This is a genomic window from Microbacterium sufflavum (genome assembly GCF_023091155.1).
GTDB classification, from domain to species: Bacteria; Actinomycetota; Actinomycetes; order Actinomycetales; family Microbacteriaceae; genus Microbacterium; species Microbacterium sufflavum.
This window is the reverse complement of sequence record NZ_JAHWXK010000001.1, coordinates 2,639,490-2,864,395: the sequence shown is the minus strand read 5'-3', so window position 1 is coordinate 2,864,395 and position 224,906 is coordinate 2,639,490. Positions and strand designations below refer to the sequence as shown.

221 protein-coding genes and 8 tRNA genes (2 of these 229 cut by a window edge) are annotated in these 224,906 nt (G+C 70.2%); 90 read left to right on the top strand and 139 right to left on the bottom strand.

Annotated features, from left to right (window positions below; translation table 11 throughout):
- The 5 genes from gltB to KZC56_RS13825 all read left to right on the top strand — a co-directional run.
- Positions 1-302, top strand: partial view of a glutamate synthase large subunit gene (gltB, locus tag KZC56_RS13845; RefSeq protein WP_136044697.1) — the 3' portion only. It extends 4,222 nt beyond the left edge of the window; 302 of the gene's 4,524 nt are visible here — the last part of the coding sequence; the start codon falls outside the window, past its left edge; the stop codon is at positions 300-302.
- Complete coding sequence (locus KZC56_RS13840) at positions 295-1,761, top strand: glutamate synthase subunit beta (protein WP_247638788.1); 1,467 nt, start codon at positions 295-297, stop codon at positions 1,759-1,761. The genes gltB and KZC56_RS13840 overlap by 8 nt, the downstream gene beginning before the upstream one ends.
- Positions 1,762-1,819: 58 nt before the next feature.
- Positions 1,820-3,268: a pyruvate kinase gene (gene pyk / locus KZC56_RS13835; protein WP_136032411.1), complete on the top strand. Its 1,449-nt coding sequence runs from the start codon at positions 1,820-1,822 to the stop codon at positions 3,266-3,268.
- Between the two features lie 108 nt (positions 3,269-3,376).
- On the top strand, positions 3,377-4,189 hold the full coding sequence (locus tag KZC56_RS13830; RefSeq protein WP_247638787.1) for an alpha/beta fold hydrolase: 813 nt from the start codon (positions 3,377-3,379) through the stop codon (positions 4,187-4,189).
- Positions 4,186-4,842 carry an esterase/lipase family protein gene (locus tag KZC56_RS13825; protein WP_240744594.1) on the top strand — a complete coding sequence of 219 codons (657 nt, stop codon included), beginning with the start codon at positions 4,186-4,188 and terminating at the stop codon, positions 4,840-4,842. The genes KZC56_RS13830 and KZC56_RS13825 overlap by 4 nt, the downstream gene beginning before the upstream one ends.
- Positions 4,843-4,846: 4 nt before the next feature.
- Here the strand turns inward: KZC56_RS13825 and KZC56_RS13820 are convergent, their stop codons facing one another.
- On the bottom strand, positions 4,847-6,103 hold the full coding sequence (locus KZC56_RS13820) for an alpha/beta fold hydrolase (RefSeq protein WP_247638786.1): 1,257 nt from the start codon (positions 6,101-6,103) through the stop codon (positions 4,847-4,849).
- Between the two features lie 22 nt (positions 6,104-6,125).
- Positions 6,126-6,208 (bottom strand) — tRNA-Leu (locus KZC56_RS13815).
- A 92-nt stretch (positions 6,209-6,300) separates the two neighbouring features.
- Here KZC56_RS13815 and KZC56_RS13810 point away from each other — a divergent pair.
- Entirely contained in the window at positions 6,301-6,927 is a 627-nt protein-coding gene (locus tag KZC56_RS13810; protein WP_206253382.1) for an ANTAR domain-containing response regulator, read from the top strand.
- A gap of 8 nt (positions 6,928-6,935) precedes the next feature.
- Positions 6,936-7,499, top strand: coding sequence for a GNAT family N-acetyltransferase (locus tag KZC56_RS13805; protein ID WP_136032404.1), 564 nt, complete (start codon positions 6,936-6,938; stop codon positions 7,497-7,499).
- Here the strand turns inward: KZC56_RS13805 and KZC56_RS13800 are convergent.
- A complete protein-coding gene (locus KZC56_RS13800; RefSeq protein ID WP_136037340.1) occupies positions 7,474-7,902 on the bottom strand; it encodes a hotdog fold thioesterase in 429 nt (142 codons plus the stop codon). The genes KZC56_RS13805 and KZC56_RS13800 overlap by 26 nt on opposite strands.
- Before the next feature lie 45 nt (positions 7,903-7,947).
- Here KZC56_RS13800 and polA point away from each other — a divergent pair, with 45 nt between their 5' ends.
- From polA to KZC56_RS13765, 7 genes are read left to right on the top strand one after another with little or no spacing between them, the layout of a single operon-like run.
- Positions 7,948-10,581: a DNA polymerase I gene (gene polA, locus KZC56_RS13795; RefSeq protein WP_205828278.1), complete on the top strand. Its 2,634-nt coding sequence runs from the start codon at positions 7,948-7,950 to the stop codon at positions 10,579-10,581.
- Positions 10,582-10,618: 37 nt separating this feature from the next.
- Positions 10,619-12,295 carry a DUF885 domain-containing protein gene (locus KZC56_RS13790; RefSeq protein ID WP_247638785.1) on the top strand — a complete coding sequence of 559 codons (1,677 nt, stop codon included), beginning with the start codon at positions 10,619-10,621 and terminating at the stop codon, positions 12,293-12,295.
- Positions 12,296-12,354: 59 nt separating this feature from the next.
- Complete coding sequence (locus KZC56_RS13785) at positions 12,355-13,389, top strand: LLM class flavin-dependent oxidoreductase (RefSeq protein ID WP_241115011.1); 1,035 nt, start codon at positions 12,355-12,357, stop codon at positions 13,387-13,389.
- A gap of 50 nt (positions 13,390-13,439) precedes the next feature.
- Positions 13,440-14,792: an MFS transporter gene (locus KZC56_RS13780; RefSeq protein ID WP_136037342.1), complete on the top strand. Its 1,353-nt coding sequence runs from the start codon at positions 13,440-13,442 to the stop codon at positions 14,790-14,792.
- A gap of 43 nt (positions 14,793-14,835) precedes the next feature.
- On the top strand, positions 14,836-15,582 hold the full coding sequence (locus KZC56_RS13775; protein ID WP_136037408.1) for an SGNH/GDSL hydrolase family protein: 747 nt from the start codon (positions 14,836-14,838) through the stop codon (positions 15,580-15,582).
- Positions 15,579-16,325: a formylglycine-generating enzyme family protein gene (locus tag KZC56_RS13770; RefSeq protein WP_247638784.1), complete on the top strand. Its 747-nt coding sequence runs from the start codon at positions 15,579-15,581 to the stop codon at positions 16,323-16,325. The genes KZC56_RS13775 and KZC56_RS13770 overlap by 4 nt, the downstream gene beginning before the upstream one ends.
- 41 nt (positions 16,326-16,366) lie before the next feature.
- Positions 16,367-17,179: an arginase family protein gene (locus KZC56_RS13765; protein WP_136045223.1), complete on the top strand. Its 813-nt coding sequence runs from the start codon at positions 16,367-16,369 to the stop codon at positions 17,177-17,179.
- Positions 17,180-17,197: 18 nt separating this feature from the next.
- Here the strand turns inward: KZC56_RS13765 and KZC56_RS13760 are convergent, their stop codons facing one another.
- Both KZC56_RS13760 and KZC56_RS13755 read right to left on the bottom strand, forming a co-directional pair.
- On the bottom strand, positions 17,198-18,376 hold the full coding sequence (locus KZC56_RS13760) for a DUF4232 domain-containing protein (RefSeq protein ID WP_247638783.1): 1,179 nt from the start codon (positions 18,374-18,376) through the stop codon (positions 17,198-17,200).
- A 4-nt stretch (positions 18,377-18,380) separates the two neighbouring features.
- Positions 18,381-19,718, bottom strand: coding sequence for an MFS transporter (locus KZC56_RS13755; RefSeq protein WP_247638782.1), 1,338 nt, complete (start codon positions 19,716-19,718; stop codon positions 18,381-18,383).
- 73 nt (positions 19,719-19,791) lie between these two features.
- On the opposite strand from KZC56_RS13755, the gene KZC56_RS13750 reads away from it, so the two are divergent.
- Together KZC56_RS13750 and KZC56_RS13745 are read left to right on the top strand one after the other, a co-directional pair.
- Positions 19,792-20,160 carry a VOC family protein gene (locus tag KZC56_RS13750; protein ID WP_136037347.1) on the top strand — a complete coding sequence of 123 codons (369 nt, stop codon included), beginning with the start codon at positions 19,792-19,794 and terminating at the stop codon, positions 20,158-20,160.
- 30 nt (positions 20,161-20,190) lie between these two features.
- The gene (locus KZC56_RS13745; protein WP_247638781.1) at positions 20,191-20,619 is read left to right on the top strand and encodes a pyridoxamine 5'-phosphate oxidase family protein; all 429 of its coding nucleotides are present in this window, start codon (positions 20,191-20,193) and stop codon (positions 20,617-20,619) included.
- Between the two features lie 538 nt (positions 20,620-21,157).
- On the opposite strand, the gene KZC56_RS13740 is transcribed toward KZC56_RS13745, so the two are convergent.
- From KZC56_RS13740 to KZC56_RS13730, 3 genes are read right to left on the bottom strand one after another with little or no spacing between them, the layout of a single operon-like run.
- A complete protein-coding gene (locus KZC56_RS13740) occupies positions 21,158-23,518 on the bottom strand; it encodes an ATP-binding cassette domain-containing protein (protein WP_247638780.1) in 2,361 nt (786 codons plus the stop codon).
- A gap of 37 nt (positions 23,519-23,555) precedes the next feature.
- Entirely contained in the window at positions 23,556-23,966 is a 411-nt protein-coding gene (locus KZC56_RS13735; protein ID WP_247638779.1) for a VOC family protein, read from the bottom strand.
- Between the two features lie 5 nt (positions 23,967-23,971).
- Entirely contained in the window at positions 23,972-24,370 is a 399-nt protein-coding gene (locus KZC56_RS13730) for a helix-turn-helix transcriptional regulator (RefSeq protein WP_206253386.1), read from the bottom strand.
- 180 nt (positions 24,371-24,550) lie between these two features.
- On the opposite strand from KZC56_RS13730, the gene KZC56_RS13725 reads away from it, so the two are divergent.
- Complete coding sequence (locus KZC56_RS13725; RefSeq protein ID WP_136032374.1) at positions 24,551-25,147, top strand: HdeD family acid-resistance protein; 597 nt, start codon at positions 24,551-24,553, stop codon at positions 25,145-25,147.
- A 63-nt stretch (positions 25,148-25,210) separates the two neighbouring features.
- On the opposite strand, the gene KZC56_RS13720 is transcribed toward KZC56_RS13725, so the two are convergent.
- Positions 25,211-25,975, bottom strand: coding sequence for an SDR family oxidoreductase (locus KZC56_RS13720; protein ID WP_136032372.1), 765 nt, complete (start codon positions 25,973-25,975; stop codon positions 25,211-25,213).
- Between the two features lie 121 nt (positions 25,976-26,096).
- On the opposite strand from KZC56_RS13720, the gene KZC56_RS13715 reads away from it, so the two are divergent.
- The 4 genes from KZC56_RS13715 (at position 26,097) to KZC56_RS13700 (ending at position 28,784) form a co-directional block, all read left to right on the top strand.
- On the top strand, positions 26,097-26,570 hold the full coding sequence (locus KZC56_RS13715) for an NfeD family protein (protein ID WP_136032370.1): 474 nt from the start codon (positions 26,097-26,099) through the stop codon (positions 26,568-26,570).
- Positions 26,571-26,578: 8 nt separating this feature from the next.
- Positions 26,579-27,508: an SPFH domain-containing protein gene (locus KZC56_RS13710; protein WP_247638778.1), complete on the top strand. Its 930-nt coding sequence runs from the start codon at positions 26,579-26,581 to the stop codon at positions 27,506-27,508.
- Entirely contained in the window at positions 27,505-28,281 is a 777-nt protein-coding gene (locus tag KZC56_RS13705) for a glycerophosphodiester phosphodiesterase family protein (RefSeq protein WP_206251249.1), read from the top strand. Before KZC56_RS13710 ends, KZC56_RS13705 begins: the two co-directional genes overlap by 4 nt.
- 119 nt (positions 28,282-28,400) lie before the next feature.
- Positions 28,401-28,784: an RNA polymerase-binding protein RbpA gene (locus tag KZC56_RS13700; protein WP_136032364.1), complete on the top strand. Its 384-nt coding sequence runs from the start codon at positions 28,401-28,403 to the stop codon at positions 28,782-28,784.
- On the opposite strand, the gene lnt is transcribed toward KZC56_RS13700, so the two are convergent.
- From lnt to KZC56_RS13655, 9 genes are all read right to left on the bottom strand, one after another.
- The gene (gene lnt, locus KZC56_RS13695) at positions 28,781-30,223 is read right to left on the bottom strand and encodes an apolipoprotein N-acyltransferase (RefSeq protein ID WP_372490607.1); all 1,443 of its coding nucleotides are present in this window, start codon (positions 30,221-30,223) and stop codon (positions 28,781-28,783) included. The two genes, KZC56_RS13700 and lnt, sit on opposite strands and share 4 nt — an antisense overlap.
- Positions 30,224-30,321: 98 nt before the next feature.
- The gene (locus tag KZC56_RS13690; protein WP_247638776.1) at positions 30,322-32,796 is read right to left on the bottom strand and encodes a DEAD/DEAH box helicase; all 2,475 of its coding nucleotides are present in this window, start codon (positions 32,794-32,796) and stop codon (positions 30,322-30,324) included.
- Positions 32,793-33,551 (bottom strand): twin-arginine translocase subunit TatC, encoded by a 759-nt coding sequence (tatC, locus tag KZC56_RS13685; RefSeq protein ID WP_136032443.1) that lies wholly within the window; start codon positions 33,549-33,551, stop codon positions 32,793-32,795. Before tatC ends, KZC56_RS13690 begins: the two co-directional genes overlap by 4 nt.
- Before the next feature lie 57 nt (positions 33,552-33,608).
- Positions 33,609-33,845, bottom strand: a complete 237-nt coding sequence (gene tatA, locus KZC56_RS13680) for a Sec-independent protein translocase subunit TatA (protein ID WP_136032358.1) — start codon at positions 33,843-33,845, stop codon at positions 33,609-33,611.
- 45 nt (positions 33,846-33,890) lie between these two features.
- Positions 33,891-34,874 (bottom strand): helix-turn-helix transcriptional regulator, encoded by a 984-nt coding sequence (locus tag KZC56_RS13675; protein WP_136032356.1) that lies wholly within the window; start codon positions 34,872-34,874, stop codon positions 33,891-33,893.
- The gene (locus tag KZC56_RS13670; protein WP_136037354.1) at positions 34,871-35,863 is read right to left on the bottom strand and encodes a helix-turn-helix transcriptional regulator; all 993 of its coding nucleotides are present in this window, start codon (positions 35,861-35,863) and stop codon (positions 34,871-34,873) included. The genes KZC56_RS13675 and KZC56_RS13670 overlap by 4 nt, the downstream gene beginning before the upstream one ends.
- Positions 35,863-36,795: an FKBP-type peptidyl-prolyl cis-trans isomerase gene (locus KZC56_RS13665; protein ID WP_247638775.1), complete on the bottom strand. Its 933-nt coding sequence runs from the start codon at positions 36,793-36,795 to the stop codon at positions 35,863-35,865. Before KZC56_RS13665 ends, KZC56_RS13670 begins: the two co-directional genes overlap by 1 nt.
- A 10-nt stretch (positions 36,796-36,805) precedes the next feature.
- Positions 36,806-37,819 (bottom strand): tRNA (adenine-N1)-methyltransferase, encoded by a 1,014-nt coding sequence (locus tag KZC56_RS13660; protein WP_136032350.1) that lies wholly within the window; start codon positions 37,817-37,819, stop codon positions 36,806-36,808.
- Positions 37,816-38,496 carry an HAD family hydrolase gene (locus KZC56_RS13655; protein WP_206251255.1) on the bottom strand — a complete coding sequence of 227 codons (681 nt, stop codon included), beginning with the start codon at positions 38,494-38,496 and terminating at the stop codon, positions 37,816-37,818. Before KZC56_RS13655 ends, KZC56_RS13660 begins: the two co-directional genes overlap by 4 nt.
- Positions 38,497-38,585: 89 nt before the next feature.
- Here KZC56_RS13655 and KZC56_RS13650 point away from each other — a divergent pair, with 89 nt between their 5' ends.
- The gene (locus tag KZC56_RS13650) at positions 38,586-39,434 is read left to right on the top strand and encodes a PAC2 family protein (protein WP_136032441.1); all 849 of its coding nucleotides are present in this window, start codon (positions 38,586-38,588) and stop codon (positions 39,432-39,434) included.
- Between the two features lie 16 nt (positions 39,435-39,450).
- Here KZC56_RS13650 and KZC56_RS13645 read toward each other — a convergent pair whose 3' ends face one another.
- A complete protein-coding gene (locus KZC56_RS13645) occupies positions 39,451-40,275 on the bottom strand; it encodes an undecaprenyl-diphosphate phosphatase (RefSeq protein WP_247638774.1) in 825 nt (274 codons plus the stop codon).
- Positions 40,276-40,322: 47 nt separating this feature from the next.
- Positions 40,323-41,618 carry a M20/M25/M40 family metallo-hydrolase gene (locus KZC56_RS13640; protein WP_247638773.1) on the bottom strand — a complete coding sequence of 432 codons (1,296 nt, stop codon included), beginning with the start codon at positions 41,616-41,618 and terminating at the stop codon, positions 40,323-40,325.
- Between the two features lie 113 nt (positions 41,619-41,731).
- Here KZC56_RS13640 and KZC56_RS13635 point away from each other — a divergent pair.
- Positions 41,732-41,814: transfer RNA gene (locus tag KZC56_RS13635), tRNA-Leu, on the top strand.
- A gap of 58 nt (positions 41,815-41,872) precedes the next feature.
- On the opposite strand, the gene KZC56_RS13630 is transcribed toward KZC56_RS13635, so the two are convergent.
- Both KZC56_RS13630 and KZC56_RS13625 read right to left on the bottom strand, forming a co-directional pair.
- Positions 41,873-42,970 (bottom strand): VIT1/CCC1 transporter family protein, encoded by a 1,098-nt coding sequence (locus KZC56_RS13630; protein WP_136032342.1) that lies wholly within the window; start codon positions 42,968-42,970, stop codon positions 41,873-41,875.
- A gap of 134 nt (positions 42,971-43,104) precedes the next feature.
- Complete coding sequence (locus KZC56_RS13625) at positions 43,105-44,847, bottom strand: DEAD/DEAH box helicase (protein WP_136032340.1); 1,743 nt, start codon at positions 44,845-44,847, stop codon at positions 43,105-43,107.
- Positions 44,848-44,992: 145 nt separating this feature from the next.
- Between KZC56_RS13625 and KZC56_RS13620 the strand changes: the two genes are divergently transcribed.
- Positions 44,993-45,820 (top strand): SGNH/GDSL hydrolase family protein, encoded by an 828-nt coding sequence (locus tag KZC56_RS13620; protein ID WP_136032337.1) that lies wholly within the window; start codon positions 44,993-44,995, stop codon positions 45,818-45,820.
- Between the two features lie 4 nt (positions 45,821-45,824).
- Here KZC56_RS13620 and KZC56_RS13615 read toward each other — a convergent pair whose 3' ends face one another.
- Positions 45,825-46,625: a TrmH family RNA methyltransferase gene (locus KZC56_RS13615; protein ID WP_247638772.1), complete on the bottom strand. Its 801-nt coding sequence runs from the start codon at positions 46,623-46,625 to the stop codon at positions 45,825-45,827.
- Positions 46,626-46,690: 65 nt separating this feature from the next.
- Between KZC56_RS13615 and KZC56_RS13610 the strand changes: the two genes are divergently transcribed.
- Positions 46,691-47,530, top strand: a complete 840-nt coding sequence (locus KZC56_RS13610; protein ID WP_136032333.1) for a Sir2 family NAD-dependent protein deacetylase — start codon at positions 46,691-46,693, stop codon at positions 47,528-47,530.
- A complete protein-coding gene (locus tag KZC56_RS13605) occupies positions 47,527-48,114 on the top strand; it encodes a histidine phosphatase family protein (RefSeq protein WP_136032331.1) in 588 nt (195 codons plus the stop codon). The genes KZC56_RS13610 and KZC56_RS13605 overlap by 4 nt, the downstream gene beginning before the upstream one ends.
- A gap of 50 nt (positions 48,115-48,164) precedes the next feature.
- Here KZC56_RS13605 and KZC56_RS13600 read toward each other — a convergent pair whose 3' ends face one another.
- From KZC56_RS13600 to KZC56_RS13580, 5 genes are read right to left on the bottom strand one after another with little or no spacing between them, the layout of a single operon-like run.
- Positions 48,165-48,971 carry an HpcH/HpaI aldolase/citrate lyase family protein gene (locus KZC56_RS13600; RefSeq protein ID WP_247638771.1) on the bottom strand — a complete coding sequence of 269 codons (807 nt, stop codon included), beginning with the start codon at positions 48,969-48,971 and terminating at the stop codon, positions 48,165-48,167.
- Positions 48,968-49,453: a MaoC family dehydratase gene (locus KZC56_RS13595; RefSeq protein WP_247638770.1), complete on the bottom strand. Its 486-nt coding sequence runs from the start codon at positions 49,451-49,453 to the stop codon at positions 48,968-48,970. The genes KZC56_RS13600 and KZC56_RS13595 overlap by 4 nt, the downstream gene beginning before the upstream one ends.
- A 9-nt stretch (positions 49,454-49,462) precedes the next feature.
- Positions 49,463-50,614, bottom strand: a complete 1,152-nt coding sequence (locus KZC56_RS13590; RefSeq protein ID WP_206251272.1) for an acyl-CoA dehydrogenase family protein — start codon at positions 50,612-50,614, stop codon at positions 49,463-49,465.
- The gene (locus KZC56_RS13585; RefSeq protein WP_247638769.1) at positions 50,611-52,536 is read right to left on the bottom strand and encodes an acetyl/propionyl/methylcrotonyl-CoA carboxylase subunit alpha; all 1,926 of its coding nucleotides are present in this window, start codon (positions 52,534-52,536) and stop codon (positions 50,611-50,613) included. The genes KZC56_RS13590 and KZC56_RS13585 overlap by 4 nt, the downstream gene beginning before the upstream one ends.
- 5 nt (positions 52,537-52,541) lie before the next feature.
- Positions 52,542-54,095, bottom strand: coding sequence for a carboxyl transferase domain-containing protein (locus KZC56_RS13580; RefSeq protein WP_247638768.1), 1,554 nt, complete (start codon positions 54,093-54,095; stop codon positions 52,542-52,544).
- A 112-nt stretch (positions 54,096-54,207) separates the two neighbouring features.
- Here KZC56_RS13580 and KZC56_RS13575 point away from each other — a divergent pair, with 112 nt between their 5' ends.
- Positions 54,208-54,810 carry a TetR/AcrR family transcriptional regulator gene (locus tag KZC56_RS13575; protein ID WP_136032319.1) on the top strand — a complete coding sequence of 201 codons (603 nt, stop codon included), beginning with the start codon at positions 54,208-54,210 and terminating at the stop codon, positions 54,808-54,810.
- On the opposite strand, the gene KZC56_RS13570 is transcribed toward KZC56_RS13575, so the two are convergent.
- From KZC56_RS13570 to pdhA, 3 genes are read right to left on the bottom strand one after another with little or no spacing between them, the layout of a single operon-like run.
- Entirely contained in the window at positions 54,803-56,173 is a 1,371-nt protein-coding gene (locus KZC56_RS13570; protein ID WP_136045245.1) for a dihydrolipoamide acetyltransferase family protein, read from the bottom strand. The two genes, KZC56_RS13575 and KZC56_RS13570, sit on opposite strands and share 8 nt — an antisense overlap.
- Positions 56,170-57,180, bottom strand: a complete 1,011-nt coding sequence (locus tag KZC56_RS13565) for an alpha-ketoacid dehydrogenase subunit beta (RefSeq protein WP_136037361.1) — start codon at positions 57,178-57,180, stop codon at positions 56,170-56,172. Before KZC56_RS13565 ends, KZC56_RS13570 begins: the two co-directional genes overlap by 4 nt.
- A 1-nt stretch (position 57,181) precedes the next feature.
- On the bottom strand, positions 57,182-58,297 hold the full coding sequence (gene pdhA, locus KZC56_RS13560; RefSeq protein WP_247638767.1) for a pyruvate dehydrogenase (acetyl-transferring) E1 component subunit alpha: 1,116 nt from the start codon (positions 58,295-58,297) through the stop codon (positions 57,182-57,184).
- 169 nt (positions 58,298-58,466) lie between these two features.
- Between pdhA and KZC56_RS13555 the strand changes: the two genes are divergently transcribed.
- Positions 58,467-58,952 (top strand): Lrp/AsnC family transcriptional regulator, encoded by a 486-nt coding sequence (locus KZC56_RS13555; protein WP_136032312.1) that lies wholly within the window; start codon positions 58,467-58,469, stop codon positions 58,950-58,952.
- On the opposite strand, the gene KZC56_RS13550 is transcribed toward KZC56_RS13555, so the two are convergent.
- A complete protein-coding gene (locus KZC56_RS13550; protein WP_136037364.1) occupies positions 58,912-59,811 on the bottom strand; it encodes an alpha/beta fold hydrolase in 900 nt (299 codons plus the stop codon). The genes KZC56_RS13555 and KZC56_RS13550 overlap by 41 nt on opposite strands.
- A 111-nt stretch (positions 59,812-59,922) precedes the next feature.
- Here KZC56_RS13550 and KZC56_RS17820 point away from each other — a divergent pair, with 111 nt between their 5' ends.
- The gene (locus KZC56_RS17820; protein WP_136037365.1) at positions 59,923-60,840 is read left to right on the top strand and encodes a helix-turn-helix transcriptional regulator; all 918 of its coding nucleotides are present in this window, start codon (positions 59,923-59,925) and stop codon (positions 60,838-60,840) included.
- 171 nt (positions 60,841-61,011) lie between these two features.
- Positions 61,012-61,329, top strand: a complete 318-nt coding sequence (locus KZC56_RS13540) for a DUF7882 family protein (RefSeq protein WP_136031908.1) — start codon at positions 61,012-61,014, stop codon at positions 61,327-61,329.
- A 50-nt stretch (positions 61,330-61,379) separates the two neighbouring features.
- Here the strand turns inward: KZC56_RS13540 and KZC56_RS13535 are convergent, their stop codons facing one another.
- The 4 genes from KZC56_RS13535 to KZC56_RS13520 form a co-directional block, all read right to left on the bottom strand.
- A complete protein-coding gene (locus tag KZC56_RS13535; RefSeq protein ID WP_136031905.1) occupies positions 61,380-61,640 on the bottom strand; it encodes a DUF6458 family protein in 261 nt (86 codons plus the stop codon).
- 142 nt (positions 61,641-61,782) lie between these two features.
- Positions 61,783-63,045 carry a globin domain-containing protein gene (locus tag KZC56_RS13530; RefSeq protein ID WP_372490594.1) on the bottom strand — a complete coding sequence of 421 codons (1,263 nt, stop codon included), beginning with the start codon at positions 63,043-63,045 and terminating at the stop codon, positions 61,783-61,785.
- Between the two features lie 45 nt (positions 63,046-63,090).
- Positions 63,091-63,164, bottom strand: a tRNA-Ile gene (locus KZC56_RS13525).
- Positions 63,165-63,177: 13 nt separating this feature from the next.
- The gene (locus KZC56_RS13520) at positions 63,178-63,744 is read right to left on the bottom strand and encodes a gamma carbonic anhydrase family protein (RefSeq protein ID WP_247638765.1); all 567 of its coding nucleotides are present in this window, start codon (positions 63,742-63,744) and stop codon (positions 63,178-63,180) included.
- A 132-nt stretch (positions 63,745-63,876) separates the two neighbouring features.
- On the opposite strand from KZC56_RS13520, the gene KZC56_RS13515 reads away from it, so the two are divergent.
- Positions 63,877-64,362 (top strand): Dps family protein, encoded by a 486-nt coding sequence (locus tag KZC56_RS13515; protein WP_247638764.1) that lies wholly within the window; start codon positions 63,877-63,879, stop codon positions 64,360-64,362.
- 66 nt (positions 64,363-64,428) lie between these two features.
- On the opposite strand, the gene KZC56_RS13510 is transcribed toward KZC56_RS13515, so the two are convergent.
- The 5 genes from KZC56_RS13510 to KZC56_RS13490 are packed head-to-tail and all read right to left on the bottom strand — an operon-like array spanning position 64,429 to position 69,312.
- Positions 64,429-65,925 carry an amidohydrolase gene (locus tag KZC56_RS13510; protein ID WP_247638763.1) on the bottom strand — a complete coding sequence of 499 codons (1,497 nt, stop codon included), beginning with the start codon at positions 65,923-65,925 and terminating at the stop codon, positions 64,429-64,431.
- A complete protein-coding gene (locus KZC56_RS13505; protein ID WP_136031895.1) occupies positions 65,922-66,563 on the bottom strand; it encodes an FMN-binding negative transcriptional regulator in 642 nt (213 codons plus the stop codon). Before KZC56_RS13505 ends, KZC56_RS13510 begins: the two co-directional genes overlap by 4 nt.
- Before the next feature lie 39 nt (positions 66,564-66,602).
- Positions 66,603-67,601 carry an Fpg/Nei family DNA glycosylase gene (locus KZC56_RS13500; protein WP_136031893.1) on the bottom strand — a complete coding sequence of 333 codons (999 nt, stop codon included), beginning with the start codon at positions 67,599-67,601 and terminating at the stop codon, positions 66,603-66,605.
- Between the two features lies 1 nt (position 67,602).
- Complete coding sequence (locus tag KZC56_RS13495) at positions 67,603-68,088, bottom strand: ribose-5-phosphate isomerase (RefSeq protein WP_136037371.1); 486 nt, start codon at positions 68,086-68,088, stop codon at positions 67,603-67,605.
- Between the two features lie 39 nt (positions 68,089-68,127).
- Complete coding sequence (locus tag KZC56_RS13490) at positions 68,128-69,312, bottom strand: ferrochelatase (RefSeq protein ID WP_136037372.1); 1,185 nt, start codon at positions 69,310-69,312, stop codon at positions 68,128-68,130.
- Positions 69,313-69,476: 164 nt separating this feature from the next.
- Here KZC56_RS13490 and pepN (KZC56_RS13485) point away from each other — a divergent pair, with 164 nt between their 5' ends.
- From pepN (KZC56_RS13485) to KZC56_RS13470, 4 genes are all read left to right on the top strand, one after another.
- Entirely contained in the window at positions 69,477-72,029 is a 2,553-nt protein-coding gene (pepN, locus tag KZC56_RS13485) for an aminopeptidase N (protein WP_247638762.1), read from the top strand.
- 78 nt (positions 72,030-72,107) lie between these two features.
- Positions 72,108-73,181: a mechanosensitive ion channel family protein gene (locus tag KZC56_RS13480; RefSeq protein ID WP_136031884.1), complete on the top strand. Its 1,074-nt coding sequence runs from the start codon at positions 72,108-72,110 to the stop codon at positions 73,179-73,181.
- Positions 73,178-73,627 (top strand): globin, encoded by a 450-nt coding sequence (locus KZC56_RS13475; RefSeq protein ID WP_136037375.1) that lies wholly within the window; start codon positions 73,178-73,180, stop codon positions 73,625-73,627. The genes KZC56_RS13480 and KZC56_RS13475 overlap by 4 nt, the downstream gene beginning before the upstream one ends.
- Positions 73,624-75,291: an FAD-binding dehydrogenase gene (locus KZC56_RS13470; RefSeq protein WP_247638761.1), complete on the top strand. Its 1,668-nt coding sequence runs from the start codon at positions 73,624-73,626 to the stop codon at positions 75,289-75,291. The genes KZC56_RS13475 and KZC56_RS13470 overlap by 4 nt, the downstream gene beginning before the upstream one ends.
- A 150-nt stretch (positions 75,292-75,441) precedes the next feature.
- On the opposite strand, the gene KZC56_RS13465 is transcribed toward KZC56_RS13470, so the two are convergent.
- Positions 75,442-76,107 carry a DUF8185 domain-containing protein gene (locus KZC56_RS13465; RefSeq protein WP_136031878.1) on the bottom strand — a complete coding sequence of 222 codons (666 nt, stop codon included), beginning with the start codon at positions 76,105-76,107 and terminating at the stop codon, positions 75,442-75,444.
- 51 nt (positions 76,108-76,158) lie between these two features.
- Here KZC56_RS13465 and KZC56_RS13460 point away from each other — a divergent pair, with 51 nt between their 5' ends.
- Complete coding sequence (locus tag KZC56_RS13460; RefSeq protein WP_247638760.1) at positions 76,159-77,049, top strand: acyl-CoA thioesterase; 891 nt, start codon at positions 76,159-76,161, stop codon at positions 77,047-77,049.
- 36 nt (positions 77,050-77,085) lie between these two features.
- Here KZC56_RS13460 and KZC56_RS13455 read toward each other — a convergent pair whose 3' ends face one another.
- The 4 genes from KZC56_RS13455 to KZC56_RS13440 all read right to left on the bottom strand — a co-directional run bounded on the left by KZC56_RS13455 (position 77,086) and on the right by KZC56_RS13440 (position 80,486).
- On the bottom strand, positions 77,086-77,574 hold the full coding sequence (locus KZC56_RS13455; protein ID WP_136037378.1) for an acyl-CoA thioesterase: 489 nt from the start codon (positions 77,572-77,574) through the stop codon (positions 77,086-77,088).
- A gap of 4 nt (positions 77,575-77,578) precedes the next feature.
- Positions 77,579-79,258 carry an energy-dependent translational throttle protein EttA gene (gene ettA / locus KZC56_RS13450; RefSeq protein WP_136031871.1) on the bottom strand — a complete coding sequence of 560 codons (1,680 nt, stop codon included), beginning with the start codon at positions 79,256-79,258 and terminating at the stop codon, positions 77,579-77,581.
- Between the two features lie 81 nt (positions 79,259-79,339).
- A complete protein-coding gene (locus KZC56_RS13445) occupies positions 79,340-79,834 on the bottom strand; it encodes a DUF6993 domain-containing protein (protein WP_240744576.1) in 495 nt (164 codons plus the stop codon).
- Between the two features lie 73 nt (positions 79,835-79,907).
- Entirely contained in the window at positions 79,908-80,486 is a 579-nt protein-coding gene (locus tag KZC56_RS13440; protein ID WP_247638759.1) for a single-stranded DNA-binding protein, read from the bottom strand.
- 205 nt (positions 80,487-80,691) lie between these two features.
- On the opposite strand from KZC56_RS13440, the gene KZC56_RS13435 reads away from it, so the two are divergent.
- Entirely contained in the window at positions 80,692-80,961 is a 270-nt protein-coding gene (locus KZC56_RS13435; protein ID WP_247638758.1) for a hypothetical protein, read from the top strand.
- A gap of 24 nt (positions 80,962-80,985) precedes the next feature.
- Here the strand turns inward: KZC56_RS13435 and KZC56_RS13430 are convergent.
- Positions 80,986-81,058 (bottom strand) — tRNA-Arg (locus tag KZC56_RS13430).
- A 61-nt stretch (positions 81,059-81,119) separates the two neighbouring features.
- Between KZC56_RS13430 and orn the strand changes: the two genes are divergently transcribed.
- The 6 genes from orn (at position 81,120) to KZC56_RS13400 (ending at position 83,726) form a co-directional block, all read left to right on the top strand.
- Positions 81,120-81,746 carry an oligoribonuclease gene (gene orn, locus KZC56_RS13425; protein ID WP_247638757.1) on the top strand — a complete coding sequence of 209 codons (627 nt, stop codon included), beginning with the start codon at positions 81,120-81,122 and terminating at the stop codon, positions 81,744-81,746.
- Between the two features lie 36 nt (positions 81,747-81,782).
- Positions 81,783-81,855: transfer RNA gene (locus KZC56_RS13420), tRNA-His, on the top strand.
- Between the two features lie 88 nt (positions 81,856-81,943).
- On the top strand, positions 81,944-82,573 hold the full coding sequence (locus KZC56_RS13415; RefSeq protein WP_136031863.1) for a LysE family transporter: 630 nt from the start codon (positions 81,944-81,946) through the stop codon (positions 82,571-82,573).
- Positions 82,574-82,606: 33 nt separating this feature from the next.
- Positions 82,607-82,954: a metallopeptidase family protein gene (locus KZC56_RS13410; RefSeq protein WP_247638756.1), complete on the top strand. Its 348-nt coding sequence runs from the start codon at positions 82,607-82,609 to the stop codon at positions 82,952-82,954.
- Between the two features lie 2 nt (positions 82,955-82,956).
- On the top strand, positions 82,957-83,247 hold the full coding sequence (gene clpS / locus KZC56_RS13405) for an ATP-dependent Clp protease adapter ClpS (RefSeq protein WP_136031860.1): 291 nt from the start codon (positions 82,957-82,959) through the stop codon (positions 83,245-83,247).
- Positions 83,244-83,726 carry a DUF2017 family protein gene (locus KZC56_RS13400; protein ID WP_247638755.1) on the top strand — a complete coding sequence of 161 codons (483 nt, stop codon included), beginning with the start codon at positions 83,244-83,246 and terminating at the stop codon, positions 83,724-83,726. Before clpS ends, KZC56_RS13400 begins: the two co-directional genes overlap by 4 nt.
- 16 nt (positions 83,727-83,742) lie before the next feature.
- Here the strand turns inward: KZC56_RS13400 and KZC56_RS13395 are convergent, their stop codons facing one another.
- From KZC56_RS13395 to gatC, 6 genes are read right to left on the bottom strand one after another with little or no spacing between them, the layout of a single operon-like run.
- A complete protein-coding gene (locus KZC56_RS13395; RefSeq protein WP_136045261.1) occupies positions 83,743-84,324 on the bottom strand; it encodes a nucleoside/nucleotide kinase family protein in 582 nt (193 codons plus the stop codon).
- A complete protein-coding gene (locus KZC56_RS13390) occupies positions 84,308-84,625 on the bottom strand; it encodes a hypothetical protein (RefSeq protein WP_136031854.1) in 318 nt (105 codons plus the stop codon). Before KZC56_RS13390 ends, KZC56_RS13395 begins: the two co-directional genes overlap by 17 nt.
- A 38-nt stretch (positions 84,626-84,663) precedes the next feature.
- Positions 84,664-85,923, bottom strand: coding sequence for a DNA polymerase IV (locus tag KZC56_RS13385; protein ID WP_247638754.1), 1,260 nt, complete (start codon positions 85,921-85,923; stop codon positions 84,664-84,666).
- A gap of 47 nt (positions 85,924-85,970) precedes the next feature.
- Positions 85,971-87,488 carry an Asp-tRNA(Asn)/Glu-tRNA(Gln) amidotransferase subunit GatB gene (gene gatB, locus KZC56_RS13380; RefSeq protein WP_136031850.1) on the bottom strand — a complete coding sequence of 506 codons (1,518 nt, stop codon included), beginning with the start codon at positions 87,486-87,488 and terminating at the stop codon, positions 85,971-85,973.
- Positions 87,488-89,005 carry an Asp-tRNA(Asn)/Glu-tRNA(Gln) amidotransferase subunit GatA gene (gene gatA / locus KZC56_RS13375; RefSeq protein ID WP_136031847.1) on the bottom strand — a complete coding sequence of 506 codons (1,518 nt, stop codon included), beginning with the start codon at positions 89,003-89,005 and terminating at the stop codon, positions 87,488-87,490. Before gatA ends, gatB begins: the two co-directional genes overlap by 1 nt.
- Positions 89,002-89,301: an Asp-tRNA(Asn)/Glu-tRNA(Gln) amidotransferase subunit GatC gene (gene gatC, locus KZC56_RS13370; RefSeq protein ID WP_136031845.1), complete on the bottom strand. Its 300-nt coding sequence runs from the start codon at positions 89,299-89,301 to the stop codon at positions 89,002-89,004. The genes gatA and gatC overlap by 4 nt, the downstream gene beginning before the upstream one ends.
- Before the next feature lie 64 nt (positions 89,302-89,365).
- Between gatC and KZC56_RS13365 the strand changes: the two genes are divergently transcribed.
- From KZC56_RS13365 to KZC56_RS13355, 3 genes are read left to right on the top strand one after another with little or no spacing between them, the layout of a single operon-like run.
- Complete coding sequence (locus KZC56_RS13365; protein WP_136037386.1) at positions 89,366-91,066, top strand: long-chain-fatty-acid--CoA ligase; 1,701 nt, start codon at positions 89,366-89,368, stop codon at positions 91,064-91,066.
- Between the two features lie 46 nt (positions 91,067-91,112).
- Entirely contained in the window at positions 91,113-92,966 is a 1,854-nt protein-coding gene (locus KZC56_RS13360; protein WP_372490593.1) for a DEAD/DEAH box helicase, read from the top strand.
- Between the two features lie 2 nt (positions 92,967-92,968).
- On the top strand, positions 92,969-93,430 hold the full coding sequence (locus tag KZC56_RS13355) for a GNAT family N-acetyltransferase (protein ID WP_247638753.1): 462 nt from the start codon (positions 92,969-92,971) through the stop codon (positions 93,428-93,430).
- A gap of 15 nt (positions 93,431-93,445) precedes the next feature.
- Here KZC56_RS13355 and ligA read toward each other — a convergent pair whose 3' ends face one another.
- Genes ligA through KZC56_RS13340 form a run of 3 tightly spaced genes read right to left on the bottom strand, consistent with a single transcriptional unit; the run spans position 93,446 to position 98,082 of the window.
- Positions 93,446-95,761, bottom strand: a complete 2,316-nt coding sequence (gene ligA / locus KZC56_RS13350) for an NAD-dependent DNA ligase LigA (RefSeq protein WP_247638752.1) — start codon at positions 95,759-95,761, stop codon at positions 93,446-93,448.
- 38 nt (positions 95,762-95,799) lie between these two features.
- Positions 95,800-96,897, bottom strand: coding sequence for a tRNA 2-thiouridine(34) synthase MnmA (mnmA, locus tag KZC56_RS13345; RefSeq protein WP_136031836.1), 1,098 nt, complete (start codon positions 96,895-96,897; stop codon positions 95,800-95,802).
- A 9-nt stretch (positions 96,898-96,906) separates the two neighbouring features.
- On the bottom strand, positions 96,907-98,082 hold the full coding sequence (locus KZC56_RS13340; RefSeq protein WP_247638751.1) for a cysteine desulfurase family protein: 1,176 nt from the start codon (positions 98,080-98,082) through the stop codon (positions 96,907-96,909).
- A gap of 104 nt (positions 98,083-98,186) precedes the next feature.
- Here KZC56_RS13340 and glgX point away from each other — a divergent pair, with 104 nt between their 5' ends.
- From glgX to glgB, 3 genes are all read left to right on the top strand, one after another.
- On the top strand, positions 98,187-100,259 hold the full coding sequence (glgX, locus tag KZC56_RS13335) for a glycogen debranching protein GlgX (protein WP_247638750.1): 2,073 nt from the start codon (positions 98,187-98,189) through the stop codon (positions 100,257-100,259).
- A 64-nt stretch (positions 100,260-100,323) separates the two neighbouring features.
- Positions 100,324-102,396: an alpha-1,4-glucan--maltose-1-phosphate maltosyltransferase gene (locus KZC56_RS13330; protein ID WP_372490592.1), complete on the top strand. Its 2,073-nt coding sequence runs from the start codon at positions 100,324-100,326 to the stop codon at positions 102,394-102,396.
- The gene (gene glgB / locus KZC56_RS13325; RefSeq protein WP_247638749.1) at positions 102,393-104,600 is read left to right on the top strand and encodes a 1,4-alpha-glucan branching protein GlgB; all 2,208 of its coding nucleotides are present in this window, start codon (positions 102,393-102,395) and stop codon (positions 104,598-104,600) included. Before KZC56_RS13330 ends, glgB begins: the two co-directional genes overlap by 4 nt.
- 51 nt (positions 104,601-104,651) lie before the next feature.
- On the opposite strand, the gene KZC56_RS13320 is transcribed toward glgB, so the two are convergent.
- Together KZC56_RS13320 and KZC56_RS13315 are read right to left on the bottom strand one after the other, a co-directional pair.
- On the bottom strand, positions 104,652-105,587 hold the full coding sequence (locus tag KZC56_RS13320; protein WP_247638748.1) for a tetratricopeptide repeat protein: 936 nt from the start codon (positions 105,585-105,587) through the stop codon (positions 104,652-104,654).
- A complete protein-coding gene (locus KZC56_RS13315) occupies positions 105,584-107,545 on the bottom strand; it encodes a DUF8094 domain-containing protein (protein ID WP_247638747.1) in 1,962 nt (653 codons plus the stop codon). Before KZC56_RS13315 ends, KZC56_RS13320 begins: the two co-directional genes overlap by 4 nt.
- Positions 107,546-107,722: 177 nt before the next feature.
- On the opposite strand from KZC56_RS13315, the gene KZC56_RS13310 reads away from it, so the two are divergent.
- Positions 107,723-108,784, top strand: a complete 1,062-nt coding sequence (locus tag KZC56_RS13310; RefSeq protein WP_247638746.1) for an AI-2E family transporter — start codon at positions 107,723-107,725, stop codon at positions 108,782-108,784.
- Positions 108,785-108,811: 27 nt separating this feature from the next.
- Here the strand turns inward: KZC56_RS13310 and KZC56_RS13305 are convergent, their stop codons facing one another.
- From KZC56_RS13305 to rpsB, 9 genes are all read right to left on the bottom strand, one after another.
- Positions 108,812-109,534: an alpha/beta hydrolase gene (locus KZC56_RS13305; protein ID WP_247638745.1), complete on the bottom strand. Its 723-nt coding sequence runs from the start codon at positions 109,532-109,534 to the stop codon at positions 108,812-108,814.
- The gene (locus KZC56_RS13300) at positions 109,531-109,818 is read right to left on the bottom strand and encodes an Rv1322 family protein (protein WP_136031821.1); all 288 of its coding nucleotides are present in this window, start codon (positions 109,816-109,818) and stop codon (positions 109,531-109,533) included. Before KZC56_RS13300 ends, KZC56_RS13305 begins: the two co-directional genes overlap by 4 nt.
- Positions 109,819-109,827: 9 nt before the next feature.
- Positions 109,828-110,502: an aggregation-promoting factor C-terminal-like domain-containing protein gene (locus KZC56_RS13295; RefSeq protein ID WP_136031819.1), complete on the bottom strand. Its 675-nt coding sequence runs from the start codon at positions 110,500-110,502 to the stop codon at positions 109,828-109,830.
- A gap of 65 nt (positions 110,503-110,567) precedes the next feature.
- Positions 110,568-111,149 (bottom strand): DivIVA domain-containing protein, encoded by a 582-nt coding sequence (locus KZC56_RS13290; protein ID WP_136031817.1) that lies wholly within the window; start codon positions 111,147-111,149, stop codon positions 110,568-110,570.
- Positions 111,149-112,291 (bottom strand): phosphatidate cytidylyltransferase, encoded by a 1,143-nt coding sequence (locus tag KZC56_RS13285; protein ID WP_205814445.1) that lies wholly within the window; start codon positions 112,289-112,291, stop codon positions 111,149-111,151. Before KZC56_RS13285 ends, KZC56_RS13290 begins: the two co-directional genes overlap by 1 nt.
- 6 nt (positions 112,292-112,297) lie before the next feature.
- Positions 112,298-112,852: a ribosome recycling factor gene (frr, locus tag KZC56_RS13280; RefSeq protein WP_136031814.1), complete on the bottom strand. Its 555-nt coding sequence runs from the start codon at positions 112,850-112,852 to the stop codon at positions 112,298-112,300.
- A 66-nt stretch (positions 112,853-112,918) separates the two neighbouring features.
- A complete protein-coding gene (gene pyrH / locus KZC56_RS13275; protein WP_136031812.1) occupies positions 112,919-113,635 on the bottom strand; it encodes a UMP kinase in 717 nt (238 codons plus the stop codon).
- A 90-nt stretch (positions 113,636-113,725) separates the two neighbouring features.
- Positions 113,726-114,553, bottom strand: a complete 828-nt coding sequence (gene tsf, locus KZC56_RS13270; RefSeq protein WP_136031810.1) for a translation elongation factor Ts — start codon at positions 114,551-114,553, stop codon at positions 113,726-113,728.
- A 43-nt stretch (positions 114,554-114,596) separates the two neighbouring features.
- The gene (gene rpsB / locus KZC56_RS13265) at positions 114,597-115,538 is read right to left on the bottom strand and encodes a 30S ribosomal protein S2 (protein WP_136031920.1); all 942 of its coding nucleotides are present in this window, start codon (positions 115,536-115,538) and stop codon (positions 114,597-114,599) included.
- Positions 115,539-115,842: 304 nt separating this feature from the next.
- Here rpsB and KZC56_RS13260 point away from each other — a divergent pair, with 304 nt between their 5' ends.
- Positions 115,843-116,490, top strand: coding sequence for a murein hydrolase activator EnvC family protein (locus tag KZC56_RS13260; protein ID WP_247638744.1), 648 nt, complete (start codon positions 115,843-115,845; stop codon positions 116,488-116,490).
- Between the two features lie 95 nt (positions 116,491-116,585).
- Here the strand turns inward: KZC56_RS13260 and KZC56_RS13255 are convergent, their stop codons facing one another.
- From KZC56_RS13255 to KZC56_RS13215, 9 genes are all read right to left on the bottom strand, one after another.
- A complete protein-coding gene (locus KZC56_RS13255) occupies positions 116,586-117,488 on the bottom strand; it encodes a tyrosine recombinase XerC (protein ID WP_247638743.1) in 903 nt (300 codons plus the stop codon).
- Positions 117,489-117,564: 76 nt separating this feature from the next.
- Complete coding sequence (gene dprA, locus KZC56_RS13250; RefSeq protein ID WP_247638742.1) at positions 117,565-118,743, bottom strand: DNA-processing protein DprA; 1,179 nt, start codon at positions 118,741-118,743, stop codon at positions 117,565-117,567.
- The gene (locus KZC56_RS13245) at positions 118,740-120,269 is read right to left on the bottom strand and encodes a YifB family Mg chelatase-like AAA ATPase (protein ID WP_247638741.1); all 1,530 of its coding nucleotides are present in this window, start codon (positions 120,267-120,269) and stop codon (positions 118,740-118,742) included. Before KZC56_RS13245 ends, dprA begins: the two co-directional genes overlap by 4 nt.
- A complete protein-coding gene (locus KZC56_RS13240) occupies positions 120,266-120,628 on the bottom strand; it encodes a YraN family protein (RefSeq protein WP_247638740.1) in 363 nt (120 codons plus the stop codon). Before KZC56_RS13240 ends, KZC56_RS13245 begins: the two co-directional genes overlap by 4 nt.
- Positions 120,629-120,775: 147 nt before the next feature.
- Positions 120,776-121,102 carry a DUF2469 family protein gene (locus KZC56_RS13235; protein ID WP_017204525.1) on the bottom strand — a complete coding sequence of 109 codons (327 nt, stop codon included), beginning with the start codon at positions 121,100-121,102 and terminating at the stop codon, positions 120,776-120,778.
- A 53-nt stretch (positions 121,103-121,155) separates the two neighbouring features.
- Positions 121,156-121,815, bottom strand: a complete 660-nt coding sequence (rnhB, locus tag KZC56_RS13230) for a ribonuclease HII (RefSeq protein ID WP_136037023.1) — start codon at positions 121,813-121,815, stop codon at positions 121,156-121,158.
- Positions 121,812-122,537 carry a signal peptidase I gene (gene lepB, locus KZC56_RS13225; protein ID WP_247638739.1) on the bottom strand — a complete coding sequence of 242 codons (726 nt, stop codon included), beginning with the start codon at positions 122,535-122,537 and terminating at the stop codon, positions 121,812-121,814. Before lepB ends, rnhB begins: the two co-directional genes overlap by 4 nt.
- Positions 122,538-122,655: 118 nt before the next feature.
- Positions 122,656-123,003: a 50S ribosomal protein L19 gene (gene rplS, locus KZC56_RS13220; RefSeq protein ID WP_136034604.1), complete on the bottom strand. Its 348-nt coding sequence runs from the start codon at positions 123,001-123,003 to the stop codon at positions 122,656-122,658.
- Positions 123,004-123,172: 169 nt separating this feature from the next.
- Positions 123,173-123,661, bottom strand: coding sequence for an MFS transporter permease (locus KZC56_RS13215; RefSeq protein WP_136034602.1), 489 nt, complete (start codon positions 123,659-123,661; stop codon positions 123,173-123,175).
- A gap of 109 nt (positions 123,662-123,770) precedes the next feature.
- Between KZC56_RS13215 and map the strand changes: the two genes are divergently transcribed.
- A complete protein-coding gene (gene map, locus KZC56_RS13210; protein WP_247638738.1) occupies positions 123,771-124,553 on the top strand; it encodes a type I methionyl aminopeptidase in 783 nt (260 codons plus the stop codon).
- Positions 124,554-124,562: 9 nt separating this feature from the next.
- On the opposite strand, the gene KZC56_RS13205 is transcribed toward map, so the two are convergent.
- The 6 genes from KZC56_RS13205 to rpsP are packed head-to-tail and all read right to left on the bottom strand — an operon-like array spanning position 124,563 to position 127,770.
- Positions 124,563-124,994, bottom strand: a complete 432-nt coding sequence (locus KZC56_RS13205; RefSeq protein WP_136034598.1) for a pyrimidine dimer DNA glycosylase/endonuclease V — start codon at positions 124,992-124,994, stop codon at positions 124,563-124,565.
- Positions 124,991-125,725 carry a class I SAM-dependent methyltransferase gene (locus KZC56_RS13200; RefSeq protein ID WP_247638737.1) on the bottom strand — a complete coding sequence of 245 codons (735 nt, stop codon included), beginning with the start codon at positions 125,723-125,725 and terminating at the stop codon, positions 124,991-124,993. Before KZC56_RS13200 ends, KZC56_RS13205 begins: the two co-directional genes overlap by 4 nt.
- A 43-nt stretch (positions 125,726-125,768) precedes the next feature.
- Positions 125,769-126,476 carry a tRNA (guanosine(37)-N1)-methyltransferase TrmD gene (trmD, locus tag KZC56_RS13195; protein ID WP_247638736.1) on the bottom strand — a complete coding sequence of 236 codons (708 nt, stop codon included), beginning with the start codon at positions 126,474-126,476 and terminating at the stop codon, positions 125,769-125,771.
- 12 nt (positions 126,477-126,488) lie between these two features.
- The gene (gene rimM, locus KZC56_RS13190; protein WP_136034591.1) at positions 126,489-127,097 is read right to left on the bottom strand and encodes a ribosome maturation factor RimM; all 609 of its coding nucleotides are present in this window, start codon (positions 127,095-127,097) and stop codon (positions 126,489-126,491) included.
- 1 nt (position 127,098) lies between these two features.
- Positions 127,099-127,329, bottom strand: coding sequence for an RNA-binding protein (locus KZC56_RS13185; RefSeq protein WP_136034588.1), 231 nt, complete (start codon positions 127,327-127,329; stop codon positions 127,099-127,101).
- Positions 127,330-127,335: 6 nt separating this feature from the next.
- Positions 127,336-127,770, bottom strand: a complete 435-nt coding sequence (rpsP, locus tag KZC56_RS13180) for a 30S ribosomal protein S16 (RefSeq protein ID WP_136037018.1) — start codon at positions 127,768-127,770, stop codon at positions 127,336-127,338.
- Between the two features lie 207 nt (positions 127,771-127,977).
- Between rpsP and KZC56_RS13175 the strand changes: the two genes are divergently transcribed.
- Positions 127,978-129,129 carry a glutamate--cysteine ligase gene (locus KZC56_RS13175; RefSeq protein ID WP_136034584.1) on the top strand — a complete coding sequence of 384 codons (1,152 nt, stop codon included), beginning with the start codon at positions 127,978-127,980 and terminating at the stop codon, positions 129,127-129,129.
- A 15-nt stretch (positions 129,130-129,144) separates the two neighbouring features.
- Here the strand turns inward: KZC56_RS13175 and KZC56_RS13170 are convergent, their stop codons facing one another.
- Complete coding sequence (locus tag KZC56_RS13170) at positions 129,145-130,116, bottom strand: sugar-binding transcriptional regulator (RefSeq protein WP_136034582.1); 972 nt, start codon at positions 130,114-130,116, stop codon at positions 129,145-129,147.
- A 103-nt stretch (positions 130,117-130,219) separates the two neighbouring features.
- On the opposite strand from KZC56_RS13170, the gene KZC56_RS13165 reads away from it, so the two are divergent.
- The 3 genes from KZC56_RS13165 (at position 130,220) to glpK (ending at position 134,324) form a co-directional block, all read left to right on the top strand.
- Positions 130,220-131,929, top strand: a complete 1,710-nt coding sequence (locus KZC56_RS13165) for a glycerol-3-phosphate dehydrogenase/oxidase (protein ID WP_247638735.1) — start codon at positions 130,220-130,222, stop codon at positions 131,927-131,929.
- 91 nt (positions 131,930-132,020) lie between these two features.
- Positions 132,021-132,776: an MIP/aquaporin family protein gene (locus KZC56_RS13160; protein ID WP_136034578.1), complete on the top strand. Its 756-nt coding sequence runs from the start codon at positions 132,021-132,023 to the stop codon at positions 132,774-132,776.
- A gap of 33 nt (positions 132,777-132,809) precedes the next feature.
- Positions 132,810-134,324: a glycerol kinase GlpK gene (glpK, locus tag KZC56_RS13155; RefSeq protein ID WP_136034574.1), complete on the top strand. Its 1,515-nt coding sequence runs from the start codon at positions 132,810-132,812 to the stop codon at positions 134,322-134,324.
- 52 nt (positions 134,325-134,376) lie between these two features.
- On the opposite strand, the gene KZC56_RS13150 is transcribed toward glpK, so the two are convergent.
- A complete protein-coding gene (locus KZC56_RS13150; RefSeq protein ID WP_247638734.1) occupies positions 134,377-135,270 on the bottom strand; it encodes a LysR family transcriptional regulator in 894 nt (297 codons plus the stop codon).
- A 78-nt stretch (positions 135,271-135,348) separates the two neighbouring features.
- Between KZC56_RS13150 and KZC56_RS13145 the strand changes: the two genes are divergently transcribed.
- Positions 135,349-136,263, top strand: coding sequence for an EamA family transporter (locus tag KZC56_RS13145; protein WP_136034570.1), 915 nt, complete (start codon positions 135,349-135,351; stop codon positions 136,261-136,263).
- A gap of 3 nt (positions 136,264-136,266) precedes the next feature.
- Here the strand turns inward: KZC56_RS13145 and ffh are convergent, their stop codons facing one another.
- Together ffh and KZC56_RS13135 are read right to left on the bottom strand one after the other, a co-directional pair.
- Positions 136,267-137,823 (bottom strand): signal recognition particle protein, encoded by a 1,557-nt coding sequence (ffh, locus tag KZC56_RS13140; protein ID WP_136034568.1) that lies wholly within the window; start codon positions 137,821-137,823, stop codon positions 136,267-136,269.
- Between the two features lie 36 nt (positions 137,824-137,859).
- Positions 137,860-138,447 (bottom strand): TetR/AcrR family transcriptional regulator, encoded by a 588-nt coding sequence (locus KZC56_RS13135; protein WP_136037014.1) that lies wholly within the window; start codon positions 138,445-138,447, stop codon positions 137,860-137,862.
- A gap of 93 nt (positions 138,448-138,540) precedes the next feature.
- Here KZC56_RS13135 and lipB point away from each other — a divergent pair, with 93 nt between their 5' ends.
- Entirely contained in the window at positions 138,541-139,194 is a 654-nt protein-coding gene (gene lipB, locus KZC56_RS13130) for a lipoyl(octanoyl) transferase LipB (RefSeq protein WP_136034564.1), read from the top strand.
- Positions 139,191-140,180 carry a lipoyl synthase gene (gene lipA / locus KZC56_RS13125; RefSeq protein ID WP_247638733.1) on the top strand — a complete coding sequence of 330 codons (990 nt, stop codon included), beginning with the start codon at positions 139,191-139,193 and terminating at the stop codon, positions 140,178-140,180. The genes lipB and lipA overlap by 4 nt, the downstream gene beginning before the upstream one ends.
- A 20-nt stretch (positions 140,181-140,200) precedes the next feature.
- Here lipA and KZC56_RS13120 read toward each other — a convergent pair whose 3' ends face one another.
- Genes KZC56_RS13120 through smc form a run of 3 tightly spaced genes read right to left on the bottom strand, consistent with a single transcriptional unit; the run spans position 140,201 to position 145,201 of the window.
- The gene (locus tag KZC56_RS13120) at positions 140,201-140,701 is read right to left on the bottom strand and encodes a DUF2004 domain-containing protein (protein WP_136034560.1); all 501 of its coding nucleotides are present in this window, start codon (positions 140,699-140,701) and stop codon (positions 140,201-140,203) included.
- Positions 140,702-140,744: 43 nt separating this feature from the next.
- Complete coding sequence (ftsY, locus tag KZC56_RS13115; protein WP_136034558.1) at positions 140,745-141,617, bottom strand: signal recognition particle-docking protein FtsY; 873 nt, start codon at positions 141,615-141,617, stop codon at positions 140,745-140,747.
- A 35-nt stretch (positions 141,618-141,652) separates the two neighbouring features.
- Positions 141,653-145,201: a chromosome segregation protein SMC gene (gene smc, locus KZC56_RS13110; protein ID WP_247638732.1), complete on the bottom strand. Its 3,549-nt coding sequence runs from the start codon at positions 145,199-145,201 to the stop codon at positions 141,653-141,655.
- 550 nt (positions 145,202-145,751) lie between these two features.
- On the opposite strand from smc, the gene KZC56_RS13105 reads away from it, so the two are divergent.
- From KZC56_RS13105 to KZC56_RS13090, 4 genes are all read left to right on the top strand, one after another.
- Entirely contained in the window at positions 145,752-146,036 is a 285-nt protein-coding gene (locus tag KZC56_RS13105) for a hypothetical protein (RefSeq protein WP_136034554.1), read from the top strand.
- A 131-nt stretch (positions 146,037-146,167) separates the two neighbouring features.
- Complete coding sequence (locus tag KZC56_RS13100; RefSeq protein WP_247638731.1) at positions 146,168-147,247, top strand: GNAT family N-acetyltransferase; 1,080 nt, start codon at positions 146,168-146,170, stop codon at positions 147,245-147,247.
- Positions 147,248-147,345: 98 nt separating this feature from the next.
- Positions 147,346-148,041, top strand: coding sequence for an ABC transporter ATP-binding protein (locus KZC56_RS13095; RefSeq protein WP_247638730.1), 696 nt, complete (start codon positions 147,346-147,348; stop codon positions 148,039-148,041).
- Positions 148,038-149,360: an FtsX-like permease family protein gene (locus KZC56_RS13090; RefSeq protein ID WP_247638729.1), complete on the top strand. Its 1,323-nt coding sequence runs from the start codon at positions 148,038-148,040 to the stop codon at positions 149,358-149,360. The genes KZC56_RS13095 and KZC56_RS13090 overlap by 4 nt, the downstream gene beginning before the upstream one ends.
- 2 nt (positions 149,361-149,362) lie before the next feature.
- Here the strand turns inward: KZC56_RS13090 and mutM are convergent, their stop codons facing one another.
- From mutM to KZC56_RS13060, 6 genes are all read right to left on the bottom strand, one after another.
- On the bottom strand, positions 149,363-150,229 hold the full coding sequence (mutM, locus tag KZC56_RS13085; protein ID WP_247638728.1) for a bifunctional DNA-formamidopyrimidine glycosylase/DNA-(apurinic or apyrimidinic site) lyase: 867 nt from the start codon (positions 150,227-150,229) through the stop codon (positions 149,363-149,365).
- Entirely contained in the window at positions 150,222-150,914 is a 693-nt protein-coding gene (gene rnc, locus KZC56_RS13080) for a ribonuclease III (protein WP_136034544.1), read from the bottom strand. Before rnc ends, mutM begins: the two co-directional genes overlap by 8 nt.
- 10 nt (positions 150,915-150,924) lie before the next feature.
- Positions 150,925-151,134: a 50S ribosomal protein L32 gene (rpmF, locus tag KZC56_RS13075; RefSeq protein ID WP_050721097.1), complete on the bottom strand. Its 210-nt coding sequence runs from the start codon at positions 151,132-151,134 to the stop codon at positions 150,925-150,927.
- Between the two features lie 2 nt (positions 151,135-151,136).
- Entirely contained in the window at positions 151,137-151,631 is a 495-nt protein-coding gene (locus KZC56_RS13070; protein ID WP_136034620.1) for a YceD family protein, read from the bottom strand.
- A 114-nt stretch (positions 151,632-151,745) separates the two neighbouring features.
- Positions 151,746-152,243, bottom strand: a complete 498-nt coding sequence (gene coaD / locus KZC56_RS13065; protein WP_136034542.1) for a pantetheine-phosphate adenylyltransferase — start codon at positions 152,241-152,243, stop codon at positions 151,746-151,748.
- 30 nt (positions 152,244-152,273) lie between these two features.
- Positions 152,274-154,448: an ATP-dependent DNA helicase RecG gene (locus tag KZC56_RS13060; protein WP_247638727.1), complete on the bottom strand. Its 2,175-nt coding sequence runs from the start codon at positions 154,446-154,448 to the stop codon at positions 152,274-152,276.
- Between the two features lie 61 nt (positions 154,449-154,509).
- On the opposite strand from KZC56_RS13060, the gene rsmD reads away from it, so the two are divergent.
- Positions 154,510-155,124 (top strand): 16S rRNA (guanine(966)-N(2))-methyltransferase RsmD, encoded by a 615-nt coding sequence (gene rsmD, locus KZC56_RS13055; RefSeq protein WP_247638726.1) that lies wholly within the window; start codon positions 154,510-154,512, stop codon positions 155,122-155,124.
- Here the strand turns inward: rsmD and thiL are convergent.
- Positions 155,094-156,089, bottom strand: a complete 996-nt coding sequence (thiL, locus tag KZC56_RS13050) for a thiamine-phosphate kinase (protein ID WP_136034536.1) — start codon at positions 156,087-156,089, stop codon at positions 155,094-155,096. The two genes, rsmD and thiL, sit on opposite strands and share 31 nt — an antisense overlap.
- Before the next feature lie 23 nt (positions 156,090-156,112).
- Between thiL and KZC56_RS13045 the strand changes: the two genes are divergently transcribed.
- Positions 156,113-156,595, top strand: coding sequence for a DUF3515 domain-containing protein (locus KZC56_RS13045; protein ID WP_206251329.1), 483 nt, complete (start codon positions 156,113-156,115; stop codon positions 156,593-156,595).
- 19 nt (positions 156,596-156,614) lie between these two features.
- Here KZC56_RS13045 and KZC56_RS13040 read toward each other — a convergent pair whose 3' ends face one another.
- Genes KZC56_RS13040 through leuC form a run of 6 tightly spaced genes read right to left on the bottom strand, consistent with a single transcriptional unit; the run spans position 156,615 to position 162,959 of the window.
- Positions 156,615-157,697 (bottom strand): D-alanine--D-alanine ligase family protein, encoded by a 1,083-nt coding sequence (locus KZC56_RS13040; protein ID WP_247638725.1) that lies wholly within the window; start codon positions 157,695-157,697, stop codon positions 156,615-156,617.
- Positions 157,603-158,736: an NAD(P)H-dependent glycerol-3-phosphate dehydrogenase gene (locus KZC56_RS13035; RefSeq protein WP_136034529.1), complete on the bottom strand. Its 1,134-nt coding sequence runs from the start codon at positions 158,734-158,736 to the stop codon at positions 157,603-157,605. Before KZC56_RS13035 ends, KZC56_RS13040 begins: the two co-directional genes overlap by 95 nt.
- Positions 158,726-159,481 carry a lysophospholipid acyltransferase family protein gene (locus KZC56_RS13030; RefSeq protein WP_136034526.1) on the bottom strand — a complete coding sequence of 252 codons (756 nt, stop codon included), beginning with the start codon at positions 159,479-159,481 and terminating at the stop codon, positions 158,726-158,728. The genes KZC56_RS13035 and KZC56_RS13030 overlap by 11 nt, the downstream gene beginning before the upstream one ends.
- A gap of 5 nt (positions 159,482-159,486) precedes the next feature.
- Positions 159,487-160,854, bottom strand: coding sequence for a UDP-N-acetylglucosamine 1-carboxyvinyltransferase (gene murA, locus KZC56_RS13025; protein WP_136034524.1), 1,368 nt, complete (start codon positions 160,852-160,854; stop codon positions 159,487-159,489).
- Between the two features lie 60 nt (positions 160,855-160,914).
- Positions 160,915-161,511 carry a 3-isopropylmalate dehydratase small subunit gene (gene leuD, locus KZC56_RS13020; protein ID WP_136037000.1) on the bottom strand — a complete coding sequence of 199 codons (597 nt, stop codon included), beginning with the start codon at positions 161,509-161,511 and terminating at the stop codon, positions 160,915-160,917.
- A 2-nt stretch (positions 161,512-161,513) separates the two neighbouring features.
- Entirely contained in the window at positions 161,514-162,959 is a 1,446-nt protein-coding gene (leuC, locus tag KZC56_RS13015) for a 3-isopropylmalate dehydratase large subunit (RefSeq protein WP_247638724.1), read from the bottom strand.
- A 187-nt stretch (positions 162,960-163,146) separates the two neighbouring features.
- Here leuC and KZC56_RS13010 point away from each other — a divergent pair, with 187 nt between their 5' ends.
- The gene (locus KZC56_RS13010; RefSeq protein WP_136034517.1) at positions 163,147-164,442 is read left to right on the top strand and encodes an O-acetylhomoserine aminocarboxypropyltransferase/cysteine synthase family protein; all 1,296 of its coding nucleotides are present in this window, start codon (positions 163,147-163,149) and stop codon (positions 164,440-164,442) included.
- On the top strand, positions 164,439-165,752 hold the full coding sequence (locus KZC56_RS13005; protein ID WP_247638723.1) for an LLM class flavin-dependent oxidoreductase: 1,314 nt from the start codon (positions 164,439-164,441) through the stop codon (positions 165,750-165,752). The genes KZC56_RS13010 and KZC56_RS13005 overlap by 4 nt, the downstream gene beginning before the upstream one ends.
- A 16-nt stretch (positions 165,753-165,768) precedes the next feature.
- Here the strand turns inward: KZC56_RS13005 and KZC56_RS13000 are convergent, their stop codons facing one another.
- A complete protein-coding gene (locus tag KZC56_RS13000; protein WP_247638722.1) occupies positions 165,769-166,776 on the bottom strand; it encodes a TerC/Alx family metal homeostasis membrane protein in 1,008 nt (335 codons plus the stop codon).
- 256 nt (positions 166,777-167,032) lie between these two features.
- Here KZC56_RS13000 and KZC56_RS12995 point away from each other — a divergent pair, with 256 nt between their 5' ends.
- From KZC56_RS12995 to KZC56_RS12980, 4 genes are all read left to right on the top strand, one after another.
- Positions 167,033-167,590 (top strand): RNA polymerase sigma factor, encoded by a 558-nt coding sequence (locus KZC56_RS12995; protein WP_247638721.1) that lies wholly within the window; start codon positions 167,033-167,035, stop codon positions 167,588-167,590.
- The gene (locus tag KZC56_RS12990) at positions 167,587-168,735 is read left to right on the top strand and encodes a DUF4349 domain-containing protein (protein WP_247638720.1); all 1,149 of its coding nucleotides are present in this window, start codon (positions 167,587-167,589) and stop codon (positions 168,733-168,735) included. Before KZC56_RS12995 ends, KZC56_RS12990 begins: the two co-directional genes overlap by 4 nt.
- 89 nt (positions 168,736-168,824) lie before the next feature.
- Positions 168,825-169,373: an ArsR/SmtB family transcription factor gene (locus KZC56_RS12985; protein ID WP_206251335.1), complete on the top strand. Its 549-nt coding sequence runs from the start codon at positions 168,825-168,827 to the stop codon at positions 169,371-169,373.
- Positions 169,373-170,614: an MFS transporter gene (locus KZC56_RS12980; protein ID WP_247638719.1), complete on the top strand. Its 1,242-nt coding sequence runs from the start codon at positions 169,373-169,375 to the stop codon at positions 170,612-170,614. The genes KZC56_RS12985 and KZC56_RS12980 overlap by 1 nt, the downstream gene beginning before the upstream one ends.
- A gap of 60 nt (positions 170,615-170,674) precedes the next feature.
- Here KZC56_RS12980 and KZC56_RS12975 read toward each other — a convergent pair.
- Positions 170,675-170,747 (bottom strand) — tRNA-Glu (locus KZC56_RS12975).
- 152 nt (positions 170,748-170,899) lie between these two features.
- Here KZC56_RS12975 and KZC56_RS12970 point away from each other — a divergent pair.
- Both KZC56_RS12970 and KZC56_RS12965 read left to right on the top strand, forming a co-directional pair.
- Positions 170,900-171,538: an MBL fold metallo-hydrolase gene (locus KZC56_RS12970; protein ID WP_136036993.1), complete on the top strand. Its 639-nt coding sequence runs from the start codon at positions 170,900-170,902 to the stop codon at positions 171,536-171,538.
- 68 nt (positions 171,539-171,606) lie between these two features.
- Positions 171,607-172,077, top strand: a complete 471-nt coding sequence (locus KZC56_RS12965; protein ID WP_247638887.1) for a GNAT family N-acetyltransferase — start codon at positions 171,607-171,609, stop codon at positions 172,075-172,077.
- Here the strand turns inward: KZC56_RS12965 and pepN (KZC56_RS12960) are convergent.
- The 4 genes from pepN (KZC56_RS12960) to KZC56_RS12945 all read right to left on the bottom strand — a co-directional run bounded on the left by pepN (KZC56_RS12960) (position 172,074) and on the right by KZC56_RS12945 (position 177,665).
- The gene (pepN, locus tag KZC56_RS12960) at positions 172,074-174,557 is read right to left on the bottom strand and encodes an aminopeptidase N (RefSeq protein ID WP_247638718.1); all 2,484 of its coding nucleotides are present in this window, start codon (positions 174,555-174,557) and stop codon (positions 172,074-172,076) included. The genes KZC56_RS12965 and pepN (KZC56_RS12960) overlap by 4 nt on opposite strands.
- A 206-nt stretch (positions 174,558-174,763) precedes the next feature.
- Positions 174,764-175,798, bottom strand: coding sequence for a DNA topoisomerase IB (locus KZC56_RS12955; protein WP_136034897.1), 1,035 nt, complete (start codon positions 175,796-175,798; stop codon positions 174,764-174,766).
- Positions 175,799-175,876: 78 nt separating this feature from the next.
- Entirely contained in the window at positions 175,877-176,383 is a 507-nt protein-coding gene (locus tag KZC56_RS12950; RefSeq protein WP_136034899.1) for a hypothetical protein, read from the bottom strand.
- Between the two features lie 10 nt (positions 176,384-176,393).
- Positions 176,394-177,665: an MFS transporter gene (locus KZC56_RS12945; RefSeq protein WP_240744679.1), complete on the bottom strand. Its 1,272-nt coding sequence runs from the start codon at positions 177,663-177,665 to the stop codon at positions 176,394-176,396.
- A gap of 85 nt (positions 177,666-177,750) precedes the next feature.
- Between KZC56_RS12945 and KZC56_RS12940 the strand changes: the two genes are divergently transcribed.
- Both KZC56_RS12940 and KZC56_RS12935 read left to right on the top strand, forming a co-directional pair.
- The gene (locus tag KZC56_RS12940) at positions 177,751-178,590 is read left to right on the top strand and encodes a hypothetical protein (RefSeq protein ID WP_136034903.1); all 840 of its coding nucleotides are present in this window, start codon (positions 177,751-177,753) and stop codon (positions 178,588-178,590) included.
- Positions 178,591-178,704: 114 nt separating this feature from the next.
- A complete protein-coding gene (locus KZC56_RS12935; protein ID WP_247638717.1) occupies positions 178,705-179,064 on the top strand; it encodes a hypothetical protein in 360 nt (119 codons plus the stop codon).
- A gap of 74 nt (positions 179,065-179,138) precedes the next feature.
- Here the strand turns inward: KZC56_RS12935 and KZC56_RS12930 are convergent.
- The 8 genes from KZC56_RS12930 to KZC56_RS12895 all read right to left on the bottom strand — a co-directional run bounded on the left by KZC56_RS12930 (position 179,139) and on the right by KZC56_RS12895 (position 187,443).
- Positions 179,139-179,210, bottom strand: a tRNA-Gln gene (locus KZC56_RS12930).
- A gap of 99 nt (positions 179,211-179,309) precedes the next feature.
- Positions 179,310-180,815, bottom strand: coding sequence for a glutamate--tRNA ligase (gene gltX / locus KZC56_RS12925; RefSeq protein ID WP_247638716.1), 1,506 nt, complete (start codon positions 180,813-180,815; stop codon positions 179,310-179,312).
- 47 nt (positions 180,816-180,862) lie between these two features.
- Positions 180,863-181,423: a hypothetical protein gene (locus KZC56_RS12920; RefSeq protein ID WP_247638715.1), complete on the bottom strand. Its 561-nt coding sequence runs from the start codon at positions 181,421-181,423 to the stop codon at positions 180,863-180,865.
- Between the two features lie 92 nt (positions 181,424-181,515).
- Entirely contained in the window at positions 181,516-182,775 is a 1,260-nt protein-coding gene (locus KZC56_RS12915; protein ID WP_247638714.1) for an MFS transporter, read from the bottom strand.
- The gene (locus tag KZC56_RS12910; protein WP_247638713.1) at positions 182,772-183,551 is read right to left on the bottom strand and encodes a fumarylacetoacetate hydrolase family protein; all 780 of its coding nucleotides are present in this window, start codon (positions 183,549-183,551) and stop codon (positions 182,772-182,774) included. Before KZC56_RS12910 ends, KZC56_RS12915 begins: the two co-directional genes overlap by 4 nt.
- A gap of 68 nt (positions 183,552-183,619) precedes the next feature.
- The gene (locus KZC56_RS12905; RefSeq protein WP_247638712.1) at positions 183,620-184,720 is read right to left on the bottom strand and encodes a branched-chain amino acid aminotransferase; all 1,101 of its coding nucleotides are present in this window, start codon (positions 184,718-184,720) and stop codon (positions 183,620-183,622) included.
- A gap of 61 nt (positions 184,721-184,781) precedes the next feature.
- A complete protein-coding gene (locus KZC56_RS12900) occupies positions 184,782-185,825 on the bottom strand; it encodes a 3-isopropylmalate dehydrogenase (RefSeq protein ID WP_247638711.1) in 1,044 nt (347 codons plus the stop codon).
- Between the two features lie 82 nt (positions 185,826-185,907).
- A complete protein-coding gene (locus tag KZC56_RS12895) occupies positions 185,908-187,443 on the bottom strand; it encodes an MFS transporter (protein ID WP_247638710.1) in 1,536 nt (511 codons plus the stop codon).
- A gap of 96 nt (positions 187,444-187,539) precedes the next feature.
- On the opposite strand from KZC56_RS12895, the gene KZC56_RS12890 reads away from it, so the two are divergent.
- On the top strand, positions 187,540-188,082 hold the full coding sequence (locus tag KZC56_RS12890) for a TetR/AcrR family transcriptional regulator (protein ID WP_247638709.1): 543 nt from the start codon (positions 187,540-187,542) through the stop codon (positions 188,080-188,082).
- 61 nt (positions 188,083-188,143) lie between these two features.
- On the opposite strand, the gene serA is transcribed toward KZC56_RS12890, so the two are convergent.
- From serA to KZC56_RS12875, 3 genes are all read right to left on the bottom strand, one after another.
- A complete protein-coding gene (gene serA, locus KZC56_RS12885) occupies positions 188,144-189,748 on the bottom strand; it encodes a phosphoglycerate dehydrogenase (RefSeq protein ID WP_247638708.1) in 1,605 nt (534 codons plus the stop codon).
- 148 nt (positions 189,749-189,896) lie between these two features.
- A complete protein-coding gene (locus KZC56_RS12880; protein ID WP_136034927.1) occupies positions 189,897-190,232 on the bottom strand; it encodes a hypothetical protein in 336 nt (111 codons plus the stop codon).
- Positions 190,229-190,777, bottom strand: coding sequence for a hypothetical protein (locus KZC56_RS12875; protein WP_247638707.1), 549 nt, complete (start codon positions 190,775-190,777; stop codon positions 190,229-190,231). The genes KZC56_RS12880 and KZC56_RS12875 overlap by 4 nt, the downstream gene beginning before the upstream one ends.
- Positions 190,778-190,859: 82 nt before the next feature.
- On the opposite strand from KZC56_RS12875, the gene KZC56_RS12870 reads away from it, so the two are divergent.
- Entirely contained in the window at positions 190,860-191,801 is a 942-nt protein-coding gene (locus KZC56_RS12870; protein ID WP_247638706.1) for a hypothetical protein, read from the top strand.
- A 3-nt stretch (positions 191,802-191,804) separates the two neighbouring features.
- Here KZC56_RS12870 and KZC56_RS12865 read toward each other — a convergent pair whose 3' ends face one another.
- Positions 191,805-192,467, bottom strand: a complete 663-nt coding sequence (locus KZC56_RS12865) for a GntR family transcriptional regulator (protein WP_247638705.1) — start codon at positions 192,465-192,467, stop codon at positions 191,805-191,807.
- Between the two features lie 74 nt (positions 192,468-192,541).
- Here KZC56_RS12865 and KZC56_RS12860 point away from each other — a divergent pair, with 74 nt between their 5' ends.
- Positions 192,542-195,376 (top strand): FAD-binding and (Fe-S)-binding domain-containing protein, encoded by a 2,835-nt coding sequence (locus KZC56_RS12860; protein WP_247638704.1) that lies wholly within the window; start codon positions 192,542-192,544, stop codon positions 195,374-195,376.
- An 83-nt stretch (positions 195,377-195,459) separates the two neighbouring features.
- Here KZC56_RS12860 and KZC56_RS12855 read toward each other — a convergent pair whose 3' ends face one another.
- From KZC56_RS12855 to KZC56_RS12830, 6 genes are all read right to left on the bottom strand, one after another.
- On the bottom strand, positions 195,460-196,809 hold the full coding sequence (locus KZC56_RS12855; RefSeq protein WP_247638703.1) for an alpha-L-fucosidase: 1,350 nt from the start codon (positions 196,807-196,809) through the stop codon (positions 195,460-195,462).
- Positions 196,806-198,377 (bottom strand): M81 family metallopeptidase, encoded by a 1,572-nt coding sequence (locus KZC56_RS12850; protein WP_281733514.1) that lies wholly within the window; start codon positions 198,375-198,377, stop codon positions 196,806-196,808. Before KZC56_RS12850 ends, KZC56_RS12855 begins: the two co-directional genes overlap by 4 nt.
- 63 nt (positions 198,378-198,440) lie before the next feature.
- Positions 198,441-199,415 carry an ROK family protein gene (locus tag KZC56_RS12845; RefSeq protein ID WP_247638701.1) on the bottom strand — a complete coding sequence of 325 codons (975 nt, stop codon included), beginning with the start codon at positions 199,413-199,415 and terminating at the stop codon, positions 198,441-198,443.
- A gap of 2 nt (positions 199,416-199,417) precedes the next feature.
- Complete coding sequence (locus tag KZC56_RS12840; RefSeq protein ID WP_136034943.1) at positions 199,418-200,338, bottom strand: carbohydrate ABC transporter permease; 921 nt, start codon at positions 200,336-200,338, stop codon at positions 199,418-199,420.
- Positions 200,328-201,233 (bottom strand): carbohydrate ABC transporter permease, encoded by a 906-nt coding sequence (locus KZC56_RS12835; RefSeq protein ID WP_136034945.1) that lies wholly within the window; start codon positions 201,231-201,233, stop codon positions 200,328-200,330. Before KZC56_RS12835 ends, KZC56_RS12840 begins: the two co-directional genes overlap by 11 nt.
- A 42-nt stretch (positions 201,234-201,275) precedes the next feature.
- Positions 201,276-202,535 (bottom strand): ABC transporter substrate-binding protein, encoded by a 1,260-nt coding sequence (locus tag KZC56_RS12830; RefSeq protein ID WP_136036744.1) that lies wholly within the window; start codon positions 202,533-202,535, stop codon positions 201,276-201,278.
- A gap of 199 nt (positions 202,536-202,734) precedes the next feature.
- On the opposite strand from KZC56_RS12830, the gene KZC56_RS12825 reads away from it, so the two are divergent.
- Positions 202,735-203,886 (top strand): ROK family transcriptional regulator, encoded by a 1,152-nt coding sequence (locus KZC56_RS12825; protein WP_247638700.1) that lies wholly within the window; start codon positions 202,735-202,737, stop codon positions 203,884-203,886.
- A gap of 18 nt (positions 203,887-203,904) precedes the next feature.
- Here KZC56_RS12825 and KZC56_RS12820 read toward each other — a convergent pair whose 3' ends face one another.
- From KZC56_RS12820 to KZC56_RS12785, 8 genes are all read right to left on the bottom strand, one after another.
- Positions 203,905-205,179, bottom strand: coding sequence for an alpha-L-fucosidase (locus KZC56_RS12820; RefSeq protein WP_372490591.1), 1,275 nt, complete (start codon positions 205,177-205,179; stop codon positions 203,905-203,907).
- Between the two features lie 94 nt (positions 205,180-205,273).
- Positions 205,274-206,302 carry a ketol-acid reductoisomerase gene (gene ilvC, locus KZC56_RS12815; RefSeq protein WP_136046205.1) on the bottom strand — a complete coding sequence of 343 codons (1,029 nt, stop codon included), beginning with the start codon at positions 206,300-206,302 and terminating at the stop codon, positions 205,274-205,276.
- A gap of 43 nt (positions 206,303-206,345) precedes the next feature.
- Positions 206,346-206,855 (bottom strand): acetolactate synthase small subunit, encoded by a 510-nt coding sequence (gene ilvN, locus KZC56_RS12810; RefSeq protein WP_136036742.1) that lies wholly within the window; start codon positions 206,853-206,855, stop codon positions 206,346-206,348.
- Positions 206,856-206,858: 3 nt separating this feature from the next.
- Positions 206,859-208,658 (bottom strand): acetolactate synthase large subunit, encoded by a 1,800-nt coding sequence (locus KZC56_RS12805; RefSeq protein WP_136034957.1) that lies wholly within the window; start codon positions 208,656-208,658, stop codon positions 206,859-206,861.
- Between the two features lie 51 nt (positions 208,659-208,709).
- Positions 208,710-210,428 carry a dihydroxy-acid dehydratase gene (gene ilvD / locus KZC56_RS12800; protein WP_136036741.1) on the bottom strand — a complete coding sequence of 573 codons (1,719 nt, stop codon included), beginning with the start codon at positions 210,426-210,428 and terminating at the stop codon, positions 208,710-208,712.
- Positions 210,429-210,534: 106 nt separating this feature from the next.
- A complete protein-coding gene (gene otsB / locus KZC56_RS12795; protein ID WP_136034961.1) occupies positions 210,535-211,335 on the bottom strand; it encodes a trehalose-phosphatase in 801 nt (266 codons plus the stop codon).
- A 35-nt stretch (positions 211,336-211,370) separates the two neighbouring features.
- Positions 211,371-212,777 carry an alpha,alpha-trehalose-phosphate synthase (UDP-forming) gene (locus tag KZC56_RS12790; RefSeq protein WP_136034962.1) on the bottom strand — a complete coding sequence of 469 codons (1,407 nt, stop codon included), beginning with the start codon at positions 212,775-212,777 and terminating at the stop codon, positions 211,371-211,373.
- A 62-nt stretch (positions 212,778-212,839) separates the two neighbouring features.
- The gene (locus KZC56_RS12785; protein ID WP_247638698.1) at positions 212,840-214,102 is read right to left on the bottom strand and encodes an MFS transporter; all 1,263 of its coding nucleotides are present in this window, start codon (positions 214,100-214,102) and stop codon (positions 212,840-212,842) included.
- A gap of 206 nt (positions 214,103-214,308) precedes the next feature.
- Here KZC56_RS12785 and KZC56_RS12780 point away from each other — a divergent pair, with 206 nt between their 5' ends.
- Positions 214,309-214,608 carry a hypothetical protein gene (locus KZC56_RS12780; RefSeq protein WP_025103262.1) on the top strand — a complete coding sequence of 100 codons (300 nt, stop codon included), beginning with the start codon at positions 214,309-214,311 and terminating at the stop codon, positions 214,606-214,608.
- A 24-nt stretch (positions 214,609-214,632) separates the two neighbouring features.
- Here the strand turns inward: KZC56_RS12780 and KZC56_RS12775 are convergent, their stop codons facing one another.
- The 3 genes from KZC56_RS12775 to KZC56_RS12765 are packed head-to-tail and all read right to left on the bottom strand — an operon-like array spanning position 214,633 to position 217,271.
- Positions 214,633-215,817 carry an acetyl-CoA C-acetyltransferase gene (locus tag KZC56_RS12775; protein WP_247638886.1) on the bottom strand — a complete coding sequence of 395 codons (1,185 nt, stop codon included), beginning with the start codon at positions 215,815-215,817 and terminating at the stop codon, positions 214,633-214,635.
- A gap of 10 nt (positions 215,818-215,827) precedes the next feature.
- Entirely contained in the window at positions 215,828-216,496 is a 669-nt protein-coding gene (locus KZC56_RS12770; RefSeq protein WP_247638697.1) for a CoA transferase subunit B, read from the bottom strand.
- Between the two features lies 1 nt (position 216,497).
- Positions 216,498-217,271, bottom strand: coding sequence for a CoA transferase subunit A (locus KZC56_RS12765; RefSeq protein WP_247638696.1), 774 nt, complete (start codon positions 217,269-217,271; stop codon positions 216,498-216,500).
- A gap of 126 nt (positions 217,272-217,397) precedes the next feature.
- Between KZC56_RS12765 and KZC56_RS12760 the strand changes: the two genes are divergently transcribed.
- The 8 genes from KZC56_RS12760 (at position 217,398) to KZC56_RS12725 (ending at position 222,300) form a co-directional block, all read left to right on the top strand.
- A complete protein-coding gene (locus KZC56_RS12760; RefSeq protein WP_372490590.1) occupies positions 217,398-218,165 on the top strand; it encodes an IclR family transcriptional regulator in 768 nt (255 codons plus the stop codon).
- A 35-nt stretch (positions 218,166-218,200) separates the two neighbouring features.
- The gene (locus KZC56_RS12755) at positions 218,201-218,638 is read left to right on the top strand and encodes a MarR family winged helix-turn-helix transcriptional regulator (protein WP_247638695.1); all 438 of its coding nucleotides are present in this window, start codon (positions 218,201-218,203) and stop codon (positions 218,636-218,638) included.
- The gene (locus KZC56_RS12750; protein WP_136036736.1) at positions 218,635-219,873 is read left to right on the top strand and encodes an MFS transporter; all 1,239 of its coding nucleotides are present in this window, start codon (positions 218,635-218,637) and stop codon (positions 219,871-219,873) included. Before KZC56_RS12755 ends, KZC56_RS12750 begins: the two co-directional genes overlap by 4 nt.
- 22 nt (positions 219,874-219,895) lie before the next feature.
- A complete protein-coding gene (locus KZC56_RS12745; RefSeq protein WP_247638694.1) occupies positions 219,896-220,384 on the top strand; it encodes a YbaK/EbsC family protein in 489 nt (162 codons plus the stop codon).
- Between the two features lie 111 nt (positions 220,385-220,495).
- Positions 220,496-221,188: an SOS response-associated peptidase gene (locus KZC56_RS12740; protein WP_136034978.1), complete on the top strand. Its 693-nt coding sequence runs from the start codon at positions 220,496-220,498 to the stop codon at positions 221,186-221,188.
- A gap of 128 nt (positions 221,189-221,316) precedes the next feature.
- Positions 221,317-221,655 carry a DUF7882 family protein gene (locus tag KZC56_RS12735; protein ID WP_136036733.1) on the top strand — a complete coding sequence of 113 codons (339 nt, stop codon included), beginning with the start codon at positions 221,317-221,319 and terminating at the stop codon, positions 221,653-221,655.
- Between the two features lie 74 nt (positions 221,656-221,729).
- On the top strand, positions 221,730-221,996 hold the full coding sequence (locus KZC56_RS12730; RefSeq protein WP_136034982.1) for a hypothetical protein: 267 nt from the start codon (positions 221,730-221,732) through the stop codon (positions 221,994-221,996).
- A 28-nt stretch (positions 221,997-222,024) separates the two neighbouring features.
- Positions 222,025-222,300: a hypothetical protein gene (locus KZC56_RS12725; protein ID WP_136034984.1), complete on the top strand. Its 276-nt coding sequence runs from the start codon at positions 222,025-222,027 to the stop codon at positions 222,298-222,300.
- A 75-nt stretch (positions 222,301-222,375) separates the two neighbouring features.
- On the opposite strand, the gene KZC56_RS12720 is transcribed toward KZC56_RS12725, so the two are convergent.
- A tRNA-Lys gene (locus tag KZC56_RS12720) sits at positions 222,376-222,451 on the bottom strand.
- 166 nt (positions 222,452-222,617) lie between these two features.
- On the opposite strand from KZC56_RS12720, the gene KZC56_RS12715 reads away from it, so the two are divergent.
- The gene (locus KZC56_RS12715; RefSeq protein ID WP_240744682.1) at positions 222,618-223,418 is read left to right on the top strand and encodes an inositol monophosphatase family protein; all 801 of its coding nucleotides are present in this window, start codon (positions 222,618-222,620) and stop codon (positions 223,416-223,418) included.
- A gap of 26 nt (positions 223,419-223,444) precedes the next feature.
- The gene (locus tag KZC56_RS12710) at positions 223,445-224,011 is read left to right on the top strand and encodes a hypothetical protein (RefSeq protein WP_136034988.1); all 567 of its coding nucleotides are present in this window, start codon (positions 223,445-223,447) and stop codon (positions 224,009-224,011) included.
- A gap of 15 nt (positions 224,012-224,026) precedes the next feature.
- Here the strand turns inward: KZC56_RS12710 and KZC56_RS12705 are convergent, their stop codons facing one another.
- A protein-coding gene (locus tag KZC56_RS12705) for an HAD-IC family P-type ATPase (protein WP_308194371.1) crosses the window boundary here: on the bottom strand, positions 224,027-224,906 show its 3' end. 1,985 nt of this gene lie beyond the right edge of the window; 880 of the gene's 2,865 nt are visible here — the last part of the coding sequence; the start codon falls outside the window, past its right edge; its stop codon occupies positions 224,027-224,029.

Here is a 224,906-nt window from a genome sequence, read left to right as displayed (position 1 = left end):
CCCTCGACACCGCGAAGGTGAACGCGCAGTCGCTCGGCAGCGGAGAGCTGCGGCTGGAGCCGCTGGACCGCGCCGACCTGGAGGTGCTGCGCGGACTGCTCGTCGAGCACGTCGAACGTACGGCGTCCCCGCGCGCGACCGAGCTGCTGGACGACTTCGACGCGCGCGCGGCGGAGTTCGTGAAGGTGCTTCCCCGTGACTTCGCCGCCGTGCGGAGCATGCGCGAGGAGGCTCTGGCCGAGGGGATCGACCCCGACGGCGACATCGTGTGGAACCGCATCCTGGAGGTGACCGGTGGCTGACCCCAAAGGCTTTCTGAAGGTGACCGAGCGGGAACTTCCCGCTCGCCGTCCGGTGCCGGTGCGCATCATGGACTGGAAAGAGGTCTACGAGCCGGGCGACAAGGCCGTCCTGCGCCGTCAGGCCGGTCGCTGCATGGACTGCGGTGTGCCGTTCTGCCACTCGGGCTGCCCGCTCGGCAACCTCATCCCCGAGTGGAACGACCTCACGTGGCGCGGTGAGGGCCGGGCCGCGATCGAGCGTCTGCACGCCACGAACAACTTCCCGGAGTTCACCGGTCGCCTGTGCCCGGCGCCCTGCGAGAGCTCGTGCGTGCTGGGCATCAACCAGCCGGCGGTCACGATCAAGCAGATCGAGGTCTCCATCATCGACGAGGCCTTCGCGAAGGGCTGGGTCGAGCCCGAGCCGCCGCAGCGCCTCACCGGCAAGACGGTGGCCGTCGTCGGCTCGGGGCCCGCGGGCCTCGCCGCCGCCCAGCAGCTGACGCGCGCGGGGCACACGGTCGCGGTGTTCGAGCGCGACGATCGCATCGGCGGGCTGCTGCGCTACGGCATCCCCGACTTCAAGATGGAGAAGACGCAGCTCGAGACGCGTCTGCGCCAGATGCAGGAGGAGGGGACCCGGTTCCGTGCGGGTGTCGAGATCGGCAAGGACATCTCCTGGGCCGACCTCCGCGCGCGGTACGACGCGGTCGTGATCGCGACCGGAGCCACGGTTCCCCGCGACCTGCCCATCCCCGGGCGCGACCTCGACGGCGTGCACTTCGCGATGGAGTACCTCGTGGAGTCCAACCACGCGGTCGCCGGCGACGCGGTGCCAGGGCAGATCACGGCCGAGGGCAAGCACGTCATCGTGATCGGCGGCGGCGACACCGGTGCGGACTGCATCGGCACGGCGCACCGTCAGGGAGCGCTGAGCGTGACGAACCTGGCGATCGGCAAGCAGCCCGGCGACACGCGCCCCGACCACCAGCCGTGGCCGATGATGCCGACCGTGTTCGAGGTGTCGTCCGCGCACGAGGAGGGCGGGGAGCGCGTGTTCCTCGCCTCCACGGTGGAGTTCCTGTCGAACGAGGTCGGCGAGGTGCGCGCGCTGCGGGTGGCCGAGACCGAGTACATCGACGGACGCCGGGTTCCCAAGAGCGGCACCGAGCGGGAGATCCCCGCCGATCTCGTGCTCATCGCGATGGGCTTCACGGGTCCGGAGCAGGACGGCTACACGGAGGACACCCGTCCGCAGGTGACCGGCCGCGGCTCCTTCCACCGCGACGCGTCGTACGAGTCGTCGGTGCCCGGCGTGTTCGTGGCCGGTGATGCCGGACGCGGGCAGTCGCTCATCGTGTGGGCCATCGCGGAGGGTCGTGCGGCGGCGGCGAACGTCGATCGCTACCTCATGGGCACCACGGTGCTGCCCGAGCCGGTGCGTCCGAGCGATGTCGCGATCGGTCTCCAGCCCGCGTAGGCTGGGGCAGGCACCGTCGCCCGAACGTTCATCCCCCACTTCTACCCTGGAGAGTTCTTTGAGACGCGCGAAAATCGTCGCCACTTTGGGTCCGGCCACCTCGACGTATGAGACGGTGCGTGCACTGATCGATGCGGGTGTGGACGTGGCACGTCTGAACCTCAGCCACGGCGACTACTCCGTGCACGAGAACAACTACGCGAACGTGCGTCGCGCGGCGGAGGACTCCGGCCGTGCCGTGGCGATCCTCGTCGACCTGCAGGGACCGAAGATCCGTCTCGGCCGTTTCGAGGACGGGCCGTACGAGCTCGCCAAGGGCGACATCTTCAAGATCACCACCGAAGACATCATCGGCAACAAGGAGATCTGCGGCACCACGTTCAAGGGGCTGCCCCAGGACGTGAAGCCCGGTGACTTCCTGCTGATCGACGACGGCAAGGTCCGCGTCGAGGTGGTCGAGACCGACGGCGTCACCGTCACCACGCGCGTGGTCGTCGCCGGCGCCGTGTCGAACAACAAGGGCATCAACCTGCCCGGTGTCGCCGTGAACGTCCCCGCTCTGAGCGAGAAGGACGAGGACGACCTGCGCTGGGGTCTGCGCACGGGTGCCGACCTCATCGCCCTGTCCTTCGTGCGCAACGCGGAAGACGTGTCGCGCGTGCACGAGATCATGGCGGAGGAGGGCGTGCGCGTCCCCGTGATCGCCAAGATCGAGAAGCCGCAGGCGGTCGATGCGCTGGAGGAGATCGTCGACGCGTTCGACGGCATCATGGTCGCCCGTGGCGACCTGGGTGTCGAGCTGCCTCTGGAGGCCGTGCCGATCGTGCAGAAGCGCGCGGTGGAGCTCGCCCGGCGCAACGCGAAGCCGGTGATCGTGGCGACGCAGATGCTCGAGTCGATGATCAACAGCCCGGTGCCCACGCGCGCGGAGACCTCCGACGTCGCGAACGCGGTGCTCGACGGCGCCGACGCGGTGATGCTCTCGGGCGAGACCAGCGTGGGCGACTACCCGGTCGTCGTGGTGGAGACCATGGCCCGCATCATCGAGTCCACCGAGGAGCACGGCCTGGAGCGGATCCTCCCGCTGACGACCAAGCCCCGCACGCAGGGTGGTGCCATCACGCTGGCCGCCCTCGAGGTCGCGGAGTTCGTCGACGCGAAGTTCCTCTGCGTCTTCACCCAGTCGGGCGACTCCGCCCGCCGCCTGTCGCGTCTGCGCTCGCGCATCCCGATGCTGGCGTTCACCCCGGAGCCGGCGATCCGTCGTCGGATGGCGCTCACGTGGGGCCTGCGCTCCACGCTGGTCGACATGGTCCAGCACACCGACCTGATGTACCACCAGGTCGACGAGTACTTGCTCGAGAACGGCCTGGCGGTCGAGGGCGACAAGGTCGTCGTGATCTCCGGTTCCCCTCCCGGGATCGTGGGCTCGACGAACGACCTCCGCGTGCACAAGGTGGGCGACGCGATGCGTGGTGCTGCGCCGATCTACAAGGCCGGCGTCTGACGCACGAGGTGTCCGGAAGGGGCGGGGCTACGGCCCCGCCCCTTCCGTATGTCCCGGGCCCGCGTCAACCCTCTGCGACCGCGCGGGCGGGGCGGATAGCGTGGGCGCATGGTCGTTCGTACGCGCCTCGTGCTCACGTCGGGGTTGATGTTCCGCCTTCGGGAGACTCCGCGACCGGCGGGATCCGTCGTCCCCACGATGGTGCTGGTGCACGGCATCGGCATGTCGCACCGCTACCTGTCCCGCCTGCACGAGGCGCTCGCGGAGCACACCCGTGTGGTGTCGATGGATCTTCCGGGCTTCGGCGGACTGCCCAAGCCCTCCGTCGACGTCGGGGTGGAGCGGATGGGCAGTGCACTGGCCGAGGTGATCGGAACGCTCGGCGATGACCGCGTGGTGCTCGTCGGACACTCGATGGGCGCGCAATGGACCGTGGAGGCTGCTCTGCACCGCCCGGAGTACGTGCGCGCCGTGGTCGCGATCGGCCCGGTCGTGGACGAGCGGTGGCGCACGATTCCGGCACAGGCGCGTGCCCTCGCGATCGACACCGTGGGGGAGACGCCCGCGATCAACACGATCGTCTTCACCGACTACCTCCGCTGCGGCGTGCGGTGGTATCTGCGGCAGGCGCGCCACATGATCGGCTATCGGCTTCAGGAGCGGGTGGCGGAGCTGACCGTGCCGCTGCTGGTGATCCGCGGGGGAGCGGATCCGATCGCGGGTCGCGCGTGGTGCCGCCGGCTGCGGGACAGCGCCCGCGTCTCGCGTCTCGTCGAGATTCCCGGTCACCACCACGTGGCCCAGCAGTCCGCGCCCCGCGCCGTCGCGTCGGCGATCCTGACGCACACGGCCGGTGCCTGGCCGCACGCTGCGACGTCGGGAAGCATAGGCGAGAAGCGGAGCGCGCCATCGACGTCGTGAGGAGGCTGGGCTGGTGGGCCGCCGACTACGCGTATGCGGGGTTCTGGCAGGTCCGCTCCTTCTTCGGACGAGATGACGCGAGGGCGTTCACCGACGGAGATGGCGTGCCGATCGTGGTGCTCGCCGGGGTGTACGAGACGTGGCGGTTCCTGGAGCCGCTCATCGTCGCGCTGCACCAGCGGGGTCATCCGGTCCACGTGGTGGATGCGCTGCGGCGCAACCGGTTCCCGGTCGCGGACGAGGCGGAGCAGATCGCGGAGCATCTGCGTGCGCGCGACCTCACCGGGGTGATCCTCGTCGCGCACAGCAAGGGAGGTCTGGCGGGCAAGCTCGCCATGACCGGACCGGAGGGGCACCGCATCCGGGCGATGCTGGCGGTCGCGACGCCGTTCGGAGGTTCCCGGTACGCCCGGCGCATGCCGGGGCGGGTGCTGCGCGCCTTCTCTCCGGACGACCCGTCCATCCTGGCGCTCGCGCGCGAGGTCGAGGTCAACGCCCGGATCGTGTCGGTCTATGCGGAGTTCGACCCGCACATCCCCGAGGGCAGCGCGTTGCCGGGGGCGAAGAACGTCGTGCTCGACACCGGCGGCCATTTCCGCATCCTCGCCCATCCCCGGGTGCTCGCCGAACTCGCGGCACTGGCGGAATCCTGAGCGCTCACCCGCAGGTATCGCGGGGCTCCCGTGGCGAGTCCAGCGTCGGGAGCCACAGGAGGAGCTCGGGCAGGGTCGCGTACGCCGCATAGCCGTGGTCGACCGCCGGGAACCGGTGGTAGGCGACATCCGTCCCCGCCGCGCAGAGGCGGGCGACGTACCCGTCGGTCGCGGCGGGACGCACGAGCTCGTCCGCCTCACCCTGGCCGACGAGCACGGGGACCGTGATGGGCTGGCCGCCCGCGCTGTTCTCGGCGAGCATCGTCCGCCAGGGCTCGGTCGTGGCGGGATCGGCGGTGACGTAGGAGCCGACCAGGGGCTCGGCGATCGCGTGGATCTCCTCGGTGTGGGTCAGCAGGCAGAGCGCGGCCATGTCGGGAGTCGCAGCCGCGCCCTCCGGGGTCAGGATCGACAGGATGGCCTCCTCGCCGAACCGTTCGGCGTAGGCATCCCGGTAGGCGGCGATGGCGAACGAGGCGATGGTGATCCCGGAAACGTCGACGATGTCGTCGGTCATCAGGGCGTTGAGATCGGCCGCCGGCGCCGCCACCGCCACCCCGCGCACCGAGAGCTCGGGCGCGTACGTCTCGGCTCGCTCGGCGGCGAAGAGCGCCGCCTGACCGCCCTGGGAGTGCCCCCACAGCACGACGCGAGCGCTCGTCCCCGCCCCGTCGAGGCGGCCGGCCGCACGCACGATGTCCAGCACGCTGTGCGCCTCCGGGACGCCCAGCAGATAGGACGACGCGCCCTCCACACCGAGGCCCGGATAGTCGGTGGCCACGACGGCGTATCCCTCGGCGAGCAGCTCGTGCATCCCGGCGATGAGCTCGAACGGATCGAGCGCGAGCGACGGGGCGCACGCCGTCGCCGCTCCCGTGGTCGGGTGCGCCCAGGAGACGACCGTGCGTCCGTTCTCCGGCGCCGGCCCCTCGGGCACGACGACCAGGCCGGACACGGCGATGTCCGAACCGGCCAGGTCGCGGGAGTGGTACAGCACGCGCCACGCTCTCGTGCCGACGGGAGCACTGTCGATCTCCTCGGAGCGGATGAGCGAGCCCGGGGCTCCGGAGGGCAGCGGGGTCGGGGCGGTGACGAAGGCCGGATCGCTCGCGCGCTCCGCCTCCTCCGCGCTCGTGCGCCTGAACACCTCGGCGGCGATCAGGAGCAGGATGACGAGCGCGACCGCCAGGACGACGAGAGTGGCCCGCGCGGTGCGATGCGACCTCCGGGCATGCGCTGCCGGTGCGTCCCCGCTGTGCATAGAGCATGTATAGCGCACCGTGTGCCGGCGGTGGGACTCGAACCCACACGCCCTTTCGGACAAAGCATTTTGAGTGCTCCGCGTCTGCCATTCCGCCACGCCGGCCCGTGTGTCGCGTCTTCGACTGTAGCGCAGGGCGAGCCGATCACCCGGCGCCGATGAGCGCTTCGGCCGAGCGCCGCGCCCTCTCCAGTAGGATGGAGTCCGTGACCGAGCAAGAACAGGCTGAGCAGCCCACGGCATCCGCACCCCGACGCGTCGTCGTCGCCGAAGACGAGTCGCTGATCCGTCTCGACATCGTCGAGATCCTTCGCGACAACGGCTTCGATGTCGTCGGCGAAGCCGGTGACGGGGAGACGGCCGTCGCCCTCGCGACCGAGTTGCGCCCCGACCTGGTCATCATGGACGTCAAGATGCCCCAGCTCGACGGCATCAGTGCGGCCGAGAAGCTGCACAAGGGCAACATCGCCCCGGTCGTGCTGCTGACGGCCTTCAGCCAGAAGGAGCTCGTGGAGCGGGCGAGCGAGGCGGGCGCCCTGGCGTACGTCGTCAAGCCGTTCACCCCGAACGACCTGCTGCCGGCCATCGAGATCGCGCTCGCGCGTCACGAGCAGATCATCACGCTCGAGGCCGAGGTCGCCGACATGGTCGAGCGCTTCGAGACCCGCAAGCTGGTCGACCGTGCCAAGGGACTGCTGAACGAGAAGATGGGCCTGAGCGAGCCCGAGGCGTTCCGCTGGATCCAGAAGGCCTCGATGGATCGCCGCCTCACGATGCAGGACGTCGCGAAGGCCATCATCGAGCAGCTCGCCCCGAAGAAGTAGCCGGTCCGGTGCTCCGCCTCGACGCCGAGCACCTGCTGCGGCCCGTGCGAGCGGGCGACGGCCCCGGCATCGCCGCGGCCTATCGCGCGAATCGTGCACACCTGGCTCCGTGGGAGCCCGAGCGCGACGCCGCCTTCTTCACCGACGAGTGGCAGGAGCGGCACGTCGCGCAGTGCCTGGCGGAAGCCGAGGCGGGACGGAGCCTGCGGTTCGTCGTGGTCGGGGATGATGGCTCGATCCGCGGCCGCGTCAACCTGAACTCGATCGTCCGCGGCGCGTTCTGGAGCGCGGACCTCGGCTACTGGATCGACGCCTCACGGCTGCGGCGCGGGCTGGCCGGGCGTGCGGTGACCCTCGTCGCGGAGCACGCGAGGACGGAGCTCCACCTGCATCGGCTGCAGGCTGCCACGCTGCTCCACAACCTGGCTTCGCAGCGCGTGCTGGCGGGATGCGGTTTCGAGCGCATCGGCCTGGCGCCGAAGTACCTGCGCATCGCGGGGGAGTGGCAGGATCACCTGCTGTTCCAGCTGCTGCTGGAGGAGCCTCTCAGCGCCCCGAGGGAACGTCCTTGATCATGTTGGTGATGCGGATCGTCGAGCAGCGTCGGCCCTGATCATCCGTGACGACGATCTCGTGCACCGTGATGCTGCGTCCGAGGTGCACCGGCGTGCATACCCCGGTGACGGTCCCGGAGGTCGCGGAGCGGGTGTGGGTCGCGTTGATGTCGACGCCGACCGCGAGGCGCCCCTCTCCGGCGTGGAGGTTCGCCGCCATCGAGCCGAGGGACTCGCCGAGCACGACATACGCGCCGCCGTGCATCAGGCCGACGGGCTGGGTGTTGCCGGCGACCGGCATGGTCGCGACGCACCGGTCGACGCCGAACTCCACGAACTCCATGCCCATCTTCTCGGCCAGTGCGCCCATGCCGCGGGCGGCCGCCCACTCGAGCCCTTCGCTGGTCGCGACCTCGCCCATGCATCCTCCTCTGCGGGTGTCCGTGCTCCTCGTTAGGCTGACAGGGTGACGGACTCCGCAAAGCCTACCCTCATGGTCGTCGACGGCCATTCGCTCGCCTACCGCGCCTTCTTCGCCCTCCCGGTCGACAACTTCACGACCAAGGACAACCAGCACACGAACGCCATCTACGGCTTCCTGTCGATGCTGGTGAACCTCATCAAGGCCGAGCAGCCGACGCATCTCGCCATCGCCTTCGACACGTCACGGCACTCGTTCCGCACCGACGAGTACCCCGAGTACAAGGCCACCCGCTCGGAGACCCCCTCCGAGTTCAAGGGCCAGATCCCGCTGCTGCAGGACTGTCTCGCGGCCATGTCCATCCCCGTCCTGACGCAGGAGGGCATCGAGGCCGACGACATCCTCGCCACGCTGTCGACCCAGGGCGCCGCGCAGGGCTACGACGTGCTCGTGGTGTCGGGCGACCGCGACACCATCCAGCTGGTCACCGACGACATCACCCTGCTGTACCCGTCCGTGCAGGGCGTGTCCCAGCTCAAGCGCTACGACCCCACGACCGTGCAGGAGCGCTACGGCGTCCGCCCGGAACAGTACCCCGACATCGCGGCGCTCGTGGGCGAGACCAGTGACAACCTGCCCGGCGTCCCGAAGGTGGGGGAGAAGACCGCGGTCAAGTGGCTCACCCAGTTCGGCTCTCTCGACGAGCTGCTCGATCGCGCCGACGAGATCAAGGGCGTCGTGGGCGGCAACCTGCGCGACCACATCGACGACGTGCGTCGCAACCGCAAGCTGAACCGCCTCCTGACCGACGTCGAGCTGCCGGTGGCCCCGGGAGACCTCGCGGTCACGCCCATCGACGCCCAGGCCGTGCGCGACATCTTCGCCCGCCTGGAGTTCCGCACCCTGCTGCCGCGGGTGTTCGAGGCGGTGGGCGCGGGCGAGGTGGCCGACGACCCGGCGGCCGTGGTCGAGATGCCCGTTCCCGCGCAGGTGAGCGGCGCCGAGCTCGCCTCGTGGGCTGCCGCGCAGGAGAGCGATGTGGCACTGCGCGTGACGATCGCGGCGGGGGCTCCCGTGCGCCTGGGGGCCGCCACCGAGACGGAGCTGCGCGAGCTCGACTGGTCCGACGACGCGGCCGCGGCTCTTCGCGACTGGCTCGAGTCCTCTGCCCCGAAGGTGCTGCACGACGCGAAGCCGCAGGTGAAGGCGCTGCGGCGCCACGGCATCCGGCTCGGCGGACTGGCGTACGACACGAGTCTCGCGGGCTGGCTCCTACGCCCGAGCTTCCCCGACAAGACGCTGTCCGACCTGGTGCAGCGTTACCTCGGAGAGAAGCTGCCCGAGGCCGACCCCTCGCAGCTGGTTCCCGAGACCGAAGGGGCGACACCGTCGCAGGAGGCCTGGTTCGTCCTGCGCGTGGCCGAGGCGCTGCGCGGCGACCTGCCGGAGCCGGTCGCCGCCGTGCTCACCGACATCGAGCTGCCGACCCTGCTCACCCTCGCCGACATGGAGCTCGCGGGGGTCGCCGTCTCACACGAGGTGCTGTCCACGTTCTCGAGCGAGCTGGCGGCACGAGCGGATGTGCTCGCGCAGGAGGCGTTCTCGGTGGTCGGGCGCGAGTTCAACCTCGGCTCGCCCAAGCAGCTGCAGGAGGTGCTGTTCGAAGACCTGCAGCTGCCGAAGACGCGTAAGACCAAGACGGGCTATTCGACCGACGCCGCGGTGCTGGCCGATCTGCAGGAATCCCACCCGCACCCGTTCCTGAGCCTGCTGCTGCAGCACCGCGAGGCGACCAAGCTGCGGCAGATCATCGAGTCGCTGGACGGGGCGATCGGACCGGACCATCGGGTGCACACCACGTACGTGCAGACGGGGAGCCAGACCGGCCGGCTGTCGAGCACCGACCCCAATCTGCAGAACATCCCGGTGCGCACCGAGGAGTCACGTCGGATCCGCAGTGCGTTCGAGGTGGGCGAGGGGTACGAGACGCTGCTGACCGCGGACTACTCGCAGATCGAGATGCGCATCATGGCGCACCTGTCGGGCGACGAGGGGCTCATCGAGGCGTTCAACAGCGGCGAAGACCTGCACCGGTTCGTGGGTGCGCGGGTGTTCGGCGTCGAGCCGGGCGATGTCACCCCGGCGATGCGCACCAAGGTCAAGGCCATGTCGTACGGTCTGGTCTACGGGCTGTCGGCGTTCGGTCTGTCGAAGCAGCTGCGCATCGAGCAGGCCGAGGCCAAGCAGCTCATGATCGAGTACTTCGCCCGCTTCGGCGCGGTGCGCGACTACCTGCGCGCGTCGGTCATGAAGGCGAAGGAAGACGGCTACACCGAGACGATCTTCGGTCGGCGCCGCCCGTTCCCCGACCTCGCGAGCCCGAACCGGGTGCTGCGCGAGAACGCCGAGCGTGCCGCGCTCAACGCCCCGATCCAGGGCAGTGCGGCGGACATCATGAAGATCGCGCTGTTCCACATCCACGACGACCTGCAGGCCGCGGAGCTCTCGTCCCGGGTGCTCCTCCAGATCCACGACGAGCTCGTGGTGGAGGTCGCGTCGGGGGAGTGGGATCGGGTCGAGCAGATCGTCCGCACCCGCATGGGCGATGCCGCGCAGCTCTCCGTCCCTCTCGACGTGCAGGTCGGGCGCGGTCGCGACTGGAACGAGGCCGCGCACTGACCTCACTGGCGAGGGGTCGGGGATTAGGCTGGAAACCATGACTTCCGCACCCCGCACCCCCTCCGCCATCGACAAGGTCGCCGATGACTGGGTCGACACCATCGCCGTGCTCGCCCCGACCCTGGGCACCTACATCGGTCGCTCGGAGGTCAACGATCGATTCGGCGACCTGAGCCCGGAAGGCCACGAAGAGGTCGCCGCGGCGACCAGGGCGACGCTCGACAAGCTGTCCGCGCTCGAGCCCGTCGACGCGATCGACGAAGTCACGAAGACCGACCTGAGCGCCGAGCTGCGCCTGGACCTCGAACTGCACGACGCGAAGTGGCATCTGCGCGACCTCAACGTGATCGCCTCCGCGGCGCAGGACGTCCGCGCCGTGTTCGACCTGATGCCGACGTCGACGGTCGACGACTGGGAGGTCATCTCGACCCGTCTCGCGGCGGTCCCTGGTGCCCTGCGCGGGTACGTCGAGACGCTGCGCACGGGGATCGCCGAGGGGGTCACGCCCGCACGGCGCCAGGTCGCGGAGGTCGCGACGCAGATCGACCGCTACATCGCCGACGACGGGTTCTTCGCGGCCTTCGTCGCGCACGCCGACCCCGACGAGGGGCAGCTGCCCGCGTCGCTCGCGCGCACGCTCGCCGACAACTCCGCCGCCGCGCGCGTGGCCTACGGCGAACTGCGCCGCTTCCTCGCCGAGGAGCTCGCCCCCGAGGCGGGGGAGCAGGATGCGGTCGGACGCGAGCTCTATGCCCTCAACTCGCGTCGGTTCCTCGGGGCGACGATCGACCTCGACGAGACGTACGAGTGGGGCCGCGAGGAACTCGCTCGGATGGTCGCCGAGCAGACGGCGATCGCGAACGAGATCCTCCCGGGAGCATCGGTCGAGGAGGCCGTCGCTCACCTCGAGGGCGATCCCGCACGCAAGCTCGTGGGCACGGAGGCACTGCAGGCGTGGATGCAGGAGACCAGCGACCGCGCGGTCGCGGAGCTCGGCGCCTCGCACTTCGACATCCCCGAAGCGATCCGCACGCTCGAGTGCATGATCGCCCCGACGCAGGAGGGCGGGATCTACTACACCGCTCCCACGGACGACTTCTCCCGCCCCGGTCGCATGTGGTGGTCGGTTCCCGAGGGCGTGACCGAGTTCGACACCTGGCGTGAGCTCACGACGGTGTACCACGAGGGAGTTCCCGGTCACCACCTGCAGATCGCCCAGGCCGTGTACAACCGCGCCGAGCTGAACTCCTGGCGCCGGCTGCTGGCGGGAACGTCCGGTCATGCGGAGGGTTGGGCGCTGTACGCCGAGCGTCTGATGGAGCAGCTCGGGTATCTGGACGACCCCGCCGACCGCCTCGGCATGCTCGACGGACAGCGCATGCGCGCCGCTCGGGTGGTGCTCGACATCGGAGTGCACCTCGGCAAGCCCCGCCTCGACGGCGAAGGTGTCTGGGACGCGGATTATGCACTCGACTTCCTGCGCCGCAACGTGAACATGTCGGACCAGTTCGTGCAGTTCGAGGTGAACCGCTACCTCGGTTGGCCGGGGCAGGCGCCGTCCTACAAGGTCGGTCAGCGCATCTGGGAGCAGGTGCGGGATGCGGTCGAGCAGGCGGAGTGCGACGCGTTCTCCTTCAAGGACTTCCATAAGCGCGCACTCGACCTGGGCGGCGTCGGTCTCGACACGCTGCGCAGCGCTCTGCTTCCGCGCTGAGACCACGGGAATGCCCCTTCGGCGTCCGCTGTTCATTCAGCTGAATAGAGAGGCATGACATGGACATCGAATTCGGGCTGGACACCTTCGGGGACATCACGCGGGATCAGGACGGCGAGCTGCTCACGGCGGCGCAGACGATCCGCAACGTCGTCGCTCAGGCGGAACTGGCCGATGCGGTCGGCGTCGACTTCTTCGGCGTGGGGGAGCACCACCGTCGCGAGTTCGCGGTGTCGTCTCCGGAGATGGTGCTCGCGGCGATCGCGGGCCGGACGAAGAGCATCCGTCTCGGCACCGCCGTGACCGTGCTGTCCTCCGATGATCCCGTCCGGGTGTTCGAGAGGTTCGCCACGCTCGACGCGCTGTCCGACGGTCGCGCCGAGGTCGTGCTCGGTCGCGGCTCCTTCATCGAGTCGTTCCCGCTCTTCGGCTACGACCTGCGCGACTACGACACGCTGTTCGAGGAGAAGCTCGACCTGTTCGTGCACCTCCTGGAGGAGAAGCCGGTGACCTGGTCGGGCACCATGCGGGCATCGCTGGAGAACGCCGACGTCTTCCCGAAGACCGAGAAGGGTCTGCGGACGTGGGTCGGCGTCGGCGGCAGTCCGGAGTCGGTCGTGCGCGTGGCACGCCATGGTCTGGGATTGATGCTCGCGATCATCGGCGGACCGGCCGCGCGGTTCCGGCCCTTCGTCGACCTGTACCACCGCTCCGTCGCCTCGTTCGGCACGACGTCGCACCCCGTCGCGGTGCACTCGCCGGGACACATCGCCGACACGGACGCCGAGGCCTGGGACGCCGCGTACTCGGGCTTCGAGGCGATGAACAACACCATCGGACGCGAGCGTGGATGGCCGCCGTACAGCCGTGCGCGCTTCCAGAACGACGTGGGGCCGGAGGGCGCGCTCTATGCCGGTTCGCCTGATCGCGTGGCGACGAAGATCGCCGACACGGTGACGACGCTCGGCCTCGGCCGCTTCGACCTCAAGTACGCCACCGGCACCCTGTCGCACGAGGCGATGATGCGCAGCATCGAGCTGTACGGCACCGAGGTGATTCCGCGCGTGCGGCGCTTGCTGGCCGACCGCGACTGACGACGGCGGGCGGGCGGGCACCGCGCCCGCCCGCCTCTACGATGAGTGGCATGGCCAACACCGCCCTGCCGAGCCGCACCTCGCTCGCCCAGCGCCTCGATGTCCTCCCGTTCACGCGCCGGCACCTGCGAGTGCTCTCCGGCTCCGGGGTGGGGTGGGCGCTGGACGCGATGGACGTCGGTCTCATCTCGTTCATCATCGCGGCTCTCACGCAGCAGTGGGACCTGTCGAAGGGCGAAGCGGGGCTCATCGCATCGATCGGCTTCGTCGGCATGGCTGTGGGGGCGACGCTCGGGGGACTGCTCGCCGACCGGTTCGGCCGTCGTCAGGTGTTCGCCCTGACGCTCCTCGTGTACGGCGTCGCCACCGGAGCGAGCGCCCTCGTCGGGGGAGTGGCGGCCCTGCTGGTGCTGCGCTTCTTCGTCGGCCTCGGACTGGGCGCCGAGCTTCCCGTGGCCTCGACGTACGTCAGCGAGTTCGCCCCGGCACGCATCAGGGGACGCCTGATCGTGATCCTCGAAGCGTTCTGGGCCGTGGGCTGGACCGCCTCCGCGCTGATCGGCTTCCTCGTGATCCCGGCGTCGGAGTCCGGGTGGCGCTGGGCGTTCGCGGTGGGTGCGATCCCCGCCGTCTACGCGCTCATCGTGCGGTGGGGCCTTCCGGAGTCGCCGCGCTGGCTCGCCTCGCGCGGCAGGATCGCGGAGGCCGACCGGATCGTGTCCGCCTTCGAGGCCGAGGCGGGGATGACGGCGGCCCCCGCGATCCGCAAGGAGCCGGCCTCGCGGGCGATCGCCGCCACGGCCGGGGCGAGGCTCGCGACGCTGTGGAACCGGGAGTTCCGCGTGCGCACGCTCTGTCTGTGGCTGGTGTGGCTGTCCGTGAACTTCGCGTACTACGGAGCGTTCATCTGGATTCCGAGCATCCTCGTCGACGCGGGTTTCGACCTCGTGCGGTCGTTCGGCTTCACGCTCATCATCACGCTCGCGCAACTGCCGGGGTACGCGGTGGCCGCGTGGCTGATCGAGGTGTGGGGGCGCCGCGTCACGCTGTCGGTGTTCCTCCTCGGCTCGGCCGTCTCCGCCGTGCTCTTCGGCACCGCGAGCACCGAGGCCGCGATCATCGCGACCGGTATGGCGCTGTCGTTCTTCAACCTCGGCGCCTGGGGGGCACTGTACGCGGTGACACCGGAGATCTATCCGACCTCGCTGCGGGGGACGGGCGCCGGATGGGCCGCGGGCATCGGCCGCATCGCCTCGGTCGTGGCACCGATCGCGGCCCCGGTGCTGCTCCTCGCGGGTGGTGCGCCGGTGCTCTTCGTCGTCTTCGCCGCCTGTTTCCTCCTCGCGGCGGGGGCGTCGTGGGGGCTCGTGGATCGACGCGGTGCAGCCCTCGACGACCGCTGACGCCGCTGTCCGGGCACGGCAATAGGCTGGGTCCGTGACCGATGTGCGATTCGTGGCGATAGGCGACTCCTTCACGGAGGGCGTGGGGGATGTGCTGCCCGACGGGCGCGAGCGCGGATGGGCGGACATCGCGGCACAGGGGTGGGCCGACGCCGCCGGTCACCCGATCCAGTACGCCAACCTCGCGATCCGCGGCAAGCTCGCCTGGCCGATCGTGGAGCAGCAGCTCGAGCCCGCGCTGGCGCTGCGCCCCACCCATCTGTCGTTCAACGGGGGCGGCAACGACATGCTCCGTCCGCGGGCCGATCCCGAGCACATCGCCGACGCGTTCAGCCGCGTGCTCCGGCGCTGCGACGAGGAGGGCGTCACCATGATCCTGCTCTCCGGAGCGAACCCGAGCGGCCAACTGCCCATGGGGTCGCTCGTGCAACGCCGGGGCGACCTGCTGTCGGAGGCCGTGCTGCGCCGCATCGAGGATCGCCCTGATGTGATCCGCGCCCTGAACTGGCCGGACCGCGAGCTCTCGAAGCCGCCGTACTGGTCGGAGGACCGCCTGCACATGAACGCCGCCGGACATCACCGGGTGGCTGCGCGGGTGCTCCACGCACTGGGTTTCGAACCCCCGGAGGCCTGGTGGGCGCCACTCGACCGCCCGGGTCTCGGCCCGTCGGGTCTCGCGTACTATCGCGAGTTCGTGGGTCCCTGGGTGCGTCGCCGGGTCACCCGCACCTCCTCGGGTGACGGGCGCACGGCGAAGTACCCGACCTGGATCGAGTGCACGCCCGCGTGAGCGACATCGAGCTGACGCGCCTTCCCGCCGGAGAGGTCACACTGCACGATGCACGGACGCGTTCGACGCGGCAGGTAACCCTGGAGCCGTTCCTGCTCGGCGTCTTCCCGGTGACGGAGGAGCAACTGGCCGACGTGCTGGGCGTCGCCGTGCGACATCCCCGCCGCCCGGCCGCCGACGTGAGCTGGCTGCGAGCCGTGCACTTCTGCAATGCGGCGTCGGAGTGGGAGGGCTTCGACCCCGTGTACCGCTTCGACGGCGAGGACGTGACCTGGGACACGACGGCGGACGGGTACCGGTTGCCGACCGAGGCGGAGTGGGAGTTCGCGTGCCGTGCCGGCTCCGCGGGCCCGCACTATGCACCACTCGCCGATGCGGCGTGGACAGCGGCTGATCACGTCTCCGCGCCGCAGGACGTCGGCGGGAAGCTGCCCAACCTCCACGGGCTGTTCGACACGCTCGGCAACGTGTGGGAGTGGTGCTGGGACCTGCTCGACCCTGCGCGGTACGACGACTATCGCGTCTTCCGCGGGGGCGGGTTCGCCGACGAGGTGTGGAGCGTGCGTGCGTCCGTCCGCCGCGGGGGAGCGCCCCGGATGCACCATGACGACGTGGGCTTCCGCGTCGCTCGCGGCGGCTTCGACCACGAGGGAGAGGCCCAGGGGTGGTCGGCCGCCGGCGACCGCGCGCGCGCCTCCGTCGACGGGCCGCTGCCGGGCGGCTGGACGCCCCGCCGCCGCTGAGTCGTCGCGGCCGTGCCGGGCGAGGATGGGAGACTGGGGGGATGTCCTCCCCGTTCTCGCTCATCCTGTCCCAGGGCCGTGTGGCCGACCGCACCGACGGGGCCCTGGTGGGCGCCCGGCTCGTGGCCGACGCCCTGTCCGCGCTCCTCGGCACTGACGCGCAGGTGGTGGGCACTCCCGACGCTTCCCGCCAGGACGACTGGAGCGAGGCGCTGCCTGCCGCGGCGACGACGCTCACGGGCCTGCGTCACGCCGTCGACACAGCGATCTCCTCGGGCGCGACCCCGCTGCTCGTGACGAACACCTGCGCCGCGAGCCTCGGCACCCTCCCGGCCGTCGCGGAGCATCACCCCGATGCGGTCGTGCTGTGGATCGACGCGCACGGCGACTTCAACACACCGGACACGACCGGATCGGGCTACCTCGGCGGCATGGTGCTCGCGGCCGCCTGCGGGCTCTGGGACAGCGGTCACGGTGCCGGGGTGGATCCGCGCCAGGTGGTCGTGGTGGGCGGGCGCGACATCGACCCCGCGGAGGCCGAGCTGCTGGCGGCCAACGGCGTCACGGTGCTCAGCCCGGGGGAGAGCACCCCGGAGCGACTCCGGGAGCTCGTCGCCGGACGACCCGTGTGGATCCACGTGGACTGGGACGTGCTCGAGCCCGGGTACATCCCCGCCGCGTACCGCGTGGGCGACGGGCTGCTCCCGCACCAGATCGCCGCGCTGTTCGCCTCGCTCCCGGCTGAGAGTGTCCGCGGTGTCGAGCTGGCGGAGTTCGAAGCGGGCGACGCCGAGGTCCCGGAGCGCGTCAGCGTGGAGCTCGTCCTCGAGACCGTCCAGCACCTGCTGCGCTGAAGACAGGGAGCGTACCGGCTACGGGGCTGCCCCGGCGGACGTGTCGAGCTTCCACGCCGTGACCTCGACGGTGGATCCCGCGACGATGTCGAGCTCGACCGGCCACGAACCGCGCTCCAGCCCCGGAAGGCGAGCTGCGTAGAGCTGCCGTGCCACGAGCGCCCCCGCGGTCGCGTTGGCGTCCCAGCCGAGCACCGCGGTCGCCTGTCCCTGCGGGGGAACGGTGATCGTGGCGCTCCCGTCGTCCGTGGCGAGGAACGACGATCCCGGAACCACCTCGACGTCGAGCGCGTGTCCGTTCTGGTCGGCGAAGGCGATGTCCGGATAGCCCTCGATCACGCACGGCTGCTCGCTCACGTTGACCAGGTGGATCGCCTGGGCCCGGTGTCCTGTGGCTCCGTCCGCTGCACCGAGGAGCAGCGTGGCGCGGTCGCCGGTGCAGGCGTCGGTCTGGAGGGTCGGTGCACCGACGCCCGGAGCGGTCTCGGCGACGGGATCGCCGACGGCGGTCGGATCGATGAGCGCGCCGGTGTCGTCCGTCGTCGCCTGTTGTGCGGCGTTCTCACGGATGATGTCCTGCTGTCGCGCGTCGTCGGCGAGCCCGCCGCCGACGACGAACAGCGCGACGCTGACGAGCGCACTGATCAGCGCGGTGCGCGCTCGAACCGGCGGAGCCGCCTGCCCGTCACGACGGCCGAGGAGGACGGCCGGGATCCAGCCGCTCATCACCGCCCAGTACGTCGTCACGGGAGCGCTTTCCACCACGGCCACGGTGAGTCCGCGCAGGCCGAAGTCCTGCAGGTACGAGATCGCCCGGATCGCGTCCAGCCCGAGCCCGAGCACGGCCCCCGCGATGACGGCGGCGAACCACAGAGCCCAGATGCCGCGGCCGGATGGAGCGACGCGGTCGGACACGAACCAGGTGACCGATGCCAGCACCGCCGCCACGAGCACGAGCAGGACAGGCGTCCATGCCGCCGGGAGGCCCCAGGTGTTGGCCTGGACGGGACCGACGCCGAAGAAGCTGAGGAGTCGGGTGACCACGATGTCGGAGCCCCAGAGCCTCGCGGCACCTCCGGCGAGCAGCCACAGCGCGGCGAGGATCAGACCGGCCGTGACGCCACGGGGGAGGCGAGCGATCCGCCGCCGGTCCGACTCGTCGAGACGGGAAGGAGCCGAGGGGGGAGCGGAGGCCATGCGCTCATCCTAGGGGCGAGCGCCGGCGTCGCTCGGGATCCAGGCCCATGCGGATGCGTGTGCGCTTGCGTTCGATCAGGATGAAGGTCACACCCAGCGCCCAGAGGGGGAGGGGCGCGAGGAACGCCAGCCGGAATGCGTCGAGGGAGTAGGTCTCGGGCGTGCCTGCGCCCTGCACGTCGAGGAGCAGCCCGATCAGGAAGATCGCGAGGAGTGCGGCGATGAAGCCCCCCGCGTTGGTGACGCCGGTGGCGGTGCTCAGCCGGTGGCTCGGGTTGTGGGTGCGGGCGTGATCGAACGCGATCATCGATGCCGGGCCCCCGGTGGCCAGGGCGACGGCGAGCACGGTGAGCAGCCACGCCGGAGCCGGCCCGGGGAGGGCGATCACCGCGATCCATGCCGCCGCCTGCACCCCGACAGCCGGGAGCACGAGGGCGAGGGAACGGTGGTTCGGAAGGCGCCGCGACAGATCGCCGATCACCGGCCCCAGGACCATTCCGGCGACCACGTAGATCGAGATGATCCCAGCGGCAGCCGCGGGCCGAAGCCCTTCGCCGACGGTGAGGAACGGCATGCCCCAGAGGAGGACGAAGGCCGTGCCGGCGAACGGGGTGGTGAAGTGGGACCAGAACGCGAGGCGGGTTCCCGGGTGCGCCCACGCCGCCCGGATTCCGACGCCGGTGTCGATGGCGGACGTGACGACGCGGACGACGCCGGTGTCCGTGTTCACCGTCACGTCCGCGCCCCGCTCCGGCGGATGGTTGCGGATGACGAACCAGACCAGCACCGTGAATAGCAGTCCGAGCCCGGCGATGCTGCCGAACGTGATGCTCCAGCTGGTCGCGTGCAACAGTGCAGCGACGGGTACCAGGGCGATGAGCTGCCCCGCCTGACCGATGATCCCGGTGAACTGCACCATGAGCGGTCCGCGTTGCGCGGGGAACCAGGTCGCCACGAGGCGCAGCACGGCGGGGAATACCGCGGCGTCGCCCGCGCCCAGGAGCACACGCGCGACGATGGCGATGCCGACGCTGGGGGACAGCGCCATGGTGAGCTGCCCGGCCGCCATGAGCAGCATCCCGATCGTGATGATGGGCCGCGACCCGTAGCGGTCGAGGAGCACGCCGATCGGGATCTGCATCCCGCCATAGACCGCCAGCTGGACGACGGCGAACAGCGCGAGGGTGGATGCGTCGGCCTGGAAGCGATCCGCCGCCTCGACACCCACGGCCCCCAGCGAGGTGCGGTTGGTGATCGCGAGCACGTAGGCGGCGACACCGACCGACCAGATGGTCCACGCGCGCCACCCCGGAGAGGCGGATGCGGGGGAGAGGGGCGGCACCGTTCCACGCTACTCCTGCCCGCCGACGCGCCGGACGAGCGCGATGTCGGTGCCCGCCGGTAGCGTGCGCCGCATGACAGGAACCTCGCAGCACCACACCATCGACTATGTCGAGCTCGTCGTCACCGACCTCGCCGCAGCGAAGCAGTTCTATGCGTCGGCGTTCGGGTGGGAGTTCGTCGACTACGGCCCCACGTACGCCGGGATCGCTTCGGGCAGGGGAGACGGCAGCGAGGTCGGGGGACTGCTCCTCGCCGAGGAGCCGCGCCCCGTCGGAGGCCCCCTCGTGCTGCTCTACTCCGACGACCTCGATGCCACGCGCGACGCGATCGAACCCGCCGGCGGGCGCATCCTGCAGGAGCCGTACGACTTCCCGGGCGGACGACGGCTGCACTTCGCGGACCCGTCGGGCAACGAGCTGGGAGTCTGGTCGGCCGCGTGAGTCCGGGGCGACGGCGTTAGTCTCGTGAGCATGGCCATCGATCCCCACGACAGAGTTTCGGTGGTCATGTTCATCCGTGAGCACGGGCGCGGCGTCGCGGCGACCGTGTCAGCGGGCGGCGAGCCGGAGGCCGCGCTCGTTGGAATGGTGGCTCTCGACGATGGGACGATCCTGTTCACGAGCCGCTCCGAGTCGCGCAAGGTCGCGAACCTCGTGGTCAATGGTGCAGTGGCGCTCGTGGTGGGCACAGAGGGGTCGGTGACCCTGCAGCTCGAGGGGAGCGCCGAGGTGGCTTCGGCCGCGCGGGCGAAGGAGCTGGAGCCGGTGTTCTTGCGGCACGCTCCGGGATCGCGCGTGACCGATCCTGGATTCGCGCTCGTCATCGTGCGACCGCGGTGGGTTCGTTCCTACGACGTCTCCGATGCCGTACCCGTGATCGTCGAAGCCCTCTGGAGCTGAGCGGCCGCGTCAAGACCGCGCGAATCCCTACCGGTCGACCGACGGTACTGCGCGACGCACCGCTTGGGCGCTCGTGCAGCGGTGGCGGGTAAGGGCGGCAGGGAGAGGCGGCAGGGTCGACGACCCCACCCGCTTCTCGTCTGACCTGACATAATGTGCATTATCGGTTAATGCACGAGGGGCACCGCGGCCGAGCGACGTCGCCCACACGCTGTCATGATCGAACCCAGGAACGCTGCACACGAACGCCCGATCGAGTTGTGTTGCCTGCTCTGGGCGCGTCCCGGGCTGGCCGTGGAACTGAGCCGCTATGAAGACGTGGTGCTGGCGTTCCTTCCAGACCACGGCGGCGTTCTCCTGCAGCGTGCGATCTCCACATCCGGTGACGACGCGCCCCACGAGGTCCAGTTGTATCGATTCCCGAACGGTGCGGCGCTGGACGCCTCTCTCGCCGATCCGCGTCGACGTGAACGCTCCGCCGAACGGGACCGCGTCGTCGCACGCACGACGCGGTCCCGTGGCGATCACGTCTGCGTGATCAGCGTCCGCTCACGTACTCCGCCAGGTGCTCCCCCGTGAGCGTCGATTTTTGGGATACCAAATCTGCGGGCGTCCCTTCGAACACGATTTGGCCGCCGTCGTGCCCGGCGCCGGGTCCGACATCGACGATCCAGTCGGCGTGCGCCATGACCGCCTGATGGTGCTCGATGACGATCACGGTCTTGCCCGCGTCCACGAGCCGGTCGAGCAGCCCCAGGAGCGTGTCGACGTCCGCGAGGTGCAGCCCCGTCGTGGGCTCGTCGAGCACGTAGATGTCGCCCTTCTCCCCCATCTGGATCGCCAGCTTGATGCGCTGACGTTCTCCGCCCGACAGCGTCGACAGGGGCTGGCCCAGCGACAGGTAGCCCAGACCGACGTCTTCGAGGCGGCTCAGAATCGCGGCCGCCGCGGGAAGCTTCGCCTCGCCCTCACTGAAGAAGGCCCGCGCCTCCGCAACGGGCAGATCGAGCACCTCGGTGATGTCCTTGCCTCCGAGGGTGTACTCGAGGACCGCCGCCTGGAAGCGCTTACCGCCGCAGTCCTCGCAGGGTGTCTCGATCGTGTCCATGAACCCGAGTTCCGTGATGATGACGCCGGCGCCCTTGCACGTGGGGCACGCGCCCTCGGAGTTCGCGCTGAACAGAGCGGGCTTCACGCCGTTGGCTTTCGCGAAGGCCTTGCGGATGGGCTCCAGCAGACCGGTGTACGTCGCGGGGTTGCTGCGCCGCGACCCCTTGATCGCGGACTGATCGATCGCCACGACGCCCTCGCGACCGGACACCGAGCCGTGGATCAGGGAGCTCTTGCCGGATCCGGCCACACCCGTGACGACCGTCAGCACGCCCGTCGGGATGTCGACATCGACGTGCTGCAGATTGTTGGTCGAGGCGCCGCGGACTTCGATCCGCCCGGCGCCCGTGCGCACGGCGGGCTTGAGCTTCGCGCGGTCGTCCAGGTGCTCCCCCGTGCGGGTGCCGCTGGCCTTCAATCCGTCGACCGTACCTTCGAAGCAGATCTCGCCGCCCGCGCTCCCCGCTCCTGGACCGAGGTCGACCACGTGATCGGCGATCGCGATCGTCTCGGGCTTGTGCTCCACGACCAGGACCGTGTTCCCCTTGTCCCGGAGTTGCAGCAGCAGCCTGTTCATGCGCTGGATGTCGTGCGGATGCAGGCCGATTGTCGGCTCGTCGAACACGTACGTGACGTCGGTGAGCGCGGACCCGAGGTGCCTCAGCATCTTGATGCGCTGCGCCTCACCCCCCGACAGCGTCCCGGACGGGCGTTCCAGGCTGAGGTAGCCGAGGCCCAGCGTGACGAAAGCGTCGAGGTTCGCGCTGAGGGCCTCCAGCAGAGGCGCAGCCCCGGGAAGCGTCAGGCCTCGCACCCAGGCGGCGAGATCGGTCACCTGCATGCGGCACGCGTCGGCGATGCTGATCCCCTCGATCTTCGACGACCGCGCGCCCTCGGTGAGGCGGGTCCCGTCGCACTCCGGGCATACCGCGAACGTGGCGACGCGCTCCACGAACGCACGGACGTGCGGCTGCAGCGCGTCGAGGTCTTTGGAGAGCATCGACTTCGTGATCTTGGGGATCAGGCCCTCGTAGGTCATGTTGATGCCCGAGATCTTCACCTTGGTGACCTCGCCGTAGAGGAAGAGGTGCCGCTGCTTCTCGGTGAACTCCGCGATGGGCTTGTCCGCGGGGTAGAAGCCCGACTGCGAGAAGCCTTTCACCATCCAGCCGTCTGCCGTGTACCCGGGCACCATGATGGCGCCCTCGTCGAGCGACCGGGACTCGTCGACGATCTGCGACAGGTCGAGGTCAGACACCGCTCCCCTGCCCTCGCAGCGCGGGCACATGCCGCCGAGGTAGATCGCGTCCTTCACGATCTTCTTCTCGCCGCCCGGCCCGGTCATGACGCCGCTGGCCTTCTGCGTCGGGATGTTGAACGAGAACGCGGTCGGCCCGCCGATGTACGGCTGCCCGAGCTTGCTGAACAGGATGCGCAACATGGCGTTCGCGTCGGTCACGGTCCCGACGGTCGAGCGCGGGTTGGCGCCCAGCCGCTCCTGGTCCACGATGATCGCGGTGGTCAGACCCTCCAGGACGTCGACGTCGGGGCGCGGCACCGACGGCATGAATCCCTGCACGAACGCGCTGTACGTCTCGTCGATCATGCGGCGGGACTCCGCGGCGATCGTGTCGAAGACCAGCGAGCTCTTGCCCGAGCCGGACACACCGGTGAACACCGTGAGCCGTCGCTTCGGGATGTCGGCGCTGACGTCCTTCAGGTTGTTCTCGCGCGCACCCTGCACGCGGATCAGGTCGTGGGTGTCCGCGGGGTGCGGTGCAGCGGTCATCGGTGTCCTTCTGTTCGGGGCGGCGTCGCCGGTGGCGTCAGCCGGCCTGGTTGATACGGAGGAGGTTGCCCGCCGGGTCGCGGAACGCGCAGTCGCGCACGCCGTACGGCTGATCCATCGGCTCCTGCACGACATCGGCCCCCGCCTCCACGAGACGCTCGAACACGGCGTCGAGGTCATCGCTCGCGAGGGTGAGCGCGCCGTAGCTTCCTTTCGCGATCAGCTCGAGGATGGTCTGCCGCTCGGTGTCGGTGATGCCCGGGTCCGTCGCCGGCGGATGCAGCACGAGGGAGGTCTCCGGTTGGTCCGTCGGGCCGACGGTCAGCCAACGCAGCCCGTCGTAGCCGACATCGTTGCGCACCTCGAAGCCGAGGGCGTCGCGGTAGAACCGGAGCGCCGCCTCGGCGTCGGTGTGCGGGAGGAACGCGTAGTGGATGCTGATGTTCATGATGCTCACGTTAGGTCCGCGTCGGGACGCGGCGCTTCTCGATTCCTGATCGGTCGGATGACCTGCTTCGCCTGGAACGACGGGATCCCCTCGACGGTGGCGGCGCGTTCACGGTACACGCTGGGTGGGACACCGACCAGCTCCGAGAACCGCGTGCTGAAGGTTCCGAGCGATGAGCAGCCCACCGCGAAGCAGACCTCCGTCACGCTGAGATCTCCGCGACGCAGCAGCGCCATCGCACGTTCGATCCGGCGCGTCATGAGGTACGCGTACGGCGACTCGCCGTATGTCTCACGGAACCGACGACTCAGGTGCCCCGCCGACATGTGCACGCCGCGGGCCAACGCCTCGACATCGAGCGGTCTGGCGTATTCGCGATCGATCCGGTCCCGCACCTTGCGCATCAGGACGAGCTCACGCAGCCGGGCATCATCCACCGCCGTCACGAGACGATCCTGCCATGACGTGGGGTGTCGCGTGGTGTCGGAGTGCGACGCGTTCCGGCGGTCCTCCCCCGCGAACGCCTGGCGAGCGCTACCCTGGGGGGCATCCTCACAGGATCTTCTCAGAAAGGGTCCCCAACCATGTCTGAAGCAATCAACGAGACGAAGTCGTTCTTCTCCTCCATCCGCATCGCCCTCGCCGTGTCCGGCGTCCTCGCCCTGCTCGCAGGCATCGTCCTGCTCGTCTGGCCGGTCAAGTCGGCCGTCATCGTCACGGCGATCTTCGCGTCGTACCTCGTCGTCGCCGGCATCGTCTACATCGGGCTCGGCATCTTCTCGCAGGCGAAGGGCGGCTGGGCACGGGTCGGCCACATCGTCCTCGGCCTGCTGTACATCGCGGCCGGAGTCATCGCGTTCTTCAACCTCAACGTGGCGGCGGCGACGCTCGCCCTGGTCGTGGTCATCTTCATCGGCGTGAGCTGGATCGTCGACGGTGTCGTGGCCCTCTCGCTCCTCGGCAGCGACGGGTCCCGCGTCTGGACCGTGCTCTACGCGATCCTCAGCATCGTCGCCGGAATCATCGTGCTGTTCTCGCCGGCCATCGCGGGCTTCGCGTTCTGGCTGCTCCTCGGCATCTCGCTGATCGTGCTCGGCATCGTCCAGATCGTCCGGGCCATCACGCTGGGCAAGGACGAGAAGAATGTGATCGCCGACGTGCAGGGCTCCCCCGCCGTCTGACCGCACGAGACGACTCCGCCCCGGTGCCGCACAAGCGGGCCGGGGCGGAGTCGTATCCGAGGATCAGGAGGCGGTGAAGGCGCTCACGTCGCCGACGAGCCGCGTGTTGTCCTCGGGGACCGGATCGATGACCGCCTTCGCGACCTCGGCCGCGAACTCGGACACGTTGTACAGGCGCCCGGCCGACTCGCGGCGCTCCGCAATGGCCCCGGGGTTCGCACGCTCCAGGAGCGTGGCCGTGATGGTGCCCTCGATCATGTCACCGGAGACCACGGTGAAACCGACGCCCTTCTCGGCGAGACCGGGGATGAGCTCGCGCAGCGCATCCTCACCGGCGCGCTTGGAGAGGGCGACCGGCTCGTACTCCGGCATCGTCGGGGTGGTGCGGATGAAGTGGGCCTGGTGGCTGGTCACGAAGACGACACGGGCGCCGTCGTCGAGCAACGGGGTGGCCGCGTTCAGCACGTTCAGCTGCGCGTCGCGGTTCAGCGTGAGGGCGTAGTCCTCCGCCATCCCGGACTCCATACCGCCCGAGGCGTTGAGCACGAGCACGTCGAGGCGGCCGAACTCCGCGCGCACCGCGTCGAACATGGCGTCCACCGACGCCGTGTCAGTCAGATCCGCGCCGACGACGAGGACCCGCCGACCGAGTTCGCGCAGTTCTGCAGCGAGCTTCTCCGCGCGCGGAGCCTTGTTGCGGAAGTTGATCACGACGTCGGCGCCCGCCTCGGCGAGGTAGCGGACGGTGTCGGCGCCGATCCCCCGGGACGAGCCGGTCACGAGGGCGACCTTGCCGTCGAGGGATCCTGCGGGAAGAACGTCGGTCACGGTGACTCCTCATGATGCGTGAAACGCCGTGAGCGCACGGCTCTCTCACATTACCAAGCGGTCGCGAGGGCACCCCGATCGCCGGGGCAGCGCGTGATACGTTGACCACAAAGGAGGCCGAATGGACAACTTCTCGACTTTCGTCGTGTTCATCGACCAGTGGGCGTGGATCGGATGGCTGGTCCTCATCGCCGTCTTCCTCGTGATCGAGATGCTCTCGCTGGACTTCACGTTCCTCATGCTCAGCTTCGGCGGCCTGGTCGGACTCGTCACGGACTTCCTCGGCGTGCCGGTGTGGATCCAGATCATCATCGCCGGCATCGCTGCCGCCCTCTTCATCCTGTTCCTCCGGCCTCCGCTGCTGCGGCGGCTGCATCGCGGCGCCGACCCGGCCCGGTCGAACGTGGATGCTCTGGTCGATCTGCGCGGCTTCGCACTGAGCGACATCACGCAGGTGTCCGGGCAAGCCAAGCTCGCCAACGGCGACACCTGGACGGCCCGCTCGTCCTCCCCCGTGCCCATCCCCCAGGGCGCTCCGATCGCCGTCACCGCCATCAACGGCGCCACGGCGATCGTCCGTCCCCTCAACGACTAGGAGAACACGTGGACGACGCATCGTTCATCCCCACGGTGATCATCTGGATCCTGGTGATCGCGGTCATCATCTTCGTGATCGTCACCATCGCCAGGGCCATCCGCATCATCCCCCAGGCGACCGCGGGTGTCGTCGAGCGGCTCGGGCGCTACCACAAGACCCTCTCCCCCGGGCTGAACATCCTGGTGCCCTTCATCGATCGCCTCCGCCCGCTGATCGACATGCGCGAGCAGGTCGTCTCCTTCCCGCCCCAGCCGGTGATCACGGAGGACAACCTGGTCGTGTCGATCGATACCGTCGTCTATTTCCAAGTGACGGACGCGCGCGCGGCGACATACGAGATCGCCAACTACCTCGGCGCCGTCGAGCAGCTCACCACGACCACCCTGCGCAACGTCGTCGGCGGTCTCAACCTCGAAGAGGCACTGACCAGCCGCGACAACATCAACGGGCAGCTCCGCGTGGTGCTGGACGAGGCCACCGGCAAGTGGGGCATCCGCGTCGGTCGCGTCGAGCTGAAGGCCATCGACCCGCCCGTCTCGATCCAGGACTCCATGGAGAAGCAGATGCGCGCCGAGCGGGACCGTCGTGCCGCCATCCTCACGGCGGAGGGCACCAAGCAGTCCGCCATCCTCGAGGCGGAGGGTCTGCGGCAGGCGGAGATCCTGCGGGCGGAGGGCGACAAGCAGGCGGCCGTGCTCCGTGCCCAGGGCGAGGCGGAGGCGATCCAGAACGTCTTCAGCGCGATCCATCAGGGCGCTCCCGACGACAAGCTCCTCGCGTATCAGTACCTCCAGATGCTGCCGAAGATCAGCGAGGGCCCGTCCAACAAGCTGTGGATCGTGCCCAGCGAACTGACGGAGGCACTGAAGGGCATCGGCAGCGCCTTCACCCCGAAGCCGAGCCAGGGGCCCACGGACCCCGCACCCCGCGTGTGACGCACCCGTTCTTCACGAACGCCCGCTCCCCGCGGATCTTCGCACATCGCGGTCTGGTGACCGCCGCAGGCGAGGAATCCGGGGTGTGGGAGAACACGGCGGGGGCCTTCGCCGCCGCGCACGCGGCCGGCGTCGAGTACATCGAGACCGACTGTCAGGTGACCGCCGACGGGGACGTCGTCCTGGTGCACGACCCCGACCTGCGCCGCCTCGCTGACGACTCGCGCGCGGTGAGCGAGGTCCGCACCCGTGAGCTGCGTGCACTCTTCGCCGATCACGGCGGGCTGCTCACCGTCGGTGATGCACTCTCGTCCTTCCCCGACGTGCGCTTCAACATCGACGTCAAGACGCCGGCTGCGGCCGGACTCCTCGGCCCCGTCCTCGCACCGCACACCGAGCGCGTCCTGATCACGAGCTTCTCCGACGCGAGCCGTCGAGCGACGGTCGAGGAAGTGAGACGCGCCGGGGCCGCGCAGCGCCCCGCCACGTCGGGCGGACGCCGCACGATCGCCTCGGCCCGCGCGCTGTCGGCCTTCCGCCTCTCCCCCGCGCGTGCCCTGCGTGACATCGACGCGCTCCAGATACCGGAGCGTCGTGGCGCCCTGACCGTCCTCACCCCCGCGCTCCTGCGGGCGGCGCATCGGGCCGGGATCGAGGTGCACGTCTGGACGGTCAACGACCCGGATGAGATGCGTCGCCTCCACCGGATGGGGGTGGACGGGATCGTGTCGGACCGCGCCGACCTCGCGGTCTCGGTCCTCGCTCCAGAGTAGGGCGAGCTCTTTACCCGCCGGCGCTGGGATTCCACTGTGAATACCGCCGAGATCGCGGTCACGTGGATGAAGCCCACAGGCTCGAGCGTTATACCTGACAGCGACGAGAGGACCACACAATGGCAGATCGCAGCCTGCGCGGCATCCGACTCGGCGCCCAGAGCCTACAGAGCGAAGAGGGCGTCGTTTTCATGGAGCGCCGTGAGACCACCTACACCTGTGACACGTGCGGACACGACACCACCCTGATGTTCGCGGCCGACGCCGAACCCCCGCAGACCTGGGAGTGCCGCGCCTGCGGTGCTGAGGCCCGACTGCAGGTCGACGGTCAGTCCGTCACCATCGAGGCGAGCGACGAGAAGTCCGCCCGCACGCACTGGGACATGCTGATGGAGCGCCGCACCCGCGCCGAGCTCGAGGAGCTCCTCGAAGAGCGGCTCGCCTTCATCCGTGCTCGCCGCGGCGCGGGAGAAGATCCCACCAGGGAGAAGATCGGCGCCTAACGCCGACGGGCGCGCCACCACCCGACCACGAGCGCGCCCACCCCACCCCACAGCAGCACCTGCTGCACCCAGGGGCCCAGGACGACACCCGCCGTGAGGCCGGAGCGCAGCTCGACATCCTCGAGCATCGCTCCGGCCTCATCCGCGTCCAGGCTGGTGATGGTCCGGCCATCGTGGCGGATCACCTGACTCGTGCCGACCGTGGAGATGTTCACCACACTCCGGCCCGTCTCGATCGCCCGCATGCGCGCGAACGCGAGCTGCTGGAGGTTCTCGTCGGTACCGCGGAAGTCCGCGTTGTTGGTCTGGAACACCAGCACCTGCGCGCCGTCGCCGATGCCCTCGAGGATCACGTCGTCGTAGATCACGTCGAAGCAGATCGCGAGACCCACCTTCACACCGTCGACCTCGACGATGGGAGCGTTCGTGCCCGGCGTGTACTCGCGCTGGATGAGCCCGATCAGATCAGGGACCAGCGCATTGAAGAACGCGCGGTCGGGAACGTACTCACCGAACGGCACGGGGTGGCGCTTGTCGTGCGACTGCGACGCCTCACCGCTCTGGGTCCACAGCATCGACGTGTTGTAGAAGCGGTCGCCTCGCGCGGTCGCCGCGTTGGCGAGCAACGGGGCATCCACCCGATTGGCGACCAGGGTCATCCGGTGGGCGAGAGCCGAGCTCTCGGCGGGATCGGCGTCGAGGGATCCCTCCGGCCACACGAGCAGATCGAGATCCTCGCCGTAGAGGGGCGCAGTCGCCTCGGTCTGGGCCTGGATCACGGAGAACGGTTCGCGCGAGTCGAAGTAGCCCGTCGGTCCGTTCCCCTGCACGGCTCCGATGCGCATCGTCCCCGTGGCTGCCGTCGGGAACAGCGGGGTGATCACCAGCACCACCACGACTGCTGCGGGAACGACCAGCCGCAGCGGACGCCGCCAGGACCCGGTCCGGACCAGCTCGATCACCATGGCCGTCAGCAGCACCATCAGGAAGCTCAGCCCGCTGACCCCCAGCCACGAGGTGACCGGAGCGAGCGGACTCTCGGCCTGACTCATGCCCAGGCGCGCCCACGGGAATCCGCCGTAGGGCCACCAGCCCAGGAAGAGCTCCCGCCCGACCCACAGTGCGGCGACCACCGTCGGCAGGACGAACAGGCGGCCAGCCGGGCCAGGGAATGCCCGCGGAAGCCAGCGGTAGGCCAGGGCGATGGGGACGAGCGCGACCGCGGTCAGCGCACCCTCGACGACGCTGAGCGCCGCCCACGGCAAAGGCCCGAGGTAGCGGGAGGTCCAGGACACCAGCAGACCGAAGAAGACGACGCCGTACACGAGGCCGACGAGCAGGGCGCCGCCCGCCCGTCGCCCGATCAACGCCAGCAGCAGGAGCCCGGTGGCCGGGAACGCGAGGATCCAGACCGCGGCCTCGGGGAACGCGAGATCCATGAGCACCGCCGCCCCGACAGCAGCGAGCACCGCGCCCCACAGCGGCAGGAGGGCACGCGGGCGGACGGGGACGGACGGATCGGTCACGGCGCTCACCCTCACATCGACGAGTAGGCGACGATGCCCCGCCGCACGCCGTCGAGGGCGAGCCGAGCGGTGCGCGCGAGAGCGGGGTCTTCGGCGACGATCGAGAGCTGGTCCAGCAGGTCGATCGTCTGCTTCGCCCAGCGCACGAAGTCTCCGGCGGCCATGTCGGCGTCGATCAGGACGCGGTCGAGCGCACCCCCACGCGCCCAGGTGTGCATCGCCCCCGCAAGGCCGGCGGCCAGGGGCTCGCTGCCGGGCAGCTGGTGATCCCGCTCGAGGTCGTCCAGCTCGGCCCAGAGGGCTGTCGTCCGGTCGTACGCGGCGCGGAACGGCCCCCGGGGCAGACCTCGCTCCCCCGTGTTCGACTCGTCCCGCCGCGGCTCGTACACGAGGCAGCAGGCCATGGCGGCGAGAGACGGAGCGTCCAGGCTCTTCCAGAGGTCCTGACGCAGCGACTCGGCGACCAGGAGGTCACGCTCCCCGTAGATCCGCCGCATGGTGCGGCCGGCCTCCGTCAGCAGGGTCTCGTCGTCGTCTCGGCGGAGGTAGTCGAGTGTCTCCAGCACCTCCACCACGCGATCGAACACCCGCGCGACGGTCCCGGTGCGGTTCTCGATCTGGCGGCGCGTGCGATCGGTCTGCCTCTTGAGCTTCCAGTAGCGTTCGGCCCACCGCGCGTGCGCCTCGCGATCCGGACAGCGGTGGCAGGGATGTCGCTGCATCTGCGTGCGCAACGACTGGATGCGCTTCATCCGCTTGTCCCGTGCGGCGCGCGGCGCGTTCGCGTCCTGCCGGTTCTTCTTCTCCAGGTCGCTGAGCTCACGGCGGATCGCGGCGTACTCGGGGAAGTCGCCGTGCTCGCAGGCCATGGCGGAGCGATAACCGGCAAGAGACTCCTCCGCCTCACGCACCTGGCGCGCCAGGCCGACGACGGCGCGATCGGCCTGGAACTGCGCGAACGACGACTCCAGGATCTGCCGCGCCCTGCCCTTCCCGAACATGTCGATCAGGTTGACGGCCATGTTGTAGGTCGGCCGGAAGCTGGAGTTCAACGGATACGTGCGTCGGGAGGCGAGGGCGGCCACGGCCTGCGGATCCATGCCCTCGGTCCACTGCACGACCGCGTGGCCCTCCACGTCGATCCCCCGGCGACCCGCCCGCCCGGTGAGCTGCGTGTACTCGCCGGACGTGATCGCGACACGCGCCTCGCCGTTGAACTTCTCCATCTTCTCCAGCACGACGGTCCGGGCCGGCATGTTGATGCCGAGAGCGAGCGTCTCGGTCGCGAACACGACCTTCACGAGCTTGCGCTGGAAAAGTTCCTCGACGACCTCCTTGAACGCCGGAAGCAGACCGGCGTGATGGGCGGCCACGCCGCGCTCGAGGTTGTCGAGCCACTCCCAGTAGCCGAGCACACCGAGATCCTCGTCCTGCAGGGTGCGCGTGCGCTCCTCGACGATGGCGCGGATCTCGGCCCGCTCCTCGTTCGAGGTGAGGCGGATGCCCGCGCGCCGGACCTGCTGCACGGCGGCATCGCAGCCGACACGGCTGAAGATGAAGAAGATGGCGGGCAGGAGACTCGACCGCTCCAGGAGCTCGACCACATCCGGGCGATCCATCCGCTCGATGCGACGCGCGTTGGCCGAGCGCACCGGGCGTCGTCCGCCGCGAGGCGGGCGCTGCGCCTGCCGTCCAGCGTGACGGTTGCTGCGATACGACTGCGCCTGCCGATTCGCCTCGTACGTCGAGCCCGTGAAGGAGCGGATCCGCATGAGCTCCTGGTTGACCTGGGCCGTCGCGAGACCCGCCCTGTCGTCGAACAGCGGAAGCAGGTCGTCGCGCACGAGCACGTGCTGCTCCAGGGGCACCGGCCGCACCTCGGACACGATCACCTCCGTGTCGCCCCGCACCGTGTCGAGCCAGTCGCCGAACTCCTCCGCATTCGACACCGTCGCGCTGAGGGAGACCAGACGCACGCGCGGGGGCAGGTGGATGATCACTTCCTCCCACACGGCTCCGCGGAACCGATCGGCCAGGTAGTGCACCTCATCCATCACGACGTAGCGCAGGTCGCGGAGCGCGGCGGAGTCCGCGTAGATCATGTTCCGCAGCACCTCGGTCGTCATCACGACGATGCGGGCGTTGCCGTTGATGTTCGTGTCGCCGGTGAGCAACCCGACCTCGTCGGGGCCGTAGACGTCGACGAGCTCGCGGAACTTCTGGTTCGACAGGGCCTTCATCGGCGTCGTGTAGAACGCCTTGTCCGTCGGGCTCTGCATCGCGAGGTGGATCGCGAACTCACCGACGATCGTCTTGCCCGCTCCGGTCGGCGCCGCGACCAGCACGCTGCGCCCGTTCTCCAGGGCGTGACACCCGGCCACCTGGAACGGATCGAGCTGGAATCGCTGGCGCGCGGCGAAGGCGACGGTCTGCGGATGGCTCGCCGCGTCCTGCGCCTGCGCGTAACGGTCGGACGGAGAACTCATACGGCGTCAGGGACGATGCCGGCGGCCGCATCCCTCTTCCGTTTGCGCCGATCGAAGAGCAGAGAGAGTCCCGCGGCGGCGAAGAACAGCACGATGAGGATCCCGGCGAGCATCAGCATGCTCACGACGTCGGCGGCGGGAGTCGCGAGGGCGGCGAAGATCGTCGCGATGAGGACCGCGACTCGCCAACCCTTGAGGATGGCGCGACCCGACATGACGCCGGCCAGGTTCAGCGCGACCAGGAACACCGGGAGCACGAACGACACCCCGATCACGATCATCAGCTTGAAGACGAAGTCGTAGTACTCCTGCGCGTAGTAGAAGTTCGTCCCGCCCTCGGGGGTGAAGCTCCACATGAGTTCGATCACGTGCGGCATGATCATGACGCCGAGGTAGCAGCCGGCGAAGAAGAGCGGAACCGCGGCGAGCACGAAGCCGACCGTGTACTTGATCTCCTTGCGCGTGAGCCCCGGCATGATGAACGCCCAGACCTGCCACAGCCAGATGGGCGCGGACAGGAACAGCCCGATCGAGAAGGCGATGCGCATGCGCATGTCGAAGGCCGCGGTCACCGTGCCGAAGTTCAGCGCGCTGAAATCGTCGCCGCGTTTCTCGGTGATGATCCGGATGGGCTCCGTGATGAAGTGGATGACCGGGTCCGCGACGATGAACGCGATCACCATGCCGACCACCAGCGCGAGGGCAGCGTACATGAGACGCTTCCGCAGCTCGACGAGATGCGCGCCGAGCGACATCCGCCGATCCCGGTCGGCCTTCGCCTTCACGGTCGGTTCGATGGCTGCCACGGCCGGTCAGGCGCGAGGCGGAGTCTCAGGTTCGGCGCCCGTGTCCTTCACCGAGGTGGGCTCAGCGACGGCGGACTCGGCGCGCGTCGCATCTTCTTCCTTCATCGCCTTCATCTCACCCTTGAACACGCGGGCGGACTGCCCCATGCTCTTCGCGAGCGCCGGCAGCTTGGCAGCGCCGAAGAGAAGGAGGATGACGGCGAGCACGATCAGCAGGTGCCAGCCTTGCATTCCAGCGAACATATCGACATTCCCGTCGTCGGGGGGCTTTCGTCCCCAGTCTACAGATCAATCCTGCGTATCGGGCTGGTGGTACAGCGCGAGTCCCGCCTCCGCCCACTCACGCGTCGCCGACCGAGCGACTCCCGGCTCCCGGACTTCCATCGCTCCGCCGAACCTGGCCGCGAGGCGCTTGATGCCGCGCGGGTCCGCCAGATGCAGACGGGCCGTCACGACGCCGTTCGCGGGCTCCATCGCTTCCGCCGGCAGGAACCCGCTGAGCAGCGGGGCGAGCCGCTCCGGCACGCGCACCGTGACCTCGCCTTCGTCCTCCAGACCGGCGAACGCCTCGGGAACCTGGTCACCGCCGTGGGTACTGGGGATGTCGGTCAGCGTCGGCTCGCTCACCCGATCCAGGTGGAAGGTACGCATCGCCTCGCGCATGTGGCACCATCCCTGCAGGTACCACTGCCCGTTCGTGATCAGGATCTGGACGGGATCGACGGTGCGCGTGGTCGGAGTCGAGTCAGGCGCCTGGTAGGTGAACGAGACGGCGACGCCCTGCTGCAGCCCGCGCGACACCACGGAGCGGACCTCGTCGACGGCGCTTGGCGCCACGACGACATCGGCGGGGGCATCGGCCGCACCGCGGGAGAGCTTCGAGATCAGACCGGCGACGAGACCCGAGTCGGAGACCGCCGGAACGGCCGCCACCATCTGCAGCCCGGCCAGGAGCGCGGCGGCCTCCCGGGCGGTGAACCGCGGAACCCGGCGCAGCGCGACGTCGTTCGTGATCTCGATGACGTCCTCCAGCTCGAGCAGGTCCCAGTTGATGTCGAACATCTCCTGAGGCTGCTGCCAGAATCCGGCCTCGCCCGGCAATCCGATCACGGTGAGCTTCTCGACCATCGCGCGCATCTCGCGCGGCGTGACGCCGAACTCCTCCGCGGCCTCCGCGAGAGATACCTGCCCGTGCTCGAGCAGGTAGGGAACGAGTGTCAGGTACAGACGTACGCGATCAGCGGCAAGGAGCGGCTTCTGCTGCGGGCTCATGCGCGTGCCCCCGTGTCGGTGTGCGCATCCACGACAGCGGACAACCGGGCGACCACGGCGTCACGCAGCGGGGCAGGCTCGACCACCCGTACCTCGGGACCGTACGAGGCCAGCTCGTCGGCGAGGATGTGCAGGTCCACGAATGGCACGCGGATGCCCTGCGCGGCGGCGGTCGCGCGTCGTCCGAGCCTCAGCGCGGCCTCGGTGCCCGGAGTCACCTCCAGAAGCGCGGAGTTCGCCGCCGCGACCTGCTCGAGTCCGCTCAGCGCGCGCTCCCCCGCTCCCTCGCGCAGGGCGGGGTCGAACGACGTCGCGCTCACCGCCACGTCGCCCACGATGCGGCTCAGCAGGAAGGTGCGGTCCTCCTCCACATCCACATCGACCCCGTAGACGTGCCAGCGCGCCTCATAGTCCACCAGTGCCAACGGCCGGACGCGGCGACGACGCGGCGCATCCTCCCCGGGCTTCAGATAGTCGAACGACACCACACGGCTGCGCTCGATCGCGTCCTGCAGCGGAGAGAAGGCCGCGTCCCGTGCGGTGATGCGCGGAGCGAAGCCGATGATCGGCTCATCGCCGTCGATACCGAGAGCGCGGATCTTGCGCACGCCCGACTGGGCGTCGCCCGAGACCGACTCCGCACTCCACACGCTTCCCGCCAGGCGCAGCACCGCGAGCTCCGCCGCGGTGAACTCGATGTCGCTCGGCAGGTCGTACTCCGCTTGGGGGATGCGGTACCGCGCCTCCCGGAGATCGTTCGGGTCGGCAGCATCGCCGATCGTCTCGATCGGCACGCCGAGCGACCGGAGCTCGTCCTTGTCGCGCTCGAACATCTTCTCCAGGGCATCGGAGCGCGTACCCGCGTCCGCCCGCTGCCGATACCCCGAGACGTTGTCGAGGATCTGCTGCTTCGTCAGCCCGATCTCCGTCGCCATCAGCGCCACGACGAGGTTCGTCAGGCGCTCTTCGGCAGGGATCCGGGCGGCCATCACGGAGCGGCTGAGGGGGCGATGCCGAGGATGTCCACCACGACGGCCATCGCGACGGAGTTCTCGGTCTTCGGGAGCACGACGAGCACCTGCGAGCCGACCGTGTGCCCCACGAGGGCCTCAGCCACGGGGGGTGCGATCTGCGCCATCTGGTCGACGGCCTGCTGGCCCCAGGAGCTCTGGATGACCTTCTTGTCGTCCCAGCCCACGGCCGTAAAGTGAACGAGCGGAGAGTCGTCCTTCGTGACCTTCTCTCCGTCACCGAGGATGAGCGTCTGCACGACCTGCTTCTTCGGTGCGGCGCTGTCCGGGATGATCACGCCGGGAGTGCCGTCGGGAGCACGGACCACGGTCGGCATGCCCTGCGCGTCGTTGAACTGCAGCGAGCCCTCGGCGCGCGGGTGGAACGCATCAACGACGTCGACCACGAAGACGGCGACGTCGTCCTCCGCCATGCCGAAGCCCTTGAGATTCGCGGCACCGAAGTCGTCGGGCGTGAGCCCGGCCACGACGCGGCTTCCGGCGGTCGCGCACTCGAGGACGTCGGCAAGGCCGGGCGCCTGCGAGGCCCACGACTCGATGCTGGACGCGCGCGTGCTGTCGCTGTCGTAGGACGTGGCGAACACCTTCTCACCCGTCTCGCCGCTGTAGATCGAGAGCTGCACGATGATCGGCTGCGCGTCGTCGACGATGCGACGGCCGTCTCCGGTCACCGCGTCGGTGAACGACGTCTCGGTCAGGCGGAGGGGACTGAAGATGTCGACGTCGGGCGTGGAGCCGACCTCTCCGTCGACAGTCACGGCGTCGCCGATGCCGTTCGCGTGGCCCGTGCGATCGCACGAGGCGTCGGCGGAAGACGCGGTCACGCTGCACCCGGTCAGAGCGAGGGCGGCGAGACTGAGGGTGGCCAGAACGGCGGACGTTTTACGCACGCGCTCCAGTCTATTCCGTCGACTGCCCGGATTCGCGCGACGCGGCGGCCTGGCGCGCGCCTTCGGCTGCCTTTCCCGCCTCGCGAGCCCGCTTGCGGAGGTTCTTGTCCGTGATCTCGCGGTCGCCGACGGCCCCCGGCGTCCACAGCTCGACGTCGGCGTCGCTGTAGCTGCTCTTCGACGCGCGCCGCTTGACCGACGGCGCGACCGCGCCGGGCGCGAGCCGGCGGGCCGTGAGGAGGAAGCCGGTGTGCGCCACCATCCGGTGATCCGGTCGCACCGCGAGCCCCTCGACGTGCCAACCGCGCACCATCGTCTCCGACGCATCGGGATCGGTGAACAGACCGGTTCCGCGGATGTACTCCGCAACCCTCGAGAGCTGGGTCGCGGTCGCGATGTAGCAGAGCACCACGCCGCCCGGTGTGAGCGCGTCGGCCACCGCATCGATGCACTCCCACGGGGCGAGCATGTCGAGGACGACCCGGTCGACGGAACCGGCCTCGACCTCGGCGGGCAGGGCCTCGACGAGATCGCCCACCACCACTCGCCAGGTGTCGGGGGTCTCGCCGAAGAACGTCTCCACATTGCTGCGGGCCACGTCGGCGAACTCCTCGCGCCGCTCGAACGAGATCAGGGTCCCGGCGGGTCCGATCGCGCGCAACAGCGACAGGGACAGCGCGCCGGAGCCGACGCCCGCCTCGACCACCGTCGCCCCGGGGAAGACGTCCGCCTGCATCACGATCTGCGCTGCATCCTTCGGGTAGACGATCGCCGCACCGCGCGGCATCGACATCGCGAAGTCGCGCAGCAGGGGGCGCAGGGCCAGATACTCGTGCCCGGAGCTGTTCGCCACGACGGAGCCGTCAGGAAGCCCGATCAGGTCGCGGTGCCGCAGCACGCCGTGGTGCGTATGCAGCTCGCCGTCCTCGCGCAGCGTGACCGTGTGCAGGCGCCCCTTCGGGCCGGTGAGCTGAACGCGGTCGCCCTCGCGGAACGGACCGCTCGGTCGCTGGGTCGCCGTCATCGGGTCGCCTCCGTGGTCGTGTGCGCGCCGAACAGCTCGGCGATGTCCGCGGCACCGCGGAGGTGCAGTGTGGGCCAGAGTTGGTGGGCGCCGAGGCCGTCGAGCGGCACGATGTGCGGCACTCCCAGCGTGAGCGCCCCCGACGCGAGACCCGCTCGCAGCCCCGTCGGGGAGTCCTCGATCACCACGACCTCCGCGATGTCGACATCCAGCAGGGCAGCGGCCTGCAGGTACGGCTCAGGGTGGGGCTTGGGATTGTCCACGTCGTCGCCGGCGACGACGACGTCGAAGGCCTCGAAGTCGATCAGGTCCACCACATCCAGGGCCATCCGGCGCAGCGACATCGTGACCAGGCCCGTGCGGATGTCGGCGGCGCGCAGGTCGCGCAGCAGTTCGCGAGCCCCGGGGCGGAACGGCACCCCCTGCGTGCGCAACGCCTGCTGCACGGCGTCGGTGAGGTGCGAGACGATCGCCTCCGGCTCCATGTCGACGCCCGCGTCCTGCAGGATGATCGCGCTGTCGAGGAGCCCGCTGCCGACGAGCCGCAGGGCGTCTTCGTGCGTCCAGGTCCCTCCGAACGACTCGACCAGCGCGGTCTCGGCCGCCATCCAGTAGGGCTCGGTGTCGACGAGTGTTCCATCCATGTCCCAGAGGACCGCGCGGGGCTTGCTGCTCACTGAACCCATGCTAGCCGGGCGCGGCCCACATCCCGCCGTCGCGGGCTAGCCTGGGGTGACCGGAACCGCGAACCCGATGGGAGCACATGGTGGATGTCCTCGGTCCCCGCATCGTCATCGCCGCGTTCGACGGCTGGAACGATGCGGGCGAAGCGGCCAGCGGCGCGATCGCGGCGCTGCAGTCGTCCGGCGACTACGACCTCGTGCATTCCGTCGACCCCGAGCTGTACTTCGACTACCAGTACACGCGTCCCGCCACTCGCATGGATGCGGAGGGGCGCCGTCAGCTCACCTGGCCGGAGGCCGGGCTCTGGCGTCCGCGGAACCCCGGGCCCGGCCCGGAGTTCTGGCTGCTCACCGGCGCCGAGCCCGCCCGCACCTGGCAGGCGTTCGCCTCGGAGTTCATCGACGTCGCGCTGCGCGACGACGTCACCGGTTTCGTGACCCTCGGCGCGATGCTGTCGGACGTGCCGCACACCCGACCCATCTCGATCTTCGCCTCGAGCCAGAACGACCAGGTGCGTGAGGCGCACGGCCTCGAGCGATCGGTGTACGAAGGTCCCGTCGGCATCCTCACGGTGTTCGAGCACTTCGCGGAGAACGCCGGGATCCCCTCGGTCAGCCTCTGGGCCAGCGTGCCCCACTACGTCGCCTCTGCCGCCCCCTCGCCGAAGGTGACGCTCGCCCTCCTCGACCGACTCGAGGAGCTCACCGGTGTCGACGTCGACCGCCGGCACCTGCGCACCGAGGCAGCCGCATGGGAGGCGTCGATCGACGCTGCGGCATCCGAGGACGAGGAGATGGCCGAGTACATCCGTCAGCTGGAGCGCACGCGCGACACCTGGGACTCGCCCGATGCCTCCGGCGACGCGATCGCCCAGGCGTTCGAACGCTACCTGCGCCGCCGCGACGACGGTCCGGGCGACCGCAAGCGCTGACGGGGACGCGCCGCGCTCAGGCGGGGATGACGCCCATGCCCAGCAGCACGAGCAGCACGGTGCCGAGCAGGATGCGGTAGATCACGAACGGCAGGAAGCTGCGCTTCGAGATCCAGCTCATGAAGAACGCGATCACTCCGAGCGCCACCACGAAGGCGACACCGGTGGCCGCGAGCGTGTCGCCGAAGGAGAAGAACGACGGCTCGCCCCAGCTCTTGAACACCTGGTAGAAGCCGCTGCCGAAGACGGCGGGGATCGCGAGCAGGAAGGCATAGCGCGCAGCAGCCGCCCGCTCGTAGCCCAGGAACAGCCCCATCGTGATCGTGCCGCCCGACCGCGAGACGCCGGGGATCAGCGCGAGAGCCTGCGCGAAACCGAACGCGATGCCGTGCGGATACGTCAGATCTCCGAGCTTGCGCCGCTTGGCGCCCACGTAGTCGGCGATTCCGAGCAGGATGCCGAACAGGATGAGCATGATCGCCACGAGCCACAGCGAACGGAACACCGTCTCGATCTGGTCCTGGAACAGCAGACCGAGCACGACGATCGGAACGCTGCCGATGATGATCAGCCACCCCATGCGCGCATCCGGGTCGTTGCGCGGCACCGCGCCGCTGAGCGAGCGGAACCACTGGGACACGATGCGGACGATGTCGCGCCAGAAGAACACGACGACGGCGGCCTCGGTGCCGATCTGCGTGATGGCGGTGAACGCCGCACCCGGGTCCTCCCCCGACGGCAGGAAGGTCCCGAGGATGCGCAGATGCGCACTCGATGAGATCGGGAGGAACTCGGTCAGTCCCTGGACGATCCCCAGGATGAGCGCTTCGAACAGATGCATGGCAGGGCCTTCAGATCTCGGGAGGGCACGGAGGGCGCGAGCGTCACTCAGTACGTGCGCAGCAGATCGGTCAGCACCCGCTGACCGAAGACAAGAGAGTCTACGGGCACCCGCTCGTCGACTCCATGGAACATGCCCGTGAAATCCAGGTCGGCGGGCAGTCGCAGCGGTGCGAAGCCGTACCCGGTGATGCCGAGAGCCGCCAGCGCTTTGTTGTCGGTCCCGGCGCCGAGCAGGTACGGGATGACCGGAACGCCCGGATCGTGGCGTCCGAGAGCCGCGACCATCGCGTCGACCAGGTCGCCGGAGAACGCCGTCTCCATGCCGATGTCGCGCACCACCGTCTCGATGCGGATGTCGTCGCCCACGATCTGCTGGAGCTCGGCGAGCACGTCGTCCTCGGTGCCGGGGATCACGCGCACGTCGATCAGCGCCTCCGCACGCTCGGGGATCACGTTGTGCTTGTATCCCGCGGTGAGCACGGTCGGATTGGTGGTGGTGCGGAACGTGGAGCGCAGGAACGCCTCCGCCGGGCCCGCGGCCGCCGCCAGCGCGTCCGGGTCGTCGACGCTGCGCCCGCTGAGCGCGCTGAGGCCCTCCAGGAGCGCCGTCGTGGTGGGCGTCAGTCGGATGGGCCAGCGCGTGCGGCCGATCGCGGCGACGGCCTCGGCGAGCCTGGTCACCGCGTTCTCCTCATGCAGACGACTGCCGTGGCCCGCGCGACCGGTGGCGACCAGCCGGATCCAGATCAGCGCCTTCTCGCCCACCTGCAGGAGATAGGCCCGGCGATCGTCGACCGAGATGGAGTATCCGCCCACCTCGCTGATCGCGTCGGTCGCCCCGGCGAACCACTCCGGGCGATCCTTGACCACGAGCGCCGACCCCTCGACACCACCGTTCTCCTCGTCGGCGAAGAACGCGAGTACGAGATCGCGCTCCGGCTGCTCCCCCGCGCGGAGGATGTCGGCGACCGACGTGAGGATCATCGCGTCCATGTTCTTCATGTCGACCGCGCCTCGTCCCCACAGCATGCCGTCGCGCACGATCCCGGCGAACGGATCGACGCTCCAGTCCTCGGCGACCGCCGGTACGACGTCGAGGTGACCGTGGACCACGAGGGCGGGCTTGCTCGCATCGCGTCCCCGCACCCTCGCCATGACGTTCGTGCGTCGCGGCACCGGCTCGTAGTACTCGACCGGCAGCCCGAGCGCCTCCAGATAGGCGCCGACGTACTCCGCGGCCTCCCGCTCCCCCTTCGCGTTTCCGCCTCCGTAGTTGGATGTGTCGAAGCGGATGAGGTCGCTCGCGACGCGCGCGACCTCGGGCAGCGAGGGATCGGTCATGCGTCCCAGGCTATCGAAACAGCGTGCCACGCCCGGGCGTCGCGCCCAGTTCGATCGCCCCTTCAGAACGTGCTAATGTCATTCTTCGGTCGGCAACGACACATCCCACACCTGCGCGGGTGGCGGAATGGTAGACGCGCTAGCTTGAGGTGCTAGTGCCCGATAGGGCGTGGGGGTTCAAGTCCCCCTCCGCGCACAGACACGAAGGCCCCGGATCCCCACGGATCCGGGGCCTTCGTCGTACCGCCTCGCCGTCAGACGGCACCCACGCCGAACAGCAGGCCCAGCGCATAGGTGATCGCCGCGGCTCCGAAGCCGATCGCGAGCTGACGCAGGGCGCGGCGCAGGGGCGGCCCGCCCGACAGCACCCCGACCATGGCTCCCGTGCTCAGCAGCGCGATGCCAACCAGGACGAGGGCGACGATGATCGCCGTGGGCCCCTCGAGCCCGAAGATCCACGGGAGGACGGGCACGATCGCTCCGGACGCGAACAGCAGGAAGCTCGAGATGGCCGCCGTCCAGTCGCTGCCGACGATCTCGTGGTCGTCGGCCCCCTGGACCGCGACCGGACCCGTGGCCGCCCGACGCACGCCCTCCTGGGCGGCCGACACGATCCGACGAGCCCGGGCGAGCGACTCCGTCTGATCCATCCCGCGGGCGCGGTACACGAGGGCCAGTTCGTTCTCGTCGATGTCGAGGTCGGCGGCGGCGGCCGCGGCGTCCTCATTGGCCTCCGTCGCCGCGAGCAGCTCGCGCTGCGACCGCACCGACACGAACTCGCCCGCACCCATCGACAGCGCCCCGGCCAGTAGGCCGGCGATCCCGCTGAACAGGACGAAGCCCGAGCTCACCCCGGTCGCCCCGATGCCGAGCACGAGGGCGAGATTGCTCACGAGACCGTCGTTGGCGCCGAACACCGCCGCACGGAAGGAGCCGGAGAGCCGTCGCCGTCCGCGCGCCGCCAGGCCGCGCACGACCTCGTGGTGGACCTTCTCGTCAGCGCGCATCGCAGGGGTCGCCCAGCGCTCGGCATCGTACGGCGACCGAGCCTCGGCACTCTGCGCCAGCGCGAGGACGAAGATCGACCCGAACCGTCCCGCCATCCAGCCGAGAAGACGCGAGCGCAGGCCCGCCCTCGGAAGCCGCCGCGGTTCACCGCCGAGCAGATCGAGCCAGTGCTTCTCGTGCCGGCGTTCGGCTTCGGCCAGTCCCAGCAGGATCGCGCGCTCCTCCCCCGTCCGACGGGCGGCGAGGCGGCTGTACACGGCTCCCTCGGCGCGCTCCTCCACGAGGTAGCGGGCCCATCGGCGGCGGTCAGAGGCCGTCGAATCCGCGGCGGCAGGGGCAGTCATGGGTCCTCCAGGAATCAGCGTGCCCGATGCGCGGGCAACCGTTCCACGCTATCCGCGAGCGGAGCGCGCAACCGCGTCCTGGCACCGATTGCCAGCATTTCGGGGATCCGAAGCAGACGCGGTGGTGATCCCGGTCAGGAGCGGACGCGCTTGCGGAGGACCTCGATGCGCGACTGCAGCTGAGTGACCGTGGCCTGCGCGACCGCCGGCCCCCCGCAGATGCGCCGGAGCTCGGCGTGCACGGCGCCGTGCGGTTGTCCCGACTGGCGCGCGTACAACCCGACCAGGCTGTTCAGCAGCTGCCTCTGCTCGCGGAGGGTGCGGTGGAGCGGCGCGGGAAGCGTCGTGGTGGCCGTCGCCGGCTCCGCGGCCTCGCGCACCTCCCGGTGCCGGGACTGTCGCGCCTGGCGCTGCATCAGGAGCTCGTGGACATGCTCGGGCTCGAGCAGACCGGGGAAGCCGATGAACTCCTCCTCCTCCGGCGTGTTCGGCTCCGCGAGCTGACCGAACTCCTTGCCCTCGAACACGACGCGATCGAAGTGCGCGACGGACGAGATGGCCTGGTAGCTGAACTCCTGGGTGAGTGCGTCGGAGGTCTCCTCCTCGCGGTTCGCACTCTCCAGGAGCGAGTCGTCGAGACCGTCCTCGTCTTTCGAGCCGCGGTCGAGCGCGTGATCGCGCTGCTTCTCCATCTCGTTCGCGAGCTTCATCAGCACGGGCACGTGGGGCAGGAACACGCTGGCCGCCTCGCCCCGGCGTCGGGCCCGCACGAACCGGCCGATCGCCTGCGCGAAGAACAGCGGGGTCGACGACGAGGTGGCGTACACGCCCACCGCGAGCCGCGGCACGTCCACCCCCTCGGACACCATGCGCACGGCGACCATCCAGCGCTGAGTGCCGGCGGAGAACTTCTCGATGCGCTCCGACGCCGTGGCATCGTCGGACAGCACGATCGTGGGCTGCTCGCGGGTGATGCTGTGGAGGATCTTCGCGTACGCCCTGGCCACGGTCTGATCGGTCGCCAGCACCAGCCCGCCCGCGTCCGGCACATGATGGCGGATCTCGGTGAGGCGACGGTCGGCGGCGGAGAGCACGGCCGGCATCCAGTCGCCCTCGGGGTCGAGGGCCGTGCGCCATGCCTGCGACGTGACGTCTTTCGTGTTGTCCTGACCGAGATGGGTCTCCAGCTCGTCGCCCGCGCTCGTGCGCCAGCGCATCTTGCCCGCGTACATGTGGAACAGGACAGGACGGACGACACCGTCGGCGAGAGCACGCCCGTAGCCGTACGCGTAGTCGGTGCTGGACACGCGGGCGCCCGTCTCGTCGGGCAGGTACTCCACGAACGGGATCGGCGCGGTGTCGCTGCGGAACGGGGTGCCCGAGAGGAGCAGCCGCCGCTTGGCAGGGCCGTACGCGTCGCGGATCGCATCGCCCCAGCTCAGCGCGTCGCCGCCGTGGTGCACCTCGTCGAGGATGACCAGGGTCTTCGCGTCTTCCGTGAGGTGGCGATGGATCGACGACTTCGCAGCGACCTGCGCGTACGTGACGACGACGCCGTGATAGTGCCGGGCGGGGGCCCAGTGGCTGTTGCGGAACCGCGGGTCGAGCCGGATGTGCACCCGAGCCGCCGCATCGGCCCACTGCGTCTTCAGGTGCTCCGTCGGGGCCACCACGATCACCCGGTCGACCTCGCCCATCCGCATGAGCTCCACCGCGAGTGTCAGCGCGAACGTGGTCTTGCCGGCGCCCGGGGTCGCAGCGACGAGGAAGTCGCGCTGGTCGGCCTGGAAGTAGGCGTCGAGGGCCTCCTGCTGCCACGCGCGCAGCTTGCTCGCCGTTCCCCACGGGGCGCGCTGAGGGAAGGAGGGAGAGAGCATCGACTCCACGATAATCGCTGCCGGGGACACCACGGCATCCGCCGCGATCGCCGCGCGCGTCCGCCCCCGCGGAACCCCGACGGGTAGGCTCGGTCACTGCGCAGCGGCCGACCGCCGCCCGCAAGCCCCCGCGAAGGAGAGCCGGATGAGCGACCAGGAATCGACCAGGAGCCCCTACGTCCCGAACGAGACTCCGCATCCGTGGCGACGGTTCGTCGCCATCGGCGACTCCTTCACCGAGGGCATCGGCGACCCCGACCCCGTGAACCCCGGCGCCCACCGCGGCTGGGCCGATCGCGTCGCCGAGGTCCTCGCACAGCAGGTCGACGACTTCGCGTACGCCAACCTCGCCGTGCGCGGCAAGCTCATCGCGCAGATCGTCGCCGACCAGGTCGAGCCCGCCGTGGCGCTGCGGCCCGACCTCATCTCGATCTGCGCGGGCGGCAACGACGTCATCCGCCCCGGCACCGACCCGGACGCGATCGCCGCCCAGCTCGAGGACGCCGTGTCGCGCCTGTCGTCCACGGGCGCCGCCGTCATCCTGTTCACCGGGATCGACACCGGGTTCACCCCGGTGTTCCGACCCTTCCGCGGCAAGGTCGCGATCTACAACGAGAACGTGCGCGCGATCGCGGAGCGGCACGACTGCATCGTCGCCGACCAGTGGGCGCTCAAGGTCGTGCAGGACGCGCGATTCTTCGACGACGACCGGCTGCACTACAACGCGCTCGGGCATCACGAGGTGGCCCGCATGGTGCTGCGCGCCCTCAACGTCCCGAACGATCTGGAGGCCATGCAGCCCGAGCCGCTCCCCCTCCGTACGTGGCGGGCGGCCAGGGCCGAAGACCTGGGCTGGGCGCGGGAGCACCTCGTGCCGTGGGTGCTGCGGCGGCTGCGGCATCAGTCCTCGGGCGACAACATCGCCGCCAAGCGACCGGAGCCCGGACCGGTGATCCTCCCCGGCCGCGACTGATCGGTCAGTTCTGCAGCACCCACAGCGCGACGGCAGCGGCGGAAGCGACGTTGAGCGAGTCGACGCCGCCCGACATGGGGATCGTCACCACGGTGTCCGCCGCAGCCAGGGCCTCCCGCGACAGACCGTCCCCCTCCGAGCCCATCAGCAGGGCGACCCGCTCCGGGCGCTCCGCAGCGTAGACATCCAGCGGTACCGCGCCGTCGTCGAGGGCGAGAGCGGCGACGTCGAACCCCTGCGCGGTGAGGTCGCGCATCCCCTCACCCAGGTCGGCCATGCGGGTCCACGGCACCTGGAACACCGTTCCCATGCTCACCCGCACGCTCCGGCGGTACAGCGGATCGGCACAGCGCGCCGAGACCAGCACCGCGTCGGCCCCCAGCCCGGCGGCCGCACGGAACGCGGCGCCCACGTTCGCGTGGTCACCGAGCCCCTCCAGCATCAGAACGAGCCGGGCCCCGCGGATCACGTCGGCGACCGGGGCGAGGGCGGGGCGCTGCATCGACGCGAGGGCTCCGCGGTGCACGGCGTAGCCCGTGACGCGTTCGGCCAGTTCGTCGGAAACGACCAGCACCGGGACCGGCAGCTCTCCGAGCACACGCGCCATCTCCTCGACCCGACGTTCGGCGACGAGCACGGAGCGCGGGCGGTGACCGGCCGCCACCGCGCGCTCGATCACCGTCGTCGTCTCCGCGATGTAGAGCCCCTCGGCCGGCTCGGTGACGGCCCGCAGCGCCGTATCCGTCAACCCGCGGTAGTCGTCGAGCCGCGGGTCGTCGAGGTCGGTCACGGACGTCAGGTGCATCCCTCCACTCTGCCAGCGCGAGACCGGCCCCGTCGCCGCGCCGTAGACTCGCACGGGGAGGTCCTGTGAGCGCGTCGAACACCGCCGAGTCATCGGCCACCCTCGGCAGGGTCGCCGACCTGCTCCGCGGCCGGCGCATCGCCTTCCTCACCGGAGCCGGGATCTCGACCGACTCGGGCATCCCCGCCTATCGCGGCGAAGGCGCGCGCACGCGCAGCGACCCCATGACGATCCAGACGTACCTCGGTGACGAGGCCGCCCGACGACGGTACTGGGTGGGCGGGCACCTCGGCTGGCGCGCGTTCGCACAGGCCGCCCCCAACCCGGGACACCTGGCCGTCGCCGCGATGGAAACCGCCGGGACCGTGTCCGGTGTCATCACCCAGAACGTCGATGGCCTGCACCTGCGGGCCGGCAGCTCGCACGTGATCGAGGTCCACGGCACCATGCGCCGCGTCCTGTGCCTGCACTGCGGACAGGTGTTCGACCGACGCGACATCGCCGTGCAGATCGAGGAGCTCAACCCCTGGATCACCGTGCCCGAGAACGTGGCCCTCGCACCGGACGGCGATGTGCTGCCCGAGAGCACGGACGGCTTCGTGATCCCCGCGTGCACGGTGTGCGGCGGGATGCTCAAGCCCGACGTGGTGTTCTTCGGCGAGTACGTGCCCCAGGACCGATTCCGCGCGGCCGAATCCCTGCTGCGCTCCAGCACGGCCCTGATCGTCGCTGGCTCCTCCCTGGTCGTCAACTCCGGCGTGCGGCTCGTTGACCGCGCCCGACGCCGGGGGATCCCGCTCATCATCGTCAACCGCGAACCGACACGCGCCGACGCCTGGGCGGACGCCACGCTCGCCGCAGGCACCAGCGACGTCCTTCCCGCCCTCCAGGAGCTGCTGCAGTGACCCACCTCACCCTCATCCGCCACGGACAGACCGACTGGAACCTCGCGAGGCGCATCCAGGGCTCCACCGACATCCCCCTCAACGACACCGGGCGCGAGGACGCACGCTGGGCCGCCGAGAAGCTCGCCGGGACCGCGCACCACGCCGTGTACACGAGCCCGCTCTCCCGCGCCAGGGAGACCGCGGAGATCATCGCGCAGCGTCTCGGGCTCGACATCGCCGGTGTCGTCCCCGACCTGCGCGAGCGGGAGTTCGGCGAGGGCGAGGGACTCCTGGTCCCCGACTACATCTCGACGTACGGCGACTGGCACGCGGAAGTTCCCGGCGCCGAGTCGCTGCCCGACGTCGGGGTGAGGGCGATCGCGGCCCTGCACCGCATCGCCAGGGAGGCGCGACGGCGTTCGGCCCCGCAGGCGGAGTCGGTGCTCGTGGTCACGCACGGCGGGGTGATCCGCGCCGTGATCGATCACGTCTCCGGCGGCACGCTCCCCCGCGAGGGCACCGTGCTGGGCAACGGCTCCGCGCACCGCTTCGTCGCGGCGCCGGGGTACCTGCGACTGCTCGACGAGTCGCCCGTGCTCTGACGCCCCGGCGCTCCTGTCGCGCGGTGGATGACGCGGCGGATGATGCGGCCTCAGCGGGCGCGGGAGACCACGAAGCGCGCGTGCCGGAGCACGGGCTCGTCCACCATGCGACCGTCGAACCGGAAGACACCGCGCTCCGTGGCGGCCGCCTCCAGCACGGCCCTCGCCCACGCGACGGTCTCGGCGTCGGGACGGTAGGCCTCTCGCACGATGGGCACCTGGCTCGGGTGGATGCACGCCGTGGCGCGGAAGCCGGATGCCGCAGCGTCGGCGGCCTCCTGCTGCAGCCCTTCCAGGTCGCCGATGTCGACGTGCACGGCATCGATGGCTGCCTTGCCGTGCGCGCCCGCCTCCAGCAGCACGCGCGAGCGGGCGTAGCGGGCGACGTCGCGGTAGAGGCCGGCCGCGGTCCGCGAGGACGTGCCGCCGAGTGAGGCGACCAGATCCTCCGCTCCCCACATCAGAGCGACCACCCGCGGGTGCGCCGCGATGTCGGGCGCCGCGTGGACACCGCGCGCCGTCTCGCACAGCGCGATCAGGTCGTACGCGTCGCCGAGACCGTCGAGATCGGACGCACTCTCGCTCTTCGCGACCATGACCGTCCGGAAGCCCGTCTCCGCCAGGGCGGCGAGGTCGGCGTCGAACTCGCCGGAGCTCGGCGCGTTCACCCGCACGATCACGCGCGCCGGGTCGAGCGCGGCCGATCGCACGTTCGCTCTGGCCTCGGCCTTCGCCGCCGGAAGCACCGCGTCCTCCAGGTCGAGGATGACCGCGTCGGCGCGGTCGAGCGCCTTCGCGAAGCGCTCCGGGCGATCCGCCGGGCAGAACAGCAGCGCGGGGCCGAGGTCGAGGCTCATGCGGACGCCTCCGGGCGGCAGCGGATCAGCACCGTGCGCGTGGCCGTGGCGACCACGGTGCCGTCCTGGTTCCGCCCCGTGTGCGCGAGCCGCACGACCCCCGTCCCCGGGCGGGAGGATGACAGGCGCTTCTCCTCCACGACGGTCTCCGTGGTGAGGGTGTCGCCCGCGAAAAGCGGGTGCGGGAACGCGATGTCGCCCATGCCGAGCTGCGCCACGAGCGTGCCCTGCGTGAGCTGCGCCACCGAGGTCCCGACCATCGTGGACAGGGTCCACATCGAGTTGATCAGTCGCGCGTGGAACGGCTCGCTGGCGTCGGCGAAGGCGGCGTCGAGGTGCAGCGCCTGCGTGTTCATGGTGAGCGTCGTGAAGAGCACGTTGTCGGCCTCGGTCGCCGTGCGCCCCGGTCGATGCAGGTACCGCACGCCCGTGTCGAACTCCTCGAAGTACAGTCCGCGCTGCTCGATGTCGCGCATGCTCATCCCTCCACGCTACCCGGCGAGCCCCAGGGCCCTGGCGATCACCAGCAGCTGGACCTCCGTCGTGCCCTCGCCGATCTCGAGGATCTTGGAGTCGCGGTAGTGGCGTGCCACGGGGAACTCGTTCATGAAGCCGTTGCCGCCGAAGATCTGCGTCGCATCCCGCGCGTTGTCCATCGCGGCCTCTCCCGCCACGAGCTTCGCGATCGCCGCGGCCTCCGCGAACGGGGAGCCCGCGTCGCGCAACCGGGCGGCATGGTGCCACGCGAGTCGCGCGGTGTGCACGCGCGCACGCATGCGGGCGAGCGTGAACTGGGCGTTCTGCCGGGTGCTGAGCGCGCTGCCGAAGATCGTGCGACTCTTCGCGTAGGCGACCGCCGCCTCCAGGCACCCCTCGGCCGCACCGGTGGAGAGGGCGGCGATCGCGATGCGACCCTCGTCGAGGATGCTCAGGAAGTTGCGGAACCCGCTGCCACGCGCCCCCAGCAGGTTGCCGGCGGGTACCCTCGCCCCGTCGAACGTGAGCGGGTGGGTGTCCGAGGCGTTCCAGCCGACCTTGTCGTAGGGCGGCTCGACCGTGAACCCCGGGGTGCCGTTGGGCACGATGATCGTCGAGATCTCCTTGCGTCCCTCGTTCGCACCGGTCACGGCGGTCACCGTCACGAAGCGCGTGATCGGCGTGCCGGAGTTGGTGATGAACTGCTTGGAGCCGTCGATCACCCAGTCATCGCCGTCGAGCCGTGCCGTGGTGCGCGTGGCGCCGGCGTCGCTTCCCGCCTCCGGCTCCGTCAGCCCGAACCCGGCGAGAGCGCGTCCGGCGAGCAGGTCAGGCAGCAGTTCGCGCTTCTGCTCCTCCGAGCCGAACCGGTAGATCGGCATCGCGCCCAGGCTGACCCCCGCCTCCAACGTGATCGCGATGGACTGGTCGACCCGGCCCAGCGCCTCGATCGCGATGCCGAGCGCCATATAGTCGCCGCCCTGTCCCCCGTACTCCTCGGGGAAGGGAAGGCCGAACAGCCCGAGCTCGCCCATCTGCGCAACCACGTCCATCGAGAGCGTGTGCGTGCGGTCGGCCTCGTAGGACTGCGGGGCGACCACGGTGTCGGCGAACTCCCGCACCATCCCCGCGAGCTCGCGCTCCTCGTCGGTCAGGCTCTCGATCATCGGTCGTCCTCCATCGTCGTCACCCGGGCGACCGGTTGGTCGCGCCGTACCTGGTCGCCGGTCGCGACCAACAGGTGCACCACCCCGTCGTGCGGGGCGAGCACCTGGTGCTCCATCTTCATGGCCTCGATCGCGACGAGCGGCTCGCCGGCCGCGACGACCGCGCCGTCCGCGACGTGCACGGCCACTACGCTCCCCGGCATCGGGGCTCGTCCCTCCGGCTCGCTCGCGCGACCACCGTCGCCGGTCGCGGCCAGCCGACGCTGGAGGCGCGCGCGCCGATCCACGGGCAGAAGCCTCATGGTGGCCCCGTCTTCGACGACCCACACCGCCCCGTCGGCATCCACGGCCGCGCGCACCGTCGAACGTCCGGGATCGGCGTCGTGCAGCTCGACCACCGCGTCGTCATCGGTGAGCACGGTGAGGGGCGCGACCGGAGCGGGATCGGCGCCGAGCCGCCACCCGGCGAGTCGTCCCCACAGCGCGTCGGCGGCTCGCGGCGATACCCCGACGGGCTGGAGAGCGGCGGCTGCAGCGGCGAGCTGCGATGCGGAGGGTCGGCTCGGCTCCAGCGGGAGCAGAGTCTCGATCAGCCCCGTGTCGAGGTCGCCCGCGACGACACGCTCGTCGTGCAGCAGCCGCCTCAGGAACCCGATGTTCGTGTCGACCCCCAGCACCACGGTGCGCGCCAGGGCGTCGTCCAGGCGGCGGAGGGCGGTCGCCCGGTCGTCGGCGTGAGCGATCACCTTCGCGATCATCGGATCGTAGTAGCCCGTCACCACGCTGCCCGTCTCGACAGCCGCGTCGACCCGGACCCCGTCCGGGGCCTCGAACAGCAGCACGGTCCCGGTGGACGGCAGGAAGCCGCGCTCCGGAGCCTCGGCGTACACGCGCGCCTCGACGGCATGACCCCGCCCGCGCGGCTCGACCTCGAGGGGACGACCGTCGGCGACCTGCAGCTGCAGCGCCACGAGGTCGAGCCCGGTCACCTCCTCCGTCACCGGGTGCTCGACCTGGAGGCGCGTGTTCATCTCGATGAAGAACACGTTCTCCGGGGCGTCCGCATCGACCAGGAACTCTACGGTGCCGGCCCCGACGTAGGCGACGCTCTCCGCCGCGCGCACCGCCGCCGTCAGGAGCCGGTCGCGCGTGTCCTCGGGGATGCCGGCCGACGGCGCCTCCTCGATGACCTTCTGATGCCGTCGCTGCAGCGTGCACTCGCGCTCGCCCAGCGCCACCACCCGGCCGTGTGCATCGCCGAAGACCTGCACCTCGATGTGCCGCGGCCGGGCGATGAGCCGTTCGAGGATGAGCGCGTCGTCGCCGAAGGCCGCGGCAGCGACCCGTCGCGCGGAGGACAGGGCGGGGCGCAGTGCGGCCGCGTCCGCGACGACCTCCATGCCCTTGCCGCCTCCGCCCGCGCTCGGCTTCACCAGGAGGGGGAACCCGACCGCGTCCGCCTCCTCCTCGATCTCCGCGTCGGACAGCCCACGTGCGTCGAACCCCGGAACGACCGGCACCCCGCTCCGCGCGACGTGCTCCCGCGCCCTGGCCTTGTCGCCCATGACCTGCAGAGCCGTCACGGAGGGGCCGACGAACACGATTCCGCTCTCGGCGCACGCCTCCGCCAGCCCGACGCTCTCGGACAGGAAGCCGTAGCCGGGGTGGATCGCCTGCGCGCCGGTGGCCCGCGCGGCCGCGACGACGGCATCGATGTCGAGATAGGACTCGGCCGCCGGAGCGGGCCCGATGCGGACCGCCACGTCAGCCTCGCGCACATGGGGTGCCCCCGCGTCGGCATCGCTGTAGACCGCGACACTGCGGATACCCAGAGCGCGGAGCGTGCGGATGATGCGTCGGGCGATCTCGCCGCGGTTCGCGACGAGGACGGTGGTGAACGAGAGAGAGGGTGACGAAGACATGGGGCTCACATCCGGAAGACGCCGAAGCGCGGTTCGGGCAGCGGGGTGCGGGAGACGACATCGAGCGCCAGCCCGAGCAGGTCGCGGGTCTGCGCGGGGTCGACGATGCCGTCGTCCCACAGGCGCGCCGTGGCGTAGTACGGCTCGCCCTGCCGCTCGTACTGCTCGCGGATCGGCTCCTCGAACGCCGCACGGTCGTCGGGCGCCCAGGTCTCACCGCGCGCGGCCAACTGGTCCTCCTTCACCGTGGCCAGGACGGATGCGGCCTGAGCACCGCCCATGACCGAGATGCGGCTCGCCGGCCACGTCCACAGGAACCGCGGGGAGTAGGCGCGCCCGCACATCGAGTAGTTGCCCGCCCCGAACGACCCGCCGATGATCACGGTGAGCTTCGGGACACGGGTGGTCGCGACCGCGGTGACCATCTTGGCCCCGTCCTTCGCGATCCCTCCGGCCTCCGCATCCGACCCGACCATGAAGCCGGTGATGTTCTGCAGGAACAGCAGCGGGATGCCGCGCTGGTCGCACAGCTCGATGAAGTGGGCGCCCTTGAGCGCCGACTCGCTGAACAGCACGCCGTTGTTCGCGACGATGCCGACCGGGTGTCCGTGGAGGCGCGCGAAGCCGGTGACGAGGGTGGTGCCGTATTCGGCCTTGAACTCCCGGAAGGTATCGCCGTCGACGAGCCGGTCGATCACGACGTGCACGTCGTAGGACGCGTTCACGTCCACCGGGACCACGTCGTACAGTGAGCCCGTCTCGGACGGCGGTCTGCTCTCGACGACCTCCCAGGCGGGCGGGGCGGGCGCGGGAAGCGTCGCGACGATGTCCCGCAGGATCTCCAGTGCGTGCTCGTCGTCTTCCGCGAGGTGGTCGACGACGCCGCTGCGCTTCGCGTGGAGCGCTCCACCCCCGAGCTCCTCCGCGGAGACGACCTCGCCGATCGCGGCTTTCACGAGCGGAGGTCCGCCCAGAAAGATGGTGCCCTGATCGCGCACGATCACCGTCTCGTCGCTCATCGCCGGGACATACGCTCCCCCGGCGGTGCACGACCCGAGCACGGCGGCGAGCTGCGGAACACCCGCGGCCGAGAGGCGCGCCTGGTGGAAGAAGATGCGCCCGAAGTGGTCGCGATCGGGGAAGACCTCGTCCTGTCGCGGCAGGAACGCCCCGCCCGAGTCGACGAGATACAGGCACGGAAGGCGGTTCTCGAGCGCGATCTCCTGTGCCCGCAGGTGCTTCTTGACCGTGAGCGGGTAGTAGGTGCCGCCCTTCACTGTCGCGTCGTTGCAGACGACCATGACGTGGCGGCCGTGGACGAGTCCGATACCCGCGATGACCCCGGCCCCCGGCGCCTCTCCCCCGTACAGGCCGTCCGCCGCCAGCGGAGCGATCTCCACGAAGGGGCTGCCCTCGTCGAGCACCCGCGCGACCCGGTCGCGCGGAAGCAGCTTGCCGCGCGCGACGTGACGTTCGCGTGACGCCTCCGGACCGCCGATGGCGGCGGTCGCGATCCGAGCACGCAGCTCGTGCGCCAGATCTTCCTGGGTTGCCGGCATCGTGATGTCCTCCTCGACCCACGACCGCGCCACGGACTGCCCTGGCGCGGTGCACGCATTCTCGGTTAGTGTTCACTAACCCGATGATTCAGGTTAGCGAGGATTAACTGAGATGACAAGCCCGCTCACCGCCAGGGACCGCGCGAAAGCAGAGCGGTCCGACGCGCTGCTGCACGCGGCCGCCCGGCTGTTCGCCGACCGCGGCTACACCGGCGTGAGCCTCGAGGAGATCGGCGCAGCGGTCGGCGTCTCCGGCCCCGCCGTCTACCGACACTTCGCGGGAAAACAGGCCCTGCTCGGCGCCGTGCTCGTGAAGGTCAGCCACGACCTGGTCGACGGGGGTGACCGCGTGGCGGTGTCCGCCGCCGACCCTCAGGAGCGCATGCGCGCACTCATCCGGTTCCACGTGGACTTCGCGCTCGGCAACGCCGAGGTCATCCAGGTGCAGGACCGCGACGTCGCGCATCTGGCCGACGCCGACCGCGCCGAGGTCCGCCGGCTCCAGCGTGCCTACATCGAGCTCTGGATGGACGCGCTCGCCGCGATCGATCCCCGCGACGACGTCGCCCGCGACGAACTCCGGCTGCGCGTCCAGGCGTGCTTCGGGCTGATCAACTCGACGCCCCACAGCACGCGAGCCGCGACGAGGCGGCACTCCGCCACCGCGACCGTACTGGTCACGATGGCGGAGGCGGCGCTGCGCGCCCTCATCTGAGCAGCATCGCCCTGCCGGGCTCCTCGAGCACGTCGGCCACGGCCTTCAGGAACGCGGCGCCCTCCGCGCCGTCCACAATCCGGTGGTCGAACGAGAGGCTCAGCGTCATCACCTGACGCAGCGCGATCTCTCCGGCGTGTTCCCACGGCTGCCGCCTGACCGCACCGACCGCGAGGATGCCCGACTGACCCGGCGGCAGGATCGGCGTCCCGGCATCCACGCCGAACACTCCGATGTTCGAGATCGAGAACGTGCCGCCGGACAGCTCCGCGGGCGACGTCTTGCCCGCGCGAGCTGTCTCTGCGAGCGCCGCGATGGCATCCGCGAGTTCCACCAGGGTCATCCGCTCCGCATCGCGGATCATCGGCACGATCAGGCCCCGCTCGGTCGCCGCGGCGATCCCGAGGTCGACGTAGCCGTACTGGACGATCTCGCCCGCCTCCTCATCCCACCGCGCGTTCAGGCCCGGCGCCCCGCCGAGGGCAAGGCACACCGCCTTCGCGACGACGGCGAGCGGACCGATCCGGTGGCCACTGAGTGCGCGGTCCTCGCGCAGTCGTGCCAGCAGGTCCATCGTCGCGGTGACGTCGACCGTATGGAACACGGTGACGTGCGGCGCCGTGAACGCGCTCTGCACCATCGCCGCCGCGGTGTGCTTGCGCACTCCCCGGATCGGGATGCGGGTCTCGCGGTCGGGCTGGTGGCCGGTCGGACGAGCGGCGCTCCCCGGCACGGGCGCGGGCGTGCGCGTCGCGTCCGAGCGGGCCGCGAGCCGCTCGGCGTACGCGTCGACATCCTGACGTGTGATCAGCCGGTCGCCGACCTCCGCCGCGACCAGCACCAGGTCGACGCCGAGGCGCTTCGCGTGCGCCCGCACGGGCGGCGTCGAGCGCGGCCGTTCGATCACGGTCTCCACGGACGCCGAGGGCGAGGCGTCGTGGGGAGCCGCCTCCAGGACCGCGGTGTCCGCCGCCGGACTCGCGCCACCGATCCGACGGGCACGCCGCGCGGGCCGGCCCGCCGTCGTGGGAGCAGCACCGTAGCCGACGAGGTTCGGCTGCGTCTTCTCGCTGCCTTCGGCCTCGGCACCCTCGATCGCGGGGGTCGGAGTCTGCGGTTCCTCACCGGCGACGTCGAAGGCGATGAGCGGTGCCCCCACCGCCACGGTCTCGCCCGCCTCGGCATGCAGGCTGGACACGGTGCCCTCGTAGGGCGAGGGCAGTTCCACCACGGCCTTCGCGGTCTCGACCTCGGCGAGGGTCTGGTTCAGCGCCACCTTCTCGCCGGGCGAGACGAGCCACTGCACGACCTCCGCCTCGGTGAGCCCTTCCCCCAGGTCGGGCAGACGGAACTCGGCGATCATGCGTCCGCTCCCGTCAGGCTGTTCGGGCGGTCCATCACGCGATCGACAGCGTCGAGGATGCGGTCGAGGTCGGGCAGATGGTACTTCTCGAGCTTCGCGGGCGGATACGGCACGTCGTGTCCGGTCACGCGCAGCGGCGCGTGCTCGAGGTACTCGAAGCAGCGCTCGGTGATGCTGGCGATGACCTCGGCACCGAGCCCGGCTTCCCTGGAGGCTTCGTGCGCGACCACGACCCGGCCCGTCTTGCGCACCGAGGCGGCGACCGAGTCGTAGTCCACGGGCGAGAGCGAGCGGAGATCGACGACCTCCAACGACAGCCCCTCGTCTTCAGCGGCGTCGGCGGCCTGCAGCGCCGTCGTCACCATCGCACCGTAGGCGATCACCGTCGCGTCCGTGCCCGCACGGACGACACGGGCGAGTCCCATCGGCGGCGCGTCGGCGAGCGGTGCCTCCAGGTCGACCTCGCCCTTGTGGTGGTAGAGGCGCTTGGGCTCGAAGAAGACGACAGGGTCGTCCGAGGCGATCGCCTGGCGCAGGCTGCGGTACGCGTCCTCCGGGTTCGACACCGCGACGACGCGCAGCCCCGCGGTGTGCGCGAAGTAGGCCTCCGGCGACTCGGAGTGGTGCTCCGCGGCTCCGATGCCTCCGGCCCACGGGATGCGGATCGTGAGGGGCATCTTCACCCGGCCCTGAGTCCGATAGTGCAGCTTCGCCACCTGCGACACGATCTGATCGAATGCCGGGTACACGAAGCCGTCGAACTGGATCTCGACCACCGGGCGGTAGCCGCGGAACGCGAGCCCGACCGCCGTGCCGACGATGCCCGACTCGGCGAGCGGGGTGTCGATCACGCGCGCGGCGCCGAACTCGTCGAGCAGTCCATCGGTGATGCGGAACACCCCTCCGAGCTTGCCGATGTCCTCGCCGAGGAGCACGACCCGGTCGTCGTCGCGCATGGCCTGGCGCAGTCCGGCGCCGAGGGCCTTGCCGAGCGTGAGCTGGGTCATGTCACACCTCGCTCTCGAACGACGCGAGATACGCGGCGTATTCGTCGCGCTGACGCTCCAGCCCCGTGTGCGGCTCGGCGTACACGCCGTCGAACACGGCCAGCGGCGGACGCGTGACCATTCCGAGACAGGCCGCCCGCATCTCCTTCGCCACCGCGTCAGCCGCCGCCTGCGTGTCCGCCACGTGGTCGTCGTCGAACTCCCCCACACGGCGCAGGTACGCCTCCAGCCGAGCGATCGGATCCCGCCGACGCCAGGCCTCCAGCTCCGCGTCGTCGCGGTACCGGGTGGGGTCGTCCGCGGTGGTGTGCGGGCCCATGCGGTAGGTCACGGCCTCGATGTACGCGGGTCCACGGCCGGAACGCGCATGGTCGAGGGCCCACCGCATCGCCGCCAGGCACGCGAGCACGTCGTTGCCGTCGACCCGCAGGCTGGGGATCCCGAATCCGGGCGCGCGTCCCGCGATCGGGTACTGGGACTGCACGGCGACCGGCTCCGAGATCGCCCAGTGGTTGTTCTGACAGACGAACACGACGGGGGCCTGGTACGAGGCGGCGAAGATCATCGCCTCGTTCACGTCACCCTGACTCGTCGCACCGTCCCCGAAATAGGTGACCGCCACTTCCGCCGCCTTCTCATACTGGATCCCCAGTGCGTAGCCGACGGCGTGGAGCGTCTGCGCGCCGATGATGATCTGCAGCGGCGCGACACCGAGAGCCGCGGGGTCGTACGCCGCCCCCTCCTCCCCGCGCCACATGCGCACGTAATCGCCCGGCTGGGCGCCGCGCGCGTAGATCACGCCGGTCTCACGGTAGCTGGGGAACACGAAGTCGCGGGGGTCGAGAGCTCGGGCGGTGCCGATCTGCGTCGCCTCCTGGCCCTGACACGGCGCCCACAGTCCGAGCTGGCCCTGACGCTGCAGCGCCACGCCCTCCGCGTCGATGCGACGGAGTACGACCATGTCGCGGTGGAGCGCGCGGAGTTGCGCGGCGTCCACGTCCACGACGAACGGGTCGAGGCGCGGGTTCGGAACGCGGGACCCGTCCGGGGCGAGAAGGCGCTCCGAGAGTTCCAGATCCTGGGCGGTGTCTGCGATCGGTGTGGCCTGCGGTGACATCGTCGTCCTCCTCGTCCGGCGGCCCTCGTGGGGCTTCGCGCAACGGTGCCGGCGTCATCACCGGCATGGTCTGAGGGTACGTCTGCTCAACACCTCGCTCAAGCAATCGTCCATCACTTGAGCATGTTGCTCATTTTTCGCCAGTTCGGGCCTGCTAGGGTTTGGCACTATGCCTGGACTGGACCGAATCGATCTCGAGCTGCTCGCGTCGCTCGCCGACGATCCGCGGATCACGATCGTCGCGCTCGCGGAGAAGATGGGGCTGTCACGCAACACGATCCAAGCGCGGATGGCCCGCCTGGATCAGACCGGCGTCTTCCTCTCCTACGAGCGCGCCTTCTCCCCCGACGTCCTGGGCTTCCCGCTGCAGGCCTTCGTCAGCATCGGCGTACGCCAGACCGAGCTTCCCCGCATCATCACCGAACTCGCCCGCATCCCCGAGGTCGTGCAGGCGCACGGACTCAGCGGATCGATCGACCTCCTCGCCCGCGTCGCGTGCCGTGACGCCAGGCACCTGTTCGACACCGACGCGCGCATCCTGTCGATCGACGGGGTCGAGCGCACCGAGACCTCCCTGGCCATGGGCGAGGTGATCCCGTTCCGGGTGGCGGGGCTCATCGGCCTCGCGCGACGGGAATCCTCAGGAAGCGCCTGATCGCCCCGGCTGCTTCGACCGGGGTCTCGTAGTGGATCAGATGACCGACGTGGGCGATCTCGACGAGTTCCGCGTCGGCGAACAGGGTCGCCAGCCGCCGCTCCGCCTCGATGGGCGTGATGTCGTCGCGCTGCGCCGCGACCAGCATCGTCGGCACGTCGATGCGCGGCGCGAACTCGCGCACGTCGTGCGACACGCTCGCGACGAACGCATCGTGCAGCACGTCGCGGTCGGAGAACCGGGAGAAGTAGGTGTCGTGCTGATCGTGGATGAAGCGGCGCAGCCCCGGGTCGCGGGTCTTCGCCATCGTGATGCTCATCACGCGCACGATGACCCGGTTTCGCAGCACCGCGGTACCGAGCCGGTCGGGCAGCTTCGCGCCGAGGGCGTAGTAGAGCACCGCCAGCCGGGTCATCAGCCCCTTCGGCCCCTCCAGTGCCGGCGCGCCGATGGGGTTGAGGAGGATCAGGCGCGGCGTCGCGAGACCTCCCGCGACGGCGGCCGCCGCGACGATGGAGCCGAAGGAGTGGCCGAGGATCACCGCTCCCGGGGCGGTGGCTGCGACGAAGTCCGTCAACCACGCGGCGTACTCGTCGAGGTCGTGGCGCCGTCCGGGGAGCGGCGCGGTCTCCCCGAAGCCCGGGAGATCCGGGACCAGAACCCGCACCTCCGGAAGGTACGCGAGCACCGGCTCGAGGCCGTGGTGCTCGCCGCGGAACCCGTGCACGGCGACGATGGTCGTGTCGGCGTCGCGCGGACCGTACTCCCAGTACGCCGTGACACCGCCGCGGACGGCGACCTCGTGGCGCTCCACGGGGAGGGTGCTCAGGCGGTCCGCGTAGGGGGAAGGCACGGTCATACCCCGAGTCTACGAGCGACCGACGCCACCCTCTGCCTCGGTGTCAGCATGATGGGTTATCGTCCCAAGTGGCCTTCCTCTTCGGGTCGGTCACGCAACGAGGAGCCGAAGGTGCAGTTCACATCCAGGGATGTCGCGCAGGTGGAGCCCACCTGGAAGCAGTTCGTGCCGTCCGCCACGCTTGAGGACGTCGACCCCCATCGCTTCCGCTTCGATTGGCGTTCGATGGAGCTCGGGGCCACCACGGTCCTCCGTTACGACCTCGCCGCACAGGTGCACGCCAGAACGCAGCCGGACGATCAACTGCTGGTGTGCCGTGTCGACTCTCCGGACGCGCAGGTGTGGTCGCATCGCCAACCGCTCGACGCGGGTGTGCCGTGGCTCACCGACGGCACCCAGGTGGACGCGACGTGGGAGCACGGAGCCCGCGTGCGCGCCCTCGTTTTCGATCGGTCGGCCGCCCAGGCCACGATGCGTCAGGTGACGGGAGACGACCGGGTGGAGCTCAAAGCCACCGGGCTCTCGCCCCATTCCCGCGCCGACGCCGACCGGTGGGGGGCGATGTTCACCTACCTCGAGAGCACGCTCGTCGAAGGCGAGCCCGTCGACCCGCTGGTCGGGAAGGAGTTCGAGCGCCACGCGCTGATGCTCACGATGACGAGCTTCTCGACGACGTTCAGCGATGCGTTGCGGCGTCCGAGCCAGCGGTCGGGCGCCCCTGCGTCGGTGCGGCGCGCCCTCGCGTACATCGACGACAACGCCCATCTCCCGATCACGATCGATGACGTGGCAGCCGCCGCGTACATGTCCACGCGGGGACTTCAGTACGCCTTCCGTCGGGCGCTCGACATCACCCCCACCGAGGCACTGCGTCGGGCCCGCCTCGACGGAGCCCATAGAGACCTGCTGGCCCGCAACGGGGCCTCCGTGGCGACGATCGCGCGGCGGTGGGGGTTCAGCAACTCCTCGCGCTTCGCCGCGGCCTATCGTGAGGCGTACTCCATGCCGCCGACGTTGCCCCGGACCTGACACCGCGCGCACACTTGTTTCGTGCGTGACGGCGAGTTGCGCGCCCTCTCGGGCTCTATCGGCTGAGCCGATTAGAGTCCGAAGTATCCGGATCACCCGTCCGGCCCCCAGCATGTTTCGAGGAGCCCCCATGAACACCGCAGTCCTCTGCAGCACCAAGGTCGGTTGACGATGGGAAGCCTCTACTACGGAGACACTCAGACCCCGATCCAGATCGACGACAGGGCGCTCGCCCACCTCAAGGTCGTCATCGCCACCAAGCTTCGTCGCAATGAGAGCTTCACGCTCTCCTGGCGGCACCCCGAGGGTGACGCACCCGGCCGTTCGACGCTGTGGCTGCACCCCTCCATCCCGCTGCGCTTCGTGTTCGACGCTCCCGAGCCGCCGGAACTGAGTCGACGGTGGATCGAGGAGCTCGCGCATTCGGCGAACTCGAGCGGCGGCATCACCCTCGTCGAGGAGCATCTCGAGGGCGCCGACCTCAGCTGACACGCAGACGGCTCGCGGGGCCCAGGATCCCCGCGAGCCGTCCGTGTCGCTCAGAGTCCGTCGTCGGAACTCGAGCTCACCGACCGTCGGGTGGTGGGTTCCCCCGTGGCGGGATCGACATACGTGCGCGAGACGGTCTCGGTCCGACGGCGACGTGCCAGGAGCACGATGCCGATCAAGAAGACGACGACTCCGGCTCCCATGAGGATGTATCCGACCATGTCGAGATTCACCCAGGTCACCTCGACGTTCACCGCGAAGACGAGGATCGCCCCGATCACGAAGAGCACGATTCCAGTGCCGATGCTCATGTTGCCTCCCGTTCAGCGGCGGACGCCGCACAGAAAGAGGCTGGCGCGTCCGGACGGCCGACAGGAGGGGCTTGACACGGCGCTCTCCTGTCGTTCTGGTCTCCGGGGGCCCGGTGAATCGGCGTCCTCGACCGGTCGCTGCTCACGCCGCCGACGCGTCCGCTGGATGGCGCATCCAGGTGTCGGGGCCGAACACCTCGTAGTCGATCCGCTCCGCGGGCACGCCGCGCCCGAGCAGTGACGCGCGCATGTCGCGCATGAAGCCGAGGGGTCCGCACAGGAGCACCCGCGCCCCGGCGGGAAGCTCGACATCCGTCAGGTCCATCCGCCCGGCGCGCACGCCGTCGAGGACAGGAGCGTCCGTCGGGGCCGACGAGTACCAGCGCACCGCCGTCGCATCCTCCAGGCCGCTGAGGTTCTCCTGCACGGGGCCGACGAGCGCGTGCGACGACGGTGTGCGATCGGCATGGAAGAGCCGCACAGTGCGCTCGGGCTGCGTGCGTCGAACGCCGTCCAGCATCGCCGCGACCGGGGTGATGCCGATCCCTGCCGAGACCAGCACCAGCGGGTCGTGCGACTCATCGAGGACGACGTCACCGGCGGGCTGTGAGACGTCGAGGATCGTGCCGGGCATCGCGTTGTCGTGCAGCCACGTGGACACCTGGCCGTCGGGCGTACCATCGATCCCGCGCACCCGTTTCACGGTCACCCGCAGTGCTCCGCCCCCGGGCGCAGACGACAGCGTGTACTGACGCGGCTGCCGTGAGCCGTCCGGCAGATCCACGGCGACGGCCACGTACTGCCCCGCGCGGTGATCGGCGACCGCACCGTCGAGGGGTTCGAGCACGAGGGTGACCACGTCGTCGGTCTCCGCGATCCGCTCGACCACGCGGTGCTTGCGCCACGGGTGTTCGGGGTCGGTGCCGGCCAACGCATACAGTCGAGCCTCTTCCGCGATGAGTGAGCACCCGAACAGCCAGTACACCTCGTCCCAGGCAGCACGGACCTCCGGGGTCACCGCGTCGCCCAGCACGATCCCCACGGCGTCGAGCAGATGGTGTCCCACGATCGTGTACTGACGCGCGCGGATCCCGAGCGAGACGTGCTTGTGAGCGATGCGCCGCATCACGGGCGTGAAATCGGGCGCCTCGGGATCGATCAGGGACACGGCAAATGCGACGACCGAGGCGGCGAGGGCCCTCGGCTGCTCACCGTGCGCCTGGTGCGCCCGGTTGAAGACCCGGAGAAGCTCGGGGTGCGCCGCGAACATCCGCGGATAGAACAGTCGAGTGATCTCCTCGGCGTGCTCGGCGACCACACCGGCGGTGGCGCGAACGACGGTCTCGGATTCTGGTGAGAGCTGCATGACTTCCCTTCGGAGTGCGGATGCTCTCAGCCTCCTCATCCGGTGCGCCCCATGGCGGCATGGATCCCGTGCAAATCCGAGTCGTAGGGCGGGCGGGACTTGAACCCGCGATCGTTGGGTTATGAGCCCACTGCCTTAACCAGCTTGGCCACCGCCCCCTGCCCTCCGAGACTACCGCCCGTCCGAACCGCTCTCCTCCCCGGACGCGTCGGCGTGCGCCGCACCACGATGGGTCTCGACGTGTGAGCGATAGATCCGAGCGTTCTCCCGTAACCCGGCACGCTCCTCGTCGCTCAGCGCGCGACGAACGCGGGCCGGGACGCCTGCCACCAGCGAGCCGTCCGGCACCTCCGCGTCGCCGAGTACGAGCGCGCCGCCGGCGATGAGGCACTCCGAGCCGATACGGGCGCCTGACAGCACCACGGCTCCCATTCCGATGAGCGAACCGTCGCCGATCCGACAGCCGTGCACGACGGCGTTGTGCCCGATCGAGACATCGTCTCCGATCACGACCGGGTGTCCGCTGTCGACATGGATCGACACGTTGTCCTGTGCGTTGCTGCCAGCGCCCATCGTGATCGCAGCGGAGTCCGCCCGGAGGACCGCATTGTACCAGACGCTGGACCCTTCCCCGATGGTCACCTCCCCGATCACCCTGGCGCCCGCAGCGAGGAACACCGAGTCGTCGAGATCGGGAGTGCGGCCGGGCAGAGACAGGATGGTCGCGTCGTCGCTCATGCAGCGACTCTAGCCGTCGCCCGTCCCGCGCCGATTCGCGGCGGTAAGCGATGCCTCATCTTGCTTGCGGAACATTTTCAGCTGAGTAGCGTTGTTCCCATCAGACACGAGAATCTCCCGGAGGAGCACAAGATGAGCAAGGCACAGACCGTTTCCCCCACCGCCATCGACCCCACCGTCGCCGCCGGCGCCGCGCAGTTCCTCTCCCCCGTCGTCCTCGGCCTTCAGGCCCTGACCATCAACGGCAAGCAGGCGCACTGGCACGTGCGCGGGGCGAACTTCGTCGGCGTCCACGAACTCCTCGACACCATCGTCGCCCATGCCGGCGACTTCGCCGACACCGCCGCCGAGCGGATCGTCGCCCTCGGACTCCCGATCGACGCGCGCGTCTCGGCCGTCGCAGAGAAGTCCGGTTCGACGTCGGTCGCCGCCGGCTTCGCGCAGTCGGATGAACTCATCCGCGCGGTCATCGCCGATATCGACGCCATCCTCGTCGACGTCAAGGCGGCCGTCGAGGGCCTCGACGAGGTCGACCTGACCAGCCAGGACGTCGCGATCGAGATCCAGCGCGGACTGGAGAAGGACCGCTGGTTCCTCGTTTCGCACATCGCGGCCTGACCAGTCAGCACCTTCGGAGAGGGCGGCCCCGGGATACCGGGGCCGCCCTCTCCGCGTGCGCGAGGCTCAGCCGACGTGGGTCACGCGGCCCGCGAGAAGGGTGGCGGCCACGGGCATCGCGCGCAACGCGGCGGCATCTGCGGTGCGCGGATCCGCGGACGTGAGCGCGATATCGGCGATCTCCCCGGGGCGGAGCGTGGAGCGCACGCTGGCGCTCAACGCCTGGTCGACCGTGAGGCGTTCCTCCGGGTGCCACGATTCCCGCTCGTCATCCGTGCGCCAGACCGCCGCCGACAGGGCCTGCCACGGGTCGAGGGGCGCCACCGGGGCGTCGGAACCGAACCGCACCTCGGCACCGGCGGCGAACAGAGACGACAGCGGGTAACCGAGAGAGGTCTGCCCTGCCCAGTGGTGCTCGACGAAGTCACGGTCGTCGACGGCGTGCTGCGGCTGCACGCTGGCGATCACACCGAGGCGCGCGAACCGCGCCAGGTCGGCATGACGCACGAGCTGGGCGTGCTCCAGAGAACCGGTCGCCCCGGTGACCAGGAAGGCGTCGAGGGCGGACGTGACAGCGCGGTCGCCGATGGCGTGCACGGCCGCCGTGATGCCCGCGCCGGTCGCGGTGGTCAGCAGAGCGACGAGCTCATCGCCCGGTACCGTCAGGACCCCGTAGTTGCCGGGGTCGTCCGGATAGGCGTGAGAGCACGCGGCGGTGCGGGTTCCCAGCGACCCGTCCGTGATGATCTTGAGCGAGCCGACACGGATCAGACCGCGCGCCTCCGCGGGAGTGTCCGGTTCCTCGTGCGGCTCGCCGCTACGCAGCCCTTCGGTCACGGCACGATCGAGGTCTGCGGGATAGAACGCGAACTCCACGCGGTGCGAGGCGAAGCCCGCACGGATGCGGCGCGGCCAAGCAGCGGCGTTCCACGCCATGTCGAAATCGACCAGTCCGGTGACGCCTCGCGCCGCTGCGGCCTCACCGGCGCGGAGCACGGCCTCGTCGCTGTGCGCCGGGTCGACCGCGTTGAGGCGGCGCGAGATCTCGAAGGCGTCCTCCTCGCGCAGGACCCCGTCGTCAGCACGGAAGCCTTCGCGGGCGAGAGCAGCGGTGTTCAGCCACACGCTGTGCACGTCGGCATTGATGAGGTAGGTGGGCGCCGCTCCCGTCGTCGCGTCCAGCAGCTCCAGGCTCGGCCGATCCGGCCACAGGGCGTCGCGGAATCCCGTACCGACGCGGCGTCCGTCGGGGAGCGTCGGCGCCTCACCCATCCGCAGCGCGGCTTCCGCCGCCGAGGTCGTGTCATGCAACGGGACCCGCTCCGCCGCCAGCGCCCACTGGACCGTGTGCACGTGGTTGTCCCACAAGCCGGGGACCGCCCAGAGACCATCGGCGTCGAGCACCTGTCCACGCGGTCGCAGGGCGCCGGTCGGCGCGATGTCGACGATGACGCCGCCGTCGAGGTGAAGGTCCACCGGCTCGTCGTCGATGAGGAACTCCCGGCCGGGACCGGCCAGACGAACGGCGCGCACCGTCCCGACGGTGTCGTTCCGCGCCGTCATGCCCGGTTCCCCTCGCGCGCCACCTGAGCGCGCCGCATCTCCGCCGCCAGAGGACGGTTGGTGTACGGGCCTTCGCTCTCGAGTGCCGCGATCACCGACTCGATCGTCTCGACGGGCTTGTTCTGGCTGAGCTTGCGCTTTGCGACGACGCGCGCGGGGGTGAGGCGGAATCCCACTGTCCCTGCGGCGAGCCGTTCCACGAACGCGGCGTCGTTGGGACGCTGCCACATCAGCCGCGGCTCGGGCATGCCGTTCTCGAACCGCTCCACGAGGCGGTCGAGCACCCGCAGGTTCTCGTCCGGCGTCAGGATCTCGGGTGTGCCCGCCAGGTGCACGGCCGTGTAGTTCCATGTGGGCACCGCGGGGACATCGCCGTACCAGCCGGGCGACACGTAGCCGTGCGGGCCCTGGAAGACCACCAGCAGTTCCCGCTCCCCCAGCCCGTGGATGAGGTCGTCGGGACGCCCGACGTGGGCCACGATCGTCAGGTCGTCGCGGTCGTCGTCGAGCAGCACGGCATAGTGCGAGGCGACGAGCCCGTCGTCGGTCGAACTCACGATGGTGGCCCAGGGGTTGGCCTCGATCACGCGCCGGATCTCGGTCACGTCGGCGAGCGTGAAGCTCGGATTCTGTCGCATGGATTCAGCCTAGGGGCGCCCGCACACGCCAGCGCGGACTCACGCCTGGCAGCGGGGGCACCAGTAGAGCTTGCGCGCGCCGATCTCCTCGAGCGCGATCTCGGTGCCGCAGACCCGGCACGGGAGTCCGGCGCGGTGGTACACCCAATGCCGGTCGTCGCGGCTCGCCATCGCAGCACGGTACTCGTCGGGCGACAGGTCGTCCATCGTCATCATCTGACCCGTCTCGACACCGATCGCCAGCAGGCGCACCCAGTCGTGCCAGAGGGCGCGCACCACATCCTCCGGCACGTCTCGTCCGGGCGTGTGCGGATTGAGCCGCTGCCGGTAGAGCATCTCCGCGCGATACACATTGCCGATGCCGCTCACCACCGCCTGGTCCATCAGCAGCAGCGCGATGGGCGTCGACTTCTTGCGCACCGCGCGGACGAAGCGCTCCTCGTTCTCGGCCGGATCACCGACGAGCGGATCCGGACCGAGCTTGGCGACCGTCGCGAGCATCTCCTCGGGCGTCTGCAGAACGCACGCCGTAGGGCCGCGCAGGTCGGCGGCCGTGATGTCGGTCATGAGCCGCAGACGCACCTGCCCCACCACGGGCGGCGGCCATTCCACCCCCTCGTCCGCGAGACCCTTCGTCTGCTCGGACATGCGCACGTGCACCCGCGTGCGTCGCGGGGCGCCGATCGAGGCGAGAGAGTTCTCTCCGGCGTCGTCCAGGATCGGGTCCTCCAGCACGGTGCCTCGCTGGTTCGTCTGACCCATACGTCCATTCGCAGACGCGATCGTGGGGTCGACGAGGATCTCGCCAGCGAAGTCCCAGGCACCGTAGAGCCCCAGGTGCACGCGAAGCCACAGGTCGCCCTCGGTCTCCAGGAACATCTGCTTGCCGACCGCCTGCACGCTCGTCGCCGTGCGCCCGTCGAGGATCGCCGCCCCCTCGGCGAAGCGTCCCTGGGGGCTGGAGGCGCGGAGCACCTTGCCGACGAAGTTGCGGTCGAACTGCCGGGCGATGCGGTGGACGGAGTGACCCTCGGGCATGTCAGCCCCGCGGATCCGGGAGCAGCGAGCCGTCGCGCTCGAAGTCGGCGATCTGTCCGATGCGGCGCACATGACGCTCGTCGCCCGAGAACGGGGTCGAGATGAACCGGTCGATGAAGGAGGTCACCTCGTCGTACGTGTGCTGCCGCGCGCCGATGGAGATCACGTTGGCGTCGTTGTGCTCCCGTGCGAGCTCGGCCGTGGAGAGGTTCCACACCAGGGCCGCGCGGACACCGCGCACCTTGTTCGCCGCGATCTGCTCGCCGTTGCCGGATCCGCCGAACACGACACCCAGCGCCTCGACGCCCGCCTCCTGATCGGCGACCACCGCCTGAGCAGCCCGGATGCAGAACGCCGGGTAGTCGTCGAGCGCGTCGTACTCCACCGGACCGTGGTCGACGACCTCGTGCCCCGCCGCCCGCAGGTGCTCCTGCAGCTGCGTGGAGAAATCGAGTCCAGCGTGATCGGTGGCGATGTGGATGCGCATGGCTTCCATCCTAGAAGCCGCCGCCGACACCCGTTCCGGTCACGGGGCGACGCCGGCGGCCGCCGGCTTGAACCCCGCCCTGACGTTCTCGCAGCAGCCGGGCCGGCAGACGTCGAAGCCGCCGGGGAGCGATGTGACGTGAGCGCGCTCCTCGTTCGGACGCCCCTGCAGCCGCTCCTCGATCAGGTCGACGATCCCCTCGACGAACGTCGGCGACACGCCAGGCGTCGGCGTGCGCGTGAACGCGAGTCCCGCGTCTTCCGCCGCCTCCGCCGCCTCGGTGTCGAGATCCCAGAGCACCTCCATGTGGTCGCTCATGAATCCCACCGGCACGACCGCGACCGCGCGCCGCCCTCGCGCGGGAAGCTCACCGATCACGTCGCACACGTCCGGCTCGAGCCACGGCTGCGACGCGGGCCCCGAGCGCGACTGGTAGACGAGCTCCCAGGCCACGTCGGCCGCCGCCGGCACGGACTGCCGTACCCGGTCCATCACCCAGGCCGCGACGGCCAGGTGCTGCGCGGCGTAGGCGCCGCCCTCGCCCCAGTCGATGTCGCGGGCGCCGGAACGCTCGGCGTCGGCCGTCGGGATGCTGTGCGTCGAGAACAGGATCTGGATGTCCGGCGCGGCGATGCCCTGCGCCAGGAAGCCCTCGATGGCCTCCCGCACTCCCGACTCGAAGGCCTCGACGAAACCCGGGTGGTCATAGAACGGGCGGATCTTGTCGATCGTGACGGTCTCCCCGAGGCCGGTCTCCTCCAGCACGCGCGCGAAGTCCTCGCGGTACTGGCGGCAGCTGGAGAACGAGCTGTAGGCGCTCGTGGCGAACGCGAGCAGCGTGGTGTGCCCGTTGCGCGCCGCCTCGGGCACGACCTCCTCGAGGTAGGGGGCCCAGTTGCGGTTGCCCCAGTACACGGGCAGCTCGATGCCGCGCGCGACGAGCGCCTGCTCGAGCGCCTCCTTGAGCACGCGGTTCTGCCCGTTGATGGGGCTCACGCCGCCGAAGTGACGATAGTGGTGCGCGACCTCCTCCAACCGCTCGTCGGGGATGCCGCGGCCGCGCGTCACGTTGCGGAGGAACGGGATCACGTCCTCCTGACCCTCCGGGCCACCGAAGCCGGCGAGGAGGATCGCATCGTACGCGACGGGCGTGGTCACGAAGGGCGCACCGCTGGCGGCGGCAGGCGAGGCAAAGGGGACGACATTCGGCTCGATCGCAGTCACCCCTCCATCCTCCCACCTCGTCGAGGCACCGGTGTCCGCTCGCCGCCGGGAGAATGCGCACAGAGCGTGAGCCCGCCTCGCGCACTGGCGTAGGCTGTCATGGTTGCCGTCGGCGCCAACTGCGCCGACCCCGGTGACATCCCCTCACCCCTGGGAGTACAGCTGTGCCTGGAGAGAACCTCACCCGAATCGAAGCGCAGGAGCGCCGCGATGTCATCGACACGCACTCCTATGAGGTCGCCCTCGATCTGACGAAGGGCGCCGAGGTCTTCGGTTCCCGCAGCGTCGTGCGCTTCTCCGCGACGCCCGACGGTTTCACCTTCATCGATCTGATCGCCCGCGACGTGCGCGAGATCTCTCTCAACGGCGAGCAGCTCGACCCGCAGGAGGTCTTCGCCGACTCTCGCATCGCGCTGTCCGGGTTGCAGGCCGAGAACGTGCTCGTCGTCGACGCGGACTGCCTCTACACCAACACGGGCGAGGGCCTGCACCGATTCGTCGACCCCGTCGACGGCGAGGTCTACCTGTACTCGCAGTTCGAGGTGCCGGACTCGCGCCGCGTCTTCGCGGTCTTCGAGCAGCCCGACCTCAAGGCGACGTTCCAGTTCACGGTCACGGCGCCCGCGGCGTGGAAGGTCGTGTCCAACTCCCCCACGCCCGAGCCCATTGTGCACGACGACGACGTCACCGCCACCTGGGGATTCGAGCCGACGCCGCGCATCTCCTCCTACATCACCGCCCTCGTCGCGGGACCCTACGAGTCCACGTTCTCCGAGCTCACCAGCGCCTCCGGCCGCGTGATCCCGCTCGGCGTCTACGGCCGCAAGAGCCTGTGGCAGCACCTCGACGCCGACTACATCTTCGACAAGACCCGTGAGGGCTTCGCGTACTTCGAATCGAAGTTCGGCGTCCCCTACCCGTTCGCGAAGTACGACCAGCTGTTCGTGCCCGAGTTCAACGCCGGGGCGATGGAGAACGCGGGTGCGGTCACGTTCACCGAGACGTACGTCTTCCGCAGCAAGGTCACCGACGCCGTCAAGGAGCGCCGGGTCGTCACGATCCTGCACGAGCTCGCGCACATGTGGTTCGGCGACCTGGTCACCATGAAGTGGTGGAACGACCTGTGGCTCAACGAGTCGTTCGCGGAGTGGGCCTCCACCATCGCGACGGCCGAGGCCACCGAATGGACCGAGGCCTGGACCACGTTCAACGCGATGGAGAAGACCTGGGCCTATCGCCAGGATCAGCTCCCCTCCACGCACCCGATCGTCGCGGAGATCAACGACCTGGAAGACGTGCAGGTCAACTTCGACGGCATCACCTATGCCAAGGGCGGCTCGGTGCTGAAGCAGCTCGCCGCATGGGTCGGCATCGAGGCGTTCTTCGCCGGGGTGTCGCAGTACTTCCAGAAGCACTCGTGGGGCAACACCGAGCTCAGCGACCTGCTGTCGGAGCTCGAGGCCACGAGTGGACGCGACCTGGGCACCTGGTCGAAGAAGTGGCTGGAGACGGCCGGCGTCAACACGCTCGAGCCCGTGGTGGCCGAGGGCGACGACGGCAAGATCTCGCGTTTCGCGATCACCCAGACCGCCCCGGCGGACTACCCGACCATCCGTCCGCACCGCCTGGGCATCGGCTTTTACTCGCTGCAGGACGGCACGCTCACGCGCGTCCACCACGTCGAGGTCGATGTCGACGGCGACCGCACCGAGGTCCCCGAACTGCAGGGCCTCGCGCGCCCCGACCTGATCCTGCTGAACGACGACGACCTCGCCTACGCCAAGATCCGTCTCGACGAGAAGTCGCTGGCGACGGCGATCGCACACCTCGCCGACATCCACGACCCGCTTGCGCGCTCCCTCGTGTGGGGCGCCGCCTGGGACCAGACGCGCGACGCGGAGACGGCGGCCTCGGACTACATCGACCTCGTGCTGGGCAACATCGGCCGCGAGACCGAGTCGACCACGGTCCGCACGACGCTCGCCCAGCTGCGCACGGCGGCCACGCTGTACGTGCGACCCGAGGAGCGCCAGGCGGCGCGACTCAAGGTCGCGGACGGCCTGTGGGCCCTCGCCGAAGCCGCAGAAGCGGGCAGCGACAGCCAGCTCCAGTTCGTCACGGCGTTCGCGAACGCCCTGGTCACCCCTGAGCACGCCGGCATCGTCGGGCGCCTGCGCTCCGGCGAGGAGACCCTCCCCGGTCTCGAGATCGACGCCGACCTGAACTGGCAGCTGCTCGTCGGACTCGCGACCATCGGAGCGACGGACGCCGCGACGATCGACGCCGCTCTCGCCGCCGACAACACCGCCAAGGGCGCGGAGTTCGCCGCGCAGGCACGAGCCGCTCTTCCCGACGCCGCCTCGAAGCAGGCCGCGTGGGCCTCTCTGATCGAGCGGGATGACGCGCCGAACACGATCGTCCGGTCGGCAGCCCTCGGCTTCGTGCACCCCGCAGGCGCCGACGTGCTCGGCGAGTTCGTGCCGAAGTACTTCGACATGCTGCTGCCGGTGTGGGAGTCGCGGACCTACCAGATCGCCCAGTACCTCATCGTCGGCCTGTTCCCCACGGCGCTGGCCGACGTGGCGCTGCGCGACGCGACGCGCTCGTGGCTGTCCTCGCACCAGGACGCTCCGCCGGCGCTCCGTCGCCTCGTGCTGGAGAACCTCGCCGACGTCGAGCGCGCGCTGGCGGCGCAGTCCCGCGACGCCGAGGACTGATCGGCGCCACCCTCCGTCCGGGCCTCTGCCGCCGCGCTTCCAGCCGGGGCAGAGGCCCGCTCGGTAAACTCGGCAGCGATGATCCTCCCCCTCGAGACCACGCCAGACCCCACTCCCACCCCGCTTCCCGACTGGGTCCAGGACCTGCTGACCCTGCTCGGACACATCGGCGGCAAAGCGCTCGTCGTCGCGATCATCATCGCCTCCTGCGTGGTGATCGCTTTCGTGCTGCGGGGCGTGATCAGGCGCGTCGTGCACCGGATCGTGGACAGCGCGAAGAACAAGGCGTCGGTCGACGACACCCAGGCGCTCGAACGCTCTCCGCTCGCCGATATGCGTCTGGTCCAGCGCACGAGGACCCTGGGCACGATCCTCCAGAACATCGTCAACGTGATGCTGGTGGTCATCGCGATCGTGCTGGTCGTGAACGCTCTCAGTCCCAGCCTGCTCGGGTCGCTCACGCTGCTGACCGCCGCCGTGGGTGCTGGTCTCGGTTTCGGCGCCCAGAACATCGTCAAAGATGTGCTCAACGGGATGTTCCTCGTCGCGGAGGACCAGATCGGCATCGGTGACGTGGTCGACCTTGGTCTGGCGAGCGGCGTGGTCGAGTACGTGAGCGTGCGGATCACCCAGGTGCGAGACGTGAACGGGACGCTCTGGTACGTCCGCAACGGCGAGGTCACGCGCATCGGCAACATGTCCCAGGGATGGGCACGCGCGATCGTCGACACCGGCGTCGCCCCGGACGCCGACCTCGACCAGGTCGAGCACATCATGCTCGAGACGGCACAGGGCCTCGCGAAGGACCCCAAGTGGCGGACGCGCATCGTCGAGAAGCCCGAGCTGTGGGGCCTGGAATCCATCGACGGCGACGCCCTTGTGGTCCGCGTCGTCATCAAGACCAGGGCGAACGCCAGAGACGACGTCGCACAGGAGCTGCGGCGCCGGCTGCGGGCCGCTCTGCTGGAGAAGGAGATCGCGGTGCCGCGCATGTCCGATGTCGTGCCGACAGGGCTCGAAGGCGCACGGCGCGTGCGCGGGGCGAACCCGCCGAAGACCCGGCCGAACGCCGTCACGGGCGTGCCGGTCATCCCGGACCGCGGCATCTGGCGCCGCAAGAAGCCGTCGACCGAGGGGAATGGCGACAGATGACGTTCTACGACGAGGTCGGGGGCGCAGAGACGTTCCGGAAGATCGTCTCCGTGTTCTACCGCGAGGTCGCCCTCGATCCGGTGCTCAAGCCGATGTATCCCGAGGAGGATCTGGGCCCCGCCGAGGACCGCCTGCGGATGTTCCTGGAACAGTACTGGGGCGGTCCGACCACGTACGGCGAGACCCGCGGACACCCGCGCCTGCGCATGCGTCACATGCCGTTCCACATCGACCCGGACGCGCGTGATCGTTGGCTTCGTCACATGCGCACCGCCGTCGACGAGGCTCGGTTGTCTCCGCTGCACGAATCCACGCTCTGGGACTACCTGGAGCGCGCCGCCTATGCCATGGTGAACACATTCGAGCCGTCCGGCATCGGCACGACTCCCCACGGGCGCCCGACGCTCGAGACCCGCGCACGTCAGGAATCAACGGAGAACACATGACGACGAAGCCCCCGACCACGGACGTCCTGGTGATCGGTTGGGGGCTGGCCGGACTGGTCGCCGCCCGCGAGGCACTGGCGGCCGGACGCCGCGTCATCGTCGTCGACCAGGAGCCGCGGACGAACCTCGGCGGCCAGGCGTGGTGGTCGTTCGGCGGACTCTTCTTCGTGGACTCCCCCGAGCAGCGCCGATTCGGCATCAAGGACTCGCTCGAGCTCGCCACCCAGGACTGGTTCGGCAACGCGGGCTTCGACCGCCCGGAGGACGAGTGGCCGCGCCGCTGGGCCGAGGCGTATCTGCAGTTCGCCGCCGGGGAGAAGCGCTCATGGCTGCGCAGCCTCGGCGTGGGCTTCTTCCCCGTGGTCGGCTGGGCGGAGCGCGGCGGCTACGGCGCGATCGGACCGGGCAACTCGGTGCCGCGATTCCACATCACCTGGGGCACCGGCCCCGGGATCGTCGCCCCCTTCGCCGCGGCCGTCGAGGAGGGCGAGCGCAGCGGTCGGCTCACCGTGCTCGCGCGGCACCGCGTGGAGAGCCTCATCGTCACGGATGGACGTGTCACCGGCGCCCGCGGCTCCGTCCTCGCCTCCAGCGGTGCGGAACGGGGAGTGCCGTCCTCCCGCGAGGTGATCGGCGCGTTCGAGATCACGGCGAAGGCGACCGTCGTGTCGTCCGGAGGGATCGGCGGCAACCACGAGCTCGTCCGTGCGGCGTGGCCCGAACGGCTGGGAACGCCGCCGGCGCACATGCTCTCCGGCGTCCCGGCGTATGTCGACGGCTCGATGCAGGCCGTCACCGCGGCCGCCGGCGCCCGCCTGATCAACGGCGACCGCATGTGGCATTACGTGGAGGGGATCACGAACTGGGATCCGGTGTGGCCCGCGCACGGCATCCGCATCCTCCCCGGCCCCTCGTCCCTGTGGCTCGACGCGACGGGCGCGCGCCTCCCCGTGCCGCTGTTCCCCGGGTTCGACACGCTCGGGACGCTCGCGCACCTCCGGCGCACCGGTCACGACCACTCCTGGTTCGTCACGTCGCGGCAGATCGTGGAGAAGGAGTTCGCCCTGTCCGGGAGCGAGCAGAACCCCGACCTCACCGGCAAGGATGTAGGGCTGCTGCTGAAGTCGCGGCTCGCCAAAGGACCGACCGGCCCCGTCCAGGCGTTCCTCGACGAGGGACAGGACTTCATCGTCGAGAACGACCTGGAGTCGCTGTTGGAGCAGATGAGCCGGCATGACGGTGGCGAGCTGCTCGACATCGACACCGTGCGGCGCGAGGTGGTCGCGCGCGACCACGAGATCGAGAACGAGTTCACCAAGGATGCCCAGATCGGCATGCTGCGCTCGATGCGCGGCTACCGCGGTGACAAGCTCATCCGGACGGCAGCGCCGCACCGGCTGCAGGACCCGGCCGCCGGCCCGTTGATCGCGGTCAAGCTGCACGTCCTCACCCGCAAGTCGCTGGGCGGCATCCACACCGACCTCGACGGTCGTGCGCTGGACGCCCAGGGCATCCCGATCCCTGGCCTGTTCGCCGCGGGCGAGGCGAGCGGCTTCGGCGGTGGCGGTGTCCACGGGTACCGGGCGTTGGAGGGCACGTTCCTCGGAGGGTGCCTGTTCTCCGGGCGACAGGCGGGAAGGTCGGCCGCCGCGGCGGCGGACTGACCCCGCGCCACGGGGCTCGTGGCGAAACCCTCGGATACGCCCCGGCGCGGTCGATCGACGAGCGTGGCTCTCGCCCTCGGGTCACGCCGGCGCTTCGGCCGTCCCATCAGGCCCTGGCGCCCGTCCCGTCGCTCCGAGGTGGCAGCGCCGTCAGGCTCGGGTGCCGGTGGCCCGCACGCCCGTGAGCCCGGATGCCACGGGGCCTCGTGCCAGCACATGCCCGCGACGGAAGGCGAGCCGCGACCAGCGACCGGCGCGCGACACCCCGACCTGTTCCTCGCCCGAGATGAAGCCCATGGCGTCCGCGGCGAACGCCACACCGCGCGGCAGCCCGCCGAGATCGTCGTCGGGCTCGCCCCAGATGGCCGCTCGGAGCGCGCGAACCGCTTCCTCGCCCGAGCCGGCGCCCGCCCCCCGCGCCACGGCGGAGATCCCCCACTGTGCGCGCTGCGCGACGACGGACGCCTCCAGCGACGCCTCCACGGTCCAGCCCTGGCGCGGCGGGGATACCCCGGCCCAGGACGGCGACAGGCCGGTGTCCGGCAGCATGAGGCGTTCGGGGGTGTCGGCGGGCGACAGGCTGTCGACGACCAGGTCGCATTCGAGCTCAGGGTCCGCGTGCACGATACGCATCGCGAGGATCGTGGGGGTCTGATCGAACAGGGTCTGCGGCGAGAGCACGGCCGTGGTCAGCGCCAGGACCCCGCGCGAGGCCTGAAGTCGTACTCCCCCGTCGCCCGCGCGACCGGCGCGGCCCACGAACGTCAGGACATCCTTCGCCGTGTCGGGATCGGCGAGCAGGAGCGTAGGCGGCACGCGTTCTAAACTACCAAGAGGTGCGGCGCCTGCGGTCGCGGAGAGGAACCCATGAGCGCGGACGACCACGCCATCCAGACCGTCGATCGACTCCTCGAGGTTCTCGACCTCGACGCCACCCAGGCCCGGACGACCGAGGACATCTTCACGGGCTCCTCGCACCCGATGCCGAGCGGCCGCATCTACGGAGGCCAGGTGCTGGCGCAGACGCTCCTCGCGGCGGAGCGCACCCTGCCGGAGGATCGCGCCGTCCATTCGATGCACGGCTATTTCCTGCGGCCCGGTGACGCGAGTCAGGGCATCACGATCGCCGTCGACCGCATCCATGACGGCCGCTCATTCTCGACGCGCCGCACGCAGGCGTACCAGAACGGGGTGCCGATCTTCTCGATGATCGCGTCCTTCCAGGATGCGGATCCGGGAGTCGAGCACGCGGAGCCCATGCCCGAGGGCGTGCCCGACCCGGAGACGCTGTTCCCCGACGAGGATCGCGTTCCCGGACTCACCGGGGGCGCGCGGCGGATGCTCACCGATCGCGCCGCGGACATCCGTCACGTCGAGTCGCCGCTGTACCTCCCCAACGACGATGCCCGGGTCCCGCGTCAGGCCGTCTGGATGCGACTGCGCGCTCCGCTCCCCGACGACCAGCGGCTGCATCGCGCGGCACTGGCGTACCTCAGCGACATGACGATCCAGGAGTCCATCCTGCGCGCGCACGGGGTCTCGTGGGCACACCAGGGACTCAAGGTCGCGAGCCTCGATCACGCGATGTGGTGGCACCGTCCCGCGCGCGTCGACGAGTGGCTGCTGTATGCGCAGGAGTCCCCGAACGCGCGCGGCGGGCGCGGGCTGGCCACCGGGCGGATCTACACGCGCGACGGCTCGCTGGTGGCGAGCGTGGCGCAGGAGATTATGATCCGCGTGCCGTCGGAGGCATCCTGATCCGAGCGTTCGGCGCGGGTCACACGGCCGTCGAGGTCAGCGGTGCGCGTACTCGATGGAAGGGCCGACGTACGGCTCCCAGGCCTCGCGCATCTCGGAGGTGAGTCGCGTGGGGCGACCCGTCGCGGCCTCGACGAGCACGATCACTGCTGTCGACCGCGCGTACAGCACCCGCGGCTCCGCGGCCGGGTCGTTGTGCACCTCGTAGCAGACCTCGACACTGGACCCGCCGAGCTTGCCGAACCACATCTGCACCTCGAGCGGTCGACGCTGATACGGCACCGGCGCGAGGTACTCGATCTCCTGCCGCGCGATCAGCGTCAGGATGCCCTCGTCGATGCCGGAGTCGAGCACCGCCGTGGACGGCGCCTCCTCGCCGGGACCCGCCCGCCAGAACGCGCGGACGCGCGCCTCCTCGAGCAGCTTGAGCATCGAGGTGTTGTTGACGTGGTTGAACGCGTCCAGATCCCCCCAGCGGAGGTGGATCGGGATGTGCAGGCGGGTTCCCGGCGAAGGCGCAGTCATCGGGTCAGTCGCGCGTGAGCTTGCGGTGGGTCGACCGGTGCGGCTTGGCCGCGTCGGGCCCGAGGCGCTCGATCTTGTTCTGCTCGTAGGCCTCGAAGTTGCCCTCGAACCAGTACCACTGGTCGGGCTTCTCGTCGGTGCCCTCGTACGCCAGGATGTGCGTCGCGATGCGGTCGAGGAACCACCGGTCGTGGGTGATGACCACGGCACAGCCGGGGAACTCGAGAAGGGCGTTCTCCAGCGAGCTCAGCGTCTCGACGTCGAGGTCGTTGGTCGGCTCATCGAGGAGCAGCAGGTTGCCGCCCTCCTTCAGCGTGAGCGCGAGGTTCAGGCGGTTGCGCTCACCGCCCGAGAGCACACCGGCCTTCTTCTGCTGGTCAGGACCCTTGAAGCCGAACTTCGACACGTAGGCCCGCGAGGGGATCTCCGTCTTGCCGACCGTGATGAAGTCGAGCCCGTCGGAGACGACCTCCCACAGCGTCTTGTTCGGGTCGATCGACGAGCGCGACTGGTCGACGTAACTGATCTTGACCGTCTCGCCGATCTTCAGGTCGCCGCCGTCGAGGGGCTCGAGACCGACGATGGTCTTGAACAGTGTGGTCTTGCCGACGCCGTTCGGACCGATCACGCCGACGATGCCGTTCGGCGGAAGGCTGAAGCTGAGGCCATCGATCAGCGAGCGTCCGTCGAAGCCCTTCTTCAGGTTCTTCGCCTCGATGACCACGTTGCCCAGGCGCGGCCCCGCGGGGATCTGGATCTCCTCGAAGTCGAGCTTCCGCGTCCGCTCCGCCTCCGCGGCCATCTCCTCGTAGCGCGCGAGTCGCGCCTTCGACTTCGTCTGGCGACCCTTGGCACTGGAACGGACCCATTCGAGCTCGTCCTTGAGGCGCTTGGCGAGCTTCGCGTCCTTCTTGCCCTGGATGTCGAGACGCTCGGCCTTCTTCTCCAGGTAGGTCGAGTAGTTGCCCTCGTAGCCGATCAGCCGACCGCGGTCGACCTCCGCGATCCACTCGGCCACGTGGTCGAGGAAGTACCGGTCGTGGGTGATGGCGATGACGGCGCCCTTGTACGACTGCAGGTGCTGTTCGAGCCACAGCACACTCTCCGCGTCCAGGTGGTTGGTCGGCTCGTCGAGGAGCAGCAGATCCGGCTTCTGCAGCAGGAGCTTGGCGAGGGCGACACGTCGCTTCTCTCCACCGGAGAGGGGGGCGATCGCGGCGTCGCCGGGGGGCGTGCGCAGTGCGTCCATGGCCTGCTCGAGCTGGGAGTCGAGGTCCCAGCCGTCGGCCGCGTCGATCTCCTCCTGCAGGGTGCCCATCTCGGCGAGCAGCGCATCGAAGTCCGCATCGGGATCGGCCATCAGCGCCGAGATCTCGTTGAAGCGGTCGAGCTTCGCCTTGATCGCGATGCCGTCCTGGATGTTCTCCAGCACGGTCTTCGACTCGTCCAGCTCCGGCTCCTGCATGAGGATCCCGACCGAATAGCCGGGCGACAGCTTCGCCTCGCCGTTGGACGGCGTGTCGAGCCCGGCCATGATCTTCAGGATCGTCGACTTGCCGGCGCCGTTGGGGCCGACCATGCCGATCTTCGCTCCGGGAAGGAACGCCATCGTGACGTCGTCGAGGATGAGCTTCTCGCCCACCGCCTTGCGCGCACGCACCATCGAGTAGATGTACTCAGCCACCGAAAACCGCTCCTTCTGTTGGCGTCGAAGATCGACACTCCAGCCTACCGGCCGTCGGCGGCAGGGTTCGTGATCGAAGCATCACCAGTCGATCGGACGCGTCGTCCCGACCAGGCAGCGTCCCTCGGCAAGCTGGGGCATGACGACGGCCACCACCTGTCCCGTCGAGGGACCGACCTGTCCCACCAGGCAGGACTCCTCTCCCCAGCGCACCGAGAACTGGAGGCTCTCCACCGGGTTGCCCACGGTGGTCTGGTCGGGCGTGACCTGCATGGCGGTGCGATCGAAGCCCCCGGCCACCAGCGCGTCGATATAGGCCCGACCCTCCGCTCGCTGTTCCGAGGCCCACACACCCTCCGCGATCGCCCGGAAATACGGAAGATTGTCTTCCGCGGTGCCCTCGGGCTGCAGTGCCGGCGACGCCGTCGCCGTATCCGCGGGCGAGGGCGACAGGGAGCTCGGCGGCGTCGGATGCTCGCCGGCGGCGGCCGTGCATCCGACGAGGAGGACGAGGATCGCACCGGCTCCGACGAACGCGCGGGCGGTGCGGGCGAGTGACGGGGCCGTTCGGAGCACGAGCCGAGTCTACGTCGCCCACACCCACAGCCCGGCGTGCTGACGGTGCGTGGCTGACGCTGCGCGCCTGCCCCTACTGCCCCGCCGACACCCTGGCTCCCGCTCCGAGGAAGCCGTCGGGGAACGCCTGGTCCGTCGCCGCACCCCCGTCCCCGGAACCGTCGATGCCCCACAGGTCACCCAGATCGTCTCCGGTTCGGCCACTCGCCGCCGTCCGCGCGCTTCCACTCGCGGAGTCGGCACCGGGAGACTGCTCCCCATCCTTCTCCCCCTCCGCCACGGTCTCCGGAGAGCGTCTCGGCGACGGCCGGAACGCGGTCGTCCCCCACCGCAGGTCGTGCCCGATCGCGTCGGCTTCGATGTCGGCACTCGTGCCCTGCTTCCCATTGCTCTCCCAGGCCCGGATGCGCAGGCGGCCGGTCACGACGATGCTGTCGCCCACCCGCAGCGACGCCCTGGCGTTCTGACCGAGCTGCCGGAACGCCGCCACGGAGAACCAGTTGGTCTTGGAGTCGACCCAGGTCTGGGTCGTCGGTTCGAAGCGGCGGTGCGTGCTCGCCAGCCGGAAGTTGGTGACGGGCACCCCCGCGCCGGTGTGCCCCTGATGCGGATCGGTCGCCACTCGCCCCACGACGGTGATCATCTCGGTCATGCTGTTCTCCTTCTGTCGCCGGAGCCTCTCCGGATGTCTCCAGCCTGCGGTGACGGCAGGAGCATCGACTGACGCATCCACGCGCTGTGGGGACGCATCGCCGACATCGACGAAGCGTGGAGGAAGAGCCCGGTCAGACGCGTGTCCCGGCGCGGCGCGAATGTCGGTGGCCCGTCCTAGCGTTGTTGCAGGAAGGGAGAAATCGATGTCTGAACGAACGTCCGCCACGGCCCCCGAGGTGCCCTTCGCCGCACCTCGTCTCTCCTCGGAGAAGGAGCATCTCGTCCGCGCCGCCGACCACCTGTGGCGGGTCCAGGACTCGCGGGAGTATGTCCTCGGTCACCTGAGGCTCGTGCCGGACCCGCTCGGTCTGCGCTACCGGGCGGAGCGGCTGCACCTCGCGACCGGCCGCTTCCGGCTGATCGGAGAGTTCTGGCGTGCCGACGATGCCGTGGCCGCGCTTCGCCACTGCTGATGCCGTCGCTACGTCGATCGGAAGCGCCCCCGGCAGGATTCGAACCTGCGACCAAGAGATTAGAAGGCTCCTGCTCTATCCCCTGAGCTACGGAGGCGGACAGTCCTACCGTACCGCGGGCAGGCGGGCGATGTCGGTGCCCTCGATAGGATGACGACATGGTAGCTGCCTCCGAGAACGATCGCCTGGTCTGGATCGACTGCGAGATGACGGGCCTCGATCTCTCCATGGATGAGCTCGTCGAGATCGCGGTCGTCGTCACCGACTTCGAGCTGCGTCCCCTCGACCCCGGATTCCAGGTCGTGATCAAGCCGAGCGATCAGGCGCTGTCCCACATGAACGACTTCGTCACGAAGATGCACGAGACCTCCGGGCTGATCGAGGAGATCCCGCGGGGCGTCACGCTCGCGGAAGCCGAGGAACAGACGCTCGCCTACATCCGTCGCTTCGTCCCGCTCGAGCGCAAGGCACCCCTCGCGGGCAACACGATCGGCACCGACCGCATGTTCCTCGCCAAGTACATGCCGCAGGTCGACCAGTGGCTGCACTACCGCAACGTGGACGTGTCGAGCATCAAGGAGCTCTCCCGGCGCTGGTATCCGCGAGTGTTCTTCCAGGCACCGGTGAAAGACGGTGGCCATCGCGCGCTCGCCGACATCCTCGAGTCCATCCGTGAGCTCCGCTACTACCGGGAGGCCGTGTTCGTCGACGAGCCGGGGCCGTCGAGCGACGATGCCAAGGAGATCGCGACGCGCACCGTGTCGGAGTTCACCTCGAACATGTAATAGACTCGTAGGGTTGCCCGCGCAGGCGGGCGCATGGTGGGTATAGCTCAGTTGGTAGAGCGCCTGGTTGTGGTCCAGGAGGTCGCGGGTTCAAGCCCCGTTACTCACCCGGAGAGAAGAAGCCCGGTTCCTCGGAACCGGGCTTCTTCCGTTTCGAGGCGCGGATCGACGCTGCCCTGCGGCTCTAGACTGGAGCCGTGTCACTGGCGGTCTGGTTCTCGCTCCTCACCGCGTCGGTGGTGATCAGCTTCACGCCCGGCGCTGGCGCGATCAACACGATGTCGAACTCCCTGTCGCAGGGCTGGCGGCGCTCCATCTGGGGCATCATCGGCCAGCAGATCGCTCTGATCGTTCATGTCGTGATCGTCGCCGCGGGCGTCGGTCTGCTCGTCTCCCGATCCGAGGTGCTGTTCACCCTCATCCGCTACGCGGGCGCCGCCTACCTCGTCTTCCTCGGCCTCCGCCTCATCCTCAGCCGCCCGACACCACCGCTCGACGACGCGCCCATCCCCGCACCGGCGCACGAGAGCCATTGGTCGATGATGCGCCGGGGCTTCTGGGTCAACCTGCTCAACCCCAAGGCGATCGTCTTCTTCCTCGCGTTCATTCCCCAGTTCATCCGGCTCGACCAGCCACAGCTTCCCCAATACCTCGCGCTGATCGCGACGGTCGTCGTGGTCGACGTGCTGGTGATGTGGGGGTTCTTCGCGGTGGCGGCCCGGCCCTTCCGCCGCCTGACGGCCTCGCCGCGCGGGCAGCGCATCCTCAACGCCGTCTTCGGCGGCCTGTTCATCCTCGTGGCAGCGCTGCTGGTCCTGCTGCACTGACCGGTGTCCCGAATGGCCCCTAGGCTGGTCTGGATGGACATGGACGCCGGCGCATTCGAGGCCCTCGTGATCGAGGAGCTGGACCTGCTGCCCGACGACATGGTGGACCGCCTCGACAACGTCGTGTTCGTGGTCGAGGACCGCCCCGAGGACGGCAGTCTCGACCTGCTGGGGATGTACGACGGTCTCGCACTGACGGAACGCACACAGTACGGCATGGGCGAACTCCCGGATCGGATCATCGTCTACCGCGAGCCGCACCTCGCCCAGTGCGAGACCCTCGATGATCTGCGCGACGAGATCCACACGACGCTCGTGCACGAGATCGCGCACTTCCACGGCATCGACGATGCGCACCTGCACGAGCTGGGATGGGCGTGACGATGAGCACGGCACTCCCCGATCTCGACGAGAGCACGGATCTGTCCGCCGCACCGCTCGAGCCCTGGCAGGTCGTCGTCTGGAACGACCCGGTGAACCTCATGAGCTACGTGGTCCGTGTCTTCCGCACCTACTTCGGCTACACCGAGGAGCACGCCACCGCACTCATGCTCGCCGTGCACAACGAGGGCCACGCGATCGTGGCGACAGGGCCGCGCGAGACGATGGAGGTCCACGCGCAGGCGATGCACGACTACGGGCTCTGGGCGACCGTGCGGAAGGCATCCGCATGACCGCCCCCCTCATCCTCACCGTCGCCACCATCGAGGGCGCCCAGCTCCTGCGGATCGTCGACGACGTCCTCGCCCTCATCGCCGAGCCGGATCCGAATGACCCCGCGATCGCCCGACTGACGCCCAACCCCTATCCCGACGACGAGGGTGCCGCGGCCGCGTTCGCAGCGGCCACTCGCGACGACGTGACCGACCGGCGTGTCCTGGATGCGCGCACCGTGCGGTCGGCGCTCTCCGCCTTCGACCCGGAGGCGCCGTTCACGCCGGAACAGGCCCGCGAGCTCCGGGAGGTGACGATCCAGCGAAGCGACATCGACTCCTGGCTGCGCACCCTCACCGCCATCCGTCTGGTGATCGCGACGCGGCTCGGCCTCACCGTGGAGGAGCCCGTCGCGAGCGGCGAGGCGATGGCCGTGTACGACTGGCTCGGCTACCGGCTCGAACTGCTCATCGAATCGGCCGACGACATCGGGGCCTGAGACCGGATACCGGCGGTCACGGCACCGTGACGATGCGCGTCGCCAGCTCGCGCGGGTGGTGCTGCAGGAGGTGCTGACGCTCCTGCGCCGCCCACCGCTCCCAGTGCGGTCGGTACGTGTCGCCGTCCCTCGCGAGCGCGCGCGCCTTTCGCGACTCCTCCCCCGCCTCCACCCAGATGCGGACATCGGCGAGGTCGGCCGTCGACGGACGGAGGATGCCGCTGCCTTCGACGATCACACCGAGCGATGGGTCGACGGCATGACTCTCCGCCTCCGTGTTCTGCTCCCAGTCCCACCGACGCCAGGAGCCGAGCAGGCCCCGCCCGTGCGGCCGCAGGATTCCGTCCACCGCTCGCTCCACGCCGGACTCCAGGCCGTCCCAGCCCGGGTACAGCGAGTCGAGGGCGATGACCTGCACCCGTCCGACGAGCGGCCAGTTCCGCGCGAGCAGCTCCGCCAGCGAGGTCTTGCCAGCACCGCTCCCGCCGTCGATGACCACCATCGGGTTCGCCGCAGCGAGGCCGCGGATGTCCTGCGCGATCAGTGCCGCGGCCTGGCGAAGCGCCGCCGCGACGGGATCGTCACTTCTTGAGGGCACGGATGATGCGCGTGAGGGCACGACCGGTGACCCACACGAAGGGCACCGCCACGACGAGCAGCGTCACGATGTTCGGCTCGAAGCGGAGCCCCTCCTCGCGGCGCACGTAGACGCCGACGGGAATCGAGACACCGCCCCCGCCGCCGCCCTCGGCACCGTCGCCGCTGCCGCCCCCGAAACCGGAGTAGGTGAATGCGACCGGCGTCACGCTCACGCCGTCGACATCCTGCGGCTCACCGTACGCGCTCTTCACGCCGAAGGACGCGACCTGCTTCCCGAGTTCCAGTGCAATGTTCGGCATGCTCCCACGGTAGCCGACCCCGCCCGCGTGCGCGCCCCTCAATCCGCGATGCCGTGGTCTTTCGGATGCCGCGCGGCCCCGCGACCCTCGCCGCGACCGATGTGACGCGCGCGGCTGATCGTCGCCGTCCCGAAGCGGGCGATCGCCTCGTCCACCGCCCCCTCCACGCGGCGCCAGTCCTCGTCGTCGTCCCAGAGCGCCAGGGCGGAGCCGCCCGCCGGCTGCAGTCTCTCGGCCCGCACGCCGACCAGACGGATCGGATCGCGCCGATCGATCTGCTCGAACAGACTCTGCGCCGCTTCCCCGATGCGCTGGCTCACGGCGGTCGGGTCGCTCAGGGTCTGCGACCGGGTGACCGTGCGGAAGTCGGCGAAGCGGATCTTGATCGACACGGTCGACGTCTCCCACCCGGCACGACGCAACCGCGCGCCCACGCGATCGGCCAGCCGCAACAGCTCCGCACGCAGGAACGCGCGGTCGTCGACATCGACGTCGAACGTCTCCTCGTGTCCGATACTCTTCTCCACGCGCTCGGTGTCCACCGCCCGCGCATCCCGGCCCCATGAGAGCTGCGCCAGCCGCGCACTCAGCGCCGGGCCCACCGCACGGTCGAGCATGTCGGTCGTGGTCGCCCTGATGTCGCCGATCGTACGGATGCCTCGCGCCTCCAGCGCCTCCGCCGCCTTCGGCCCCACACCCCACAACGCGCGCACCGACCGCGGGGCCAGGAAGTCGAGCGTCTCCGCGGCCGATACCACGAGCATGCCGTCGGGTTTCGCGATCGTCGACGCCATCTTGGCGACGTGCTTCGTCTCGGCCACGCCCACAGAGCACGTGATGCCGACCTCCGCCGAGACGCGCTCCCGGATCTGCGCGGCGATCCTCGCCGGGCTCCCCCACAGCCGACGCACGCCCTGCACATCGAGGAACGCCTCATCGACGGACAGGGGCTCCACCAGCGGGGTGAACGACTCGAAGATCGCCATCACCTGGCGCGAGACCGCCTGATAGCGGGGGAAGTGCGGCGGTACCACCCTGGCCGTCGGGCACAGGCGGAGAGCCTGCGAGACGGGCATCGCGGACCGAACGCCGTAGCGCCGCGCCTCGTACGAGGCGCTGGAGACGACGGAACGACCGTCCGGCGAGCCGATGATGAGGGGCATGCCCCGCAGACTCGGATCGTCGAGCACCTCGACCGCGGCGTAGAACGCGTCCATGTCGACATGCAGGATGCGGGTTCCGCTGTCGTCGGCATCGGCCGCGGACACCATGCGCCCTCTGCCGTCACCGTGTCCCATGCGTCCATTCTCTCCCGGGCCCCGGACACGAGGCCCGGGAGAGACGGCTACTGGGCAGCGCGCTCGAGGATGAGCTCGCGCACGCGTGCGGCGTCGGCCTGACCCTTCATGGCCTTCATGACCGCACCGATGATCGCACCGGCGGCCTGCACCTTACCGTCCTGGATCTTCGCCATCACGTCGGGCTGTGCGGCGAGGGCCTCATCGATCGCCGCGACGAGCGCGCCGTCGTCGGACACCACGGCCAGGCCCCGGGCATCGACCACCTGCTGCGGAGTGCCCTCGCCGGCGATGACGCCCTCGAGCACCTGGCGGGCGAGCTTGTCGGTGAGGGTCCCCTCGTCGACGAGCTTCTGCAACGCCGCGACGTTCTCGGGGGTGATCAGCTCCGCGGCGTCCTTCTCCTGCGCGTTCGCCAGGCGGCTGATCTCACCCGTCCACCACTTGCGCGCGGTCGCCGGCGTCGCGCCCGCCGCGATCGTCGCCTCGACGACGTCGAGCAGACCGCCGTTGCGGACGTCCTGGAACTCCAGCGGCGTGAAACCCCACTCGGCCATGAGCCGGCGGCGCCGCGCGACGGGCTGCTCGGGCAGTGCCGCGCGCAGCTCCTCGATCAGCTCCGGGGCCGGCTGCACAGGGAGGAGGTCCGGCTCGGGGAAGTACCGGTAGTCGTCCGCGTCGGACTTCGGACGGCCCGGCGAGGTGGTGCCGGTGTCCTCGTGCCAGTGGCGGGTCTCCTGGATGATCGTGCCGCCGTCGGCGAGGATCTGCGCCTGGCGCTGGATCTCGTACCGGACGGCGCGTTCCACGGAGCGCATCGAGTTGACGTTCTTCGTCTCGGTACGCGTGCCGAGCCTCTCCTGCCCCCGCGGGCGCAGCGACACGTTGGCGTCGCAGCGCAGGTTGCCCCGCTCCAGCCGGGCCTCCGAGATGCCCAGACCGCGCACGATGTCGCGGATCGCCGCCACGTACGCCTTCGCCACCTCCGGCGCCCGGTGCTCGGTGCCGAAGATCGTCTTGGTGACGATCTCCACCAGCGGCACCCCTGCGCGGTTGTAGTCGACCAGCGAGTACTCCGCGCCCTGGATGCGTCCGGTCGCGCCGCCCATGTGGGTGAGCTTGCCCGCGTCCTCCTCCATGTGCGCGCGCTCGATCGGGATGGTCACCATGGTGCCGTCTTCGAGCTCCACCTCGACCGACCCCTCGAACGCGATCGGCTCGTCGTACTGCGAGATCTGGTAGTTCTTGCCGAGGTCGGGGTAGAAGTAGTTCTTCCGCGCGAACCGGCTCGACTCCGCGATCGAGCAGCCCAGTGCGAGTCCGAGGCTGATCGACGAGCGCACGGCCGTCTCGTTCACGACCGGCAGCGACCCGGGCAGACCGAGGTCGACCGGGGCGATGAGCGTGTTGGGCTCGGCGGCGTGATACGCCTCGTTCGCCGGGTTCGGCGCGTCGGAGAACATCTTGGTGTTCGTGTTGAGCTCGACGTGCACCTCGAACCCGAGCACAGGCTCGAACAGCTCGAGAGCCCTGTCGAAGTCCATCAGCTTGGCTGCGGCGGCCATCAGCGGTTCCCTCCTGCGAGCTGCGGTGCGCGGGTGAGGAGCGGCGCCCCCCACGAGTCGACGAGGAGTGTCTCCAGCGCCGCTCCCACGCGGTAGAGACGGGCATCCTCCCTGGCCGGAGCCAGGAACTGGATGCCCACGGGCAGGCCGTCGTCGTCGGACAGGCCGCTCGGGATCGAGATGCCGGGCACACCCGCGAGGTTCGCGGGGATCGTGGTGATGTCGTTGAGATACATCTGCAGCGGATCGTCGATCTTCTCGCCCAGCTTGAACGCCGTAGTCGGCGCCGAAGGCGTGGCGATCACGTCGACCTGGCCGAAGGCGGCGGCGAAGTCCTGCTGGATGAGCGTGCGGACCTTCTGGGCGCTGCCGTAGTACGCGTCGTAGTAGCCCGCGGACAGCGCGTAGGTGCCGAGGATGATGCGTCGCTTCACCTCGTCGCCGAATCCGGCGTCGCGCGTGGCGGACATGACGTCCTCGACCGTGGGGTTGCCCTCCGGCGTCACGCGCAGACCGAAGCGGACCGAGTCGAACTTCGCCAGGTTGCTGGACGCCTCCGCCGGGAGGATCAGGTAGTACGCGGCGACGCCGTACTCGAAGTGCGGCGCATCGATCTCGACGATCTCGGCGCCCTGAGCCTCCAGGAGCGCGAGGGCGCTGCGGAACGACGCGGCGACCCCCGGCTGGAAGCCGCTGTCGGGAAGCTCGCGGATGACACCGACGCGGAGACCTCTGAGGCCGTCCCCGCTCGCACCTTCACGCGCTGCAGCGGCGAACGACGGCCACCGCTCGTCGAGCGACGTCGAGTCCTTCGGGTCGTGGCCGCCGATCGCATCGTGCAGCAGACCGGCGTCGAGCACCGTGCGGGTGACCGGGCCGACCTGGTCGAGGCTCGACGCGAGGGCGATCGCGCCGTAGCGGCTGACTCCGCCGTACGTGGGCTTCACCCCGACCGTGCCGGTCACGTGAGCAGGCTGACGGATCGAGCCGCCCGTGTCCGAGCCGAGCGCGAGCGGGGCCTCGAACGCGGCCACGGCGGCGGCCGAACCGCCGCCGGATCCACCGGGGATCCGGTCGAGATCCCACGGGTTCCGCGTCGGGCCGTACGCGGAGTGCTCCGTCGACGAGCCCATGGCGAACTCGTCCATGTTCGTCTTGCCGAGCGGGATGAGACCGGCCGCGCGCGAGCGGGCGACGACGGTCGCGTCGTACGGCGACCGGTAGCCCTCGAGGATGCGCGAGCCGCTGGTGGTCGGCTGGTCGGTGGTGACCAGGACATCCTTGATGGCGAGCGGGACCCCCGCGATCGGGCCGAGCTCCTCCCCTGCCGCACGGCGTGCGTCGACGGCAGCGGCCGCGTCGAGCGCGTGCTCGTTGATGTGGAGGAACGCGTGCACGTCGCCGTCGACCGCGGCGATACGGTCCAGGTGCGCCTGGGTGGCCTCGACGCTGGAGACCTCACGCGCCGCGAGCTTGTCGGCGAGTTCCGCCGCGGTCAGCCGGATGATGTCGCTCACTGCTCTTCTCCCAGGATCGCGGTCACCCGGAAGCGGCCGTCGGCGGCGTCGGGGGCGTTCTGCAGCACCTGCTCGTGCGTGAGCGTCTGCCCGACGACGTCTGGACGGAAGACGTTGCTCAAGGGGATCGGGTGGCTCGTGGCGGCGACGTCGGCCGTGGCCACCTCCGACACCTTGGCGATGTTGTCGACGATGGCGTCGAGCTGGCCCGTGAGCCGCGTCACCTCGTCGTCGTTCAGCTGGATGCGCGCGAGCACGCCGAGATGGCGCACAAGATCAGGGGTGATTTCAGACACGACCCCAGTCTAGTTGGGGTGCCGTCGCCCGCTCGGCGCGTCGCGGCGCGCATAAGCTGGGCGCGTGAGCACGTTCCAGCCTCCTCGCCCGTGGATCGCCAGCTACGCCGACGGCGTCCCCGAGGATCTCGCCCCCGTCACCGGTTCCCTCGTCGACATCGTCGCCGCGTCCGCCCGCGACTACCCCGACGCTCCCGCGCTGCAGTTCTTCGGCCGTGAGACCACGTACGCCCGACTGCAAGACGCGATCGACCGGGCCGCCACCGGACTCCGCGACCTCGGCGTGCGTGCGGGCGACCCGGTCGCGATCGTGCTGCCGAACTGCCCACAGCACATCATCGCCTTCTACGCCGTGCTGCGTCTGGGCGCCGTCGTCGTCGAGCACAACCCGCTCTACACGCCGCGCGAGCTGCGGAAGCAGTTCGAGGATCACGGTGCCAAGCACGCGATCGTGTGGAACAAGGTCGTCGCCACCGTGCAGGACTTCCCCGCCGACCTCGCCGTGACGAACCTCGTCTCCGTCGACGTGACGCGCGCGATGCCCGCCCTCACCCGCTTCGCTCTGCGGCTGCCCGTCGCGAAGGCGCGCGAGTCCAGGGCAGCGCTGACCGAGCGCGTGCGCGGAACCGTGGTGTGGGACTCGCTCGTGGCCTCCGACCCGCTTCCGGCGTCGCATCCGAGACCGAACACGGACGACCTCGCGATCATCCAGTACACCTCGGGCACCACCGGAACTCCGAAGGGCGCCGCGCTGACGCACCGCAACCTGCTGGCGAACGCGGCGCAGGCGCAGGCATGGGTGCCATCGATCCAGCGCGGCAAGGGCTGCGTGGTGTACGCCGTGCTGCCGATGTTCCACGCCTACGGGCTGACGCTGTGCCTCACGTTCGCGATGTCGATGGGGGCGCGGCTCGTGCTGTTCCCCAAGTTCGACCCCGACCTCGTGCTCGATGTCGTCAAGAAGCACCCCGCGACCTTCCTCCCGCTCGTGCCCCCGATCGCCGACCGGCTGCTCGCGGCCGCGCAGGCGAAGGGCGTCTCCCTGGACGGCATCGAGGTCGCGATCTCCGGGGCGATGGCCCTGCCGCACGAGCTGGTCGTCCCCTTCGAGGCCGCGACCCACGGGTACCTCGTCGAGGGCTACGGGCTGAGCGAGTGCTCGCCCGTGCTGATGGCGAACCCCGTGGCCGACAACCGCGTGCCGGGCACCGTCGGCCTCCCCCTCCCCGGAACGGAGTGCCGCGTGGTCGACCCCGAGGACCCGACGCAGGACGTACCGGCGGGGTCGGCGGGCGAGCTCGTCGTCCGCGGCCCGCAGGTGTTCTCCGGCTACTACGGCAAGCCGGAGGAGACCGACGCCGTGTTCGTCGACGGCTGGTACCGCACGGGAGACATCGTCACGATCGACGAGGCCGGCTTCGTCCGCATCGTCGACCGCATCAAGGAGCTGATCATCACCGGCGGCTTCAACGTCGCCCCCACCGAGGTCGAGAACGCGCTGCGGCAGCACCCGTCGGTCGTGGACGCCGCCGTCGTCGGACTGCCCAGCGAGCACTCGGGCGAGGAGGTCGTCGCCGCGATCGTCGTCGACGGAGGCGCCGATGTCGACGTCGAAGCGATCCGCGCGTACGCCCGCAGCATCCTCACCCCGTACAAGGTGCCGCGCCGCGTGTTCGTGGTCGACGAGCTGCCGAAGTCGCTCATCGGCAAGGTCCTGCGCCGCCAGGTCAAGGAGAAGCTGCTCGCGCTCACCACCGGCGCCTGAGCCGTCTGCACAGGTGGTGGCGGCCGGCGCGCGCTACCCTTGGGAAGTGACCCCTGAAGACGCAGTGCCCACCGACGCCCCCGACGAGTCCCCCGCAACCCCCGGATTCGAGGAGCTCGGCATCACCGGGCCCGTCCTCAAGGCCATCCGAGACCTCGGCTACGAGACCCCCTCCCCGATCCAGGCCGCGACGATCCCGACCCTGCTGTCGGGCCGCGACGTGGTGGGCATGGCGCAGACCGGCACCGGCAAGACCGCGGCCTTCGCGCTCCCCGTGCTGGAGCGCCTCGACACCGCACAGAAGACCCCGCAGGCCCTCGTGCTCGCCCCCACGCGCGAGCTCGCGCTGCAGGTGTGCGAGGCGTTCGAGTCGTACGCCTCACGCATGAAGGGCGTTCACGTGCTGCCCGTGTACGGCGGTCAGGGGTACGGCGTGCAGCTGTCGGCGCTGCGCCGCGGTGTGCACGTGGTCGTCGGAACCCCCGGTCGCATCATGGACCACCTCGCCAAGGGCACGCTCGACCTCTCGGAGCTGCAGTACCTGGTGCTCGACGAGGCGGACGAGATGCTGAAGATGGGCTTCGCGGAGGATGTCGAGCAGATCCTCGCCCAGACGCCGGAGGAGAAGCAGGTCGCGCTGTTCTCCGCCACGATGCCCGCCCAGATCCGACGCCTCGCGCAGCAGTACCTCCGCGACCCCGAGGAGATCACGGTCAAGTCCAAGACCGCGACCAACACGAACATCACCCAGCGGTACCTCGTGGTGTCGTACGCGCAGAAGGTGGACGCCCTCACGCGCATCCTCGAGGTGGAGAACTTCGACGGGATGATCGTCTTCGTCCGCACCAAGAACGAGACCGAGACGCTCGCGGAGAAGCTCCGCGCTCGCGGCTACTCCGCCGCCGCGATCAACGGCGACGTGCCCCAGGTGCAGCGCGAGCGCAGTGTCAACCAGCTCAAGGACGGCAAGCTCGACATCCTGGTCGCGACCGACGTCGCCGCGCGCGGTCTCGACGTGGAGCGCATCAGCCACGTCATCAACTTCGACATCCCCACCGACACCGAGTCGTACGTGCACCGCATCGGCCGGACCGGGCGCGCCGGGCGGACCGGCGACGCGATCAGCTTCATCACCCCGCGCGAGCGCTACCTGCTCAAGCACATCGAGAAGGCCACGCGTCAGACGCCGACGCAGATGCAGCTGCCGACCACGGAGGACGTCAACACCACGCGCCTCGCGCGCTTCGACGACGCCATCACGACCGCGCTGTCCGAGACCGCCCGCATCGACGCGTTCCGCGACATCATCGCCCACTATGTGCGCCACCACGACGTGCCGGAGAGCGATGTCGCCGCGGCTCTCGCCGTGGTCGCGCAGGGTGAGCGACCGCTCCTCCTCGACCCCGCGGACGACCCGCTCGCCAGAGCCGTGGCCGCCGACAACCGTCCGCCGCGTGAGCGCGCACCGCGGGACGCACGGGAGACGCGTGAGCCCAGGGAACGCCGGGGCCGTGGCGACTATGCGGCGTACCGCATCGAGGTCGGACGACGGCACCGCGTGGAGCCGCGGCAGATCGTCGGCGCGCTCGCGAACGAGGGCGGCCTCGGTCGCGACGACTTCGGCGCCATCAACATCCGCCCCGACTTCTCGATCGTCGAACTGCCGGCCAACCTCGACCCCGCCGTCCTCGAGAAGCTCCGCGACACCCGCATCTCCGGGCGGCTGATCGAGATCGCGCCCGACCGTGGCCCCGGGGCACGCCGGGGAGCTGCGCGCGACCGCGGGAACGACGACGGCGCGGGCCGCGGCTACCGCGGTGACCGCCATGACCGTGACGATCGCGGACCCCGCGGTCCCCGCGAGGACAAGCCGTTCCGGAAGCCCCGTCACAAGAGCTGATCGTGCGTATCGACCGTGCGGACCGCGGAGACGTCGCGGGGCTCGCGCTGCTCAAGTGGCAGGACGTGCCAGACGAGCTGACGGCGGGACGGTCGTTCGACGAGTTCACGGCGGAACTCGCCGCCTGGTGGAGCCTCCACGAGGACACGCACTCGGCGTTCGTAGCGAGGGCGGACCCAGGCGACCCCGTCGGGGTCGCCTGGGTCGCGATGCTCCCCCGGGTGCCGCGCCCCGGGGCCGCGGACCGGGTCTCGGCCGACGTGCAGAGCGTGTTCGTGCTGCCGGAGCACCGCGGGCGCGGGACCGGGCGAGCACTGGTCGCGGCGGCGTGCGCTCACGCGGTGTCCCTCGGCGCAGGACGCGTCACCGTGCATTCGAGCGAGGAGGCCGTGACGCTGTACCGCGGGCTCGGCTTCGCCGACTCCCCTCGGCTGCTGCAGTTCCTGCCTCCCACGGACACCTGACCCGCGGGCACCCGTTCAGCCGAGGGCGTCGGGTCCCTCGGTCACCAGCAGGTGGAACTGTGCAGCGTCGAGGATGCGGATGCCCAGTTCCTCGGCCTTCGCGAGCTTGGAGCCGGCGCCCGGACCTGCCGCGACGAAGTCGGTCTTCTTCGACACGCTCGACGCGGCCTTGCCCCCCGCCTTGATGATCGCCTCCTGCGCTCCCTCGCGCGTGTAGCCGTCGAGCGAACCCGTCGCGACGACCGTGAGCCCGTCGAGCACTCCGCCCTCGGCGACCGCAGCCCCGGGCCCCGGGTGCCCCGGCGTCGCCCACTGCACCCCCGCCTCGCTCCAGCGCCGCACGATCTCCTGGTGCCAGTCGACCTCGAACCATGCGAGCAGCGAGTCGGCGATGATCCCGCCGACGCCCTCGACCGCCGCGAGCTCCTCCCGGGAGGCCGCCCGGATCGCGTCCAGCGAACCGAACCACTGCGCGAGGGCTCGAGCCGCCACCGGGCCCACGTGACGGATGTTCAGCGCGACGAGGAGTCGCCACAGGTCTTTCGTCTTGGCCTTCTCGAGCTCGGCGAGGAGCGTGAGCGCCTGCGAGGAGGGCTGCGGGCCCTCGCGCCCCGCCTTCCTCTCGGCCGCCGTCGGGTTCCGGCGGAACGGCGCCCTCGTCTTCACGAGGCCGTCCTCGTCCTCACGCGGCAGCCCGGTCTCGGCATCCCGGACCACGACCTCGATCGGCACGAGCTGGTCGAGCGTCAGCGCGAACAGCCCGGCCTCCGTCTCCAGCGGCGGCACGGCGGGTGACGTCGGCTGCGTGAGGGCCGCGGCCGTGACCTCGCCCAGCGCCTCGACGTCGAGCGCGCCGCGCGACCCGATGTGCTCGACACGCCCGCGAACCTGTGCGGGACACGAGCGCGCGTTCGGGCAGCGCAGGTCGATGTCGCCCTCCTTCATCGGCCGCAGCGGTGTTCCGCACTCCGGACAGTCGGCAGGCATCACGAACTCGTGCTCGGTGCCGTCCCGCTTCTCCACGACCGGCCCGAGCACCTCGGGGATCACGTCACCGGCCTTGCGCAGCACCACGGTGTCGCCGATGAGCACGCCCTTGGCCTTCACGACGTCCTTGTTGTGCAGCGTGGCCTGACGCACGACCGACCCCGCGACGTGCGCGGGCGCCATCACCGCGAACGGGGTCGCCCGGCCCGTGCGTCCGACCGACACCACGATGTCGAGGAGCGTCGTCTGCACCTCCTCCGGCGGGTACTTGTAGGCGATCGCCCACCGGGGTGCCCGGCTGGTCGCGCCGAGCTCGTCATGCAGCTCCAGCTCGTCGACCTTCACCACGATCCCGTCGAGCTCGTGCTCGATGTCGTGCCGGTGCTCGCCGTAGTACTCCACGAAGTCGACGACCTCATCGATGCTGCGGCACACCCGCGTGTGCGGGCTCGTCGGCAGGCCCCATTCAGCCAGCAGGTCGTACACCTGGCTCTGCGCGGCCACCGGCGGCTGTGCCCAGGCGCCGATTCCGTGCACGTACAGCGCGAGCGACTCGATCCGCAGGAGCCCCGCCTCCAGTTCGAGCCCGTCCTTCTTGTCGATCTGCTGGCGCAGACCACCGCTGGCGGCGTTGCGCGGATTCGCGAACGCGGGGAACCGCCGTGCCGCAGCCGTGCGCGCCTTCTCCTCGTCGAACGGCTTCTTCACGCCGCCGCGGGCCTCCCACCGGGCGAGCGCGTCGGCGTAGGCGCGCTCGCGGAAGGCGGCCTGCGCGGCGTTGAGCCGTTCGAACGCCGCGATCGGGATGAACACCTCGCCGCGGACCTCGACGATCGGCGGATGCCCCTCACCACGCAGTCGCTGCGGGATCTCCGGCAGACGGAGCGCGTTCTCCGTCACGATCTCGCCCACCCGGCCGTCACCGCGTGTGGCGGCGGAGGTGAGCACCCCGTTCTCGTAGCGGAGGTTGATCGCGAGCCCATCGATCTTGAGCTCGGTGAGCCAGTCGACGTCACGACCGGCCGCCGCGCGGGTCTTGGCCGCCCACTCCCGCAGCTCGTCGACGGAGAACACGTTGTCGAGGCTGAGCATGCGCTCGGCGTGCTCGATCGTGGCGAGACCGGTGGCCTCCGCCGCTCCCACCATCTGCGTCGGCGAGTCCTGGCCCTGCAGTTCGGGGTGCAGGCGCTCCAGCTCTTCCAGACGCCGCATCCACCCGTCGTAGGTCGCGTCGTCGACGAGCGAGGTGTCGCGTCCGTAGTAGGCGTCTTTGGCCTCGAGGATGCGGGTCGTCAGCCCCTCGGCCTCGATCCGAGCGTCTTCCAGTGAGATGTTCTCCGCCACCTGCTCAGTCTAGGAGCGGCCGCCGACATCCGCCGGGATCAGACGCCGACCGGAACCGCCGAGACCGTGGTGTCGATCGTGAACTGGCCCAGCACGCGCGTGCCGACGTACAACACCGCGGTCTGCCCCGGTGCGACGCCGTCGAGCGGAACCTCCGGAGCCACACGGACGCCGTCCGCGGTCACGGTGGCCGTGGCGGGAACGGGGTCGGCGTGCGCGCGGATCTGCACGTCGCATGCGAAGGACGACTCCACGGGCGCCGCGCCGGCCCAGCTGAACCGCTCCCCCGCGATCTCGGCGATCGCGAGCGCCTCCTTCGGCCCGACGACCACGGTGTTGGACACCGGCCGGACCTCCAGCACGAACCGGGGCTTGCCGTCCGCGGCCGGCACCCCGAGCTTGAGCCCTCGCCGCTGCCCCACCGTGAAGGCATGCGCGCCCTCGTGCTCGCCGACCACCGCGCCGCTGCGGTCGACGATCTCCCCGGTCTCCGCACCGACCTTCTCCGCCAGCCACCCGCGCGTGTCGCCGTCCGGGATGAAGCAGATGTCGTGGCTGTCGGGCTTCTGGGCGACGGTCAGGCCCCTGGCTGCCGCCTCAGCGCGCACGACCGCTTTGGAGGGCGTCGTGCCGAGCGGGAAGTAGGTGTGCGCGAGCTGCTCGGCGGTGAGCACGCCGAGCACGTACGACTGGTCCTTGGCGTTGTCGGATGCCCGGTGCAGCTCCCGGCCGTCCGGCCCCTCGATCAGGGTGGCGTAGTGCCCCGTGCAGACGGCGTCGAAGCCCAGCTCGATCGCCCGTTCCAGGAGCGCGGCGAACTTGATCTTCTCGTTGCAGCGCATACAGGGGTTCGGGGTGCGCCCGGCGCGGTACTCGGCGATGAAGTCGTCGATCACGTCGTCACGGAACCGCTCCGAGAAGTCCCATACGTAGAAGGGGATCCCGAGCAGGTCGGCGGCGCGGCGCGCGTCGAGCGCGTCCTCGATCGTGCAGCAGCCGCGGCTGCCCGTGCGCAGCGTCCCGCCCGCGCGGGACAGGGCGAGGTGCACGCCGACGACGTCATGCCCGGCCTCGACCGCCCTCGCCGCGGCGACGGCGGAGTCGACGCCGCCGCTCATCGCCGCAAGGATCCGCATGGGTCCAGTCTACGAGCGCGCAGCTGAGCCGGCGCCGGACGCACGCGCATACGCGTCCGCGATCACCGACAGCACGGCGTCCACGTCATCATCGCGGGAGGTGCGCCCCAGAGAGAAGCGCAGCACGCTGCGGGCGTCTCGCTCCGACCGGCCCATCGCCATCACCACGTGGGAGGGCTCCGCGACCCCCGCCTGACAGGCCGAGCCGGTGGACACCGATACCCCGGCGACGTCGAGGAGGAAGAGCAGGCTCTCCCCCACGGCCCCCGGGAACAGCAGCTGCGCATTGCCCGGCAACCGCACGTGCGGGTCGCCCAGGAGCTCGGCGGCGGGCACCCGCGCGCGAACGCCCTCGACGAGGCGGTCACGCAGAGCACGCAGCCGCCGCGCCTCCTCCTCGCGCTCGCTCTCGGCGAGCTCGACCGCGGTGGCCAGCGCCGCCGCGCCCGCCACGTCCTGCGTGCCCGCCCGGAGTCCCCGCTGCTGTCCACCGCCGCGCAGCAGCGGAGCGAGACGAGCCGACCGGGCGACCAGCAGTGCGCCGGTCCCGACCGGAGCACCCACCTTGTGGCCCGCGATGCTCAGCGCGACGAGCCCGCCATGACCCTCCGCCGACCCGCGCAGGCCCCGGAAGGAGAGCGGCACGTGGCCCAGGGCCGCGACCGCGTCGAGGTGCAACGGCACGCGGTTGTCGGCCGCGGCCGCAGCGAGGGCGGCCACATCGTTGATCGTGCCGGCCTCGTTGTTGGCGACCAGAGCCGTCGCGAGCGCGGCACCCGGAAGCGCGGCGGCGAAGCGGGGGTCATCGATGCGCGCCTCCGGCGACACCGGGACCGCGCGGACCTCCGCGCCCTCCTCGGCGAGAGCCGCGACGGTGTCCATCGTGGCGTGATGCTCCCCGTCGGGCAGCACGATCGCGGTGGTGCCCGCGTCCCGTGCGCGCCAGAGCCCCTGCACGGCGAGGTTGATCGACTCCGTGCCCCCCGAGGTGAACACGACCTCGATCGGGTCGGCGTGGAGCACCGCGGCGAGCCGCTCCCTCGACTCCTCCAGCAGGCGCCGCGCGTCCTGTCCGGCGACGTGCGTCGACGAGGCGTTGCCCACGACGGTCGCCGCCTCGAGCCAGGCGTCGCGGGCCTCCGCGCGCAGAGGCGTGGTCGCCGCGTGATCGAGGTAGTGCCGCATACCTCGATTCTCCCCCGATCCCCGGTCGTGCGGACACGGTCGTGCCTCTGGGACCGGGTCCGCGCCGACATGAGACTGAAATGCAACACGCCTAGGGTGTATTCATGCCTGACTCCCGCGTCCCCGTCGTCCCCGGTGGATCGGCCCTCGACGATCTCGGCGTCCGCCTGCACGACGGCGGCGGCACCCTGCGGGTCTGGTCGGGCAACGCCTCGTCGATGGAGCTGGTCGTCTTCGACGCCACCGACCTCGATTGGGTCACGGACCAGGCCGCGCTCGAGCGTCGGCCGGGCGGCGTGTGGGAGGTCACGTCTGCCCTGCTCCAGCCAGGAACCCGGTACGCGGTCCGCGTGGGAGGGCCGCACGGCCCCGGCAACACGTTCAACCCCGAGACGCTGCTGCTCGACCCGTACGCGAAGGGCCTCGCCCAGGGACACGGCTACCAGGAGTGGCGGTCGGTGGTCATCGTCGACGGCTTCGACTGGGGGAACACGAGCAAGCCGCGCATCCCGCTCGATCGCACCGTGATCTACGAGGGCCATCTCAAGGGCATGACCAAGCGCCACCCCGAGGTGCCGCCCGCGCTGCACGGCACGTACGCGGGTCTCGCACACCCCGCGATGATCGAGCACTTCCACGCGCTCGGCATCACCTCCGTCGAGCTCCTGCCCGTGCACGCCTTCGTGCCGGAGCCGCGCCTGCTCGAGCGCGGCCTCACCAACTACTGGGGCTACAACACCCTCAACTACTTCACGCCTCACGCCGCGTACGCCACCGAGGACGCCCGCAAGCGCGGACCGGAGGCGATCATCGCCGAGTTCAAGGGCATGGTGAAGCTGCTCCACGAGGCCGGGCTCGAGGTCATCCTCGACGTCGTCTACAACCACACCTCGGAGGAGGGCATCGGCGGCCCGCGCTCGAGCCTGCGCGGGATCGACAATGCGAGCTACTACCGGCAGGACGGGAACGGCGTCTACATCGACACCACCGGGTGCGGCAACACGCTGGACACCAGCACCGACGCCGGCGCCCGCCTCGTCCTGGACTCGCTGCGGTACTGGGCGGAGGAGATGCAGATCGACGGTTTCCGCTTCGACCTCGCGACCGCGATCGCCCGAGACGCCGCCCACACATACAACCCGGAGCATCCGCTGCTGCGGGCGATCGCCGCCGACCCCGTGCTCGCCGACACCAAGCTCATCGCCGAGCCGTGGGACGTGGGGCTGGGCGGCTGGCAGACGGGCAACTTCCCCGCGGGGTGGCACGAGTGGAACGACCGCTACCGCGACCGGGTGCGCAACTTCTGGCTGAGCGACATCGACTACGCCCGTCGCGCCTCCGCCCCGGTGGGCATCGGCGGCTTCGCCACGCGCCTCGCGGGCTCCTCCAACACCTTCAGCGAGGAGCGCGGTCCGCTCGCCAGCATCAACTTCGTCACGGCGCACGACGGCTTCACGCTCCACGACCTCGTCTCCTACGACGTCAAGCACAACGAGGCGAACGGCGAGAACAACCGCGACGGCGCCGACACCAACCGCGCCTTCAACCACGGCGTCGAGGGCCCCACCGACGATCCTGCGATCCTCGCTGCCCGCCGGAAGGCCATGCGCAACCTCCTGGGCACGGTCCTGCTGTCCGCGGGCATCCCCATGCTCACCGCCGGCGACGAGGTCGGGCGCACTCAGCGCGGGAACAACAACGCCTACGCCCAGGATTCTCCCCTCACGTGGCTCGGATGGGAGCTGGAGCCGTGGCAGCAGGATCTGCGCGCGCACGTCACGCGGCTCATCCGGCTGCGCCACGAGAATCCCGCGCTGCGCCCCAGCCGCTACGCCCGGCTCGGCGAGCACATCCCGAACGCCTCGGTCATGGACTGGTACGACCAGAACGGCGAGACGATGGAACCGGGGCAGTGGAACGATCCCGGCAACCGCACGCTGCAGTACGTCGCCGCCTCCACGCCCGACACCGAGGCGGCGAACCGCATCCTCCTGATCGTGCACGGCACGGAGGCGCCGATCGACGTGCGACTGCCGCTGGAGATCGACGGCGCGAACCGGTTCGTCTCGCTCTGGTCGAGTGCCGACGAGCACCCCTCCGCGCACGCGGAGGTCTTCGAGCCCGGCGACGTCCTGTCCGTTCCCGGCACCTCGATGCGCCTGTTCCGCGTCGAGTGATAGCACGGTTCTGCGCCCGGGTCGAGCGGTAGGCTCCGGCACACCGGAGCGGTAGATTCGCACTGTGACTGCACGTGCTGGTACCCGGCCCCCGGCTCTCCGGAGCCCCGCTCAGATCCCGCCGCGCGAGTTCGACGGCGCCGACCTCCCCGGCGAGCTGCGCACGACGCGGATCCCGCTCCTCGACGGCTCGCCCTCGGTCCCCGGCGGCTTTCCCGCGAAGGCGTTCGCCGGCGAGGTCGTGCCGTTCCGGGTGGTGTCGTTCCGGGAAGGGCACGACCTCATCGGCGTGCACGTGCGCCTCACCGCCCCCACCGGAGAGCGGAGCCTGCACCGCCTGACCGCGCTCGCGGACGGCACCGACACGTGGACGGCCTCGATCGCACTGGACCTGGAGGGTCCGTGGCGGTATCGCTTCGAGGCCTTCTCCGACGACTACGCCACCTGGGCGCATGCCGCACGGCTCAAGCTCGCCGCCGGCGTCGATGTCCCGGTCGTGGCCGCACTCGGCGCCGAGCTGCTGGCCAGGGCCGCCGCCGAGAAGGACCGGCCAGCGGCCCAGCGTCGCCGCCTGCGCGAGGGCGCCGAGGCGCTGCGCACGGGAGACGCCGCGATCGCCGCCTCCCTCGCGGCAGACCCGGAGCTCGCGGTCGTCTTCGCCGAGCGTCCCCTGATGTCGCTGCGCTCCGCCTCCGCGGACCAGCACCTCCACGTCGATCGCACGCGAGCAGGAGTGGGCGCCTGGTACGAGTTCTTCCCCCGCTCGGAGGGGGCGCGGCGGCTGAAGGACGGCTCGGTGCGGAGCGGCACCTTCCGGACGGCTGCGAAGCGGCTCCCCGACGTGGCGGCCATGGGGTTCGACGTGATCTACCTCGTGCCCATCCACCCCATCGGCTCGACCAACCGCAAGGGACGCAACAACACGCTGGTGGCCGAGCCGGGCGACCCCGGCTCCCCGTACGCGATCGGTGCGGCCGAGGGCGGGCACGACGCCATCCATCCCGACCTCGGTAGCGCCCAGGACTTCCGGGCCTTCGTCCGGGCTGCTGAGAAGGAAGGGCTCGAGGTCGCGCTCGACCTCGCGTTGCAGGCGTCCCCCGACCACCCGTGGGTCCGCGAGCATCCGGAGTGGTTCACGACCCTGCCGGACGGCACGATCGCCTACGCGGAGAACCCGCCCAAGAAGTACCAGGACATCTATCCGCTCAACTTCGACAACGACCCCGAGGGCATCGCCGCGGAGATGCTGCGGGTCGTGCAGCACTGGGTGGCACAGGGCGTGCGCATCTTCCGGGTGGACAACCCGCACACGAAGCCGCTCCGGTTCTGGGAGTGGCTCATCCGCACCGTGAACGAGAGCGATCCGGGGGTCGTGTTCCTCGCGGAGGCCTTCACCCGTCCCGCCGTCATGCGGGCGCTCGCTGCGGTGGGTTTCCAGCAGAGCTACAGCTACTTCACCTGGCGCAACACCAAGGCGGAGCTGGAGGAGTTCCTCACCAGCATCTCCCACGACACCGCGGACTACATGCGACCGAATCTGTTCGTGAACACGCACGACATCCTCACCGAGTACCTCCAGTTCGGCGGCCGGGCGGCCTACCGCATCCGGGCCTGCATCGCGGCCACCGCGGGGCCGGTGTACGGGGTGTATGCGGGATACGAGCTCTTCGAGAACGTGGCGCGTCCCGGCTCGGAGGAGAACATCGACAACGAGAAGTACGAGTACAAGTTCCGCGACTGGCGCGGTGCCGAGGAGCGTGGTGAGTCCCTCGCCCCGCTGCTGCGTCGGCTCAACGCGATCCGCGCCGAGCATCCGGCGCTGAGGCAGCTGCGGAACCTGGAGACCCACTGGAGCGACGACGACGCCGTCCTGGTCTACAGCAAGCACCTCGATGCGGCGTTCACCGGCACCGGACAGGCAGACACGATCATCGTGGTCGCGAACGTCGACCCGCACTCGGTCAGGGAGACCACGGTCCACCTCGACACGACCCGCTGGGGTGTCCCCCCGGGCGAACCGTTCGAGGTCGAGGATCTGCTGACCGGCAGTGTCTGGACCTGGAGCGACCACAACTACGTGCGGCTCGACGCCTTCGCCGAGCCGGTGCACATCCTGAAGGTGAGGGAGAGAGCATGAGCTTTGCCGAAGAAGCGATCGCATCCGCCGAGTGGGTCGCCGTCGCCGAGGGACAGCACCACGATCCGCACGCCGTGCTGGGAACCCATCCCGCCGAGGACGCCGCGGGGCGGACGGTCACGATCATCCGCGCCCGCCGCCCGCTGGCCTCCTCCGTCGCCGCCGTGTTCGCCGACGGCACCCGGCTCGAGCTCTCGCACGTGACCCACGGGCTGTGGGAGGGCCGTCACCCCGGGCCGCCCGTCCCCTATCGACTGGCGACGCGCTACCGCGACGTGGACGACGAAGCGATCACCGGCGACCCGTACCGTCACTCCCCCGCGCTCGGCGAGCTCGACCTGCACCTCATCGCGGAGGGACGGCACGAGCGGCTCTGGGAGGTGCTGGGAGCGCATCCCACCACGCACGACGGCGAGGCGGGTGTCGCGTTCGCGGTCTGGGCGCCGAACGCCAGCGCCGTACGCGTGGTCGGAGACCACAACGGGTGGAACGGCGAGACGCACGCCATGCGGTCGATGGGCGTGAGCGGCGTCTGGGAGCTGTTCATCCCCGACCTGCCGCTCGGCACCCGGTACAAGTACCAGATCCGCACCCGCGCCGGTGCGTGGATCCTCAAGGCCGACCCGATGGCGCTCGCCGCGCAGCTGCCGCCGGAGACCGCGTCGGTCGTCACCGCCTCGACCTATGCGTGGCAGGACGGCGCGTGGATGACCCGGCGCGCCGCGACCCACGCGGTCGCGCAGCCGCTCTCGGTCTACGAGGTGCACCTGGGCTCCTGGCGGGGCGGTCTCGGCTACCGTGAGGTCGCCGATCCCCTCATCGAGCACGTGCAGCAGACGGGGTTCACCCACGTGGAGTTCCTCCCGCTCGCCGAGCACCCGTTCGGCGGCTCCTGGGGCTACCAGGTCAGCGGGTACTACGCGCCGACGAGCCGCTACGGCACGCCGGACGATCTGCGCTACCTCATCGACCGCTTGCACCAGGCGGGCATCGGCGTGATCCTCGACTGGGTCCCCGGCCACTTCCCGAAGGACGAGTTCGCGCTCGCCCGCTTCGACGGCCAGCCCCTCTACGAGCACCCCGATCCCCGCCGCGGCGAGCATCAGGACTGGGGCACGCTCATCTTCGACTACGGTCGCCCCGAGGTCCGCGGCTTCCTCGTCGCGAACGCCCTCTACTGGCTGGAGGAGTTCCACGTGGACGGGCTGCGCGTCGACGCGGTCGCCTCGATGCTGTACCTCGACTACTCGCGTCGCGACGGCGAGTGGGAGCCCAACGTCCACGGGGGTCGGGAGAACCTCGAGGCGATCCGGTTCCTCCAGGAGGTGAACGCCACCGCCTACCGCCTGCACCCCGGGATCCTCATGATCGCGGAGGAGTCGACGAGCTTCCCCGGCGTCACCGCGCCCACGGATCACGCGGGACTCGGGTTCGGGTTCAAGTGGAACATGGGCTGGATGAACGACTCGCTGCAGTACATCGCCCGCGACCCGATGTATCGCGCGCACCATGAGGGCGAGATGACGTTCTCGTTCGTCTACGCCTTCGGAGAGAACTACGTGCTGCCCATCAGTCACGACGAGGTCGTGCACGGGAAGGGCAGCCTGCTCGCGAAGATGCCCGGCGACCACACGCACAAGCTCGCCAACGTCCGCGCCTACCTGGCCTACATGTGGGGACACCCGGGCAAGAAGCTGCTGTTCATGGGCCAGGAGTTCGGGCAGCTCGCCGAGTGGTCGGAGGGGCGCGAACTCGACTGGTGGCTGCGCGAGCAGCCCTCGCACGCCCAGCTGCAGGACTTCGTCGGCGCGCTCAACGGCGTGTACCGCGCCCAGGCGCCGCTGTGGGAGCGGGACAGCGACGGATCGTCGTTCACGCGGCTCGGCGCCCCCAGCTGGGACCCCTCCGTGATCGCCTTCGAACGGCGCGACGCCCACGGCGGGCGGCTGGTGGTCGTGAGCAACTTCGCCGGGGTCGAGCGCACCGGCTACCGACTCGCACTCCCCCGCGAGGGCGTGTGGCAGGAGGTGCTCAACTCGGACGCCGCGGAATACGGAGGACACGGATCGGGCAACCTCGGCATGGTGGTCGCCGTGCGCGACGACAGCGGCACCTCGACGGCGGCGATCACGCTCCCCGCGCTGTCGACCCTCTGGCTGCGTTACCAGCCCGAGCCGCACGTCCCCACCGTCAACAACGGCTGAGCTGCGCCGGCCGCGCCCCGCGAGGACGACCTCGCCCGGGGCGCGGACGCCTCAGAACAGCAGCGAGGACAGCCGGTTGCGCGCCGCCACGACGCGCGGGTCGGCGGGGCCGATGAGGCCGAACAGCTCCACGAGCCGCTCGCGCACCGGCGCCCGCTGGTCCGACGGGAGCTGAGCGAACAAATCGAGGAGCCGCGCGAACGCGTCGTCCACGTGCCCTCCGGCGAGGTCGAGATCCGCCACGTCGAACTGCGCCTGCACGTCGAGCGGTCCGGCGGCGGCCGCGGCCCGCGCCTCCTGCAGATCGAGGCCCTGCACGCGGTGGAGCAGGCGCACCTGCCCGAGCCCGGCGATGGCGTCTTCATCGCGCGGGTTCTCGGCCAGCGCCTTCTCATATGCGCGGATGGCGGCGGCGTAGTCGCCCGCCTCGATCGCGGCGTACGCCTCGGCGTGGAGCGGGGGCAGCTCGGGCTCGACCGGCTCGGGCGCATCCGCTGCAACATCGCCCGAGATCGAGAGCGTCCCGGACACGCCGTTCTGCGCCGCTACCTGGAGCAGCTGGGCGAACACCTCGCGCACCTGCTGCTCCGGCACGGCACCCGTGAACATCGGCACCGGCTGCCCGGCGATCAGCGCGACCACCATCGGGATCGACTGCGCGCGGAAGCTCTGGGCGAGCTGCGGGTTCGCGTCCACGTCCACCTTCGCCAGCAGCACGCGACCGCCCAGCTCGCGGGTGACCTTCTCGATGATCGGGCTCAGCTGCTTGCACGGCCCGCACCACTCGGCCCACAGGTCGACCACGACCGGGACGGTGCGGGAGATCTCCAGGACCTCGCCGAAGGTCTCGTCCGTCGCATCGACGACCACATCGGTGATGCCCTGGCCCTGCGTCGCGGGGCCGCCCCCGGAGGACGGGGTGGGGCGGTTGCGGAGACTCGAGAGGTCGACGGCGCCACGCAGCGCCGCGGGAGAGATGTCGGTCACTTGATCACCTTCACGGAGAGCAGGTCCTGGGTGGAGGCCAGGAGCTTGATCGGCTCGCTCGAACCCTGCGAGGGGACGGCGAAGAACAACTGACTCAGGTACGTCGTCTCGACACCCGTCGACGACTCGGTCACGCCCGTGAGCGCCTTGGCCTGCTCGTTGTTGCCGAAACGGATGACGACGTCGGAGTTGACCGGGGTGATGGTCTCGACGTCGAGCACCGAGACGGCGACGATCGCGCCGCTGTCGAGGGTGGTCATGGAGACCGGCTCGGCGGTCGTGGGCGCCGCCTTGAACGCCGTCTTCGATGTCTCGGCGGCATTGGCATCCACGAGCCCCTGCACCACGGTCTGCCGCCCATCACGGATCGACTGGGCGACCGCCAGCGAGAGATCGTCGAACTGGCCGTAGTACTGGCTCTTCTCCACGTTGTCGACCACGTCGGAGAACGCCGTGGCCACCTGGTCGGGCGGCAGCGTCAGGAACGCGGAGTCGGCCGGCACCATGGAAGTGCCGAGCCAGCTCGCCGCGACCTCCGGGAACTGTGCGTCGGCGGCCATCTGGGCCAGGTTGGTCACCTTGTAGTTCGACCACGGGTCGTCCTGCGTCATCGTAAGCAGCACGGGCGGGACGGTGTCGTCATCGGCGCTCTGCGAGAGCATGAGCACGGTGCGCGGCCAGCGGTCCGTGGCCTCGGGCAGCACGACCCGCACGTCGTCGGTGGGGATGGCCACGGGAGGCGCGTCGTTGGTGACCTTCGCGCGGATGGCGTAGTCGGCGACGCGCTCCTCAAGCGCGGGGCCGACGAGGCGGGTGGCCGCGAGGTCGGCGTCGAGGGTGCTGTCGGCCTCGGCGACCGTGTCGGCCAGGCTCTTCAGGATGCGCTTCGCCTGGGCCTCGGTGACCGCCGGCGGCTTCTGGTTCTCGGGGGCGATCACGGTCGGCGACGGCGAGGGCGTGGCGGAGGCGTCGCCCAGCTGCGGCCAGGAGTCGGCCGAGCACCCGGCGGCCAGGAGCGCGGTGACCCCCAGGGCGGGCAGGACCAGCATCCGACGGCGGCGCGTCGCTCCGGCGGCGCGCAGGGAGGACTTCCCCTCCGGCTCTGTGCGAGGCGTCGGCTCGTCCTCCACCACCTCGGCGTCCTCGACACCGGGGTCGGACGTCGGCTTCGCGTCGGCCGCATCGAGAGCCGCGCGCTCGCCCGCGGGCAGTGCGGCGACCTCGATCGGCTCCGTCATCGGGAGCGGCCCGGGGCCTTTCCGGCGCGGCCCACGTCCGCGGCGCTGGTGGCGGATCGCGAGGATGTAGAGCACGAGGCCGATCACGAGCACGATCCCACCCGCGACCATCAACGGTCCGGCGAGCGGGGTGCTGTTGTCGAGGGGCCAGGACACCACGATGTCGTCCGGAGCGTCTTTCGTGCCGTCGTAGGCGATGAGCACGCTCGTGCCCTCCGGGAGCTGCATGTTGTCGGCCGTGAGCAGGTTCTCCTCGCTGAAGGAGTCCAGCCACAGGTCGGAGCCGACCGGGTCGCGACCTGCGGGCTCCTCGGTCTCGGCGTCGGTGGCCGGCGTCTCTTCGGGTGCCGGCGTCGCTCCCGCCTCGTCGCCGGGCTCCGTCGTCTCCTCCTCAGCAGGAGCCGAGACGTGCTCCACCACGAACTCACCGTCGTCACCGACCGAGACGTGGTTGTAGTCGGAGTCGGCCAGCCAGGCCTGCATGTCGGCGGTCCGGCCGTAGCTGGCGAAGATCTCGCCCTCGCCGCTCACCACGAGCTTCTGCGAGCCCGGGTTGGTCCGCAGCACGTCGCCGTCCATCAGCACGAACGGCGCGGGCTCCTCGATCGAGACGCGCTCCTGCTGGTTCGATGGGCCCATGAAGACGGTCCGCTGAGCGATACCCGCGCCGATCAGCACGGCAGCCAGCACGAAGGCCACCACGGCCCATACGAAACGCACGAATAGTCTCCTCACGCATCGCGAATACCCGCCCGCGACGCCACACTCGACATTTCAGACTAGCGAAGTCACCTGTGTGTTGCCCACGAGCAGTTCCCGTGGGCAACGGACGGCACGTCGTCGCGGCACCGTGCTCCGGGCTCGATAGCCTTGCTGCAGCCGTCTCGAGGAGCACCGATGAAGATCCACAATCCGTTCCGCACCGCCCTCGTGGCGACGCTCGGCGTGGGACTCGGGATCCTGCTGATCAGCAGCGTGCAGACCCTCTCGACCGTGCTGCTCTACATCGGGACGGCGCTCTTCCTGAGCCTGGGCCTCGATCCGCTCGTCTCGTTCCTCGAGCGACGGCGACTCCCCCGGTGGCTCGCCGTGCTCGTCACGATCCTCGCGGTCCTTGCGGTCTTCGTCGGGATCATCCTGATCGTGCTGCCGGTGCTCGTCGACCAGATCTCGCAGTTGATCGCGCAGATCACCACGATCGTCCAGCGCGGCACCGCGATCGACGACCTGAAGGACTGGATCCAGGAGACGTTCCCGAACCTTCTCGTCGACGACGTCTTCAACTACAGCGAGGACTGGCTGACCACGAACCTGGCGGAGATCGGGGGGTCGATCGGACAGGGAGTGCTGATCGCCAGCGGCGCCGTGCTGAGCGGCGTGTTCGGGGCCTTCATCGTGCTGATCCTCACGATCTACCTCACGGCGTCGACCCCGTCGCTCAAGCGGGCCGTGTACCAGCTGGTGCCGTCGTCGAAGCGCGACCGGTTCATCGACCTGTCCGAGCAGATCACCGATTCGGTCGGCTACTACGTCATGGGCCAGGTGTCCCAGGGCGTCATCAATGGCGTGCTCAGCGCGATCTACCTGACGATCATCGAGGCGCCGTTCCCCGCCGTCCTCGCAGTCATCGCGTTCTTCTTCTCCCTGATCCCGCTGGTGGGCACACTCACCGGTTCCACGATCATCGTGCTGGTCTGCCTGATCCCCGGGCTCGGCTCCCCCGCCACCGCGCTGGCCGCGGGGATCTACTACCTGATCTACATGCAGATCGAGGCGTACGTCATCTCCCCGCGCATCATGAGCCGCGCGGTCTCCGTCCCCGGCGCGGTCGTCGTCGTCGCCGCGCTCGCCGGCGGCAGCCTGCTGGGTCTGCTCGGGGCGCTCATCGCCATCCCCGTCGCGGCGAGCATCCTGATCATCTACCGCCAGGTGCTGATCCCGCGCATGAACGACCTCTGACGCGTCGTCCGACGCGCCGCGCGACGGTCAGGAGTCGTCGGACCAGTGCGTCGGCAGCGGGAGCGCCGACGGGTTCACGGCAGCGACCACCTCGGTGAGCACGCGCCGCGTCTGCGTCTCCCCCACCCAGAGGTGCTTGCCGCCCTCCACGGGGATCAGACGCGCGTGCGGGATCGAGGCGAAGCGCTTCTCGGCCTCGGCCGGCCGCAGATAGTCGTCGAACTCCGGAACCAGGACCACGACCTCACGATCGGCTTCCGCCCAGGCGGCGACCTCTTCGTCCGTCGCGCGGTGCAGCGGCGGCGACAGCAGGATGATGCCCTCGATCGCGTGGTCGCGGCCGTACTTGAGCGCCAGCTCCGTGCCGAACGACCAGCCCAGCAGCCAGGGGCGCGGCAGCGCGCGAGCGTGCACGAACTCCATGGCCGCGGCGACGTCGAACTGCTCCAGAGCCCCGCCGTCGAACGCACCATCGCTCGTGCCGCGCGGAGACGTGGTGCCACGGGTGTTGAAGCGCAGGACCGCGAGATCGGCGAGGGCGGGCAGACGAGCCGCCGCCTTCCGCAGGATGTGCGAGTCCATGAATCCGCCGGCCGTGGGAAGCGGATGCAGCGTGACGAGCGTCGCGACCGGCTCGCTCTCCGCGGGCAGGGCGAGCTCCCCGACCAGGGTCAGGCCGTCCGCCGTCGTCAGCTCGATGTCCTCGCGGCGCGCCGGCAACTGCAGCGGTCCCCGGATCTCGTTGGTCATGCGATCCTCCAACAGTGGTTGTGCCAGTGCCGGCGGTCGGCGAGGGCGGCAGCCTCCCCCAGAACCCCGTCCGCCCGCCAGGCGACGACGTGCGCGGTACCGGGCTCGATCACCCGTCCGCACCCCGGGCAGACGTACTCCTTCAGCGCCTGCACCGCGGAGACGGGCTGAACGGTCCACTCGACACCGCGACGGATCTCCGTGCGCTTCCACCCCGCCAGCAGGCGATCGAGCGACGCGTCGGGGTCAGGGCGCGCCGGAGGGCGTCGACGTGAGCGGGGCATGGTGCCTGCTCACCACCAGTGGTTGGTGGTCCAGAAGTTGTACGCGCCCGCCCAGCTGCCGTAGCGACCCGTGGCGTAGCCGGTGGCCCAGCGCAGGTTGTCGACCGGGTTGTAGCCGTTTCCGGGCACCTTGCTGCAGGGCAGCGCCTGCACGAGACCGCAGGCACCGGACGACTTGTTCGTCGCGTTGGGGTTCCAGCCGCTCTCGCGCGACACGATGTAGTCGACGTACTGCCAGTCGCTCTGAGCGATGCCCGCCGCAGCCATCCACTCGGCCGGCGCACCGCCACCGCTGTACGGCGGGAGCGATCCACCGCCGGAGGGCTTGCCCTTCGATCCGCTCGTCGCGGTCGGGGCGGGCGGCGGGGGCGGCGGCTTCGGCTTGACGTAGATCTCGAAGGTGCCACGGGCGAGCGGAGTGATCTCGGCGCCCTTCACCGTCACCGTCAGGTCCTGCGTGTCGGCGAGGGCAGCGGCGTAGACCGACTCCGGCGACTCCTGCGGCGCGGGCTCTGCGAGAGCGACGCCGGTCGGTGCGACCATCGCGGCGGCCAATCCGACGACAGCCAGCCCGCTGAAGGCACCGGCGACGCCACGACGTCGCGTCCACCGGCGGGCTCCTCGGGACACCGACGTCGCGGTCGCGGCAGGCACCGGCGACGCAGCGGTTCGATCGAGGTTCATGTCGTTTCGGGAGTACACGATGGGAGACAGTTTACGCACAGGAGCCTGGACAGGCCATCCACGACTCAGCGGACCGCCAGGATCACGTCGATCGTCGCGTCCAGGAGCGCGTCTACCTGCTCCTCCCGGTACCCCCCGCGCTGCATGCGGAACGCCGCGGATCGGAGCTGCTCCGCGGTCAGGGGGTCGCCGTCGCGCAGGTAGCGGACGATGCGCGACATCACATGATCGACCTCGTCGACGCGGTAGCCGAAGGTGAGGATGCCGGTCCGGCTGAAACGGTGGCGCGCCGGCCGCGCGAGGTGATCGAGGATGACCTGCGCGTCCGCCCTCGCCTGCTCGACCCAGGCACCCGCACCCAGCGATCGCACGGCGCGCTCCCGCTCGCGTGCAGCGAAGGCGTCCTCCACCCGTCCGAGTGCGGCGTCCACGTCAGCGACGACGTAACCCTCCTTGACGAGGGGGAACGAGGCCGTGCGGACGGCGTCCGCCGTGAGCTCGTCGCTCCCGGTCTCGAACGCGCGGCGCGCCGACGCGAGGAACGTGTCGACGGCTGCACGGTGATATCCGCGCGTGCGCCCCGACGTCACCGCGAACGCAGGGGGCGCCGAAGGCCGGGTCTTCTCGTCGGTCCGGTTGTCGGTCATCACAGCACCACCCAGGGAGAGAGGAGGAAGTAGAGGCACAACGCGGGGATCGTCGAGGGCAGGATGCTGTCGAGTCGATCCAGCAGGCCGCCGTGACCGGGCAGCCAGGAACTCATGTCCTTGATGCCGAGATCGCGTTTGAGCATGGACTCGCCGAGGTCACCCAGCGTCGCGGACAGCAGGATCGCTGCTCCGAAGATCAGCCCGCCCCACCAGGGCAGATCCAGCAGAAGGATCGCGAGGAGCACACCGGCGACGAGCGACGCCACGACAGCACCGCCGAAGCCCTCCCAGGTCTTCTTGGGACTGATCCGCGGTGCCATCGGATGGCGTCCGAACGCGAGACCGGCCGCATAGGCACCGGTATCAGCGGCGACGGCGATGGCGATGAAGCTCAGGACCCACCACTGCCCGCCCTCCTGCTCGAGCAGGATCAGCGCCACTCCCGCCAGGAACGGGACGTACACCTGCACGAAACCGCCGATGACCGCATCGGTGAGCACGTCGCCGTAGGTGCGCCCGTCCTTGGCGATCATCTGGGCCACCAGGCGCCAGACGATGACGAACGCCACCGACACGAACAGCATGACCCACGACAGCCACGGCGCCGCGAAGTAGGCGCCGAGGACGAGGAACGTCGCAGCGATCAGCTGCGGCACGACGTCCACACGGCGTCCTGCCGCCCGCAGCGCGCGGGACAGCTCGTACACACCGAGCAGCGCGGCGGCGAGGGCGAACGGCACGAACAGCGCCTTGATGAAGAGAAGCGAGGCGAGCAGGGCACCGCCGAACGCGAGCCCGATCAGGATCGCCAGCATGAGGTCGCGCCCCGTCCGCTGCTTGATCCGCTCGTTCGCCTGATCGAACTGATCCCGTGCGTGCGACACGTGCGTGCCGAACTCGTCGCGGGCGGCGCGCCACTGCTCGCGGATCGCGTTGTGATCGGCCGTGTCGAGGCGTCGCGCCGGACCGGCCGGCGTCTCGGGCTCGGGAAGCGGCGGGCGGGGCGGCACCGCGGCGACGTCGAACCCCGGGAACGCTGCATCGGCGAGCGGGGCGCCGGCCTCGGACACGCCATCGTCACGCGCATCGCGGCGCGTGAGCGGCTTGCCCTCCTCGGCGTCTCGCGTTTCGTCGGTCATGCGGGCTTACACCTCGAGGAGTTCGGCCTCTTTGCGCTTGAGCGCGTCGTCGATCAGATCGACGTGCTGACGCGTCAGCGCGTCCAGCTCCTTCTCGCCGCGGGCGATCTCGTCTTCACCGAGCTCGCTCTTCAGCGCATCGAGCTCGTCCTTCGCCTTGCGACGGATGCCACGCACGTGCACCTTCGCGTCCTCGGCCTTGGACTTCACGAGCTTGACGTACTCCTTGCGACGCTCAGCCGTGAGCTCCGGCATCGTGACGCGCACGAGGTTGCCGTCGTTGGTGGGGTTCGCACCGAGGTTCGGCATCTCGCGGATGGCCTGCTCGATCGCCTTCAGCGCCGACTTGTCGTACGGAGTGATGATGAGCGTGCGCGCCTCCTGGTTCGCCAGGGAGGCCAGCTGCGCGAGCGGCGTCGGGGTGCCGTAGTAGTCCACGAGCACCTTCTGGAAGAGCTGGGGGTTGGCGCGGCCCGTGCGCACCGTGGAGAAGTCCTCCTTGGCAGCCTCGACGGCGCGAGACATGCGGGTAGTGGTTTCAGCGAGGACATCCGCGATCACGGTGACTCCTATCGTCGGGGTGTTCAGAAATTCTATCGGTCGGGCGTGCTCGAACCGCGCAGGCCGTCAGGCGGTGACGAGCGTGCCGATCGTCTCGCCCAGAAGCGCGCGGGTGACGTTCCCGGCCGGCTCCATCCCGAAGACGCGCATGTCCATGTTGTTGTCCATGCACAGGCTGAAGGCGGTGGAGTCGACGACCTTGAGGCCCTGCTGCAGCGCGTCGCGGTACGTCACGCGTTCGATGCGCTCGGCGTCGGCGTGCTTGTTCGGGTCGGCGGTGTAGATGGCATCGACGCCGTTCTTGGCGACGAGCACCTCCTGCGCACCGATCTCCAGGGCGCGCTGCGCCGCGACGGTGTCGGTCGAGAAGTACGGCAGTCCGGCACCCGCGCCGAAGATCACGACGCGCCCCTTCTCCATGTGTCGCTCCGCCCGCCGCGGGATGTACGGCTCGGCGACCTGCGTCATCGCGATCGCCGACTGGACGCGGGTCGCCGCCCCCGCCTGCTCGAGGAAGTCCTGCAGCGCGAGAGCGTTCATCACGGTGCCGAGCATGCCCATGTAGTCCGCGCGGCCGCGGTCCATGCCGCGCTGACTCAGTTCGGCGCCGCGGAAGAAGTTGCCACCGCCGACGACCACGGCGACCTCGACCCGATCCACCGCCGCCGCGATCTCCCGCGCCATCTGGCTGACGACGTCCGGGTTCACCCCCAACTGCCCCGCTCCGAAGGCCTCTCCGGAGAGCTTGAGCAGGACGCGGCGGCGTCCGGTGCGTTCAGTCATGGGTGGTGTCCTCTCGTCCCGATTCAAGATAGTGCCTCGTGGGCATGAAGAAGGGGTTCGGATCATGCGATCCGAACCCCTTCGACGGTGTTACGCGCCGACCTTGAAGCGCGCGAAGTCCGTCACGGTGATACCGGCGTCCTTCGCCACCTGGGCGACGGAGAGCTTGTTGTCCTTCGCGTAGTCCTGCTCGAGCAGGGCGACCTGCTTGATGAACGCGGCGACACGGCCCTCGACGATCTTCGGCAGGGCGGCCTCGGGCTTGCCCTCGTTGCGGGAGATCTCGGTGACGATCTCACGCTCCTTCTCGACCGCGTCCGCCGGCACGTCCTCGCGGGACAGGTACGACGGGTTCGCGAACGAGATGTGCTGAGCGATGCTGCGCGCGGTCTCGGCGTCGTCACCCGAGTAGGCGACGACGACGCCGATCTGCGGCGGCAGGTCCTTGCTGGTGCGGTGCAGGTAGACCTCGACCTTGTCGCCGGAGATCGTGCGCACGCGACGCAGCTCGACCTTCTCGCCGATGATCGCCGCCTCCTCCGAGATGACCTGCTCGACGCTCTTGTCGCCGGCCTGGGCGGCCAGCGCGGCCTCGACCGAGTCCGCCTTGACCGCGGCCGCGGCGTCGGCGACCTTGTCGGCCAGCGCGATGAATCGGTCGTTCTTCGCGACGAAGTCGGTCTCGCAGGCGAGCTCGATCAGGGTCACGGCGCCGTCCTGCTCGCGAGCGACGACGAGGCCCTCGCTCGTGGAACGGTCAGCGCGCTTGGCGTTGCCCTTCGCACCCTTGAGACGCAGGATCTCGGTGGCCTTCTCGACGTCGCCGTCGGCCTCCTCGAGCGCCTTCTTGGTGTCGACCATTCCGGTGCCGAGCTGCTCGCGCAGCGCCTTGAGGTCCGCGATGGTGAAGTTGGCCATGTGTGGTGGCTCCTTGCTTCGTGATGTGGGTGTGAACGAGGGGTTACTTGTTGTCTGCGGCCTCGGCGGCGGCGACCTCAGCGGTCTCCTCACCGGAAGCGGCGGCGATCGCCTCGTCGTGCGCCTCGGCACCGGCCTTGTCGGCGGCGGTCTCGTCGGCAGCGGGCGTCTCGACGACAGCGGCCTCATCGGCGGCGGTGACCACCTCAGCGGCGTCGGCCGACTCCTCGACCGGAGCCTCGAGCAGCTCCTTCTCCCACTCGGCGAGCGGCTCGGCGTCACCCGACTCGGGGTTGTGCTTCTGCTGCAGGCCCTCGGCCGCGGCGTCAGCGATGATGCGGGTCAGCAGCGAGACGGAGCGGATCGCGTCGTCGTTGCCGGGGATCGGGTACTGGAAGTCGTCCGGGTCCGCGTTGGTGTCGAGGATGCCGATCACCGGGATGCCGAGCTTCTTGGCCTCGTCGATCGCGAGGTGCTCGCGCTTGGCGTCGACGACCCACAGGGCCGACGGCGTCTTGGTGAGGTTGCGGATGCCGCCGAGCGACTTGTGCAGCTTGTCGAGCTCGCGCTTCTTGAGCAGCAGCTCCTTCTTGGTGAAGCCCGAAGCGGCCGGGTTCTCGTAGTCGAGCTCCTCGAGCTCCTTCATGCGGGCGAGACGCTTCGCGATCGTGGAGAAGTTGGTGAGGAGTCCACCCAGCCAGCGCTGGTTCACGAACGGCTGGCCGACGCGCGTGGCCTGCTCCGCGAGGATCTCCTGCGCCTGCTTCTTGGTGCCGACGAAGAGGATGGTGCCGCCGTGCGCGACGGTCTCCTTGACGAAGTCGTACGCCTTGTCGATGTAGCCGAGCGACTGCTGGAGGTCGATGATGTGGATGCCGCTGCGCTCCGTGAGGATGAAGCGCTTCACCTTCGGGTTCCACCGACGGGTCTGGTGTCCGAAGTGCACGCCGCTGTCGAGCAGCTGGCGGATGGTGACCACAGCCATGGTCGTCTCCTGGTTCTGGCGCTCGAAGGCGCCGTTGAGGTTGTTCACGCCGACCGGATGATCGGACGCCCTGGTGCCCGGCTCACGCCCACCTGCGGGAAGCAGGACCTGCGGGAGTGGATGCCACGAGAGAATCGCTGTGGGCACGCGTAGTCACCCCGAGATCGAGGTGCTCGTCCAGCATACAGGATCACGGTGCGGCGCTCGCACTGCACAGCCTGGAGCTCGCGCGACTTGTTCCCGGCCGCCGAACCAGCGACTCGCCCGCCCGCCATGCGTCCGCCGCTCCCCTCAGACTCGCCGCATGACCTCAGAACACCGATCGGTCGTCCTCGCTCTCGGGCTGGTCGCAGCCGTGCTCTCGGGCACCCTGAGCGGCGCGGCGGCCACGACCGCTCCCGTCGCGGGCTCGGGCCCGGAGCTGACGAACGTCGCGGCGGTTGATCGCGCGCCGACCGGTCTCTCCCTCGGGGTGTCGCGCGTACGGATGGCGGGTTCGAGCACCGGGAGGCCGCGCGACCGCACGCGCGAACCCGCCGGCGACTGGCACTGGCCCGTGGAGGGCGCGCGCTCCGTCGTGGTCCGCTTCCGTGCTCCGACGCAGCCGTACGGCCCGGGTCATCGCGGTGTGGACATCGCTGCGCCCGTCGGCGCCGCGGTGATGGCTCCGGCGGACGGTGTCGTGGCCTTCCGAGGTGTCGTCGTCGATCGGCCTCTTCTGACCATCACTCACGCCGGCGGTCTGGTCACGACGTTCGAGCCGGTGGACTCTTCACTCTCGCCGGGCGAACGTGTGACACGTGGACAGCAGGTCGGCACGGTCGCGCGGGGCGGACACGCGGCCGATGGCACCGTCCATCTCGGCGTGCGGCTGCAAGGCCTGTACGTCGATCCACTGACGCTGTTCGGAGAGGTGCGACGCGCGGTGCTCCTCCCCTGCTGTCGCGAGTGATCCGGCGAGTCCGACGACCGGCAGCCTCCTCGCGTGCCCGTCGCACCCCCGGGGTGCTGCAACAGGGGTGCGGGACGTGAGCGGCTCGGGCGCCGTCAGGCGCGGGGATGAGCGAGACGATAGGTCGCCGTGAGGCGCTCCGCGGAGACATGCGTGTAGATCTGGGTCGTGCCCAGGCTGGCGTGGCCGAGGATCTCCTGCACGGCACGCAGATCCGCGCCTCCGTCGAGGAGGTGGGTCGCCGCGCTGTGTCGCAGCGCATGCGGGCCGATCGTCTCCGCCCCCACGACCGGCGCCAGCGCTCGGGCCACCAGGGCGTACACGGCTCGCGGTCCCATGCGTCCCCCTCGCGCTCCGAGGAAGACTGCCGTTCCGGGGGACATGGCGCGGGCGAGCAGCGTGGGCCTGGCACGGGTGAGGTACGCACCTGTGGCCACGACCGCCGGAGCCCCGAAGGGCACGACCCGCTCCTTCGCGCCCTTGCCGAGGACGCGGACGGTCCCGCGCTCGAGGTCGACATCGTCGACGTCGAGGCCGCACAACTCGGAGACGCGGATGCCTGCCCCATACAGGAGCTCCAGGATCGCGTGATCTCGCAGTGCCACCGGGTCTCCCTCGCTCGCGGCCGCGCGGTGCGCGTCGAGCAACTGGGTCATCGCGTCCTTCGACGCCACGGTCGGCAGCGTCTTCGCTCGTTTGGGGGCCACGAGGCGGATGCTCGGGTCGGTCGCGATCAGCTCGCGTTCGCGCGCCCAGGCGAAGAAGGATCGTGCGGCGGCCGCGCGTCGTGCCAGGGTGGAGCGGGCGTCGCCACGCTGGGTCGCGTGCCAGAGCCATTCCCGAAGATCTTCCAGGTCCACGCTGGCCACCGGCCCGATGCCCACCGTGGACCCGAGGTCTCGCAGGTCTGCACCGTAGGCGCGCACGGTCGCGGGCGAGAGCCGGCGCACCTTCTCCAGGTGGTCGGTGAACGCCTCCACCGCGACTGCGTAATCCACGTCTCCAGCTTGCCCGGATCGTCGGCGAGTTCGTCGCGCCCCGCCGCACCGCGACGTTCGGCGGTACACGGGCAACTCAGCGGCGGCGCCACCCCCGCTCGTCTCGGCGCACGGTGCCCTCCAGATCGAGAAGCCCGAGGATCGCGCGCGCTCGCCCTGCCTCGACCCCCGCTCGTTCCGCGATGTCGGCGATCGTCAGGGAGACCGCCGTGCTCATCGCTGCCTCGACACGACTCCGATCGGGGCCGAGGGAGGAGACGCCAGGAGGCGCCCCCACCGACTCCCCCATGAGCTCTCTGACCTCCGCGGCCGACGTCACGCAGGTCGCATCGTACTCCCGCAGGAGCCGATGGCACCCGGCCGATGATGCGGACGTCACGGGTCCCGGCACCGCGCCGAGGGGCCGTCCGAGAGTCGCGGCATGGCCCGCGGTGTTCAGGGAGCCGCTTCGCCACCCCGCCTCGACGACGACCGTCGCATGCCCCAGCGCCGCGATGAGTCTGTTTCGAGCGAGGAACCGCCACTTGGTAGGAGCGGCCCCGCACGGGGGCTCGCTCACCACGGCACCGCGCTCCGCGATGCGCGTCAACAGGTCGTGATGACCGGCGGGGTAAAGACGGTCCACGCCGCCGGCGAGCACCGCGACCGTCTCCCCTCCCACCCCGAGAGCAGCGCGGTGTGCCGCTCCGTCGATGCCATACGCACCACCCGACACGATCACCGCGCCGGTCGTCGCCAGGTCTCCCGCCAGCTCCGACGCCACGCGGTCGCCGTACCCGGTCGCAGCCCGCGCGCCGACGACGGCGACCAGGGGCTGCGCAACCAGGAGCTCGCAGCGCCCGCGCACCCCGAGAGCCGCGGGTGCCTGTGTGCCGAGATCGGACAGACGGACCGGCCAGCAGGCGTCACCGGGCACGACGAGGTGAGCCCCGACCGATTCCGCCGCGCGGAACGCACGACACACCGCTGCTGGTGACGCGCGGGGTGCCCAGCGCCTCCGTGCCTCAGCGAGCGCGCGTACAGCTCCGGCACGGCGCACTTCGGGTTTCGTGCGCGCACTCGCGTCGAAGGCGTAGCGGAGCCCACCCACCGCTCCGAACTCCTGCGTCAAGACTCCGGCGACGGCATCTCCGGGTTCGGCGATGACGCTCCAGGCCGCGCGGGCGACGACGTCCGCAAGTCCTTCGGATTGGCCTCCTCGAATCCGACGGGCGACCGCGCACGTGCTCTCGTCGGCGAGCAGAGCGTCGATCATGCCGCCACCCCTCGACGTAGGTGCAAGGCGCGACCGATCTCCTCTTCGCCGGGCCGCTCCCGGCCGGCGAGGTCCGCCATCGTCCACGCAACCCTGAGCACACGGTCGTAACCGCGGAGCGTGAGCGCACCGCGCTCGAGGGCACGATCGAGGATCATCCGCTCGGTCTTCTCCACATGGAACGGGGCCCGTCGGAGGACGGGACCCGGCACCTCGGCGTTCTTCTGCCAGGGTGTCCCACGCCAGCGATGCGCCGCGCGCTCCCGTGCTGCCTGCACGCGCTCACGCGCGAACGCCGTCGTCACCCGGGCACGCTCGTGGGAGATGGCTTTCGACGCGGCAACACGGGTGAGCCCGAGATCGATGTCGACTCGGTCACGCAAAGGGCCGGATATCCGAGCGGCATACCGTCGGACGGCGCTCGGCGGACAGGTGCATTCCGCGTTCCGCACACCGAAGTTGCCGCAGGGACACGGGTTCGTGGCGAGCAGGAGTTGGAAGCGGGCAGGGAAACGCGCGGTGAAGCCGGATCGGTGCACGTCCACCACCCCCGATTCCAACGGCTGGCGAAGCGCGTCGAGCGCGACGCGGGAGAACTCCGCCGCCTCGTCGAGGAACAGCACCCCGCGATGCGCACGAGCCACGGCTCCCGGCCTCGCAGAGCGCGATCCTCCGCCGATCAACGCCACGGTGGAAGCCGTATGGTGGGGCGCCTCCAGCGGCGGTCGACGGTCCAGAGCGGTGACGGACTCGCCGCTCAGCGACCGGATCGATGCGACCTCCAGCGCCTCTCGCTCATCGAGCAGCGGCAGGATCCCCGGCAGACGTGCGGCGAGCATGGACTTCCCCGCGCCAGGAGGACCGCTGAGGAGCAGATGATGGCCGCCCGCGGCGGCTGCGATGAGGGCCTCGACCGCCTCGTCCTGTCCGATGACGTCTGCGAGGTCGTGCTCATCCTCGCGCCGGGAGACGGGGGCCGGAAGCAGGACCGGCTCGACGTCGTCCACGTCCACGGCGGCGCCATGCCAGACGGCGACCTCGGCCAGCGACGCCGCGGACCGCACTTCCACACCGGGAACCAACCGCGCCTCCGGCTCGTTGCCGCGCGGCACCACGACCTGGGTGAACCCCGCCCGCACGGCGGCGAAGACCGCCGGGAGGACGCCGGGCACCGGGCGGATCCTCCCGTCGAGCCCGAGTTCGCCGAGATGTACCGTCCGTCGAACCGTTCGCTGGTTCAGAGTGCCGCCCGTGGCGAGGCTGGCGATCGCGATGGCGAGGTCGAAGGCCGAGCCGTGCTTCGGGAGACTGGCCGGCGACAGGTTGACGGTGAGACGGCGCCGTGGGAGATCCAGCCCGGAGTTCTGACAGGCGTTGTGGACCCGCTGTACGGCCTCGCCGAGCGACTTGTCCGGAAGCCCGATGATGCGGAACTCGGGCGTCTGATTGGACAGATCGGCCTCCACCTCGACGAGGTGTCCGACAGCACCGTTGAGGGCGACGGACCAGGTGCGCGCGGTGGTCACGCGACGTCCTCGAGATGGTCGACGACGCCCTGCGCGGCGTCCGGACCGGTGATCCCGATCGCCTCGAGCCGCACCGCCAGGCCCGTCGCCGCATCCACGTGCGCGGCTCGCCAGGCGTACGCGAGCTGCCAGAGACGACGGCGTTTCCGTGCATCGATCGCCTCGAGCGGATGCCCGAATGCGGCGCTCCGCCGTGTCTTCACCTCGACGATCGCGAGCCATCCGTCCCGCTGGGCGACGATGTCGATCTCGCCCTGCGCACACCGCCAGTTCCGGTCGAGGATGGTGTACCCGCGGTATCGGAGGTACTCCGCCGCACGTTGTTCGCCCGCTCGTCCGAGCTCGTCTTTCGCTGCCATGCGGAGAGGATCCCGCACTCCCGCCCTGCGCCGTGGGGCTGTCGGGCTTTGCGAGGGACGCCGCGGAGAAGACCCTCGTTCCTGCGGTCGGTGCAGAACGGGAGTCGCAGCCGACCGGCGGGTCGGGACCTCTCCGACGGCGTCAGGTCACTCGCCGTCGAGGGACAGCTCCTGCGGGAGCTCGAACTCGCGTCGCTGCAGTTCCTCGACGTTGACGTCCTTGAAGGTGAGGACCCGCACGGCCTTCACGAAGCGGTCCGCGCGATAGATGTCCCAGACCCAGACATCGCTCATGGAGATCTCGAAGTAGAAGTCGTGCTCGGTGTCGCGTCGCACGACGTTGACCTCGTTGGCGAGGTAGAAGCGCCGCTCGGTCTCGACCACGTACTGGAACTGCGAGACGACGTCACGGTACTCACGGAACAGCGCCAGCTCGAGCTCGCGGTCGTAGTCGTCGAAGGCTTCCTCATCCATGATGACTCCATCCTATGGCGGCGGACCGCACGGAGCGGTATCCGCGGGCGCCCTCAGAAGAGCGTCGGGGCATCGGCGATCGCCCAGGACGACCGGTGGAACGGTGACAGGCCCAGAGCGCGGATGGCGTCCCGATGCTCGGGGCTCGCGTAGCCCTTGTTCCGATCCCACTGATAGCCGCTATGACCCTCGTGCAGCTCGGCCATGTGCCCGTCGCGTGCGACCTTGGCGATCACAGAGGCGGCCGACACGGAGGCGCAGTCGCGGTCGGCCTTGACCACCGGCCGCACACGGAGGGGGACGGGATGGACGCGGGACACGTAGTCGTGATTCCCATCGAGCAGCACCAGCGCATTCTCGAGGGCGGCCCCCTGGTCCACCACGGCCTGAACGGCCCGCGACGCGGCGAGACCGAGCGCCCGCATGATCCCCACCTCGTCGACCTCCCTCGCCGTCGCCCAGCCGACGGCGGAGGCCTGGACCCACGCCGCGGCGCGCGCAGCCACCTCAGGGCGCCGTCGTTCCGTGACGAGTTTCGAGTCGCGCAGGCCCTCGGGAACCCGCCGGCGCGCTCCCTTGGCGTCCATCACGGCGGCCCCCACGGCGACCGGCCCCGCGAGGGCACCGCGACCGACCTCGTCGAGCGCGATGATCAGCTCGCATTCGCCGAGGAGCCGTCGCTCGAGCGTCAGACGGGGCGCGACGACGGTCATTCCGACTCCGGTACCCCGTTGAAGATCTCGTGATGCCCGTCGATCGTGCCGAACCGATCGAGCGGCCAGGTCGTCAGGAACGCCTTGCCGACGATGTTGCCGACGGGCACGAAGCCGCCGCTCGGGAGATCCTGGTGGGCGCGCGCGTCTCGCGAGCGATCGCGGTTGTCGCCCAGGAGCCACACCGAGTCCTCAGGCACGACCACGTCGAACGGCTCGTTGGAGGCGGCGGTGTCGCCCTGCGGGAGGTTGAGGTATCCGAGCTCGTCGATCGGTGCACCATTGATCGTGATCTGCCCCAGCGCGTTGCAGCACACCACGTGGTCGCCCGCGACCCCGATCACGCGCTTGACGAGATGGTCCTGCGAGTCCGTCGCCGAGATACCCACGAAGTTCAGCATCCAATCCACGGCCTGGATCAGAGGCGGCTGCGCCGGTGTCTGCACTTGACCGTCGAGCCATCCCCCGGGGTCCTTGAACACGACCACGTCGCCCCGCTCGTAGCCGGTCCAGCGCGGTGTCAGCTCGTCGACGAGGATCCGGTCGTTGATGAGCAGCGTCCGCTCCATCGAGGCCGAGGGGATGTAGAACGAGCGGACGACGAACGTCTTGATGACGAACGACACCAGCGCCGCGATCAGGACGATCACCAGCACATCACGGAGGAAGACCAGGAACCCGCGGCGCCTTCTCGTCGGACGTGCGGACGGAGAGTCAGTCATCTGGTTCCTTCTCGAGTGGAGCACCGTTGGCACACGGCAGTAACAAGGGTCGCACACCCCGCGCACGACAAAGCACCCCGGGACATCGTGTCCCGGGGTGCTGTGAGGAAGCTGCGACTCAGTTGTCGCGCTTCTCCTTGATCTTCGCCTTCTTGCCACGCAGCTCGCGCAGGTAGTAGAGCTTCGCACGACGAACGTCACCGCGCGTGACGACCTCGATGTGGTCGATCACCGGGGAGTGCACGGGGAAGGTGCGCTCCACGCCCACCTGGAAGCTGATCTTGCGGACCGTGAAGGTCTCGCGCACGCTGTCGCCCTGGCGGCCGATGACGACGCCCTGGAAGACCTGGATACGGGAGCGGTTGCCCTCGGTGATGTTGACGTGCACCTTGACGGTGTCACCGGGGAAGAACTCGGGGATGTCGGAACGGAGCGAAGCCGCGTCGACGGCGTCGAGGATCTGCATGATCGTCTCTCTCTGCACTCGCCACAGGTCGGATGCATGATGATGGAAGGAACAAGAACGGGTGTGTGCTGAACGGCGCTGACGCGTCCGCGGGCTCCCCTGAGGCAGAGCCGGTCACGGCACAAGAATCCATTCTGCCACGGATGGCAGATGCGACCAAAACGGTCACTCAGTCCCGGGGATCACTCTCGCGCACGACGATGATCTCATGGGGCTCCGCGCGCACGGTCGGCTCGTCCGCGGCGGGGATCGTGGACCACGTGATGGTCTCTCTGATGCGCGCCCCACTGCCACGGGCCTCGTTCCACAGCTGCCACAGCTGCAGCCAGACGAGCGCGATCCCGACGACGATCGCCGCCGCGAGCAACCAGCCGAACGCGCCGTCGATGAAGAACCCGACCGCGATGGTGAGGCCGTGCCACAGCGCGAAGCCGGCGACATCCCACCAGGACACGGCACGCTCAGCGCGGACCGACGGCCGCGAACGCGTGAGCAGTGTGAGCAGGAGCTGCCCGATGAAGACGGACGGCATCGCGATGAGCAACACCCACAGGATGGCCCAGCCGCCCTGGAACACGCCCCAGCCGACGAGGAGCCACAGCGGGAGCACGAAGGCAGACGGCAGGAGCCACCGGAAGAACGCCTGACGCAACCACATGCTCCGATGCTACGTCGATCGCCCCTCGTCGGGTCAGCGTGTTCGCTCTGAGCGCTCGGCTCCCCTGGGCGCTTCGATCAGGGAGAATGGAGGAAACGAGAGGACACCCATGATCGAACTGCGCACCCCTGCCGAGATCGACGAGATGCGCGCGGCAGGCCGGTTCGTCGCCGAGACCCTGGCGACCCTGCGCGACGAGACGAAAGTGGGCACCAACCTTCTGGCGATCGACCGTCGCGCCCACGACATGATCCGCAGAGCGGGCGCGGAGTCCTGCTACATCGACTACCACCCGTCCTTCGGGGCGAGCCCCTTCGGCAAGGTCATCTGCACCTCCGTGAACGACGCGGTCCTGCACGGCCTCCCCCACGACTACACCCTGCGCGACGGCGATCTGGTCACCCTCGACTTCGCGGTGTCCGTCGACGGATGGGTGGCCGACTCCGCCGTCTCGTTCGTGGTCGGCACGCCGCGCGACGAGGACCTGCGTCTGATCGACACCACCGAGCGGGCTCTCACGGCCGCGATCGAGACCTCTGTCGTGGGCAACCGCATCGGCGACATCTCCGCTGCGATCGCCGCCGTCGCCCACCGCGAGGGCTACTCCATCAACACCGACTTCGGCGGGCACGGCGTCGGACGCACCATGCACGGAGACCCGCATGTGGCGAACGACGGCAGAGCGGGCCGCGGCTTCCCGCTCCGCGCCGGCCTGGTCCTGGCTCTCGAGCCGTGGTTCCTCGCGACCACCGACGAGCTCGTGACCGACCCCGACGGCTGGACGCTGCGCAGCGTCGACGGCTCCCGCGGTGCGCATTCGGAGCACACCATCGCGATCACGGATGACGGGCCGATCATCCTCACCGACCGTTCCTTCCTCGGCGTCGACTGACCCGCGACGTCACGCCCGTTCCCACGACGCCACGGGGCCCTCGACCACGACGAACAGCGGATGAGGCGCCGGACGGTGCGTGTGCGCATGCAGGGCCAGGCGGTCCGGGCTTCGGGCGGCGAGCTTGGCACGCAGATGGCGCCACTCCAGGTCGAGTTGACCGGTGGTGACCTCGAGGGGCGGCACAGTGGTGCCGAGGGTACGGATGCGCGAGCGATCGAAGCGGTAGCCACGCGCGTCAGCCTCGTCCGCAAGACCGCGCAGATAGGCCGACACCGCCGTCGACGGCTCGGGTGCCTCGCGGAAGCGCGCCAGCTGCGGGTGCTCGCGATAGCCCTTCGTCGTTCCGGCGAGCACAGCCTGAGCGAGCAGGGTCTCGCGCCAGCACGCCACGAGGCCCTGCCGGTCGAGGTACACCGGATGCAACGACCAGATCCTCATGCGCGCCGGTAGCGGAAGACGTCAGTCAGATGCGGAAGGTCGAAGGCCGCCCTGCCCGCCGTCTCCGGGCTGTCGTCGAGCACGGCCTCGATCGCATCACGCATCGCGCGGCGCCCGGACTCGTTCGCGACGAGATAGCTGCTGACCGTGGCCCACCGGGCGACGTAGCCGGCACGGCTGATCCGTTCCTTCCAGCGGATCTCGTGGTGCCCGACGAAGTCGAAGCCCGGCAGCTCCACGGCGGTCGCGGTCGTGGCATCGGCATCGCCCACGGCCGGGTGCGCGATGCGGTGACATGCGACGTCCCACGCGCACGTCGGATCCGCGCGATTCCAGAGCAGACCCAGCACACCCGTCGGCACCAGCACCCGCGCGATCTCCGCCGCGGCCGTGTCTCGGTCGAACCAGTGGAAGGCCTGCGCAACGCAGACCGCGTCGACGGCGCCGTCGCCCAGGGGGATGCGCTCAGCCGTACCGTCGAGAGCGCTGACCGTTGGCAGCTTGGACCAAAGCACCTCGCGCATCGGCGCGGAAGGCTCGACGGCCACCACGTGATCCGCGCGCTCGAGCAGGAGCTCGGTGAACTTGCCCGTCCCCGCGCCGAGGTCGAGCACCGTAGGAACCGCGGCGGGGAGGATGGCTTCGACCGCGGCGACGGGGAATCCTGGCCGATGACGGTCGTACTCCTCGCCGATCGTCTCGAACGACTGCGCGAGTGCCCTGTCCACCATGCTCCGACGCTAACAGGTGCGCGACACGCGTTCGGAGGTCGGTTCAGGCCTCCGCCGGTGGCAGGAGGTCCGGCCGACGGCGCCGAGTCCGTTCGATCTGCTGTTCGCGGCGCCAGGCCGCGATCGCCCCGTGGTTGCCGCTGAGCAGCACCTCCGGCACCGCACGCTCGCGCCAGACCGAGGGCTTCGTGTACGACGGGTACTCCAGCAGCCCGTCCTCGTGCGACTCCTCGACGAGGCTCTCCGGATTGCCGACGACACCGGGGATGAGCCGTCCGACAGCCTCGATCATCGCCATCGCGGCGACCTCGCCGCCGTTCAGCACGTAGTCGCCGAGGCTGAGCAACCGGACCTCGCCCAGGCCGGACGCGTACTCGAAGACGCGCTCGTCGATCCCCTCGTAGCGGCCGCAACCGAACACGAGATGTCCCCGCGTCGAGAGATCGCGCGCCGTCGCCTGCGTGAAGACCTCCCCCGCCGGAGACGGGAAGATGAAGGTGGGAGCTTCGGTGCCGGACACGTCGGAACCGGCGATCTCATCCAGGGCGAGCCCCCACGGCTCCGGCTTCATGACCATGCCCGCTCCCCCGCCGTACGGGGTGTCGTCGACCGTGCGATGGCGGTCGTGCGTCCAGTCGCGGAGGTCGTGGACGCGCAGATCGAGCAGACCGGTGTGCCGAGCCTTTCCGAGCAGCGACAGCGTCAGGCCGTCGAAGTACGACGGGAAGATGGAGACGACATCGATGCGCACGGGGGAACCGTATCAGCGCGATTCGGAAGCGTCGTCCGCCTCCGTCGACTCGTCCGCCTGGGCATCCTCCGAGTCGGGGAGTTCCTCGAACAGACCGGACGGCGGCGTCACGATGACGCGGCCGCCCGCGACATCGACGGTCGGCACGATCGCCTCGACGAACGGCACCATGATCTCCTGCTCGCCCGCCTTCACGATGAGAAGGTCCTGGGCGGGGAAGTGATCGACGCGGACGACGCGACCGACCACGGTCTCGTCGCGGACGACGTCGAGTCCGACCAGCTGGTGGTCGAACCAGGCGTTCTCCTCGACCTCGTCCTCGTCCTGATCGATCCAGAGGATCGCGCGCACGAGGCTCTCGGCGGCCGTGCGGTCGTCGACGTCGTCGAAGAACACGACCGGGTTCCCGTTCATCACTCGGTACTCGCGGACGGTGATCTCCTTGCCGTGCCACGGAGATGCCTCGGGCACCTGCAACGTGAACACGGCCCCCGGGGTGAATCGGCCCTCGGGGTTGTCGGTGTACAGCTCCAGCTTCAGGGCGCCCTTCAGCCCGTGCGCCTTGACGAGCCGTCCGACGCGGAGCTGGTTCCTGCCCTGGCTGCGGTCCTTCGCCACCACGTCAGTCGTCCGCGACGTCGACACGAACGCGACGCCCGTCCGCGAGAGCGCTGACGAGGGTGCGCAGGGCTTTGGCCGTGCGGCCGCCACGCCCGATCACGCGTCCACGGTCGTCGGGGTGCACGCGCACCTCGAGGAGGTCGCCTCGCGGCGAGGTGGATTCGGTGATGCGCACATCCTCCGGGTGATCGACGATCCCCTTGACGATGTGCTCGAGCGCGGCGGCAAGCACGATGGATTACTCGGCGTCGGCGGCGGGAGCCTCGGCGGCCTCCGCGTCGGCGTCAGCGGCGGGAGCCTCCTCAGCGGGAGCCTCCTTCTTCTCCGCCTTCGGCTTGATGACCGACTTCTTCGAGGAGTCGGCCTCGAACGCCGTCTTCTCCTCGGCGACCTTGAGCGTGGACTTCGCGTCCTTGTCGCCCTTGAAGATGCCCCAGTCGCCCGTGATCTTGAGGATGGCGGTGACCTGCTCGGTCGGCTGAGCGCCGACGGACAGCCAGTACTGCGCACGCTCGGAGTCGACCTCGATGAAGGAGGGCTCCTCGGTGGGGTGGTACTTGCCGATCTCCTCGATCACACGACCGTCGCGCTTGGTGCGCGAGTCGGCGACGACGATGCGGTAGTAAGGCGCGCGGATCTTGCCCAGGCGCTTGAGACGAATCTTGACAGACACGATTCTCCTGAATGGTGTGGAAGGAAACGAACCGATCGCCTGGAGAGTGGGGTGCACACCCGGCGGAAGCTCAATAGGGAGGACGAATGCTGGATAGAGGGTCGAGCACGTCGTCCGACCCTCTATTCTGCCAGATGCACCGGCCCCGCGCGAAACGCGGCGACACGGCGTGGCCGCGTGTCGGCGACGCCGTGTCAGACTGTGGTCGTGCAGCTCGACTTCGCCGCTTCGGCCCGCTCCACCGTCGGTCTCGAATGGGAGATCATGCTCGCCGATCCCGCGACCGGCGATCTGGTCGGCCGCGCGCCCGAGCTCCTCGCCGCGCTGGAAGCGGAGAGCGAGGACGAACGCCACACCGTGACCGGGGAGCTCCTCACGAACACGATCGAGGTCACGAGCGGCATCGGCGACTCGGTGGCCCACGCGGTCGACGACATCGCCAACGCCATCTCCGCGGTCCGGGCCTCCACCGACCCGGCGGGGATCGAGCTCCTCTCCGCCGGCAGCCACCCGTTCGCGCAATGGTTCGATCAGCAGGTGACGGACAAGACCCGGTATCACACCCTCATCGAGCGCACCCAGTGGTGGGGACGCAACATGATGATCTGGGGCATCCACGTGCACGTGGGCGTGGAGGACCAGCGCAAGGTGTTCCCGATCATCAACGCCCTGTCCGCCTACCTCCCCCACCTCCAGGCTCTGTCGGCGTCGAGCCCGTTCTGGGCCGGGGAGCGCACGGGATACGCCTCCAACCGCGCCCTGGTGTTCCAGCAGCTTCCGACCGCTGGGCTCCCCTGGCCGCTGCGCGACTGGGCACAGTTCGAGCGGTACCTCGACGACATGGTCCGCACGGGCGTCATGGCCGACGCGACCGAGGTGCGCTGGGACATCCGCCCCGCACCGCGCTGGGGCACAATCGAGGTGAGGGCGTGCGACGGGCTGTCCACGCTGTCCGAGATGGCCGCCGTCGCGGCTCTCGTGCAGGTGCTGGTCGAGCACTTCTCGCGGCTGCTGGACGAGGGCGCGGCGCTTCCGGAGCTTCCCGCCTGGTACCACCGGGAGAACAAGTGGCGCGCCGCCCGCTACGGCCTCGACGCTCGCGTGATCGTCGACGCGATCGGAACGCAGCGTCTCGTAGGAGATCATCTGGCGGAGAAGATCGAAGAGCTCGCCCCGGTCGCGGTCGAGCTCGGCTGCGGGCGGGAGTTCGCGAGCATCGGCGGCATCCTCGAGGGAGGCGCGAGCTATGCGCGTCAGTTGGCCGTCGCCGACGCGACGGACGGCGACCTCGCCGCGGTCGTGCAGCACCTGATCCGCGAGTTCCGCTCGGGGCCGGAGTCGTCGATCGACGGCGAGTGACGCCCCGTCGGCGGTTCAGTCCTCGATGAGCCGGCGCGCGAGGCCCTCGTCGAGCACGACGTCGGTGATGAGCTCCGCGGCGATCGCCGCCCGCAGGCTCGCGAGCTTCGGCACCCCGGACACGACGCACACCCGCCGGGGCACGCGCCGCAGGCGGTCGAGGCCCGGCCCGGTCGCCCTGGCGTTGACGCGGATGTCGCGCCACGAGCCGTCCGCGCGGAAGAACACGGTCGCGACGTCGCCGATCGCGTGATCCTCGCGGAGGCTCCGGTAGTCCTCACGCCCCAGATACCCGCCGACGTAGACGCGACTGGGGACCTCTGCCGCTGGCGAGCCGAGGCTGAACACCGCGATGTCCATCTTCGCCTGGAGGTCGAGCACCCGCCGTGTGCTGCGCTCCCGCCACATCGCCTCTCGCGTCGCGGGGTCGTCGAAGAACGCCGGGACCGGGAACTGCTGCACCTGCGCGCCGAACGCACTGCCGAAGCGCTGCAGGATGTCGCTGGAGTACTCCACACCGCTGGTCTGCGTGTTGCCGGCGCCGTTGAGCTGCACGAACGTGGTGTTGTGCGTCTCCTTCTGCGTGAGACCACGGCTGACGGCACTGATGGTCGATCCCCACGCCACGCCCACGATCATGTTGGAGTCGACGAACTGAGACAGGAGTCGTCCCGCCGTCAGGGCGACGCGCTCCAGCCGCTCCACCTCGCTCACGATCTCGGCCATCGGCACCACGTGTGCGACGACGCGGTGGCGATCGCGGATGCGCTGTTCGAGCATGCCGAGCCGTTCGAGCGGTGAGTTGATGCGGATGTCGACGAGTCCGCTCTCCCGCGCGAAGCTCAGCAGCCGTGAGACCGAGGACCGCGACGTGCCGAGCTCCGTGGCGATGACCTCCATGGTCTTGTCCTGCATGTAGTAGAGCTGAGCGGCGGTGAGCGCCGCGATCAGCTTGCTGTCGCGGGATTGCGCGCCGGAACCTGCCATGACTTCCTCCTGTCCTTCGATCCTTGCACATATGTGCAGCGGACTTGCGCGCCCACGTCAGACGGGTCGATGCTGGTGGCAAGCAAGGAAGAGAGGGTCGACGATGATCGATTCCACACACGCGTCCCCCGAGCGCGCGGACGTCCGCGCTGTCCGCGAGTCCGGACGCACCACCGTCCTCGTCATCGGCGGTGGCATCAACGGCATCTCCACGTTCCGCGACCTGGCGTTGCAGGGGGTCGATGTCCTCCTGGTCGAGCGCGGCGACTTCGCGTCCGGGGCCTCCGCCGCCTCCAGCCACATGATCCACGGGGGCATCCGCTACCTGGAGAACGGCGAGTTCCGCCTCGTCCGCGAGTCGGTGGAGGAGCGCAACGGTCTGCTCAAGATCGCGCCGCACTACGTCAAGCCGCTGCAGACCACGATCCCGATCTACTCGACGTTCTCGGGCATCCTCTCCGCGCCGCTCCGCTTCCTCACCCACAAGAGCGGCAAGCCGAAGGAGCGCGGAGCGTTCCTGATCAAGGTCGGCCTCACGATCTACGACACCTTCTCGCGCGACGGCGGCACCGTGCCGCGCCACCGCTTCCTCGGACGTAAGAAGTCGCTCGCTGAACTGCCGTCGCTCGACCCGGACATCAAGTACACCGCGACGTACTACGACGCCTCGATGCACGACCCGGAGCGGCTCGCCCTCGACGTGCTGCAGGACGGGCGCGCCGCGCACCCCGGCGCCGTGGCTCTCAACTACGTCGAGGCGGTCGGTCGCGACGGCGACAGCGTGCTGCTGCGCGACCGCGAGAGCGGCACCGAGTTCGCCGTGTCCGCAGACGTGATCGTCAACGCGTCCGGCCCCTGGACCGACCTCACCAACGAGGAGCTCGGCCTCCAGAGCCGTTTCATGGGCGGCACCAAGGGCTCGCACATCGTGCTGGACCACCCGGAGCTGCTGGACGCCACCCGCGGCCGCGAGATCTTCTTCGAGCACTCCGACGGCCGCATCGTGCTGATCTATCCGCTGAAGGGCCGAGTGCTCGTCGGCACCACGGACATCGACGCCGACCCGCGCGAGGTCCCGGTGTGCACCGAGGAGGAGATCGACTACTTCTTCGACCTCATCCACCACGTGTTCCCGACGATCTCGGTGACCCGCGAGCAGATCGTCTACAACTTCTCCGGCATCCGCCCGCTCCCCCGCCACGAGGACACGGCCCCCGGGTTCGTCTCGCGCGACTACCGGGTCGAGGTCGACCGCCAGGGCGCCGTCCCGCTGGTGAGCCTGGTCGGTGGCAAGTGGACCACGTTCCGCGCGCTCGGCGAATCGCTGTCCAACCAGGTGCTCGACCTCCTGGGTCGCACGCGCACGGTGTCGACCGCGGGTCGTGCCATCGGCGGCGGACGCGAGTTCCCGCGCACCGAGAAGGCCAAGCGCATCTGGATCCAGGAGAACCTGCCGGGCGCCGGAGCACGTGCCGAGCAGCTGCTGGCCCGTTACGGCACGCGGGCGGCCGAGGTCTGGGCGCACGTCGAGCAGGGACCGGACGCGCCCCTCGCCGGCGGCGACCTCTCCACACGGGAGCTCGAATGGATGGTGCAGGACGAGATGGTCGCACGGCTGGAGGACGTGATCCTGCGCCGCACCAGCATCGCCTTCACGGGCGGCGCCAACGCCGAGGTGCTCGACGAGATCGCTGAGGCGCTCGCTCCCCTCCTCGGCTGGGACCGCGAGCGGCACGATGCCGAAGTCGAGCAGACCCGCCTCCTCCTCAACGAACGACACGGACTCCACCTTCCGTCCCGCGCCCGCGGCTGACGGAAGTCCGACCACCGCCCTCCTCGCGGTGCTACCCCCATAGGGGGTCGGGGCAGAGGGGCCCCGACCCGTAAGAAAGGTCAATGAAGACATGACTGACGTCAATCTCGGTCTTTACTTCCTGTCCGAGCTCGTCGGCACGGCGATGCTGGTGCTGCTCGGCTGCGGTGTCGTCGCGAACGTCGCCCTGGCGAAGAACAAGGGCTTCGGTGGCGGCTTCCTGATGGTCAACTGGGGGTGGGGTCTCGCGGTGTTCGCCGGTGTCCTCGTCTCGGCCTACTCGGGCGCCATCCTGAACCCCGCCGTCGGCATCGGCCTGCTCGTCGCCGGCAAGATCGACTTCGCGATGTTCCTGACCGCGACCGGGGCGGAACTGCTCGGTGCGATCCTCGGTGCGATCGTCGTGTGGCTCGCCTACAAGCAGCACTTCGACGAGGAGCCCGAAGCGGCCAACAAGCTCGGCGTGTTCTCGACCGGCCCTGCCATCCGCTCCTACGGCTGGAACCTCGTCACCGAGATCATCGGTACGTTCGTGCTGGTGTTCGTGATCTTCGCGTTCGCCGACTACGGCGACATCGAGATCGGCACCCCCGGTGGCCTCGGCCCGCTCACGGCGCTTCCGGTCGCCCTGCTCGTGGTCGCGATCGGCGCCTCCCTCGGTGGCCCGACCGGCTACGCCATCAACCCCGCCCGTGACCTCGGCCCGCGCATCGCTCACGCCATCCTCCCGATCAAGGGCAAGGGCGCGAGCGACTGGTCCTACTCGTGGGTCCCGGTCGTCGGCCCGCTCATCGGTGGTGTCATCGCCGCCCTCGCGGCACCCGTTCTGCTCGGCCTCGCCGGCTGATCCCTACCCGCAAGCGAATTCAAAGGAGAACACATGGCTGACTACATCATCGCGATCGACCAGGGCACGACGTCGAGCCGCGCGATCATCTTCGACAAGAAGGGCAGCATCGTCGCCACCGGCCAGAAGGAGCACGAGCAGATCCTCCCGAAGGCTGGCTGGGTCGAGCACGACGCGGCGGAGATCTGGCGCAACGTGCAGGAGGTCATCGGACTGGCGCTCGGCCGTGCCGACCTGACCCGGCACGACATCGCCGCGGTCGGCATCACCAACCAGCGCGAGACCGCGGTGGTCTGGGACAAGACCACGGGCAAGCCGGTGTACAACGCGATCGTGTGGCAGGACACCCGCACGCAGGAGATCGTCGACCGTCTCGCAGCCGACGGTGGCGTCGAGCGCTTCAAGCCGGTCGTCGGCCTGCCGCTGGCGACCTACTTCTCCGGCACCAAGATCGCGTGGATCCTGGAGAACGTCGAGGGTGCGCGCGAGAAGGCCGAGGCGGGCGACCTGCTGTTCGGCACGACCGACTGCTGGGTGCTCTGGAACCTGACCGGCGGTGTGGACGGCGGCGTGCACGCCACCGACGTCACCAACGCCTCGCGCACGCTGTTCATGGATCTGGAGACGCTCGAGTGGCGCGACGACATCCTCGAGGTGTTCGGCGTGCCGCGGTCGATGATGCCGGAGATCCGCTCCTCCTCCGAGGTCTACGGCACCGCCGAGAGCTCGTCGCTGCTGCGCGAGACGCCGATCGCCGGGATCCTCGGCGACCAGCAGGCGGCGACCTTCGGTCAGGCGGCGTTCCAGAAGGGCGAGAGCAAGAACACCTACGGGACGGGCTGCTTCCTGATCTTCAACACGGGCGAGGAAGTCGTCCACTCGAAGAACGGGCTGCTCACGACCGTCGGGTACAAGCTCGGGGACCAGCCGACGCACTACGCGCTCGAAGGGTCGATCGCCGTGACGGGCTCGCTGATCCAGTGGCTCCGCGACCAGCTGGGGATCATCTCCTCGGCGCCCGAGGTCGAGAAGCTGGCGGAGCAGGTCGAGGACAACGGCGGCGTGTACATCGTCCCCGCGTTCTCCGGTCTGTTCGCGCCGTACTGGCGTCCGGACGCCCGCGGCGCGATCGTGGGTCTCACCCGCTACGCGAACAAGAACCACATCGCGCGCGCAGCGCTCGAAGCCGTCGCGTTCCAGACCCGCGACGTGCTCGATGCCGTCAACGCGGATGCGGGCGTGGACCTGAGCGAGCTCAAGGTCGACGGCGGCATGGTGGCCAACGACGCGCTCATGCAGTTCCAGGCCGACGTGCTCGGGGTCCCGGTCGTGCGCCCGGTCGTCGCCGAGACCACCGCGCTCGGTGCCGCCTACGCCGCCGGTCTCGCCGTCGGCTTCTGGAACGGGCTGGACGACCTCTCCGCCAACTGGCAGGAGGACAAGCGCTGGGAGCCGACGATGGACGACGCCGAGCGCGAGCGCCAGCTGCGGCTGTGGCGCAAGGCCGTCACCAAGTCGATGGACTGGGTCGACGAGGACGTGAAGTAGTCCGAGGAAGGATGAAGCGGGTCCGGGGTCTCCCCCGGGCCCGCTTCTCGTTTCACCCGCGCTCCGATTCCTGGTTCCGCATCCCGTCCAGGACGGCCAGTAGCGCCCGCGCCACGCCCCTCGGAGCCACGGCATCCCACGCGACGTATTCCGTCCGCTCGGGCCCGTCGCTCACCGCCACCGCGACCACACCTTCTGCGCCGTCGACCACCCCCGGGGCCAGAAGGGTCACGGCGAGCCCCGCCCTCACGAGTCCGAGAAGCAGCGGAGCGGTGTCGACCTCGAAGGCCACGTCCCGCTCGAGTCCTGCGGCGGTGAAGGCGGCGTCACTCTGCGCCCGACCCGATGTCCCGGCGGGGAAGTCCGCGAAGGCGCACCCGGCGAGATCGGCGAGCCGGAGCCGCCGCCGCGTCGCGAGCCCGTGGTCATGCGGCAGCACCGCGACCAGTCGCTGATGCTGTACCGCGCGAGACGCGACCCCCGCGGGTTCCAGGTCGCCGCGCAAACCCAGCAGCGCGATGTCGAGGTCGTCGCGGCGGAGCGCGGCGATGAGCTCGTCGCTGTTGCCACCGCGCAGCTCCACCCGTGCCGCGGGATACGCCTCCCGGAACGCGCGCAGAAGCTCCGGCACCGAGATCGCTGTCACGGTGGGGATCGCGCCGAGGCGGAGCGTTCCGGTCACCTCGCCGGCAACCGCAGCGACGGCGTCCTTCGCCTGCTCGGCGGCGCGGACGGCGACCCGTGCATGCTCGAGGAACGCCTCGCCCGCCTCCGTGAGGCGCACACTGCGGCTCGATCGCGCGAACAGCCGATGGCCGAGCTCGCGCTCGAGCGCCGCCATCTGGTGGCTCAGCGCCGACTGCGTCACGAAGCACTGCTCCGCCGCGCGGGTGAAGCTCCCGGTCGCCGCGACCGCGACCACGTACCGCAGTTGCTGCAGATCCATCCGATCATGATCGCGCCTCATGGATAGGATGACAAGCCCGCGTTGGACTCATGCGCGGGAAGCCCCCACGCTGGAGCCATGAACAGATGGCGCATCGTGCTGCTGACCGCTCTGGCCCCGCTGTCGTGGGGCACGACCTACCTCGTCACGACCGAGCTCCTCCCTCCTGGCCACCCGCTGTTCGCGGGGCTGCTCCGCTCGCTCCCGGCGGGTCTCGTGGCCGTGCTTCTCGCTCGTCGCCTGCCGCGCGGCACGTGGTGGCCGAAGATGCTCGTGCTGGGCGCGCTCAACATCGGCGCGTTCTTCCCGTTGCTCTTCCTCGCCGCCGAGCGGCTGCCCGGCGGGGTCGCCGCCGCAGTCGCAGGGGCGCAGCCGCTCATCGTGCTGGTGCTGGGTGCCCTGGTGCTCCAGGAGCGGATCAGGGCGGTGTCCGCCGCGGCCGCCGTGACCGGAGCGGGCGGTGTCGCACTGGTCGTCCTCGGTCCGGCGGCGCAGCTCGACCTCTGGGGCGTGCTCGCGGCGCTCGGCGGCGTCACCGCGACGGGCCTCGGCATGATCCTCACCAAGCGCTGGGGCCGTCCGCGGGACATCGGCCCCGTGGTCTACGCCGGATGGCAGCTCACCGCGGGTGGTCTGCTCCTGCTTCCCGTGACCCTCGCCGTGGAGGGCGTGCCGTCGTCCATCGACGGGGCCGCAGCGCTCGGCTACCTCTGGCTGGGTACGGTCGGGGGCATCGTCGCCTACACCCTCTGGTTCCGGGGCATCCAGCAGTTGCCGGTGATCGCGCCCGGCCTGCTCGCCCTGCTCTCGCCGCTCGTGGCCGCCCTGCTGGGCGTCATCGTCCTCGGGGAGAGCTTCACCGCGGTTCAGGGCGTCGGACTGGCCCTCGCTCTGGGTGCGCTCGTGGTGGGACAGCTGACGGCGCGGCCACGGCGAACACCGACGACGCCGACGATCGGCGAGGAGCCACCGGTGCCGGCGGCACGCGCCTGAGGATCAGCTCTTGCCGAAGAGCTTCTGGATCTCGGCGAGATCCGCCTCGGTGGGCGCAGGAGCTCCGCCGAGACCGAAGCCCGAGCCGTTCGCGGAGGCGGATGCTGCCAGGCCAGCGTTCTCGGCCGCCCGCTTGGCGGGGTTACCCGAGCGCGAGCGTCCCTGAGACCCCTTGCCCTTCTTGCCGCGCTTGGACGATGCTCCCGGCTTGCCCATGCCGGGCACGGGACCCATGCCGGGGATGTTCGGCGTGCCACCGCGCGCGACCGTCTTCATCATCTTCGCCGCCTGGTCGAAACGCTGCACCAGCTGGTTCACGTCGGTCACGGTCATGCCGGAGCCCCGGGCGATGCGCAGACGACGCGACCCGTTCAAGATCTTGGGGTTACGCCGCTCCCCCGGCGTCATCGAGCGGATGATCGCCTCGGTGCGATCGATCTCCCGCTCGTCGAAGTCCTCCAGCTGCTGCTTCATCTGGCCCATGCCCGGCAGCATGCCGAGCATCTTCTTCATCGAGCCCATCTTCTTCATCTGCTGCAGCTGCTCGAGGAAGTCCTCCAGCGTGAAGGCCTCGTTGGCGAGCTTCTCGGCGACCTTCAGCGCCTCTTCCTCGTCGAACGCCTGCTGCGCCTGCTCGATCAGGGTCAGGATGTCGCCGAGGTCGAGGATGCGGCTCGCCATGCGGTCGGGGTGGAACGGCTCGAGGTCTTCGAGGCGCTCACCGGTCGAGGCGAAGATGATCGGCCGGCCGGTGACGGAGGCGACCGAGAGCGCCGCACCACCGCGGGCGTCACCGTCGAGCTTCGACAGGACGACGCCGGTGAAGTCGACGCCCTCCTGGAAGGCCTTCGCCGTGTTGACCGCATCCTGACCGATCATCGCGTCGATGACGAACAGCACCTCGTCCGGGTCGACCGCCTTGCGGATGTCGGCGGCCTGCTTCATCAGCTCGGCGTCGACACCGAGGCGTCCGGCGGTGTCGATGATCACCACGTCATGCTGCTGGCGACGGGCGTGCTCCACGCCGTCGCGCGACACCTTGACCGGATCGCCGACGCCGTTGCCCGGCTCGGGTGCGTACACGGTCGCACCGGCCTGCTCCGCGACGACCTGCAGCTGGTTGACGGCATTCGGACGCTGCAGGTCGGCGGCGACCAGGAGCGGGGTGTGCCCCTCCCCCTCCAGCTGCTTCGCGAGCTTGCCGGCGAACGTCGTCTTTCCGGAGCCCTGGAGCCCGGCGAGCATGATGACGGTCGGCGCCGTCTTGGCGAACTGCAGACGACGCTGTTCCCCGCCGAGGATCTGCACGAGCTCCTCGTTCACGATCTGCACGACCTGCTGGGCGGGGTTCAGCGCCTTGTTGACCTCGTCGCCGAGCGCGCGCTCGCGCACCTTCGCCGTGAAGTCCTTGACGACCGCAAGAGCGACGTCCGCGTCGAGCAGCGCGCGACGGATCTCGCGCACGGTGCCGTCGACGTCGGCGGCGGTGAGCTTCCCCTTCGTGCGGAGGTTGCGGAAGGTCTCGGTGAGACGGTCGGAGAGCGTTCCAAAGGTAGCCATGGTGCTCCCGATTCTACGCGAGCGCCGACGACTCGCTCAGCCGGACCACGGGAGGTCGTGGATCGCGCCGAGGGCGTCGTCGAGCACGGCCTGCGGGGTTCCGAGCCCCGCGCCCTGCTCGGCCCACACGCGCAACGCGGAGAACACGGCGGCCGCGAGGGCTGCGCCGAGGATGTCCGCCCTGATCGCGTCGACGCCGGAGCCACGGGCCGCGGTGGCGATCGCCTCCGACAGCCGCGCCAGGCGCACCCCGGTGTCGCGGACGAGTTCATCCTGCAGTCCCATCGCGCCGGCGTTGCGCAGAGCGAGCGCGAGCGGGTCCGGCGCGAAGTCCCGCACGATGCCCCGCAGGATCCCGCGCACGGCGTCGCCGTCCGCCTCGCGCCCGAGGCCCTGCAGGCGTTTGACGGCCTCCTCGATGCGCTCGTCCACGGCGGACCACAGCACGTCGCTCTTGGAGGTGAAGTAGTTGAAGAAGCTGGAGCGGCTCACCCCGGCGCGCTGCGTGATGTCGGCGACCGACGTGGCGTCGTACCCGCGCTCCAGGAACAGCTCGCACGCCGCCTCCGCGAGCGTCTCGCGCGACGACGCCTTGGGGCGGCCAGCGCGGCCGGTGGAGTTCATACCCTCACGCTACCGCGCGCGGCGAGTCGCGCTCGGGCGTCACAACAGGGCGTATTCTTAGACGCAATCCAACTATTTCGGAGGCGAGACTTCATGCTCGACATCCTCACCCCCGGGTTCTCCCCGACCCCCGTGCCGTACCTCGACGGCTGGGACCTGCAGCGCCGCGTGCACGCCGATGTGCTCTCCGGCGCGCGTCCGGACACGCTGATCCTGCTCGAACACGAGGCCGTCTACACGGCGGGCAAGCGCACCGAGCCGCACGAGCGACCGCAGGACGGCACCCCCGTGGTCGACGTCGACCGCGGCGGCAAGATCACCTGGCACGGCCCGGGGCAGCTGGTCGGTTACCCGATCGTCCGCCTCCCTGAGCCCATGGATGTCGTCGCGCACGTGCGCCGGCTCGAGCATCTGCTGATCGACGTCCTGCGACCGTTCGGCGTCGACGGCTACCAGGTGCCCGGTCGCAGCGGGGTGTGGGTTCGCCGCCCCCTCTCCGAGGACAAGGTCGCCGCCATCGGGGTGCGCGTGCAGCAGGGCGTGACCATGCACGGCTTCGCCATCAACTGCGCCAACTCGCTCGCACCGTTCCGCGACATCATCCCGTGCGGCATCACCGACGCCGGTGTGACCACGGTCAGCGAGGTCTCCGGGGCCGTCGTCGAACCCCGCGACCTCGTGGACGCCGTCCGCGCCGCCTTCCTCGCCGAATACACCGACATCGCACGGACGGGAGTCCCCGCATGACCGCCGCCCCCGAGGGCCGGAAGCTCCTCCGACTCGAGATCCGCAACGCCGAGACCCCCATCGAGCGCAAGCCCGAGTGGATCCGCACCAAGGCCAAGATGGGTCCGGAGTACACCGCCCTCCACTCGCTCGTGAAGAGCGAAGACCTCCACACCGTGTGCCAGGAAGCGGGCTGTCCCAACATCTTCGAGTGCTGGGAGGACCGCGAGGCGACCTTCCTGATCGGCGGATCCCAGTGCACTCGGCGCTGCGACTTCTGTCAGATCGACACCGGCAAGCCCGCGGACTACGACACCGACGAGCCACGCCGCGTCGCCGAGAGCGTCGTGCGCATGAACCTCCGCTACGCCACCGTCACGTGCGTCGCCCGCGACGACCTTCCCGACGGCGGTGCCTGGCTCAACGCAGAGACCGTCCGCCAGATCCATCGCCTCAACCCGAACACCGGCGTCGAACTGCTCGCCACCGACTTCAACGGCGACCGGGATCAGCTCGGTGTCGTGTTCGAGTCCCGGCCCGAGGTGTTCGCCCACAACGTCGAGACCGTCCCGCGCATCTTCAAGCGCATCCGGCCGGCCTTCCGCTACGAGCGCTCGCTGGGAGTGCTGACCCAGGCGCGCGACGCGGGCCTCATCACCAAGTCGAACCTGATCCTGGGCATGGGCGAGGAGCCGGAGGAGGTCGTGCAGGCCCTGCAGGATCTTCACGACGCCGGCTGCGACATCATCACCATCACGCAGTACCTGCGGCCGTCGCCGCGGCACCTCCCCGTCGCCCGCTGGGTGAAGCCGGCCGAGTTCGTCGAGTTCAAGGAGGAGGCGGAGCGGATCGGCTTCCTCGGGGTGCTCGCCGGACCGCTGGTGCGCTCCTCGTACCGTGCCGGACGCCTCTGGGCGCAGTCCATGGTCTCGAAGGGGCGGGAGATCCCGCCGCACCTCGCGCACATCGCCGAGGGCGCCGACCTCGGGTTCGCCCAGGCCGTGTGATCTGCGGGGTGAGCGCCGGGTCAGTCAGCGCTCATCACGGACTGCACGCTTCCGTCCGAGCCGAGGTTCACGAGCAGCACGTCGTCGGTCGCACTGTCGTCGAGCGCGTACTCGAGCACCGCGAAGGGCTCGGACCCGCCATGCTCGTCCGCCAGGATCGTCATGCTCATCAGGCGCAACGAGCGGATGATGTCCACCGCTGCATCGCCGGACACGTCCACCAGCACGTCCGGCAGGTCGTCGCCGAAGGCCTCCTGCTGCTGAAGGATGTACTCGGTCACCTCGCTCGTCCGGTCATCCACCTCGGACAACATGCCGCGGCGGGCCGTGGCGTCGACGTTCTCCAGTCCCGCGATCAGCGCGGCGGCGATGTCGAGGGCATCAGCGGACACGTCGTCCTGGTCCGGAGCGGTGAGGTCGACCGTCACGCTCTGGTCACCGAGCTCGACGGTCTCCGACCAGAAGATCGAGCCGTCGGGGCCCGACGACAGCAGTCCGAAGTAGTCGTGTTCGATCGCCATAACGCTATGAAACCAGCCTCGTGCTCAGGGCGGTAGCCCTGTGTCAGCCGACCAGCGCCTGCACGAACACGTGCGGGGTGAAACCGGTCAGATCGTCGATGCCCTCGCCCTGTCCGAGCAGCTTCACCGGGATCCCGGTGCGCTCCTGAACCGCGAGAACGAAGCCGCCCTTGGCCGACCCGTCGAGCTTGGTCAGCACGAGCCCGGTGACACCGGCGTGCTGCAGGAACGTCTCCGCCTGCATGACCCCGTTCTGCCCCGTCGTCGCGTCGAGAACCAGCAGCACCTCGCTGATCGGGGCCTGCTTCTCCACGACCCGGCGGATCTTGCCGAGCTCGTCCATCAGCCCGCCCTTGGTGTGCAGACGACCGGCCGTGTCGATGATCGCGATCTCCATGCCCTCGCGCTTGGCGTACTCCACGGTCTGGAACGCCACAGACGCCGGGTCCTGCCCCTCGTGCTGCGGGCGGACGATCGCCGCCCCTCCGCGCTGCGCCCACGTGGCGAGCTGGTCCACGGCGGCGGCACGGAACGTGTCGGCGGCCCCCACCACGACGCTGCGCTGGTAGCCGCGCAGGAACTTGGTGAACTTGCCGATCGTGGTGGTCTTCCCGACCCCGTTGACGCCGACGACGAGCACGACGGCCGGGCGCTCGGTGAGCTTGAGCGTCGTGTCGAACTTCGCGAAGTGCTCCTCGAGCGTCTCGCGCAGCATGCGCTGGAGGTCGCGGGGGTCGGTCGTGCGGTACTTCGCGACCTTGTCGCGGAGCTCGTCGACGATGCGCTCGCTGATGTCCGGCCCGAAGTCGGCCGTGATCAGGGCGGTCTCCAGGTCTTCCCACGTCGTCTCATCGATCGTGGGCTTGACGAACATGCCGCGCAGGGCGCGACCGAGAGACCAGGACTTCTCTGCCATCCCCCCAGCCTACGGGTAGCGGTTCGCTACGCCGGTCAGCTCGCCGCGGCGGCCGCGCGGTCACCGACGCGCTGACCGACGACAGCGGACACGCCGTCCTGGCGCATCGAGACGCCGTACAGCGCGTCGGCGATCTCCATCGTGCGCTTCTGGTGCGTGATCACCAGGAGCTGAGATGTCTCCCGCAGCTGCTCGAACACGGTGAGCAGCCGGCCGAGGTTCGCATCGTCGAGGGCCGCCTCCACCTCGTCGAGGATGTAGAACGGGCTGGGACGCGCCTTGAAGATCGCCACCAGCAGCGCGACAGCGGCCAGCGACCGCTCCCCTCCGGAGAGCAGCGACAGGCGCTCGATCTTCTTCCCGACGGGCCGCACCGAGACCTCGATGCCGGTCGTGAGCATGTTGTCCGGGTCGGTCAGGGAGATGCTCCCCGTCCCACCGGGGAACAGCAGCGGGAAGACCTGGCCGAACGCCTCCTTGGTGTCCTCGAACGCACTGGCGAAGATGGTCTGCATCCGCTCGTCGAGGTCCGCGATGATCGTCAGCAGATCCTGACGGGTCTGGGTCAGGTCGGCGAGCTGCTCCGTCAGGAAGGCGTGGCGCTGCTCGAGCGCGGCGAACTCCTCCAGAGCGAGCGGATTGACGCGGCCCAGCTGGGCGAGCTTCCGCTCGGCCTCGGCCAGCCGGCGCTGCTGGATACGACGATCGAACGGGATCGCCGTGTCGTCGAGCAGTTCGTCCGCAGGGGGCTCCACTCCGGGATCGCGAGGAACGAGCTGATCAGGTCCATATTCCGCAACGAGAATATCTTCGTCGAGCGACAGCTCGGAGGACACACGCTCCAGCAGGCTGTGCAGGTGGAGCTTCTTCTCGTGGATCTGCAGCTCCAGGCCGTGCACGCTCTCGGTGAGGCCGGCGAGCCGCTCGCGCAGCGACGTCTCCTGCTTCCGGAGCGCCACCAGCTCCTCGTTCTGCGCTGCTCTGGCGGCCTCCGCCTCGGCGAGAGCCACGCGGGCCTCGGTCACCGAGCGGTCCAGCGAGTCAAGGATGCGCGGAAGCTCCTCTGCCACCCCGGAGGCGGCCTCCCGCTGTGCCCGACGGATCACTGCGCGGCGGGCGGCCTCGGCGGCGGCGTCCCGCTCTTGCTCGCGCTGCCGTTCGAGCGTCGCGACCCTCGCCTGCGCCGCACGCACCCTCTCGCGCAGCGTCTCGACCTCGAGCCGCGCGCGCACCTCTCCCTCGCGGGCGAGCTCGAGAGCCTCGAGCAGACCGTCGCGGGCAGACGCGTCCAGCACGGGACGCGGCGCGGCCACGGCCTCGTCGAGCTCCGCACGGGCCGACTTCGCCTTCGCCTCGGCATCCGCGACCGCAGCCTGGGCCTGCGCGAGCCCCGACTCCAGGCGCTCGCACTCGGCCACGGCGGACTCGTGCCGCACCGTGACGCGGTTGACCTGCTCGGCGTGCGTGGCCAGGGCGGCATCGTGCTCGCGCAGCGCCCGCAACGCGTCCTTGGCCTGACGCCGTGTCGCCTCCACCTGCTCGTCCGCCTCGATCCGCGCCTCCCGGAGCGAGTCGACGACGATCTGGATCTCGGCGAGCCGCTCCGTCGCCGCGTCGCGCTCGGCCGCGAGCTCGAGACGCGACCGCTCACCACCGGAGCCCGTGCGCAGCGTCTGCGCGGTGATCACCTCGCCGCTGGTCGTCACGATCGTCGTGCGCGTGTCGGACAGCGCATCCAGAGCGGCTCGCGCCGAGCGCGCCGCATCGAGGTCTTCGGCGATCAGCACATGCGACAGGATGCCCAGGACGCCGTCGGGTGCGGTCACCACGTCGATCGCGGACGTGACACCGTCGACGGGAGGCGCGGTCGACTCGGGGCGCAGAGCATCCGCCACCACGAAATCCACGACCCCACGGCGCTCCGCCGCAGCCAGGGCCGCCAGCGTGAACGCGGCGTCCGCGCTGTCGATCAGCACGCCCTCCGCTAGCGGACCGAGGACTGCGGCGATCGCCGCCTCGAACCCCGGCCTGACCTGCACCGCGTCGCCGACCAGTCCGCGGACTCCCGCGCCACCGGCCTTCACGATCTCGGCGGCACCACCGGACAGCGACAGCGCGCTGCTCAGCGCCGCCGCCTTCGCCGTGAGCGAGTCGACCTCGCGCTCCGCGGCGTGGAGCCGTTCGCGCAGCGTCTCGCGCTCGGCCTCCGCCGCCGTCGCCGCCCGCTGCGCGCTCTCATAGGCGGCAGCGTGCTCGACGGCTGTGCCCTGCGGGGCCTCGGCGTCCTCGATCGCCTCCAGTGCCTCCGCCGCCTCCCGCCGCCGTTCGTTCGCCGCTTCGAGCGCATTCTCCTGGCGCAGCACGGCACCACGCACCGCGGCAAGGGCCGACGCCGCCGCATCAGCCGTACCGCGCAGGGCCGTCAGGCGCATGTCGTACTCCGACACGAGCGCGCTCTGCTCCGCGATGTCGACGTCGAGCGTGTCGAGCTCCGCCCTGGCGTGCACGACCTCGCGGCTCGCCGCGACCGCGGCATCCTGCGCATCGCCCAGCCCCGAGGAGATCGTCTCGATGTCGTCCTTCGCCTCGTCGATCGTCGCCTGCGTCACCGTGACCGCGGTCACGGCGGCATCGTCCTCCTCCGAGCCGAGCAGAGCAAGACGCTGATTGGCGAGGGTGTACAGCCCCCGCATGCGCTCCTGGACCTGCTCGAGCCCGAAGGCCACGCCGCGCGCCGCATCGACGGCGACAGAGTTCTGGTCCTTCTCGAGCCGCGCGATGCTCGCACGCACCGCCTCGGCCTGATCCGACAGCACGAGGCGCTCCGTGTGACGCTCCTGCTCCGTGCGGGTGTGGTCGGCCAGGGCCGTGCGCAGGGCGACCACGTCGTCCGCGAACAGCCGGGCCTTCGCATCGCGCACCACGGCCGCGATCGTCTGGGCCTCCCTGGCGATCTCGGCCTGACGGCCCAGCGGCTTCAGCTGCCGCCGGATCTCACCGGCCAGGTCGCTCAGACGCGTCAGGTTGGCCTCCATGGCGTCGAGCTTGCGGAGGGTCTTCTCCTTGCGGCGTCGGTGCTTGAGGATCCCCGCCGCCTCCTCGATGAAGCCACGGCGATCCTCCGGCGACGCCTGCAGCACGGTGTCGAGGCGCCCCTGACCCACGATCACATGCATCTCGCGGCCGAGACCCGAGTCGCTCAGGAGCTCCTGCACGTCGAGCAGTCGGCAGCCCTCGCCGTTGATCGCGTACTCGCTCGATCCGTTGCGGAACAGCGTGCGGCTGATCGTGACCTCGGCGTACTCGATCGGCAGTGCTCCATCGGCGTTGTCGATCGTGAGCTGCACCTCGGCTCGCCCGAGGGGCCCTCGCGTGGAGGTGCCGGCGAAGATGACGTCCTCCATCTTGCCGCCGCGGAGGGTCTTCGCGCCCTGCTCCCCCATGACCCAGGCGAGGGCGTCGACCACGTTGGACTTGCCGGAGCCGTTCGGACCCACGATGCAGGTCACGCCGGGCTCGAAGACGAAGCTCGTCGGCTGGGCGAACGACTTGAACCCCTTGAGCGTCAGGCTCTTCAGATGCATGCGGGCACCGCTCGTCGGGGGAGAATCACGTCGCTACGCTACCGGAATCGCGCGGATTCCCACGGATCCCGCGCGGGTCTCGGAGCGAGCTCCTCCGGCGGCGACACGCCGGCGCTAGCACGAAATGCTTGACGATCGGCTGAGAGTTTCGCTACGGTTGGCCTCCGGATCGCCACACGAAAGGAGGTTACCGATGATGATCACTCAGCACACCGCGAAGGCCAACGGCCGCACCGCGCCCGCGCACACCGCGCCGAACCGTGCGTACTCGGTAACCGCCGGCGACCGCCTCGGCACGATCTGCTAGAACCGTCGCCCGGGATGTGACGCCTCTCCGAGGCCATCCGTCCTGCCGGTTCCCCCGCGCCACCACCCTCTGACCCGCACCGCGGAGTCATGGATTCCCCGCCACCCTCGGCACGCGCTCTCGCATTCTCGCGTCAGCGCATCCCCGAGCGGTCGCCACCGTCCGCACCGTCTCCGGCCGGATCCTCGGCCTGCGCCGGTGCTTCCGCACCCCCTCCCATCACGCAACCTCGAAGGAATCATCGTGAACACCACGCTGTACCGCAGCACCACCCACCCGCCCGATATCGAGGACCGTGAGGTCCTCCCCCTCCCCCGCGACGACGAACGGCGACAGCTCCGTCTGACGGACCGCCTCTCCCTCCGGATCGGCCTCTGGCTGCTCCAGCGGGCTCAGCGGCCGCGGCGGCCGCGCCGAGGGCTGACCCTCGACCCGGCCGACCTGTTCCTCGTCGGAGAGCAGCGTCACCGCTCCGCAGCGGAGTCGAACGCCATGCTCATGTTCGACATGCAGCGGGGAATGCGCTGATCCGCATGACCGCATCGCACGCCGTCGACACCGCACCATCGGTCTCCTCCGCCCCGTCCGTGGGCGGAGGAGACCGTGGACGGCCCTTCGCCGTCTCCCCCGCAGCCGCCCGCCACCCCGAAGGAACCGACATGACCATCGCGGAACTGACCATCTCACCGCTGACCGTCCCCGCCGCGCTCGACGCTGACGACGCCGCCGACTTCCGCGCGTACGGCGAACTCAACCGGCAGATCTGCGACGAGCAGGTCGGTATCCCGGATCTCGCGCCGGATGCCGCGCAGATGCTCCCGGGCTGGCAAGACGACACCGACTCCCTCGACCTCGGCTTCGTCGCCCGCGACGGTGCCGACATCGTGGGCATGGTGACGGTGTCCTTCGCGCAGGAGGCGGACGCGAACGCTGCCGAGGTCGACCTGCTCGTGTCTGACGCACACTGGGGCCGAGGCATCGAAGACGCGCTCCTCGCGCGAGCCGAGAGCGAGGCACGGGCCCGCGGGCGCAGCGTGCTGCAGATCTGGAGCCTGCATCGTCCGGAGGAGACATCTCGCATGCTGGTTCCTCGGACCGGATGGGGCCGCATTCCGGCGACGCCGCTGAGCGACCTCGTCGACGCCCACGGATTCACACTGGAGCAGGTCGAGCGCAACAGTGAATTCAACCTGCGCGCGGACCCCGCTCCTCTGGAGGCCGCTCTGGCCGAGGCCACGCAGGCGGCAGGACCCGACTACCGCGTGGTGGAGTGGCTGCTGCCCACACCGCCCGAGCTCCGCTCCGGGTACGCGGCGGTGCTGGCGCGGCTGTCGACGGACGCTCCGAGCGGCGACATGGACTTCGTCGCGGAGGTCTGGGACGCCGACCGGGTGGCCCGGCGAGATGCGCGGTTGACGGGCGCCGGGCAGACGGTGTCCGTCGTCGCCGTGGAGCACGTGCCCACCGGCGACATCGTCGCGTACAACGAGCTGGTCATCGGAGCGGAGCGCACCGGCGTCACGCATCAGTTCGGCACCCTGGTGTCCAAGGACCACCGCGGGCATCGTCTGGGCATGATCGTGAAGTGCGCGAACCTGCTCCGCTGGCGTGAGCTCGTGCCGGATGCCACCGTGGTCTCCACCTTCAACGCGGAGGAGAACCGGCCGATGCTCGACATCAACGAGGCGATCGGGTTCCGCCCGGTCTCGTACGCGGGCGCGTGGCAGAAGAAGCTCTGATCCCGCGGGAGCGGAGTCATCCTCCTGGATGACTCCGCTCCCGGACGGTCATCCGGACGGCCGACGACGTGGGGGCCGCGCGCGGGAAGGCTGGAATCATGAACGCATTCGTGATCGAAGCTCACGCTCTCACCAAGACCTTCGGGGCCACGCGCGCCCTCGCCGGCATCGACCTCGCCGTGCAGCGCGGAGAAGCCGTGGCCATCATGGGCGCCTCCGGATCGGGCAAGACCACTCTGCTGCACGTGCTCGCGGGCATCACGGCCCCCGACGCCGGCAGCGTCACGTTCCACCCGTCCGCCGGCGGACCCGTCGAGGTCACCGCACTCGGGGAATCCGCGCGCTCGCGCCTGCGGCGCGAACGATTCGGCTTCGTGTTCCAGCAGGGACTCCTCATCCCCGAGCTCACCGCGGTCGAGAATGTGGCCCTGGCCTCCATGATCAACGGCGTGGCGAAGAAGGATGCCATCCCGCACGCCGCCTCCTGGCTCGCCGCGCTCGGACTGGCGGGAATGGAGGATCGACGCATCGGCGAAATCTCCGGCGGTCAGGCGCAACGTGTCGCGATCGCGCGCGCGCAGGCGACGGGGGCGGAGATCGTCTTCGCGGACGAGCCGACCGGCGCGCTCGACTCGCACACCTCCGCAGAGGTGATGGATGCACTGCTGTGGTCGACCACCGGCCAGGGACGCACGCTGGTGGTGGTCACGCACGACGCCGACGTCGCGGCACGCTGCACCCGTACGGTCGCCGTGCGTGACGGGCGCGTCGTCTCCTCGGCGGTGGACGCATGAACGCCGGCGTGCTGACGCTCCTCCTGCGGCCGGCCCGCGGCGAGAACAGCGTCCTCGTGCTCCCCGTCGTCGCCTTCGGCATCGTCACCACCCTGGTCCTCACGGTGATCGGCGGTGCGCAGTCGTTCTGGCGGTGGTCCGATGACAGTGCTGCCCTCTACCAGGCACTCGCTGGCATCGCTCTCGTCCTCCTCGTCGTGCCGCTCATGTCCCTCGGTGGTGCGGCCGCCCGACTGTCAGCGCGCCGTCGCGACGAGAGGCTGTCGACACTCCGCCTGCTCGGTGTCACACCCGCGGGGGTGACGGTCGCCACCGTGGCGGAGTCGCTGCTCGTGGCAGCCGTCGGCGCCGCGATCGGGGTGGCGGGTCACCTCGCGATCAGTCCGCTCATCGGCTTGATCCCGTTCCGCGGCGCACCGCTCGGGTTCGATGCTGTGCTCCTGCCACCCGTTCCGATCCTCCTCGTGGTCGCCGTGGTGCTGCTGCTGGCCGTGGTGAGTGCCTCCATCGGTCTGCGCCGCGTGGTGATCTCGCCGCTGGGAGTGCGCACTCGCGCCGTCGTCACCAAGATGCACTGGATCCGTGCGGTGATCGCCGTGGGGGGATTGGCGATCGCCTTCGTGCTCATCAAGGCGGTTCCCGCCATCGCCGGCGGGATGATCGCCGTCATCGTGCTGTGTGGCCTCTACGCCGCGGCGCTCGCCGTGCTGAACCTGGTCGGCCCCTGGGCACTGTCGATCTGGGCACGCACGAGCCTGCGCCGGGCACAGGAGCCCGACCGCATGCTCTCGGCCCGCATCGTCCTGGATGCGCCGAAAGCTGCGTGGCGTCAGGTCGGTGGCATCGCGATGGCGAGCTTCATGGCCGTCTTCGCGGGGACCGGTGTCGCGCTCATGGCGGAGATCGACGGTCCTGGTGCATCCGGGGCCGACGCGACGCTCGCCGCCGATATCCGCACCGGACTCATCATCACCCTGATCGGATCGTTCCTCATGGTGGCGGCATCCGTGGGCGTCAATCAGGCTGCGGACGTGATCGATCAGAGAGACCTCCACCGAAGCCTGCACCAGCTGGGGATGCCGATGGAGATGATCGATCGCGCCCGCCGACGCTCCATCGTCGCCCCGGTGCTCGTGACCTCTCTCGGCTCCGCCCTCTGCGCCGCGTTCCTCGTGTTCCCCCTGCTCGGAATCGCACTGATCACGGCGCCCGTCTCGATCGCCACCATCGCCGTGGTTCTCATCACCGGGATCGGGCTGGTGTGGGCGAGCACCTGGGCGACGCGGCCGCTCCTCGGGCGAGCCTTCCAGCCGGTGTGACCTCAGCGGCGGCGCTGGCAGGTCGGGCAGAAGTGGGACGACCGGTTCATGAACGACACCCGCCGAATGGCGCCGCCGCACCGCGGACACGGCTCCCCGCCGCGGCCGTAGGCATTGAGGGAGTGGGCGAAGTACCCCGCCTGGCCGTTCACGTTGACGTACTGCGCATCGAAGCTGGTCCCGCCCTCGGCGAGGGCTTTCGCCAACACGGTGCGGACCTCGGTGAGCAGACGGTGCACGGCCGGGGTCGAGAGTCGATCGGCCGGCGTCTCGGGGTGGATACGCGCGGCCCACAGCGACTCGTCGGCATAGATGTTGCCGATACCGCTCACGACGCCCTGGTCGAGCAGCACCCGCTTGACCGCGCTGTGCCGGCGAGCGAGAGCCAGTCGGAAGGCGTCGTCGTCGAAGAACGGGTCCATCGGATCGCGCGCGATGTGCGCCACCTGCGTCGGTACGCGCGAGGGCCCGTCCTCCACCAAGGCATCGACGGCGAGGGAGCCGAACGTGCGCTGATCCGCGAATACGACCGCGAGCTCACCGTGAACGGGATGCTCGATCCCGAGGCGCACGCGTTCATGGCGCTCGGACGGAGCGTCGGGAGCCCGCAGCAGCAGCTGTCCGCTCATCCCGAGGTGCGCGATCAGCGCCGACTCCCCGTCGTCATCGAGGGGAAGCCACAGGAACTTGCCGCGACGCATCGCCGCCGTGACGGCACGTCCCTCGAGGCGCTGCACGAAGTCGGCAGCACCCGCCGTGTGCCTGGTGAGGGCGCGCTCGTCGAAGACGCTCACGGCCGTGATCGTCGCGCCGACCGCGGCCGGGGCGAGGCCCGCGCGGACGACCTCGACCTCGGGAAGCTCAGGCACGCTCGTTGAGCACGCGCCAGGCGCTGAGCGCGGCCGCCATCTCCGCGGTCTTCTTGCTGCTTCCGGTGCCGGTCATCTCGACGTCTCCGACGGCGACCGTGGCCGTGAAGCGACGGTCGTGATCCGGTCCGCTCGCCTCGACCGAGTACTGCGGCGGCGTAGCACCCACCCGGGCGGCAAGCTCCTGCAGGCTGGTCTTCGGGTCCATCGCGGCGCCGTAGCGCTCCGGGTCCGCCAGCAGAGGCTCGGTCAATCGCAGCACCAGCTCGGTCGCCGCCTCCGGCCCCGCGGAGAGGTAGGTGGCGCCGATCACGGCCTCCATGGTGTCGGCCAGGATGGAGTCCTTGTCGCGACCGCCCGTCTGCTCCTCACCGCGACCCAGCAAGAGATGACTTCCGAGGTCGATACCGCGGGCCACCTCGGCCAGGGCCACCGTCGAGACGACGCTTGCCCGCCGCTTGGCCAGTTCGCCCTCGTCGAGGTCGGGGTGCGTGGTGAACAGCATCACCGTCACCGCCTGCCCCAGCACCGAGTCGCCGAGGAACTCCAGGCGCTCGTTGTGCGGGATGCCGCCGTGCTCGTAGGCGTAAGAGCGATGGGTGAGTGCCAACTCCAGAAGCTCCGCGTCGATGTCGACGCGGAGCTTTGCTGGGAGAGGTCTCGTCCCCCCGGGGACCTCCGTCACGGTACGCGACTCAGACGTCGGCGACCTTGCGGCCCTTGTACTCCAGGAAGAGCTCGGTGCCCTGCGAGTCGGTGACGACCTTCGCCTGGTGCGGACGGCTGTAGACGACCTTGCCGTTCTCGACGGTCTTGACGAGCGCCGGAGCCTCCGCCTTCCACTGCGCGCGACGCGAGCGGGTGTTCGAACGGGAGACCTTGCGCTTCGGGGGGTTACCAGCCATGACTAGCTCTCTTCTTTCTCGGCGGCACGGCTCTCTGCCGTGCCGTCTTGGTCTGTGATCTGCTGGAGCGCACTCCATCGAGGATCGATGGGAGCGGCCTGCTCCGTCCCGGTGCTCTCGGTCAGCCTCTCGCCTGTGACCGGGTCGAGCCCGAGGCAATCCGGCTGACACACCGGCTGAAATGGAAGCGACAATACGGCCGCATCCCTGACGAGAGTTTCAAGATCCACGTGGTCGTCTTGAACCTCGAAGTCAGTTTCTTCCTCACCAGGATACGCGAAAAGCTCCTGGAACTCGACTTCGACAGGCTCGGAGATGTCGGTGAGGCAGCGGCCGCAGACGCCGACGTACTCTCCATCCGCGGAACCGGACACGAGAATGCCCTCGTGAACCGACTCCAGACGCACGTCGAGATCCAGCTCGGAGCCTGACTCGAAGGTCACGATGCCCTCCCCCCACTGCTCGGGGAGCGTCACCGTGAAGGTGTGCTCGCGCATCTCCCCCGGACGCCGGACGATGTCACGGACGGGGAGCACGAAGGGGCTGTTGAGTCGGGAACGCACCCCTCAATGCTACCGGGGTCTCCCTGCGACCGGGCCGGACGGGCGGCCTCAGAGGCCGCGCGCACCGGTGTCGAGGAACGACGCGACGGCCGGCGGAACGAACGGCGCGATGTCTCCCCCCAGCGACGCGACCTGGCGCACGAGCGAGCTCGACACCATGGCGTGCGCGGGATCGGGCAGCAGGAAGACGGTCTCGATGTCGGCCAGGTGACGGTTCACGATCGCCATCGGCGACTCGTACGCGACATCGACCTGCGAGCGGATGCCCTTCACCAGCACGCCCGCGTTCACGTCGCGCGCGTAGTCGACGAGGAGACCCATGCTCCAGGAGCCGATCACGATGTTGCCCTGCATGCCGTCCTCGGCGATCGAGCGCTCGAGCAGGGACAGCCGCTGCGCGATCGGCAGCATCGCCTCCTTGCCGGGGTTGTGCACCACCAGCACGTGCAGCTCGTCGTACAGGGCGGCCGCGCGGCGGATCACATCGAGGTGACCCAGGGTCGGCGGATCGAACGAACCCGGGACGACGGCGATCCTGCTGCTCATGCATCCAGCCTAGGGCACGGCCGAACGGCGTCAGTTCTTCGCCAGCGCCGCGCGGTCCTCGTCCGTCACGCGGCGACCGATGGCGTCGCGGAGACCGGGGTGGCGCGCGAGTTCCGGGTCGTCGGACAGGATCCCCTCCGCGAGCTCCCTCGCGCGGGTGATCAGCGCCGCATCCTTCACGACCCTGAGCAGCTTGAGCGACGAGCGCACGCCCGCCTGCGCAGCACCGAGCACGTCGCCCTCCCCCCGCAGCTCCAGATCGACCTCGGCCAGGGCGAACCCGTCCAGGGTCGCAGCGACCGCATCGACCCGCTCCCGCGCGACGGAGCCTTCCTCGGCCTCGGTAACCAGCAGGCACAACCCCGGCACGCCGCCACGACCCACACGTCCGCGCAGCTGATGGAGCTGCGACACCCCGAAGCGGTCGGCATCGAGCACGATCATGGTCGAGGCGTTGGGCACGTCGACCCCGACCTCGATCACGGTCGTCGCCAGCAGCAGATCGATGTCGCCGCGGGCGAAGGACTGCATCACCGCATCCTTCTCCTCCGACGGCATGCGCCCGTGCAGCACCGCGCGCCGGAGGCCGCCGAGCGTCGGATGCGTGGCCAGCGCCTCGTCGAGCTGCACGACGCCCCAGCGCGGCCCCTTCCCGCCCTCCGGCGCCAAAAGCTCCTGCTCGCCCGCCTCCGCCGTCTTCGCCGCCGTGTCGATCGCCGCGCATACCGCGAACACCTGTCGACCCTGCGCGATCTCCTCCGCCGCCCGCTCCCACACGCGGTTGAACCAGCCGGGATGCTCGGCCAGCGGAGCGACGTACGACTCGATGCCGGCGCGACCGGCGGGCATCGTGCGGATGACCGAGGTGTCGAGGTCGCCGAAGACCGTCATCGCGACCGTGCGCGGGATCGGCGTCGCGGTGAGGACGAGCGCGTGCGGACTGGATCCTTTCGCGCGCAGCGCCTCCCGCTGCTCCACACCGAAGCGGTGCTGCTCGTCGACAACGACGAGCCCGAGATCGGCGAACGTGGTCTTCTCCCCCAGCAGCGCGTGCGTCCCGACCACGATGAGCGACTGCCCGGAGGCGACCCGGAGCGCAGCCTTGCGCCGCTCGGCCGCGGGGAGCTGACCCGTGAGCAGCGTCGGCATCAGCAGCGGGGCGAGCTGCGGGCCCAGCATCTTCGTGATGGAGCGCAGGTGCTGGGCCGCGAGGACCTCGGTCGGGGCGATCAGGGCCGCCTGTCCCCCGCTCTCGGCCACCTGCAGCATGGCGCGCAGCGCGACGAGGGTCTTTCCCGAGCCGACCTCGCCCTGCACCAGTCGGTTCATCGGCCACGCACCGACCAGGTCATGCGCGATCTGCGCGCCCACGGTCTCCTGGTCGGGGGTCAGGGTGTGCGGCAGCGCAGCGTCGAACCGTTCGAGGAGCCCACCGGGGTGAGCCGGGCGCGACGTGGCCGCCAGGGCGCGCACCGCCTGGCGCTGCTGCAGCAGCGCCGTCTGCAGGGTCAGCGCCTCGTGCATGCGGAGGGTGCGCACCGCGGGGTCGATGTCGTTGCGCGTGCGGGGGCGGTGGATGCGCTCGAGCGCCTCCCGCGCCGTGAGCAGTTCTTCGCCGCGACGGACCTCTTCGGGCAGCGGCTCAGGCACCTCGGTCAGCCCGTCCAGCACGCGGCCGACCAGGCGGGCGATCTGCCACGTCTGGATCGCCGACGTCGCCGGGTAGATGGGAATGGGCACCGCCGCCCGCGCGTCGGCCCGACGGCGCGCCGCATCCTCATCATCGAACAGCTCGTACTCGGGATGCGCGAACTGCGTGACGCCGTTGAACTCGCCCACTTTGCCGGAGAATACCCCGCGTCGGCCGACCGCGAGATCGTTCGACCGCCACTCGGCCGCACCGATGTTCTTCGCGAAGAAGGTCAAGGACATGCGGCCCACCCCGTCGCCGATCACCACGTCCACCATCGCGCCGGGTCGGTTGCGCATACGACGGAAGCTCGACGACAGCACCTCGGCGACGATCGTGACCGTCTCGCCGATCGGGAGATCGCGGATCGGCGTGAGCTCACCCGGATCCGCATAGCGCCGCGGGTAGTGGCCGAGCAGATCGCCCACGGTCTTCATGCCGAAGGCGCGACCCAGCGTCTTGGCCGACGCCGCGCCGATAGCCTCCTCCAGCGAGGATTCGAGCGTGAGCGACATGCTCCGAGTCTAGAGAACGCGACCGACACGACGTCGTCGCCCCCTGTCGTATCGTGAACGGGTGACCAGGATCATCGCAGGACGCGCGCGCGGCATCCGTCTCGAGGTTCCTGGGGCGGGGACGCGGCCCACGAGCGATCGCGTGCGGGAGTCCCTGTTCGCCGCGCTCGAGTCGCTCGAAGCGATCGACGGCGCGCGGGTCCTCGACCTGTACGCCGGCTCAGGGGCCCTCGGGCTCGAGGCGCTCAGCCGCGGAGCGTCGACCGCCGACCTGGTCGAGCGGGGTCGCCCCGCCGCGGCCGTCGTGCGCCGTAACGCGGGAGCCGTGGCCAGGGCGAGCGGCCGGCCGCCGGCACGGGTGCACGAAGCGAGCGTCCGCTCCTACCTGGCCCGCGCCACGGGGCCCTACGACCTCGTGTTCACGGACCCGCCGTACGACCTCGATGACGCCGCCATGACCGCGGACCTGATCGCCCTCGCGCCGCTCCTGAGCGACGACGCGGTGCTGATCGTCGAACGTGCCCGTCGCTCCACCCCTCCGGACGTCGAGGCGGCGGAACTGCACGTATTCCGCGAGAAGACCTATGGCGACACCGCGCTCTGGTGGTGCGAACGCGCGGGCGAGGCCGCGCCTGCGGAACAGGATCAGCCCGCCACGGAGTCCCAGTCGCGATAGGGGTCCCAGCCGCTGACGTCGACCGGGAGGTCGTCGCAGAGCAGGTTCTCGTCCGCGCGCTCCCTCACGGTGCCGATCGCCCGGAACCCCGGCGGCAGGATCCCGTCCGGGAAGCTCGCCAGCAGCGCATGATCCTCCCCGCCCGCCAGCGCCCGCTCCGGGAAGTCACCGAGCTCGGCGCGCTCCAGCGCGATCGTCACCCCCGAGGCATCCGCCATCCGCCGCGCGTCGAGCGCCAGCCCGTCGGAGACGTCCATCATCGCGGTCGCCCCGGCCGCCGCGGCCACCACGCCCAGCCCGATCGGCGGCGACGGACGCAGCTGCGCAGCCACCGCCGCGCTCTCCCCTGGTCCGAGCAGGGACGGGTCGACCGGAATCGGCGCGTCCCCGTCGCGGAAGCGCCCGAACAAGATCGCGAGCCCATGCGCGGCATGACCGAGTTCGCCGGCGACCGCGACCACGTCACCGGGTCGCGCACCCGCCCGCGTGACGGGAGGGCGCCCTTCCAGGTCACCGAGAGCGGTCACCGCCACCGTCAGCACATCGGACACCGTCAGGTCGCCGCCCACCACCGCACACCCCGGCGCCAGGGCCGCGCACGCATCGCGGAATCCGTCGGCCAGCCGTTCCACGAACGACAACCGCAGATCGCGCGGCACCGCCAGGGCCACCAGCAGCGCGGTCGGACGCGCCCCCATCGCCGCGACGTCCGCGAGGTTCACGGCCGCGGCCTTCCAGCCGAGATCATGCCCGCTGGACCACGCCAGTCGGAAGTCGGGACCGTGCACCAGCGTGTCCGTCGTCGCGACGACCGAGCCCGACGGCGCCGCGATCACGGCCGCATCATCACCCGGCCCGAGGAGCGTGTGCGCTCCCGGGGTCGTGCGGCTCAGGATCGACCGCAGGATGCGTCCCTCCGAGAGCTCTGCCAGGCGCGGGTCGTCGGCATCGGGTCGGGAGTGCATGTCGTCAAAGGTAGCCTGGATGCATGCCCCGTTCTCGTCGTCTCGCCGCCGTCGCCGGGGCGATCGCCCTCGCCGCCGTCGTCACCGGATGCTCGACCACCGTCCACCTGGAACCCGCGGACGACGCCAACGATCCGGGCTGCGCCTCCGTCTCCGTGCTGCTCCCCGACAGCGTCGACGGGTTCGACCGGGTGTGGACCGACGCGCAGGCCACGGGCGCCTGGGGCGACCCCACGATCGTGCTGCGCTGCGGCGTGGAGCCCCCCGCGCCATCGGCGCTCGTCTGCACGACGCTCGGCGGCGTCGACTGGCTGGTGCTCGATCAGGAGGAGGAGCGGCAGCGCCTCGTCACCTACGGGCGCGAGCCCGCGGTGGAGGTCATCATCCGCCGCGGCGAGCAGATCGACTTCCAGTCGATCGTGAACACCCTCTCGTCGAGCATCCAGTCCGGCCTGTCGCCCGCGACCGCGCAGTGCACGGACCGCGTGGAGTTCCCCGCGGGCTGAGCGCCGCGGAGAACCCGGGTCAGCGGCGCAGACCCGCCTCCACCAGCTCCGTGATCAGGTCGCGGTAGCTCAGCCCGGAGGACACCCAGCACTTGGGGAACATCGAGATCGGCGTGAACCCGGGCATCGTGTTCAGCTCGTTCACCACGAGCTCGCCCGACGGCGTGAGGAACATGTCGACCCTGGCGAGGCCCCGGCCGTCCACCGCCTCGAACGCGCGGACCCCGGCCTCCTGCACCGCCGACACCTCCGCGTCGCTCAGCTCGGCCGGGCACACGACGTCGACCCCGTCGCCGCCGAGGTACTTGCCCTCGAAGTCGTAGAAGCCGCGCGACGTGAGGACGATCTCGCCCGGGAGCGAGGCACGGACACCCTCCGCCGCCTCCAGCACCGCGACCTCGATCTCGCGCCCGGTGATCCCCGACTCGATGAGGACCTTGTCGTCTTCCGCGAACGCCACAGCGAGAGCCGCGTCGAGCTCCTCCGGGGCGCTCACCTTCGACACCCCCACGCTCGAGCCCGCCCGTGCGGGCTTCACGAACACCGGGAGGCCCAGACCGGCCGCCTGCTCGCGTACCGACGACGGGTCGCCGTCCCACGCCGCGCGCCGCACCGTGACCCACGGCGCGACCGGGATGCCCGCGGCCTGCAGGGCGATCTTCATGAAGTGCTTGTCCATGCACAGCGCCGAATCGAGCACGCCGCCGCCCGCGTACGGCACCTCGAGCGTGTCGAAGTACCCCTGGATCGTGCCGTCCTCGCCGTGCGGTCCGTGCAGGATGGGCAGCACCACGTCGATCTCGCCGAGACCGTCGACGGCGCCGCCGGGGTGCACCACGCGGAGCGTGCGGTCGCCGCCCGGCTCCGGCCACAGGATGCGCGTGCCATTGTCGACCACCTCGGGCAGGTGCGCCGCATCGAGCGGGAACTTCGCCGGGTCGTCGTCCTCCAGCACGAAGGCGCCCTCGCGCGTGATCCCCACCGGGATCACCGCGTAGCGGTCGCGGTCAATCGCGCCGAGCACTCCCCCCGCCGTTGCGGAACTGATCGAATGCTCGCTGGAGCGCCCTCCGAAGAGCACCACCACCGTCTGCTTGTCCATGGTTGGTCCTCTCCCCCTGCGGGGTGTCGTCGTCCGTCGTGAGATGCGGGGCGATATCCCGGGGATCCATCTTGCCGTCGAGCACCATCTTCACCTGCTCGACGATCGGCATGTCGACGCCGGCCTCGCGGGCGAGCTGCAGCACGGGGGCGACCGAGGCCAGCCCCTCCGCGGTCTGCTGCATCTGCTTCACGACGTCCTGGAACGAATAGCCCTGTCCGAGCAGCCGCCCGGCCGTGTTGTTCCGGCTCAGCGGCGACTGGCACGTCGCGATCAGGTCGCCGAGCCCCGCGAGCCCCTGCAGCGTCTCCGGCTGCGCGCCGTTCGCGACCGCGAAGTCGGTCATCTCGACCAGACCACGCGTGATGATCGAGGCCTTGGTGTTCTCGCCGTAGCCGACGCCGTCGACGATGCCGATCGCGACGGCGATGAGGTTCTTCAGCACCCCGCCGAACTCGGTGCCGATCACGTCGGTGTTCACGAACGTGCGGAAGTAGCCGTTGCGCGCGGCCCGCGCCACGACCTCCGCCGTCTCCTGGCTCAGCGACGAGATGACGGCCGCGGTGGGCTGCTCGCGCGCGATCTCCAGCGCCAGGTTGGGGCCGGACGCCACCGCGATGCGCTCCGGGTCGCAGCGCAGCTCCTGCTCGATCACCTGACTCATGCGCAGACCCGTGCCCCGCTCGACCCCCTTCATGAGGCTGACGATCCGGGCATCGCCGGACGCGATCAGCGGTCGCAGCGCCTTGAGGTTCTCGCGCAGCGATTGGCTCGGCACCGACAGGTACACCTGTTCCGCCCCGTCGAGCGCCGAGGAGAGCTCGTGCGTGGCCGCCATGGTGCGCGGGAGGTTGATGCCCGGCAGGTAGCGCGAGTTGCGCTTGGCCTCGTCGATCTCGTGCGCCAGCTCGGCGCGGCGGGCCCACATCGTGACCTGCGCTCCGCCATCGGCCAGGATCTTCCCGAACGTGGTGCCCCAGCTGCCCGCGCCGATCACGGCGACCCGGGGTCCCGCTGGTGTGTTCCTCTTAGGAGTCAAGTCGACCGGTCTCCTTCTGGCCGTGGCTCGCGGGGTTCCACCGCTCCGCTGGTGCCTTCTCCTCGCGCAACTCCTCGAGCAGCGCCGTGATCGCGTTCATCAGGCGGCTCGTCGCCTCGGTCAGCGCGGCGGGCTCGGTCGCACGCCCGCGCAGATCCTCGACGTCGATCGGGTCGCCCACCAGCACGCGGACCGGCTTGCGCAGCGGCCAAAGGCTCAGGCCCTTCTGATAGCGACCCATGATCTCCTGAGTACCCCACTGCGCCATCGGGATCAGCGGGATCCCGTCGGCGAGGGCGAGGCGGACCGCGCCGGACTTGCCGCGCATCGGCCACAGATCCGGGTCGCGCGTGAGCGTGCCCTCCGGGTACACGATCACGCCGCGGCCGTGCTCGACGAGCTCCGCCGACTGCGCCATGGTCTGCTTGGCCGCGGTCGCCGACGACGTCCGCGCGACCGGCACCATGCCCGTGCGACGCAGCACCCATCCGAGCACGGGGACACGGAACAGGCTCTCCTTCGCCATGAACCGCGGGGCTCGGCCGATGCGCCACACGGCGACCGCGACGATCAGCGGGTCGAACTCGGAGTAGTGGTTCGGGGCGAGCACGAACGCGCCGTCGCGCGGCAGCTTCTCACCACCGGTGACACGGATCTTGGCGAGCAGCGACACGAGCGGGATGACGATCGCCGCGAGCGGCCAGAACAGACTCGGACGCGTCTTCTCCGGCGACCGGGAAGCCATCGGGCTCACCGGAGGACGTCGAAGTCGGCGCCGAGCGCGTCGAGCTTGGCGAGGAACTTCTCGTACCCGCGGGCCAGGATGTCGACGCCCGACACCTTCGACTCGCCGGAGGCCGTGAGCGCCGCGATCACGTGGCTGTATCCGCCGCGCAGGTCGGGCACGACGATGTCGGCGCCGTGCAGCGGCGTCGGGCCGGTGATGACGGCGGCCTGCTCCAGGTCACGGCGCGGCACGCGGCGAGGGCCGTCCTGCAGCCCGCGCGGGTGCACGACGATGTCGGCGCCCATCTTCACGAGGGCCTCCGTGAAGCCCATGCGGTTCTCGTACACGGTCTCGTGCACGACCGAGCGGCCGTGCGCCTGGGTCAGCGCGACCACGAGGGGCTGCTGCCAGTCGGTCATGAAGCCGGGGTGCACGTCGGTCTCGATCACGACCGGCTTGATGTCGCCGTCGCGCCGGAACAGGATGCCGTCCTCCTGGATGTCGAACCAGCCGCCCGCCTTGCGGAACACGTTGAGGAACGTCAGCATCTCCTGCTGCTTGGCGCCGCCGACGAAGATCTCGCCGTCCGTCGCCAGAGCGGCCGACGCCCACGAGGCCGCCTCGTTGCGGTCGAAGATCGACCGGTGGTCGTAGCCGCGGAGCTTCTCGACGCCCTCGATGAGGATCACCCGGTTCGGCTCGTAGGAGATGATCGCGCCCATCTTCTGCAGCACGGCGATCAGGTCCATGATCTCGGGCTCGATCGCGGCGTTGCGCAGCTCCGTGACGCCCTCGGCGCGCACCGCCGTCAGCAGTACCTGCTCGGTCGCCCCGACGCTCGGGTACGGCAGGTGGATGTTGGCGCCGTGCAGGCGGGTGCCGCCGGTCGAGAGGCGGATGCCGCTCGGCAGCTTCTCGACGATCGCGCCGAACTTGCGCAGCGCGTCCAGGTGGAAGTCGATCGGGCGATCGCCGATGCGGCAGCCGCCGAGGTCGGGGATGAACGCCTGGCCCAGCCGGTGCAGCAGGGGCCCGCAGAACAGGATCGGGATGCGGGACGCGCCCGCGTGGGCGTCGATCTCCTCGAAGTGCGCCGACTCCACGTCGCTCGGGTCGAACACGAGCGAGCCCGGCTCATCGCCCTCCGACACCCGGACACCGTGCACCTCGAGAAGGGAGCGGACCACGGCCACATCGCTGATCGCCGGCACGTCGCGCAGGACGCTCGTCGTCTCTCCCAGGAGCGAAGCCACCATCGCCTTGGTGGCGAGGTTCTTCGCGCCCTTGACGTCGACCCGGCCACGCAGCGGTCGGCCTCCTCGGATGGCGAGGACGTCTCCGGTGAGCGCAGGGACGTCGTCGGGAAGAGCGTCGCGCACGGGTGTCGTCATTGGGGCCTCACTTCGTTCATCGGGGGCGGGGTTACCCCTGGCTCCCCCGCCCCCTCCGTCTCACTGAACGGGGAGGGTCCGCGGCCGCCACGACTCGCGACGGGCCTCGAACTGCGCGATCTTGTCTTCGTTGCGCAGCGTGAGCCCGATGTCGTCGAGCCCTTCGAGGAGCCGCCATCTAGTGTAATCGTCGATGCCGATGTCGGCCTGGATGCCGCCGACCGACGCGGTGCGCGCCTCGAGGTCGACGGTCATCTGCGCCCCGGGATTCCGCTCGATCTCGGCCCAGAACCGCTCGAGGTCGTCCTCCGAGATCGTCGCGGCGAGCAGGCCCTGCTTACCGGAGTTGCCGCGGAAGATGTCGGCGAACCGCGGGCTGAGCACGACCTTGAAGCCGAAGTCGCGCAGCGCCCACACGGCGTGCTCCCGGCTCGAGCCGGTACCGAAGTCGGGACCGGCGACGAGGATCGATGCGCCCTGGTACACGGGCTGGTTGAGCACGAACTCCGGGTCCTGCCGCCATCCGTGGAACAGCGCGTCCTCGAAGCCGGTCTTGGTGACGCGCTTGAGGAACACCGCGGGGATGATCTGGTCGGTGTCGACGTTCGACCGCTTCAGCGGAGCCGCGATGCCCGTGTGGGTCGTGAACTTCTCCATGGTCAGGCCTCTTCCGTCAGGTCGCTCGGGCTGGACAGGGTGCCGCGGATCGCCGTGGCGGCCGCCACGAGCGGAGACACCAAGTGCGTCCGGCCGCCCTTGCCCTGTCGTCCCTCGAAGTTGCGGTTCGAGGTGGACGCGCACCGCTCACCGGGGGCGAGCTGGTCGGGGTTCATCCCCAGGCACATCGAGCAGCCGGCGAAACGCCACTCGGCACCGAAGTCGGTGATGACCTTGTCGAGGCCCTCAGCCTCGGCCTCCAGCCGCACGCGCGCGGAGCCCGGCACGACCATCACGCGGACCCCGTCGGCCTTCTTCTTGCCCTGGATGATCGACGCGAAGGCGCGCAGGTCCTCGATCCGGCTGTTGGTGCAGGAACCCATGAACACGGCGTCGACCGGAACCTCCTTGAGCGGAGTGCCGGGCGTCAGAGCCATGTACTCCAGCGCGCGCTCGGCGGCAGCGCGCTCGTTCGGGTCGGCGATCTGCGCGGGGTCCGGCACCGCGGCGGAGAGGGAGCTCCCCTGTCCCGGGTTCGTACCCCACGTGACGAACGGCTCGAGCTCGTTCGCGTCGATGAAGACCTCCGCGTCGAACTCGGCACCCTCGTCGGTCGGCAGCGTGCGCCAGTACGCGACCGCGTCCTCCCAGTCCTGGCCCTTCGGTGCGTGCGGCCGCCCCTCCAGGTACGCGAAGGTCGTCTCGTCGGGCGCCACCATGCCCGCGCGGGCTCCGGCCTCGATCGACATGTTGCAGATCGTCATGCGGCCCTCCATCGAGAGGGCGCGGATCGCGCTGCCGCGGTACTCGAGCACATAGCCCTGCCCGCCGCCCGTGCCGATCTTCGCGATCACCGCGAGGATGATGTCCTTCGCCGTGACACCGGGGCGCAGCGTGCCCTCGACCGTGATGGCCATGGTCTTGAACGGCTTGAGCGGCAGGGTCTGCGTCGCCATGACGTGCTCGACCTCGCTCGTGCCGATGCCGAACGCCATCGCGCCGAACGCGCCGTGGGTCGAGGTGTGCGAGTCGCCGCACACCACCGTGATGCCGGGCATCGTCAGGCCCAGCTGCGGCCCCACCACGTGCACGATGCCCTGCTCGGCATCGCCCAGCGAGTGCAGGCGCACCCCGAATTCGGCCGCGTTGCGGCGCAGCGTCTCGATCTGCGTGCGACTGGTGAGGTCGGCGATCGGCTTGTCGATCTCCCACGTCGGGGTGTTGTGGTCCTCGGTCGCGATCGTCAGGTCGAGGCGGCGCAGTGGGCGGCCCTCGCTGCGCAGACCGTCGAAGGCCTGCGGGCTGGTGACCTCGTGCACGAGGTGCAGGTCGATGTAGATGAGGTCGGGCTGGCCGTCTTCGCCCTTCACGACGAGATGGTCGTCCCAGACCTTCTCGGCGAGGGTCCTGCGGCGTGCGGAAGGGGCTCCGGAATCGGGGCTGGTCATGGCGTGTCTCCTGTGGCTGGCGGTTCGGCCCACGATGGACTCCGCGACGAGGAGGGGCTCAGATCGAGGTCTCGCCGCGGCCGCTAAGAAGGAGCACGGTCCGCATGACGTCAGGTTACCACCGCTCGGACACGCCGCGACGCGCCGTGACACTCTGTTGCTCACCCGCCCGATCGAGAGGCCCCGCATGACCGTCGACACCGCCCGCTTCGCCACCCGTGCCGTCCACGCCGCACGCCGTCGCGAGACCGCTGCGTCGCGCGCGACCCCGATCTACCTCACGGCCGGCTTCGAGTTCGACGACTTCGACCACGCCGCCGACCACTTCGGCACGGGGACGGGATTCGGCTACACCCGCACCGGGAACCCGACGGTGCGCGCGGTCGAGCGCCAGCTCGCCTCGCTCGAGTCGGGGGCGGACGCGGTGCTCGTGGCGAGCGGTCAGGCCGCTGTGACCGCCGCGGTGCTGTCGGTCGTCGGAGCCGGCGACCACATCGTGTCGTCGACCCACATCTACGAGGGCACCCGGGGGCTCTTCCTCGACAACCTGGCCCGCCTCGGCATCGAGACCACGTTCGTCGACGACATCGCCGATCCAGACGCCTGGCGCGAGGCCATCCGTCCCACCACCCGCGCGCTGTTCGCCGAATCGCTCGCGAACGCCCGCAACGACGTGCTCGACGTCGCCGCAGTGAGCGCGATCGGCGACGAGTCCGCGATCCCGCTGATCGTGGACAACACCCTCCCCACTCCCGCCCTGCTGCGCCCGCTCGAGCACGGCGCAGCGATCGTCGTGCATTCCGCCTCCAAGTTCCTCGCCGGGCACGGCTCCGTGCTCGGCGGCGTGATCGTCGACGACGGCCGCTTCGACGCCGACCGCGCCGGACACAACGCCCCGCACCTCGTGCTCCCCGGCCGCGGCGGACTGCCGAGCGTGTACGCCCGCCACGGCGGCAACGCCCGCATCGCGTACGTGCGGGAGTCGGTCGCGCCGCGCTTCGGCGCCTCCCCCTCCCCGCTCAACGCCTTCCTCATCGGGCAGGGCACGGAGACGCTGGGGCTGCGGGTCGAGCGGCAGTCGCGCAACGCGCTCGCCGTCGCGCGCTGGCTCGCCGCGCACGACGCCGTGGAGAGCGTGGACTACGCCGGCCTCCCGACCCACCCGCACCATGCGACCGCACGACGCTACCTGGACGGCGGCTTCGGCTCGATCTTCACCGTCACGCTGCGCGGCGGCCTCCCCGCCGCGCGTCGTTTCGTGGAGGAGGTCGAGGTGTTCACGCACATGACCCACATCGGCGACGTGCGCTCGCTCGTGCTGCACCCGGGCACCACGAGCCACGCGCAGCGTACGGACGAGGAGCGCCGCGTGCTCGGCGTCGCACCGGGGACGCTGCGCCTCTCGATCGGCATCGAAGACGTCGACGACCTCGTGGCCGACCTGGCGCGCGTGCTCGAGTCGGTGCGGGAGACGGTGGCATGACCAGGCCGCAGCACTTCGGATGGTTCCTCGCCCGCGGCTTCGGCCCGCAGGGGTGGGGCTACCCGTCCCTCGACTGGGACTACGACTGGACGCGGCCCGAGGTGTACCAGGAGGCCGCCCGCACGCTCGAGCAGGCGGGATTCGACCTCGTGATCATCGAGGACAGCCCCTCGCTCGGCTCGCCCGAGACCATCGACCTCCGGGTGCGCCACGCGTTCGGCGGACCGAAGCACGACCCGCTGCTGCTCGCGCCGTACCTCTTCCAGGCCACGCGACACCTCGGCGTGGTCCCCACCGTCAACCCCGCCGCATCGCTGCCGTACACGTCCGCGCGGCAGTTCGCCACGCTGCACCACCTGAGCGGCCATCGGCTCGGCCTCAACGTGGTCACTGACACCGGGAGCGCGCGGCACTTCTCCGACGCCCCGCAGCTCGGGCACGACGAGGCGTACGACCGCGCCGAGGAGTGGCTCGACGGCATCCGGTCGCTGTGGCACAGCTGGGACGACGGGGCGCTCGTCGCCGACCGCGCCACCGACGTGTACGCCGACGGCAGTCGCCTGCGACCCGTCGCGCATCGCGGCCGCCACTACGCGTTCGACGGACCGCTGAACGCCCTGCCCTTCACGGACGGGGAGCCCGCGATCGTCTCGCCCGGGGGCTCCGGACGCGGCCTGGGCTTCGCGGGAGCGAACTCCGACGTGCAGCTGGCCCTCGCCCCGCTGCACGAGAAGTCGGTGCGCGACTATCGCGCGAGAGTGCACGAGGCCGCGGTCGCGAAGGGCCGACGCCCCGAGGACATCACGATCCTGTTCGCCATCCAGCCCGTCATCACGTCGTCGAGCGAGGAGGCCGACCGCATCGTCGCCGCCTCCGCGCGCCCCGACGACGCCGCGCTGCACCAGATCGCCCGCAAGCAGTCGAGCGACCTGGAGACCGACCTCACCACGCTCGACCTCGACCGACCGCTCGACCTGTCGATCTTCGGTGCCCACGTGTCGCGCGGCAGCATCCAGCGGCTGATCGGGGACCGCGGCGAGGACGCCCCGCTGCGCGCTCACCTCACCGCTCTCGCGCGGGCGGGACGCCTCTCCGACCGGACGGGATTCGTGGGCACCGCGGACGAGTTCGCCGACCTCGTCGAGGAACTCGGCGACTGGGGCAACGACGGCGTGCTCCTGTGGGGAGACTTCCACCCCGTCACCCTGCACCGCACCCTCGACGAGCTCGTGCCGATCCTGCGCCGACGCGGGCTGCTCCGGCGCGAGTACGCCGACGGCGGGCTGCAGGCGAACCTGCGATCGTTCTGACGGGCCTCCCGGCCGCTCAGTCCCCGACGGGGGCGCTGCGCCGCTCCGCGCGCTTCTCCCGCGAGGACGCCACGAGGCTGGCCACCGTGGCGACCGTCATCGACACGAGGATGACGCCCAGGGACACCATGTTGTCGATGTCGGGCACCCACTCCACGTGCTGTCCGCCGTTGATGAACGGCAGCTCGTTCACGTGCAGCGCGTGCAGGATCAGCTTGATGCCGATGAAGCCGAGGATCACGGCGATGCCGTAGTGGAGGTACCGCAGGCGGTCGAGCAGATCGCCGAGGAGGAAGTACAGCTGCCGCAGCCCCATCAGCGCGAAGATGTTCGCGGCGAACACGAGGAAGCCGTTCGTGGTGATCTCGAAGATCGCCGGGATCGAGTCGATCGCGAAGATGAGGTCGGTCACGCCGATCGTGATGAACACGATCACCATGGGCGTCCACATGCGCTTCCCGTCGACGGTCGTGCGGATCTTCGAGCCGTCGTACGCCTCGCTGATGTCGATGCGGCGACGCAGCAGTCGCACGATGAAGTTCTCGCGCTTGACCTCGTCCTCGTGGTCGCCCTCCGGCATGGCCTGGCGGATCGCGGTGTAGACCAGGAAGGCGCCGAACACGTAGAAGATCGGCGAGAAGTTCTCGATCACCGCGACGCCGACCAGGATGAACAGTCCGCGCAGGATCAGCGCGATGATGATGCCGACCATCAGCACCTGCTGCTGCAGCCGACGCGGCACGGCGAACTGCGCCATGATCAGCACGAACACGAACAGGTTGTCGACCGAGAGACTGTATTCGAGCGCCCAGCCCGTGATGAAGTCGCCCGCGTTCTGCCAGCCGCCGACGTTTCCCAGCAGCACCGCGAACAGCAGCGCGAGCCCGACGTAGAACACCACCCAGAGGGTCGACTCCTTCGTCGAGGGGATGTGCGGCCGCAGCCGGATGAGCAGGAGGTCGCCGATCAGGATGATCGTGAGCACGACCATCGAGGTGATCTCGAACCAGACGGGGATGTCCAACGGCGCACTGCACCTTTCGCGAGGGGTCGGTGATGTCCGAAAGTCTCTCCCCCGCACCGAAGTGCGTCGCGCGCCCGGAGCAGCGGTGTCGGTGCTCGTGATGACGTTACGCGCGGGTCCGGGATACTCCCTCTCGCCGGAGCCATGCTACCGGAGCATCCGACCTGCGGCGTGAGCGATCGCGTCGGGAATCCGGGTCTGAGACGATGGGCCCGATCGTGACACTCACCGGTGAGAGACACCGAACGGAAACCCGATGCCTTCCCAGACGACTGATCAAAGGTGGGCGGCCCAGGCCGCAGCCGGCGACGAGGGTGCCTTCCGCGAGCTCTACCGGGCCCATGTGCGGCCCGTGTACTGGATCGCGCAGGGCATCCTCGCCTCCCCCGCCGATGCCGAGGACGTGACCCAGGAGACGTTCGTGGTCGCGTGGCGCAAGCTCCCCGGCCTGGAGCTGCAGGGCGAGTCGATCCTGCCCTGGCTCGCGACGATCTGCCGGTTCCAGGCGGCGAACCGCCTGCGCCAGCGTCGCCGCGACCGGGCGCACACGGCGGACGCGGTCGACGAGGATCTGGCGAGCACGGTCAGCGTGGAGGAGCAGGTCATCACGGCCGCGCTCGCCGCGCGGATCGCTGCCGAGGTGGGCACGCTGAGCGAGCTCGACCGGGAGATCTTCCGGCTGTGCGCGGCGGAGGGCTACGCCTATCAGGCCGCAGCGGAGGAGCTCGGGGTCACGCACGCCGTCGTCCGGAACCGTCTCTCGCGAGTGCGCACGCAGTTGCGCGGCGCCGTGAAGGAAGTGAAAGACGCATGAACGCACAGACTCCCGCCGAGCAGCTCCCCGAGCTGTCGGACGAGGCCATCGCCCGCATCGAGCACGCGGTGTTCGCCGAGATCGCCGGGGAGCGCGCTCCGGCGCGGCCGGCGGAGGGGAAGGCCCGTCGGCGCCGCCGCGCCTGGCTCACCGGGGGCGGGATCGCCGCGGCGTTCGTGATCGGCGTGCTCGTCACCCCGCCGATCCTGCACAGCGTCGGGGGCTCCGCGGTGTCGACGGTCGAGGGACTGAGCCTCCCGGGCGACGCGGTGACCGAGTCGTCGACCGACTCCGCGCCGGAGGGCACCACCGCGGTCCCGCCCGGCTCGGTGCCCGGCGACGGCGCGCGCTCCGACACGAGCGGCGGGATGCTGCCCGGAGTGACGCTGCCGGGGGCCGCCACGGCGGACGCCGGCCGCGACATCATCGCGACCGCGCAGGCCACGGTGCAGGTGAAGAGCATCCCCGACGCGGCGGACGCCATCGCCGCGCTGGCCGAGGAGCACGGCGGCTACGTCGAGAGCACCGAGGTGGGCAAGGCGCTCGCGGCGGACGACACCCGCGCGCCCGCGCCCGCCGACTCCGCGTACGGCTGGATCAGCATCCGCGTTCCCTCCACCGACCTCACCGCCGTGATCGCGGCGCTCGGCGACACCGGTGAGGTGCTGTCGTCCTCCACGTCGAAGCAGGATGTGACGTCGACCGCGATCGACCTGCGGGCACGCGTCGACTCGACCAGGGCGTCGGTCGAACGGCTCACGCAGCTCATGGCGCAGTCGGGCAGCGTGTCGGAGCTCATCGAGGCCGAGGTGGCGCTCACCGACCGGCAAGCGCAGCTGGAGTCGTACGAGCAGCAGCTCGCTGCCCTCGACGATCAGGTGGTGATGTCGTCGCTGCAGGTGCAGCTGACGAAGGCCACCGCGCCGAGCACGGCTGACCCCGCTGGTTTCGGCGACGGTCTCCTTGCGGGGTGGAACGGCCTCGTCGTGTCGCTGAACGCACTGGTCATCGCGGTGGGCTTCCTGCTCCCCTGGCTGGCGGTCGCCGCAGTGGTCGTGCTCGTGGTCTGGCTGATCCGTCGGTCGCGTCGCACCCGCCGGAAGCACTCCGAGGCACCGGCCGCGCGCACGGGCGACGAGGGCTGACGGCGAGAGGGACCCGACTCGCAAACCTGATTTCCCGGGGTATACAAGAACTCTTGTGCACCCGCGGACCCCGCCCTAGCGTGATGCTCGTGGAAGACATCTCCGTGATCACCGCCGTGCACCACCCGCTGCGCCGCCGCATGTACGACTACCTCCTGCTCTACGGCACGTGCCAGGTGACCACGCTCGCGCGCGCCCTCGACAGTCAGGTCGGCAGCATCAGCCATCACCTGCGCATGCTCGAACGCGCGGGCGTCGTCGAACGCGCGCCCGATGAGTCGGACGACCGCCGCACCAGCTGGTGGCGGGTGGCCCGACGAGGGCTCACCTGGTCGGTGGACGACTTCGCCGACTCCCCCGCCGATGCGCTGCTCGCCCGCGAGGCGCAACGCCAGGGCATCCGCATGCAGATCGACCGGCTCCAGCGCTGGCACCGGCACCGGGACGACCCCGCCTATGCCGGGTACGACGCATCCAACACCGAGACCACCGCGTGGGCCTCCCCCGACGAGCTGCGGGACCTCTCCGCGCGGCTGCTGCAGACCATCCGCGAGTGGCAGGGCGGCATCGCCCTGGACGACGGCCAGGAGCGCGTGCCGGTTTTCGTGTTCGCCCACGCATTCCCCACGGAGCCCTGATGACCGCGGTCGAGGAGCCGGTCGAGCTCGCGTCGCCTCCGCCGTTCCGGCGCGACCGCCTGGTCCATGCCTGGATCGGCGTGAAGGCCCTCTCCGACGCAGGGGATGCGCTGTGGACCATCGCCCTGGCGTGGACGGCGGTGCAGATCGCGTCCCCCGCGGTCGCCGGGCTCATCTTCGCCGCCGGAACCCTCCCCCGGGCACTGATCCTGCTGTTCGGCGGGGTGCTCGCGGACCGCGTGGACGCCCGCCGCGTGATGCTGCTGTTCACCGTGGCCCGCGTGGCCGTTCTCGTCGCCGTCGCCCTGTGGGTGCTGGCGACGCCCCCCACCGTCGCCGTGCTGGTGTTCGCCGCGGTCGCGTTCGGCGTGTGCGACGCGTTCTACGAGCCGTCGGCGGGCACCATCGCCCGGCAGCTCGTGCGCACGTCCGACCTGCCGTCGTACGGGGCCGCCGCGCAGACGGCCTCGCGACTCGGGACGATGGGCGGTGCCGCCGCCGGTGGCCTGGTGGTCGCGCACACCGGGCTGGTGGGCAGCGCCTCGGTCAACGCGCTCACGTTCACCGTCGTCCTAGCGTTCCTCGCCCTCTGGCTGCGCCCCCGGTTCCGCCTGGCGCGTGCCGCCCGGCAGTCGACTCTGCGCGGCATCGGCTCCGGCTTCGCGCACCTGGCCGCGAACCGCACCACGCGCACCCTGGTGATCGCGCTGTCGGGGTTGAACCTCGCCGTCGGGCCGGCCGTGGGCATCGGGCTGGCGCTGCGCGCGCACGACGAGGGCTGGGGCGCTCAGGCCGTCGGACTGTTCGAGGCGCTGCTCGGCCTCGGTGCCGCGCTCGGGGCGGTCTCGGTCGCGAAGTGGCGTCCGCGGCGTGAGGCCTACGGCGGATTCTGGGCCCTGGTCGTGCAGGGTGCCGGGATCGCGGCGTTGGGCGTGGGACCGGCCTGGACGGTGGGAGCGGCGGCGTTCGTGATCGGCGCCACCGCAGGGTTCGCCTCGGTGCTGCTGAGCGCGACGTTCTCCGCGACGGTCGACACCGCGTACCTCGGACGGATGGGCGCGCTCACCCGCCTCGGCGATGACTGCCTGATGCCGGCGGCGATGGCCGGATTCGGGGCGCTCGCCTCGGCGACCGCGGTCTGGGTGCCGTTCGCGGTGTTCGGCGGGGCGATGATGGCGCTCATGATGGTCCCCCTTCGCACGGCGGCTTTCCGCATCCTGTCGCTGCGACCCGCGGGATGAGCACCTGCCGCAGACGACGAAAGCCCTCCGGGCAAACCGGAGGGCTTTCGTCGTGTTGTGTGACCCCAGCGGGATTCGAACCCGCGTTACCGCCGTGAGAGGGCGGCGTACTAGGCCGCTATACGATGGGGCCGTCTGGCGGAGCGTTTCCGTCCCGCGACAACCGTTCAAGTATGGCACGGCCGTTCTCTGCGCGCCAAATCGGCACCGCGTCCGCGCGACTCCCGGGCGTGGCGCGCCGTCGCGGTGATTGCCGCGACCGCCACGGAGCGGTTGACTCATGTCATGCGCGTCTCCAAGTTCGAACATGCCGCCCTCCGTCTCGACCTCAACGGTCAGACCCTCCTGATCGATCCCGGCTCCTTCACCACGCCGCCCGACGACCTCAGCGGACTCGTGGGGGTCGTGCTGACCCACGAGCACCCCGACCACTGGACGCCGGAGCAGCTGGATCGGATCCTCCGTGCCGCGCCCGGCACCCCCGTCTACGGCCCGGAAGGGGTCGCCCGGGCGGCAGACGGCTACGACATCACGGTGGTCTCGCCCGGCGACACGATCGAGGTCGGACCGTTCACACTGCGTTTCTTCGGCGGCACCCACGCCGTGATCCACTCCTCGATCCCGACCATCGACAACGTCGGCGTGCTCGTGAACGACGAGCTCTACTACCCCGGCGACTCGTACGCGGTGCCCGAGGGCGTGGACGTGCAGACCCTGGCCGCACCGCTCGGCGGCCCGTGGCTCAAGATCGGCGAGGCGATGGACTACGTGCTCGCCGTCAAGCCGCGCCGGGCGTTCGGCACGCACGACATGACGCTGTCCGTGATCGGCAGGAACATGCACCGGCAGCGGCTGCAGTGGGCGACGGAACAGAACGGCGGCGAGTTCTTCGTGCTCGACCCCGGCGACACGCTCGACCTGTGAGCACCCCACCGCGGTCGGCCCCGCGACGGCTCCTGCCCCGCCCCACGGAGCGGCTCGTGTTCCGCGAGATGATCGACGACGACCTCGACGACCTCGCCGCGCTCCTCGGCGACCCCGCGGTGATGACCTACTATCCCGCGCCGAAGACCCGCGCCGAGAGCGCCGCGTGGATCGTCCGCATGCGCGAGCGCTACGCGCAGGACGGGCACGGCCTGTGGACCCTGGAGACCCACGACGGCGCGTTCGTTGGTGACTGCGGTCTCACGTGGCAGTCGTCGAACGGGCAACCCGTGCTCGAGGTCGGCTACCACGTGCGCGCGGAGCTCCAGGGGCGCGGCTACGCCACGGAGGCCGCACGCGCCTGCGTCGAGCTCGTCGGGCGCGAGCTCGCGCCGACGCTGCTGACCGCGATCATTCACCCCGACAACACCGCGTCCCGCCGGGTCGCCGAGAAGCTCGGCATGCGCCACATCGACGACGACCGAGCGCACCCGTGGATCGTGCGCACGGTCATGGGGATGAGCGTCGAGCCGATCTAGGCCTGGCCGGCGCGGACCCGGAGATCCCGCGCCAGGTGGTCGCGCTGCTCCACCACGAGGCGACGCAGCGCCGCCGGGGCGTCCGCGTTCGCATCGAGCCACGCGTCGACGGGGTCGAGCGTGTCACCGGCCGGGAACAGCCCGATCACCAGGCGCTGCGCCAGCTCGATGCTCCGCTCGCTCCACGCGTCGCGGATGCGGGAGAAGTACTCCGCGTCGAAATCGGAGATCAGGTCGCGACGGCCGCCCGCGCGGAACCCGGCGATCTCGGCGTCCAGGTGGTCGTTCGTCAGCGAGCGGTCATCCCAGGCAGCCGCCCAGGCCGCGGCGCGCACGGGCGCCTCCGGGCGCGACGCGCGGGCACGGCGGGCGGCCGTGCGTCCGTCGCCGGTGTCGTCCCGCTCCTCCTCCGCCGCGATGTCGGCACCGTCGGCGTGTCCGGTGGTGACGAGCGCGGTCAGCAGCTGCCACCGCAGGTCGGGATCGATCACGAGACCGTCCGGACCCCGGCCGTCGAGCATGTCGCGCAGGTCGGCGTGGTGCACATCGTCGAACGCCGAGGCCGTCGCCAGCGCTCGCGCCCACGACAGCTGCGCGTCACTTCCCGCCTCCGCGGCCTGCAGCGCCGACCAGGCGGCCTCCGTCCAGGCGCGCTGCTCCTCGACCCGGCGTTCGTCGGCCACGAAGTGGCGCACGGTGAACGCGGCGTTCTGGATCGCCGCCCCCAACAGTCCGCCGTTCGGCTCGGCCGGGGCGTGAGCACGGGCGATGCGCAGGAAGCGTCCCGCATCGAGCTCACCGTCGCGGGTCGCGTTCCACAGCGACGACCACACGAGCGCCCGCGCCAGGGGGTCCTCGATGGCCGAGAGCGACTCCTCCGCGGTCGCCAGCGAGCGGTCGTCCATTCTCGCCTTCGCGTAGGTGAGGTCGTCGTCGTTCAGGAGCACGAGGTCCGCTTCGGGGACGTCGAGCTCGACCCGCTCGCCGGGAAGGTCGAGCTCCCGCTGCTCGCGGCGGACGATCCGACCGTCGACCCGGTCGTAGAAGCCGATGCGGAGCCGATGCGGACGGGTCCCGCTCTGCACGAGGGTGCGGCGGCCGTCGTCGTCCGCCTCGATCCACAGCGTCGAGACCCCGGTGGTCTGCAACCACGCCGCCGCCCAGTCGCTCATGTCGCGCCCGGACGCCTCGCTCAGCACCACGAGGAAGTCGTCGAGCGTGGTGTTGCCGAAGGCGTTCGCCGCGAAGTAGCGTCGCGCGCCCTCGAAGAACGCCTCGTCGCCGACGTAGGCGACCAGCTGCTTCAGCACCGAGGCACCCTTGGCGTACGTGATGCCGTCGAAGTTGAGCTTCGCCGCCTCGAGATCGGGGATGTCGGCCACGATTGGGTGCGTCGTCGGCAGCTGATCCTGCTGATAGGCCCACGACTTGCGCCGCATCGCGAACGTGACCCAGGCGTCGTGGAAGCGCGTCGCCACCGCGGACGCGTGCGAGCCCATGTAGTCGGCGAACGACTCCTTGAGCCACAGGTCGTCCCACCAGGTCATGGTCACGAGGTCGCCGAACCACATGTGAGCCATCTCGTGCAGGATCGTGTTGGCCCTGGCCGCCCGCTGTGCGTCGGTGGCGGCACCGCGCGAGAGGTAGGACTCGGTGAAGGTCACCAGCCCGGGGTTCTCCATCGCGCCGAGGTTGTACTCGGGTACGAAGAGCTGGTCGTACTTGCCCCAGGGGTACGGATAGGCGAAGGCCTCGGTGAAGAAGTCGAGCCCCTGCCGCGTGACCTCCAGGATCTCGTCCGACTCGAGGTGCTCGGCCAGCGAGCGTCGCACGAACAGTCCGAGGGCGATGCGCTGCTCGTCGCGCGTCCACTCCCCGTCCACGCGGGTGTACGGTCCCGCGGCCACCGCGGTGATGTAGCTGGAGATCGGCAGCGTAGGGGCGAACTCCACGCGCTGCACGCCCACGCCGAGGTCCACATGGGCGGGCGACTGGTTGGACAGCACTTCCCACCCCGACGGCGCATCGACCACGAAGGTGTACTCGGCCTTGAGGTCGGGCTGCTCGAAGCACGCCATCACGCGGCGGGCGTCCGCCGGCTCGTACTGCGTGTACAGGTAGGTGCGGTCGTCGGCGGGGTCGTGGAAGCGGTGCAGCCCCTCCCCCGAGCGGCTGTAAGCGCCGACCGCCTCGACCCGCACCACGTTGGACGGTGCCAGACCGGTGATCGCGATCCGTGCTCCGTCGTAGTCGACCTCGCGCTCCTCGCCGTTCACCTCGACGCGGCGCACCTCCTCGCCGATGAAGTCGAGCCAGGTCGCGTCGGTCGTCGCGTCGAACTCCAGCGTGGTCGCGGTGGGGAATCCGGTGCGGGCCCGCTCCGGCGCTCCGGTCAGGTCGAGCTCGACGCGGATGCGGTGGAGGGTGACGGCCGCGGATCGCGCGGCGGTCTCCTCGCGGGTCAGGTTGGCGGTGTCCATCCTTCCATCCTGGCATCCTGGAGCCGTTCGCACGGCGTCGGCGAGGTTCAGACCTGGACGAGCCGATGCCCCCGGTTCCGCGGAGAGCCCCCGGGACGCGGCCTGCCGGGCCGACGCGACGGCCTCGTCGCCGCGCGACCGGGTCCCGGCCGCGGTACGCGGCGTCAAGACGCGCGCGCAGTGCTGGCCGGTGGTCGCGGCCGTGCTCACGCGGCTCGTGCCGCTGCTGATCGCCGCCCTCTGCTCGTCCCTCGCCGGTTGATCTTGCGGGAGGTCTCGGGACCGCCGAGGAGGCGACGGATCGCGGTCTCGGGGGTCACGTCGAGGTCGAGGGTGCGTCCGCGAGCGTACTGCCGGAACACCCGCGGGTCGATGTAACTGTTGCGGGCGACGGCGGTCGTGTTCCCGAGCGCGGTCGCGGCGGCCTGCACGGCCAGCCGCTCGGCCTGAGCGCGCTGACCCTTGCGGTCGAGGGCCCCGATGCGGGCGAGGGCGTCGGCGGCGATGATCGTGCCGTGCAGCGTGCGGAAGTCCTTCGCCGTGAAGCTCGCCCCCAACACGTCCTTGAGGTACGCGTTCACCTCCGCGGGGGTGATCTTCACACGCCTCCTCCCCTTGCGGTACGCGAGCAGGAACGCATTCGAGGCTCCCGCCGCGAAGTCCGTGAGCGCCTCCGCGAGGGCCTCGTCGGTGATCTCGATCGAGGCGGTGCGACCGCTCTTGGCGGGGAACGACAGTGCGACGTCGCGGCCGCTGAGGCGCACGTCGCGGCGCCTCAGCGTGGTCAGTCCACGGCTGCCGTGACGCGCGAGGTACCGCTCGGATCCGATGCGCAGGGCCGCGTCGTCGAGCAGTCGGAACGCGATCGCGAGGGCCCTGTCCTTGGTCTGCCCCTCTTCGCGCAGCGCCCTGGTCACCTGCGCCCTCGCGCTCGGGAGCGCGGAGGCCAGATCGAGGGCGCGCACGAACTTCCGGCGGTCGCGGGAGACGCGCCACAGCGGGTGGTAGAGGTACTGCTTGCGGTCGGCCTGGTCGATGCCGACGGCCTGGATATGCGCGAGCGGGTCGGCCGCGATCCACACGTCGCGCCACGCGGGCGGGATGACCAGGTCGTTGATGCGCTCCCGGTCAGCCTCGGGCGCCGGTGCGCCGGTCGGGTCGACGTAGCGGAACCCGGAACCCGACCGCTGTCGACGGAACCCCGGGTCGACGCCCGGCACCACCCTGATCAGCCGCGCCATCCCTGCTCCTCCCGCCGTCGTCGTTCCGGTCCCCTGAAGCCTGCCTCGGGTGCGACCGGACGAAAAGGGAGTGGCGCGTCACCCGGCCGAGGTGCTATCCGCTTGCGGATCCTTCGCGAAGACGGATCGCATGTGGTCGCTGGTGAGGAAGTCGGCGATGCCGATCATGATGAGGCTGAACACGATCTGCTCGGTCACCATCCACACCGGGTACAGCCCGGGGATGGCGGCCATGACGAGCGTGATGACCGGGAAGATTTGCGCGAAGAGGCGCAGGCGCTGGTAGGCCCAGCGCCAACCACGACGGGCCCGCCAGGCGAAGTAGAACAGGGTCGCCGTCATCGCCAGCACGATGAGCGTGCGCATCCACACGGCGAACGGCACCCTCTCGCCGTCGACGGCGAGGATCAGCGCGACGACGACGGCGCCGACCCCGAGCACCAGTTCCGCGACCAGCAGCCAGAGAATCCAGGTGAAGGCGCGCACGGTCTTCGGATGCGTGCGTCCGGCCTCGCTGATCGCGACGCCGGCCTGCCGCCCGCCGGCGATCCGATCGAGGCGGAGGAAGAGCGATTCGAGTGCCATGCTCCGGAGCCTAGACCGCGGCCTCGCCCGCGACCTCCTCCGTTCGATGGAGGGGGACGCCGTTCGCCTCCGAAGGCACCACGCGCTCGAGCACGAGAGCCAGCACGCCCACCGCCAGACTTCCGGCCACCATCACGCCGATGAACCAGCCCTGCGCCCCCGCGCCGAGCAGCAGACCGGCCACCAACGGCCCGGTGATCGCTCCACCCTGGAACGCCGCCGAGTTGATCGCGTTGTAGCGGCCCCGGGTGCGGTCGGTGGCGAGGTCGTTGTAGATCGCGGGCACCGTCGGCTGCAGCATCGTCTCCCCGAATGCGAACACCCCCATGAACGCGATCACCCCGATCGCGGCCGCGAGCGAGTCGGGCAGCAGCCCCGCAGCTCCGAGCGCGACCCAGGACAGGGCCCAGATGAGCGCCATCACCTGCATCACCCGCGTGCGACGCTTGCCGGAGATCAGCCGGAGCACCGCGAACTGCAGCAGCACGATCACCGCGGTGTTCACGGCGAAGGAGACGCCGACCACCTGTGTCGACACCTCTGCCACCTGTCGCGCGAACGCCGGGAAGCCGGCCTCCAGCTGTCCGTAGCCGATGAAGACGGAGAGGAAGGTGAGCAGCGTCAGCCACAGCACCGCGGGCCGGCGCACGATCTCGCGGTAGCCACCCGCCGTCTCGTCGGCCGGGTCGTGGTCGGGCTGCGTGCGCACACGTCGCAGCGGCCCGAGGAGCAGCGCGAGCGGGATGAGACTGGTCGCCGCGTCGATGAGGAAGATCGTGGTGAAGGTCGCGGGATCGTCGACGTTCACGAAGAAGCCGCCGACGATGCCGCCGACGCCGATGCCCAGGTTCACCAGCGCGAAGTTCACGCCGAAGTACTGCTGGCGGAGCTCACCCTCGACCACCGAGGCGATCAGGGCGTTGAACCCCGGCCAGGAGACGCCGAAGTTCACGCCGATCAGCACGACGGCCACGGTGGCCACGGCAGGGTGCGTCGCGTACGCCAAGAGCGTGCACCCCGCGATCATCGCCAGCAGCCCCGTGATCAGCACGCGGCGGGCACCGAAGCGATCGATGAGCGTGCCTCCCGGACCGGTCACGACGAGCCCGGTGATGGCGATCAGGCTCATCAGCGCACCCGAGAGCCCCAGGTCGAACCCGCGGACCTCGTGCAGGTAGATGATCGTGAACGGCAACGTCATGCCCCGCCCGAGCGTCTGGATGGCGACGGTGGACAGCAGCCAGCGCCCTTCGGTGGGCAGCGCTTTCCAGAAGGAGCTCATTCCGATCACCTCGGTAGTGTTCCAGGGTCTTCCGACATCGGCCGCGCGGCCTGCCGATCCGGCGCCGAACCGATATTCTGCGACCATGCCGCTGTCATACGAGGAGTTCCGATCGTCCCTGCTGAGCGACGAGGGGCTGCAGGCCCTCGGCCTCCCGCTGACCGCCGCCGAGGCCCAGCGCGTGCAGGCCGACGACCAGGCGAGCCGCAGCTGGTACGACTACTGGCTCACCGTCAGCGGCCAGGCCACGCCGCCCGCCGCGACCGTCGCCGCGACGATGCCCCTGGGCGGCCACGACCTCCCCACGTCCGCGCCGACCGCGTACCCCGCGGCGTACGGCGCGACCACCGAGGCGTACGCGACCGGCGCCGCTCCGTTCGCCACCCCGCCGCTCGACCCGAACGCCCCGCCCGCCGACGGCACCGGCCGCAAGAGTCGTGCGGGGCTCTGGATCGCGCTGTCGATCGTCGGCGCCCTGCTGCTCATCGCCGCGATCGTCACGGTCTACGCCGTGGTCACGGCGCGCCACTGGACCAAGGTCGACGTGCCGGAGAAGCCCGAGACATTCCACAGCGAGGAGTACGAGACCGGCGCCTACCTCGTCGCCGACGACGGGGTGAGCCCGTGCTACGTCGACCAGGACTGGACCGACTGCATCGCCGCGATGGAGGCCCAGTACGCGGGGGCGTGCGCCGGCGTGGAACTGGTGCCGACCGCGGCCGACCTGTGCGCACAGCACCGCGCCGAGATCGACCGGATGATCGCGGAGGATGTCGACGGCACGTACGTCGCCTCCCTGGGCGACTTCGGACACCTCACCCGCACGCCGGAGACCGCGACCCGCCAGGTATCCAACGACGACTACGAGCCCGCCGTGACCCACGAGGCCGTCTGCTACCTGGGCTTCCTCGGGGAGTGCGAGTAGCGGGGAGCACGGTTCGGTCGCGTTGGCGTCCTCATATGCGGACACCCCGACAGATCTGACGTACCCTCACTCCGTCGGGAGCGGCCCATGCTCCCGGGTCACTGAGGAGCACTGATGCACGCCTTCTATCGCGAAACCCGCCGCGTCGCGGCTTCCGTCCTCGCCGGAGCGCAGCTCTACTTCGCGGTCTGGAACGCGGCGAACCACCACGGCGTCGCCGCCGTGCTGACCACCGGGGCACCACTGATCGCCGCGGCGCTGCTCCTGGCCGCCGTCTTCGTCAGGAAGCGCGGTCCCCTCGACATCCTCGCCTTTTTGGTGTCCGCACTTGCCGCCGCGGTGTGCTGGGGCGCCTCGACGGTCACGCCCGACATCCTGACCTATCTCCCCGCCGTCGCCGCATCGATCGCGTTCGCCACCATCGCCCTGGTGCTCCGCGCGGAGCGGACGGGCCGGCCGGCGAACACCCCGTAGCGTGCCCGCCCTCGCCCGAGAACGACAGAAGCCCGGAGCCGCATTCCTGCGGATTTCCGGGCTTCTGTGAAGTGCTGGGGTACCTGGACTCGAACCAAGAACAACTGAACCAGAATCAGCCGTGTTGCCAATTACACCATACCCCAAGGGCGAAACCGGAGCCTCGCACCGAGAGTCAAGCTTACCCGAGCGGCGACCGATCGCCAAAACCACCGGCGTGTGCCGCCGCTCGGGCGCGTCGCGGCTCAGTCGGCCAGGAACGCGGCCAGGGCGCGCAGTCGCCGCAGCGACTCGTCCTTGCCGAGCAGCTCCATCGACTCGAACAGCGGCGGCGAGACGCGGCGCCCGGTGATGGCGACGCGCGGCGGCCCGTAGGCCACGCGGGGCTTGAGCCCGAGCTCGTCCACGAGCGCCGTCGACAGGGCCTCCTGGACCTTCTCCGGGGTGAAGTCCTGCACGGGCTCGAGCGCGGCGACGCAGGCCTCGAGCACCTCCGCGGCGTTCGCCGGCAGACCCTTGAGGGCGTCCGCGTCGTATGACACCTCGTCGCGGAAGAGGAAACCGAGCATGCCCGGCACCTCACCCAGCAGCTGCACCCGCTCCTGCACGAGCGGCGCGGCGCGGAAGGCCAGCACGAGCTGCTCGTGGGTCGGCTCGTCGAACAGGCCGGCCGCGGCGAGGTACGGCACCGAGCGCTCGGCGAAGTCCTTCACGTCGAGCATGCGGATGTGGTCGCCATTGATCGACTCCGCCTTCTTCTGGTCGAAGCGGGCCGGATTCGGGTTCACGTTCTCGATGTCGAACGCGGCGATGAACTCGTCGAGCGAGAACACGTCACGGTCGGGGCCGATCGACCAGCCCAGCAGCGCCAGGTAGTTCAGCAGCCCCTCGTGGATGAAGCCGCGCTCCCGGTGCAGGAAGAGGTCGGCCTGGGGGTCGCGCTTGGAGAGCTTCTTCGTGCCCGTCTCCCCCAGGACCAGCGGCATGTGCGCGAAGCGTGGGACGAACGTCGTCACCCCGGCGTCGATCAGCGCGGCATAGAGCGACAGCTGACGGGCGGTGGAGGGCATGAGGTCCTCGCCGCGCAGCACGTGGGTGATACCCATCAGCGCATCGTCGACCGGGTTCACGAAGGTGTACAGCGGCACGCCGTTCGGCCGCACGACCACGAAGTCGGGAAACGATCCGGCCGGGAAGGTGACCTCGCCGCGGATGAGGTCCACGTACGTGAGGTCCTCGTCCGGCACCCGCAGGCGCAGGGCCGGCTGGCGGCCCTCGGCGCGGAACGCCGCCTTCTGCTCGTCCGTGAGGTCGCGGTCGAAGTTGTCGTAGCCGAGCTGCTTCGCCCGACCGTTGGCCTCGTTGCGGGCGTCGATCTCCTCCGCCGTCGAGTAGCTCTCGTAGAGCGCGCCCGTCGCGACCAGCTTGTCGATCACCCCGCGATAGATGTCGTGCCGCTCGGACTGGCGGTACGGCGCGTGGGGGCCGCCCAGCTCGACGCCCTCGTCCCAGTCGATCTCGAGCCAGGTGAGCGCGTCGACCAGCTGACGGAAGCTCTCCTCGCTGTCCCGCGCGGCGTCGGTGTCCTCGATGCGGAACACCATCTTCCCGCCGTTGTGGCGCGCGTACGCCCAGTTGTACAGAGCCGTGCGGACCATGCCGACGTGCGGCAGCCCCGTCGGAGAGGGGCAGAAGCGGACGCGGATGTCGGCGCCGCTGGCGGTCGTGGTGAGGGGGTGAGGAGTAGCCATAGCCTTTCGATTCTACGGGTGCGCGGGGCTCAGCCCGCGGCGCTCGCTCAGCCTCCTGGGCAGTCGCAGTCGCCTCCGCTGTGGCACTGGCAGATCGGTGGCGGGTAGTCCGCCGCCGTCACCGACTCCCGAACGTCGAGGTCCCTGAATGGGACGACCTCGTCGTACCTGTCCGCGTCCGGGATGTCTCCGCACACGGCATCCTCCGCACGGATCTCGGCGGCGGCCTGCGGGAAGACGAAGTCGACGCACGTCGCGGCGCTCGCCTGTTGATACCAGTGCCCGCCGCCGGTCGTCGCGCCGCCGCCCACGACGAGAGTGAGGGTCACGGTGTCGTCGGCTTGGTCGAGGGCGACCAGGGTGTATAGACCGGATCCGTCGTCGGCACCCTCACGCGCGTCGTGGACGAAGCCGAGGCCGGCGACGGCCGCTTCCGGGTCGCTGACGATCTGGTCGCGGTACTCCCACAACGAGTCCTGCGCGTCTTCCACGGACTCGGCGAGGCTGTCCCTCACCAGCGTCCCGATGCTCGGTGCACACCCGGTGAGAGCGCCGACGATGACGACGAGCGCAGCACCTGCGGAGACTCGTCCGGCCTGGGAGGACATGGCTCGACCGTAGCGCAGCGCACACTGCCTCCGGGTGACCTCAGCGGATGGCGCGCAGGCCAACCGCGGTGTGACGACTCCCCCGCGGTCCGTTACCGCGCATCGGTCCGCGCGAGTGGCGAGAGCACCACGATCGCGAGGACGAGCACCGAGGCGGCGATGCCGAGGCCCGCGTACTGGAAGTTCGACAGCACGATGCCCGCGAGCACGGAACCGGCGGCGGCCGAGAGGCTCATGAGCGAGTCGCTGCGACCCTGGCGGCGCGTGCGCAGCTCGGGAGCGGATGCCTCGGTCAGGAGGGCGGCGCCCGCCACGGTCGCCGCGCTCCAGCCCAGGCCGAGCAGGATGAGCGCGACCATCACACCCCACGCCTCTGTTCCCGTGAACACCGCGAACGCCAGCGCGCCGCCCAGGAGCACCTGCCCCAGCAGCACCACGCGCAGCCGCCCCCACCGGTCGGCCAGCACACCGAACACGGGCGACAGCGCGTACATGCCCCCCACGTGCAGCGCGATCGTGATCCCCACCAGGGCCGAGACGTCGGCCGGGGCCGCCGCAGCGCCGTGTGCCCCGTGCGCCATGTGCGACAGGTGCACCGGGGTCATCGCCATGACCGACGCCATCACCACGTGGGAACCGGCGATGGCGAAGATGGCGTAGCGCGCGACCCGCGGACGGTCGACCGCCGTCGTCCCGGTGGCGGCGGCCGCCTGCGTCGCGAGGCGCTGCGCCGCGAGGAGCGGGTCCGGGCGCAGCGCCACGAGGTACAGCACGAGCGCGGCACACTGCGCCACGAACGAGAACACGTACGACCCGGTCTGCGGCGGCATCCCGATCGCGTGGCCGACAACCTCGCCGGGGCCGAGCAGCAGCGGTCCCGCGACGCCGCCGATCGTCGTCGACCACACCACGATCGACAGATCGCGGCCGCGGTGCTGCGGGGCCGCGAGGTCGGTCGCGGCGAACCGCGACTGCAGGTTGCCCGCGTTGCCCGCACCGATCAACAGGATGCCGACGAGGAGCAACGGGAACACCCGGACCGAGGCGGCGAGGATCACCACGGCGATGCCGACCAGGGCGAAGAGGTTGCCGAGCGTGAGCGCGCGGCGTCGACCGAGCCGTGCCGCCAGCCGAGCGAGCGGGATCGCGCACAGTGCCGCGCCGAGCGTGACGGAGGCGGTCGCCAGCCCGGAGAGCGCGTCGCTGCCGGAGATGTCGGCCGCGAGCAGAGCACCGAGCGAGACGGTCGCCCCGAACGCGATGCCCCCGAGGACCTGCCCGAGCGACAGCACGAGGACGGTGCGCCGCTGCACCGCCGTCTGCTGCGCCGCCGTCAGGGCGCTGGAGGTCATGTCGCGGGAACGGCGTCGCGCGCGGTGTTGCGGAGGATGCCGAGGCCGGAGATCTCCACCTCCACGACGTCGCCCGCCGTGAACGTGCCGACACCCGCCGGGGTCCCCGTCATGATCACGTCACCGGGGAGAAGGGTGAAGACGGCCGAGGCGTACGCGATGATGTCCGCCACCGAGTGGATCATGTCGGTGAGCGGCGCGTGCTGCCGCACCTCGCCGTTGACCCTGGTCTCGATGATCGCCGTCGACGCGTCGAAGTCGGTCTCGATCACGGGGCCGAGCGGGCAGAAGGTGTCGAAGCCCTTCGCCCTGGACCACTGTCCGTCCTTGCGCTGCAGATCGCGCGCGGTGACGTCGTTGCCGATCGTGTAGCCGAGCACGTAGTCAAGGGCGTTCTCCGCCGTGACGTTCTTGGCGATCTTGCCGATCACGACCACCAGCTCACCCTCGTACTCGGTGCGCTCGGACAGGGCGGTGGGACGCACGATCGCGTCGTCCGGGCCGATGACGGCCGTGTTCGGCTTGAGGAACAGCAGCGGCTCCTCGGGCGCGACCCCACCCATCTCGGCGGCGTGGTCATGGTAGTTCTTGCCGACGCACACGACCTTGGAGCGCGGGATCACGGGGGCGAGGAGCTTCGCCTCGGTGAGCGGCACCCGGTCGCCGGTGGTCTCGTACCCGGCGAACATCGGGTCCCCCGCCAGCACCACGAGCTCGCGCTCGTCGATGATCCCGTACATGATGGCGTCGTCGTGGCTGAACCGGGCGATCTTCATGCGTCCAGCCTAGCGACGCGGAAGACCCCGGACCGGTCGAGCCGGCCCGGGGTCTTCGGACGTGGTGGTCAGGCGTCGAGGCGCACGAGCCAGCCGTGCTTGTCCTCGCGGCGGCCGTACTGGATGTCGGTCAGCTCCTCGCGCAGTGACAGCGCCAGCTCGCCCAACGGCTGGGGCTCGTCGAAGCCCTCGCCCACCAGCGCACCGATGGGGGTGACGACGGCGGCCGTCCCGCACGCGAACACCTCGACGATGTCACCCGAGGCGACGCCCTGGCGCCACTCGTCGATCGAGATCGGTCGCTTCTCGACCGTGTAGCCGCGGTCTTCCGCGAGCTGCAGCAGCGAGTCGCGCGTGATGCCCTCGAGGATGCTGTCGGACTCCGGGGTGACGACGCGGCCGTCCTTGAACACGAACACGACGTTCATGCCGCCGAGCTCCTCGACGTCGCGTTTCTCGTTGAGGAACACGACCTGGTCGCAGCCCTTGGCGGCGGCCTCGGCCTGCGGGAGGAGGCTCGAGGCGTAGTTGCCGCCCGTCTTCGCCTTCCCGGTGCCGCCCTTGCCCGCGCGGGCGTAGTCCTCCGAGAGCCAAATGCGCACCGGCTTCACACCGCCGCTGAAGTACGCGCCGGCCGGGCTCGCGATCACGTAGTACGCCACCTTCTGCGCCGCGCGCACGCCCAGGAAAGCCTCCTTGGCGAACATGAACGGCCGCAGGTACAGGCTCTGGTCGGCGCCCGACGGCACCCAGCGACCGTCGACGGCGATCAGCTCGCGCAGCGACTGGATGAAGTACTCGGTGGGCAGCTCCGGAAGCGCCAGACGACGCGCGCTCGCCTGCAGGCGCGCGGCATTGCGGTCGGGACGGAAGGTGTGGATGGACCCGTCGGCGTGACGGTAGGCCTTGATGCCCTCGAAGATCTCCTGCGCATAGTGCAGAACCGACGCGGCGGGGTCGAGCGGGATCGGGCCGTAGGGCTGCACGCGCGGACGGTGCCATCCGCCCTTGGCCGACCAGCAGATGTCGACCATGTGGTCGGTGAAGACGACCCCGAACCCGGGGTTCTCCAGCACCTCGGCGAGCCGCGTCGGGCTCGCGGCGTTCAGGTTCTTCGTCACGGCGAACTCCAGGGGAGCCACGCTCGTCTCGGCGTCGATCGTCGTCATGTCGTCATCCAATCCTCGTGGGTGGGCGCATCCTCGCGCCCTGTCAGCCTACGCCCGCCGTTCAGAGGCGGGCAGTGATCGCGGAGCCGATCTCCGCGGTGGTGCGGGCACCGCTGCGCGCGGCGATGTCCGCCTCGACCGCGGCGCTCACACGCGCCGACTCGGCCGCGAAGCCGAGGTGGTCGAGCAGCAGCGCGATCGAGAGGATCGCGGCGGTCGGGTCGGCCTTCTGCTGACCCGCGATGTCCGGAGCCGAGCCGTGCACGGGCTCGAACATCGACGGGAAGGCGCCGTCGGGGTTGATGTTCCCCGAGGCTGCGAGGCCGATGCCGCCCGTGACGGCGCCGGCGAGGTCGGTGAGGATGTCACCGAAGAGATTGTCCGTCACGATCACGTCGAAACGCGAGGGGTCCGTGACCAGGAAGATGGTGGCGGCATCGACGTGCAGGTAGTCGACGGTCACATCGGGGTGTTCGGCCGCGACCTCGTTCACGATGCGCTGCCAGATCGCCCCGGCGTGCACGAGCACGTTGGTCTTGTGCACGAGGGTGAGCTTCCGGCGCCGACGCTCGGCGAGGTCGAACGCGTAGCGCACGACGCGCTCCACACCGAAGGCGGTGTTGACCGAGGTCTCGTTGGCGACCTCCTGCGGCGTGCCGACGCGGATCGCGCCGCCGTTGCCGACGTAGGGCCCCTCGGTCCCCTCGCGCACCACGACGAAGTCGACCTCCCCCGGGTCGGCGAGCGGACCAGTGGCACCCGGGAAGAGCTTCGACGGGCGGAGGTTCACGTAGTGGTCGAGCGTGAAGCGGAGCTTCAGCAGCAGGCCGCGCTCGATGTTCGCGTTCTTCAGGCGCGGGTCGCCCGGCGTGCCTCCGACCGCGCCGAGCAGGATCGCGTCGTGCGCCGAGATCGCCGCCAGGTCGTCATCGGTGAGCGTGTCGCCGGTCTCGAGGAACCGGCCGGCTCCGAGCGAGAAGCGGGTCTTGTCGAACGTCACGTCGCTGTCTGCGGTGACGGCGTCGAGCACCTTCTCCGCCTCCGCGATGACCTCGGGACCGATGCCGTCACCGGGGATGACGGCCAGCTTCACGACACGCGACATGAGACTCCTTGCGCACTGCACGGGGGTGGACCGGCCGCGGCGCGACCGCGGGTCGTACGGGCCGGTCCCCCCAGCGTAGTGGTCAGTGCGTGGGTGCCTTGCGCAGTGTGACGGCGGCGATCACCGCGGCGATGACCACGAGCCCGGCGCCGATCAGCGAGGTCACCGTCACCCCGGAGCCGAACGCGTCGGCGGCGGCCTGCCACAGCGCGTCTCCGAGCTGCGACGGGAGCTGCTGCGCCGCGGTGTACGCGCCGGCCAGCGTCTCCTGCGCCGCATGCGCGACGTCGGCGGGCAGCCCCTCCGGAAGCACGAGCGCTCCGCGGTAGAACGCCGTGATGAGGCCGCCCAGGATGGCGGTGCCGAGCACGGCGCCGAGCTCGTACGCGGTCTCGGACACGGCGCTGGCCGCGCCGGCCTTCGCGGCCGGAGCGCTGGAGAGGATGAGCTCGTTCGAGATCGTCTCCGCGGCGCCGATGCCGATGCCGAGCACCGCGAACGCGAGGATCAGCGGCACGACACCGTGGTCGTGCGTCGTCATCGCCACGATCAGGTAGCCGACCACGGAGAAGACCAGCGCCGCGGGGATCAGCACGTGCGGCGGCACGCGACGCGAGATCGGCACGACCGTGAGGCCGGCCACGATCATCGCCGCCATGCCGGGCACGAGTGCGAGCCCGGCCATCATCGGCGAGAGCCCGAGCACGAGCTGCACGTGCTGCGACACGAAGTAGAGGAAGCCCACCAGGGCGACCACGCTGAGCAGGTTCACCAGGATCGCCCCGGAGAAAGAGCCCCTTCGGAACAGCGCCATGTCGAGCATCGGGACGTCGGAGCGGAGCTGACGCCGCACGAACAGCGCGCCCATCGCGAGGCCGAGCACGGCCCATCCCCCCGCGTACAGCGAGGGCCCGTCCACCGCGAACGACTTGATCGCGTAGACGACCGGGATCATCGCCGCCATCGACAGGGCGATGCTCAGCGGGTCGATGCGACCGGGATGCGGGTCACGGCTCTCGGGCACCAGCAGCGGTGCGCCGATCAGCAGCGGGATCAGCACCGGTACAGCGAGGAGGAACACCGAGCCCCACGCGAAGTGCTCGAGCAGGAACCCGCCGACGATCGGCCCCAGGGCCGCACCGGCGGAGAACGCGGACGCCCAGACCGCGATCGCCATGCGCCGCTGATCGCGGTTCTGGAAGATCGAGCGCAGAAGCGACAGCGTGGAGGGCATGAGCATCGCACCGAAGAAGCCGAGCAGGGCGCGGGCGGCGATGAGGAGACCGGCCGTCGGAGCGAACGCGGCGAGGGCCGAGACCACGGCGAACCCCGTGGCTCCGATGAGCAGCAGCTTCCTCCGCCCGAACCGATCACCGAGCGTGCCCATGGTCACCAGCAGTCCGGCCAGCACGAGCGGGTACACGTCGATGATCCACAGCTGCTCGGCACCGGTGGGTGCGAGCGAGATCGAGATCTCGGGCAGGGCGAAGCTCAGCACCGTGTTGTCGACCGACACCAGCAGCACGGGGAGCATGAGGACGACGAGCGCCGCCCACCCTCTGGCGCCGACGCGCGGGGCTTCCGTCTCTGTCGTCGGGATCGACGCAGTACGGCTCATGGAACACCTCTCAGACTCTCGGCGGCTCCGTTAGTGAACCGTCCGGCTGGTATAGTAACAGAGACCGGCCTCCCGTTTCCGAACAGAGGATGAACGATGCCCCGACCTCCCCTCGCCCGCGAGAAGGTTCTCGACGCCTTCGAGGCGATCCTCATCGACGAGGGCGAGCGCGCGGCCACGCTCGACGCGACGGCCAAGGCCGCGGGCGTCTCCAAAGGCGGGCTGCTGTACCACTTCCACTCCAAGGACGACCTCGAGGCCGGCCTCGTGGAGCGGCTCGAACACCTCACCACCCTCGACCTGGAGCGCATGAACGCGGCGGAGGAGGGCCCGGTCGCCTACTACGTCCGCACATCGGTCATGGAGGACGACGCCCTCGACCGCGCCCTGATCGCCACGACCCGCCTCGCCCAGGGCGGCTCGACCCGCGCGGCCGACATGCTCCGCGAGACCCGGCGCCGCTGGGCCGACACCATCCGCCCGCACGTGCGTGACACCGCGAGCCTCGACCTGGTGATGCTGGTCAGCGACGGGCTCTACTTCAACAACTCGCTCGACGTGCACGGCCCGGAGCGGCTCGTCCCCCGCAGCGATGAGCTCGCCGACCTGATCGCCCTGGTCCTGCGCGCGACCGCCTGACTCGCGAACCGAAGAGGGGCGGGAGCGTCACGCTCCCGCCCCTCCTCCGTGGTGCTGCGGCTCAGACCTCGGTGATCTCGATCTGCCGGAACAGGTCGGCGTCGATCGCGTCGCGCACGTCGTCGAGCAGTTCCTCCGACACGGGCGAGTCCAGCGTCAGCACGCTGAGCGCCTGGTCGCCGGCCGCGCGGCGCGCGATCTGCATGCCCGCGATGTTGATGCCCGCCTCACCGAACTTCTGGCCGTACACGGCCACGATGCCCGGACGGTCGGTGTAGAGCATGACGACGTGGTGCTTCTCGATCGGCAGCTCCAGCGCGTGGTCGTTGATGCCGACGAGCTTCTCCGCCTGCTTCGGACCGGTCAGCGTGCCGGACACCGAGAGCTGCGATCCGTCGGACAGGGCGCCCGTCAGGGTGATGACGTTGCGGTACTCCTCGCTCACGTCGTCCTTGATCAGGCGGACCGCGATCCCCCGCTGCTCGGCGAGGAGCGGAGCGTTCACGTACGACACGGTCTCGCTGACGATGTTCGTGAACACGCCCTTGAGCGCCGCGAGCTTGAGCACGCTGACGTCGTAGTCGTTGAGCTCGCCGTGCACCTCGACGTCGAGGCTCGTGAGCGGCGAGGTCGCGAGGGCCGCGAAGATCTGGCCCAGCTTCTCCACGAGCGAGATCCCGGGACGCACATACGGGTCGATCACGCCGCCGGCCACGTTGACCGCGTCGGGCACCAGATCGCCGCCCAGCGCGAGTCGCACCGAGCGAGCGACCGAGACACCGGCCTTCTCCTGCGCCTCCTCCGTGCTCGCACCGAGGTGCGGCGTGACGACCACGTTCGGCAGGTCGAGCAGCGGACGGGCACTGCCGCCCTCCGCCGGCGGCTCAGACGTGAAGACGTCGAGACCGGCGCCGGCGATCTCGCCAGCGACGAGCGCCTCGTGCAGCGCCTCCTCGTCGATCAGCCCTCCTCGCGCGACGTTGACGACGAAGGCGGTCGGCTTCATCGCCGCGAACTGCTCCGCGCCGATCATGCCCGTGGTCTCCGGAGTCTTGGGCATGTGGATCGTCAGGAAGTCGGACTCCGCCACCAGCTCGTCGAGCGACAGGAGCTGCACGCCGAGCTGCTGGGCGCGGGCGGACGTGACGTAGGGGTCGTATGCGACGACGCGCATGTCGAACGCCGCGAGGCGGGCGGCGACGAGCGCGCCGATACGTCCGAGCCCCACGATGCCGACCGTCTTCTCGAAGAGCTCGGCGCCCGTGAACGAGCTGCGCTTCCACTGCCCGGCGGCGAGCGAGGCGTGCGCGGCCGGGATGCGCCGAGCGAGGCTGAGGATGTGACCGACCGTGAGCTCGGCGGCCGAGACGATGTTCGACGTCGGAGCGTTCACGACCATGACGCCCGCCGTGGTCGCGGCCTTGATGTCGACGTTGTCGAGGCCCACGCCCGCACGCGCGACGACCTTCAGCTTCGGCGCGTGCGCCAGCGCCTCCTCGTCGATGCGGGTCGCCGAGCGGATGAGCACCGCGTCGGCCTCGGCCAGCGCGGCGAACAGGGCCTCGCGGTCGGTGCCGTCGACGTGGCGGACGTCGAAGTCGGGGCCGAGCGCCTCGATCGTGGCGGGAGAGAGTACTTCGGCGATGAGCACGACGGGCTTCGGCACAGTGGATCCTTCGGGGCAGCGCGACAGGCGGGAGGGGCCGATGCGCCGCACACCGTCGGGGGCGCGATCGCGACAACTCTACCCGAGCCGCCATGCCGCTCCGTGCCGTGTGACGCCGCGCGGTCCGGCTCGACCGGTGGCGTCCGGGTCAGGCGCTGGGGAGCGTGAGGCTGAGCGCGAGCAGACTCATCCAGAAGACGGCGACGATGCCCAGCCCCGCGAGGAACACGAGGGCGAGCTCGCCCACGCGCCGGCGACGCCCGATCGCGGAGGCGAAGCCGAACACGATCAGGGGGAAGACGACACCGAACAGCAGCACGGCCCAGCCCGCACCCGTCAGACCGGTCTGCGCCATCGTGATCAGATGCGCGACCGCGTTCCACACCGCGTAGGCGTAGAACAGCCCGGCGAGGACGATGACGGTGCCGGCGAGCCAGCGCGGCGATCCGGACGACACCGCCGATGCGTTCTCCGACGAGCTCATGATCCGACCACCCCCACCGTCACGAACGGCCACGGCACCAGGAGCACGACCCCGGCGAGCAGCAGGGCGACCCGCACCCACGCGGCCCTCCCCCGCGTGAGAACCCACGTCGCGAGGAACCACAGCGCGGGCGCCGCGATCGCGAGCACGAACCAGGGCAGGAACATCGCGTCGGCGACCAGGAACGAGGCGAGCGGTTGCAGCCGCAGCCCACCGACGACCCAGCCGACCGAATAGAGGAGATACACCCCGCCGACCACCCCGACGAGCAGGAGCATCGCATTGCTGAGTCCCGCCGGCGCCTCGTCGTCGTCGGCGGCGACGGACGCCGCGGGCGCCGACGGCGGTGCCGCCTCGGTGGGCGGTGGAGACGCGGGGGGTCGCGTCGTGGGCGCGACCGCGGCGCTCTCCGTGGTCGTGGCGTCGCGAAGAGGCGGCTCGACGGGCGGGGCCGCGTTCTCACGTCGCCGCGGGCGACCGGTGCGATGCGACGCCGTGTCGTCGTCGCCCTCCCAGCTCAGGGCGTCGTCGGAGTCGGAGGTCATGCCTCCAGCGTAGGACACCCCGTCCACTAGGATCTTGCGTGCCCTGGCCGGTGCGGTCGGGCCTTCGGGGGAAGGGATCAACGTGGCCGAGAGCGACGACAGGACCGCCGGCAGGGACAGGAACACCGCCGCGAGCACGGAGCCGCCGGCGGGGTGGACGCCGAGCGCCGCGGCGAAGACGACGGCGATGCGCTTCCGCTGGATCGCGGGCGCGCTGTGGGCCTTCGCGATCATCGGCGAGGGCGTCGGGATCTTCTGGCTGCTCCGCCAGCGCGTCTACGTCGGCGAGGACGGCACGCTCGTGCGCGACCCCGACACGGGTCTGCTCGAGGAGCAGGGCGTCACGGCACAGTTCCCGCAGTGGGCGTTCATCGCTCTGCTCGTGCTGCTCGTCGTGATCGCGGCCCTGTCGATCACGGGCTCCGTGCTCTGGAAGAAGGCGAACCGGCTCGATCCCGCGCGGAAGGCGGACAAGACCCGCTTCTTCGTGCAGAACCAGCTCGGCGCGATCATCGCGATCGTCGCCTTCCTCCCGCTCGTGATCCTGATCTTCCTGAACAAGGACATGGACAAGGGGCAGAAGACGACGGCCGGCATCGTCGGCGTCGTCCTGGCCGCACTGGCCGTGTTCGTCGGCGTGGACTTCGCCCCGCCGTCGGTCGAGCAGTACACCGCCGACCAGTCGACCGTGATCCAGCTGCTCGGCAAGGACGAGGTGGTCTGGGTCGACGGCGGCAAGGTCTATCACGTGTGCGACGAGGTGCCGGCGATCCAGACGGGCAGTGAGATCCGCACCGGCACGACGGCGCAGGCGATCGAGGCGGGCAAGATCCGCCTCACCCTGCAGTTCGCCTCGGAGCTGCGCACGTGCGGCCTCGCGGTGCCGGAGAACGCGGACGAGATCACGGAGGCGCTGCGCGCGATCCAGGACGGCGCAGTGGACACGCCGCTGCCCGCGCCGGTGTGGGCGGACCCGGCGGACGCGCCCATCCAGATCGAAGACGCCCCGGCGAACGTGGGCTGACGCTCAGTCGCGCCCGAGCGCCTCGACCAGTCGCTCCTCCGCGGACGTGAGGTGCGCCCGCAGCAGCTCGGCCGCTTCGTCCTCCGCACCCGCGGCGACGGCATCGAGCATCTCCCGATGCTGTGCGGCGATCTCCTCCGCGTTCAGCAGGCGCCGCCCCTGCACCTGCGCCATGCACAACCGGACCTCGTCGAGCACGCTCCGATACATCCGCCCGGTCCGCTCGCTGTGCAGCGCATCGATCAGCGCCGTATGGAAGCGCAGATCGGGGTCCACGGTCGCCGGGTCGGGCTCCGGTCCCATCGCGAGCAGCTCCGCATTCGCCTCGACCGCGGCGGCGGGCACTCTGCGCGCCCGTGCCAGCTCCCGGAGCGCGGCGCTCTCCAGGCGGGTGCGCGTGCGGTAGACGTCGCGCACCGTCGCCTGATCGATACCCACCACGCGTGCGGTGCGATGTGCCGTGCGCACGAGCAGGCCGCTCGCGACCAGCTGTTCGATCGCCGCCTTCGCGCTGGGCCTGGCCACACCGAAGGACTGCGACACCGCGGCCTCGGTGAGCGGCTCGCCCGATCGGATCTCACCGCCGAGGATGCGCGCGCGCAGCTGGGCGGTCACCGCATCGACCACGCCGACGACGCCGAGGCCGCGGTCCGTGAGGGTGGTCATGGCCGTCAGCCTAGCGAAGCATCCGGTCATCGGTACACTTGTCAGACAATCTTGACCCGGAGCAGAGGAGCACCGTGCCGACCACCATCGCCGAACCGCTGGACCACGAGCTGCTCGGGCCGGACACCGAGGTGCATGCCCGGTCGATCGACCGGTTCGCCCGCGCCCACGACGCCTCCCACTATCTGCTCGTCCCCGATGCCGTGCTCTCCCCCGCCGATGCGGCCGGCGTGGCCCGCGCGTTCGGCGCCGTGCGCGCCGCCGGACGCACCCTCACCTTCCGCTCCGGTGGCACGAGTCTCTCCGGACAGGGGGTGAGCGGCGACATCCTCGTCGACACCCGCAGCCACTTCCGCGACATCCGGGTGGAGGACGACGGCGCCGCCGTCCGCGTCGGGCCCGGCGCCACCGTGCGTCAGGTCAACACACGGCTCGCCCGGTACCGCCGCAAGCTCGGACCCGACCCGGCGAGCGAGATCGCGTGCACGATCGGCGGCGTCGTGGCGAACAACTCCAGCGGCATGGCCTGCGGCATCACCGAGAACTCGTACCAGACGATCACGTCGATGACGCTCGTGCTGCCCAGCGGAACCATCCTCGACACGGGTCGCCCCGACGCGAACGAGGTGCTCCGCGCCGCCGAGCCGGCGATCGCCGACGGCCTGCTCGCCCTGCGCGCGCGGTTGCTCGCCTCCCCCCAGCACGTGGCCTTCCTCCGCCAGCAGTTCTCCATGAAGAACACCATGGGCTACGGCCTCAACGCCCTGCTCGACTTCGACGACCCCGTCCGCATCCTGGAGCACCTCGTGATCGGCTCGGAGGGCACGCTCGCCTTCGTCGCCGAGGCGCGCTTCCGCACGATCGAGGTACGCCCCGCGATCGCGACCGGGCTGCTCGTGTTCGAGACGCTGTCGGCCGCCATGTCCGCACTGCCCGGCCTCACCCGTCTCGGTCTCGCCACGATCGAGCTCCTGGATGCGGCGTCGCTGCGCGTGGCGCAGGGGCTGAGCGACGTCCCGGCGGCGATCGCGGAGATCGACGTGCGGGAGCACGCCGCCCTGCTGGTGGAGGTGCACGCGGCCGACACCGACGCCCTGGCGCTCGCGAGCGCTGCCGCCCAGTCGCACTTCGATGCCCTCCCCCTCACCGTGCCGCCGCGACTCACGACCGATGCGGCCGAGCGGGCCGCGCTGTGGCACGTGCGCAAGGGCCTCTACACCGCCGTCGCCGGTGCCCGCCCCTCCGGCACGACCGCGCTGCTGGAGGACATCGTGGTACCGGTGCCCCGGCTGCTGGCCACGTGCGAGCGCCTGATCGAGCTGTTCGCGGAGCACGGTTACGAGGGCTCCGTCATCTTCGGGCACGCGAAGGACGGCAACGTGCACTTCCTGCTCAACGAGCGCTTCGACGACCCCGACAGCGTGGCCCGCTACCGCCGCTTCACCGACGACCTCGTCGAGCTCGTCCTCTCCCAGCAGGGGTCGCTCAAGGCCGAGCACGGCACCGGTCGCATCATGGCGCCGTTCGTCCGGCGGCAGTATGGCGACGAGCTCACCGACCTGATGTGGGAGCTCAAGCGACTCATCGATCCGGACGGCATCCTCAACCCCGGCGTGGTGCTCTCCGACGACCCCGACTCCTACCTGCACGACCTCAAGCGCGTTCCCACGGTCGAGAGCGAGGTGGACCGCTGCGTGGAGTGCGGGTACTGCGAGCCCACGTGCCCCAGCAAGAGCATCACCCTCACCCCGCGGCAGCGCATCGTGCTGCGCCGCGACATGGCGTGGGCCGAGGAGCAGGGCGACACCGAGCTGCTGCGCGACCTGCGCACCGACTACGACTACGACGGCGTGCAGACCTGCGCCGTCGACGGCATGTGCGGGGTCGCGTGTCCGGTCGACATCAACACGGGCGACCTCGTGCGGCGGCTGCGGGCCGAGCAGTCGAACGCGGTCGAGGGCGCCGTCTGGGGCACCGCCGCGAAGCACTGGAGCACGGTCACCCGCGCGGGCGGCGTGGCCCTCACGGTCGCGGACGCCCTCCCCGCCCCGCTCGTCCGCGGCGTGACGCAGCTCGGACGCGCCGTGCTCGGCGCCGACACCGTGCCGCTGTACGACGGCGGACTCCCCCGCGGCGGCTCGAAGCCCGATCGACCGGTGTCACCGCCCGACGCGCAGGCCGTGTTCTTCGGCGCGTGCATCGGCACGATGTTCGGCGCGGAGGACGGCGGCCACGGATCCCGTGATGCCCTGCGCCACCTGCTCGACCGGGCGGGGATCGCGGTGGTGATCCCGGAGGAGAACGGCGGGCTCTGCTGCGGCACCCCGTGGAAGTCGAAGGGACACCTCGACGGCTACCGGCTGATGTCCGACCGGGTGCTGGCGTCGCTGTGGGAGGCCAGCCGTCACGGCGAGCTCCCCGTGGTGTGCGACGCCGCGTCGTGCACCGAGGGGCTCGACGTGATGCTCGCCCAGTCCGTCGCGAAGGATCCGCGCTACGCGGGACTGCGCATCGAGGACGCCACGACCTTCGTCGCCCGCGAGGTGCTGCCGCGGTTGAGCGTGCCGGCGAAGCTCCCCTCCATCGCGGTGCACCCCACCTGCTCGACCACGGCGCTCGGGGCGACCGGGGCCCTGACGGAGATCGCTGCCGCCGTGGCCGACGACGTGTTCGTGCCCGAGGGCTGGGGTTGCTGCGCGTTCGCGGGCGACCGCGGCATGCTGCACCCCGAGCTCACCGCGAGTGCGACTGCGCAGGAGTCGGCCGAGGTCGCGGCCGCTGACGGGGAGCGCGGGGGCTTCGACGCGTTCGTGTCCGCCAACCGCACGTGTGAGATCGGCATGACCCGCGCCACCGGGCGCCCCTACCGGCACGTGATCGAGGTGCTGGAGGAGCTCACGCGACCCTGAGCCGCGCGGGGCGATGGAAGCGGACGAGGGCTCCGGTGCGCGACACCGGAGCCCTCGTCGTTCGCATCGTGCGGGGTGGCTGCTCAGACGCCTCGGGCGGACAGCACCGCGACCGGAGCGGGCCGCAGCCCCGGCGGGATGGTGGCGACAGCGCCGGAGCCGTCTCGCGACACCTCCGCCTCCGAGCCGTCGCTCCAGCGCAGCGTGGCGTGGTCGAGTTCCGCGGGGAGCTCGATGCGGCCGGCCGCGGGGTCGAGCGCGTGGACGTGCACGGCACCGGCCGAGGTCGTGTAGCGGCGCGGGGCCCCGGCCTGCTCCCCCATCCGGATCCATGGCCGCGTGCCGTAGACGGCGTCGCCGTTCGCGTCGAGCCACGACCCGAGCTCGCGCATGGCCCGGCGCTGGAGCTCGGGGATCGAGCCGTCTGCCGCGGGGCCGACGTTGATGAGCAGATTGCCGTTCTTGGCCACGACGTCGACCAGCAGGCGGATCAGGGCCGCGCCGGACAGGGAGTGGCGCTCGTCCTCGTCCTGGTTGAAGCCGAACGAGTAGCCGAGTCCGCGCGTGGACTCCCACGGCTCGGGGATGATCTCCGGGATGTCCGTGTACTCGCGCGTGAGGAAGCCGTGGTACGGCACACCCCAGCGGTCGTTCACGACGCCCTCGGGCACCGCATCGAAGTAGCGGCGCAGCAGCGCGGCGACCGCGTACTCCTGGTCGCCCTTACCGCCGTCCGGCCACTCGATGTCGTTCCACAGCACATCCGGCGCGAAGCGTTCGACGAGCTCCTCCAGCTGGGCGGCCGAGTATCGCGCGAAGTGCTCGTCGTTGCGGCGGAACCGGAACAGGTCGGTGTCGGACTCGATCGCCGGGAAGTCGCTGACGTGCCAGTCGAGCGCCCCGGAGTAGTACACGCCGAACTTCGCGCCAGCGCGACGCGTGGCGTCGTGGAACTCGGCGATCAGGTCGCGCCGGGGCCCGCGCGCGACGGCGTTGAAGCCGGTCGTCGCGGTGTCCCACAGACAGAAGCCCTCGTGGTGCTTGGTGGTGGGCACGATGTACCTCGCGCCCGCGCCCACCAGCTCTCCGACGAACGCGTCGGCGTCGAACGCCGCGGCGTCCCAGCGGTCGGCGAGGTCCTCGTAGGAGGTGCCGGGGCCGTACAGGCGCTGGTGCCGCTCCCACGTGGGGCTCCCGGCGATGCGCACGGTGTTGCCGTACCACTCCGCGTACTGGTGCCACGCGTAGGCGTCCTCCGTGGGGATGTTGACGCCCTCGCCGTGCTGCACCGCCCACGCCGGCACCGAGTACAGGCCCCAGTGCACGAAGAAGCCGAGCTTCGCGTCGCGGTACCACTCCGGCACACCGTTCGCGGGGTACACCGGTGCCGCGGAGCCGAGGTCGGGCCCCGTGCGCTTCTCGAAGTTCATCATGCGGGGGTCTCCTCTGCGGGGGTGGAGTCGACGGGCGTCTCGGCGTCGCCGCGGCGGACGACCGTCGCGGTCAGGTCGGGCGTGCCGGTGGTGTCGAAGGGGTAGACGCCAGGGCGCAGACGGTGGTGGCCGAGGCGCAGCAGGTCCTGGTCGACGCCGCCGGGCGTGAGCGCGAGCGTCCAGTCGGCGGCGAGCTCGTACAGCTCCGGCTCCAGGTAGCCGATCTTCACCACGACGATGTCGGCCTCGGTGGGCTCGAGGCCCAGCATGCGGAAGTCCGAGAGGTGGTGGAAGGGCTTGCGGCGCTCGGTCACGATGGCGTGCAGGCCGCCGACCGCGATCACGGCCTGGGTGCCCGCGTCGGGGTCGCCGTGCGTGATCGAGAAGACGGTGCCGCGGATCGTGACGGGCCCGTGCGGACCCGGGTCGACGCGGGCCCCCGCCTCGAGCTCGACCTCGGCGCCGACACCCGCTGCGACCGCCCGCGCGACGGCCTCACGGTCGAAGATCGACGCGACGAGGGTCGTCTGGCTCCCGTCGGTGAGCTCCGGTCGCTCCAGCAGGCGCGCGAGCGTCCAGGTCACGTCGCCCGCTCCCCCGGCGGTGGGGTTGTCGCCCGAGTCCGAGATGACGTACGGCCGGGCGGCTGCGGGCGCGAGCGCGCGGTCCAGCGCCTCGTCGAGCGTGCCGGTCTCGGCCACGAACACGAAGTCCTCGCGCGCGTCCCAGAACCGGCGGGCGACGCGCTCGGCCTCCCGGGCGATGAGCTCACGGTCGTCGCCGGTGACCACGACGTAGGCCTGGCAGCGCGGCTCGTCGGCCCACGCGTACCCGATCCAGACGGACGCGTCGACCACGCCGGGCAGCGCCTCGATCGCGGGCAGCTCGGCGTAGATGCCGCGCGCCGGTTCGAGCCGCGTGCTGGTCTTCTCACCGGGCAGCAGCACGGGGACCGGCACCCAGGCGGTGAAGGGCCGTCGCGCGAGCGGGTCGGCGCCGTGCGGCCCGCGCAGCCGGTCGAGCAGGTTCCACACCGCGCGCTCCTTGGTGTTGAGCCAGTCCTCGTGCGGAGCCATCCGGTAGCAGGTCAGCAGGTCGACCGCATCGCGCAGCACCTCCGACACGTTGCCGTGCAGGTCCATCGACGTGGAGACGAGCGTGTCGGACCCCAGTGCCTCCCGGACGGCACGGGCCAGGTCGCCCTCGGCGTCGTCCATGCCCACGACGCTCATGGCGCCGTGGATGTCGAAGAAGAAGCCGTCGAAGGGCCCGTGCTCGCGAATGCCGTCGAGGATCGCGTCCTTCATCCGCCGGTACGTCTCGGGGTCAACGGCGCCGCCGGGCAGCGAGCGGCCGTGCGTGAGCGGAACCCACTCGGCGGCCTCGGCCAGCTCGCGCCCCTCGTCGAGGAACGGGTAGTAGGCGCGGAGGTCCGCGCCGGTACGGATCGTGAAGGCCTCGTCGCCGGAGATGTGCGGCGAGAACGTGCTGGACTCGATCGAGATGCCGGCGATGCCCACGCGGGGCTTCGGCAGGCCGCCGTCGGCGACGGGCGGCAGCGGGCCCATCCAGATCTCGTGGGCGTCCTGGGGTGCGGTCACGATGCGATACCTCTCATCCGGGGAGTCGATTCAGAGTGTGGGTGCGGGGGCGAGGGCCCGACGGGCGGTCTCAATCGCTCCGAGGGCGACCGCATCGGAGCCCAGTTGCGCCGGGACGATGCGCAGCGGGATGCCCGACACCGGCGAGTCCGTGCGCAGGGTCGCCTGGATCGCGGGTTCCAGCAGGTCCCACGCCGAGGCGACGCCACCGCCCACGATCACGGTCGGCAGGTCGAGCAGGGTCGCGGCGCTCGCACTGGCGAGGGCGACCGCGCGACCGGCGGCGGCGAACACGGCGAGGGCGTCCGCGTCTCCACCCCGAGCGAGGGCGGCGACCGCCCGGGCGTCTGCCGCTTCGCCGCCCGTCCGCTCGCGGTAGCGCAGGGCGATGGAGGTTCCGGAGGCCAGCGTCTCCAGGTGCCCCGTCTGCCCGCAGGTGCACACGAGCTCGCTGTACCCGGGGGTGTGTCCGATCTCGCCCGCCGCACCGTGGGGCCCGTGGTGGAGCGCGCCGTCGATGATGACGGCCCCGCCCACGCCCGTGCCGAGCATCACGCCCAGCACGTCGCGCTCGGTGCGGCTCAGCGCGGCCGCTTCTCCGAGCAGGAACGCGTTGACGTCGTTCTCGACGCTGACCGGCACGCCCAGGCGTCGTCCGAGCTCGTCCGCGAGCGGGAATCCCGCCCAGCCGACGAACGTGGCCGAGGCCGCCCGCACGGTGCCGGTCTCGTGGTCGATGACGCCCGCGGCGCCCACGCCCGCTGCGGCGAGCGGCACTCCGGCCTCGTCGGCGAGTGCCCGGACGAGGCCCGCCGCGGCATCGGCCATGGCCGCTCCGCCCAGGGCGGCCGGCGCCGGCACGCTGCCGCGGGCGACGACGGAGCCGTCCTCCCCCACGACGAGCGCGGCGATCTTGGTGCCGCCGATGTCGATCCCCGCCAGCGCGGCTCGCGGACGCGGTCGACCGTCGATGGGCACAGTGGTGCCCTGTTCCTGACCGATCATGCTCAGCGTCCGCCCAGTCCTGCCATCGCGATGCCCTTGACCAGGTGCTTCTGCAGCACGATCACGAGCACGGTGGTCGGGATCATCGAGATGATCGCCGCCGCCATCTGCAGGTCCCAGCGGGTGCCGGTGAGACCGGCGAAGCTGGCCAGTCCGACCGGCAGCGTGCCGTGGGCGTTGTAGTCGACCGTCACGATCAGCGGCCACAGGTAGCTGTTCCAGAACGACAGGAACGTGAACACCGCGAGCACGGCGACGGCCGACTTCGACAGCGGGAGGATGATCTGCAGGAACGACCGGACGGGACCGGCGCCGTCGACGCGTGCCGCCTCCTCCAGCTCATAGGGGATCCCGCGGAAGAACTGCCGCATGAGGAAGGTCCCGAAGGCGCCGAATGCGAACGGCAGGATGAGCGCCTGGTATGTGTCGACCCAGTTGAACCACTGCATGACCTGGAACATCGGGATCACGAGCACCTCGGCCGGCACCATGAGCGTGGCGAGGAAGAGCACGAACACGGCGTCGCGCCCCTTCCACCGCAGCCGCCCGAACGCGTACCCGGCGGTGGTCGAGACCACCAGCACGACCAGCGTGCCGCCGACCGCCACGATGAACGAGTTCATGATGTACGTCAGGAACGGCCCGTAGGCGAACACGTCGACGAAGTTGCTCCAGCGGATCTCCGAGCCGACGAGCGTCGGCGGCATGGAGAACATCTCGGAGTTGGGCTTGAGGGCCGAGAAGAACGCGTACACGAGCGGCGCGATGAAGATGAGCGCGGCGATGTAGATGCAGACGTGCGCGAGTACTAGGCGAAGGCGGGCACCCGGAGTCGTGGAGGCTCCGCGAGCCTTCTCGCGCTCACGCTCGCGGTCGCGGCGCGGCGCGGGGCCGGCGGGGCGGACGAGGGTCTCAGTGCTCATAGTGCACCCACTTCTTCTGCGCGGCGAACTGGAGGCCGGTGATCGCGATGATGATGGCGAACAGGATCCAGGCGGCGGCGGCCGCGAGGCCGAGGTCGCCGAACGTGAAGCCCTGCTCCCAGATGTACATCACGAGCGGCTTGGTGGCGTTGCCCGGGCCGCCGCCGGTGAGCATCTGCGGCTGCACGAACACCTGCAGCGAGGTGATCATCGTCATGATGGTGGCGAAGAAGATCGACGGCGAGATCATCGGGATGATGATGCTCCACACGCGGCGGAAGCCCTGCGCGCCATCGATGCTGGCCGCCTCGAGCACGCTCTCGGGGAGCTGCTCGAGAGCCGCCGAGAAGATCAGCATGTTGTAGCCGAGGCCCTGCCAGACGCTCATCACGACGACCATGATCATGGCCCAGGAGGGATCGGCGAGGAAGTTCGGCAGCTCGATCCCGAACCAGCTGACCGAGAGGCCGTTGAAGAGGCCCTGCGGCTGCAGCATCATCTTCCACACCAGCACGTTGGCGACCATCGGCGTCACGACCGGGATGAAGAAGAGCACGCGCAGGGCGCCGCGACCGCGGATCCGCGGTCCGAGTCCGAGAGCGAGCACGAGCGAGAGGGCGACGCTCAGCGGCACGTACAGCAGCGTGTACACCGCCGAGTTCCGCAGCGCCGGCCAGAAGTCGGGGCTGCTGGTGAACAGCTTGACGTAGTTGTCCACCCCGTTGAAGGTCCGCTCGCCGAAGGTCGGCCAGTCGAAGACGCTCATCACGATCGACAGCCCGACGGGCACGATCGTGAACAGGGCGAGGCCCACCAGGGCCGGGCTTGCGAAACCCAGCGCCTGGCGGCCCTCGACCTTGGCGAGCGATCCTCGACGTGTCGTCGTGATCGTCATCTCTTGTCTTTCTCTGTTACTGCTGCGGCGGCCGGAGCCGGGTCACTCGCCGAACTGCGCCTGGGCGTTCGACAGCAGCTCCTCCATCGTCATCTGGCCGTTGTAGACGCTGACGAGGTTGGGCTGGATGTAGCTGTCGAGCTTCTGCCAGCTCTTGGTCATGTACAGCGGGACGGTGTCGGCGAACGCGGCCTCGAACACCGACTGCACCTGGTCGCGGTACTGCTCGTCGATCGACTCGAAGTACAGCGGCTGCGAGGAGGTGCGCGCGGGGTACGAGCGGCCGGACGACGCGATGTAGTCCTGCGCGTCCTCACCCACCAGCGAGCCGAGGACCTTCAGTGCGGCCTCCGGGTTCTTGCAGTTGGCGGCGATGCCGTAGCCCGAGCCGAGGATCGGTCCGGGGTTGCCGTCGACGCCCGCGGGCAGCGGCACCATGCCGGCGGCGAAGCCGGACTCGTTGTTGAGGTAGCTGACCGCGTTCCAGGTGCCGTCGACGGCCATGGCCGCGTTGGCGCCGGTGTACTGGTTCTCGCCCCAGCCCGTGTCGGAGGCCGAGGCGACGGGCGCCGCGACCTTCTGCTCGGTGACCAGCCCGGCGTACCAGGTGGCCGCATCGACGAACGCGTCGTCGTCGATGTGCAGCGTGCCGTCCTCGGAGGCCGGCTGCGTGGCGGAGTACGCGATGGGCATCGACATCCACTGGTAGCCGCCCATGCCCATGCCGAAGCCGTACTTGCCGTCCTTCGTGGCGTCGGCGGCGATCGCGGAGAAGTCGTCGAACGTCCAGCCGATCTCCGGCGTGGCGGCTCCGGCGGCGGTCAGCATGTCCTGGTTGTAATAGACGAGCATGGTGGCCACGTCGAACGGCACGCCGTAGACCTTGCCCTCGAAGCTGAGGATGCCGTCGGCGCTCGGGTTGAACTCCGACCAGTCGATCCCGGCCGTCTCGAGGTCCTTCTCGCTCAGCTCGCGGAAGCCGCCCGTGTAACCGCCGAGCTGCGCGCCGCTCATCCCGGTGATGCACGCCATGTTGCCGCTGGCCATGTTGGTCGTCAGCTTCGTGAAGAAGTCGCTCCAGGGCGACGTCTGCAGCTTGATGGTGATGTCGGGGTTCTGCTTCTGCGCGAACTCGATCTGCGCCTCGAGCGCATCGACGTCGGACTCGCTGCCCGCCCACATGTCGACGACGATGGTGTCGCCGTCGGCGGAGCCTCCGGAGCCGCCCGTGCTGGCACAACCGGTCATCGCCACGGCGACGCCCGTGACAGCGGCGACAGCCCCCACACGCAACTTCTTCATTGAATGCCTCCTGAGAAGGGAAAGGTTATTTCGCGGGTCGAATTAACCTAATAGGATTTCGTATGAAGTGAGGCTTTCATAGTTCGGGGAGTGCCGCAAGCTGAACATCCGATGTTTATCGGACGGTGATACGGCGTCACCTCCCCGAAACACGACACTCCCCCGCTACGCTGACGATGCTCCGAGACGAAGGGCTCCCATGACGAACCCCGCCGACACCCCCGTCGACGACCCGCACACGCGGCGCATCCTCGACCTCGTCGCGCGCGGTCAGGCCCGCTCCCGCTCGGAGCTGGCGGCGACGATGGGCGTCGCCGCGTCCACGGTCGGACTCCGCGTGCAGGCGCTGCTCGACGCCGGCGTGCTGCAGGAGGCCGGAGCCGGCACCTCGCGCGGCGGTCGCCGGCCCCGCGTGCTGCAGATCGCCTCCGACGGCCTCGTGCTCTCCGCCGACCTGGGCGGAAAGCACGCCCGCGTGGGACGGCACGACCTGAGCGGTGCGCTGCTCGACAGCGAGACGATCGCGATCGACGTCGCCGACGGCCCGGAGGCCACGCTCGCGCGGGTCGCCGAGGTGTTCGACCGCCTCGTGGCAGACACCAGGGTGCACGCGATCGGGCTCAGTCTCCCCGGCCCGGTCGACATCGCCACGGGATCCGTCGACCAGCCCTCGCGCATGCCGGGATGGCCGGGCTTCCGCGTAGGCGAGCACCTCGCCGAACGCTACGGCGTGCCCGTCGTCGTCGACAACGACGCGAACCTCGCGGCGCTCGGCGAGCATCGCGAGCAGCTCGGTCACGGACAGCACAGCATCACCGTGAAGGCGGGGACCGCGATCGGCAGCGGCATCATCGTCGACGGTCACGTGCACCGCGGCGCGACGGCCGCGGCGGGCGACATCACCCACACCCGCATCGACGGCAGCGGCGACATCCCCTGCTCGTGCGGCAACACCGGATGCCTGGAGACCGTAGCCAGCGGCGCCAGCCTCGTGCGACAGATGCACGAGCGCGGCAACACCGCCGTCGCCACGACCGCCGACGTGCTCACGCTCGCGCGCGACGCCGATCCCGTCGCGACCACGCTCGTCCGCACGGCGGGCACGCACCTGGGTCAGGCGCTCTCCGGTGTCGTGAACTTCTTCAACCCGCACGCCGTGTTCCTGACGGGCAGCATGAGCGCCTCGGAGCCGTTCATCGCGGCCGTCCGCAGCCGGGTCTACGAGGCCTGCCACCCCCTGGCCACGCAGCGCCTGCGCATCGAGGCGGCGACCACGGGCGCGGACGCGATCCTGTACGGCGCCGCGCGGCTGGCGCTCGAAGGCGTGGAGATCCCGGTGGCGACGGCCTGAGCCGCCGCCACCGCCCGCTCACTCCGCGCGCAGGCGCAGCTCGATCACCGGCACCAGCACGTCGGGACGACGCACGGGCAGATGCACCGTGAGCGTCCCCTCGGCCTCGCCGGCGGGGGTCATCAGATCCGCCTGCTGCTCGGGGTCGGACACCGAGGTGCGCAGCCACGAGCCGTCGTTCAGCAGGCGCGCGTACGTCACGCGGTCGGCGAGCCCGGGAAGGTGCACGAACCCGAGCGGCCAGCCGAACAGGCTGAGGTAGAGGCGGTCGCCCCGCAGCGTGTACACGCCCTCGCGCGGCGGGGTGAACGGGGCGTGCCCTGCACCGATGACCGCGCGCTCGTGCAGCCGCATCCACTCCCCGATCTCCGCGAGCGTCCCGGCATCCCGCGGCGCGATCGCCCCGCGGCCGTCCGGACCGATGTTGAGCAGCATGTTGCCCCCCATCGAGACCGAGTCGACCAGCATCTGCACCAGCAGCGTCGGCGACTTCTGATCGGTGTTGTCGCGGTGGTATCCCCACGATCCGTTGAGGGTCTGGCAGGCCTCCCACACCAGGGGCTCGCCGTCGCGCAGGAGTGGCGCGGTCGGCTGGTACTGCTCCGGGGTGACGAAGTCGGCGGGGATGCCCAGGCGGTCGTTCACCAGCATCTCCGGCTGCAGCTCGCGGCACAGAGCAAGCAGCGCCTCGGCGTCCCAGTCCTGGGGCCCCTTGCCGGCCCAGCCGTCCTTCTCCTCGGGGTAGGTGAAGTCGAAGAACAGGTAGTCGATGTCGCCGTACGCGGTCAGCAGCTCGCGCACCTGCCCGTGCAGATACGCGCGGTACCGCGACATGTCGCGACCCTCGTTGAGCGCGTGCGCGTTCTCGTCGTCGCGGCGGGGGTGGTTCCAGTCCACCGTGAAGTCCGGGTGGTGCCAGTCGATCACCGAGTGGTACAGCCCCACCTTGAGCCCCTCGGCGCGGAGCGCGTCGACGTACTCGCGCACGAGGTCGCGCCCGACGGCCGACACCGACGTGAAATCCGTGAGTGCGGAATCCCACAGGCAGAAGCCGTCGTGGTGCTTGGTCGTGAGCACGACGTAGCCCATCCCGCTCTCCTTGGCCGTCCTGGCCAGGGCGGCCGCATCGAACAGATCGGGGTCGAAGTTGTCGAAGTACGGGCGGTAGTCCTCGTCGGTGAGGCGTTCGTAGTTCTGCACCCACTCGTGCCGCGCCGCGCCGCTGTACAGCCCGAAGTGCACGAACATCCCGAAGCGGGCGTGATCAAACCATTCCTGTCGCATGCCTCCCATCCTGGCATAGACATCCGATGTTTGACGGACGAATGAGGTCCGGAAACGCAGAACGGGCGCCCCCGAGGGGACGCCCGTTCCTTCGACGATCGACTCAGCGCGCGGCGCTGCCGTCCACGTAGTCCTCGTCCTGCTGCTTCCAGGCAAACAGCGACCGCAGCTCCTTGCCGGTGGCCTCGATCGGGTGCTGCTCCTCCTTGGCACGCAGCGCGAGGAACTCCTCGGCGCCGTTGTCCTGGTCCTCGATGAAGCGCTTCGCGAACGCGCCGGACTGGATGTCGGACAGCACGCCCTTCATGCTCTCCTTGACGCGCTCGTCGATCACGCGCGGTCCGGAGACGTAGTCGCCGAACTCAGCCGTGTCGGAGATCGACCAGCGCTGCTTGGCGATGCCGCCCTCCCACATCAGGTCGACGATGAGCTTCAGCTCGTGCAGCACCTCGAAGTAGGCGATCTGCGGCTGGTACCCGGCCTCGACGAGCGTCTCGAAGCCCGCCTGCACCAGGTGGCTCATGCCACCGCAGAGCACGGCCTGCTCACCGAAGAGGTCGGTCTCGGTCTCCTCGGTGAACGTGGTCTTGATGACGCCGGCCCGGGTGCCGCCGATCGCCTTGGCATACGACAGCGCGAGGTCCCAGGCGTGACCCGATGCATCGCGCTCGACGGCGATGATGTCCGGGATGCCGCGACCGGCGACGAACTCGCGGCGCACCGTGTGACCGGGCGCCTTCGGGGCGACCAGGATCACGTCGACACCCTCGGGGGCGTCGATGTAGCCGAAGCGGATGTTGAACCCGTGCGCGAACGCGAGGGTCTTGCCCGCGGTCAGGTTCGGGGCGATCGACTCGCTGTAGATCGTGCGCTGGTGCTGGTCCGGCGCGAGGATCATGATGACGTCGGCCCACTCGGTCGCATCGGCGACGGTCTTGACCGGGAAGCCGGCCTCCTCCGCCTTCGCGGCGGACTTGGAGCCCTCCTTGAGGGCGATCGCGACCTCGACGCCCGAGTCGCGCAGGTTCTGCGCGTGGGCGTGACCCTGCGAGCCGTAGCCGACGATCGCGACCTTCTTGCTCTGGATCAGGGACAGGTCGGCGTCGTCGTCGTAGAAGATCTCGGTGCTCACGGTGTGTTTCTCCTTGATTGTGGTTCGGAAGAGTGGGGAATGGTCAGCCGCGCAGGACGCGCTCGGTGATGCTCTTGCCGCCGCGGCCGATGGCCAGGAGACCGGACTGGGCGATCTCCTTGATGCCGAAGGGCTCCAGCGCACGCAGCAGCGCCTCGACCTTGCCCTTGTCGCCGGTGACCTCGATCACCAGGGCGTCGGAGGCGTAGTCGACGACCGACGCGCGGAACAGATTCACGACCTCGATCACGTTCGACCGGGTGGCGTTGTCGGTGCGCACCTTCACGAGCATGTGCTCGCGCTGCACCGAGGTGGTCGGGTCGAGCTCGACGATCTTGATCACGTTGATCAGCTTGTTCAGCTGCTTGGTGACCTGCTCGAGCGGAAGCTCCTCGACGTCGACGACGACCGTGATGCGGGAGATCCCCGGCACCTCCGTCACGCCGACCGCGAGGGAGTCGATGTTGAAGCCGCGGCGGGCGAAGAGCCCCGCGACGCGGGTCAGCAGGCCGGGGGTGTTCTCCACCAGCAGGCTCAGCACGTGGGTCGACATGGCTCAGTCCTCCTCGTCGAAGGCGGGCGCGTGGTCGCGCGCGTACTGGACATAGCTGTTGCTGACGCCCTGCGGCACCATCGGCCACACCATGGAGTCGGCGCTCACCACGAAGTCGATCACCACGGGGCGGTCGTTCGTGTCGAGAGCGAGCTGGATGGCCGCGTCGACCTCCTCCTCCTTCTCCACACGGATCGCGAGGCAGCCGTACGCCTCTGCGAGCTTGACGAAGTCGGGGATGCGGACCGTGCCGTGCCCGGTGTTCAGGTCGGTGTTGGAGTGGCGGCCGTCGTAGAACAGCGTCTGCCACTGCCGCACCATGCCCAGCGAGGAGTTGTTGATGATGGCGACCTTGATCGGGATGTTGTTGATCGCGCAGGTCGCGAGCTCCTGGTTGGTCATCTGGAAGCAGCCGTCGCCGTCGATCGCCCAGACCTGGCGTTCCGGCTCGGCGACCTTGGCCCCCATCGCCGCGGGGACCGAGTAGCCCATGGTGCCGGCTCCCCCGGAGTTGAGCCACGCGTTCGGACGCTCGTACTTGATGAACTGCGCGGCCCACATCTGGTGCTGCCCCACGCCCGAGGCGAAGATGCCCTCCGGTCCGGTGAGCTCGCCGATGCGCTGGATCACGTACTGCGGCGCCAGCAGCCCGTCGGTCGTCGGCGCGTAGCCGAGCGGGAACTCGTTGCGGAGGCCGTCGAGGTACGACCACCACTCCTCGATGTCGGGCTTCGCGCCACCCGTCGCACCGCGGAATGCGGCATCGAGGTCGGTCAGCACGTCACGCACGTCGCCCACGATCGGCACATCGGCCGTGCGGATCTTCGAGATCTCCGCGGGGTCGATGTCCACGTGCACGACCTTGGCGTGCGGAGCGAACAGCGCCGCCTTGCCCGTCACGCGGTCGTCGAAGCGCGCGCCGAGCGACACGATGAGGTCGGCCTCCTGCAGCGCCAGCACCGCCGGAACGGTGCCGTGCATGCCGGGCATGCCCAGGTGCTGCGCGTGGGAGTCGGGGAAGGCGCCGCGAGCCATCAGCGTGGTCACCACGGGGGCGCCCGTGGACTCCGCGAGCTCCAGCAGCTCGGCGGCCGCACGACCGCGCACGACGCCGCCGCCGACGTACAGCACCGGCTTCTTGGCCTCGGCGAGCAGGGCGGCCGCGGCCTGGATCTGCTTGCCGTGCGCCTTGGTGACCGGGCGGTAGCCGGGCAGGTCGATCTTGGGCGGCCACACGAACGGGGCGACCGCCTGCTGCGCATCCTTCGTGATGTCCACGAGCACGGGACCGGGACGACCGGTGCCGGCGATCTCGTAGGCGGCCGCGATCGCGCCGGGGATGTCCGCCGCGTCCTTCACCAGGAACGAGTGCTTCGTGATCGGCATCGTGATGCCCACGATGTCGGCCTCCTGGAACGCGTCCGTCCCCATCAGGGTCGAGAACACCTGGCCGGTGATCGCCAGCAGCGGCACCGAGTCCATGTAGGCGTCGGCGATCGCGGTGACGAGGTTCGTCGCGCCGGGACCGGAGGTGGCGATGCACACGCCGACCTTGCCCGACGCGGACGCGTACCCCTCGGCCGCATGACCGGCGCCCTGCTCGTGGCGCACCAGGATGTGGCGCAGCTGCGACGCGTCCATGAGCGGGTCGTACACCGGCAGGATCGCGCCACCGGGGAGACCGAAGACGTCGGTGACGCCGAGCAGCTCGAGCGAGCGCACGACGGCCTCGGCACCGGTGATCTCCGGGGCGGATGAACGGGCGGGCGGCCTCGGCACGGCCGAGACGGTGTCAGCAGTCATGACTTTCCTTCTGGTGAACTGTGGAGGACGCCGGATGCCGATGCATCCGGGTCAGCCGGTGGTCGCTCCCTCGGCGGCGGACCGCACGAGGCGCGAGTACTTGGCAAGAACGCCTCGGGTGTAGCGCGGGGGAAGCGGCTCCCAGCCAGAGCGGCGGGAGGCGAGCTCCGCCTCGTCGACGAGTAGGTCGAGAGAGCGAGCTGCGATATCGACCCGTATCAGATCACCATCGCGCACGAAGGCGATGGGACCAGCGTCCACCGCTTCGGGTGCTATGTGGCCGATGCACAGGCCGGTTGTGCCGCCTGAGAATCGTCCGTCCGTCAAGAGTAGTACATCTTTTCCGAGCCCAGCGCCCTTGATGGCCGCGGTGATAGCGAGCATCTCCCGCATGCCCGGTCCGCCCTTGGGGCCCTCGTAACGGATGACGATGACACTGCCCGGCTCGATCGAGCCCTCGGCGACCGCGTCCATCGCCGCACGCTCGCGCTCGAACACACGCGCCGGTCCCTCGAACACGGCCGCGTCGAATCCGGCGGTCTTGACCACGGCACCCTCCGGGGCGAGCGAGCCGTGGAGGATCGTGAGGCCGCCCGTCGCGTGGATGGGGTTGTCGAAGGTGTGGATGACCTCGCCGTCGATCGGCTGCGGGTCGAGGTCGGCGAGGTTCTCGGCGAGCGTCTTGCCCGTCACGGTGAGCGCGTCGCCGTGCAGCAGGCCCTCGTCGAGCATGGCCTTCATGATGACGGGGATGCCGCCGTGACGGTCGACGTCGTTCATCACGTACTTGCCGAACGGCTTCATGTCGGCCACGTGCGGCACGCGGTCGCCGATGCGGTTGAAGTCGTGGAGGCTCAGCTCGACCTCGGCCTCGCGGGCGATCGCGAGCAGGTGGAGCACCACGTTCGTGGAGCCGCCGAGGGCCATCGCGAGCGCGATCGCGTTCTCGAACGCCTCCTTCGTGAGGATGTCGCGGGTCGTGATGCCCTGGCGGAGCAGGTTCACCACGGCCTCGCCGGAGCGGTGCGCGAAGTAGTCGCGACGGCGGTCGGCCGCGGGCGGAGCAGCCGAGCCGGGAAGGCTGAGGCCGAGCGCCTCGGCGACCGACGCCATCGTGTTGGCGGTGTACATGCCGCCGCACGCCCCCTCACCGGGAGCGATCGCGCACTCGATGCGCTTGAGGTCCTCCTCGCTCATGAGACCGGCCCGGCACGCGCCGACCGCCTCGAACGAGTCGATGATCGTGACGTCCTTCTCGGTGCCGTCCGAGAGCTTGACCCACCCCGGCGCGATCGATCCGGCGTAGAGGAACACGCTGGAGAGATCGAGGCGGGCGCTGGCCATGAGCATGCCGGGGATCGACTTGTCGCAGCCCGCGAGGAGCACGGAGCCGTCGAGGCGCTCGGCCATCATCACGGTCTCGACCGAATCGGCGATGACCTCGCGCGAGACGAGCGAGAAGTGCATGCCCTCGTGGCCCATCGAGATGCCGTCCGACACCGAGATCGTCCCGAACTGCAGCGGGTAGCCGCCGCCGGAGTGCACGCCCTCCTTCGCGCCCTGTGCCAGACGGTCGAGGCTCAGGTTGCACGGCGTGATCTCGTTCCAGCTGGACGCGATGCCGATCTGGGGCTTGTCCCAGTCCTCGTCGCCCATGCCGACGGCACGGAGCATGCCGCGGGAGGTCGTGGCCTCGATGCCGTCGGTGACGACGCGGCTGCGGGGCTTGATGTCGATGGGCGCGCTGGAGGAGGGATCATGCGAGGACATGACGAGAGTCTATTCCTGCGCGAGCACCCGTTCGTCCGCACGCGGGCTCCAGAAGCGCGGCGATCTGTTGTGGGGTGTCCACACGCGTGCAGCGGGAGCCGGAGGGTCAGCCCCCGAGAGCGACCTGCCGCTCGTCGGCGAGCGTCTCCAGCAGGGCGCCCACCTGCTCCGGGGAATCCACCCGCAGGGCCGCGGCGCTCTCCCCCGGGCCGACGCGCACGCCGAGGTCGCCCTCGCCGAGCACGCGCATGGCGTCCTCATCGGTCACGTCGTCGCCCGCGAAGAGGATGCCCGTCGCGTCGAAGCGCTCCCGCAGCGCGGCCATCGCCGCATCCTTCCCCTCCGCCCGGGAGGAGAACTCCAGCACCCGATGGCCCGCGCGGCGACGCCAGTGCGGGAACCGCTCGGCGACCAGCGCGTCGATCTCCGCGAACACGCGCTCCTCGGTCTCGCGGTCGGCGCGGCGCGTGTGCACCCCCATGCCGAACGTCTTCGGCTCCAGCTCCGCACCCTCGTAGCGGTCGATGATCGGCTGCGCGGCCGCCCACAGCTCCTCGCGCGCACCGTCCGCCGTGGGGGCACCCGGCGCATCCGCCGCGCCTTCGCCGGGGAACCAGTACTGTGCGCCGTGCGACCCCGCGAGCGCGATCACCGAGTCGTCCGTGTGCTCGGTGATCTCACGCAGGTCGTGCATGCTGCGGCCGGAGACGAAGGCCACGACGGTGTCGCGCATCGCGGCAAGCCGGGCGATCTGGGTGGCGACCGCGGGATGGGCCCTGGCGGCCATCGGGTCGACGACGAGCGGCGAGGCCGTGCCGTCGAAGTCGAGGGCCACCACGAGCCGGGGGGTCGCGGCCAGCGCGGTCAGGTCGGCGTCGGCGGTTCCGGGGGTCCAGGGGCGCGTCACGGGTTCTCCGTTCGAGGTGCGGGTATCGGGCGGGCTCAGCGACCGCGTACCGCGGCGAGGGCGTCGAGGAAGGAGGTCGACCAGGCGTTCACGTCGTTGTCGAGCACGCGGCGCCGCAGCGACCTCATGCGGCGCGCCTGCTCGGCGGGCGACATCTCGACGGCCTCCATGATGGCGTCCTTGAGCCCGGCGATGTCGTGCGGGTTGACCCGGACGGCCTGGCGCAGCTCGTCGGCGGCACCCGTGAACTCGCTCAGCACCAGCACGCCGTGGTTGTCGGTCCGCGTCGCGATGTACTCCTTGGCCACGAGGTTCATGCCGTCGCGGAGCGCGGTCACGAGCATCACGTCGGCCGCGAGGTAGAGCGCCACCATCTCCTCGCGGGGATAGCCCTGGTGCAGGTAGCGGATGGCGGAGTGTCCGACCGTGTCGTGGTCGCCGTTGATGCGGGCGACCGCGAGCTCGATCTCGTCGCGCAGGTGGGCGTAGGCGTCCACGCGCTCGCGGCTCGGGCTGGCGACCTGGATGAGCGTGACGTCCTCGACGGCCAGGCGCCCGTCCTCGAGGAGCTCGCCGTAGGCCTTGATCCGGTGACCGATGCCCTTGGTGTAGTCGAGGCGGTCGACCCCGAGCAGGATCCGTTTGGGGTTGCCGAGACTCGCGCGGATCTCGGCCGCCCTCGCCCGGACGTCCGGTCGCGCGGCGAGCTCCAGGTACGGCGCCGTGTCGATGGAGATCGGGAACGCCTTGGCGAGCGCGGTCCTGGTCTCGCCGCCCTCGGGTACGGCGACGTTGGCTCCCTTGACCTCATAGCGCAGCCGACGCCGCACCGCCGTGAGGAAGTAGGTCGCGTCCTGCGCCCGCTGGAAGCCGATGACGTCCGCCCCGAGCAGGCCGCGCAGCACCTGGTCGCGCCAGGGCAACTGCGCATAGAGGCCGTGCGCGGGGAACGGGATGTGGTGGAAGTAGCCGATGGTCACGTCGGGTCGCAGCTCGCGCACCATCTGCGGTACGAGCTGGAGCTGGTAGTCGTGCACCCAGACGGTGCCGTCCTCCGCCACGGCTGCCGCGGCCGCCTCGGCGAAGCGCCGGTTCACCGTCACGTACGCCTCCCACCACTCGCGGTGGTACTGGGGTGGCGCGATCACGTCGTGGTAGAGCGGCCAGATGGTGTCGTTCGCGAAGCCCTCGTAGTAGTCGGCGACCTCGTCCGCGCTCAGAGCGACGGGGATCAGATCGATGCCGTCCGCCTCGAACGGGTCCAGCGCGACGTCGGGCTGCCCCGGCCAGCCGACCCAGGCGCCGTGCACACGGCGCATCATGGGCTCGAGGGCGGCCACGAGACCGCCCGGCGAGGTGCGCCAGGTCTCTTCGCCGTCGGGGCCCACCACCCGGTCGACGGGTAGGCGGTTGGCGACGACGACGAAGTCAGCAGCGGTCACGGAGAGCTCCTTGGGGGTTTCATCCAGGCTATCGAGGAACCGCGGCGCTCGCCGATCTGCGCTCAGGGCTTGACGGGCGCGCGTCGATGCGTCACGCCGCTGAGGGCCCAGTTCTCGACACCCGCGCCGAACGCGATGGCCGCGGCGACCATGGGCAGCACCAGCGCGGCCTCGGTTCCCGCGCTCTCCGCGAGCTCGCCCGCCACGGCCGCGCCGATGGACTGACCCACGACGACACCGGATCCGAGCATCGTCATGACCGTCGCGGACCGACCGCGTGGGCTGCGTGCCGCGCCGAAGCTGTACTGCGTGACCAGGGTGGGGCCGATGCCGATGCCCATCACGGCCAGCGCGATCATCATGGCCGCGGGGCTGTCGACCACCCAGAGGAGCAGCGTGCCCGCGAGCAGGATCGCGGAGAACACGAGCCACCGCGCCCGCAGCGTGAAGCGGGCGGGGAGCCACGCGACGCCCAGGGCGAGCGCCGCCGATCCCACGCCCATCACGCCGTACAGCAGCCCGGCCTGCTCCGGCGCACCGCGGTCGGCCATGAACGACGTGAGCGAGGTGAGCATCGCGCCGAAGAACAGTCCGACGCCCAGGATGCCGAGCACCACGATCAGCAGTCGCGGGCGGAACAGCTCGGACACGGCCGAGGGAGCACGGCCGTCCGCGTCGCGGTCCTGCGACACCTGGCGCCCGCTGGGGTGCAGGGCGAAGGCTCCCACGAAGACCAGCGTCAGGACCGCCGCGCCCACCAGCGGGGCCCAGGGCGCGAGAGCAGACGCGAGGATGCCGACCAGGAACGGCCCGAACACGAACACGGTCTCGTCGGCCGCCGACTCGTACGCCATCGTTCCGGACACGGTCCTGGTGCGGCGCTCCTCCGGCATCCGCTCCACGATCAGCGTGACCAGGCGCGAGCGGGACAGCGGGGCCACCTGGGGCGCCGTCGCCCCGATGCCGACCGCGGCGAGCAGGACGAACCCGTCGGCGGCCTCGCCGTACACGACCGCGGTGAACAGGAGCAGCATGGCGGCGTTGCCGACCGCGAGCACGAGAAGCACAGCGCGCTGACCGAACCGATCGGCCGCGGCGCCCAGGAGCGGCCCGAAGCAGGCGGTCCCCAGGCCGACCGCAGCGGAGGTGAGTCCGCCGAGGGCGAGGGAGCCGCGGGCCGAGACCACCACGGTGAGCACGCCGACGACCATCATGGCGAACGGCAGTCGCGCGATGAACGCGATCAGGAAGTAGGGCAGGCCGGCGAGGCGGAAGAGGCTCGGCTCGTGGGCGCGGGCAGGAGGGGTGACGGTGACGTGTGTCATGGCTCTCGCGCGTCGATGACGCGATGTCGGGTGCCGCCGCTGTCCGCCGGAGAGGCCGGCGGCCGGTAGATACACGGTGTGTGCGGCCGCGGGTGACCCGCGACTCCCCCATGATAACGACCCCGCCTGCATGGGCGCCCTGCCAGCACCGCCCTCGCGTTGTCAAGGCAGGGCGAGGGACGGAGGGCGGCGGGTAGCGTAGGGGCATGCGCTACCTCTTCAGCACCGGACTCGTCGCCGCGATCTCGGCAGGGATCTCGCTGCTGCGCGGCACCCGCAACGAACCCATCACCTGGCGCTCGCTCCTGTCGTGGGTGAGCTGGGGCATCACGATGGCACTCGCGGTGGGCGCCGTGGTCGACATGCGTCGCGAGCGCCACGGCGTCCCGGTCGACGCCGACTCCCCGCAGTCCGTCAAGAAGTCGAAGAAGGCGCAGCGGCTGCAGTTCCGGTCGCAGAAGGCCCTCGCCGACGCGCAGGGGCACGCCCAGGACAAGCGGTCCTGACGCGCCCCCACGGCCCGCGGTCGTTCACCGGGTGAGGATGAGCGCCTCGCCCTGCCCGCCGCCGCCGCACAGCCCGACCGCGGCCGTGCCGCCCCCGCGTCGCACGAGCTCGTGAGCCGCGTGCACGACCAGGCGGTTCCCTGACGCTCCGATCGGGTGGCCGATCGCGATCCCGCCCCCGTGCACGTTGACGATGTCGCTGTCGAGACCCAGTTCGGTCTGCGACCGGGCGACGACCGCACCGAACGCCTCGTTGATCTCCACGATGTCCAGATCCGCCGGCGTGATGCCCTGCTTCTCGCACGCGCGCTCGATCGCCCGTGCGGGCTGCGCCTGCAGCGAGTTGTCCGGCCCAGCGGTCTGCCCGCTCGCGCCGACGGTCGCCAGCACGGGCCAGCCCTTCGCCTCCGCGATGCGCCGCGTCGCCACGACGACGGCCGAGGCGCCGTCGGAGATCTGCGAGGAGTTTCCCGCGGTGATGCTGCCGCCCTCCGCGAACGCGGCACGCAGCCCGGCCAGCGACTCCACGGTGGTGTCGGGGCGCACGCCCTCGTCCCTCGCGACGCGCAGCGGCTCACCGCGTCGCTGCGGCACCTCGACCGGCACGATCTCCGCGTCGAGCACGCCGGACTCCTGCGCCGCGGCGGCCCGCTGGTGCGAGAGCGCGGCGACCGCGTCCTGAGCCTCGCGCGTGAGGCCGAAGCGCTCGTTGTGCCGCTCGGTGGACGCCCCCATGCTCTCGCGGTCGTACGCGTCGGTCAGGCCGTCGTAGGCCAGGTGGTCGAGCACCTCGACGGTGCCGTACGCCCAGCCGTCGCGCGACCCCATCAGCAGATGCGGGGCCCTGGTCATGGATTCCATGCCGGCAGCCACCACGACCTCGGCGTCGCCGGTGCGGATCATGCGGGCGGCGTCGATCACGGCCGTCAGCCCGGACAGGCACACCTTGTTCACGGAGTGCGCCGGCACGTCCCAGCCGATCCCCGCGCCGATCGCCGCCTGCCTGGCCGCATTCTGTCCCGAGCCGGCGGCGAGCACCTGTCCGACGATCACGGCATCCACGTCGCCGGGGTCGACGTGTGCCTGCTCCAGAGCGCCGCGGATCGCGAACGAGCCCAGCTGCGGCGCGGTGAACGCGGCGAGCTGACCCTTGAGCCGACCCTGCGGGGTGCGCGCGGCGGCGACGATGACCACGTCGTCGTCCGTCACCATGTGGTTGTCAGTCATGGGTGGGGGTCCTTCCGTTCTGCAGTTCCGGGGAGAGGCTGAGGGGCGGTTCCGTGGCGGCGGCGACCTCGTCGATCGTGACACCGGGGGCGAGTTCGACGAGCACCAGGCCGTCGGGCGTCACGTCGATCACGGCCAGGTCGGTGATGATGCGGTCGACCACTCCGCGGCCGGTGAGCGGGAGGGAGCAGTCGTCGACGATCTTCGCCGACCCGTCCTTCGCCACATGCTCCATCAGCACGATGACCCTGCCTGCGCCGTGCACGAGGTCCATGGCGCCGCCCGGACCCTTGACCATCTTGCCCGGGATCATCCAGTTCGCCAGGTCGCCCGCGGCCGACACCTGCATGGCACCGAGGATCGCGGCGTCGATCTTCCCGCCACGGATCATGCCGAAGCTGAGGGCGGAGTCGAAGAAAGCCGCTCCGGGGAGCGTCGTCACGGTCTCCTTGCCCGCGTTGATGAGGTCGGGGTCGACCTCCTCCTCGCGCGGGTACGGCCCGACCCCCAGGATCCCGTTCTCGGACTGCAGCACCACGGTCACGCCGGGCGGCACGTGGTTGGGCACGAGCGTGGGCAGCCCGATCCCCAGGTTCACGTAGGAGCCGTCCTGCAGCTCGGCGGCGGCGCGGGCTGCCATCTGGTCTCGCGTGAGCGCCATGTCAGGCTCCTTCCGCCGCGACGGTGCGTCGCTCGATGCGCTTGGGGATGTCGGTGCCGACCTCCACCATGCGGTGCACGAACACCCCGGGCAGGTGCACCGCGTCGGGGTCCAGGTCGCCGGGCTCCACGAGCCGCTCCACCTGCGCGATGCAGATGCGTCCGGCCATGGCCGCGAGCGGGTTGAAGTTGCGCGCCGCCTTGGTGAAGACGAGGTTGCCGTGACGGTCGCCCAGGGCGGCGTGCACGAGGGCGAAGTCGGTGGTGATGGCCTCCTCCAGCACGAACTCCCTCGGCTCCCCGCCCACGTCGAAGGTGCGCACGTCCTTCGCCGGCGATGCGACCGCGATGGAGCCGTCCGGGTGGTAGCGGCGCGGCAGGCCGCCCTCCGCGACCTGTGTGCCCACGCCCGTCTGTGTGAAGAACGCCGCGATACCCGCACCGCCGGCGCGCAGCTTCTCCGCGAGCGTGCCCTGGGGCGTCAGCTCGAGCTCGAGCTCGCCGCTGAGGAACTGGCGCTCGAACTCCCTGTTCTCCCCCACGTACGACGAGGTCATCTTCCGGATGCGCTGCGCCGCGAGGAGGATGCCGAGCCCCCAGTCGTCGACGCCGCAGTTGTTGCTGACGATGCTCAGGTCGGTCGTGCCCTGGGCGAGGAGAGCCTCGATCAGGGCGATCGGATTGCCGGAGAGGCCGAACCCGCCGACCGCGAGAGAGGCGCCGTCGGGGATGTCCGCGACGGCCGCGGCGGCGGACTCCCAGTGTTTGTCGATCACGTCTGCTCCTTCGGTTCCGTGCTCTCCTCCAGGATCCGCCCGGCGGGTGCGACCACGCCAGCACGGTCTTGTGATGTGGCCCGCAGGCCGACTACCGTCCACAATGTGGAATCGACGTCTCGAAGCGTGCCCGGGGCCCAGGCGATCGCGAGGGCGGCCGGGCTCCTGCGCCTGGTCACCGCGTCCGGGGCGGAGGGCGCGACGCTGCAGGAGCTCGCTCGCGCCTCGGGGCTGTCGCGCTCCACGGCGCATCGGCTGCTCACCGCCCTCCGCGTGGAGGGCCTGGTCGACCGGGACACGGACAGCGCGCGCTGGATGCCGGGGCCGGAGCTGTTCCTGATGGGATCCGTGGCGGCTGCGCGCTACGACGTGACCGGCCTCGCGCGCGACATCGTGCGCTCGCTCGCCGTCACGACCGAGGAGAGCGCGTTCTTCTCGGTGCGCCGTGCCGACGAGACCGTCTGCCTGCTGCGCGAGGAGGGCTCGTTCCCGATCCGCTCCTTCGTCCTGAGCGAGGGGGTGCGCTTCCCCCTCGGTGTCGCGAGCGCCGGCCTGGCGATCCTGTCCTTCCTGCCGGACCACGATGTGGATGCCTATCTCGAACGCCACCCCGACCTGGAGACCCGCTGGGGTCGCGCCCACGGGCGGGCTCCCCTGCGTGCGCGACTGGCGGAGACCAAGGAGCGCGGGTACGCCGTGAACCCCGGTCTCATCGTGGAGGGCAGCTGGGGCCTGGGCGCCGCCGTGTTCGATCGCGCGGGGCGCCCGGAATGGGCGCTGAGCCTGACCGGTGTGGCCTTCCGGTTCGGACCGGATCGCCAGGCCGAGCTGGGCCGCATCCTGCTGGCGCACGCCCATCAGCTCTCGGCGCGGATCGCGAACGCCCGCCGCTGACGCGTATACATACCAAGCGATATATACTGGCTGGTATGAATCGCGAGGATGTCATCCCGTCGCTCGTGCTCTCCGGGTACGCGCTCGGCCGGATCGCCGCTCAGGACGCGGGGAACGACGCCCCGGCGGCACAGTGGCGCGTCCTCAGCCTGCTCACCCAGACGGGGCCCCGTCGCGTGGGCGAGCTGGCCGCGGCGGCGCGCACGACCCAGCCGGGCATGACGCGGCTGATCGGCACCCTCGAACGCGAGGGGCTCGTGCACCGCTCCCCCGATCCCGACGACTCCCGGGCGATCACGGTCGCCATCACGGAGGCCGGGACGGCAGCCGTGGACGAGTGGAGGGCGGAGTTCCGCTCCACCATCGCCCCGCGATTCGCAGACCTCGACGACGACGACTGGGCCGCGCTCACCCGCGCGGCCCGGATCCTCGCCGAGCGCACCACCGCCGACAGAGCAGGAGACCACCAGTGACCCAGACCACCGCCGCATCGACCCCGTCCGTCTGGAGGCAGCCCGCGCAGGTGTGGGCGGTCGCGTTCGCCTGCGTCGTCGCGTTCATGGGCATCGGGCTGGTCGACCCCATCCTGCCCGCCATCGCCGAGTCGCTCGAGGCGTCACCGGTCGAGACCGAGCTGCTGTTCACCAGCTACCTCCTCGTCACCGGCCTCGCGATGCTCGTCACCAGCTGGGTCTCCAGCCGTATCGGCGCCAAAGCGACGCTCCTCGTCGGTCTCGCGCTGATCGTGGTGTTCGCTCTCCTCTGCGCCCTGAGCGGCAGCGTCGACGCGGTGATCGGGTTCCGGGCGGGCTGGGGCCTCGGCAACGCGCTGTTCATCTCCACGGCTCTCGCGACCATCGTCGGGGCAGCCTCGGGCGGCAGCGGCGCGGCGATCGTGCTGTACGAGGCAGCCCTGGGTCTGGGCATCGCCGTGGGTCCGCTGCTCGGCGGCATCCTCGGCGAGCAGAGCTGGCGCGGCCCCTTCTTCGGTGTCGTCGTGCTCATGGCGATCGCGTTCATCGCGGTGTCCCTGCTGCTGCGCGGCCCGAGCGAGAAGCGCACGCCCGTTCCGTTCTCCGCGCCGTTCACAGCACTCCGTCGTCCCGCGCTCGCGATCCTCGCCGTCGCCGCGCTGTTCTACAACATCGGCTTCTTCGTGCTGCTGGCGTTCTCGCCGTTCCCCCTGGGCTTCGGCGCGATGGGCATCGGCTTCACCTTCTTCGGCTGGGGTGTCGCGCTCGCGGTGACCAGCGTGTGGGTCGCACCCGTGCTGATGCGGCGCATGCCCCGCACCCGGATCATCCTGGTCGTGCTGCCCCTGCTGGCGATCGACCTCGTGGTCGCCGGACTCGTCGTCGACAGCGCCGCCGCGCTCGTGGCGTGCATCATCGTGGGCGGCCTGCTGCTCGGCATCATGAACACGGTGCTGACCGAGGCCGTGATGGAGGCCACCGATCTGCCCCGCTCGGTCGCATCGTCCGCCTACTCGGCCGTCCGCTTCCTCGGTGGCGCGATGGCTCCGCCGATCGCGGCGCTCCTGTGGCACCTGTTCAGCGCGACCGTTCCGTACCTGTTCGCGGCGGTCGCGGTGCTCCTCGCCGCGCTCACCGTGTTCCTCGGCCGTCGTGCCCTCGCGCACATCGACGACGAGCCCGCTGACCCCGCGGCGGAGGACGCCCAGGCCATCGTCGTCGGCGACGCGGCCTGAGCCCCTCCACTACCGTGGTGCCATGACCGACGCGCCCTCGCTTCCCGAACGCAGCCGCCTGGTGCATCAGCACCTCGTCGAGTCGGGTGTCGATGCGGAGATCCGGGTCCTCCCCGACTCCGCTCGAACCGCGACGGAGGCCGCGGCCGCCATCGGCTGCGAGGTCGCCGCGATCGCCAACAGCCTGGTGTTCCTCGCCGACGGTGACCCGGTGCTCGTGATGACGAGCGGCGGACACCGGGTCGACCTCGGCGTCCTGGCGCGCAGTGTCGGCGCGACGGACGTCTCGATGGCGCCGGCGTCCGTCGTGCGGGAGGCGACAGGTCAGGCGATCGGCGGCGTGGCACCGGTCGGGCACCCGGCACCGCTGCCGACCTACCTCGACCGCGCACTCACGGCGTTCCCGGAGATCTGGGCTGCCGCAGGGCACCCGCACACGGTGATGCCCCTCACCTTCGCCGAACTGGAGCAGCTCACGCACGGCACCGTGATCGACGTCGCCGGAGCCTAATCCGGGCTCCGTGCATCCAGGGCCGTGCACCCGCGCACCCCGTGCAGCATGATGGGACGATCGAGTCCGGTGCGCGGGGCATCGGCGGACACGGATCTGCGAGGGTGAGACATGTGCGGACGATTCGCGAACGATGCGACCACCGACGAGCTGATCCGCGAGTTCGTCGCCGAGGGCGGCCGTCCCGAGGACTGGTGGAAGTCGTGGCACGGCGCCTACTCGATCGCCCCCACCGAGAATGCACCGATCGTCCGCGACCGCGGTGAGGGCCGCATCCTCGAGCTCGTCCGCTGGGACTGGCAGAGCCCGCCCAACCGCCCCCAGCGCGCGCCGCTCATCAACGCCAGGATGGAGAAGCTGGCGGCCGGGTTCTGGGCACCCGCGTTCTCTGCGGCCCGGTGCATCGTCCCGATGCGCGGCTACTTCGAGTGGACCGGCGAGAAGGGGCGGAAGACCCCGCACTTCCTGCACGCCGACGGCCTGCTCGCCGCCGCGGGACTGACGTGGTCCATGGAGCACGAGGGAGAGCGGGTGCGATGCTTCGTCGTGGTCACCAGGGAGGCCAGGGACGCGAGCGGAGAGGTCCACGACCGCATGCCGGCCTTCCTGACGCCGGACACGTGGGACACCTGGCTCAGCCCGGACAAGCTGACCGGGCAGGCGAAGCTCGACGCGCTGGCGATGCTGGACCATAGCTCGGCGGATGTCGCCGCCACGATCCGCGGACGCATCGTGGACCGCAAGGTCAGCAACACCCGCACGCTCGACCCGTCCGACCCCACCCTCCTCGATCCCGTCGCCTGAGACACCCCTGTCGCCGGCCGGGGTATCCGGTTCCTCGAATGTGTGAGACCGTAGAGGAACACCACACCAGTGATCATCTTGGTTGCGCCTCTTGGCACAGGTTTCTGTGGCGGAACAGGAAGCAGGTCATGGGTCGTTTCGTGTACGAGAACAGCGTGAAGGTCGAGATCGAGGATCGGGCGCTCACACACGTCCAGCTCGTCATGACCGCGAAGCTCCGCCGCGGGGAGCCGTTCGGCTTCACCTGGCGGGAAGACGCCAGCATCGGCGGCGGACGCACCACGGTATGGGTGCACGCGGGCAGCTCGCTCGTCTTCAAGTACAGCGGCAGCCGCCAGCCGGCCGTCAACCGGGCCTGGGTCGACGCACTCGCGTTCACGGCCAACGCCCCCACCGGGCTGTACCTGGTGTCCGAGCCCGCAGAGCAGGCACCGACGGATCGCGAAGCGGTCCTCGCCCCGGCGTGACCGCCCGTAACACGATGCGCAGGCTGGTTCAACCCCTCTTGCCGCCTCGGTGAGCCCTGCCTACCGTGGACCGCATGGGGAACACCGAGACGACCACGACGCACATCGAGATCGATGGGCACGACTTCGCGCTCCCGTCCAGCACCGACGTGGCTGACCTCATGACGCGCATCGAGGCTGCGGCACGTTCCGAGCCGACCTTCGTCGATCTCGCCACCGGCGACAGTCTGACGAGTGTGCTGATCACGGCGCACTCTCGCGTGGCGGTCTACCTGCGGCGGAGCACCACGGATGCGCCTCCTCCCGTCGATCTGCGATCCGCCCTCGACTGGGACCTCTGACGCGTCGCGCGCCTCCTAAGCTGGGAGGATGCTCATCGCCCTCATCCGCCCCCTCGGCACCGCAACCGCCGACGTCGTCGGCACGTCCCTCGAGGATGTGCGCACACAGCTGGCCGCCCACGCGCAGCCTGGGTTCGACCTGGCATCCGCACCGGTGCGGATGCTGAAGGGCGAGGCGAAGATGGAGGCCACGGGAACGTTCCGCCGGGTCGACGGCGTCGAGCAAATCGAGGCGGAAGACATGGCGTCGCTCGAGGCCAAGGTTCCGGAGGGCTGGCAGATGCTGTCCGTCCGGCGCGCCTGACCGCACGCCGTCGACCGGACGAGCACCGTACGAGAGAAGCCCTCGACCGTGGAGCACGGATCGAGGGCTTCTGCGTGGTGCACCCCCAGGGACTTGAACCCTGAACCCACTGATTAAGAGTCAGTTGCTCTGCCGATTGAGCTAGAGGTGCGTGGCCCGGGATAACCCCGACCGAGGAATTACATTACCAGCCGATCAGCCGCCGACGAAATCGTGTGCCGCCCGGGCGCGCCAAGCACACGCGTACGCCTCGGGACGCGGCCATGGTGGCCGATGGTCACTCAGGGCGGCGCGGTCACCGCCACTATCCTGGGAGCGTGACTCAGCCCCCTGCCGCGACCGACCTGCGCGCCGACCTTGCCCTCGCCCTCCGGCTCGCCGACGCGGCGGACGCCCAATCTCTGCCGCGCTTCGACGCCGCGGATCTGGAGATCTCCACCAAGGCCGACCGGTCGCATGTCACCGACGCCGACCTGGCGACCGAGCGTGCGGTGCGCAGCATCCTCGAGAGCGAACGGCCCGATGACGGCATCTTTGGCGAGGAGTTCGGCGCACAGGGGGCCACGGACCGACAGTGGATCATCGACCCGATCGACGGGACGGCGAATTTCCTGCGCGGCGTGCCGCTGTGGGGCACCATGATCGCTCTGGCGGTCGACGGGGTGCCCCAGGTCGGGGTGGTGAGCATGCCCGCGCTGGGACGACGCTGGTGGGCGGCCGCCGGCGACGGCGCGTGGACCGCCGTGGACGGCGAGGAACGACGACTGACGGTCTCCGCCGTGTCCTCCCTGGATGACGCGAGCGTGAGCTTCCAGAGCATCGCTCAGTGGCGGGACGCCGGGCACCTCGACGCCCTCCTGCGACTGTCGGACCGGGTCTGGCGGGACCGCGCCTACGGCGACGTGTACGCCTACATGCTGCTGGCCGAGGGCCGCCTCGACATGGTGGCCGAGTTCGATGTGAAGGAGTATGACATCGCGGCCGCCGTGGCGATCGTGCGCGAAGCCGGCGGCCGGATGACGTCCTTCGAAGGCAGCGAGACGATCTCCGCCCGCTCGACACTCGCCACCAACGGAGTCCTTCACCAGGACCTCCTCGCGCTCCTGCACGACGACTGACCGCCACCGCGATCCCGAGGACCCCCATGACCGCCCGCAGCCTTCCCGCCGCCACCGGCGCGCTGCTGGTGCTGCTGCTGGCGGGCTGCAGCGGGGCTCCGCACGCCGAGCCCACCCGCTCTCCTCCTGCCACGGCCGACACCACGGTCGAGACGTCCTCCCCCGCCCCCGTTCCGGCGCCCGAACCCACGGGCGAGGAGCTCACGTGCGAGTCGATGATCTCCGACGGCACGGTCGCCGCGCTGACGTCGGCCGGCTGGAGTGCGCAGGGCAAGGAGTTCCGGGCCGGAGGCGTGGAGTTCACCGAGGGACTGCTCTGCTTCTGGGCCGACTTCTCGGTGCCCTCGGACCACGGTCAGCTGTACGGATGGGCCCGCGTCAGCGCCGCGGACGCGGCGGAGGCGCAGGCCGGGCTGCTCGCCGAGGGGTGGCAGCGCGAGGAGTCGGAAGAGGGCGTGTACGTCACGGAGGACCCGGAGTTCTCGATGGGAACCGATGAGGACGGCTACGGCATGACCTACCTCTTCGGCGACGGCTGGGTGAAGTTCGCCGACACCCGCCAGAGCCTGCTGCTCGTCGACTGGGCGGACTGAGGGCACCGCGGCCGCTCAGGGGCGACCGCGCCCCATCGAGCTGTCGCGGATGCGCCCGAACCGGTGCGTCGTCGGCGGCGTCCACAGCAGGGTCACGAGCACGCCCGCGACCAGCCCCGTGATCCCGGCACCCCAGTCCCAACGATCCCCCGCGAGCAGCACCGCGACGCTGACCGCGATGGCGAGCGTCAGCACGATCGTGAGCAACAGGCGCGACAACCCGCTGCCCCGCCGCACGCCCGCCGCGATCGCGAGCACCAGGAGCCCGAACAGGGCGATCGATGCGCCGAGGAGCGAGAACGCCGTCCGTCCCACCGTCCCCTCGTAGCGCGAGAGGAACACCAGCACACCGAACGCCGTGGCGAGCAGGCCGAAGACATAGGCGAGGGCTGCGACCCCATTCGTGAGGACCCGCGCCACGGTGCTGCCGCGGGCAGCCTGAGCGGCGCGCTCGGTTTCGCCGGTGCGGTCGCCGCTCGGGCGAACACGATCGACGACGACGCGGCGATGGACGAACCGGATGATCTCGATCGCGGCGATCATCACCGCGACGATCCCGGTGAGGGCCAGCGCGAGCTCCTCCCCCGGATCGACCAGGGCGAAGAAGCTGCGCGCCGGCGGCAGGCTGAAGATGCCGACGAGCAGCACGAACATGGCGCCCACCACGAGGACCTTGAAGCGATTGAGGGGCCGCGCCAGCACCGCCAGCACCCAGATGCCGACGATCGCGAGGATCACGGTCGCGCCGGTACGCAGCTGCTCCTCGGAGACGCCGAGACCGCGCGCGACAGCGTCGTACCAGGTGAGGCCGCCCGCCACGACGACGCCGGCCGGGATCGCGAAGCTGAGGGATCGCCGCAGGAAGCCGGGGAGGTAGCGCGAGGCGTTCGGCATG

Bases quoted from the DNA above. Each gene is read 5' to 3' on its own strand.
- KZC56_RS13830 (WP_247638787.1), top strand. From the start codon at position 3,377: ATGGTCGTTCGTACGCGCCTCGTGCTCACGTCGGGGTTGATGTTCCGC.
- KZC56_RS13820 (WP_247638786.1), bottom strand. From the start codon at position 6,103: ATGCACAGCGGGGACGCACCGGCAGCGCATGCCCGGAGGTCGCATCGC.
- KZC56_RS13810 (WP_206253382.1), top strand. From the start codon at position 6,301: ATGGAGTCCGTGACCGAGCAAGAACAGGCTGAGCAGCCCACGGCATCC.
- KZC56_RS13800 (WP_136037340.1), bottom strand. From the start codon at position 7,902: ATGGGCGAGGTCGCGACCAGCGAAGGGCTCGAGTGGGCGGCCGCCCGC.
- KZC56_RS13790 (WP_247638785.1), top strand. From the start codon at position 10,619: ATGACTTCCGCACCCCGCACCCCCTCCGCCATCGACAAGGTCGCCGAT.
- KZC56_RS13785 (WP_241115011.1), top strand. From the start codon at position 12,355: ATGGACATCGAATTCGGGCTGGACACCTTCGGGGACATCACGCGGGAT.
- KZC56_RS13780 (WP_136037342.1), top strand. From the start codon at position 13,440: ATGGCCAACACCGCCCTGCCGAGCCGCACCTCGCTCGCCCAGCGCCTC.
- KZC56_RS13765 (WP_136045223.1), top strand. From the start codon at position 16,367: ATGTCCTCCCCGTTCTCGCTCATCCTGTCCCAGGGCCGTGTGGCCGAC.
- KZC56_RS13760 (WP_247638783.1), bottom strand. From the start codon at position 18,376: ATGGCCTCCGCTCCCCCCTCGGCTCCTTCCCGTCTCGACGAGTCGGAC.
- KZC56_RS13750 (WP_136037347.1), top strand. From the start codon at position 19,792: ATGACAGGAACCTCGCAGCACCACACCATCGACTATGTCGAGCTCGTC.
- KZC56_RS13745 (WP_247638781.1), top strand. From the start codon at position 20,191: ATGGCCATCGATCCCCACGACAGAGTTTCGGTGGTCATGTTCATCCGT.
- KZC56_RS13740 (WP_247638780.1), bottom strand. From the start codon at position 23,518: ATGACCGCTGCACCGCACCCCGCGGACACCCACGACCTGATCCGCGTG.
- KZC56_RS13735 (WP_247638779.1), bottom strand. From the start codon at position 23,966: ATGAACATCAGCATCCACTACGCGTTCCTCCCGCACACCGACGCCGAG.
- KZC56_RS13730 (WP_206253386.1), bottom strand. From the start codon at position 24,370: ATGCGCAAGGTGCGGGACCGGATCGATCGCGAATACGCCAGACCGCTC.
- KZC56_RS13725 (WP_136032374.1), top strand. From the start codon at position 24,551: ATGTCTGAAGCAATCAACGAGACGAAGTCGTTCTTCTCCTCCATCCGC.
- KZC56_RS13715 (WP_136032370.1), top strand. From the start codon at position 26,097: ATGGACAACTTCTCGACTTTCGTCGTGTTCATCGACCAGTGGGCGTGG.
- KZC56_RS13700 (WP_136032364.1), top strand. From the start codon at position 28,401: ATGGCAGATCGCAGCCTGCGCGGCATCCGACTCGGCGCCCAGAGCCTA.
- lnt (WP_372490607.1), bottom strand. From the start codon at position 30,223: ATGGATCTCGCGTTCCCCGAGGCCGCGGTCTGGATCCTCGCGTTCCCG.
- KZC56_RS13690 (WP_247638776.1), bottom strand. From the start codon at position 32,796: ATGAGTTCTCCGTCCGACCGTTACGCGCAGGCGCAGGACGCGGCGAGC.
- tatC (WP_136032443.1), bottom strand. From the start codon at position 33,551: ATGTCGCTCGGCGCGCATCTCGTCGAGCTGCGGAAGCGTCTCATGTAC.
- tatA (WP_136032358.1), bottom strand. From the start codon at position 33,845: ATGTTCGCTGGAATGCAAGGCTGGCACCTGCTGATCGTGCTCGCCGTC.
- KZC56_RS13675 (WP_136032356.1), bottom strand. From the start codon at position 34,874: ATGAGCCCGCAGCAGAAGCCGCTCCTTGCCGCTGATCGCGTACGTCTG.
- KZC56_RS13670 (WP_136037354.1), bottom strand. From the start codon at position 35,863: ATGGCCGCCCGGATCCCTGCCGAAGAGCGCCTGACGAACCTCGTCGTG.
- KZC56_RS13660 (WP_136032350.1), bottom strand. From the start codon at position 37,819: ATGACGGCGACCCAGCGACCGAGCGGTCCGTTCCGCGAGGGCGACCGC.
- KZC56_RS13645 (WP_247638774.1), bottom strand. From the start codon at position 40,275: ATGCATCTGTTCGAAGCGCTCATCCTGGGGATCGTCCAGGGACTGACC.
- KZC56_RS13640 (WP_247638773.1), bottom strand. From the start codon at position 41,618: ATGACCGATCCCTCGCTGCCCGAGGTCGCGCGCGTCGCGAGCGACCTC.
- KZC56_RS13630 (WP_136032342.1), bottom strand. From the start codon at position 42,970: ATGACTGCCCCTGCCGCCGCGGATTCGACGGCCTCTGACCGCCGCCGA.
- KZC56_RS13625 (WP_136032340.1), bottom strand. From the start codon at position 44,847: ATGCTCTCTCCCTCCTTCCCTCAGCGCGCCCCGTGGGGAACGGCGAGC.
- KZC56_RS13620 (WP_136032337.1), top strand. From the start codon at position 44,993: ATGAGCGACCAGGAATCGACCAGGAGCCCCTACGTCCCGAACGAGACT.
- KZC56_RS13615 (WP_247638772.1), bottom strand. From the start codon at position 46,625: ATGCACCTGACGTCCGTGACCGACCTCGACGACCCGCGGCTCGACGAC.
- KZC56_RS13600 (WP_247638771.1), bottom strand. From the start codon at position 48,971: ATGAGCCTCGACCTCGGCCCCGCGCTGCTGTTCTGCCCGGCGGATCGC.
- KZC56_RS13595 (WP_247638770.1), bottom strand. From the start codon at position 49,453: ATGAGCATGCGCGACATCGAGCAGCGCGGACTGTACTTCGAGGAGTTC.
- KZC56_RS13590 (WP_206251272.1), bottom strand. From the start codon at position 50,614: ATGATCGAGAGCCTGACCGACGAGGAGCGCGAGCTCGCGGGGATGGTG.
- KZC56_RS13585 (WP_247638769.1), bottom strand. From the start codon at position 52,536: ATGTCTTCGTCACCCTCTCTCTCGTTCACCACCGTCCTCGTCGCGAAC.
- KZC56_RS13580 (WP_247638768.1), bottom strand. From the start codon at position 54,095: ATGCCGGCAACCCAGGAAGATCTGGCGCACGAGCTGCGTGCTCGGATC.
- KZC56_RS13575 (WP_136032319.1), top strand. From the start codon at position 54,208: ATGACAAGCCCGCTCACCGCCAGGGACCGCGCGAAAGCAGAGCGGTCC.
- KZC56_RS13570 (WP_136045245.1), bottom strand. From the start codon at position 56,173: ATGATCGCCGAGTTCCGTCTGCCCGACCTGGGGGAAGGGCTCACCGAG.
- KZC56_RS13565 (WP_136037361.1), bottom strand. From the start codon at position 57,180: ATGACCCAGCTCACGCTCGGCAAGGCCCTCGGCGCCGGACTGCGCCAG.
- pdhA (WP_247638767.1), bottom strand. From the start codon at position 58,297: ATGTCACCGCAGGCCACACCGATCGCAGACACCGCCCAGGATCTGGAA.
- KZC56_RS13555 (WP_136032312.1), top strand. From the start codon at position 58,467: ATGCCTGGACTGGACCGAATCGATCTCGAGCTGCTCGCGTCGCTCGCC.
- KZC56_RS13550 (WP_136037364.1), bottom strand. From the start codon at position 59,811: ATGACCGTGCCTTCCCCCTACGCGGACCGCCTGAGCACCCTCCCCGTG.
- KZC56_RS13540 (WP_136031908.1), top strand. From the start codon at position 61,012: ATGGGAAGCCTCTACTACGGAGACACTCAGACCCCGATCCAGATCGAC.
- KZC56_RS13535 (WP_136031905.1), bottom strand. From the start codon at position 61,640: ATGAGCATCGGCACTGGAATCGTGCTCTTCGTGATCGGGGCGATCCTC.
- KZC56_RS13530 (WP_372490594.1), bottom strand. From the start codon at position 63,045: ATGAGGAGGCTGAGAGCATCCGCACTCCGAAGGGAAGTCATGCAGCTC.
- KZC56_RS13520 (WP_247638765.1), bottom strand. From the start codon at position 63,744: ATGAGCGACGACGCGACCATCCTGTCTCTGCCCGGCCGCACTCCCGAT.
- KZC56_RS13515 (WP_247638764.1), top strand. From the start codon at position 63,877: ATGAGCAAGGCACAGACCGTTTCCCCCACCGCCATCGACCCCACCGTC.
- KZC56_RS13510 (WP_247638763.1), bottom strand. From the start codon at position 65,925: ATGACGGCGCGGAACGACACCGTCGGGACGGTGCGCGCCGTTCGTCTG.
- KZC56_RS13505 (WP_136031895.1), bottom strand. From the start codon at position 66,563: ATGCGACAGAATCCGAGCTTCACGCTCGCCGACGTGACCGAGATCCGG.
- KZC56_RS13500 (WP_136031893.1), bottom strand. From the start codon at position 67,601: ATGCCCGAGGGTCACTCCGTCCACCGCATCGCCCGGCAGTTCGACCGC.
- KZC56_RS13495 (WP_136037371.1), bottom strand. From the start codon at position 68,088: ATGCGCATCCACATCGCCACCGATCACGCTGGACTCGATTTCTCCACG.
- KZC56_RS13480 (WP_136031884.1), top strand. From the start codon at position 72,108: ATGATCCTCCCCCTCGAGACCACGCCAGACCCCACTCCCACCCCGCTT.
- KZC56_RS13475 (WP_136037375.1), top strand. From the start codon at position 73,178: ATGACGTTCTACGACGAGGTCGGGGGCGCAGAGACGTTCCGGAAGATC.
- KZC56_RS13470 (WP_247638761.1), top strand. From the start codon at position 73,624: ATGACGACGAAGCCCCCGACCACGGACGTCCTGGTGATCGGTTGGGGG.
- KZC56_RS13460 (WP_247638760.1), top strand. From the start codon at position 76,159: ATGAGCGCGGACGACCACGCCATCCAGACCGTCGATCGACTCCTCGAG.
- KZC56_RS13455 (WP_136037378.1), bottom strand. From the start codon at position 77,574: ATGACTGCGCCTTCGCCGGGAACCCGCCTGCACATCCCGATCCACCTC.
- KZC56_RS13440 (WP_247638759.1), bottom strand. From the start codon at position 80,486: ATGACCGAGATGATCACCGTCGTGGGGCGAGTGGCGACCGATCCGCAT.
- KZC56_RS13435 (WP_247638758.1), top strand. From the start codon at position 80,692: ATGTCTGAACGAACGTCCGCCACGGCCCCCGAGGTGCCCTTCGCCGCA.
- orn (WP_247638757.1), top strand. From the start codon at position 81,120: ATGGTAGCTGCCTCCGAGAACGATCGCCTGGTCTGGATCGACTGCGAG.
- KZC56_RS13410 (WP_247638756.1), top strand. From the start codon at position 82,607: ATGGACATGGACGCCGGCGCATTCGAGGCCCTCGTGATCGAGGAGCTG.
- clpS (WP_136031860.1), top strand. From the start codon at position 82,957: ATGAGCACGGCACTCCCCGATCTCGACGAGAGCACGGATCTGTCCGCC.
- KZC56_RS13400 (WP_247638755.1), top strand. From the start codon at position 83,244: ATGACCGCCCCCCTCATCCTCACCGTCGCCACCATCGAGGGCGCCCAG.
- KZC56_RS13390 (WP_136031854.1), bottom strand. From the start codon at position 84,625: ATGCCGAACATTGCACTGGAACTCGGGAAGCAGGTCGCGTCCTTCGGC.
- KZC56_RS13385 (WP_247638754.1), bottom strand. From the start codon at position 85,923: ATGGGACACGGTGACGGCAGAGGGCGCATGGTGTCCGCGGCCGATGCC.
- gatB (WP_136031850.1), bottom strand. From the start codon at position 87,488: ATGGCCGCCGCAGCCAAGCTGATGGACTTCGACAGGGCTCTCGAGCTG.
- mnmA (WP_136031836.1), bottom strand. From the start codon at position 96,897: ATGCGGATCCTTGCGGCGATGAGCGGCGGCGTCGACTCCGCCGTCGCC.
- KZC56_RS13340 (WP_247638751.1), bottom strand. From the start codon at position 98,082: ATGCGGCACTACCTCGATCACGCGGCGACCACGCCTCTGCGCGCGGAG.
- glgX (WP_247638750.1), top strand. From the start codon at position 98,187: ATGCCTGACTCCCGCGTCCCCGTCGTCCCCGGTGGATCGGCCCTCGAC.
- glgB (WP_247638749.1), top strand. From the start codon at position 102,393: ATGAGCTTTGCCGAAGAAGCGATCGCATCCGCCGAGTGGGTCGCCGTC.
- KZC56_RS13310 (WP_247638746.1), top strand. From the start codon at position 107,723: ATGAAGATCCACAATCCGTTCCGCACCGCCCTCGTGGCGACGCTCGGC.
- KZC56_RS13305 (WP_247638745.1), bottom strand. From the start codon at position 109,534: ATGACCAACGAGATCCGGGGACCGCTGCAGTTGCCGGCGCGCCGCGAG.
- KZC56_RS13300 (WP_136031821.1), bottom strand. From the start codon at position 109,818: ATGCCCCGCTCACGTCGACGCCCTCCGGCGCGCCCTGACCCCGACGCG.
- KZC56_RS13295 (WP_136031819.1), bottom strand. From the start codon at position 110,502: ATGAACCTCGATCGAACCGCTGCGTCGCCGGTGCCTGCCGCGACCGCG.
- KZC56_RS13290 (WP_136031817.1), bottom strand. From the start codon at position 111,149: ATGACCGACAACCGGACCGACGAGAAGACCCGGCCTTCGGCGCCCCCT.
- KZC56_RS13285 (WP_205814445.1), bottom strand. From the start codon at position 112,291: ATGACCGACGAAACGCGAGACGCCGAGGAGGGCAAGCCGCTCACGCGC.
- pyrH (WP_136031812.1), bottom strand. From the start codon at position 113,635: ATGACTGAACGCACCGGACGCCGCCGCGTCCTGCTCAAGCTCTCCGGA.
- tsf (WP_136031810.1), bottom strand. From the start codon at position 114,553: ATGGCCAACTTCACCATCGCGGACCTCAAGGCGCTGCGCGAGCAGCTC.
- rpsB (WP_136031920.1), bottom strand. From the start codon at position 115,538: ATGGCTGTGGTCACCATCCGCCAGCTGCTCGACAGCGGCGTGCACTTC.
- KZC56_RS13260 (WP_247638744.1), top strand. From the start codon at position 115,843: ATGACCTCAGAACACCGATCGGTCGTCCTCGCTCTCGGGCTGGTCGCA.
- dprA (WP_247638742.1), bottom strand. From the start codon at position 118,743: ATGATCGACGCTCTGCTCGCCGACGAGAGCACGTGCGCGGTCGCCCGT.
- KZC56_RS13240 (WP_247638740.1), bottom strand. From the start codon at position 120,628: ATGGCAGCGAAAGACGAGCTCGGACGAGCGGGCGAACAACGTGCGGCG.
- KZC56_RS13235 (WP_017204525.1), bottom strand. From the start codon at position 121,102: ATGGATGAGGAAGCCTTCGACGACTACGACCGCGAGCTCGAGCTGGCG.
- rnhB (WP_136037023.1), bottom strand. From the start codon at position 121,815: ATGACCGTCGTCGCGCCCCGTCTGACGCTCGAGCGACGGCTCCTCGGC.
- lepB (WP_247638739.1), bottom strand. From the start codon at position 122,537: ATGACTGACTCTCCGTCCGCACGTCCGACGAGAAGGCGCCGCGGGTTC.
- rplS (WP_136034604.1), bottom strand. From the start codon at position 123,003: ATGCAGATCCTCGACGCCGTCGACGCGGCTTCGCTCCGTTCCGACATC.
- KZC56_RS13215 (WP_136034602.1), bottom strand. From the start codon at position 123,661: ATGTGGTTGCGTCAGGCGTTCTTCCGGTGGCTCCTGCCGTCTGCCTTC.
- map (WP_247638738.1), top strand. From the start codon at position 123,771: ATGATCGAACTGCGCACCCCTGCCGAGATCGACGAGATGCGCGCGGCA.
- KZC56_RS13205 (WP_136034598.1), bottom strand. From the start codon at position 124,994: ATGAGGATCTGGTCGTTGCATCCGGTGTACCTCGACCGGCAGGGCCTC.
- KZC56_RS13200 (WP_247638737.1), bottom strand. From the start codon at position 125,725: ATGGTGGACAGGGCACTCGCGCAGTCGTTCGAGACGATCGGCGAGGAG.
- KZC56_RS13170 (WP_136034582.1), bottom strand. From the start codon at position 130,116: ATGGCAGGTTCCGGCGCGCAATCCCGCGACAGCAAGCTGATCGCGGCG.
- KZC56_RS13165 (WP_247638735.1), top strand. From the start codon at position 130,220: ATGATCGATTCCACACACGCGTCCCCCGAGCGCGCGGACGTCCGCGCT.
- KZC56_RS13160 (WP_136034578.1), top strand. From the start codon at position 132,021: ATGACTGACGTCAATCTCGGTCTTTACTTCCTGTCCGAGCTCGTCGGC.
- glpK (WP_136034574.1), top strand. From the start codon at position 132,810: ATGGCTGACTACATCATCGCGATCGACCAGGGCACGACGTCGAGCCGC.
- KZC56_RS13150 (WP_247638734.1), bottom strand. From the start codon at position 135,270: ATGGATCTGCAGCAACTGCGGTACGTGGTCGCGGTCGCGGCGACCGGG.
- KZC56_RS13145 (WP_136034570.1), top strand. From the start codon at position 135,349: ATGAACAGATGGCGCATCGTGCTGCTGACCGCTCTGGCCCCGCTGTCG.
- ffh (WP_136034568.1), bottom strand. From the start codon at position 137,823: ATGGCTACCTTTGGAACGCTCTCCGACCGTCTCACCGAGACCTTCCGC.
- KZC56_RS13135 (WP_136037014.1), bottom strand. From the start codon at position 138,447: ATGAACTCCACCGGCCGCGCTGGCCGCCCCAAGGCGTCGTCGCGCGAG.
- lipB (WP_136034564.1), top strand. From the start codon at position 138,541: ATGCTCGACATCCTCACCCCCGGGTTCTCCCCGACCCCCGTGCCGTAC.
- lipA (WP_247638733.1), top strand. From the start codon at position 139,191: ATGACCGCCGCCCCCGAGGGCCGGAAGCTCCTCCGACTCGAGATCCGC.
- KZC56_RS13120 (WP_136034560.1), bottom strand. From the start codon at position 140,701: ATGGCGATCGAACACGACTACTTCGGACTGCTGTCGTCGGGCCCCGAC.
- ftsY (WP_136034558.1), bottom strand. From the start codon at position 141,617: ATGGCAGAGAAGTCCTGGTCTCTCGGTCGCGCCCTGCGCGGCATGTTC.
- smc (WP_247638732.1), bottom strand. From the start codon at position 145,201: ATGCATCTGAAGAGCCTGACGCTCAAGGGGTTCAAGTCGTTCGCCCAG.
- KZC56_RS13100 (WP_247638731.1), top strand. From the start codon at position 146,168: ATGACCATCGCGGAACTGACCATCTCACCGCTGACCGTCCCCGCCGCG.
- KZC56_RS13095 (WP_247638730.1), top strand. From the start codon at position 147,346: ATGAACGCATTCGTGATCGAAGCTCACGCTCTCACCAAGACCTTCGGG.
- KZC56_RS13090 (WP_247638729.1), top strand. From the start codon at position 148,038: ATGAACGCCGGCGTGCTGACGCTCCTCCTGCGGCCGGCCCGCGGCGAG.
- rpmF (WP_050721097.1), bottom strand. From the start codon at position 151,134: ATGGCTGGTAACCCCCCGAAGCGCAAGGTCTCCCGTTCGAACACCCGC.
- KZC56_RS13070 (WP_136034620.1), bottom strand. From the start codon at position 151,631: ATGCGCGAGCACACCTTCACGGTGACGCTCCCCGAGCAGTGGGGGGAG.
- coaD (WP_136034542.1), bottom strand. From the start codon at position 152,243: ATGAGCAGCAGGATCGCCGTCGTCCCGGGTTCGTTCGATCCGCCGACC.
- KZC56_RS13060 (WP_247638727.1), bottom strand. From the start codon at position 154,448: ATGTCGCTCACGCTCGAATCCTCGCTGGAGGAGGCTATCGGCGCGGCG.
- thiL (WP_136034536.1), bottom strand. From the start codon at position 156,089: ATGCACTCCCGACCCGATGCCGACGACCCGCGCCTGGCAGAGCTCTCG.
- KZC56_RS13045 (WP_206251329.1), top strand. From the start codon at position 156,113: ATGCCCCGTTCTCGTCGTCTCGCCGCCGTCGCCGGGGCGATCGCCCTC.
- KZC56_RS13040 (WP_247638725.1), bottom strand. From the start codon at position 157,697: ATGGACAAGCAGACGGTGGTGGTGCTCTTCGGAGGGCGCTCCAGCGAG.
- KZC56_RS13030 (WP_136034526.1), bottom strand. From the start codon at position 159,481: ATGGCTTCCCGGTCGCCGGAGAAGACGCGTCCGAGTCTGTTCTGGCCG.
- murA (WP_136034524.1), bottom strand. From the start codon at position 160,854: ATGACGACACCCGTGCGCGACGCTCTTCCCGACGACGTCCCTGCGCTC.
- leuD (WP_136037000.1), bottom strand. From the start codon at position 161,511: ATGGAGAAGTTCACGACCCACACGGGCATCGCGGCTCCGCTGAAGCGG.
- leuC (WP_247638724.1), bottom strand. From the start codon at position 162,959: ATGACCAGCCCCGATTCCGGAGCCCCTTCCGCACGCCGCAGGACCCTC.
- KZC56_RS13010 (WP_136034517.1), top strand. From the start codon at position 163,147: ATGACCGTCGACACCGCCCGCTTCGCCACCCGTGCCGTCCACGCCGCA.
- KZC56_RS13005 (WP_247638723.1), top strand. From the start codon at position 164,439: ATGACCAGGCCGCAGCACTTCGGATGGTTCCTCGCCCGCGGCTTCGGC.
- KZC56_RS12995 (WP_247638721.1), top strand. From the start codon at position 167,033: ATGCCTTCCCAGACGACTGATCAAAGGTGGGCGGCCCAGGCCGCAGCC.
- KZC56_RS12990 (WP_247638720.1), top strand. From the start codon at position 167,587: ATGAACGCACAGACTCCCGCCGAGCAGCTCCCCGAGCTGTCGGACGAG.
- KZC56_RS12980 (WP_247638719.1), top strand. From the start codon at position 169,373: ATGACCGCGGTCGAGGAGCCGGTCGAGCTCGCGTCGCCTCCGCCGTTC.
- KZC56_RS12970 (WP_136036993.1), top strand. From the start codon at position 170,900: ATGCGCGTCTCCAAGTTCGAACATGCCGCCCTCCGTCTCGACCTCAAC.
- KZC56_RS12965 (WP_247638887.1), top strand. From the start codon at position 171,607: ATGATCGACGACGACCTCGACGACCTCGCCGCGCTCCTCGGCGACCCC.
- pepN (WP_247638718.1), bottom strand. From the start codon at position 174,557: ATGGACACCGCCAACCTGACCCGCGAGGAGACCGCCGCGCGATCCGCG.
- KZC56_RS12955 (WP_136034897.1), bottom strand. From the start codon at position 175,798: ATGGCGCGGCTGATCAGGGTGGTGCCGGGCGTCGACCCGGGGTTCCGT.
- KZC56_RS12950 (WP_136034899.1), bottom strand. From the start codon at position 176,383: ATGGCACTCGAATCGCTCTTCCTCCGCCTCGATCGGATCGCCGGCGGG.
- KZC56_RS12945 (WP_240744679.1), bottom strand. From the start codon at position 177,665: ATGAGCTCCTTCTGGAAAGCGCTGCCCACCGAAGGGCGCTGGCTGCTG.
- KZC56_RS12940 (WP_136034903.1), top strand. From the start codon at position 177,751: ATGCCGCTGTCATACGAGGAGTTCCGATCGTCCCTGCTGAGCGACGAG.
- KZC56_RS12935 (WP_247638717.1), top strand. From the start codon at position 178,705: ATGCACGCCTTCTATCGCGAAACCCGCCGCGTCGCGGCTTCCGTCCTC.
- gltX (WP_247638716.1), bottom strand. From the start codon at position 180,815: ATGGCTACTCCTCACCCCCTCACCACGACCGCCAGCGGCGCCGACATC.
- KZC56_RS12920 (WP_247638715.1), bottom strand. From the start codon at position 181,423: ATGTCCTCCCAGGCCGGACGAGTCTCCGCAGGTGCTGCGCTCGTCGTC.
- KZC56_RS12915 (WP_247638714.1), bottom strand. From the start codon at position 182,775: ATGACCTCCAGCGCCCTGACGGCGGCGCAGCAGACGGCGGTGCAGCGG.
- KZC56_RS12910 (WP_247638713.1), bottom strand. From the start codon at position 183,551: ATGAAGATCGCCCGGTTCAGCCACGACGACGCCATCATGTACGGGATC.
- KZC56_RS12905 (WP_247638712.1), bottom strand. From the start codon at position 184,720: ATGACGACGATCGACGCCGAGACGAGCGTGGCTCCCCTGGAGTTCGCC.
- KZC56_RS12900 (WP_247638711.1), bottom strand. From the start codon at position 185,825: ATGTCGCGTGTCGTGAAGCTGGCCGTCATCCCCGGTGACGGCATCGGT.
- KZC56_RS12895 (WP_247638710.1), bottom strand. From the start codon at position 187,443: ATGAGCCGTACTGCGTCGATCCCGACGACAGAGACGGAAGCCCCGCGC.
- KZC56_RS12890 (WP_247638709.1), top strand. From the start codon at position 187,540: ATGCCCCGACCTCCCCTCGCCCGCGAGAAGGTTCTCGACGCCTTCGAG.
- KZC56_RS12880 (WP_136034927.1), bottom strand. From the start codon at position 190,232: ATGAGCTCGTCGGAGAACGCATCGGCGGTGTCGTCCGGATCGCCGCGC.
- KZC56_RS12875 (WP_247638707.1), bottom strand. From the start codon at position 190,777: ATGACCTCCGACTCCGACGACGCCCTGAGCTGGGAGGGCGACGACGAC.
- KZC56_RS12865 (WP_247638705.1), bottom strand. From the start codon at position 192,467: ATGACCACCCTCACGGACCGCGGCCTCGGCGTCGTCGGCGTGGTCGAT.
- KZC56_RS12855 (WP_247638703.1), bottom strand. From the start codon at position 196,809: ATGATGAACTTCGAGAAGCGCACGGGGCCCGACCTCGGCTCCGCGGCA.
- KZC56_RS12850 (WP_281733514.1), bottom strand. From the start codon at position 198,377: ATGGGCCCGCTGCCGCCCGTCGCCGACGGCGGCCTGCCGAAGCCCCGC.
- KZC56_RS12845 (WP_247638701.1), bottom strand. From the start codon at position 199,415: ATGATCGGTCAGGAACAGGGCACCACTGTGCCCATCGACGGTCGACCG.
- KZC56_RS12840 (WP_136034943.1), bottom strand. From the start codon at position 200,338: ATGAGCACTGAGACCCTCGTCCGCCCCGCCGGCCCCGCGCCGCGCCGC.
- KZC56_RS12835 (WP_136034945.1), bottom strand. From the start codon at position 201,233: ATGACGATCACGACGACACGTCGAGGATCGCTCGCCAAGGTCGAGGGC.
- KZC56_RS12830 (WP_136036744.1), bottom strand. From the start codon at position 202,535: ATGAAGAAGTTGCGTGTGGGGGCTGTCGCCGCTGTCACGGGCGTCGCC.
- KZC56_RS12825 (WP_247638700.1), top strand. From the start codon at position 202,735: ATGACGAACCCCGCCGACACCCCCGTCGACGACCCGCACACGCGGCGC.
- KZC56_RS12820 (WP_372490591.1), bottom strand. From the start codon at position 205,179: ATGGGAGGCATGCGACAGGAATGGTTTGATCACGCCCGCTTCGGGATG.
- ilvN (WP_136036742.1), bottom strand. From the start codon at position 206,855: ATGTCGACCCACGTGCTGAGCCTGCTGGTGGAGAACACCCCCGGCCTG.
- KZC56_RS12805 (WP_136034957.1), bottom strand. From the start codon at position 208,658: ATGACTGCTGACACCGTCTCGGCCGTGCCGAGGCCGCCCGCCCGTTCA.
- ilvD (WP_136036741.1), bottom strand. From the start codon at position 210,428: ATGTCCTCGCATGATCCCTCCTCCAGCGCGCCCATCGACATCAAGCCC.
- KZC56_RS12785 (WP_247638698.1), bottom strand. From the start codon at position 214,102: ATGACACACGTCACCGTCACCCCTCCTGCCCGCGCCCACGAGCCGAGC.
- KZC56_RS12780 (WP_025103262.1), top strand. From the start codon at position 214,309: ATGCGCTACCTCTTCAGCACCGGACTCGTCGCCGCGATCTCGGCAGGG.
- KZC56_RS12770 (WP_247638697.1), bottom strand. From the start codon at position 216,496: ATGGCGCTCACGCGAGACCAGATGGCAGCCCGCGCCGCCGCCGAGCTG.
- KZC56_RS12755 (WP_247638695.1), top strand. From the start codon at position 218,201: ATGAATCGCGAGGATGTCATCCCGTCGCTCGTGCTCTCCGGGTACGCG.
- KZC56_RS12745 (WP_247638694.1), top strand. From the start codon at position 219,896: ATGACCGACGCGCCCTCGCTTCCCGAACGCAGCCGCCTGGTGCATCAG.
- KZC56_RS12740 (WP_136034978.1), top strand. From the start codon at position 220,496: ATGTGCGGACGATTCGCGAACGATGCGACCACCGACGAGCTGATCCGC.
- KZC56_RS12735 (WP_136036733.1), top strand. From the start codon at position 221,317: ATGGGTCGTTTCGTGTACGAGAACAGCGTGAAGGTCGAGATCGAGGAT.
- KZC56_RS12730 (WP_136034982.1), top strand. From the start codon at position 221,730: ATGGGGAACACCGAGACGACCACGACGCACATCGAGATCGATGGGCAC.
- KZC56_RS12725 (WP_136034984.1), top strand. From the start codon at position 222,025: ATGCTCATCGCCCTCATCCGCCCCCTCGGCACCGCAACCGCCGACGTC.
- KZC56_RS12710 (WP_136034988.1), top strand. From the start codon at position 223,445: ATGACCGCCCGCAGCCTTCCCGCCGCCACCGGCGCGCTGCTGGTGCTG.